Raw genomic sequence first — 161,993 nt, 5'->3', positions numbered from 1 at the left:
CCGCCGACCACACCCCGCCCCGCCCCACCACGAACCGATGGATCACCGGTGAGAACGTGTCGTTCAGCAACACCCCATCGATGTTCACCGCCACCAACCGCACACCACGTCCACCCACCATCACGAAGCACCCCCCACACTCCACCGCACGCGCCCACCGGCGCGTACAGCACCAGGCCAACAAGGACGGAAAGCGACTCACAGCCACCAGGACACCAGCCCCAGCCAGGCGACCCGCCCCCCAAGCGACGACTCCAATAATAAACCGGCCCCCCGGTTTCATCAACGCTTCGCCACACCCCAAACCCCACCACCCGGACGAGGCACCCGTTCCACACCCACGCCCACATCCTCGTCCACGCCATCATCCTCGCCTGCGTACGCACAGCCCCCGGCACCAGACACGCGAAACGGGTGGACGACGACCGTGAAGCGAGCGAATGCTCCCTTCACGGTCGTCGTCCACCCGCCTCGGGTGTGCCGCGCCGGAGGGGTCAGTCCACGACCCGGACCGGCAGTTCGGCCAGCCCTCGCATGATGATGTTGGGCACGCGCGCCGGCGACTCCGTCACCAGCTCCAGGTCGAGTGCCGACAGCGCCGACACCGCTGCCTGCGCCGTGAGGCGAGCCAAGGGCGCGCCGACGCAGAAGTGGGGGCCCAGGCCGAAGCCCAGATTGCGGGTGGTCCGGCGGTCCAGTTGGAGTCGTTCGGGGTCGTCATAGACCGCCGGGTCGTGGTTGGCCGCACCGATCATCAGCATGACCTGGTCGCCCGGCTGGACGAGCTGCCCGGCGATCTCCGCCTCCGCCAGGGCGGTCCGCGAGATCATCTGTACCGGTGCGTCGAACCGCAGCATCTCCTCCACCGCCGCGGACACCTGGTCGGGGTGGGCGCGCAGCCAGTCCCGCTGTTCGGGCGCGCGGAGCAGGGCGAGCATGCCGTTGCCGATCAGGTTGACGGTGGTGGCGTAGCCCGCGGACAGCAGGAGTGTGCACGTGACCTCCAGCTCGTCGGGGGTCAGCTGCTCTCCCCCTTCCTCCGCGGAGACCAGTTCGCTGATCAGGTCGGTGCCCGGGTCGGTGCGTCGCTGCTCGGCCAACTCACCTATGTAGCCGTACAGTTCCGCACGCGCCTGGTCCCGTCGGGCGACCTCCTCGGGAGTGAGCAGGAAGCTCGGGTCGAGGCCGCGAGCGATGTCCGCGGACAGCTCGTCGAAGCGGGCCGCGTAGCCCTCCGGGACGCCCAGGAGGGCGTTCTGCATGCGGCCGGGCAGCGGGTGCGCCACCGCGGCCATCAGGTCGATGGGGCCGTCCCCGGCCTCGGCACGGGCGGCTTCGATCAGCTCGCGCACGATGCGCTCGGCTGTGGCGCGCATCCGGTCGACCTGGCGCGCGGCGAAGGCCTTGCCGACCAGCGCGCGAATGCGGGTGTGTTCGGGCGGGTCGGCGAAGATGAACGGCCGTACGACGGAACCGTCGGCGGCGGTGCGGAAGTGGTCGGCGACCGTGGCGCCGTCGCCCCAGCCGAACCGCGGGTCGCGCAGCACGGCTGAGCTCACCTCGTGTCCGGTCACGGCCCACAGGCCGAGCGGGGTGCGGGTCACCGGGCCCTTCTCGCGGATGGCCGCGTAGACGGGGTAGGGGTCGGCCAGGAAGGCCGGGTCGAAGGGGTCGAAGGGCAGCAGCTGGGCGATGAACCCCGGGTCGAGCGCGGGCACTTCGGTCATGCTGGCAATCCTCACTCCGCGCGGATGTGGAGGGCCGCGCGGCCGGTCCGGTGGGAAGAAGGAGAGGGTGGGCGGGTGAGAAGGGCGGGGTAAGGGGGCGGTGGGCGCCGTGGCCGAGGGCTGCGGGTCAGGCGGTCGTGGCGGTGACCGTCACCGGGAGGTGGTCCAGGCTGTTCGCCACCAGGCTGGGGGTCCAGGTCAGTTGCTCGTCCGGGACCGCCAGGCGGAGGTCGTCGAACCGGTCGATCAGGGTGCGCAGCGCGATGCGGGCCTTGAGCCGGGCCAGGGGGGCGCCGATGCAGAAGTGGGTGCCGTGTCCGAGCGCCAGGTGCCGTGAGGCGTCCCGGTGGATGTCCAGGGTGTCGGGATCGGCGAACTGGGCGGGGTCGTGGTTGGCCGCGGCCAGCGAGATCATCACGTGTTCCCCCTTGGCGATCCGCGCGCCGCCCAGTTCCATGTCCTCCTTGGCGAAGCGGTACACCACCGTGAACACCGGGCTGGTCAGGCGCAGGAGTTCCTCGACCGCCGGGCCGAGCTTCTCGGGATCGCTTCTGAGTTCGGCCAGTTGGTGCGGGTCGCGCAGCAGGTGCAGGATGCCGTTGGACAGCAGGTTGATGGTGGTCTCGGCGCCGGCGAGCAGCAGCAGCATGACCGTGGAGCGGATTTCCAGGTCGGCGAGGGCGTCACCGTCCACGTTGGCCTGCACCAGGCCCGAGATCAGGTCGTTGCCGGGTTCGGCGCGGCGCTGTGCCGTGAGCCGGGTGAGGTAGTCCTCGAACCAGCCGACCGAGGCGATGACCTCCTCGGGACTCGAGGAGCTGCCCAGGCCCACGAATATGTAGGTGTTGCGTTCGAACTCGGCCCAGTCCGCCAGGGGGACGCCGAGCATCTCGTAGAGCACGGTGGACACCAGGGGGGCGATGAAGGCGTCCTTCAGGTCGGCGGTGCCAGCGGCGGCCACTCCGTCGAGCAACTCGTCGGTGATCTTCTGGATGCGCTCGCCGAGGTCGGCCACCCGGCGCGGGGTGAACGCCCGGGAGACGAGTGCGCGCAGCCGGGTGTGCTCGGGAGGGTCGGCCAGGTTCATGTGCTGGTTGAGGATCGACTTGCGGCCGTCGTAGCCGAGGGCGGGCCACAGGTCCTGGAGCGCACTGCCCAGGTCCTTGCTCAGCCGGCGGCTGTTCAGGGCGGTCAGGGCGTCCTCGTACCGGGTGACCATCCACACGGGGGTCTTGTCCGGCAGCAGCAGCTGCTCGACCGGTCTGGGCTCGGGCAGTCCTGGTGTCCAGGGCCGGGGGGCGGTCGTGGCGTCCGCGTGCACGGGGCAGCCCGTGGCCGTGTCACCGTCCGGGTTCGGCATGTCGTGTCCTTTCGTCATCGTGAACGGCCCTCGCCGGCCGGGGTCCCGGACGGCAGGGCGGGAACCAGGGAGGCGAGTCGCTCGGCCGCGCGGGACAGGTCGTCGGCACCGCCCGAAGCGGCCACGTAGCCGTCGGGGCGCAGGAGCACGAAGTGCTCCTGACCGCCGTAGGACGGGATGTGCGCGACCACGTCGGGCAGGTCGGCCGTAAGTTCGGCGGCCCGTGCGGCGAGCGGCCCGGCCGGGTCGCCGTGGGTGAACAGCTGGAAGCGGCCGGCCAGTTCGTCGGTGGCGCGCGGGGTCCAGCGCGGGTCCCGGGTCCCGGGTCGCGGCCGGGAGCGCTCGGTGCGCTGCTTGGTGCCGGGGGCACCGAACAGCACGTCCGGGTAGTGGCTGCGCCAGCCGGCCAGCATCGGCGCGTAGGCGCGGGTCAGTACTCCGGTGACCTGGAGCAGTTTCCAGGTGAGGTTGCGGACGTGGCCGGCCACCGGGCCGGCCACCGCCTGCCGGGCCATGCGTCCGGTGGCCTCGAGGGTCTGTGCGATGACGGCGCGCCGTTCGGGGTCGTAGCTGTCGAGGACCGAGGGGCGCAGTCGGCCGTGTACGACTCCGGCGAGCTTCCAGGCGAGGTTGCGGGTGTCCGGGATGCCCAGGTTGAGGCCCTGGCCCCCGATGGGGCTGTGCACGTGCGCGGCGTCGCCCACGAGGAAGCAGCGGCCGGAGCGCAGGGTGTGGGCCACCCTTTCCTCGCTGGAGAAGAGCGCCACCGAACGCACCTCGGTGAAGCGCAGGCCGCCCGGGCCGCGTTCGTCGAGGAGTGCCTGGGCGTGCTCGGCCGTGGCCCCGGTGCCCGTGGGCACGGCGCCCGAGAGGCGGAACTCGCCGCTGGGCAACGGAGCGAGGAGCGCGACACCGGTGCGGGCGAGGAAGTAGTGGATCTCCTTGGTGCTCAGGTCCCCGTTGTCGGCCGCGCCCGGTCCGCCGGGGGTCGCCGTCCTGGTGATCCGTCCTTCGGCGAGCAGGAAGGTGGCGGGGAACCGTGCTCCCGAGAACTCGATGCCCAGCGCCTCGCGGACGCTGCTGTGCAGGCCGTCGGCGCCGATCAGCCAGTCCGCCTCGATCTCCTCCGTGCCGCCGGCGTCCCGGGTCAGGGTGGCGCGCACGCTGTCCGCGGTGGGGGTGATCCGGGAGACCCGCGTGCCCCACTCCACGGTGGTGCCCCGGTCCGCCAGCGCCTTGGCCAGCAGCTGTCCGGTGCGTTCCTGGGGCAGGACCAGGGGGAGGTCGGACGCGCCCAGCGGGACGCGCGCGCTGCCGCCCGAGCCCAGGTGGTAGTGGAGGGCGGCGGGCCGGACGGCGGCTCGTGCGGCGTCCTCGGCCAGCCCGAGTTCGTCGAGCACCTCCCGTACCGGCGGCCACAGCAGGATGGCGCGGGAGCCGGTGTGCGGGCGGCTCTCCGCGTCGACGACGGTGACGTCCACGCCGAGCCGGCGCAGCTGGGCGGCCATGGCCAGGCCGCAGGGGCCCGCGCCGACGACCAGGACGGTGGTGTGCCGTGTCATTGCTTCTCCAACCACTCGTGCACCGCTTGGGCCGCGGCGTCGGCGTGTTCCTCGAGGACGGTGAAGTGGTCGCCGGTCACCTCCACCGTGTCGTGGGGGTGGTCCCAGGTCGCCGGCGGGCGGTCGTACCCGGTCAGGGGTCGGGTGGTGCGAGCGACCAGGACGGGTGTGGCCGCGTCGGCCGGTTCCCAGTCGGTGAGCAGCCGCAGGTACGCGCCCATGGCAGTCAGTCGTGCGTCGGTGGGGCCGCCGGCCTCGTCGAGGCGGGTGAACACCTGCTCGAAGAGGGGGGCGCCGTCGGTGATCAGCTCCGGGCCGAAGACGAAGGTGTCGAGGAGCACGAGGGCACGGGCCGGGCGGTCCTGGGCCGCGAGCCGGGCGGCGACGCCGTTCGCCAGCAGTCCGCCCGAGGAGTAGCCCACCAGCACCACCGGCCGGTCCCCCGCGGCCCGTCGTACCTGCTCGGTGACGGCGGCCACGGCGGCCGACCGGTCCGCGGGCAGGGGCGCGTCGTCGTAGCCGGGCAGCGCGAGGGCCGTCACGGCCCGTCTGCCGCGCAGGGCGGCGGCGAAGCGCGCGTACTGGTGCGGTCCCGAGGTGGCGAGCACGGTGGGCAGACAGACCAGTACGGGACCCTCGTCGTGCGCAGTGAGTTCCACGGCTTCGGGCAGGCGGCCCGCCTCGTCGGCGGACGCGAACGTGGGGCGCAGCGCGGCGGCGGCGCCGAGCAGGGTGACGAACTCGGCCACTTTCCCGGCCTGTTGTGCCTGCCGGTAGAGGCCCTCGAGGGAGCTGGCGCCGGTGGTGCGGGGGGTGTCGGTCACGGCTGTCGGTCCGCCGAGTTCGCCGTGGAGGTGGCGGGCCAGTGCCTCGGGGGTGTCGTGGGCGAAGAGGGTGGCCGCGGTCAGCCGTACCCCGGTGGCGGCGGTCAGCCGGTTGCGCAGTTCCAGCGTGGTCAGGGAGTCGAAGCCGTGCTCCAGGAAGCGGCGGGCCGGATCGATGGCGGCGGCGTCCGGGAAGCCGAGGACGGACGCGGCTTGCTCCTTGACCGCCGTCAGCAGGGCGGCGTGCCGCTCCTGCGGGGGGAGCCCCGTGAGGTCGCCGAGCGGGGAGGTGCCCGGGGCGGCCTCGGGGCGGCCTGCCGGGGCGAACTCGGCTATGAGGGGCCGCGGGCCGGTGACGGTGTACGCGGCGTGGAAGCGGGGCCAGTCCACGTCGGCCAGGAGGAGCCGGGTGTCCCCGGCGGTGAGGGCGTCACCGAGGGCGGTCAGCGCGCGTTCCTCGTCCAGGACGCCGATGCCCCGGCTGGCCAGCCGGTCCCGGCGGACGGCCGCCGTGCCCGTGGTGTCGGCGGGGTCGGCCCACGGTGCCCAGGCCACCGACAGGGCGGGCAGCTCGTGCGCGGCGCGGTGCTCGGCGAGCGCGTCCAAGGACGCGGTGGCCGCCGCGTGGACGGCCTGACCGACGCCGCCGAAGGTGCCGGACACGGAGGAGAAGAGGACGAACGCGGTGAGCGGGAGGTCGCGGGTGAGGTCGTGCAGGTGCCGTGCGGCGCCCACACCGGAGCGCAGCACGCGCTCGCCGGTCTCGTCGTGCAGGCTCGTCAGGGGCGTTTCGGTCAGGGGTACGGCGGTGTGCACCACGGCGGTCAGCGGCGGGCCCGCGGACTGCTGGGCCAGGAGGGCGGCGACCGCTTCCCGGTCGTCGAGGTCGCACGGACGGGTGGTCACCTGGGTGCCCGAGTCGCGCAGTGCGGTGAGGACGTCATCGGCGACCGTGCCGCCGGGGGCCACGGTCAGGAGCAGGGCGGGGGCACCGAGGGCGACGAGCCGGCGGGACACGGCCGCGCCCGCCGCGGTGTCGGCGCCGGTCACCAGCGTCGTGCCGGTGGGCCGCCATGCGGGGCCGGTCAGTGCGGCCCGGGGGCTGCGCACCAGACGGCGGGCGAACAGACCGGCCCGCCGGACGGCGAGTTGCTCCTCGCCGGTGGCGCCGGACAGTGCGGAGCACCAGGACGCGAGGACCCGTTCGTCGGCGTGTGCGGGGAGGTCGACCACTCCGCCCGCGAGGGAGGGGTGCTCCAGGGCCACGGTGGGGGCCAGGCCCCACAGCGCGGCCTGGTCCGGGTCGCCGTGGGGTGCGGCGTCCAGGGCGACGCTCTCCCTCGTGGTGAACCACAGCGGCGCCCGTACGTCCGCCTCGGTCAGGGCTCGTACCAGGGTGACGGCGGCGGGCCAGCCGAGCAGGGCCACCACCCCGCTGGGACGCGCCCCGGCGAGAGCGGTCCGTAACGCTTCTGCGTCCGGTGCACCGGAGGTGACCTCGACGCGGTGGACGGTGGCGCCGTGCGAGGCAAGCGCGTCCGTCTCCGGGCCCTGGTGGCCGGGTGGCACCGCGAGCAGCCAGTCGCCGGACAGCCGGGGTCGTGGCGGGGCGGGCACCGGGCGCCAGTCGAGCGCGTAGCGCCAGGAGTCGACGAGGGACCGTTCGCGGCGTTCGCGGTGCCAGGCGGCCAGCGCGGGGAGGACGGCGGCCAGTGGCTCGACACCCACCCCCAGGCTCTCGGTCAGGCCGGTCACGTCGTCGTTCTCCACGGCCTGCCAGAAGTCCGCCTCGGCCGGGTCCGTGGTGTCGGCCGCCGCTGCGGAGCCGGGCTCCGGCCAGTAACGCTGTCGCTGGAAGGGGTAGGTCGGCAGGTCGACCCAGGTGGTGGGCCGGCCGTCCAGCGTCCGGGCAAGGTCGACCGGTGCGCCGCGGGTGTGGGCGTCGGCGACGGAACGCAGGAAGCGGGTGAGGTCTCCCTGGCCGCGGCGCAGGGTGGCGACGACGGCGGCGTCGGTCCCGGCGTCCTCGGCGATGTCCTGCACGGCGTGGACCAGCACCGGGTGGGGGCTGATCTCGACGAAGAAGCGGTGTCCGGCGTCCAGCAGGGTGCGGACGGCCGGGTCGAACGCCACCGGTCGGCGGGCGTTGTCGAACCAGTACGCGGCGTCCAGGGCGGCGGTGTCGGTGAAGGACCCGGTGACGGTGGAGCAGAACGCCACGTCGGTGCGGGTGGGGGTCACGTCGGCGAACAGGTCGAGGATGCGGGAGCGCAGCGGGTCGACCTGGTCGCAGTGCGAGGCGACGCTGGAGGCGACCAGGCGGGCGCGCAGCCCGTCGCGGGTGGCGTCGGCGACGAAGCGCTCCAGTGCGGGCAGCGCGCCGACGACGGTGACGGCGTGGGGACCGTTGACGCCGCCGAGGTGCAGCGTGCCGTCCCCCTGGGCGGCCAGCCGGGCGCGCACCTCGGCCTCGGGGGCGGCGACCGACACCACCGCGCCGTTGCCGCGCAGTTCGTCGGCGAACAGTCGGCTGCGGAGCACCACGATCTTCACCGCGTCGTGCAGGGACAGCGCGCCGGCGGCGCAGGCGGCGGCGATCTCGCCCTGGCTGCTGCCGACGACGGCCGACGGTACGAGGCCGTGGGAACGCCACAGCCGGGCCAGGGACACCATCACCGCGAACAGCACCGGTTGCAGGACCTCGATGCGATCCAAGGGGGGTGCCCCGGGCGTCTCGCGCAGCACGTCGACGAGGGACCAGTCGACGAAGGCGCGGGCGGCCCGGTCGCACTCGGCCATGTGGGCGGCGAAGACGGGCGCGGAGTCGAGCAGCTCGGCGGCCATGCCCGCCCACTGCGAGCCCTGGCCGGGGAAGACGAACACCACGCGGTCGGCGGGTCCGGCGGTGCCGGTGACGAGGGCGTCGTGGGGTCGGCCCGCGGCCAGGGCGTCAAGCGCTTCGGTGGCGGTCGCCGGGTCATCGGTGACAACCACGGCGCGGTGCGCGAAGGCGGAGCGGGAGCGCAGGAGTGCCGCGGCGGTGTCGGGCAGGCCGCCGTCGCCCCCGCGGCTCTCCGTGGCGTCGGGGTCGAGGAGCGGCAGGAGCCGTTCGGCCTGGGCGCGCAGCGCCTCGTGGGTGCGGCCGGACAGGGCCACGGGCACGGGCCCGGTGCCGGGGGCCGCGGACGTCGTACCGGCAGGGTCGGGCGCCGTCTCGGCGGACGTCGCCGGCCGGTCGGGGGGCGCGGCGAACGCGTCGGCCTGTTCGAGCAGGACGTGCGCGTTGGTGCCGCTGATGCCGAACGCGGACACCCCGGCGCGCCGCGGGCGGCCGGTCTCGGGCCACGGCTGCGGTGCGGTGAGCAGGGCCACCGCACCGGAGGAGAAGTCGGCTTCGGGGGTGGGCGCGTCCACGTGCAGGGTGCGCGGCAGGTGGTCGCCGCGCAACGCCATCACCATCTTGATGACACCGCCGACCCCGGCGGCGGCCCCGGAGTGGCCCAGGTTGGACTTGAGCGAGCCCAGCCACAGCGGCCGGCCCGCGGGGCGGTTGCGGCCGTAGGTGGCCAGCAGGGCGTTGGCCTCGATGGGGTCGCCCAGGGCCGTGCCGGTGCCGTGGGCCTCCACGGCGTCGATGTCGGCGGCGGCCAGGCCCGCGTCGGCCAGGGCGGCGCGGATGACCCGTTCCTGCGCGGGCCCGTTGGGCGCGGTCAGGCCGTTGGAGGCGCCGTCCTGGTTGACCGCGGAGCCGCGTACCAGGGCGAGGACCCGGTGACCGTTGCGACGCGCGTCGGAGAGCCGTTCCAGTACGAGCACGCCGGCGCCCTCCGACCAGGCGGTGCCGTCGGCGGCCCGGGCGAACGCCTTGGCCCGTCCGTCGGGGGCCAGGCCGCGCTGCCGTGACAGTTCCACGAATCCGGCGGGGGTGGACAGCACCGAGGCTCCCCCGGCCAGGGCCAGCGAGCACTCACCGCGGGCCAGGGAACGGCAGGCCAGGTGCAGGGCGACGAGCGACGCCGAGCAGGCGGTGTCCACGGACAGCGCCGGACCCTCCAGGCCCAGCGTGTAGGAGATCCGGCCGGACAGGACGCTGACCGCGTTGCCGGTGAGCAGGTAGCCCTCCAGGTCCTCGGCGGACCGCGCCGCGACCATGCCGTAGTCCTGCGCGCCGCTGCCGACGAACACGCCGGTCCGGCTGCCGCGCAGGGACAGCGGGTCGATCCCGGCGCGCTCCACGGCCTCCCAGGACGTCTCCAGGAGCAGCCGCTGCTGGGGGTCCATGGCCAGCGCCTCCCGCGGGGAGATCCCGAAGAAGGGGGCGTCGAAGTCGGCGACGTCGTAGAGGAAGCCGCCCTCCTTGACGTAGGTGGTGCCGGGGCGGTCGGGGTCGGGGTCGTACAGCCGGTCCAGCGGCCAGCCGCGGTCGCGGGGGAAGGCGGCGATGACGTCGCGGCCGGTGGCCACGGCCTCCCACAGGTCTTCGGGGGAGGCGATGCCGCCGGGGAAGCGGCAGGCCATGCCCACGACGGCCATCGGCTCGGCGTCGCGCTGCTCGTGCTCGCGCAGCCGCTGTCGGGCTTCGTGCAGGTCGACGGTGACCTTGCGGAGGTAGTCGCGGAGACGGTCGACGTCACTCATGATCAGCTCAACTCCGAGTCGATGAACCGGAAGATCTCTTCGTCGCTGGCGGTGCCGAGTGCTTCGCTGACCGATGCGCGGTCGCCGTCGGCGGGCGTGGCCAGCCGTCCGACCAGGCCCTGGAGGCGGGCGAGCGCCCGTCGGCGTTCGTCCTCGTCCGAGACGTCGGAGAGGACGCCGGCCAGCCGGTCCAGTTCCTCGTCCAGGGAGCCGACGGCCGCCGCCGGGGGCGCGGCGAGGTGGCGCAGGAGGTGGTCGGCGAGTGCGGCGGGGCTGGGGTGGTCGAACACGGCGGTGGCCGACAGCCGTACGCCGGTGGCCGTGCCGAGGCGGTTGCGCAGGTTGACGGCGGCGAGCGAGTCGAAGCCGAGCTCGGTGAAGGGGCGGCCGGTGGGCATCGCGTCCGGGTCGTCGTGGCCGAGGACGACGGCCGCTTCGCGGCGCACGAGGTCGGTCAGCGCGCGGTGTTGCTCGGCTTCGGGCAGTGCGGTGAGCCGCGCTGCCAGGGAGGAGGTGTCGGCACCGGGTTCGGCGGCGGCGTCGGCGGTGACGCCGTCGCGTACGTCGGGCAGGTCGCTCAGCAGAGGGCTGGGCCGGGCGGCGGTGAACGCGGGCGCGAAGGCGGTCCAGTCCACGTCGGCCACGGTCACCACGGGTTCGCCGTGCCGTACGGCGTCGGCCATCGCGGTGAGCGCCCGTTCGGGCGACAGTGCCAGGATGCCGCGGCGGCGCAGCTGTTCGCGGCGGGCGGGCCCGCCGGCGGCGTCCGCCGCGCCGAGCCCGACGCCCTCCCAGGGGCCCCAGGCCAGCGCGGTGGCCGGCAGCCCGAGGGCGTGCCGGTGGTGGGCGAGGGCGTCGAGGTAGGCGTTGGCCGCGGCGAACGCGCCCTGTTCACCGCCGCCCCAGGTGGCCGCGACGGACGAGAACAGGACGAACGCCTCCAGCTCGCCGGTGAGGCGGTGCAGGGTGGCCGCGCCGCGCACCTTGGCGTCGAGGGCGGCGGCGGCCCCGGCGAGGTCGAGGTCGGCCACGGGACCGGAGCGCAGGGTGCCGGCGGCGTGCACCACCGCGGTCAGTGGCGCGTCGGCCGGGATCGCGGCGAGCAGGGCGGCGAGTTCCTTCTCGTCGGCCGGGTCGCAGGTGCTCACGGTCACCGGGACGCCGAGGTCGTCGGGTGCGGTGGCGGAGGGGTCGTCGGTGGTCAGCACAAGGGCCCGGGCGCCGTGGGCGGCGAGCCACCGGGCGGCCGGCAGGCCCATCGGGCCGAGCCCGTCGGTGACGAGCACGGTGCCGCTGGGACGCCACGGCCCGACCGGGGTGCGCCCGGCCAGGGGGGCGCGGGCCAGCCGGGGGACGAGCAGGCCCGTGGCGCGCAGCGCGGCCTGGTCCTCGGTGCCGGCGAGCACCGCGGGCAGCCGGTCCAGGGTCCCGGCGAGCACTGCGGGCAGCCGGTCCAGGGTGGCGTCGGGCTCCTCCGGGAGGTCCGGGAGGTCGAGGATGCCGCCGTACAGCTTCGGGTGTTCCAGGGCGAGGGTGCGGCCCAGGCCCCAGAGGGTGGCCTGTTCGGGCCGGGGCAGGCGGTCGGCGGGGGTGGCGGCGACGGCTCCGCTGGTGACCAGCCAGAGCGTGGTGTCCGCGCCGGTGCGGACCACCGTGCGGACGAGGTCGAGGGTGGCGGCCAGTCCGGCGGGCACGGCGGGTTCGTCCGCCGGGTCGGCCGGAGTCAGGGCGAGCAGGGACACGACGGCGTCGGCGGTGCCGATCCCGGCGGCCGCCTCGTCCGGGCCGACGACGCGCGCTTCGGCGCCGGCGCGGGCCAGCGCGGCCGCGCAGTCGGCGGCCAGGGGCAGTCCTTCGGGGGCGACCACCAGCCACGTCCCGGTGAGGGGGGCGTCGTCGAGCTGTGCGGTGCGCCATCGGACCGTGTAGCGCAGGGCGTCGGCGGCGGCCGCCGCGTCCTGGGCGGCGCGCCAGGCGGTCAGCCCCGGCAGCACTTCGGCCAGGGGTGCGGCCGGTACGCCGAGCAGTTCGGCGAGTGCTCCGGGGTCCGTGGGGTCGGCGTCGTCGACCGCCGTCCAGAAGGCGCTGTCCCGGCCGGTGTCGCCGGTGTGTTCGGGGGCGGTCAGCCAGTAGTGCTGCCGCTGGAAGGGGTAGGTGGGCAGGTCCACCGGGGCGGGGCGGTCGTCGTCGAAGGCGGCGGACAGCCGCACCGGCACCCCGGCGACCTGCGCCTCGGCGACGGACAGCAGGAACCGGTCCGGGCCGCCGTCGTCGCGGCGCAGTGAGCCGACGACGGTCGCCCCGTCGAGCGTCTGGTCGATGCCGGGGACGAGCACGGGGTGGGGGCTGACCTCGATGAACGCGAGGTGTCCCTGGTCGGCGAGGGCGCGGACGGCTTCCTCGAAGCGGACGGTGTGGCGCAGGTTGCGGTACCAGTAGCCGGCGTCGAGGTCGTCCGGGGCGACCCAGTCGGCGACGACGGTGGAGAACATGGGGACGTCGGCCGCCCGGGGCCGTACCTCCGCCAGTACCTCCCGCAGGCGCGTCTCGATGCGCTCGACCTGCGGGGAGTGGGAGGCGTAGTCGACGGCGACGTGCCGGGTGCGGGCCCCGCGTGCGGCACAGTCGGCCAACAGCCTTTCCAGAGCTCCTGGTTCACCGGCGACGACGGTGGAGCCGGGTCCGTTGACCGCGGCGACGGTGACGTCTCCCGCGGCGGGCAGCAGGGCGCTCACCTCGTCGGCGGGGAGGGACACGGAGGCCATGCCGCCGTGGCCGGCGAGTTCCTCGGCGATCAGACTGCTGCGCGCGCAGACGACCTTGGCGGCGTCGCGCAGGGACAGCGCGCCCGCCACGCACGCGGCCGCGATCTCCCCCTGCGAATGACCCACCACCGCGTCCGGCTCCACCCCGAACGACCGCCACAACGCCGCCAACGACACCATCACCGCGAACGACACCGGCTGCACCACATCCACCCGCTCCAACGACGCAGCACCACCCACCCCCCGCACCACATCCAGCAACGACCACTCCGTGAACTCCCCCAACGCCGCCGCACACTCCGCCATCCGCGCCGCGAACACCGGCGAAGCACCCAGCAACTCCACCGCCATCCCCGCCCACTGCGCCCCCTGACCCGGGAACACGAACACCGTGCGGCCGGTGGAGCCGGCGGCTCCGGTGACGACATGCGGTGCGCTCTCGTCGGCGGCCAGCGCGGACAGTCCGCCGAGCAGGTGCGCGCGGTCGGCGGCGACCACCACGGCCCGGTGGGGCAGTTCGGCGCGTCCGGTGGCGAGGGCGGCGGCGGTCTCGACCGGACCGGTGTCCGGCGAGGCGGTGAGCCAGCGGTGCAGTTGCCGGGCCTGGGCGCGCAGCGCGGCCTCGGTGTTGCCGGACAGCGGCACCGGGACGAGGCGTGCGGGAACGGGGTCCGCCGGCGGTGCGGCCGGGGCCTGTTCGATGACGACGTGGGCGTTGGTACCGCTGATGCCGAAGGAGGAGACGGCGGCTCGGCGCGGCCGGCCGGTGTCCGGCCAGGGCCGGTCCTCGGTGAGCAGCCGCACCGCGCCCGACTCCCAGTCCACGTGCGGGGTGGGCTCGTCCACGTGCAGGGTGCGGGGCAGCACCCCGTGCCGCATCGCCTGGACGGCCTTGATCACGCCGGCCACGCCGGCCGCCGCCTGGGTGTGCCCGAGGTGGGACTTGACCGAGCCGAGCCACAGGGGGTCGCCCGCCCGTTCCTGGCCGTAGGTGGCCAGCAGGGCCTGCGCCTCGATCGGGTCGCCGAGCGCGGTGCCGGTGCCGTGGGCCTCGACCAGGTCGACGTCCGCCGGGGACAGCCCGGCCGCACGCAGCGCCGAGCGGATGACCCGTTCCTGGGAGGGACCGTTGGGGGCGGTGAGGCCGTTGGACGCGCCGTCCTGGTTCACCGCGGTCCCCCGGACCACGCCGAGGATGCGGTGCCCCTCGCGCCGGGCGTCGGAGAGGCGCTCCAGCACCAGCAGGCCCACGCCTTCGGACCAGACGGTGCCGTCCGCGTCGGCCGAGAAGGCCTTCACGCGGCCGTCGGCGGCCAGGCCGCGCTGGCGGGAGAACTCGATGAAGGTGCCGGGGGTGGCCATCACGGTGGCGCCGCCGGCGAGCGCGAGGGAGCACTCCCCGGCGCGCAGGGCCTGCGCCGCCAGGTGCAGGGTGACCAGGGAGGAGGAGCAGGCGGTGTCCACGGTGACCGCCGGGCCCCGCAGGCCGAAGGTGTAGGAGAGGCGGCCGGAGGCCACGCTGCCGGCGGTGCCGGCGCCGAGGTAGCCCTCGACGTCGCTCGGCGTGCTGGGCAGGCGGGTGGCGTAGTCGTGGTACATGACGCCGACGAACACGCCGGTGTCCGAGTCCCGCAGGGACAGCGGGTCCATCCCGGCCCGTTCCAGGGCCTCCCAGGAGGTCTCCAGCAGCAGCCGCTGCTGTGGGTCCATCGCGAGCGCCTCGCGCGGGGAGATCCCGAACAGCCCCGCGTCGAAGCGCGCCGCGTCGTGCAGGAAGCCGCCCGAGGTGAGGTAGGTGTGGCCGGCGCGGTCGGGGTCGGGGTCGTAGAGGCGCTCGGTGTCCCAGCCGCGGTCGGTGGGGAACGGGGACATGGCGTCGTCGCCGGCGGTGACCAGCCGCCACAGGTCCTCGGGGGACCGCACGGAGCCCGGGTAGCGGCAGGCCATGCCGACGATGGCGATCGGCTCGTCGGCCCGGCCGGCGCGGCGGGCTCCGGCGGGTGCGGCCGGGGCGGTGTCCGCGGTGAGCCGGCCGAGGAGGTATTCGGTGACGGCGTCGATGCTCGGGTGGTCGAAGGCCAGCGTGGCGGGCAGGTGGGCTCCTGTCCGCGCCGCCAGCCGGTTGCGCAGTTCCACGGAGGTCAGCGAGTCGAAGCCGAGGTCGGTGAAGGCGCGCCGGTCCCCGAGGGAGGCGGGGCCGGTGTGGCCGAGGGTGGCGGCCACGGCGGTGCGCACGGTGTCGAGGACCAGGCGGCGTCGGGCGGCGTCGTCGAGGCCGGCGAGCGCGGTCTGGAGCGCGCCGGTGCCGGTGGGACGTGCCGGGACGCGGACCAGGCCCCGCAGCACCGGGGCCGGGGGCACGGTGCGGGCCTGGGCCCGCAGGGCGGCCAGGTCCAGGCGGACCGGCACGGCCAGGGGGGCCGCGCCGTGGACGGCGGCGTCGAACAGTCGCGTGCCCTCCTCGGGGGTGAGCGGCACCACGCCGAGCCGCTCGATGCGGCGCCGGGCGGTGTCGTCCGCGGCGTCGCCCATGCCGCCGGTGCCGGCCCACAGGCCCCAGGCCAGGGACACGGCGGGCAGGGCGGCCGCTCGGCGGCGGACGGCGAGTGCGTCGAGGACGGCGTTGGCGGCGGCGTAGTTGCTCTGGCCGGGGCTGCCGAGGATGCCGGCGGCCGAGGAGTACAGGACGAAGGCGGCGAGGTCGTGTTCTCGGGTGAGTTCGTCCAGGTGCAGGGCTGCTTCGGCCTTGGGTCGCAGGACGTGGTCGACGCGCTGGGGGGTCTGGGCGGTGAGCATGCCGTCGTCCAGGACACCGGCGGTGTGCACCACCGCGGTGAGCGGGTGCGCGTCCGGTACGGCGGCCAGCAGCGCGGCGAGCGCCTCACGGTCGGCGACGTCGCAGGCGGCGACCTCGGCGGTGGCGCCGAGCCGGGCGAGGTCGGCGACCAGGTCGGCGGCGCCCGGCGCGTCCGGGCCGCGGCGGGCGACGAGGAGCAGGTGCCGGACCCCGTGTTCGGCGACCAGGTGGCGGGCCAGCGTCGAGCCGAGCGCGCCCGTGCCGCCGGTGATCAGGACGGTGCCTTCGGGGTCCCAGGCCGCGGGCTCCGCGGCGTCGGTTCGCGTCAGCCGGGGGACGAGCACCTCGCCCCGGCGGACGGCCAGTTGGGGTTCGCCGGTGGCCAGGGCGACGGAGTCGGGCACGGTGCCGTCGCTGTCCAGCAGGACGACGCGGCCCGGGCTCTCCGACTGGGCCGACCGGGCCAGTCCCCAGACCGCGGCGGCACCGAGGTCGTCGCCGTCCACGGCGCCGTGGGTGCGCAGGACGAGCGTGCGGTCGGCGAGTCGTTCGTCGGCCAGGAAGGCGCGCAGGAGGGCCAGCGCCCGGTGGACGGCCGCGGAGATGCCGGCGGGGCCGTCGGGGCCGCCGGTGCCGTCCGGAGGGAACGCGGCCAGCAGGCGTTCCGCGGGTTCCGTGATCGCGTCGAGGTCGAGGTCGGGGCCGAGTTCCGTGGGGGGCGCCCCGTCGGTGTCGGCGGCGACCGGTGTCCAGTCAAGGGTGTACAGGGCGTCGGTGCCGGGCGTCGTGCCGCGCAGGTCCGCCGGGACGGGACGCATGACGAGGCGGTCCACGGTGAGGACCGGGGTGCCGTGCTCGTCGTGGGTGGTGACGGTGAGGCCGCCGTCGTGGGGAGTGAGGCGCGCCCGCAGGGTCCGTCCGGCGCTCTGGTGGACGGTGACGCCGGTGAAGGCGAAGGGGAGGCTGGCCGTGTCCCCCGCCGCGTCACCGGCGAGGGCGTGCAGGGTGGCGTCCAGGAGCGCCGGGTGGACGCCGAAGCCTCGTGGGTCGGCGGCGTCGGGGAGTTCCGCCTCGGCGAAGACTTCGGTGCCGGCCGGGGTGTCCCGCCGCCATGCGGCGCGCAGGCCGCGGAAGACCGGGCCGTAGTCGAGGCCGCGGTCGGCCAGCAGGTCGTACAGGTCGGCCGGTTGCGCCGGTTCGGCCCCGTCGGGGGGCCAGGCGGCCGGTGCCGGTGCGGGAGCCGTGCCGGTGTGCGGTTCGAGGACACCGGTGGCGTGCCGGACCCACGGCACGTCGTCGGCGCCCGTGTCGGTCCGGGAGTGCAGGGTCACTTCCCGGCGTCCGGTGTCGTCGGGCGTGGCGACGACGAGCTGCACCGCGGTGGCACCGCGTTCGGGCAGCGCGAGGGGGGTGTCCATGACGAGTTCGGCGATCCGGTCGCAGCCCAGCTCCGCCCCGGCGCGGGCGGCCAGTTCGACCAGCGCGGTGCTGGGGACGACGGTCCGGCCGGCGACGGTGTGATCGGCCAGCCAGGGGTGGGTGGAGGTGGACAGTCGGCCGGTGAACAGGACGCCGGTGCCGTCGGCGAGGGCGACGGCCGCGCCGAGCAGGGGGTGCCGCACGGGGTCGAGTCCGGCCGCGCCGGCCCCGGTGCCCGCCTCGCCGGTCATCCAGAACCGGCGTGCCTGGAAGGGGTAGACGGGCAGGGGGACCGGTCCGGGCGCACGTCCTTCGGTGACCTTCGCCCAGTCGGGGGACCTGCCGTGCACGTGGAGCCGGGCCACCGTGTCGAGGACGGCCGGCACCTCGTCCCGGCCGTCGCGGAGGGTCGGCAGCACGACGGGCTCCGGACCGGGCGCGTCCGGACCGGCACCGTCCGGACCGGCACCGTCCGGAACGGCGCCGTCCGGAACGGACGTCGGCTCCGGCAGGCAGTCGCGGACCATCGCGGTCAGCGCCGCGGACGGACCGGCCTCGACGAACGCGGTGACATCCGCAGCGGCCAGTGCGCGGACGGCGGGCAGGAACCGTACGGCGTCGCGGACGTTGGCGACCCAGTGCTCCGGATCGGTGATCTCCTCGTCCGTCAGCGGTGCGCCGGTCACCGTGGACACGACGGGCAGGTGCGGCGCGGTGAACGTGATGCCGGAGACGACCTCCCGGTACTCGTCGAGGATGCCGTCGACGTGCGGGGAGTGCGGCGCCATCGTCACCCGCAGCCGTCGGGTGCGGCGGCCCCGCTCGCGCCAATGCGCGGCGATCCCCTCGGCCGCGTCGGCGTCGCCGGAAACCACTACGGCGCGGGGGCCGTTGACCGCGGCCAGCCGTACCCGCCCGGTGTGCTCGGCGAGCTGGGGGGCGAGCTCCGCCTCGGTCGCCTCGACGGCCACCATCGCGCCCCCGGGCGTGGCACGTGCCATCAGCCGGCCCCGGGCGGTCACCAGGCGTGCGGCGTCCCCGAGGGTGAGCGCTCCGGCGACGTGGGCGGCGACGATCTCGCCGACCGAGTGACCGGCCACCAGGTCCGGCACCACGCCCCAGCTCTCGAGGAGCCGGGTCAGGGCGACCTCGACGGCGAACAGCGCGGCCTGGGTGAAGTCGGTGCGTTCCAGGAGGTCGGCCTCGGGGGTGCCCTCGGCCGCGAACAGGACCTCGCGCACCGGCCGGGGCAGGTGCGGGTCGAGGGCGGCGCACACCGTGTCGAACGCCGCGGCGTAGGCGGGGAACTCCGCGATGAGGGCGCGGCCCGCGCCGGGGCGCTGGGATCCCTGGCCGGGAAACAGGAAGGCGAGCTTGCCCGCGTCCGGGGCGAACCCGGTGATCGCGTCGGCGGCGCCCGGGTCGCCCCCGGCCAGGGCGGCCAGGCCGGCGGACGGCTCGCCCGGCACCAGGGCGCGGTACGGGTGTGCGGTGCGGGTGGTCAGCAGCGCGGTCGCGAGGGCGTCCGGCGGGAGGTCCGGGTGCTCGCGCAGGTGGGTCAGCAGCCGGGCCGCTTGGGCGCTCAGCGCCGGCCGGGTGCGGGCCGACACCACGACCGGCAGGGGCAGCGGCGGTCCCGCCTCGGTCTGCGTCACCGCTTCGTCGGGGGCCTGCTCGATGACGACGTGGGCGTTGGTGCCGCTGACACCGAAGGACGACACCGCCGCACGGCGCGGCCGACCGGTCTCCGGCCAGGGACGCGCCTCACCCAGCAGCGACACCGCACCCGAGGACCAATCCACATGCGGAGACGGCTCCTCCACGTGCAACGTCCGCGGCAACACCCCCTCCCCCAGCGCCAGCACCGTCTTGATGATCCCCGCCACACCCGAAGCCGCCTGCGTATGACCGATGTTCGACTTCACCGAACCCAGCCACAACGGCTCACCCTCCCGATCCCGCCCATACGTCGCCAGCAACGCCTGCGCCTCGATCGGATCACCCAGCGTCGTCCCCGTACCATGCGCCTCCACCACGTCCACGTCCCGCGCCGACACCCCCGCCGCCGCCAACGCGGCACGGATCACCCGCTGTTGGGAGGGACCGTTGGGCGCCGTGAGCCCGTTCGAGGCACCGTCGGAGTTGACGGCGGAGCCCCGCACGACGGCGAGGACGCGGTGACCGTTGCGGCGGGCGTCGGACAGCCGCTCCACCAGGAGCATGCCGACGCCTTCCGACCACGAGGTGCCGTCCGCGGCGGCGGAGAAGGACTTGCAGCGGCCGTCGGCCGCCAGTCCGCGCTGCCGGGAGAACTCGACGAACAGTCCCGGGGTCGCCATCACGGTCGCGCCGCCCGCCAGCGCCAGGTCGCACTCGCCGTTGCGCAGGGCCTGTGCGGCCAGGTGCAGGGCGACCAGGGAGGACGAGCAGGCCGTGTCCACGGTCAGGGCGGGCCCTTCGAGGCCGAAGGTGTAGGCGAGCCGTCCGGAGGCGACGCTGGCGGCGCTGCCGGTCAGCCGGTACCCCTCCACGCCCTCGGCCGCGTGGTGCAGCATCGGGCCGTAGTCCTGGCGCATGACGCCGACGAACACGCCGGTCCGGCTGCCGCGCACGGCCGTCGGGTCCAGGCCGGCCCGCTCGAAGGTCTCCCAGGTGGTCTCCAGCAGCAGCCGCTGCTGCGGGTCCGTGGCGAGGGCCTCGCGCGGGTTGATGCCGAAGAACTCGGCGTCGAAGTCGGCGGCGTCCTTCAGGAAACCGCCGTGCCGGGTGTACGAGGTGCCCGGCCGGTCGGGGTCGGGGTCGAAGAGGGTGTCCAGGTCCCAGCCCCGGTCGGTGGGGAACTCGCTGATGCCGTCCCCGCCGTCGAGCAGGAACCGCCACAGTTGTTCGGGCGAGCGGATGCCGGCCGGGAAGCGGCAGGCCATGCCGACGATCGCGACGGGTTCGTCGGTGCCGGCCGGAGCGTGCCCCGCCGCTGATACCTCGGCCGTCTCCGGCTCGTCGGGCTCCTCGGTCAGGTACGCGGCCAGCGCGGCCGGGGTCGGGTAGTCGAAGACCAGGGTGGCGGGCAGGCCCACGCCGGTGGCCGCGGCGAGCCGGTTGCGCAGCTCCACGGCGGACAGCGAGTCCACTCCGAGCGCACGGAACTCGGCATCGGGGTCGACGGCCGCGGCGCCGGTGTGTCCGAGCACGGCGGCGGCCTCGGTACGCACCAGGGACAGTGCCTGCTCGGACGTCAGCCGCGCCGGCGCGGAGGCGGGAGCACGCCCGGCCGCCGCCCTGCGCCGGGGTGCGGGTGCCAGGGTGCGCAGCAGCGGGGGGAGCAGTGCCGGGTCAGCGGTGCGCAGCCGCACCTTGGCGGGCAGGAGCACCGGTTCGTCGAGCGCCAGGGCGGCGTCGAACAGGGCCAGCGCCTCCTCGGCGGACAGGGCCTGTACGCCCGCGCGGGCCATCCTGGCCAGGTCCGACGGGGACAGGTCGCCGGTGATGCCGCTGGGCGGCGCCCACAGGCCCCACGCCAGGGACTGGGCCGGCAGTCCGGCGGCGCGGCGCCGGGCCGCCAGCGCGTCCAGGCAGGCGTTGGCGGCCGCGTACGGGGCCTGGCCGGGTCCGCCGAGGGTGCCGGTGGCGGAGGAGAAGAACACGAACGCGGCCAGGTCGTGCCCGCGGGTGAGCTCGTCCAGGTGGAGTGCGGCGTCCACCTTCGGCCGCAGCACCGCGGACAGCCGCTCGGGCGTCTGGGCCGTGAACAGTGCGTCGTCGGTGACGCCGGCCGCGTGGACCACGGCGGTGAGCGGGTGCGCGGCGGGGAGGCAGGCGAGGAGCGCGGCCAGCGCGTCGCGGTCGGACGCGTCGCAGGCGGCGATCGTGACGTCGGCGCCGAGACCGGCGAGGTCGGCTGCCAGGTCTGCCGCACCGGGGGCGTCGGACCCGCGCCGGCCGGTGAGGAGCAGGTGCCGTACGCCGTGCTCGCGCACCAGGTGCCGGGCGACGAGGGCGCCGAGCGTGCCGGTGCCACCGGTGATCAGGACGGTGCCCTCGGGGTCGGTCCTGCGGGGCAGGGCGAGCACGAGTTTCCCGGTGTGCCGTGCCTGGCTGAGGTGGCGGAACGCGTCGGCGGCGCGGGCGACGGGCCACACGGACGGCACGGGGACGGTCAGCGCCCCCGTGGCGAACAGCTCCAGCACCTCGGCGAGCAGCTCCCGCATCTCGGACGGCGGGACCTGCATCAGGTCGAACGGCTGGTAGCGGAGGCCGGGGAACCCGTCCGGGTCCCGCAGGTCGGTCTTGCCCATCTCCAGGAACCGGCCGCCCGGCCGCAGCAGTGCGGCGGAGGCGTCGACGAACTCCCCGGACAGCGAGTTGAGCACCACGTCGACCTGCCCGAACCGGGTCGCGAACGCGGTGTCCCGGGAGGAGGCGATGTGCGCGTCGTCGAGCCCGAGGTCGCGCAGGACCTGCCACTTGCCGGGGCTGGCGGTGCCGTAGACCTCGGCGCCGAGGTGCCGGGCCAGCTGGACGGCGGCCGTACCGACGCCGCCGGCCGCGGAGTGGACCAGTACCGCCTGGCCCTCCCGCAGTCCGGCGAGGCGGACCAGGCCGAGGTACGCGGTGAGGTGGGCGATCGGTACGGCGGCCGCCTGCTCGAAGCTCCAGCCGTCCGGTACCGGCGCGACGGCGGCGCGGTCGGCCACCGCGACGGGGGCGAAGGCGTCGGGGAACAGGCCCAGCACGGGGGTGCCCGGCGCCAGGTCGGTGACGTCGTCGGCCACTTCGGTCACGACGCCGGCCCCTTCCCCGCCGAGGGCCGCCTCGCCGGGATACATGCCGAGGGCGATCAGCACGTCGCGGAAGTTGAGGCCGGCCGCGCGCACCGCGATGCGCACCTGGCCCGCCGCCAGGGGTGCGTTCGCGGCCGGTGCGGGCACCGGGGCGAGGTGGTCGAGGGTCCCGGGGCGGGTGACGGCGAGCCGCCAGTTCCCGTCGGCGGGCGGAGCCGGCTCCGGTCGCACCAGACGCGGGACGAGGAGAACGCCTCGGCGCACCGCCGTCTGCGGGTGTCCCGCGTCCGCGACGGCGACGAGGGCGCGCCGGGACTCGCCGGTCCGGTCGGTGTCGGCCAGCAGGATGCGGTCGGGCTGTTCGGCCTGGGCGGCGCGCAGCAGCCCCCACACGGCCGCGCCGCCCGGATCGGCGGGCTGGTCGTCCGGGCCGGTGCTGACGGCGCCGCTGGTGACCACCAGCAGCCGGGCGGGCGCCGCGGTGGCGGCCAGCCAGTCCTGCACCTGGCGGAGCACGGCCGCGGTCACCTGGTGCACCGGTTCACCGGCCGGGACCGCCAGCACGGTGGTCGCCGCGGTGGCGGAGCCGTCGGCGGCCAGTCCGACACCGGCGGCGCGCAGGTCGGCCGTCAGGTCGGTGGGCAGTGTCCCGAGGACCGCCCACGTTCCGGCAACGGGGTCGGCGGCTGCGGGAGCGGCGCCCCAGTCGAGCCGGAACAGGGAGTCGTGCGGCACGCGGACGGCGGCCGAGCCCCCCGCCGGGCGCAACGCGAGGGACGCCACGGAGGCCACGGGGGCGCCGGTGGTGTCGAACAGGTCCAGCGCGACTGTGCCGTCGCCCGTGGGGACCAGACGCACCCGCGCGGCGGCCGGACCGGTGGCGTGCAGCCGAATTCCGGACCAGGAGAACGGGAGCCGGGCGCCCCCGGTGGTGCCGGTGAGCGACAGGGCGTGCAGGGCGGCGTCGAGCAGCGCGGGGTGAACGCCGAACTCATGTGCCTGAAGCGGCAGTTCCTTGGGGAGGGATATCTCGGCGAAGACCTCCTCGCCCCGCTGCCAGGCCGCGCGCAGGCCCTGGAACGCCGGGCCGTACTCCAGGCCGAGGGCGGCGAGGTCGCCGTACACGGTGTCCACGCTCAGTGGCGTGGCGTTCCGCGGGGGCCAGTCCTCCTCCGTCCCGACCGGCTCGGCCGGAGCGGTGGTGAGCACGCCGGTGGCGTGCAGGGTCCACGACTCGTCCGGGGACGCGTCGTCGGCCCGGGAGTGGATCTCCAGGGTGCGGCGCCCCGACCCGTCGGCTTCGTGGACGGCCAGTTGCAGGCGTACGGCGGTGGTGTCGGTGAGCGTCAACGGCGCCTGCAGGACGAGTTCCGCCACGTGGTCGCAGCCGACCCGGTCGGCGGCCTGGAGGGCCAGTTCCGCGAACGCGGCGCCCGGCAGCAGGACGTCGCCCGCGACACGGTGGTCGGCGAGCCAGGGCAGCGACGCGACCGCCAGCCGGCCGGTGAGCAGGTAGCCGTCGGAGCCGGCCAGCGGGGTGGCCGCGCCGAGCAGGGGGGTGCCGGCGGGCAGCAGGCCGAGGGCGCCGATGTCGCCGTTGGAGGCCGGTCGCAGCCAGTAGCGTTGGCGCCGGAAGGCGGTGGTGGGCAGGTCCACGTGCGCGGCCGACGGCAGATATGCCGCCCAGTCCACCGAACCGCCCGCCACGTGGAAACGGGCCAGCCCTTCCGCGAGTTCCCGCGCCTGGGGTCGCCCACGACGCTGCAACGCTACGAACGACACGGTCGCGTCGTCCGGGACGCACCCGGCGCCAGCGGCGGTCAGCGCGCTGTCGGGGCCCATCTCCACGAACCGGGTCACACCCTGACGCCAGGCATGTCCGACCGCGTCAGCGAAGCGCACCGTCTCACGCACGTTGCGCACCCAGTACTCCACCGAGTCCGCGCCCGCGCCCACCTCGACCGACGAGACGAATCTCAAATGCGGACGGCCGAACTCGATCCCCGTGATCGCCTGACGGAAACGCTCCAGCACCGGCTCCACCAAGGGCGAGTGAAAGGCGTGACTTACCCGCAACTGCTTGTGTCGCCAGCCCCGTTCGCCCGCCACGACCTCCACCGCACCCACCGCCTGGGCGTCCCCCGACACCACCACCGACGACGCACCATTGACCGCCGCCACCCCTGCAACGCCCTCCACACCCTGGAGTACCTCACCCACCTCACGCTCCGAGGCACCCACCGCCAGCATCGCCCCACCCGACGGCAACTCCCCCATCAACACCGCCCGCGCAGCCACCAACCGCACCGCATCCTCCAGCGACAACAACCCCGCCACATGAGCCGCCGCCACCTCCCCCACCGAATGACCCACCACGAACTCCGGCACCACACCGAACGACTCCACCAACCGGAACAACGCCACCTCGAACGCGAACAACCCACACTGGGCGACCACCGTCCCGTCGACAGCGTCGCCGCCGCTCAACACCACCTCACGCAGCCCGAAGCCCAGCCGCTCCTCCAAACGCCCGCACACCTCACCGAACACCTCACCGAACAGCGGGAACGCCTCCGCCAGCTCACCCCCCATCCCCGACCACTGCGACCCCTGACCCGAGAACAAGAACCCGGTCAGCCCCCCACGGCCGGCCACACCCCGGATCCCGCCCCCATCCGCCAACTCCTCCAGTCCAACGAGCAATTCAGCCCGGTCGTCGGCCACCACCGCACCCCGGCACTCCAACGCGGCCCGCCCCACCCCAGCAGCCCGCGCCACCCCCACCACCGACACATCCACATCACCCGCGACGAACTCACCCAACCGACCCGCAGCAACCCCCAACCCGGCCTCGTCCCGCCCCGACACCACCACCGGCACCGGTACCGCCGGGTCAACAACCGCCTCGGCAAGCGGCACCTCCTCCCCCACCGGCGCCTGCTCCAGCACCACGTGCGCGTTCGTGCCGCTCACACCGAACGCCGACACCCCCGCCCGCCGGACATCCGTGCCGGGCCACTCGACCGGTTCCGTGAGGAGGGCCAGGGCGCCGTCGGTCCAGTCGACGTGCGGGGTCGGTTCCTCCGCGTGCAGCGTGCGCGGCAGCACGCCGTGCCGCATGGCCTGCACCATCTTGATCACGCCGGCCACGCCCGCCGCGGCCTGGGTGTGCCCGAGGTTGGACTTGACCGACCCCAGCCACAGGGGCCGTTCGCGACCCGTGCCGTACGCCGCGAGCAGGGCCTGCGCCTCGACGGGGTCGCCCAGCGAGGTGCCGGTGCCGTGCGCCTCCACGGCGTCGACGTCGGACGGGGAGAGGGCGGCGTCGGTCAGGGCTTCGAGGATCACCTGGCGCTGGGCGCGGCCGTTGGGCGCGGTCAGGCCGTTGGAGGCGCCGTCCTGGTTCACCGCCGAACCCCGGATCACGGCGAGCACCCGGTGGCCGTTGCGCCGGGCGTCCGACAGCCGCTCCAGTGCGAGCATCCCGACGCCCTCGGACCACCCCGTGCCGTCGGCGGCGGCGGAGAACGCCTTGCACCGGCCGTCGGCGGCCAGGCCCCCGAGCCGGTCGAACTCGACGTACGTTCCGGGGGTGGACATGATGGTCACGCCGCCGGCCAGGGCGAGGGAGGTCTCCCCGTTGCGCAGCGACTGCACGGCGAGGTGCAGGGTGACCAGGGACGACGAGCAAGCCGTGTCCACGGTGACGGCGGGGCCCTCCAGGCCGAAGGTGTAGGCGACCCGGCCCGTGGCGATGCTGGCGGCGTTCCCGTTGCCGATGAAGCCGTGCAGTTCCTCGGGAACGGTGTCCATCAGCGTGGCGTAGTCGTGGTACATCACACCGGCGAACACACCGGTGCGGCTGCCGCGCACCGACAGCGGATCGATCCCGGCCCGCTCCAGCGCCTCCCACGACGTCTCCAACAGCAACCGCTGCTGCGGATCCATCGCCAACGCCTCACGCGGCGAGATCCCGAAGAACCCCGGATCGAAGTCAGCCGCACCCGAGACGAACCCGCCCAACCCCACCGGCAGCCCGGCCAGGTCCCAGCCCCGGTCCTGCGGGAACGCGGTGATCCCGTCCCGGCCCTCGGCCACCAGGGTCCACAGGTCCTCGGGCGAGCCCACTCCGCCCGGGAAACGGCACGCCATGCCCACGATCGCGATCGGCTCGCGCCGGGCCTGTTCCACTTCGGCGAGCCGGTGCCGGGCGCTCTGGGCCTCGGCCAGCGCACGCCGGAGGTATTCCCGGAGCTTGTCCTCGTCAGCCACGCGGATTCCTTTCCTGCTGCTGGTCGATGCCGAGGTCGTCCACGAGGGTGAACAGTTCGTCGTCGGAGGCCGACGACAGGTCCGTTTCCGGTGTCGCGCCGGTCGGTGCGTCGCCGCCGTACTTGGACAGCAGTGCGGTGAGCCGCATGCGCAGCTCGGTGCGGTCCACGGTGTCCGGGGCGGCATCGGTGAGGGCCACTTCCAGCTGGTCGAGCCCGGCGCTCACGGAGACACCGACGGTGCCGTCGGTGTCGGGCAGGCACGCGGACAGGTGTGCCGCGAGGGCCGCCGGGGTCGGGTGCTCGAACACGACGGCGGCGGGCAGCCGGACGCCGGTCCGTGCGGCAAGGCGGTTGCGCAGTTCCACCGCGGCCAGGGAATCGACGCCGAGTTCGGCGAAGGTGCGGTGGCCGAGGACGGCGTCCGGTGAGTCGTGGGCGAGTACGGCCGCCGCCTCGGCGCGCACCAGGGCCAGCAGGGCCTCCTCCCGTTCCGGTCCGGACACCGAGGTGAAGGAGGTGTCGACCGCCGGTGCGCCGGGGGCCGGGGCGGGGGCGCCCCGGACCAGGCCCCGGAGCACCGCCGGCACCGGGCCCGCCGCCCTGACGGCCGCCCGGTCGAGGCGCATCGGGGCGAGCACCGGCTCGTCGCTGGTCCGCGCCAGGTCGAACAGCTCCAGCGCCTCGGAGGTGGCCAGGGGCCGCAACCCGGTGCGGGCGATGCGCGCGCGGTCGGCGTCGGTGAGATGCGCGGTGATGCCGCTGGTCTCCTCCCACAGCCCCCAGGCGAGGGAGACGGCCGGGAGACCGGCGGCCCGGCGCCGGCGGGCCAGTGCGTCGAGGGCGGCATTGGCCGCCGCGTAGGCGCCCTGTCCGGGCGAGCCGAGGAGTCCGGCAGCGGAGGAGAACAGCACGAAGTCGGTCAGTTCCCTGTCCCGGGTCAGTTCGTCGAGCCAGCGGGCGCCGAGCACCTTCGGGGCCAGCACCGCGGTGAGTCGTTCCTGGCTCAGGGCGGTGACCACGCCGTCGTCCACGCCGCCCGCCGCGTGCACCACGGCGGTGACCGGGTGCTCCTCCAGCAGGGCGGCCACGGCGTCCCGGTCCGTCACATCGCAGGCGACGATCCGGGTGTCGGCGCCGAGCCGGGCGAGTTCGTCGGCCAGGGCGGCGGCGCCGGGGGTGTCCGGTCCCCGGCGCCCGGTGAGCACCAGTTCCCGCACGCCGCAGTCGGCCGCCAGGTGGCGGGCCAGGGCGGCGCCGAGCGTCCCGAGGCCGCCGGTGACCAGCACCGGGCCGGTGAACGGGCGAGCGGTGTCGCGGCGCTCGGGGAGGGCGGACAGGGCGAGGGGCGTCAGCCGCGGGACGAGCGGTACACCGTCGCGCACGACCACCTGCCCGCCTGGCACGTTCCAGACCGCGGCGGGGATCGCGGCGGGGATGCGGGTGTCCGGCTCAGCCGGCGCACGGTCGTGCGTGCCGTCCTCGTGCGTGTCGGTGGCGTCCTCGTGCGCGTGCGTGCCGGCCTCAACGTCGAGGTCCTCGACGTCCGGGTCCTCGACGTCGACGAGCAGGAAGCGGTCCGGGTGTTCCTGCTGCGCCGAGCGCACGAGGCCCCACACGGCGGACGCGGCCGGGTCGCGCCGCGCGTTCCGGGTGCGCAGCGCCAGCCGACTGCCGGCGAAGCGGTCCCCCGCCAGCCAGGCCTGCACCGCGTCCAGCGCCCGGCCGGCCGCGACGGCTGGATCGTCCTCGGGACGGTCCAGCAGCACCACCACCGCGGGCGGTTCCCGATCGGCCAGTTCGGCCACAGAGGCCAGTTCGGCCAGGTCCGCGCACGTCACCACGGCCGGTTCCGGGTCGGCCGAGGGGGTGGCGGGCACCAGTTCCTCGGCGAACAGCGTTTCTTGCTGACCCAGTTGGGCTGCCGTCACCGGTCGTACGACGAGGCCGTCCACGACACCGATCGGTGCCCCTTCCGGGTCGGTGAGGTCGAGGCGGGCCGACCCGGCGGCCAGGGGGGAAAGGCGCACCCTGAGCGCGGACACGCCGGTCCGGGACACCGCCAGCCCGTTCCACACGAAGGGGAGCAGGGCGCGGTCGTCCGGGGTCCCGTCCAGGTAGCGCAGGGCGTGCAACGCCGCGTCCAGCAGGGCCGGGTGCAAGTGGTACCGGCCGCCGCTGCCGATGAGGTCCGGCAGAGCGATCTCGGCGAAGACCTCCTCACCGCGCCGCCAGGCCGCGCGCAGGCCCCGGAACGCCGGGCCGTACTCCAGCCCGGCGGCGGCGAAGTCCGCGTACGCCGTACCGACGTCGATCGGGGTCGCGTCGAGTGGCGGCCAAGCGGCCGCTGCGCCCCGGGGGGTCGCCGTCACGGGGCCGAGCACGGCGCGGGCGCACGTGTTCCACGGGGCGGTCTCCCCCGTCGGCCGGGCGTGGACGGTCAGGGGCCTTTCTCCCGCCGCGCCGGGCGCGCCGACGCGCAGTTGTACCTCGACCGAGTTGTCCTCCGGCAGCAACAGAGGTGTCTGGAGGGTCAGTTCGACGACGCCGGCGAGTCCGGCCTCCGCCGCGGCGTGCAGGGCGAGTTCCGCGAACACGCTGCCGGGTACCAGGGTCGAACCGAGTACGGTGTGGTCCGCCAGCCAGGCCTGGGACCGGGTGTCCAGTCGCCCGGACAGCAGGAACCCGTCCTCCTCGGCCAACTCCACGGTGGCGTCCAGCAGCGGGTGCCCGCCGCGGTGCGTCGGCGCCGAGTCGGTGTGCAGCCAGTAGCGTTGGTGCCGGAAGGCGGTGGTGGGGAGGTCCACGTGCCCGGCCGGCGGCAGATACGCCGCCCAGTCCACCGACCCGCCCGCCACGTGGAAACGGGCCAGGCCCTCCGCCAGCGCCCGCACCTGCGGCCGCTCACGACGCTGCAACGCAACGAACGACACAGCCGCGTCCGCGTCCTGCGGGACACAATCCGCGCCCGCCGCCGTCAGCGCACCGTCCGGGCCCATCTCCACGAACCGGGTCACGCCCTGACGCCAGGCATGTCCGACCGCGTCAGCGAAGCGCACCGTCTCACGCACGTTGCGCACCCAGTACTCCACCGAGTCCGCACCCGCACCCACCTCGACCGACGACACGAACCCCAAACGCGGACGGCCGAACTCGATCCCCGTGATCGCCTCACGGAACCGCTCCAGCACCGGCTCCACCAAGGGCGAATGAAACGCGTGACTCACCCGCAACCGCCGATGCCGCCAGCCCCGCTCGGCCGCCACGACCTCCACCGCACCCACCGCTTGGGCGTCCCCCGACACCACCACCGACGACGCACCATTGACCGCCGCCACCCCCACCACGCCCGACACCGCTCGGAGCACCTCACCCACCTCGTCCTCCGAGGCACCCACCGCCAGCATCGCCCCACCCGACGGCAACTCCCCCATCAATACCGCCCGCGCAGCCACCAACCGCACCGCATCCTCCAGCGACAACAACCCCGCCACATGAGCCGCCGCCACCTCCCCCACCGAATGACCCACCACAAACTCCGGCACCACACCGAACGACTCCACCAACCGGAACAACGCCACCTCGAACGCGAACAACCCGCACTGCGCTATCACCGTCCCGTCCACGGCTTCGCCGCCGCTCAACACCACCTCACGCAGCCCGAAACCCAGCCGCTCCTCCAACCGCCCGCACACCTCACCGAACACCTCACCGAACAGCGGGAACGCCTCCGCCAGCTCACCCCCCATCCCCGACCACTGCGACCCCTGACCCGAGAACAAGAACCCCGTCAGCCCGCCACGGTCGGCAGTGCCGCGGATCCCGCCCCCACCAGCCAACTCCTTCAGTCCCGCCAGCAGTTCAGCTCGGTCTGTCGCCACTACCGCACCCCGGCACTCCAACGCAGCCCGCCCCACCCCAGCAGCCCGCGCCACCCCCACCACCGACACACCCACATCACCCGCAACGAACTCACCCAACCGACCCGCAGCAACCCCCAACCCGGCCTCGTCCCGCCCCGACACCACCACCGGCACCGGCACCGGCACCGGAGGACTCACCTCGGGCTGCGTCACCGCTTCGTCGGGGGCCTGCTCGATGACGACGTGGGCGTTGGTGCCGCTCACACCGAAGGACGACACCGCCGCACGCCGCGGCCGACCGGTCTCCGGCCAGGGACGCGCCTCACCCAGCAGCGACACCGCACCCGAGGACCAGTCCACATGCGCAGACGGCTCGTCCACGTGCAACGTCCGCGGCAACACCCCCTCCCCCAGCGCCAGCACCGTCTTGATGATCCCCGCCACACCCGAAGCCGCCTGCGTATGACCGATGTTCGACTTCACCGAACCCAGCCACAACGGCTCACCCTCCCGATCCCGCCCATACGTCGCCAGCAACGCCTGCGCCTCGATCGGATCACCCAGCGTCGTCCCCGTACCATGCGCCTCCACCACGTCCACGTCCCGCGCCGACACCCCCGCCGCCGCCAACGCAGCACGGATCACCCGCTCCTGCGCCGGTCCGTTCGGTGCGGTCAGGCCGTTGGAGGCGCCGTCCTGGTTCACCGCCGAACCCCGGACGACGGCCAGCACCCGGTGTCCGTTGCGCCGCGCGTCCGACAGCCGCTCCAGGACCAGCACGCCGACTCCCTCGGACCAGCCGGTACCGTCCGCGCCGGCGGAGAAGGACTTGCAGCGGCCGTCGGCCGCGAGACCGCCCTGCCGGTCGAACTCGCGGAACGGCGTGGGGCTGGACATGATCGTGACCCCGCCCGCCAGCGCCAGGGCGGACTCTCCCGAGCGCAGCGACTGTGCCGCCAGGTGCAGGGCCACGAGCGAGGACGAGCAGGCCGTGTCCACGGTCATCGCCGGCCCGGTGAGACCCAGGACGTAGGCGACCCGGCCCGTGGCGACACTGCCCAGGTTGCCGTTGCCGACGTACCCTTCCAGCTCCTGCGGGACGTGCGTGAGACGGGTCGCGTAGTCGTGGTACATCACTCCGGCGAACACACCGGTGCGGCTGCCGCGCACCGACAGCGGATCGATCCCGGCCCGCTCCAGCGCCTCCCACGACGTCTCCAACAGCAACCGCTGCTGCGGATCCATCGCCAACGCCTCACGCGGCGAGATCCCGAAGAACCCCGGATCGAAGTCAGCCGCACCCGAGACGAACCCGCCCAACCCCACCGGCAGCCCGGCCAGGTCCCAGCCCCGGTCCTGCGGGAACGCGGTGATCCCGTCCCGGCCCTCGGCCACCAGGGTCCACAGGTCCTCGGGCGAAGCCACCCCGCCCGGGAAACGGCACGCCATCCCCACGATCGCGACCGGCTCGTCGGGGGTGACGGCGACCACCGCAGTGCTCGCCGCGCGCTCGGGCTCCGCGCTCGGCTCGCCGGCCTGGGCGAGCACGAAGTCGGCGAGCGCGGCCGGGGTCGGGTGGTCGAAGACGAGGGTCGAGGGAAGGCGCAGCCCGGTGGCGGTGCCGAGCTGGTTGCGCAGTTCCAGCGCGGTCAGCGAGTCGAAGCCGAGGTCGGTGAAGGTCCGCTCGGCGTCGATCTGCGTGGCCGAGGCCAGGTCCAGCACGCCGGCCGCCCGGCCGCGGACCAGGTCGAGGGCGACGCGTCGACGGTCGGTGGCGGGCAGTGCGCGCAGCCGGTCGGCCCAGCCGGAGCGCCGCTGTGTACGGCGGCCTTGGCGGACCAGGCCGGCGAAGACGGGGGGCAGCGGGTCGAGGCGGTGCAGGGCGGCGGTGTCCAGCCGTACGGGCACCACGGCCGCCTCGTCCGACCCGACCGCCGTGTCGAGGAGGTCCAGGGCCTCCTCCGTGGGAAGGGCTGCGATGCCGCCGCGGGCGATGCGCGCGCGGTCGGCGTCGGTGAGGTGCGCGGTGATGCCGCTGGTCTCCTCCCACAGCCCCCAGGCCAGCGAGACGGCCGGGAGACCGGCGGCCCGGCGGTCGCGGGCCACCGATTCGAGGACGGCGTTGGCGGCGGAGTAGGCGGCCTGTCCGGCGTTCCCGAGGACGGCCGAGGCGGAGGAGAACAGCACGAAGCGGTTGAGTTCGCGGTCGCGGGTCAGTTCGTCCAGCCAGCGCGCGCCGAGCACCTTGGGTGCCATCACGGCGCGCAGCCGTTCCTCGTCCAGATCGGTGATCAGGGCGTCGTCGACGACCCCGGCGGCGTGCACGACCGCTGTCACCGGGTGGTCGGCCAGCAGCGCCGCCACCGCCTGCCGGTCCGCGACGTCGCAGGCCACCACCGTGACGTCGGTGCCCTGGGCGCGCAGTTCGGCGCTCAGGTCCGTCAGCGAGGGGGCTTCGGCACCGCGTCGGGACGCCAGTACGAGCCGCCGGACGTGGTGCCGGGCGACCAGGTGCCGGGCCACCAGCCGGCCCAGGGTGCCGGCGGCTCCGGTGATCAGGACGGTGTCCTCGGCGGACCAGGGCGCCTCGACGGCCGTACCGGTGGCACGAGCGAGCCGCGGCACGAGCACGCGTCCTTCGCGCAGGGCGAGTTGGGGTTCCCCGGTGCTCAGGGCCCGGGTCAGTTCCGCGTCCGTGGCGGCGGCACCGAGGGTGTCCAGCAGGACGAAGCGGTCGGGCCACTCGGCCTGCGCCGACCGCACCAGGCCCCACACGGCCGCGCCGGACGGATCGGGCGTCTCGTCGTCGGCGGCGGCCACCGCACCCTCGGTGACCACGACCAGCCGCGCGTCCATGGCGTCGTCCTCACCGAGCCGTTCGCGCAGCCGCTCCAGCACCGCGGCGGTGCACTCGGCGACGGGGAGGCAGGGAACGCGGAAGAACGTGCCGGTGCTCGGACCGCCCTCGTGGCGGGTGGGCACGGGCGTCCAGTCGAGCCGGTGGAGCGAGCTCCGTCGTACGGGGCGCAGCTCGCCCGTGAGGGCGCGCAGCACCAGTCGTTCGACGGTGGCCACCGGGGTGCCCAGGGAGTCCGCGAGGTCGACGCGGATCGCGTCCTCCCCGACCGGGGCGAGGCGGACCCGCAGCTCCGAGGTGCCCGGGGCGTACGTACGGACGCCGTGGAAGGCGAACGGCAGCCGCAGTCCGTGGTGGTCGTCCACGCCGAGGGCGTGCAGGGCGGCGTCCATCAGCGCCGGGTGCATCCCGAACTCCTGCGCCCGGCCGCGCTCGTGATCGGTCAGGGCGACCTCGGCGAAGATCTCCTCGCCGCGCCGCCAGGCCGCGCGCAGGCCCTGGAACGCCGGGCCGTACTCCAGCCCGGTCCCGGCCAGACGCGGGTAGAGGTCGTCCAGGTCGACGGCCTCGGCGGCGGCCGGGGGCCACTGCACGAGTTCCGCGACCGTGCCGCCCCCGGCGCCCGGCGTGTCGTCCGTGTCCTCGACCAGGACGCCCGTGGCGTGCCGGGTCCACGGTGACCCGGGCTCCTCCGGCCGGGTGTGCACCTCGACGCTACGGCGCCCCGCGGTGTCGGGTTCGCCGACGACGACGCGCAGGGCGGTGTCGCCCTCGGCGGGCAACGTCAGGGGCACTTCGAGGATCAGCTCCTCCACGCGCAGGTCGCCGATGAGTTCGCCGGCGCGCCGGGCGAGTTCGAGGAACGCGGTGCCGGGCAGTACGGCCGCGCCGGTGACCCGGTGGTCGGCGATCCAGGGCTGGCCCCGCAGCCCGATCCGCCCGGTGAGCACGGAATCGAGCTCGCCCGGCATCGGGACCAGCGCGCCGAGCAGGGGGTGCCTGACGGGTACGGCGCCCAGCACGGCGGGGTCGGTCGGTTCGGTGGAGTCCAGCCAGTAGCGTTGGTGCCGGAAGGCGGTGGTGGGCAGGTCCACGTGCCCGGCCGGCGGCAGACACGCCGCCCAGTCCACCGACCCGCCCGCCACGTGGAACCGCGCCAGGCCCTCTGCCAGTGCCCGTGCCTGCGGCCGCTCGCGACGCTGCAACGCCACGAACGACACCCCCGCGTCATCCGGGACACCATCCGCACCCGCAGCGGTCAGCGCACTGTCGGGGCCTATCTCCACGAAACGCGTCACGCCCTGCCGCCACGCATGCCCGACCGCATCGGCGAAGCGCACCGTCTGCCGCACATTGCGCACCCAGTACTCCACCGAGTCCGCAGCCGCACCCACCTCGACCGAGGAGACGAAACCCAACCGGGGGCGGCCGAACTCGATCTCCGTGATCGCCTCTCGGAAGCGGTCCAACACCGGCTCCATCAACGGCGAATGAAAGGCGTGACTCACCCGCAACCGCCTGTGCCGCCAGCCCCGCTCAGCCGCCGCCACCTGCACCTCACCGACCGCCTGGGCGTCCCCCGACACCACCACCGACGACGCACCATTGACCGCCGCCACCCCTATAACACCCTCCAGACCCTGGAGCACCTCGCCGATCTCTGCCTCCGGGGCACCCACCGCCAGCATCGCCCCACCCGACGGCAAGTCCCCCATCAACACCGCGCGCGCCGACACCAACCGCACCGCATCCTCCAGCGACAACAACCCCGCCACATGAGCCGCCGCCACCTCCCCCACCGAATGACCCACCACAAACTCCGGCACCACACCGAACGACTCCACCAACCGGAACAACGCCACCTCGAACGCGAACAACCCGCACTGCGCTATCACCGTCCCGTCCACGGCTTCGCCGCCGCTCAACACCACCTCACGCAGCCCGAAACCCAGCCGCTCCTCCAACCGCCCGCACACCTCACCGAACACCTCACCGAACAGCGGGAACGCCCGCGCCAGCTCACCCCCCATCCCCGACCACTGCGAGCCCTGACCCGAGAACAAGAACCCGGTCAGCCCGCCACGGCCGGCAGTGCCGCGGATCCCGTCCCCGGCTGCCAACTCCTCCAAGCCCGCCAGCAGTTCATCGCGGTCCGCGGCCACCACCGCGCCCCGGCACTCCAATGCGGCACGACCCACCCCCGCAGCACGCGCCACCCCCACCACCGACACACCCACATCAGCCGACACGAAGGCACCCAGCCGACCGGCCGCAACGCCCAACCCGGCCTCGTCCCGCCCCGACACCACCACCGGCACCGGTACCGGTACCGCCGGGTCAACGACCGCCTCGGCAACCGGCGCCTCCTCCCCCGCCGGCGCCTCCTCCAACACCACGTGCGCATTCGTGCCGCTGATGCCGAAGGAGGAGACCGCGGCGCGGCGCGGCCGTTCGCCGCTCGGCCAGGGGGTCGCCTCCGTCGAGAGCAGGAGGGCGCCGGAGGACCAGTCGATGTGCGGGGAAGGGGTCTCCGCGTGCAGCGTCTTGGGCACGGTCCCGTGGCGCAGGGCGAGCACGGACTTGATGACGCCGGCCACTCCGGCGGCCGCGAGGGTGTGGCCGATGTTGGACTTCACCGTGCCCAGGCGCAGCGGCCGTTCGCGGTGGACGCCGTAGGTGGCCAGCAGTGCCTGGGCCTCGATCGGATCGCCGAGCGAGGTGCCGGTGCCGTGCGCCTCGACGACGTCGATGTCGGCGGGGGTGAGGCCCGCGTTCGTCAGCGCCGCCCGGATGACCCGTTGCTGGGAGGGGCCGTTGGGCGCGGTCAGGCCGTTGGAGGCGCCGTCCTGGTTCACCGCCGAACCCCGGACGACGGCCAGCACACGGTGCCCGTTGCGCCGCGCGTCCGACAGCCGCTCCAGGACCAGCACGCCGACTCCCTCGGCCATGCCCATGCCGTCCGCGGCGGCGGAGAACGCCTTGCACCGGCCGTCCGCCGCCAGCACGCGCTGCCTGCTGAACTCCACCAGCGGGCCGGGGCCGGCCAGGACGGTGGCGCCGCCCGTCAGCGCGAGCGAGGACTCGCCGTTGCGCAGCGACTGCACGGCCAGGTGCAGGGTGACCAGGGAGGTGGAACACGCCGTGTCCACGGTGACGGCGGGGCCTTCGAGGCCGAGGGTGTAGGAGATGCGGCCCGACAGCACGCTGGGGACCACACCGGTGACGAGGTGGCCCTCGACGCTCGTCGGGGCGTGCGCGAGCCGGGTTCCGTACTCCTGGTGGTTCTGGCCGACGAACACGCCGGTGCGGCTGCCGCGCAGTGACAGCGGATCGATCCCGGCGCGTTCCAGCGCCTCCCACGACGTCTCCAGCAGCAGCCGCTGCTGCGGGTCCATCGCCAGCGCCTCACGCGGTGAGATGCCGAAGAAGGCGGGGTCGAAGGCGGCGGGGTCGTCGAGGAACCCGCCGCGCCGTACGTAGAGGTGGCCGGAGCGCTCGGGGTCGGGGTCGTAGAGGGCGTCGACGTCCCAGCCGCGGTCGGTGGGGAGGTCGCCCGTGACGTCGCGGCCCTCGGCGAGCACCTGCCACAGGTCCTCCGGTGAGCGCACCCCGCCGGGGAGGCGACAGGCCATGCCGACGATCGCGATGGGCTCGGTGCGGGCCCGTTCCGCCTTCTCCAGGCGGCGGTTGGCCTTGCGCAGGTCGTTCATGACCCGCTTGAGGTAACCCCTGAGCTTTTCTTCCTCGGACATCTCCAGCCCCCTGTTCAGCTCGCCCCGAGCTCTCGGTCGATGAGGTCGTACATCTCCTCGTTCGACACCGGGTCGAAGTCGTCGTCCTCGTCCAGGTCGCCGTCGACCAGCGACAACATGGCGCGCAACCGCTGCGCGACGGTGGTGCGTTCGTCCTCGGTGTCCGTGCGGGCCAGCCGCTCGGCGAGCCGGTCCAGCTCGGCGAGGAGCGGTGGTTCGGCGGGGGCCAGCGAGGTGTCGAGGTGGTCGGCCACGGCGGCCGGGGTGGGGTGGTCGAACACCAGGGTGGCGGGCAGGGTGAGTCCGGTGACGGTGCCGAGCCGGTTGCGCAGTTCGATGCCGGTCAGCGAGTCGTAGCCCAGGTCGCGGAAGGGCCGCTCGTCGCCGATCTCCGCGGGGTCGGACAGACCGAGGACGACGGCGGCCTGTTCCCGGACCAGTTTGAGCAGGGCGGCGCGGCGTTCGGTCTCCGGCAGGGCGGCCAGGCGTTGTGCCCAGGTGGCGTCGGAGGGCGGCGCCCCGGTCGGTTCGTCGCCCTCCAGTGCGCGTCGGGCCTCCGGGATCTCGGCGAACAGGGGCCGGCTGCGGGCCGAGGCGAACAGCGGCATGAACGCCGCCCAGTCGACGTCGGCCATGGACAGGCCGCTCTCGCCGCGTTCCAGGACGACGCGCAGTCCTTCCAGGGCGGGTTCCGGGGGGATCAACGGCAGTCCTTGGCGCCGTAGCTGTCCGGCGTCCACGCCGTCGGGGAAGCGGGCCCCGTCCCAGACGCCCCAGGCCACCGAGGTGACGGGCAGGCCGTCCGCACGGGCCTGTTCGGCCAGCGCGTCCAGGGTGGCGTTGGCCGCGGCGTAGGCGCCGTGGTCCCCGCTGCCCCAGACACCGGCGATCGAGGAGTAGAAGACGAGGGCGTCCAGTTCGTCCCGGTCGAGGAGGTCGATGAGGTGGCGGGCGCCCTGGACCTTCGCGTCGAGGACGGCGGCGTACTCGGCGAGGTCGGTGTCGGGCAGTGCGGCCAGCCGCATCAGGGCGGCGGCGTGCAGCACGGTGCGTACCCTCTCGCCCTGTGCGCGCAGTCCGGTCAGGAGGGCGGCCACGGCGGAGCGGTCGGCGACGTCACAGGCGTGCGCGGTCAGCCGTACGCCGAGGGCGTCGAGTTCGCTCGCCAGCTCGGCGACCCCCTCGGCGTGGGGGCCGCTGCGGCTGACCAGCACCACGTGCGCGGCGCCGAGTCCGGCCAGCCAGCGGGCGGCCTCCGGGCCGAGCGCGCCGGTGCCGCCGGTCACGACAGCGGTGTCGCGGGCCTGCCAGCCGACGGCGGGAGTGCCGTTCAAGGGGGCGCGCACCAGGCGTCGCAGGAGGGTGCCGGACGCCCGCACCGCGAGTTGGTCCTCCTCCCCGAAGCCGCCGGCCATGATCGTGCGCAGCTGCTCCAGCGCGTCCGCGTCGGGACGGGCGGGCAGGTCCACGAGGCCGCCCCAGAAGGCCGGGTACTCCAGCATGGCGACCCGGCCGAGGCCCCAGACCTGCGCGGCGTCCGGGTCGTGGGGCGGGTCGGTGTCGCCGGTGCCCACCGCGCCGGCGGTGACCAGCCACAGGGGCAGGGTCGCCGCCAGATCGCCGAGTGCCTGCACGGCGGCCAGGGTGGCGGCCACGCCCGCGGGCACGGCCGGGTGCCGGGGGTGGGGCCGGCGGTCGGCGCTCAGCAGGGACAGCACGCCCTGCGGGGTGTGCTCGGCCAGTGCGCGGCGCAGTTGCTCGCCGAGCGCGGCGCGGTCGGCACGGTCGGCGTCCACGGACAGGACACGGACCGGGAGGGCCTCGGTGAGCCGCTCCAGCCACTCCTCGTCACAGCCGGCGGGCACCAGGGCCAGCCATGCGGCGTCCGGCGCCGTGCGTGCGGCCGGGCGGGCGGGGCGCCATGCGACCCGGTAGCGCCAGCCGAGGGACCGGGACGCGACCTGGTCGGCGAGCCAGTACCACTGGTGCTGGAAGGCGTAGGTCGGCAGGTCGACCGTTCGCGCCCCGGTGCCGGCGAACACCTCGGACAGGCGTACGCCGACCCCGCGGACGTGGGCCTCGGCCAGCGACCGGGTGAACCGGGGCCGGCCGCCGTCGTCGCGGCGCAGGGTGGACAGGACGGCGGCGCGTGCTCCGGCGGCGTCCACCGTCTCCTGCACGCCCGGTGCCACCACGGGGTGCGGGCTCACTTCGAGGAAGGTGCCGATCCCGGCGTCGAGGGCGGCGCCCACGGCGTCGGCGAACCGGACGGTCTGCCGCAGGTTGGTGTACCAGTACGCGCCGGTGAGTTCGCGCGGGTCCAGGCGCTGTCCGGTGACGGTGGAGTACAGCTCGACGGGTACGGACCGCGGGGCGATGCCGGCGAGCAGGCCGTCGAGTTCGTCCTTGACGGTGGTGACGTGCGGTGAGTGGGAGGCGTAGTCGACGGCGACCAGCCGGGCGCGCACACCGCGCGCGTCGCACCGGGCCCGCAGGTCCTCCAGGGCGGACGGATCGCCGGACACCACGGTGGAGGCGGGGCCGTTGACCGCGGCCACGTGCAGCCGGTCATCGGTGAAGAGGTCCTGCACCTCGGGGGCGGGCAGCGCCACGGACATCATGCCGCCCTTGCCCGACAGCCGGGTCAGCGCGCGGCTGCGCAGGCACACCACCGTGGCGGCGTCGGCCAGGGACAGGGCGCCGGCCACGCAGGCGGCGGCGATCTCCCCCTGCGAGTGGCCGATCACCGCGTCGGGCCGCACACCGTGGGCCTGCCACAGTGCCGCCAGCGACACGGTGACGGCGAAGGTGACGGGCTGGACGACGTCCACCCGGTCCAGTCCCGGTGCGCCGGGAACCTGCCGCAGGACGTCCAGCACCGACCAGTCCACGTGTGCCTCGACGGCCGCGGCGCACTCGGCCAGCCGGGCGGCGAACGCCGGTGCCGTGTCGATCAGTTCCAGGGCCATCCCGGCCCACTGGGAGCCCTGGCCGGGGAAGACGAACGCGACCCGCCGGGCGTTCGGGGCCGCGGTGCCCCGCACGACGTCGGGCACGTCGCGGCCCTCGGCCAGCGCGGTCAGCCGTTCGCCGAGCTGCTCCGGGTCGTCGGCGAGCACGACCGCCCGGTGGTCGAGGGCGGCCCGGCCGGACGCGGCGGTGAAGGCGATGTCGCGCAGCGGGGTGCCGGGGTGTGCGGTCAGGTGCGCGGCGAGCCGTGCGGCCTGGGCGCGCAGGGCGTCCTCGGTGTGTCCGGACAGGGCCACCGGGACGGGCCGGAGCGGCTGGACGTGCTCCGGTTCCGGTTCGGCCGCTGCGCCGTCGCCGGGCTGCTCGACGACGATGTGGGCGTTGGTGCCGCTGATGCCGAAGGAGGACACGCCGGCCCGCCTGGGCCGGCCGGTGTCCGGCCAGGGCCGGTCCTCGGTGAGCAGCCGCACCGCGCCCGACTCCCAGTCCACGTGGGGGGACGGCTCGTCGACGTGCAGGGTGCGGGGCAGCACGCCGTGCCGCATGGCCTGGACCGTCTTGATCAGTCCGGCGACGCCCGCGGCGGCCTGCGCGTGCCCGATGTTGGACTTGACCGAGCCGAGCCACAGGGGGTCGCCCGCGCGGTCGGTGCCGTAGGTGGCCAGGAGTGCCTGGGCCTCGATGGGGTCGCCCAGGGGCGTGCCGGTGCCGTGGCCCTCGACCGCGTCGACCTCGTGCGGGGACAGTCCGGCGGCGGCGAGCGCGGCGCGGATCACCCGCTCCTGCGCGGGGCCGTTGGGTGCGGTGAGCCCGTGGGAGGCTCCGTCCTGGTTGACGGCGGAGCCGCGGACGACGGCGAGGACGCGGTGGCCGTTGCGGCGTGCGGCGGACAGCGGTTCGAGCAGGAGCAGGCCGACGCCCTCGGACCAGCCGGTGCCGTCGGCTGCCCCGGCGTACGACTTGCACCGTCCGTCCGGTGACAGTCCGCGCTGCCGGGAGAAGGCGGTGAAGGTGGTGGGCCGGGCCATGACCGTCACCCCGCCGGCCAGGGCCAGCGTGCACTCCCCCGCGCGCAGGGCCTGCGCCGCGAGGTGGACGGAGACCAGGGAGGAGGAGCAGGCGGTGTCCACGGTGACCGCCGGGCCCTCCAGCCCGAGGGCGTAGGCGACGCGGCCGGAGGCGACGCTGGCGGCGGTGCCGGTGAGCAGGTGCCCCTCGACCCCTTCGGGGACGTCCGCGAGCGCGGTGGCGTAGTCGTGGTACATCACGCCGGTGAACACGCCGGTCCGGCTGCCGCGCAGGGAGGCCGGGTCCAGGCCGGCCCGTTCCAGGGTCTCCCAGGCCGTCTCAAGGAGCAGCCTCTGCTGGGGGTCCATCGCCAGCGCCTCGCGCGGGGAGATGCCGAACAAGGACGCGTCGAACTGCCCGGCGTCGTACAGGAATCCGCCGTACCGCGTGGTCGAGTGGCCGGCCCGGTCCGGGTCGGGGTCGTAGAGGCCGGCGACGTCCCAGCCCCGGTCGGTGGGGAAGCCGCCGATGGCGTCGCCGCCCGAGGACACGAGGTGCCACAGGTCCTCCGGGGAGGCCACGCCGCCCGGGAAGCGGCACGCCATGCCGACGATCGCGACCGGTTCGTCCGTGGCGGCCGTGGCGGCCGGCACGACGGCGGCCGTGGGGGTGTCCCCGGCCAGTTCGCCGCGCAGGTGGGCGGCGAGCCCGGCCGGGGTCGGGTGGTCGAAGACGACGGTGGCGGGCAGCCGGGTGCCGGTGATGCGGCTCAGCCGGTTGCGCAGTTCCACGGAGGTCAGCGAGTCGAAGCCGATCTCCTTGAACGGCCGGTCCGGGCCGAGGGCGGCGGGGTCGGGGTGGCCGAGGACCACGGCCGCCTGGGTCAGGACGACGTCCTGCAGGACGCGGAGGGGGTCCTGCTCGGCGAGCCTGCGGCGCAGGGCGTCGGCGGCGTCCGCCGGGCCGTCCGCGGCGGCCGTACGGCGCACCACCGGCACCAGGGAGGACAGCACCGGGGGGAGGGTGCCCTCGGACGCGCGGGCCCGGAGCGCCTCCCGGTCGAGGGGGGCGGCCAGCACGGCCGGGACGTCGCGTGCGGTGGCCGCGTCGAAGGCGGTCAGCGCGGTGTCGGTGTCCAGGGGCAGTACGCCGGCCCGCGCGAGCCTGGCCCGGTCGGTGTCGTCCATGTGCCCGGTCATGCCGCTGCTCTCGGCCCACAGGCCCCAGGCGATGGAGGTGGCCGGCAGCCCGGCGGCCCGGCGGCGCTCGGCCAGCGCGTCCAGCGCGGCGTTGGCGGCGGCGTAGGCGGCCTGCCCGGCGTTGCCGAGCGTCCCGGCCACGGACGAGAACAGCACGAAGGCGGTCAGGCCGGGGCCGGTCAGTTCGTCCAGGTGGTGTGCGCCGTCGACCTTGGCGCGGAACACGTCGGTCACGCGTTCGGGGGTGAGGGCGGTCAGGACGGCGTCGTCGAGGACGCCCGCGGCATGGACGACGGCCGTCACGGGGTGGGCGGCCAGCAGCGCGGCCACCTCGTCGCGCTCGGCCACGTCACAGGCGACGACCGTCACCCGGGCGCCCAGCGCCCGCAGTTCGTCCGTGAAGTCGGCCATGCCGGGCGCGTCCTGGCCGCTGCGGGAGGCCAGGACCAGGTCCTGCACCCCGTGGCGGTCGACCAAGTGCCGTGCCACCAGGCGTCCCAGGGTGCCGGTGGCGCCGGTGATCAGCACGGTACCGGTGGCCGTCCAGGGGGTCTCTCCCGCGTCGGCGGTCACCCGGGTCAGCCGTGGCACCAGGACGCGGCCGTCGCGCAGGGCGAGTTGGGTCTCCCCGGTGCCGGCCAGGCGCGGCAACAGGGTGGTCGAGGCGGGGCGGGCGTCGGTGTCCACCAGCACGAACCGGTCCGGGTGCTCCGTCTGCGCGGTGCGGACGAGGCCCCAGACCGCCGCCGTGCCGGGGTCGGCCGGCGGGGCGTCCGCGGCCGTGCTGACGGCCCCGCGGGTGAGGAGGACGAGCCGGGACGCGGCGAACCGCTCCTCGGCCAGCCAGCGTTGGGCGACGGTCAGGGCCTCCGTCGCCGAGGTCACGGGAACGCCCACCGCGGCGGGCACGTGGTCGCCCAGCTCGTCCAGGTCGGCGTGCAGGGACCAGGCCGCTTCGGCCGCGGGCGTCTCGAGGGGTGTCCACGCGGTGCGGTACAGGTGGTCGGGGTGGTCCGCCGCGAGTTGTCCGGCCGGTACCGGGCGCAGGGTCAGCGCGTCGATGACCAGGACGGGCCGGTCGGCGGCGTCGGTGAGGGTCACCGACAGCGCGCCGCCAGCTGCGGGCCGCAGGCGGACCCGCACGGCGTCGGCGCCGGACCGGTACAGGCGGACCCCGCTGAACGAGAACGGCAGCAGGGTCGCCGCGTCCGCGCCGGCCGGTTCCCCGGACGGGAGGGCGGCGTGCAGCGCGGCGTCCAGCAGCGCCGGGTGCAGTCCAAACACCCCGGCGTCGGCGGCCGCCGGTTCCGGCAGCTCGGCCTCGGCCCACACCTCGTCACCGCTGCGCCACCACCGGCGCAGGCCCTGGAAGGCCGGTCCGTAGTCGTAGCCGAGCCGGGCCAGTTCCCGGTAGCGGGCGGCCGGTTCGGCCGACGTGGTGCCGGCCGGCGGCGCGTGACCGGTGGCCGGTGCGGGCGTCCGCGCCGTGCCCAGCCGGCCGGTGGCGTGGTGCGTCCAGTCCGGTCGGTCGGCCGTGCGCGCGTACACGTCCACGGTGCGGCCGCCGTCGTCGTCGGGGGCGCCCACCACGGTCTGCACCCGCACGCCGCCGTGTTCGGGCAGCCGCAGGGGCCGGTGGACGGTCAGCTCCTCAAGTTCCGTGCAGCCCGTCTCGTCCCCGGCGTGCACGGCGAGTTCGACGAACGCGGCGCCCGGCAGGACCACCGTGCCGTGCACGCCGTGGTCGGCCAGCCAGGGCTGGCGCTGCCGGGACAGCTCACCGGTCAGGAGCACCTCCCCGGTGGTGGCCACCGTGGCGGCGGCGCCCAGCAGCGGGTGCGCGGCGGGGTCCAGGCCGAGCACCGCCGGGTCCGCCGCGCCGACCGGGGCGGGCAGCCAGAAGTGCTGGCGCTGGAAGGCGTAGGCGGGCAGGTCGGGCCGTGGTCCGCCGGTGCCGGTCGCGGGGGTCCAGTCGACGGGTACGCCGCGTACGTACGCCTCGGCCAGGGACCGCAGGAAGCGGTCGGGGCCGCCCTGGTCGCGGCGCAGCGAGCCGACGACGACGGCGGTGCTGCCCGCCGACTCCACGGTGTCCTGCACCGCGGCGGTGAGGATGGGGTGCGGGCTGACCTCGACGTAGGCCCGGTGCCCGGCGCCGTCCAGTGCGCGGACGGCCTCCTCGAAGCGGACGGTGTGCCGCAGGTTGCGGTACCAGTACTCCGCGTCCAGGGCGGCCGTGTCGATCGGCTCGCCCGTCACCGTGGAGTAGAAGGGGATGTCGGCGGTGCGCGGCTCGAGACCCGCGAGACGGTCCAGGAGGGTGGCGCGGATCCGCTCCACCTGCGGAGAGTGCGAGGCGTAGTCGACCGCGACGAGGCGGGCCCACACGCCGTCGGCGGTCAGCTCGGCGGCCAGGTCCTCCAGGGCCGCGGGGTCGCCCGCCAGGACCACCGCGGCGGGCCCGTTGACGGCCGCCACGGACACCCGGCCGTCCCGGTCCGCGAGACGCTGCTCCAGCTCGGCGGCGGGCAGCGCCACGGACAGCATGCCGCCGGTGCCGGCCAGGTCGCGCAGGGCGGCGCTGCGCAGGGCGCTCACCTTGGCGGCGTCGCGCAGGGACAGCGCGCCCGCCACGCACGCGGCCGCGATCTCCCCCTGCGAATGACCCACCACCGCGTCCGGCTCCACGCCGAACGACCGCCACAACGCCGCCAACGACACCATCACCGCGAACGACACCGGCTGCACCACATCCACCCGCTCCAACGACGCAGCACCACCCACCCCCCGCACCACATCCAGCAACGACCACTCCGTGAACTCCCCCAACGCCGCCGCACACTCCGCCATCCGCGCCGCGAACACCGGCGAAGCACCCAACAACTCCACCGCCATCCCCGCCCACTGCGCCCCCTGACCCGGGAACACGAACACCGTGCGGGGGTCGACGTCGGCCTGTCCGCGCACGAGGCCGGGGTCGTCCTGGTCGGTCGCCAGGGCGCGCAGCCGGCGCGCCAGGTCGGCGTGGTCGCCGGCGGTGAGCACGGCCCGGTGGGTCAGGGCGGCGCGGCCGGCAGCCGCGCGCGCGACCTGCCGGACGGTGGTGCCGGGGTGGGCGTCCAGGTGGGCGGCGAGCCGTTCCGCCTGGGCCCGCAGGGCGCCTTCGGTGTGCCCGGACACCACCACGGGCACGGGGCCGGAGCGCAGCTCCGCCTCCCCTTCGGCCTGCTCGACCGGCTCGGGTGCCTGCTCCAGCACGACGTGGGCGTTGGTGCCGCTGATGCCGAAGGAGGACACGCCTGCCCGCCGGGGCCGGCCGGTGTCCGGCCAGGGCCGGTCCTCGGTGAGCAGCCGCACCGCGCCCGACTCCCAGTCCACGTGCGGGGACGGCTCGTCCACGTGCACCGTGCGCGGGAGCACCCCGTGCCGCATCGCCTGGACGGCCTTGATCACGCCGGCCACACCGGCCGCCGCCTGCGTGTGGCCGATGTTCGACTTCAGCGAGCCCAGCCACACGGGGGGCTCGGTGCGGCGGGAGCCGTAGGTGGCCAGCAGGGCCTGCGCCTCGATCGGGTCGCCGAGCGCCGTACCGGTGCCGTGGGCCTCGACCAGGTCGACGTCCGCCGGGGACAGCCCGGCCGCGCTGAGCGCCGAGCGGATCACCTGCTCCTGGGCGAGTCCGCTGGGCGCGGTCAGGCCGTTGGACGCCCCGTCCTGGTTCACCGCCGACCCCCGGACCACGCCGAGGATGCGGTGCCCCTCACGCCGGGCGTCGGAAAGGCGCTCCAGCACCAGCAGGCCCACGCCCTCCGCCCAGCCCGTGCCGTCGGCCGCCGCCGCGAACGACTTGCAGCGTCCGTCCGGCGACAGCCCGCGCTGCCGGGAGAACTCCACGAAGATGCCGGGGGTGGCCATCACCGTCGCGCCGCCCGCCAGGGCCAGGGAGCACTCCCCGGCGCGCAGGGCCTGCGCCGCCATGTGCACCGCCACCAGGGAGGACGAGCAGGCGGTGTCCACCGTGACCGCGGGACCCCGCAGGCCCAGGGTGTAGGCGATGCGGCCGGAGGCCACACTCGCCGTGGTGCCGGTGAGGACGTAGCCGTCGGCGCCCGCGGTGCCCTCGTGCATCCGGGGGCCGTAGTCCTGTGCCATGACCCCGGCGAACACGCCGGTGTCCGAGTCCCGCAGGGACAGCGGGTCCATCCCGGCCCGTTCCAGGGCCTCCCAGGAGGTCTCCAGCAGCAGCCGCTGCTGCGGGTCCATCGCGAGCGCCTCGCGCGGGGAGATCCCGAACAGCCCCGCGTCGAACCGCGCCGCGTCGTACAGGAAGCCACCGGAACGGGTGTAGGTGCGTCCGGGCCGGTCCGGGTCGGAGTCGAACAGGCGGTCCAGGTCCCAGCCCCGGTCGGTGGGGAACGCGCCGATGGCGTCACCGCCCGCGGCGACGAGGTCCCACAGGTCGTCCGGGGAGGCGATCCCGCCGGGGTAGCGGCAGGCCATCCCGACGATGGCGATCGGTTCGGCGGCGGGCGCCCCCGCTCCGGACCCCGGATCCGGGACGGACGCGGGGGTAGGCGTCTCCCCGTCCGGTTCGCGCGCCGGGTCCGGCGCGTCCGACGGCACGGCGGCGAGCTCGGCGTCGAGGTGTTCGATCATCCGCGCGGGAGTGGCGTGGGTCAGCACCGCGGTCGGGGGCACCCGCAGCCCGGTCGCCTCGGCGAGCCGGTGTCCCAGCTCCACGGTCATCAGCGAGCTGAACCCCAGGTCCTTGAACGGCCGGCGCAGGTCCAGCTGCTCGGCGGACTCCAGTTCCAGCGCCGCGGCCACCTCCGCGCGCACCAAGGTGCGCACCGCCTGGGCGCGTTGGGCCGCGGGCAGCGCAGCGAGGGGCGAGGCCGGCGCCTCGGCCTGCGGCGCGGCGTCCGTGACGGGGGTGGTTCCGCCGGAGATCCAGTGCCGGCGCCGTTGGAAGGGGTACGTCGGCAGGGGCACGCGGCGTGCGTCGGTCCCGGCGTAGAAGCGTGCCCAGTCGACCGGGACGCCTCGGGCGTGCACCCGGGCGACGGCGGTGAGCAGCGACCTCAGGTCGGGACGGTCACCGCCGGTCATCGCGGCGGCGAAGGCCACGTCGTCGGGCGCGTTGGCCGGTCCCATCGCGCACAGCGTGCCGTCGGGGCCGAGTTCGAGGAACGTCCGCGCACCGTCCGCGCAGGCCGTCCTGATGGCGTCGGTGAACCGCACGGTGTCACGGGTGTGCCGCGCCCAGAACTCCGGCCAGTCGAGCCCGGTCGGGTCGAACTCGGTGCCGGTGACCGGGGAGATGACCCGCAGCCGGGGCCGCTGCCAGCGGACCCGGGACGCGGCCTGCCGCATTCCGTCGAGGATGGGGTCCATGTGCGCCGAGTGGCTGGCGAACCGTATCCGGAGGCGGTGGGTGCGCCGTCCTGACCGCTCCCACCTCCGCGCGATCTCCAGGGTGGCTTCCTCGTCGCCCGACAGCACGGTGGCGGTGGGGCCGTTGAGCGCCGCGATCGACACCGCACCGCCGGACGCCCGGACGTCCTCGGTCAGTTCGGTCTCGGACGCCTCCACCAGGACCGAGGCACCGCCGGGCGGCACGTGCTGCATCAGCCGGCCGCGGGTGGCCACGAGGGCGCAGGCGTCGGGCAGGGACATCGCCCCGGCCACGTGCAGCGCGGCCAGTTCGCCGAAGGAGTGGCCGAGCACGGCGTCGGGTCGCACGCCCCAGCTGTGCACCAGGCGGAACAGCGCGACCTGGACGGCGAACAACGCGGGCTGGGTGTACTCCGGTTCGTCGAGCAGCGCCGCGTCCGGCGAGCCCTTCTGGGCGAACATCACCTCCAGCAGCGGCCGTTGCAGGTGGGCGCGCATCTCTTCGGCGATCTCGTCCATGGCCGCGGCGTACTCGGGGTGGCGTCGGTAGATCTCGCGGCCCATGCCCGGTCGCTGGTTGCCCTGTCCGGCGAAGAGGAACACCGTCCGTCCGGGCGCGGCCGTGCCGCGGACCACGCGGGCGTGGGGTTCTCCCGCGGCCAGGGCCCGCAGCAGGCCGGGAACGTCGCCGGGGGTGTCGGCGACGAGGACCGCGCGCCGGGGCAGCGGGCTGCGCGTGGTGGCCAGTGAGTACGCCAGGTCCAGCGGGGACGGTGCGTCGGCCCTGGTCAGGCGGTCGGCCAGCGCGGTGAGCGCGGCCGGCGTGCGCGCCGACACCGGGACGAGCACGGGTCCGTCGTACCGTCGCCCCTCCTGCCGGCCGGTGGGGTCGGCGGCGGGCGCCGCGGACAGCACGACGTGGCAGTTGGCCCCGCCCATGCCGAACGAGCTGACCCCGGCGAGCGGCGTTCCCCCGGTGTCCGGCCACGGCTCCGCCTCCGTGACCACGCGCAGCCCCAGGTCGTCGAGGGGGATGCGGGGGTTGGGGGTACGGAAGTTGAGGCTGGGCACCAGCTCGCGGTGGGACAGGCACAGGATCGTCTTGAGCAGGCCCGCGATCCCCGCCGCGCCCTCCAGGTGCCCGATGTTCGTCTTCACCGAGCCGACGGGCAGGGGCCGTTCCCCCCGGGCCACCGCGCCCAGCGCCGACGCCTCCACCGGATCGCCGAGGGGCGTGCCGGTGCCGTGCAGTTCGACGTAGTCCACGTCCTGGGGTGCCACCCCCGCCGAGGCGCAGGCGAGGCGCAGCACGTCCTGCTGGGCCTCCTGGCGGGGGGCGGTCAGCGAGTCGCCGCCGGCGTCGTTGTTGGCTGCGCTGCCGAGGATCACCGCGTGCACGGTGTCCCCGTCGGCCAGTGCCGCCGCCAGTGGCTTGAGCAGCAGCACCGCGCCGCCCTCCCCGCGCACGAACCCGTTGGCCCGTTCGTCGAAGGTGTGGCAGCGCCCGTCCGGGGAGAGGGCTCCCAGGGCACGGGTGACGTCGTACCCCGCCTGGACGATGTTCAGGTTGACGCCGCCGACGACGGCCACGGAGCACTCGCCCGCCGCCAGGGCCCGGCACGCCACGTGCACGGCCACCAGGGCGGAGGACTGGGCGCTGTCCACCACCATGCTCGGCCCGCCCAGGCGCAGCGCGTAGGACACCCGGTTGGCGATCATCGCCCGGTTGCGGCCCGTGGCCGAGTGCGGGCTGAGCCGGTCGCCGCGCAGGGTGGCGTAGTCGTCGTACGTGGCGCCGACGTACACGCCGGTGCCGCCGTCGGGGCCGCCCCCGTCACCGGGGACGATGCCGGCGTCCTCGAACGCCTCCCAGGCCAGCTCCAGCACCAGGCGCTGCTGGGGGTCCATGACGGCCGCTTCGCCCGGGGAGATGCCGAAGAACTGCGCGTCGAAGGAGTCGACCTGGTCGAGGAAGCCGGCGCGCACCGGCTCGCCGGACGGGAGCACGGGAGCGGCGGGCCCGTCGGGGTGGGTACGCCGGGGGCCGGGTTCACCCAGGGCGTCGCGCCCCTCGCGCAGCAGTGCCCAGAACGCGGCCGGGTCGGCCGCCCCCGGCAGCCGGCACGCCAGGCCGACGACTGCCACCGGCACCTGCGCGGGGGTGGTGTCCATGCGGTCACCCATCCGGGACTTCCCCTCCGCCCCGTCGGTCTGCGCGACGCGGGCATGTCGGACCCGCCCGGCGGACACACCGGGCGGACGGTACGGACGGTCACTGGCGGAAAGCGGCGCCCACGGGGCGCCGGTCACGTGTCACAGCGGAGTGCGTCGACGGGGTGGCGACGCGCTGATCGGAGTCGTGTTCGTGGGGGCGGCGCGGCCCGCCGTCGGTGGCGGGTGCGCCGCGCCGGCCGGAGTCCGTCACGGCGTGGAGACGTCGTCGGGGCCGGGAGGGGGGACGGGCGGCGGATCAGGCCCGGACGAACTCCACGGGGACCTCGAGCGCCACCGTGTGCTTGCTGTTGGCGGCCCAGGGCACCGGCCCGCTCAGCCGCACCTCGGCGACCCGGTCGAGGAGCGCGGTGAACAGGGTGCGCAGTTCGAGCCGGGCGAGGTCCACGGCGAGGCAGACGTGGGGTCCCCGGCCGAAGGCGAGGTGAGGGTTGGGGTTGCGGCGCACGTCGAAGGACATGGCGTCGGGGAAGACGCCCTCGTCCCGGTTGGCCGACGACCACCACAGGGTCACCTTGTCGCCGCGCCGGAACCGCACGTCCCGGAACGTGAAGTCCTCGGTGGCCGTGCGCCGGTTGTACGGCGTCGGCGTGGACCAGCGCATCATCTCCTCGACGGCGCCCTCCAGCAGGGAGCGGTCCGCGCGCAGGGCCTGCCACTGCTCGGGGTGCTCGGCGAGGGCGAGCAGGCCGACGGCGATGACGTTGCGGGTGGGCTCGCTCCCGGCCAGGGTCAACAGGTTGACGAACACCTCCCGCTCGTAGGGGCGCAACGGTGACTCGCCGTGGCCCTCGGGCAGTTCGCCCGCGGCGATCACGGACAGGAAGTCCTGCGCCGGCTCGGCCCTCTTCCGGGCGAGCAGCTGCACCCCGTACTGGTACATCGCGAGGAGGGCGGCCTGGCTGCGCGAGGACGACTCGCCGGAGGCACGGTCCTCGTACCCCATCACCACTTCGGTCCAGTCGACGAACTGCGGCCAGTCGGCGCGTGGTACGCCCATCAAGGCGGCCATGACCTCCACCGAGACACGGCCGGCGACGTCGTTCTGGAAGTCGCAGGAGCCGCGCTCGACGACCTCGGAGACGATCGCCTCGGCCCGCTCGGTGATGAGCGGGCCCAGCGCCTCGAGCACGGGACCGGTCACGGACGGACTGACCAGGTCGCGCAGCAGGCGGTGGCGCGGGTCGTCCATCATGTTGAGCATCGCGCCGGAGTAGGTGCCGGCGGGCAGGTCGTCGAGGTGGGTGCCGCCGCCCTCGCGGTCGCCGCCGCCCTGGGAGGACAGGAGGGGGTGTTCCGCCGCCTCGACGACGTCGTCGTAGCGGGAGAGGACCCAGAAGTCCTCGCCGTCACGGGTCCGGCCGGGCGGGTGGCGCAGGACGGGTGCCTCCTTGCGCAGCCGGGCGAACACCTCGTGCGGGAAGCCGTCGGTGAAACGGTCCTGGTCGCTGAGGTCGAAACCGCCGAGTACGGCGGGCAGTTGCTCCGCGCCCACCTCGGCGGCGCTGCGTAACGTCGGAACGGCGGGCTGCTCCAGCGACATGGACGCTCCTTAGGACGGTGACGCACCGAGGGCAGTCGAACGGCAGTTCACGCCATGTCCGCGCAGCGGGTCAAGCGATGTCGTCCAGGAGGCCGTGGCCGGGACCGCTTGCTAGCAATTCCCTTAGACATGTGCCCGGCTGGTGAGACGGACCGGTGCGTGCGGGACGTCCGCGACGCACCGGTCCGACGGTTCAGACCTGTTGCCGGGGCGCCGTCGTCACCGGTCGACGCCGCCCAGGACGGGGTCGATGGAGGCGATGACGACGATGACGTCGGCGACCTGGCCGCCCTCGGCCATCGCCGCCATGGCCTGCAGGTTGGTGAAGGACGGGTCGCGGAAGTGGACCCGGAAGGGGCGCGTGCCCCCGTCCGAGACGACGTGGGCGCCGAGTTCGCCCTTGGGCGACTCCACGGACACGTAGATCTGCCCCGGCGGGACGCGGAATCCCTCGGTGACCAGCTTGAAGTGGTGGATCAGGGCCTCCATGGAGGTGCCCATGATCTGCTTGATGTGGTCGGGCGAGTTGCCCAGGCCGTCCGGTCCGAGGGCCAGCTGCGCGGGCCAGGCGATCTTCTTGTCGGCGACCATCACCGGGCCGGGCTGGAGCCGGTCCAGGCACTGGTCGACGATCCGCAGTGACTGGCGCATCTCCTCGAGCCGGATGAGGAAACGGCCGTAGGCGTCGCACGTGTCGGTGGTCGGGACGTCGAAGTCGTACGTCTCGTAGCCGCAGTACGGCTGCGCCTTGCGCAGGTCGTGCGGCAGGCCGGTGGAGCGCAGGATCGGGCCGGTGACACCGAGGGCCATGCACCCGGTGAGGTCGAGGTGGGCGACGTCTTGCATGCGCGCCTTGAAGACCGGGTTGCCGGAGGCGAGCTTGTCGTACTCGGGCAGGTTCTTGCGCAGGGTCCCGACCAGGTCGCGGAGCTGGTCGACGGCCCCGGCCGGCAGGTCCTGGGCGAGCCCGCCGGGCCGGATGAACGCGTGGTTCATCCGCAGGCCGGTGATCAGCTCGTAGGCGTCCAGGATCAGTTCGCGGTCGCGGAAGCCGTAGATCATGACCGTGGAGGCACCGAGCTCCATGCCGCCCGTGGCGATGGCCACCAGGTGCGAGGAGATGCGGTTGAGCTCCATCAGCAGGACGCGCACGACGGTGGCCCGGTCGGGGACCTGGTCCTCGATGCCCAGCAGTTTCTCGACGGCCAGGCAGTACGCCGTCTCGTTGAAGAACGACGTGAGGTAATCCATGCGGGTGACCAGGGTGGTGCCCTGGGTCCACGTGCGGTACTCGATCTGCTTCTCGATGCCGGTGTGGAGGTAGCCGATGCCGCAGCGGGCCTCGGTGACCGTCTCGCCGTCGATCTCCAGGATGAGCCGGAGCACTCCGTGGGTGGAGGGGTGCTGGGGGCCCATGTTGACGACGATGCGTTCGTCGTTGGCGCGGGCCGCCGAGCTGACGATCTCGTCCCAGTCCCCGCCGGTGACCGTGTAGACGGTGCCTTCCGTCGTCTCCCGGCCGGCGCGGGGCGAGGTGGGCGTGGGTGACGTCGTCATGAACGGCCGCCCTTCGCCCGGGGACACACGGTCCGGAGCGTGCCGTACCCGCTCATCGCAGGAGCCCCTTCATCTCGATGGTCGGCAGCGCCGTGCGGGCCGCCTCCTCCGCCTCGCGGGCGGCCTCCTCCGCGTTCACGCCCAGCTTGGAGGTGCGGATCTTCTCGTGCAGCTTCAGGATCGCGTCCATCAGCATCTCGGGGCGGGGCGGGCAGCCGGGCAGGTAGATGTCGACCGGGACGATGTGGTCGACGCCCTGCACGATCGCGTAGTTGTTGAACATGCCGCCCGAGGAGGCGCAGACCCCCATGGAGATGACCCACTTGGGGTTGGGCATCTGGTCGTAGATCTGGCGCAGGACCGGGGCCATCTTCTGGCTGACCCGGCCGGCGACGATCATGAGGTCGGCCTGGCGGGGTGAGCCGCGGAAGACCTCCATGCCGAAGCGCGCCAGGTCGTAGCGCCCGGCGCCGGCCGCCATTAACTCGAATGCGCAGCAGGCCAGTCCGAAGGTCGCCGGGAACACCGACGCCTTGCGCACCCAGCCCGCGGCCTGCTCGACGGTACTCAGCAGGAAGCCGCTCGGCAGGCTCTCTTCCAGTCCCATGGACTTGTCCTCCAGCAGTTCTGGTCGTCCGGTCCCGGACCACCGCGCCTCCGGAGGCACGAGGGGGGCGTCGGCGCCCGCGGCCGTGGGGGTGAATCGTGAGCTTGTGAGGTGGTTCACAATCCAACGGGGGCCATCCTAATCCAGCGAATGTGATCTGCGACATACCGCCGAGGGCTGCCCGTGTGACCTTGGACACCTGACGGCCGGTCAACTGCCCATCTTTTGATAGGAGAAGAGCACATCCGTGACACCGGGACTCCGGTGGTCTCCTACGCAGCACCGAAGGACCGTGCGCCCGTACGTCCCTCAGGGAGCCATGTGCTCCAGCGCGGGGATGACCGCCCGCAGGTCCTCGTCGTCGACCGCCGTCGTCGACCGGCACCTCACCTCCGGCGGCGCGTTGAACGCGACACCGCACCCGACGGCGTCGAACAGCGGGGCGTCCGTGCCGTCGGCGCTCACCACCGCGCAGTCCTCGGGCCGTAGCCCCAGGTCGGCCGCCCGGCGCACCGCCATGGCGCAGCTGCCGGCGGCGCCCACCGGAGCGGTGCCGCGCCCGGTGAAGAGTCCCCCTCGTGCCTCCAGCGTCGTCCCCGTGTGGGAGTGGAAGCCCAGGAGCTCGGCCAAGTAGGCGCCGATGGGCGCCCATTCCGCCGTGGCGATCACCGGCAGCAGCCGGTGGTCCCAGCACCATGCCGCCGTCTCCCGCACGCCGGGCAGGGGGCGCAGGCTCCCCAACTCGGAGCACAGGAGGCGGGTCGGCACCCCGGCCCACCGCGAGGCGTCGAGGCGGGGCTCCTCGTCCCCCTCCGGGGCGGTGCGCAGTCCGAGGCGACGCTCCATGAGACGGGACGGGTTCGTCTCCTCGATGAGGACACCGGCCGAGAAGAACACAGCCCCGACGTGTGGCGAGATGGACACCGCACCACCATGCCAGCCGGTCGGTGCGGGCAGAAGGCGAACCGCGGCACTGGCCGTCGGCCGGGTGCCGGGGAACGCGCGGCGTTTCCCGGTCGTCCTGGTAAGGGGACCGGGGGATGCGCCGCAACCAGGTGATCTTCCCACCGGTACCCGGTCAAGACGGTCCATTCGACCGGCAGTTGTCGTGGCACGCGTGCCGACGACGACCGCGCGGGCATCATTCCACTGACCAACGGGGGTCGGGGAGGACGTCGGTCTCCCCGGAGAGAAGGATGCTCATGACCACTGCCGCAGAGGGCGGAGAATTAGACCGGGCTCACCACGGGGGGACGGCCGGTCCGCCGGTCGACCGTGACGGTGAACTCACCGTGTTGTCCGCAGCCGTCCGCGACGCCGTGGCCGGCCGGCCCGGACTGGTCGTCCTGGACGCACCGGACGGCAGGGGCAGGACGACGCTGATGAACAGCCTGCTGCTCGAAGCGCACGCAGCGGGTCTGCGCGTGCTCCGGGCCCACGGGACGGCGGCCGGCCACACGGCACCGCTGAGCACCGTACGGGCCCTGCTCGAACCGCTGTCGGGCGGCGCCACCCGCGGCCCGGCGGCCGGGCACCCCACCGCACGTCCCGGCGAGGACCTCCGGGGGCGTGACGCGCTCCCCCGGTCCGACGTCCGGGCCGGCGACGTCCCGCACAGCGTGCTGGCAGCCCTCCACGAGGTGGTGCGCCGGGCCGCCCGTGAACGCCCCCTGCTGATCGCGGTCGACGACGCGCACGCGGCGGAACCCGCCTCGCTGCGCTTCCTGGCCCATGTCGCGCGTCGGTTGGCGGGCCTGCCGGTCCTGCTCTGTGTGGCGCGCCGCAGCGGCGGCGGATCGCCCCTGCTGGACGAGATCGCGGCGCTCCCGATGTGCCGCGTCCTGCGCCCGCTCCCCCTCACTCAGGACGGCATCGGCACCCTGGCACGGCGTCTGACCGGCATGGACGTCGACGACGGATTCCGCGCGGCGTGCCGGGCCGCCACCCGGGGCAGTCCCGTGCTGGTGACGCACCTGCTGACCGCTCTGCGCGACGCGCGGCTCCCTCCGACGGAGAACGCCCTCGCCGCACTGGACACGCAGGCCCTGGCGGCGTTCCGTGCGGGCGTCGTCCGCCTGCTGGACGGGCAGCCGACGACGGTGAGGCGTGCGGCCCGGGCCCTGGCGGTACTGGGTGACGGGACGCCACCGGAGACCTGCGCACGGCTGGCCGCGCTGGATCCCGGCGCCTTCGCACGGTGCCTCACGGTCCTGGGCGCCCTGGGGCTTGTCGACGCGCGGACGGACGGCGGCACGTGGTCCTTCACCCATCCCCAGGTGCGTGCCGCCGCGGTCACGCGCACGTCCCCGGACGAAAGGTCCCTGCTGCACGGGCTGGCCGCGCGGCTGCTGCACGAGTCCGGTGCCGACGTCACGGAGGTCGCCGAGCAGCTGCGGCAGTCACCGGAGTCGGCGACCCGTCCATGGGCGCGGGCCGTGCTGCGGGAGGCCGCCCGGGACATGACGCTGCACGGCTCCCCCGAGCGCGCCGTCGAACTGCTGCGCCCGTGCGTGCCGCCCGGCCACGAGGGCACCTGCGAGCCCGAGCTGCTGCTGGACCTGGGGCTGGCCGAGGGCCGGGTGGATCCCTCGGCCGGCGCGGCCCGGCTGGCCCTGGCTCTGGACCGGCTCACCTGCCCGGAAGCGCGCCTGACGGCCCTGGGCGGCCTGGCCGGCGCGTTGATGCGGCTGGGGGAGGTGTCCCGCGCGACGGCCCTGATCGACCGCTGCCGCCAGTACGGCGCGGACTCCGCCGCCGCGGCGCGCAGCGCCCACCTGCTCGAGGCCCAGCTCCTGCTCGTCGCCACCGCCGATCGCGAGACCTACTCGCGACTGCTCGACAGCACCTCCCTCGACCTCGGTCTCCCCGGCGACACGACCGCCCGCCGGGCGCTCCTCGCCTCCCGCGCGGTCGTCTGCGCGGCTCGCGCCGACCGCGTCGCCGAGGCCCGCGACGCGGCACGCACGGTCCTCGCGCACGGCACACCGGTCACCGACGCGGTGTCCACCCTCGGCTCGGCCGCGTCGGTGCTCCTCTACACGGACCGGCCGCGTGAAGCGGTCGAGGCGTTCCGGCAGGTACTCGACACGCCGCACGTGAGGCGGGAAGAGGTCTACCCCACCCTGCTGGCGCTGACCGCGGAGGCCCACGCACGTCTCGGCGCGCTCACCGAAGCCCTGCGCGCCACCAACGTGGCCCTGGAGGGCGTCGCACCCGCCCGCGCCACTCGGCTCGCCGCACTGCCGCTGGCCGTCCGGCTGCACACCCTGCTGGACGAGGGCGACCTCGCGGCCGGCACCGCCCTCGTCCGGGGCCTTCCCGACCCCATGGACGACGAGGCGTGGCAGTGGAACGAGGTGCTGTGCGCACGGGGGCGGCTGCGTCTGGCCTCCGACGACGTCGAGGGCGCCCTGGACGACCTGACCGAGTGCGGTCGCCGTCAGAGGGCCTGGCACCGCACGAGCCCGGCGGTGTCGTCCTGGTGGTACTGGGCCGGGCGCTCCCATCTCGCCCGGGGCGACCGCGCGACGGCCCGGCAACTGGCCGACGACGCGATCGAGTCGGCGCGCGCGGCACACCTCCCGTGCGCCCTCGCCCAGGGTCTGGAACTGCGGGCGGCGACGGAGGCGGCGCAGCACCGGCCGCTGCTGTTGCAGGAGGCGGAGGCGGTCCTGGGGACGACCTCCGCGGCCTTGCTGCTGGCCCGGGTGCGCGTCGCCCGGGGCCGGGCGCTGCACCGGTGCGGCGACAAGCAGGCGGCACGCGCGGTGCTGCGCAAGGCCTGGGAGGAGACGTACGCCCTGGGCGCCCCGGCCCTGCACGCGGAGGCGCACACGGCCCTGCTCGCCACCGGTGCCCGGCCCCGCCGCCCGGTGCCACGCGGGGTGGACGCGCTGACGCGCAGCGAACGCCGGGTCGCGAAGCTGGCCGACAGCGGCCTCACCAACGCGGTCATCGCCCGGACCCTGTGCGTGACCCTGCGCACCGTGGAGGTCCACCTGACCTCCGTCTACCGCAAGTTGAACGTGGCCGGCAGGAGGGAGCTGCGGTTCGTGCTGCGGGCCGCCGACGAAGGAGCACTGCATGCTGTGGGAGCGTGAGACCGCGTCGGCCGCGGCCGACGCCGCCCTGCGGCGTGCCGCGCGGGGCCAGGGCACACTGCTCCTGGTCGAGGGCGCCCTCGGTGCCGGCAAGTCCGCCTTCCTGGACTCCCTGGCCCCCCTGTCCGACCGTCACGGGGCCTTGTTGCTGGCGGCGCACGCGTCGCAGACCGAGGAGGGCTTCGAGTGCGGCGTCGTGCGCCAGTTGGCCGACGCCTGCCCACCCGCCGGGCCTCGGTGGCCCAGCGACTCCTTCGGCGCACTCGTGGACTCCGCCGCGCCGGGCCGACCGCTCGTGATCACCGTGGACGACCTGCACTGGTGTGACGCGTCGTCAGTACGCGCACTGCTCAGGGTGCTTGCTCCCGGAGTACCGGGCGGGGTGGTCCTCGTCGTCTCGGTGCTCAGCGGACACGTGCGCGCAGGCCGCCCGCGACTTCGTGCCGTGCTCGCGAGGGCGACCTCGACCGTCCGTCTGTCCTCCCTCGGACCGCGGAGTGTGCGCGCGCTCACCGAGGCCGCCTACGGCACTCCCGTCGAGGAGTCGTTCGTCAGCGCCCTGCACACGGCGTCCGGCGGCAGTCCCCTGGTGGTGCACGGTCTCCTGGACGACGCCGTGCACCGCGGCCTGGAGCCGACCGGCGCGCACGCTCCCGCCGTCGCCGCCCTCCGGCCCGAACGCGTACGGCAGCGTCTCGACTCCTACCTCGGCGCCCAGCCGGCGGACGTGAGCCGCGCTGCCCACGCCCTGGCCGTGCTGGGCACCGCTGCGGATCCTCCCCTGCTCGACGCCCTGGCGAGCCTGACGGGCCCGGCACGCGCCCGGGCCGTCGCGTCCCTGCGCCGGTCGGGCCTCGTCGGCAGCGACGGGAGCGTGTTCGGCGCCGGCACCGTCCCGCGCGAGATGCTCGCGGAAGCCATACCGGCCGATCAGCGTCCCGAGCTGCACGGTGCGGCCGCCGACCTGTTGTACCGCGCGGGGTACCCCGCCGAGACGGCGGCCGAGCACCTGATGGCCGTACCCACGCTGCACGGCGGGCGGACCGTCGTCCTGCTCCGCGCCGCTGCGGACGGCGCCCTGCACCGCGGTTCGCCCCGGAGCGCGGCCCGCTACCTGCGCCGGGCCCTGCTGAACATCCCCTCCGCCGGCCCCGAGCGTGCGGGCCTGCTGGTCGACCTCGCCACCGCCGAGCGCAGCTTCGCCCCGGCGGCCTCGCTGCGTCACGTGGTCGAAGCCCTGCCGCTGTTGCGCGACGCACGCGAGCGCGCTGCCGCGCTGGCGCGGCTGGGCCCGCTCCACCTGGATCCGGCGGCCTTCCGCGTCCGCGCCACCTTCCGGCGGCTGATACACGACCTGCGGCTGTGCCCTCCGGCCGGGCGTGCCTCGCCGATCTCCGATGACGTCGATCGGGACCTGCTGCTCCGCCTGCGAGCCCGCGCGTACGTGCTCTCCACCGACGACCGGGACGCCTGCGGCATGCTGCCCGCCGTCCGGGGCCTGGGACCGGACCCGGCGACGCGGACACCCGGCGAGCGCGAGATGGCCGCGTCCCTCATCCACCACGCTCTGGTCACCAACTCCGCGCCGGCCCACCGGCTCGCCGCGCTCGCGGCCCGGTTGCTGCACCGGGAGCCCGCCGCGCCGGACCGCATCCACACGGTCCTGCCGCTCGCGCTGCACGTTCTGGCCGCCACGGGGCACCCCGGCGACGCGGCGGCCTGGCTGCGCGCCGCGGCACCGGCCGCCGCGCGGCAGGGCGCCGAAGCGGAGCTCGTCGTCATCCGGGCCACGCAGGCGCTGGTCACCCTCGCCGCGGGCCGCCCGGGCCGCGCCCGCCGCGAGGCCCACGAGATCCAGGCGGTGGCGGAGGCGGCGGAAGGGGACCTTCCCCCGGTCTGCCTGGCGGCCGTCGCCCTGATCGCCCTGGACACCGAGGAGCCGGAACGAGCGGAGCGCCTCCTGGCCCGGCACCCGCTGCACGCCGAGGACCCGCAGCTGACGGCGCTGCTGCACGCGGCGCGGGGCGCCCTGTCGGCGCGCGGTGGGGACCCGCGCACCGCGCTGCACCGGTTCCGGACGGCCGGGCGCGTGCTGGAGCACATCGGCTGGCGCAATCCGGTGACGCTGCCGTGGTCCGGTTGCGCAGCGCTCATGCACCACCGCCTCGGCGAGGACGAGGAGGCGGTGGCCGCCGCCCGCCAGGACGTGGAGCGGGCGCGGGCGTTCGGTGCCCCCCTGCCCCTCGGCCGGGCCCTCGGTGTCCTCGGCCGGGTCACGGCGGGCCGAGCGGGCGCCGAACGGCTCGAGGAGTCCGTGACGGTCCTGGAACGGGGCTCCAGTCCCTACGAGTTGAGCCGTGCCCTCTACGCGCTCGGCGGCCGGCCGGAGGCGGATCCGGCCCATCGCCTGGCCGTGTGCCGACGGGCCCTGGAGCTCGCCGTCGACTGCGGTGCGCCCTGGCTCGCCGACCGCGTCCGGCGCCGCCTGGACAGCACCCGGGCGACGACGACGGCCTCGTCCGCGGACAGCCTCACCCCGTCCGAGCGACGGGTCGCCCGGCTGGCCGCCTCGGGGCTGAGCAACTCCGCGATCTCACTCCGGCTGGGCATCTCCTCGCGCATGGTGGAGAGGCACCTGACGCAGTCGTACCGGAAGTTGGACATCCCCGGGAAGACACACCTGACGTACGCCTTGGAGGGCGTCCGCACCGAGCACACCGACTGATCGCCCAGCCTGCTGCTGCGGCCGGGCGGGGACGGGGCCGGGACGCGTGCACCGAAATGCGTTCCCGCACCACCGAACCAACGCACCACAGTCTTTCGCCGGCGAGCAAAGCTTTGCTTGACCCGCTCGGGAGGCGATTCCTAGGCTCCGAGTCAATTGATCGGAGTACGGTTCCGGGCCCACGCCACAGCGGGGGCACCCCTCTCCTCCCTCGCACGTCTTCGGCGCACATCCCCACATCTGAATCCAGAAAGTGGTACGTCGCAGTGACCAGGCGAACAGCAGGCAGTCCGCTCAACGCAGACCCGATGACGACGTCACCCTCCGGCCTCCTCCCCCGGTACCCCGGTGCGGGCCGGGCTCTCCCCCACCACGGCCACGGCGCCTACACGGCGCACGTCGACCCGGACATGTGCATCGTCGCGGCCGAACCGGACTTCGCGCGTCAATTCGACCGCACCTCGGCCGACACCTGCGGTCGCAGCCTCTTCGACTTGTTGCACCCGAGTTGCCCGCCCGCGCTCCACGGGCACTTCGCCCGGCTCTCGCGGGGCCGCTGCGAGCGCTTCGCCGAACGCATGGTCGGCGTGGGCAGGTCCGGCCGCGTCTTCTCGGGCGAGCTGACCGGCGTGGCGGTGCAGAACCTGGCCGGCCGGTTCGCCGGCATCGTCGTGCAGGTCCGCCCCGACGAGCAGCCCCCGCGCGCGAGCTGCGACCCGCTCCCGGCCACCTCGCGGATACTCCTGGACCCGCTCGACGCCCAGATCCTGGAGGGCATCGCCAGCGGTGCCTCGACGGTCCAGTTGGCAGCCAGGCTGTACCTGAGCCGACAGGGGGTCGAGTACCACATCCGGCTGATGCTCCGCCGGATGGAGGCGCCCAACCGGGCCGCGCTCGTCGCCCGCGCGCATTCCCTCGGCATGCTCGCCGTCGGGCAGTGGCCACCACGCGTCCTGCCCGAGTTCTTCGAGCGGGAGCGCTGAGCCGCGCCTCGTTCTCCCTCCCGCCCGGGACGCGGACGACGGCCCCGCGCCCGCCGCGGTGACCACGCCGACCACCACCACACCCCTTGGACACCTCCGCATGCGATCTGACAACCGCAAGGCCACGGCGACCGAAGCGGGTCCCACCAGCAGCTTCACCTTCACGCAGCGGGCGCGCAGGGCGCAGATAGTCCAAGCCGCCATCGAGACGCTGGCCGAAAGCGGATACACCCGGACGACGTTCAGCAGGATCTCGCGCCAAGCACGGCTGTGCAGCACCGGCATGATCTCCTACCACTTCTCCGGGAAGCCCGAGCTCATCACGGAGGTCGCCCACACCATCATGGGCAAGGCCGAGACGATGCTCGAGCCCCGGCTGCGGGAGGTGGACACCTACCGCGGGAAGCTGGGGGTGTTCATCGGATCGACCTTCGAGTTCGCGTCGACGTACCCCACCCACACCCTCGCCCTGGTCGAGATCGTCGCCATGGCCCGCGACCGCGGCAGTACGGGGCTGGAGCGGGTCGAGCAGGACATCCTCTGCGTGGAGCGACTGGCCGCGCTGCTGGAACACGGGGTGCGGGCGGGCGAGTTCGGGGCGTTCGACTGCCGCACCATGGCGTTCGCCCTACGGGGGGCCATCGACGGTGTCCTGTGCCAGTACCTGCGCCACGAGGCGGTGGACCTGGACCGTTGCGCCCAGGAGCTGACGCGGGCCTTCGGGCTGTGCGCCCAGGCGGCGTGACGCGGCAGCCGCCGGACGAACCGTGCCTGGTCCGCGAGGAAGCGGCCAGGTGCCGGCTGACCTTGCCCGTGCTCTCGCCGCCCCTCGCCGCCCCTCTGCTGCCCGGCCTCGCTGCCCGCACGAGGACGAGCAGCGAGGTGGGGGGAGCGTCCCGGCCTAGCCCGCGTAGGTCTCGAACTCGGCGATCCTCGGTGTGCCCGAGGCGGCGGTGATCTGGAAGGTGAGCTTCTTCAGCGAGGTGGTGGGGAAGCTGATCACCCCGGTGCCGCTCCCGGAGGCGAGCACCCCGCCCGTATCGGCGTCGACCAGCTTCCAGGCGGTGACGGCTCCGCCGGCGGCCTCCCGGACGACCGCCCTGGACACGGTGGTCGCGGAGCCCCACTTGACGGACACGGACCCGGTCGACCCGGCCGGCGACCAGTAGGTGCCCAGGTCGCCGTCGCGTACGTTGCCGTAGCTGGTGCCGCCGGCCTTGGACGAGCCGTCGGCGCCGGCGGACAGGCTGAGGTTGGTGCCGGTGGGGCCGGTCGGGGTCGGCGTGGGCTGCGTGGGCGTCGGATCGGTCGGGGTCGGCGTCGGGGTCGTGGGGTCGGGCGACTGGGCGGAGCAGCTGCCGTCCGACACCAGCAGGCCCTTGTCGGCGCCGGCGGTCCGGCTCACGATCCCCGGCACGCAGGACGCGTCGTCGAGGGCGTAGGAGTAGGGGATGCTCACAGTCGTGTTCGACTGCGGGTTCGGGCCCGCCGGGTTGTTGTCCGCGGCCCGCTCCGACCACGTCACGTTGTCGAAGATGTTGCCGTTGACCTGCCAGGAGCCGGCCTCGTCCGTGTAGAACGTGCCGAGGACGTCCTTGGAGTCCTCGAAATAGTTGTTGTCGACCCTCGCCTTCGCCCCGGCCCGGGAGTTGATGCCGGACTTGGTGAGGTTCACGTAGTGGTTGTCGTAGATGTGGGCGATGCCGCCGCGCAGCAGGGGCGCGCGGGAGTCGATGTTCTCGTACAGGTTGTGGTGGAAGGTGACGTAGCCGTTGGAGCGGTCGGTCTCGCTGGAGCCGATCAGGCCGCCGCGGCCGGAATTGCGCAGCACGCTGTAGGACAGCGTCACGTACTGGGTGTTGTCCTTCATGTCGAAGAGGCCGTCGAAGCCCTCCGCCTCGCCGCCGGACGCCTCCAGGGTGACGTGGTCGACCCAGACGTTGCGGACGTCGCTCTCCATGCCGATGGCGTCACCGCCGTTGGAGGTGGGCGAGCCGGACTTCTTGACGTTGCGGACGGTCACGTTCTGGATCACGATGTTGCTGGACTCTCTGATGTGGATGCCCAGTTGGTCGAAGACGGCACCGCTGCCGACGCCGACGATCGTGACGTTGCTGATCTGCTTCAGCTCGATCCTGTCGGCGGCCGTGGAGCAACTGCTGCCGGAGACCTTGCTGGTGTTGCCGTGGTTGATGGTGCCCTCGACCTGGATGACGATCGGGGTGGAGCTGCTGGCCCGGCTGCACAGGGCCTGGTGAATGGCGGTGCCGGTGGTGGCGCGGACCGTCTGTCCGCCCGCCCCGCCCGTGGTGCCGCCGTTCTGGGACGCGTATCCGGTGGCGCCGCTCGCCGCGGCCGATGCGGTCGTCGCCGATGCCGACAGCACCGCTCCGGTCGCCGCCGCCAGGGCCAGGGTGGCCGTGGCCGCCGAGAGCCGTATCGCGACTGGTCGTCTCATCCTCGCCTCGCTTGTCGTCGTCGCATGGCGGCGGGCGCCGCGCATGCCGGGGGTACGGGGTGCGGAGTGCGGGGTGCTTGCGAGGGGGCCGGTGCGAGCGTCAAGCGTTTTCTGCCAAACCCCTCAGTTCCCGGCTCCGCAGCGCGTCGTGGGCGCGGATGGTGCCGGGTCGCACATGAGTTGAGCTGCTGAGATGTGACGCCGTCACCGGTCCGGTGAAGCACCGACCATCCCGAAAGCGCTTTCTACAAGGGCGAGAATAGGGTGGCACCCGAAAGGAGACAAGGGTTCGCGCATGCACGGCCGGCGCGCCTGACGGCACCCTTAGGGTGCTGGCGCTGATGCGGGTGAGGATGCGGCTACGGCTCCGTGCGGAGTTGCGGGCTCATCGGGCGGGCGCGGGGCGGATCCGCGCCGTCGCGGGGGCTGGGCAGCACGGGGTGCCGCCCAGCCGGGAACAACGGTCAGCCGTGGTAGGTGATGTACCCGTTGCCGTCGCGGTCGTTGGCGGACTTGGTGTAGGAGTGCACGTCCGCGCGGGCACCGCCGGGCTTGAGCAGGTAGATGGTGTCCTTGTCGTTGTTCCAGATGAAGTTGCAGTTCTGGCGGTAGACGACGTTGCCGGCGTCGGAGTTGGTGCCGCGGCCGCCACGGAGCTTCACGTAGTCGCCGGGCTCCAGCCGGTGGGTGGTGGTGAAGGTGAACTTGTTGCCGGTGGCGTCCTTGACGACGTAGCCCTTGAGGTCGACGGTCGCCGTGCGCGAGTAGTTCTTGATCGTCAGGTACTCGTCCTTGGTGTTGCCGCCCGAGCAGCGGTTGGAGTCCGCGCCCGGCGCGTCGTACTGGACGCCCTTGATCTTCAGCGCGGACGAGTACTCGGCGGCCTGGGCCGGGGCCGCGGTGACGACGGCGAGCGCGCCGGCAGCGGCGGCGACCGTCAGGACGTGGCGTCGTATGTGCATGGGTGAAGTACCCCCCTCGTGCAGTGCGGTTGGTGCGGTGGGGAGCCTACCTAAGGGACCGCACTTCATGAGGGTCGGGTGTCCACATCGTGAAGGAGATGAAAAGGTGCAGCTCACGAACCGTTCTCGTCGCGCGGCTCCGTGCGGTGGTCGAAGTAGGCCAACCCGAAGATGCAGAGCAGCCCCACGACACCCATGGCCAAGAACTGCACGGCCGTGGGTGCGGTCCGGGTGAAGTACCCGGTGGCTCCGGTCAGGAGCGCGCCGCCCAGCATCAGCATGCGACTGGCGAATCGCTGCCCCGGATCGACGCCCTGGCGTTCGGAGAACAGCCCCTTGACAGCTGCTTTCGCCGGGCGCGCGACGCCCTTGCGCTTCTTCGACCGGTACTCCAGGCCGTACCCGAACACCAGGTAGAGCACGAGAATCGCGGCGACCGCCGCCCAGTCGGACGGGTCGTGCGTGCCGCCGTACGCCAGCGAGTTCCCCAGCCTCACGTCCATCATGACCCCCTGTCGCGTGAGAAGCCGGATGCCCTGGCTCGGGGATCGCATGTGGCCTCAACGGGTCGAAAATCAGGTTGGTTCGCGCCCGGCGAGGCTGCAACGATGCGTCCGAACTACCCGGAGGACGCTTGTTCGTGTTCGTGTGTGCGGGGTGCGGTACCGAGCTGACCGCCCCGCTGTCCCAGGTCGCGCTGCCGGTGCACGCCCGTCAGAAGTACGGCAACGGGGTCCAGCTCCCGGTGCTCATGGAGGCCGGGACCTTCGCCGTCGACCCGGACCCTTGGGGCGGCCCGTGGCGGACGTGGGAGGAACTCGAACCGGGTGAGGCGGAGGCGCGCGGCATCTACGCGCCGGTCCATGCCCTGTCCGACCGCGCGCCCGGGGCGGGTGTCATCGCGCCCGGTGATGTCCGTGGGACGCGGTTGATGCCCGAGAGGCTCGGCGGAGCCTGCTGCGGCCTCGACGGAGGCGACGGACCCAACATGGCTTGCGAGGGATGCGGCCTCTCCGTCGCTACGAGGATCGACGACTGCTCGCTCTGGCAGGCGGTACGGCTCGACGCGGAGGCCGTGCACCGCCTCCCCCTGGACGGTGGCCGCACCGCGTCCTTGTCCTGGGCGGAATTGGTGGCACAGGGGGAGAGGACGCCTCCGTTCGAGGCGATCGCCACGTGGGGCGGGCAGTTGGGGACGAGCCACTACTGGTCGTGGAGCCCCCGGTGGGAGGCGGCAGCCGGGCATGCGCTCGCTCACCTGCTGGTCGCCTCCGAAGGGCAGCCGGTGGAGGTCCCGGACGGCCTGACCGCGGACGTCTTCCGGCCCGCGCTCGACGCCCTCCTGCCGGCCGGCGCCCCGGAGCGGCGAGCCGTGCTCGCTGGACCGGGGCAACCTCCCCCGGATGCGGGCGTCGACATCCTTCTCGTGCCGGTCCACCCCCGGACGGGCCAGGCCTGGGCCCCGGCCCACCCGACGGGATCGGTCCACCTGGTGCCGCTGCCACTGGGGGTGTGGCTGTGGCTGGTCTCTCCCCGGCCGGATCCACCGGTTCCGGCCTCAGGCCACCTGCCCCTGTGGGTCCTCCGCGACGACCCTCTCCCTCCGCTCCCCCACGGCCCGTTGCGGGCGGACCGGGGAACGTTCCAGCACACCTTGGTCCGGCTGCCCGCCGTGCGCAGCCCGTGGCTGAGCAGGATCCTCGAAAAGCTGACCCACGGCGCCTGGTCCCGCCTGTTCTGATCGGCTGACGCCGACTGCCCACCGCAGCTGCGTCAGTCGCCGCCCCCGTGGGCTCGCCGCAGCGCCGGCTGCACGTCCGCACCCATCACCAGCGTGTGCGGGCTGCCCGGGAGCGTGGGCAGCGCCGCCCAATGGGTGACGACCTCGGCACTGCCTCCCCCGGGCGGGAACCGGACGACCCGGTCGGAGTCGACGAAGCAGTTCTCGTAGGTGCTGCCGTCCTCGGCGAAGTACCGGTCGGTGAAGTACAGGGAGAGGACCAGCCAGAACTCTTCGCCGACTCCTTCGCTGTCCGGGGCCTCAGGTGGATAGAAGCCGTGCGTCGCGGCCGCCACGGGGATGCCGGGACGAGGGAGCCTCTCACGGGCGTCCACCCACTCGACAACGGTCTGCAAGCTCAACTCCGCCTCTGTGACGGCGCTTCCGATCTGACGCCGCACACGAATGAAGTCGTCACGTACGTGCACAGACGCGCGGCGACTCCCCGGGGTTGCGCGGCGTCGGGCCGCGTGGCGAGGCGAACCCCCGGCGGCTTCCCCGGGTCAACGGCGGGCCCGCATCAGCAAGTACAGGAAGTACGGCGTGCCGATCACGGCTGTCATCAGTCCCGCTCCCAGCTGGGCCGGGGCGATCATCGTGCGGCCGAGGAGGTCGGCGGTGCCGACCAGGGCCGCGCCCAGCAGCAGGGTCACCGGGACCACCCGTACGTGACGGCGGCCCACGAGGGCGCGGGCCGCATGCGGAGCGACGAGGCCGACGAAGCCGATGGTGCCCGCCGCGGCGACCGCGGTGGCGCTCAGCAGGACGGCGGCGACCAGGAAGCCCAGCCGGGCCGGCGCCAGGCGGAGGCCGAGCAGCGCGGGCGTGTCGTCGTCGAGGGAGACCAGGTCCAGTTCGGTGCGCCGTACCAGCGCGAGCGCGATGCCCAGGACGAGCGCGGCCGCGACGGGCAGGGTGTCCGGCAGGGTGCGGCCGTAGGTCGAACCGGACAGCCAGGTGAGGGCCTTCGTCGCGTTGAAGGGGTCGGTCAGCACGATGAACAGGCCGATGAGGGCGCTCGTCGCGGCGGACACGCCGACGCCCACCAGGACGAGCCGGTTCTGACCGAAACCGCCGCGGGCGGCGAGGCCGAACACGACGAGCGCGGTGAGCGCGGCACCCGCGAAGGCGGCGCCGGCCACGCCCCAGGAACCGGCGGACGGGACCGTCGTGACGAGCAGGACCGCGCCCAGGGCCGCTCCGCCGGAGACGCCGAGGACACCCGGTTCGGCGAGCGGGTTGCGGGTGACGGCCTGGACGAGGGTGCCGGACAGGGCGAGCGCGGCTCCCGCGAGGAGCGCCGCGAGGACCCGGGGGACGCGGGTGTCGAGGACGTAGGAGACGGGCTGCACGGCGGTGCCGCGCGCCCAGTTCACGACGTCGCCCAGGAGCAGTGTCGTGTCACCGAGGAGGACTCCGGCGAGGAGCACCGTGACCAGGACGCCGACGAGCACGGCCACCGTCGCGAGGAACACCGCCCGGGTCGGGATGCGCAGGCGTTCCGGGGCGCTCGCCGCCGCCGAGTCGCGTACCCGCAGTGCCATCGCCACGAGGAAGACCGCGCCGACGATGCTGGTCACGACGCCGGTGGGCACGGCGACGGCCGACTCGGGCGGGACGGTCGCCCGCAGCAGGACGTCCGCGCCGAGCACCAGACCGGCGCCGGCCAGCGCGGTCACGGGCAGGCTCGCCCGCATCCGCACCAGGGGCCGGACCCGGCGGGCGAGCGGACGGACCAGCGCCGGGGCGCACAGCCCGACGAAGCCGACGGGGCCGGCGAGGGTGACCGCCGCGGCGGCGAGCAGGGACACCAGCACCACGACCGTGACGCGGGTGGCGCGGACCGGGACGCCGAGTCCGCGCGCGGCGTCGTCGCCGAGGGCGAGGGCGTCCACGCGGCGGGCCACCAGGAACAGCCCCAGGACGGCGACGGCGGCGACGGGCGCCATCTGTACGACGCCGTCGAAGCCGTTCTGGCTGATGCTGCCCTGGCTCCACTGGTAGAGCCCGTTCGTCCGTTGGGGGAAGAGCAGGAGCAGCCCCTGGGTGAGGGAGGTCAGTCCGAGTGTGAGGGCGCTGCCCGCGAGGACGAGGCGGACGGTGCCGGTGCCCAGGCCGGACAGGGACAGCACGACCGCCGCGGCGGTGAGCGCGCCGAGGAAGGCGACGCCGGAGGAGGCGAGCAGCGGCAGGGAGAGGCCCGTGACGCCGAGCACGCCCAGCGCCAGGTAGGAACCGGCGTTCACGGCGAGGGTGTCGGGGGCGGCGAGTGGGTTGCGGCTGACGGCCTGCAGGGCCGCGCCGGCCGTGCCGAGCGCGGCGCCGACCAGCAGGCCGGCCGTCATGCGGGGCAGGCGGGAGGCGATCACGACGGACGCGTCGCCGGGCCCGGCACGGCCGGTGAGGGCGTGCCAGACGTCGGTGGCGCCGACGGCCGCGGTGCCCTGGGTGATGTCGACGGCCGCGAGGACGGCGACCAGGAGCACGAGCACGGCCGTCACCGCCGCCACGCCCGAACGGGTGGGGACGGCCGGCGAGTCGGTGGCGGGAGCCGGTGCGGTGACGGCCATGGCGCTACTTCGTGAGGGCGTCGACGACGGCGTCGATGTACGCCTGCATCGACCGGTGGCCGCCGAACATCCAGATGCCGTCGGGCAGTCGGTGGACGTTGCCCTGCTTGACGAACGGCAGGCCCTTCCAGACGGCGTTCTTCGCGAGGCCCTCGGCGAAGGGGTCGGACTGGCTGTTGTTGTCGATGTAGGCGAACTGCACGTCGCCGAGGGCGGACAGGCCCTCGACGTCAGTGGTGGCGAGGCCGTAGCTCGCGTCGCCCTTGACCGTCCAGGCGTTCTCGAGCCCGATCGCCTCGTTGACGGCGCCGACCAGGGAGCCGCTGGTGTACGGGCGGACGGTGACCTGGTTCGAGGCGACGTAGCCGTCGGCGAAGGCGAGCTTCCGGCCGCCGAGCCCGGCGTCGGCGAGCGCCTTCCGGCCCTCGGCGACCTTGGCGTCAAAGGCCTTCTCCGCCTTCTGTGCCTCGGCTGTGGTGCCGGTGGCCCGGGCGATGAGGTCGAGGTTCTCGCGCATCTGGCCGATCTGGTCGCCGGCGTCGGCGGAGCGGACCTGGAGGACGGGGGCGATGCCCCGGAACTGCTTGACGGCGGCCGCCGGCAGGTCGGTGGTGGCGACGATGAGGTCCGGGGCGAGCGAGGCGACGGTGTCCGTGCTGGGCTCGCCGCGGGTGCCGATGTCCCTGGGTGAGCCGGTCAGCGGGGCGGCGGTGTCCCAGGTCCGGTACCCCTTGGCGTCGGCGACGCCGACCGGTTCGACGCCGAGGGTCAGGAGGCTCTCCACGACGTTCCATTCGGTGCCGACGACTTTTTCGGCGGGCCCGTCGAGCGTGACCTTCGCGCCGCTCGCGTCGGTGAGGGTGATGCGCTGCGCGCTCGACGCGGCGCTGTCGGCGGCGGGCTGGGTCGTACCGCAGCCGGCCAGGGCGAGGGCGGCGGACACGGTCGCGGTCAGGGAGATCAGAGAGATCGGGGAGCGTCTCATGAGGTGGTGCTGAGCCTTTCGGTACGTGCGTGGTGGCGGCCGATGGCGCGGGTGCGCAGGCGGCCGGTGAGGGGGTCGGTGTCGACGTCGATGCGGATGCCGTAGGCGGCGGTGAGGCGTTCGGCGGTCAGTACGTCCTCGGGGGGTCCGTCGGCGATGACGCGGCCCGCGTGCAGCAGGGCGATCCGGTCGGCGACGGCGGCGGCCTGGTCGAGGTCGTGCAGGACGACGCCGACGGCGATGCCGTGGTCGTCCGCCAAGTCCCGGATCAGGTCGAGCAGTTCGACCTGATAGCGGAGGTCGAGGTAGGTGGTGGGTTCGTCGAGCAGGAGCACTCCGGTGTCCTGGGCGAGGCAGCCGGCGAGCCACACGCGCTGGAGCTGGCCGCCCGAGAGGTGTTCCGCTCCGCGTTCGGCGAGGGCTTCCAGGTCGGTGAGCGCCAGGGCTCGTCGTACCGCCCCCGCGCCGTCGGGGTCCGTGCGACCCCAGCGCCCCCGGCGGGGGAAGCGGCCGAACTCGACGACGTCCCGTACGGTCAGGCCGCTCGGAGTGGGACGTCCCTGCGTCAGCAGCGCCACCCGGCGCGAGAACTCGCGGGCCGTCAGGGCGAGTCCGTCGGTGGCGGCGGCCGTCGAGTCGCCGAGGGTGAGGGTGGCGGTGCGGGCGCGCTGCAACCGGGCCAGGGTGCGCAGCAGCGAGGACTTGCCGCTGCCGTTCGGTCCGACGAGTGCGGTCACCTGCCCGGACCGCAGTTCGAGGGCCGCGTCGTGCACGACGTCGGTCCCGTCGTAGGACACGGTCACGCTCCGGGCGGTCAGCGCGTGACCACGGGAGCGGGAGGGCTCGGTCGTCTCTTCACCAGGACTCACACGCTTAGGTTAGCCTAACCTCACTAACTCGGTTTCCCGGGGTCGAACCACTGAGGGGAAGTGCCTGCATGGCGAGGGTCCATCGGCTGATGCCGCAGAATCCGCGGATGTTCCGCGCGGAGGTCGTACGCACCGAGCGGGTCTCCCCCTCCCTCCACCGCGTCACCGTCACGGGCGACGACCTGGGCGGGTTCCCGTGGCTGCGCTACGACCACTGGTTCCGGCTCTTCCTGCAACTCCCGCACCAGCAGGCCCTGCGGCTGCCCGAGGTGACCGGGACCCGGTGGTGGCAGCCCTACCTCGCCATCCCCGAGCGGGAACGCCCGCACTGCGCGAACTACACGGTGGCCGACTTCCGTCCCGAAGCGGCCGAGATGGACATCGACTTCGTCGTGCACCGCAGCCCGTCGGGCCAGTTGGAGGGCCGGGCCGCCATCTGGGCCTGCGCCGCCCGTCCCGGCGACGCGCTCGCCCTGCTGGACCAGGGCGTCCTCTTCGACTGCCCGGCGGACGCCGCCGAGGTGATCGTGGTCGCGGACGAGACCGGGCTGCCCGCCACCACGAACATCCTGCGCTCCCTGCCGCGGGACACCGTCGGGCGCCTCATCCAGGAGGTGCCCACGGCCGGCGACCGGCGCACGCTGGACGCCCCGCCCGGGATGTCCGTCACCTGGATCGTCCGCGAGGACAGCACCGCCGTGCCCGGCACCGGCGCACTCGGCGAACTGCTCCGCCACACCGCCGCGGCCGAGACCGGCTACGCCTTCGTCGTCGGCGAGTCGACGCTGGCCACGGGGGGCCGCCGGCACCTGCGCCGACTGGGCCTGTCGAAGGAGCGCATCGTCTTCTCGGGCTTCTGGCGGCACGAGGGGGCTGCGGCGGCCTGAGCGCCCTGATGCCGGGCACGCCTCCTGTCGCGGCGCGAGTCGCTGGACGGCATCCGCGACCGTGGCATAGGCGTCCAGGCGCAGGAGGAAGTGTCGTTGCGGCCGCGCAAGACGCTGCATCCGTCCGCCCGGGTGCGGGGGAAGGGTGAGGTAGGGCTCCCGTCCCGAGACCCCCCGAGCCGGGGCGGGAGCCCGCCCGTGCCGCTGTCTCCTGGCCCGGCGGACAGGCTCACAGACCGGGGATGTCCCCGGCCCTCTTGAACACCGAGTCGAGCGCTTCCGTCACGGCGTTGCGCTGCCTCGCGCGCGCCGCCCGGTCCGCCGGCACCAGCCGCTCCGCGGCCTGCACGGCGTAGGCGTCCGGGTCGCCGAAGGCGGTCCGCGGGTGCTCCCCCGTGTCCGCGCAGTGGGCCGTGACGTCCTTCACCGCCCGGAGCACCACTGCCCGGTCCACGCCCGGCTGCATGGCCAGCCGCACCTGGAAACGCGCCATCCACTTCTCGCGGTCCTTCTCGCCCGCCGCGTCCGCCCTCTGGTGCTTCTTCGTCACGCGCTCTCCCTGGTCATCGACAGCCGTACGGCATGGAGTTGGACGTCGGTGCCGCGAAAGGGGTTGCGGGAGCGAGGAGCTGGTGGGTCTCAAGTGACCACCGAGGACGGACACTTCCGCCGTGGTCATGAGTCCAGCCAACCTGGCGCCGGCCCAACTGGCTACGCGAGAGCACTCCTCCGACGACGAGCGGGCGTTCGCGCTGCGCGATGCGTTCCGGGACTCCGGCATGGTTGTCGCCTCAGAACGGATGTGGCTCATCGCGCCCCACGCCGTGGTCAAGGCCTCCGACAGCGTGTTCCACTGCCCGCGGCGCATCTGCGACGGCTTGCGTCGACGGCACCGTACGATACGTTCCGTGACCACCCGCAGCCGCAGCAACAGCCGCCCCCTCGGGCGGTTGTTCGTGCTGCTGGTGCTCGCGGTGCTGAGCGGGGTGCTGGGCATGCACGGCCTGGCGCCGGGTGCTGCCGTGACGGCGGTGCCTACGGGGGTCGGCCGCCCGATGGTCATGCCCGACGCTAACGGCGTCCCGCACGCGGACGGGGGATGTCGGCACACGGACGGCGGGTCCGGGCATCTCGATCATGCCGACGCCACCTGTGCGGCTGGCGGTATCAGCTCGTCGTACACACCGCCGGCGCCGGCCGCCGGTCCCGTGCTGCACGCACCTGCCGCCACTGACCCGGCCTCATCCCCCACCAGCTCGCCCCACGACGGACGCGCCCCGCCCGACCTGTCCGAACTGCAGCTCCTGCGGATGTAGAGCGGCCCGCCCGGTACCCCTCAGCGCCCCAGGGCGCGGGTGCCGTGCTCCCGCACGCCCTGATGCCATCCACCGCGCGCCCGTGACCGGCGCGCATCAAGGAGCTGCACCACCATGATCCGCACGCGTTCCCCGTTCCGCCGTACCACTGTCCTCGCCGCCGCAAGTGCGGCAGCACTCGTCCTGGCCGCCTGCGGTGGCAACGACGACAACCGCGACAACTCAGCCGGACCCGGCGGCCACCCCAGCGACACCGCTTCCCCCGCCGCCTCCGCGGCGGCATCCCCGGGACAGCACAACGCGGCCGACGTCGCCTTCGCCGAGGGGATGGTCCCGCACCACCGCCAGGCCGTGGAGATGGCCGACCTCGCGCCCGGGCGGGCTCGGTCGGCCGAGGTGAAGAAGCTCGCCGCCGACATCCAGAGGGCCCAGGATCCCGAGATCGAGAAGCTGTCGGGCTGGCTGACCTCCTGGGGCGAGGACGTACCCGCGGCGGGAGCCATGGACCACTCCCTGCACGGCGGTGCATCCGGCGGCATGATGACCATGGAGGAGATGGACCAGTTGGAGAAGGCCTCCGGCAAGGCGTTCGACACCGCCTTCCTGGAGATGATGATCAAGCACCACGACGGGGCGGTGGCGATGGCCAGGACGGAGAAGGCCGAGGGCGCCTCCCCCGACGCCAAGGCCATGGCCGACGCCATCGTCACCTCACAGTCCGCCGAGATCGCTCAGATGCACGAGCTGCTGCTCGGCACGCGCTGACCCGCGTGCCCGGGGGCGGGTGCCCGCGGGCGCCCGCCCCCGGGCCCACGGCGGACTCGGACTGCGGCCCAGCGTCCCGATCAGCCCATGCGCTCAAGGCCCTTTACTCATGCACGAGTTGAGTACGTGCGCCCATACCCGCGGCTTGGCGAGCGGCCAAGCTGGTCACACGGCGCCAACAGGGCGCCCGTGTGATCCAGTTGAGACTGTCAGGGGAACCTCCATGTCGCGTCGTATCGTCATCTCCACGGTTGCCGGTGCTGTGGTCCTCGCAGGCGCCGGCGCCTTCGCCCTCGCCTACGCCGGTGACCAGCCGCCGGTACTGACGCACAGCACGGCCCGTTACGCCGCTCCCGCGGCCGACCGTGCCGGCTCGCTGGGCTTCACCACCGAAGTCACCGCCTCCGCAGGCCTCAAGAGCGTGAAGGTACTGGCCTGGCCGGCCACCTCGTCGCTGACGAAGAAGGCCCCCACCGCCAGGGAAATGGCATACGTCGCATCGGCCCGCTGCACGCCCGCGGGCGGGCACACCGCGCGCTGCACCTACCGCGTCACCGTCTCGCGCGGCGATGCCGACACCTCCCCACGGGGACGGTGGCACGTGGCCGTCCTGGCCACCGACGAGGACGGCCACAGCACCTTCGACGCCAAGGCCGCCGACTTCTCCGTGTGAGCCAGGGACGCGGGCGAGTGGCGCGGCCAGGGGGTGACGGGCGGGAAGGGTCCCCGTCCGTCACCTCCCTTGCCCGGCACGGTGATCGTCAGTGCTTCGCCGCCAACGCCTTCAGCGCGATGTTCAGCTCCAGCACGTTCACCCGCGGCTCGCCCATGAAGCCGAGGGTGCGGCCCTCGGTGTGGTCCGCGACCAGCTTCGCCACCCGGGTGACCGGCAGGCCGTTCCGGGCGGCGACCCGGTGGACCTGGATCCTCGCGTACTGCGGGGAGATGTCGGGGTCCAGCCCGGAGCCGGAGGAGGTGACGGCGTCGGCGGGAACCTCGGACGCCCGGACCGGGTGGCCGGGCACCGAGTTGTCCTTGATGACGGCGGCCTTGGCGTCCTCCACCTGCCGCACGAGGACCTCGTTGTCGGCGGCGAGGTTGGTCGCGCCGGACAGCAGCAACGAGTACCGGGTGTTGATGGTGTTGACGCCGAGCCCGGCGGCAGGGCGGCCCTGGAACCACCTCAGGTCCGGGCCGGGGCTCTGCTGTCCCTTCTGCTGCGGCAGGTCGTACCGCTGACCGATCAGCGAGGAGCCGACGACCCTGCCGTCCGTCCTGAGCTCGGAGCCGTTCGCCCGCCCGGGGAACAGCGTGTGGGCCACGCCGGTGACGGCGAGCGGGTAGAGGACGCCGGTCACCAGGGTCAGCACGAGCAGGGCGCGCAGGCCCGCTCCGAGCAGCCGGGCGGCGTGGGTCACTGAGTTGTTCATGGCGTTCAGCCGATCCCGGGGACGAGGGAGAGGAGCAAATCGATGATTTTGATGCCGATGAAGGGGGCGAACAGCCCGCCGACGCCGTAGACGGTGAGGTTGCGCCGCAGCAGCCGGTCGGCGCTCAGGGGCTTGTAGCGCACGCCCTTCAGGGCGAGCGGGACCAGCGCGACGATGATCAGCGCGTTGAAGACCACCGCGGAGAGGATCGCGGAGTCCGGTGAGGACAGGCCCATGATGTTGAGCTTGTCCAGGCCCGGGTGGACGGCCGCGAACAGCGCCGGGATGATCGCGAAGTACTTCGCGACGTCGTTGGCGATGGAGAACGTCGTCAACGCACCGCGTGTGATGAGCAGTTGCTTGCCTATCTCGACGATCTCGATCAGCTTGGTCGGGTCGGAGTCGAGGTCGACCATGTTGCCGGCCTCCTTGGCGGCCGACGTGCCGGTGTTCATGGCGACGCCGACGTCCGCCTGGGCGAGGGCCGGGGCGTCGTTGGTGCCGTCTCCGGTCATCGCGACCAGCTTGCCGCCCGCCTGCTCCCGCTTGATCAGCGCCATCTTGTCCTCGGGGGTGGCCTCGGCGAGGAAGTCGTCGACGCCGGCCTCCTCGGCGATCGCCTTCGCCGTCAGCGGGTTGTCGCCCGTGATCATGACGGTCCTGATGCCCATGCGGCGCAGCTCCGCGAACCGCTCGCGCATGCCGTCCTTGACGACGTCCTTGAGGTGGATGACCCCCAGCACGCGGGCGCCCCGGTCGTCCTTGACGGCGATCAGCAGCGGGGTGCCGCCCGCCTGCGCGATGGCGTCGGAGAGCGTGTGCGCCTCGTCCGTGACGGTGCCGCCCTCCTGCTGGACCCAGGCGACGACCGAACCGGTCGCGCCCTTGCGGATGCTGCGCCCGTCGACGTCCACGCCCGACATGCGGCTCTGGGCGGTGAACGGGATCCACTCGGCGTGCGCCGGCTCGCCCTGGTGCCGCTCCCGCAGCCCGTGGCGCTGCTCGGCGAGGACGACCACGGAGCGGCCCTCGGGTGTCTCGTCGGCCAGCGACGACAGGTGCGCGGCGTCGGCCACCTCGGCCTCCGAGACGCCGTCGACCGGCAGGAACGCGGCCGCCCGGCGGTTGCCCAGGGTGATGGTGCCGGTCTTGTCGAGCAGCAGGGTGGAGACGTCACCGGCGGCCTCGACGGCACGGCCGGACAGGGCGAGGACGTTGCGCTGGACGAGCCGGTCCATGCCCGCGATGCCGATCGCGGAGAGCAGCGCGCCGATCGTCGTCGGGATGAGGCACACCAGCAGGGCCACCAGCACGACCATCGTCAGGTGGGTGCCCGCGTGGTCCGCGAACGGCGGGAGCGTGGCGCACGCCAGGAGGAAGGCGATCGTCAGCGAGGCCAGCAGGATGTTGAGCGCGATCTCGTTGGGCGTCTTCTGCCGGGCCGCGCCCTCGACCAGGCTGATCATCCGGTCGATGAAGGTCTCGCCCGGCTTCGTCGTGATCCTGATGACGATCCGGTCGGACAGCACCTTGGTGCCGCCCGTGACGGCGCTGCGGTCGCCTCCGGACTCGCGGATGACGGGGGCCGACTCGCCGGTGATGGCCGACTCGTCGACGGAGGCGACGCCCTCGACGACGTCGCCGTCCCCGGGGATGACGTCGCCGGCCTCGCAGACGACCAGGTCACCGATCGTCAGCTCGGTGCCGGGCACGTGTTCCTCGCGGGTGCCGTCCGCGCGCAGCCGGCGTGCCACGGTGTCGGTCCTGGCGCGGCGCAGGGTGTCCGCCTGGGCCTTGCCGCGGCCCTCGGCGACGGCTTCCGCCAGGTTGGCGAAGACGACGGTCAGCCACAGCCAGGCGCTGATCGCCCAGCCGAACCAGTCCCCCGGGTCCTTCATGGCGAAGGCGGTGGTCAGGACGGAGCCGATCCACACCACGAACATCACGGGTGACGTGACCATCACCCGCGGGTCGAGCTTGCGGCAGGCGTCCGGCAGCGACCGCACCAGCTGCCGGGGGTCGAACAGGCCCGCGCCGACCCGTCGTTCGGCGGGCTCGGCCGGGGCGGGTGCGTCGCCGTGCGGCGCCCGGGTGGGAGTGGCTGTGGACATGGAGTCCCCCGGCTTCTGTGTGCGGGTGGTCATCACGCCAGCCCCTCGGCCAGCGGGCCCAGTGCGAGGGCCGGGAAGTACGTCAGACCGGTGATGATGAGAACGGCGCCCACCAGCAGGCCGGTGAACAGCGGCTTGTCCGTGCGCAGGGTCCCCGCGGACACCGGGACCGGCCGCTGCCCGGCGAGCGAGCCGGCCAGGGCCAGCACGAACACCATCGGCAGGAAGCGGCCGAGCAGCATGGCGAGCCCGGTCGTGGTGTTGTACCAGTCGGTGTTCGCGTTCAGGCCGGCGAAGGCCGAGCCGTTGTTGTTGGCCGCCGAGGTGAAGGCGTACAGCACCTCGGAGAACCCGTGCGCGCCGGGGTTGAGCATCGAGTGCCCGGGCGTGGGCAGCGCCATCGAGGCCGCGGTGAACACCAGTACCAGCGCCGGGGTGACCAGGAGGTAGGCGGCGGCCAGCTTCATCTCCCGCGCGCCGATCTTCCTGCCCAGGTACTCGGGCGTACGGCCGACCATCAGGCCGGCGATGAACACGGCGATGACCGCCATGATGAGCATGCCGTACAGGCCGGAGCCGACGCCGCCGGGCGCGATCTCGCCCAGCATCATGCCGAGCAGGGTGAGGCCCCCGCCCAGGCCGGTGAAGGAGGAGTGGAAGGAGTCGACCGCGCCGGTCGACGTCAGGGTCGTGCTGACCGCGAAGATCGAGGAGCCCCCGACACCGAAGCGGACCTCCTTGCCCTCCATCGCGGCGCCGGCCGCCTGGAGCGCGGGGCCGTGGTGGGCGAACTCGGTCCACATCATCAGGGCCACGAAGCCGAGCCAGATGGTGGCCATGGTGGCGAGGACGGCGTAGCCCTGCCGGACCGAGCCGACCATGAGGCCGAAGGTGCGGGTCAGGGAGAACGGGATGACGAGGATCAGGAAGATCTCGAGGAGGTTGGTGAACGGGGTGGGGTTCTCGAAGGGGTGGGCGGAGTTGGCGTTGAAGTAGCCGCCGCCGTTCGTGCCCAGTTCCTTGATGGCCTCCTGCGAGGCGACCGCGCCGCCGTTGGACTGCTGGGAGCCGCCCGTGAACTGGCCGACCTCGTGGATGCCGGAGAAGTTCTGCAGGGCACCGCGGGCGACCAGGACCACCGCCGCGACGGCCGCGAGGGGCAGCAGGATCCGCACGGTGCCGCGCACCAGGTCGGACCAGAAGTTGCCGAGCTCACCGGTACGCGAGCCCCCGAAGCCCCGTACCAGGGCGACCGCGACGGCCATGCCGACCGCCGCGGAGACGAAGTTCTGCACGGCGAGCCCGGCGGTCTGCACGACGTGACCCATCGTCTGTTCGCCGTAGTACGACTGCCAGTTGGTGTTGGTCACGAAGGAGACGGCCGTGTTGAACGACTGCGCCGGGGCGACGGAGGCGAAGTGCAGCGAGCCGGGCAGGACGCCCTGCAGGCGCTGGAGCAGGTATAGGAAGAGGACGCCCACGGCCGAGAAGGCGAGGACCCCGCGCAGGTAGGCGGGCCAGGTCATCTCGGTGTCGGGGTCGGCGCCGATGCCCCGGTAGATCCACTTCTCCACGCGCAGGTGCCGCTGGGAGGAGTAGACCCGGGCCAGGTAGGAGCCGAGGGGGATGTGGGCGAGCGCCAGCGCGCCCACGAGGGCGAGCAACTGGAGCACGCCGGCCGTGACGGGACCCATGGCTGTTCTCAGAACCTCTCCGGGAAGAACAGGGCGAGGACGAGGTAACCCAGCAGGGCGACGGCCACGACCAGGCCCACGAGGTTTTCGGCGGTCACAGCTTCGTCACCCCCCGGGCGACGAGGGCCACCAGCGCGAACGCCGCGAGCACGGTGACGACGAAGGCCAGATCGGCCATCGCTACTCCAAGGATCGATTGCGGTGAAGCTCGGACGAGGGAAGCAAACCTCGTCCCGCACCCGGTCCTGCCGTCCGTTGACGGCTCCCTTACGGCGACGACCACGGCTTTGACGGGTCCCTTACGGCGCTGGATATTGGGCTGCGACCGCGGCCGGCCCGCCCCTAGGATCCCGTGCGCGGCGCCGGCCCGGCGCCCTGCCGACCGCGGGCACCCGACGGACCAGGATGCGTGACGCCATGAGCAGCCGACTCTTCGCCCTCTCCTTCGACGCGCGGGAGCCCGAGCGTCTGGCGCGGTTCTGGGCGGCCCTGCTGGACCTGGAGGCAGCCGACGAGCCGTACGACGGCGTCCTCCTGCGGTCCGGGAACGACGCCGGATACCGCCTCGGCTTCCGTCCCTCCCCGGCGCGGAAGACCGGCCAGAACCGGCTGCACTTCGACCTCACCAGCTCCTCCCCGGACGACCAGCGGGAGACGGTGGCCAGGGCGCTCGAGCTCGGCGGGCGGCACTGCGACGTCGGCCAGGGACCGGACGCGTCCCACGTGGTGCTCGCCGACCCCGAGGGCAACGAGTTCTGCGTCATCGAGCCGGGCAATGCGTTCCTCGCCGGTTGCGGCCGCATCGGGGCGCTCGCCTGCGACGGTTCGCAGGCCGTGGGGTACTTCTGGAGCGAGGCGCTGGGCTGGCCGCTGGTCTGGGACCAGGACGAGGAGACCGCCGTCCAGTCACCGGCCGGCGGCACGAAGATCACCTGGGGCGGTCCGCCGCTCATGCCCGACCCCGGCCGGGACCTGCACCTCGACCTCGCGCCGGACGGCGGCCGGGAGGCGGAGGTGGAGCGCCTGCTCGCCCTCGGGGCGAAGCGCCTGGACACCGCTCACGGCGGGGACGGCGCGGTGCTGCTGGCCGACCCCGACGGCAACGTGTTCCGGGTGCTCGCGGGGCCGCGCGACTGACGCGGTGACAGCGGCGGCGTGCGGGTCGGCCGGGCACACCTCGCTCGGAGTCCCGCTGCGGCGCGGGCTGCCGCCGCCCTTCAGGCTTCCGCCGCCGTGCCGGTGTCCGGCGCGTCCTCGGGGGACTCCTTCTCCCGTCCTCCCGGGTGGCGGTGGCGCCAGGTCCAGAACACCGTGCACGAGACCAGCGCCCAGCCGGCGAGCACGAGGAACGGGAAGGCGTGCTGGTGCCCGGTGAAGTACACGGCGGTGTGCTGGGCGTTGACGGAGGCGCCGGGCGGGAGCCAGCGTCCGATGATCCCGAGCGCGGACGGCAGCAGGGGCCACGAGACGGCGCCGCCGGAGGAGGGGTTGCCCAGCAGGACCATCACCCCCCAGGTCGGGAGCATGGCCCACCGCCCGACCAGGGTGTTGAACATGGTGAAGGTCATCCCGCTGGCGAACATGGTGAGCGCCAGGATGGACCAGGACTCCGCGAAGGGCAGGTCGAGCGCGCCCAGCAGCCAGTCCACGGTCGCGGCGATGGCGAAGCCGCCGAGCACGGCGTACGCGAGGGTGAAGGCGATCCTCTCCAGTGGCGTGAGGGACCGCGCGTGCACGCTGAGCTGGATGGCGCCGACGAAGCCGATGATGACGGCGGCGAGCGAGATGTAGAAGATGGCCAGGCCGCGGGGGTCGCCGGTCTGCAGCGGGTTGACGTCGCGGACCGTCACCCGCACGCCGACCTCGGCGCCCACCTGCGGTGCCGCCTGCTCCAGCAGCTCGGCGACGGACGCGCCGGAGGCGGAGGACACGTCGAGGACCACGTTCCGGCCCGCGTCACGGAGTTCGAAGACGGCGAAGACGGTCTGGTTCTCGACCGCGTTCAGGGCGGCGGCGCGGGAGGGGTAGGTGTGCGCCCGCACCGAGGAGCCGAGGCTCTTGCCCAGTTCGTCGAGGAACGCCCTGCCGCGGGCCTGGTCGTATCCCCCGACGACGGCCGTCGGGAGGTTCCGCGGAGTCGGGTCGGCCATCGCGTACGTGTAGGAGCCGGCGAAGAGTCCGGCCGCCGCGGCCAGGATCACCACCAGCACGCACGCGGGCCAGAAGGGTGAGTTCCGGAACCGCTCCCAGGCACCGTCCTCGCGTTGTCGCGGCCCCGGCGGGCTGCCGCCGCTGCCGGGTGGTGCCGCCGGGTCGGTGCTCACGTCTGGCTCCTTCGGACCTGGCCGGCACGGGACGCGATCTGCCACTCCCCTCCCCCGGACATTCGAGCAGTCACCCCGAGGGTCCGCAAACGGTGGCGGCGTGCGGTGGAGGAACCGCAGGCGGAGCCCGGCGGGCATCGCCAGGAGGCGCCCGTGCCGCGCGGACGGAGCGCCCGCTCCCTGACGGAGGACATCATTCCGCCATGGGAAAGTCATGGCCCTGCCAAGTTCAGGCCCCTCCGCGGTAGCCGCGGCCCGGTCAACTGCCCCTGCGTCCACCACGACAGGGGAGACCGGATGACACCCGCAGCACGCCCGTCCCAGCACGCTCCCGAACTGCGCGCCGCCGCCCGGCACTTCGGCCGTCGCCGCTTCCTCACGGCCACCGGCGCCGCTGCCGCGCTCGCGTTCGCGGTGAACCTGCCCGCCGCCGGCACGGCGGCCGCCGCGGAGTACGACGCCCGGAAGATCTCCGACGACCCCTTCACGCTGGGCGTGGCCTCCGGCGACCCGCTGCCCGGCTCCGTCCTGCTGTGGACGCGGCTGGCCCCCCAGCCGTACCAGCCCGACGGCGGGCTGCCCGCGCAGCGCGTCACCGTGCACTGGGAGCTGGCCCACGACGCGGCCTTCCGCCGGATCGTCAGGCGCGGGACCGCCCCCGCCCACCCCGAGTTCAGCCACACCGTCCACGTCGAGGTGTCCCACCTGCCGGCGGACCGGGTCTACTTCTACCGCTTCCGGGCCGGCGCCTGGCTGAGCCCCACCGGCCGCACCCGCACCGCACCCGCGCCCGGCGCCCGCCCCGCCTCCCTCACCCTGGGCGCCGTCTCCTGCCAGGCCTACACCGACGGCTACTACACGGCCTACCGCCACCTCGCCGAGGAGGACGTGGACGTCGTCTTCCACCTGGGCGACTACCTGTACGAGTACGCGGTCGACGCCACCGGCAACCACCGCGCGTACACCGACCGCACGCTCCCGGCGCACTTCAACCGCGAGACGGTGACGCTGGAGGACTACCGGCTGCGCTACGCCCTGTTCAAGTCCGACCCGGACCTGATGGCCGCGCACGCCGCGCACCCCTTCGTCGTCACCTGGGACGACCACGAGACGGAGAACAACTACGCCGACGACGTCCCGGAGGACGACGGCTCCTCCGAGGAGTTCCTGCTGCGCCGTGCCTCGGCCTACCGCGCCTACTGGGAGAACCAGCCGCTGCGCCAGCCCCAGCTGCCCACCGGCTCCGACATGCGGCTCTACCGCCGCCTGCACTGGGGCCGGCTCGCCCAGTTCGACGTCCTGGACACCCGCCAGTACCGCTCGGACCAGGCCTACGGCGACGGCTGGCAGTACCCCGGCCCCGAGTCCGAGGACCCGGCACGCACCCTCACCGGCGCCACGCAGGAGCGGTGGCTCATCGACGGCTGGCGCCGGTCGCGGGCGCTGTGGAACGTCGTACCGCAGCAGGTCACCTTCTCGCGGCGGTACAACACCACCGCGACGCCGTCCAAGGTCTCCATGGACTCCTGGGACGGCTACCCGGCCTCCCGGGAACGGATCCTGGCCGGGGCCGAGGCGGCCGGCGTGGAGAACCTGATGGTGCTCACCGGCGACGTGCACGTGCACTACGCGTTCGACATCAAGCGCGACTTCGCCGACCCCGGTTCCAGGACCGTGGGCACGGAGATCGTCACCACGTCGGTCACGAGCGGACGCGACGGCGCGGAGCGGCCCGCCAACTGGGCCACCTACCGCGCCGCCAACCCGCACCTGAAGTTCTACGACGGCCGCCGCGGCTACGTGAACGTCACGCTGGGACAGGACGAGGCCCGCGCCGACTTCAGAACCGTCCCGTACGTCACCCGGCCGGGGGCGCCCGTGACGACCGCGGCGTCCTTCGTCACGCGGGCCGGGTCCCCGGGACTGGAGCCCGTGGGCTGACGGTCACCCCGGGCGGCCCTGCGCGCGCCCACCCCGGCGCCGTCGACGGCGCGGTGGCGCCGGGCGCCGGGGTGTGGCCGTCGTTCACCGCCCCGCCACGGCCGCGCCGTTGACGCGCGTAGCGTTGGGGCTCAAGCTGGGGCCGATCGCCGCCATGGGAGCGGCATCACACCGACGAACCGGAGGTCTGGATGTTCAGACGGATCGCACGCCTCCTCGCCGCATTTGTCATGATCGCGTCAGGCGTGGTGGTCGGCGTGGGCGCCACGGCGGGCGCCGCGCACGCCGACGAGTGCTACAGCTGGAGCCGCACCCTGTCCCAGGGCGCCTCCGGCAACGACGTCACCCAGCTCCAGATCCGCGTCGCGGGCTGGGTCACGTCCGGCGAGCGCCTCTCCTACGACGGCCAGTACGGCGCCCGTACCACCGCCGCCGTGCGCAAGTTCCAGTCCGCGTACGGGCTCACCGCCGACGGCATCGCGGGGCCGGCGACCTTCAGCAAGCTCTACGCCCTCCAGGACGCGGACTGCACGCCCGTCCACTTCTCCTACGCCGAGCTCAACCGCTGCAACTCCGACTGGTCGGGCGGCGCCGTGTCGGCGGCCACCGCCAAGGCGAACGCGCTGAAGACCATGTGGAAGCTGGAGGCGATGCGCCACGCGCTCGGTGACGTCCCGCTCACCGTCTCCAGCGGCTTCCGCTCCTACGCCTGCAACAGCGCCGTGGGCGGCGCGGCCGGCAGCCGTCACCTGTACGGCGACGCGGCCGACCTGACCGGTTCACCGTCCTTGTGCCGCCTCGCCCAGGAGGCCCGCACGCACGGCTTCTCGGAGATCCTCGGCCCGGGCTACCCCGACCACAACGACCACGCCCACGTCGCCCTCGACCCCTCCCCCTACTGGTCCGCCCCGAACTGCGGCATCTGACGACGCGGTCGGAGCCGGCGGACGGCGAGTGCGGTCGCCCGCGTCTCCCGCCACGACGGCGCACTGCCGCCGCCGGCCCGACCGCCCGTCAGTCGTCGTCCGCGTTCCCGTCCTGCGCCTGCGCCTGCGCCTGGGGTGTCCGCCAGGACAGTTCGACCTCCAGGTCGATCTCGCCGTCCTCCAGCTCGACCTCGATCTCGGTGTGGAGCTCGTCCGGGATCCGCACGGTCAGCCGGCCGGGGCCGAGTTCCAGTTCGGCCTGGCCACCGCGCCTGACCGCGGCTGCCAGCGCCTCGAGCTGGTCAGCCGCTTCGGCGCGGGACAGGGTCCGCTTCTGTTCGAATTCGAGATCGCTCACGGCAGCCTCCCGGGACCGTCGGTCGGGAACAGCGGGCGTGTCCCATTGTGGCCCCGCACCCCCGCACCGGCTCGCCGAGAAGGCCCGGCCACCCGCCCCTCGCCCCCGACCGCTCGGAGTGGCGGCTCCGGCCAGGCGTGGGACGCTGGAGGCGACACTCGCGCACGGGCACGCGGCCGGCGACAGGCCCCTGGCCGCTGAGACCCGGCACGGGGACGAGCGTGTCGACCGCGGCACCGCGTCTGGCCCGAGGCCCACCCCCACAGGAGCCACCCGTGTCCACGACCTCCGCATCCCCCGGCGAGCCCCCCGCAGGATCCCCGGCGTCCGACGACTCCCCCGGCGCGGGACTCGCGGCACGCGAACGCCTCCCGCTGGCCCTCCACGGCGAGTGGGCCGCCTCCCCCGGGCGGCGGGACCTCGTGGAGATCCTCCTGGAGGAGGCCGAGCCGCGGATCCCCGAGCTGATGCCGATCCGCCACGGCCGGATGACCGGGTCCCTGTCCGCCTTCTACCGCGGCATGCCCGCCGTGATGGCCGCCGACCTGGCCGCTCTGCCGGACTCCGGCCTGACGGTGCAGCTGTCGGGGGACGCGCACCTGTCCAACTTCGGGCTGTTCGCCTCACCGGAGCGCCGGCTGGTCTTCGACCTGGACGACTTCGACGAGACCCTGCCGGGCCCCTTCGAGTGGGACGTCAAACGGCTCGCGTGCAGCATCGCGGTGGCCGCCGACGACAACGGCGCGTCCCCGCAGGCCGCCGCGGCCGCCGCGGCCGAGGCCGCCCGGGGCTACCGCACCCACCTGGCCGAACTCGCCGCCGCCACCGAACTCGCCGTCTGGTACGAGCACATCGCGGCCGACGACCTGCTCCAGGAGGTCGGCAACTCGCTGCAGCGGGCCCGGCTCCACCGCAGCTTGGACCGCGCGCGGGAGACGGACAGCAGCAAGGCCATCGCCAAGCTCACCGCCCCCGGTGCGGACGGCCGGCCCCGGTTCGTCCCCGACCCGCCCTTGGTGGAGCCGGTCGCGGAGCACGACCGTGCCACGGTGGAGCACGTCTTCGAGGACTACCGCGCCACCCTGCCCCCGGCGCAGGCCCGGCTGCTGGACCGCTTCCGGTTCGTGGACGCGGCGCGCAAGGTCGTCGGGATCGGCAGCGTCGGGACCCGCTGCTACCTCCTGCTGCTGGAGGGACGCGTGGCGGGTGACCTCTTGCTGTTGCAGGCCAAGGAGGCGGAACCCTCCGTCCTCGCCCCGTACGTGCGGGTGCCCGTGTCGCACGAGGGGCGGCGCGTGGTCGAAGGCCAGCGGCTGCTCCAGGCCTTCGGTGACATCTTCCTCGGCTGGTCGACCGGTCCCACCGGGCGTCAGTTCTACTGGCGCCAGCTGCTCGACATGAAGGGGTCCGCGTCCGTCCAGGACATGTCCGAGAGCCTCATGCGCCAGTACGCCGGGCTCTGCGGCCGTGCCCTGGCCCGCGGTCACGCCCGCTCGGGCCACCGCGCCGCGATCGCCGCGTACCTGGGCGACGACGACTCCTTCGACCGCGCCGTCGCCGCGTTCGCCCTCGCCTACGCCCGGCAGACCCGCGAGGACCACGCCGCCTTCACCCGGGCCCTCGCCGACGGCCGCCTGCCCTCCGCCCCGCCGGCGTAGCGCCGGGCATCCGGCCTGAAAGATTTTGCGTCATCTTGCGCAAGGCCGGGCCGCCGCCCACGACGGCCTGTTCACCGCCGTGAGGTGACCTGCGGGTGAAGCCCGCGGCGTCCGTGTCGTCGCCCGCTTCCTCGCCCACCAGCTTGATCAACTTCCCGCCGCGACTGCCGTTGGTTCGTTCACAACTTTAAGGAAGTCGCGAGACGAGCCGGACGAGACGGCCGGATCACATGCATGGATGAACGCTTCGAGCGCATGCCGTCACCATTCGACTTCAAGCTGTGTTGGGATGTGCGCGGTCGGCGGACGTGGATCCGCCGCCTCGTTCATGCGAAGGGATGTCATGTTCTCGATACGTCACCGGGTGCCCGCCGCCTTGCGGCCGGTGCTCATGCTCGCCGTGCTCCTCGCCGGACTGCTCGCCGGCACGGCCCCCCACGCCCGGGCGGCCACGGCGCAGGACACCTCGGTCACCTTCCGGGTGAAGGCCGCCACGGAGGGCGAGACCCTCCTGGTCACCGGCAGCGTCCCGCAGCTGGGCGGCTGGGACCCGGCCAAGGCCGTCCCGCTGGGCACCACCGCCAGCTCCTACCCGAACTGGTCGGCGGGCGTCCGGCTGCCCGTCGGGGCCACCGTGGAGTACAAGTACCTCAAGCGCTCCCCCGCCGGCACGATCACGTGGGAGAGCAGCGCCAACCGCACCCTGACCGTCTCCGCGGACGCCCCGGGCACCGACGACAGCTGGAACGTCGTCCCGGTCTCCGCGACCTTCCGCGCCACCGCCACCACCGGCTGGGGCCAGAACCTCTACGTCACCGGCGACCTGCCCGACCTCGGCAGCTGGGACCCGGCCCGGGCCGTGCCCCTGACCACCGGCTCAGGCACCTACCCGCTGTGGACCGGCGCCCACCAGCTGCCGCCGAACACCGCCGTGCAGTACAAGTACTTCAAGAAGAACCCCGACGGCTCCGTCACCTGGGAGAACGGTGACAACCGCACCGTCGTCACCCCGCCCACCGGCACCCTGACCGTCAACGACACCTGGCGCTGACGACCGGCACCGGGGCCGGGGGGTACGTGATGGATACCCCCCGGCCCCGGCGCCCGCCAGTATCCCCCGCCCATGAGGGTCCCGGCACCGTCGGGTTCACCGACCGGACACGGCCGGCGTCCGCTCCGGGTCGTCCGGAGCGGTCGCGGTCACGACCAGGGCGGCCTGGTCGTCGTCGATGCCCTTGCCGCCGGTGAAGGCGTGCACCGCCTCGATGAGCGTGTCGATGATCCGCTGGGGCCGTCCGTCGTGCCGCGCGGTCAGGGCCCGGGCGAGACGGTCTTCGCCGAACTGGTCGCCGTCCGGGTCGCGGACCTCGGTGAGGCCGTCGGTGTAGAGCACGAGGCTCTCGGACGGGCGGAGCCGGAGGCGGTGGGTGTCCAGGCGCGGGTCCGGCGTGATGCCGAGCAGCGAGCCCTCACAGTCGACGGTCCGTGCGGCGCGGCCGTCGGCGAGGTGCAGGGGGAAGGTGTGCCCCGCCCGGACGAGCGTGACGTCGAGGCCGCCGTCGTCGAGGGGGGTGAGGTGGCCGTAGACGAGGGTGACGAAGCCCGTTCCATGGCTGGGCGGACGGTTGAGGAGGGCCTGGTTGACGGCCTGGACGACCGCGTCGGGACCCGGCAGGAGGTGGGCCACCGCGCGGGCGGTGTGCCGGACCAGCGCGGTGGTGGTCGCCGCGGTCGCCCCGCGCCCGCACACGTCCCCCAGCATGAACGCCCAGGTGGTGTCGCTGAGCGGGAAGACGTCGTAGAAGTCGCCGCCGATGTCGAGGCCCTCGCCGGCGGGGTGGTAGTACGTGGCGACCCGGGCGCCGGGCACGGGAGGCACCTCCGGCAGGAGGAGGCCCGCCTGGAGGTCGCGGGCGAGGGCGACGCGCTCGGTGTACTGGCGGGCGTTGAGGGCCGCGGAGGCGGCGCGCCGCGCGAGTTCCTCCGCCAGGGCGACGGTGTGCCCGTCGAAGGCGTCCTCGTCGGTGGTGAGCAGGGTGAGCGCGCCGAAGGCCGTGCCGCGGTGCAGCAGGGGGACGCACAGGTAGCCGGTGACCTTCAGGTCGCGCCAGGGGCCCGGACCCTCGGGAGGCCGGCAGGCGACTTCCCTCCGCCCCGAGGCCAGCACCCGTGCCACCACGTCGTCGGCGGCGTCGTGGCCAGGCGTGTGCGACGCGAGGAGGCTCTCCTCGGCGGGCGTCGGGGCGGCGGTGGCGATGCGGCGGACGCGTCCGCCCGCCACGATGTCCACCGCGCACAGGGGCGCGAGTTTGGGGGCGCACAGCGCGGCCACGCGCTGGAGGGTCTGCGTGTGGTCGAGGTCCGTGCCCAGCCGGGTACTGGCCTCCAGGAGGAACGCCAGGTCGTCGCGGGCGGCCTGCTCCCTCGCCTCGGCGGCCCTGCGCGCCTCCTCGGCCTGGTGGCGTTCGATGGCGAGGGCGGCGGTGTCGGCGAACACCCGCGCCAGGGCGAGGTCGGCCTCGTGCGGAGCGCGCGGGGTGCGGTGGTACATCGCGAACGTGCCGAGCAGGGACCCGTCGCGGGCGAGGATCGGCGTGGACCAGCAGGCGGCCAGCCGGGCACGCCCGGCCAGGTCGCGGAAGTCGTCCCAGAACGGGTGGGTGGCGATGTCGGTGACGATGACGGGCGCGCGACGGTGGGCGGCCGTCCCGCAGGAGCCGACCCCTTCGCCGGTGGCTATGCCGTCGATGGCGGCGTTGTAGAAGCCGGGGAGGCTGGGCGCGGCGCCGTGGCGCAGGTGCCGGCCGTCGGCGTCGGCGAGCAGTACGGAGACGAGCACCTCCTTCGCGGCGAGGTCCTCGATGGCCCGGGCCATGCCCTCCAGCACCTGCTCCACCGGGGCCTGCCGGGCGATCTGCTCCAGCAGCACCCGGTGCTCGGCGGCCAGGCGCCGGGCGTGGACGAGCTGGGTCGTCTCCACGCCGATGACCCGCACACCGATGACCCGGCCGCCCTCGTCGAACCGGGGCTCGTAGGTGAAGTCGAAAAACGCCTCGCGCATGTCGCCGCCGGTGCCGAGGAGGACGCGCTCCTCCCGACCGACGTACCGCTCACCCGTGCCGTGGACCTGGTCCAGCAGGGTGAGGAACCCCTGGTCGGTCAGCTCCGGCATCAGCTGTGCCAGGGGCACTCCCGTGCGCGTGCGCGCGTCACCGCCGATCGCGGTGAAGAAGGCGGCGTTGGCCACCTCCACCACGTGCGCGGGTCCGGCCAGCGAGGCGAACACCGCCGTGGACTGCCCGAACAGCGCGTGGAGGTCGCGCTCGGCCGTGCCCGCGAGGAGCTCACCGACGTCCGGCGAACCACCGGGCCCGGGCTGCCCACCCGCCGCGTAGGTCATCACCCCGTCACCTCCCGCTCGCCCGGGGCAACGCGGACAGGCCGTCGTCGCTGCCGAACGTCGGCCGCGCACCACCGGCACGGAAGGCGTCGTGCAGGGTGGCGTGGACCGCGATCGCCTGGTCCAGACCCGTCAGGGACAGGACGCGCGCGACGGACGCGGGCACCGCGGCGAGCCGCAGCACACCGCCCCGCGCGGCGAGGTGCTGGTACATCCGCACCAGGCAGCCGATGCCGGAGGAGTCACAGAACTCCAGCTCCGTGCAGTCCACGACCAGCAGCCGATGACGGCCCTCGGCGAACACCTGGTCGGCGGCCTCGTCCATCTGCACGGCGCTGTCGTGGTCCAGCTCGCCGCGCAGCGTGAGCACGCACGCCCCCACCGTCGAACCCACCTGAACCGAGAACACCTCGCCCGCCTCCGCCTCGCCACCACCTGGACCACCTGGCTGCTGCCCCTGCGACCCTACGTCAATCGCCGTTCACCCTGCTTCGGGCAGCGCGAGCGCCGCCCCTCCGCACCGTCGGAGGCCCGCGTGACGGGAACGGGGCGGAGTGCGGGACAGTGGGAGGATGCGCACCCAACCAGTACTGGTCTTCGACGGCGACTGCGGCTTCTGCACCACGTCGGTGGGCCTCGTCCGGCGACTGCTCCGGCCGCGCTGCGAGGTCGTGGCCTGGCAGCACGCGGACCTGGCGTCGCTCGGCGTGACGGCCGGGCGGGCCCGGTACGAGGCCCTGTGGGTGACGCCCACCGGGCGGGTGTACGGCGGTGCGCAGGCCGTCGCGAAGATCCTGCTCAGCGCGCGCGGCGCGTGGCCCGTCCTGGGCGCGCTGCTGACGCTGCCGCCGGTGCGCTGGGCCGCCCACGGCGTGTACCGGCTGGTGGCCGAGAACCGTGGGCGGCTGCCCGGGGGGACACCCGCGTGCGCGGTGCCCGCGGCGCCGTCGGAGCCCCGCGCGGCCGGGGTCGGGTGGACCGGATGACCTGGCCGTTGTGGATCAGGTGGACCAGATGACCTGGCCGTTGTGGATGATGACGACCTTGCCGTCCGCGCGCAGCACCAGTTGTGCGCCCTCGTGACCGTGGGTCTTCGACGCCCAGATGGGACGGTCGTCGCCGTTGTGGATGACGAGGTTGCCGTCGCCCTGGAAGATCGCGCGGTGGTTCTGCCCGAAGGTCATGGACGCCCAGATGGGCTTGTCCAGCTCGTTGTAGACGACGAGGTTGCCGTCGGTCTGCATGACCATGCGGATGCGGTTGGTGGTCCAGGCCTGGTTGACCTCCAGGACACTGACCGCCGAGACGGTCTCTGTGCTCCAGTTCGGCTTGGGGGCCGGCTTGGGTTTGGGCTTCGGCTTCGGCTTGGCGGACTTGGACGGCGAGCTGCTGGGCTTGGGCGCGGGAGGCACGGCCTGGGGTGCTGCGGCCACCGGCGCCGCGCTCTTCGACGGCTTCTTCGCCCTCGGGGACACGGTGGGCTTCTCGGCCACGTAGTCGTCGAGGGCGGCGGGGGCCGACTCGGGCTGGAGGACGGTGTCCGCACCCTGAGCGGCCACCGTCGTGGAGGGCTTACCGCCGTCCTTGTCGTGCGCGCCGCCGGCCAGGGCCAGCGGGACGGCGATCAGTACGGCCCCCACGACCGCGGCTCCCGCCAGGACCGGCTTGCGGGGGCGCCCCGCGTCGACGCCGGTGCCGGCCTTCGGGCTCGGCGGAACCGTGGCGACAGCCGCGGCCACGCCGATGCGGGTGACGGGTTCCTCGGGCGCGGCGGACGTCGTGGCCGCGGTCGCGGTGGCCGTTTCCGGCCCGGCGGGTGTCTCCGGTGCCTGCGTGGTCGCGGCGGGGGCCGCTACGGCGGGCGCGCCGGCGGCGGAGCCGGTTGAGGCCGGGTCGGAAGGCGTTTCGGGGTCGGCATCGGGCTGTGCGGTGGAGTCGGATGCCGGGGCGGGGGCGGCCTCCGGGGCGGAGGCAGTTTCCGGGGTCGGGGCGGCCTTCGGGGTGGGGGTAACGGGGTCCCCTGTTAGCGCGGCACCCGCCTGCGCGGCGGGCGCGGGAGCCGGGCTCGGCCCCTCCTCGGCAGATGCGGAAGGGCTCGGAGGGGTGCCGGCCTCCTCCTCGCCGGAGTTGCCGGCCCTCTCCGCTCGCGCGCCGGGCGTGTGCTGCTGGGGAGACATGGGGGTTGCTCCTCCTCGGTGGCGGAGTGCTCGGTGGTGGTCGGGGGCCCGCACAGCGGCGCCGAGCCGGACGAACTCCGTTGCTCCCGGCGGTCGTCGGGCAACTCCGGCCGCCTCGGTGAGACGTGACTCACCCCGGCCGTCGCGTTCCGCTTGAGCCACGGCCGCGCCGCGGGGGCCGGTCCGTCGCCGCTTCCGGTCGCCCGGTCCGCCGTACGACACCGTTGTGGCCGTCGGGCCGGCCGGCACTGCACGTCGCCGCGTTCGGCGACAGGCCCAACTTAGCTTCTTTCGCGGCCGATCACCTCGCACCCGTCCCGCCGGCCCCGGCGCTTTGTCCCCCGACGCCACGCTGCTCCCGGATAGTTCTCCACCCGGGCAGCAAACGGGCACGCCAGGGGCCCTTTCGGACGCAACCCGGGCGCCCGCGGGCCGCGTTGGTGTGGCATGCTGAGGGCTCCGGCTGATCGATGTCGGCATGCAGACGTGCCGTTCGGCACCCACGAAGGCGTACGGCTCAAGAGTTCAGGTGGAGATGTGGCCCCGAGAACGACAAGAGGCCAGAAGAGGCGCCCTGCCCGTGTCACCTGATACCTCCGCCCCGGTCGCCGCTTCCGTTTCCGGTCCGGCCGTCCCTCGTACCGGCACGGCTGCCGACGCCTCAGGGACCGCCGACGTACCCGGGATACCCGACGCCGTGCGCGCGGCGGCCCGCCAGGCGCCGGGCCACTGGATCGGCGTGGTGGACCCGGAGTGGACCGGGCGAGGGACCGTGCCCGAGTGGGCGGTGCTGGGCGAATGGCAGTCCGACGAGCGCGGCGAGACAACGGAGTTCCGGGCCAACCCCGCCTACCGCCCCTCCGCGCGGATGCTCGGCTGGCCCGAACCCACCGATCCCGTCGACGCCGCGGCGCAACGCGCCGCCACCGGTTACGGCTCGACGGACGAGGCTCTCGGTGCACTCGCCGACGCCGAGGTCACCGTGGTGCGCGGGCCGGACGGCGCACCGCTGACCGCCGTGGGACGGGACGGCGACCCCGTGGTCCTGTTGTTCACCTCGCCGGCACACGAGTTCATGTCCCCGGCACTTCGGCACGACACCCTTGCCACGCGGGAGTTGGTCCGCTCGCTGAGCGCGCCCGGCACCTGGTTGCTCGTCAACGCGGGCGCCGCCGCTCCCCTGCTCGTCCCGGCGGACAGTGTCCCCGGCTCCCAGGGGGAGGAGCGGACCGTCCTCACGGCCGACTCCCCCGCCACGCCTCGGCCCGACGGCCCACCCGACCCCGTGTCCCCCACCACCGGGAGAACCTCGTGACGCGATCCGCCCAGCAGCCGCCCGCTTCCTCCGGGGGGCGCCCCGAACACCGTACGGAGGCCGAGGGCGAGACGGAGGCGGGTTCGGGGACCCTGGCCGGGGCCGGTCCGCAGACGGGTACGACGGCCGGAGATGATCCGAAGGCCGCAAACGGCCCGAAAACCGGAACCCGTGCGAAGACCGGGACTGCGGCGGCCGCCGAAACCGAGGGCGCGGCAGGGTCCGAGCCCGCCACCGAACCGGAACCCGAAGCCGAGCCCGGGTCCGCCACCCGGACCACCGCGGAGGCCGGCGAAGCCGAGCCCGCCGCACAGCGCACGGCCACCCCGCAGGGCAGCTCCTCCGAGCCCGCCGACGCCGACGCCCCGGGCACCGCCACGCCCCCCGACGCAGAGGCCGGGACGGTGACGGGTTCCGACGGTCGTACGCAGGCGGCCGACGGTGAGGCCGAGCCCGGCGCCGCCGCGGCGGCCAAGAGCAGGCTGCCCGCCCTCGTACGGACCATGACCCAGACCGCGATCGACCGGCCCCGGGAACAGGCCGCGCCGGTCGGGCGGCCGGGCAAGGCCGTGCTGGCCGGAGCTGCCGTCGCGGGCGCGCTGCTGGTCTCCGTCCCCTTCCTGGTGCTCGGCGGGAACCACGACGACGGCGACGACCGCACAAAGGTCGCGGGCGCCGGGACCGTACTCGGTGACGACGGCCAGGAGGCGCCGGGCGACTTCGTGGTCGCCTCGCCCGACAACAGCCCCTCCGGCACGGCCGGGAAGACCATCACCAAGCCGGCACCGCACACCCCGGCCGGGCACCCCGCCACGGGCGGCGGTGAGTCGCACCCGGCCACCGCTGCCCAGGACCGCCCGAAGGCACCCGCGAAGGGCACCGGCGGCGCGAAGACCGGCGGCAGCAAGAGCACGAGCAAGAGCGGTGGCGGCAGCAGTGGCGGCGGCAGCAGCACCAAGCGGGACGCCAAGGCCGGTTCGGGCGTGACGTTCAGCGCGCCCGTGTCCTTCCGCAGCCACCTGTCCGGCCGTTGCATCGACGTGCCGGACGGTGACTTCAGCGACGGCAAGCAGCTGTGGGTGTGGGACTGCAACAACACCGCCGCGCAGAAGTGGCAGTTCGCCTCGGACGGCACGATTCGCATCGGCGGCAAGTGCCTGGACGTGGCCGGCGCGAACTACAACGACGGCACGCCGATCCAGATCGCCTGGTGCAACGGCAACGCCGCCCAGCAGTTCACGCTGAACGGCAGCCACGACCTGGTGAACACCGTGGTGGGCAAGTGCGTCGACATCAAGGACGTGAACCCCGGCAACGCCGCGCCCCTGCACCTGTGGACCTGCATCGGCGCCGACAACCAGAAGTGGAGCGTCTGACCGTGTCGCGCCAGGTACTCACGGTCGGTCCGGACGACCGGGACCGCTACCGGACCATCGGTGAGGCGCTCTCGGCCGCCCGCACCGGCGCCCTCATCAGCATCCGGCCCGGGAGCTACGCGGAGAACCTGGTGATCCACACCCGGGTCACCCTCGCCGCCGCGGAGGGACGGGGCACCGTGGAGATCAGGCCGCGCACGGGCAGTGTGCTCGCACTGCGCGCCGACGCCGTGATGCTCTCGGAGCTGACCCTGCGCGGCGCTGACGCCGAGGAGCCGACGGTGGACGTCCGCCGCGGGCAGGCCGCGCTGGACGGCTGCGAGGTCGTCGGGGCGGCGTGGACCGCGCTGCTGGCGTCGGGCACCGGTTCGCTGGCGCTGCGGGACTGCCGGGTGAGCAACCCGCAGGGGGCGGGCGTCGTGGTCACCTCGACCACGCCCACCACGATGGAGTCCTGCACCTTCGAGCACCTGGGGACCAGCGGTGTGGTCCTCGCCGAGCAGGGCGAGGCACGCATCCGGGGCTGCACGGTGCGCGACGCCCGCGGCAACGGGCTGCTCGCCAACGGCGATTCCCGCGGCACGGTGGAGGACTGCGACGTCTCCTCCACCGACAAGCCCTCCCTGGCCCTGGAGCAGAACTGCTCCCTGTCGGTGGTGCGCACCGTCGTGCACGACACCAGCACCGGCGTGCACCTGAGCACCTCCGGCCGCACGACGCTGGAGGACGTCCGGGTCACCGGGGCGTCCGGCAACGGCATCACGCTGGCGGCGGGCACCGACCCGGTGCTGCGCCGCTGCCGCGTCTCGCGGACCCGCGGCCACGGCGTACTGGTCACCGACCGGGCCCGCGGCACCTTCGAGGACTGCTGGGTCGACGGCGCGCGGGAGGCGGCGCTGCGGGTCGCCGGGGCCGCCTCGCCCGCGCTCACCGGCTTCACCGCCCGCGACTGCGAGGGCACCGGACTGCTCCTCGAGGAGGACTCCGCGCCCGAGCTGGACCGCCTCGAAGTGATCGGCGGCGCACCGGCGGTCCTGGTGCGCGGCGGCGCGAACCCGCTGCTGCGCCGGGCCCGGCTGGTGGAGCCCGAGGGCGACGGCATCGCGGCCCTGAAGGACGCCCGTGGGCGCGTCGAGGACTGCGACGTGCTGCGGCCCAAGGGCGTGGGCGTGCGGGCCGCCTCCGGCAGCACCCTGTACCTGGCCGGCGGCGGCGTGTCCGACGCGGTCACCAGCGGACTGGCCGTCGAGGACGGCGGCAACGTCACCGTGCGCGACTTCCGCGTCGAGGTGTCCGGCGAGGACGGCGTGGTGGTCGCCGCGGGCGGCGAGCTGACCGCCAACCGTACGGCGGTGCACGCCCCCCAGGGCCACGGCTTCCTGCTGCGCGAGGGCGCGCTCGCCTCCCTCAGCGGCTGCGAGGTCACCGGCGGCGCCCAGGACGGTTTCCGGGTGGAGTCCACCGCGCCGGTGTCCCTCGTCAACTGCCTGGCCCGGGAGAACGGCGGCGGCGGCCTGGTGCAGACGGCCCCCGGCACCCGGCTGGCCGTGGAGGGCCTGAACAGCACCGGCAACGGCAAGCGGGACGCCTGGGGCACCGGCGCCGCCGAGAACACCGACCCGGCGGGCTCCGGCGCGGCCGACGCGCCCCCGCCGGACCGGGCCGACGGCCCGCTCGGCGCCCTCAACGCGCTGATCGGCCTGGAGAACGTCAAGCAGCAGGTGGGCACCCTGGTCAACCTGACCCAGCTCGCCCAGCGCCGGGAGAAGCTCGGCATGCCCGCCCCGCCGATGAGCCGCCACCTGGTCTTCGCCGGCCCGCCCGGTACCGGCAAGACCACGGTGGCCCGGCTGTACGGTTCGATCCTGGCGGAGCTGGGGTCGTTGCGCAGCGGGCACCTGGTGGAGGTGTCCCGGGCGGACCTGGTCGCGCAGGTCGTCGGCGGCACGGCGATCAAGACCACAGAGACGTTCCAACGGGCGCTCGGCGGCGTGCTGTTCATCGACGAGGCGTACACGCTCACCTCCGACAGCAACAACGGCGGCGCCGACTTCGGCCGCGAGGCGGTCGACACCCTGCTCAAGCTCATGGAGGACCACCGGGACGACGTCGTCGTGGTGGCGGCCGGCTACTCGCGCGAGATGGAGTCCTTCCTCGGCTCCAACCCCGGCCTCGCCTCCCGGTTCTCCCGGACGGTGCAGTTCGAGAACTACTCGGTGCCCGAACTGGTCGCGATCATGGAGAACATGTGCGCCCAGCACCAGTACGAGCTCGGCGAGGGCACCGCGCAGGCGCTGGCCGCGCACTTCGAGGCGATGCCACGGGACGCCGGCTTCGGCAACGGCCGTGCGGCGCGCGGGGTGTTCGAGGAGATGGTGGACCGCCAGGCGGTCCGGCTCGCCTCCCAGGCCCAGGTCAGTGAGCACGACCTGCGGCTGCTGCTGCCGGAGGACGTCTCCGCCACCGCCGCCGCGCAGGTCACCGGTGGCGCGGTGGCGCAGGACGACCCGCTGACCCGCCTCGGCGACATGATCGGCCTGGCGGAGGTCAAGCGGGACGTCGCCGACCTGGTCAACCTCATCACCACGGCACGTCACCGTGCGGCCGCCGGGCTGCCCGTGCCGTCGCTCAGTCACCATCTGGTCTTCACCGGGCCGCCCGGCACCGGCAAGACCACCGTGGCCCGTCTCTACGGCGAGATCCTCTCCCAGCTCGGCATCCTCGCGCGGGGCCAGCTCGTCGAGGCGGCCCGCGCCGACCTGGTCGGCCGCTACATCGGCCACACCGCGCAACTCACCCGCGAGGTGTTCGAACGCGCCCGTGGCGGTGTGCTGTTCATCGACGAGGCCTACACCCTCACCCCGCGCGGCGGCGGCGCCGACTTCGGCCAGGAGGCGGTGGACACGCTGCTGAAGCTGATGGAGGACCACCGCGACGAGGTGGTGGTCATCGTCGCCGGCTACACCGACGAGATGGAACGCTTCCTGGCCTCCAACCCGGGCCTGTCCTCGCGCTTCCCGCGCCGGGTCGCCTTCGCCGACTACTCCTCCGAGGAGCTGGTCACCATCGTGCGCACCCAGGCCACCGCCATGGGCTACGAGTGCGGTCCGGGTACCGGCCCGCTGCTCAAGGAGTACTTCGACGCGCTCCCCCGCGACCGCTCGTTCGGCAACGCCCGCCTGGCCCGCCAGGTCGTCGAGTCGATGGTGACCCGCCAGGCGGGACGGCTCAGCACGCTGGCCGCGCCCACCCTGGACGACTTGCGCATCCTGCTGCCCGAGGACGTCTCCACGCCGGCCACGAAGGCGGCGCCCCGGTGAAGCCGTCCCTGCGCGCCACGGCCCGCGCCCTGCCCGCCACCGCCCTGGGCGCCGCCCTGCTGCTGTCCGCGGCCGGCCCCGCGCCGGCCGCGCCGGCGTCGCTGCCCTCGGCGGACGGCAAGGGCCAGCAACTGCCCGGCATGCCCTCCGCGCTCGGTACGGACGCCGGGGACGACGCCTGCACGCCCGCCTCCACGTCCAAGGCGAAGAAGCAGGACTGGTCGCGCCAGCGCCTCGACCTGGACCGGCTGCACCGGCACAGCACGGGGGCGGGCGTGACCGTCGCCCTGGTCGACACCGGGGTCGTCGCCGACGCGACCGGGCTCGGCGACCGGGTCACCGCTCAGGGCGCGGCCGCGGTGGACTGCGTCGGGCACGGCACCTTCCTGGCGGGGCTGATCGCCGGGAGCGGCGGCGCCACCCCGGGTCTGGCCGGTGTCGCCCCCTCGGCGAAGGTCCTCGCCCTGCGGGGCACCGACGAACGCGGACAGGCGGACGCCGACCTGGTCGCCGAGGCGGTGCGCGCCGCGACCGAGGCCGGCGCCGACGTGATCGTGGTCGGGGTGGCCCTGCCCCGCCGTGACGCCGAGCTGACCCGTGCCGTCGCCGACGCGCTGGGCGAGGGCGCGGTCGTGGTCGCCGCCGCCACGCCCGACCCGCCGACCCGGGGCGCCACCGACGACGTACCCGCACGCATCTACTGGCCGGCCGGTGAGCCCGGGGTGCTGTCGGTCGCCGACATGCTCCCCGACGGGTCCCGCCCCGACAACGCCCTGCCCACCAGCGGTGTCGACCTGGCCGCGCCCGGAGCCGGGGTCGTGTCCGGCGGTCCCCGCGGTGCCGGGCACTACCTCGGCGGCGGCGCCTCGGTGGCCGCCGCCTATGCCGCCGGGGCGGCCGCGGTCGTCCGCGCGACCCACCCCGACGACTCTCCCGCGGCCGTCGTCCGGCGCCTGACCGCCACCGCCTACCCCGCCGACATCCCCCAGCTTGACCCGTACGCCGCCGTCACCACCGTCCTCGGCGACGCCCGCGCCGTCCTGCCGGCCGGTGACGGGTCCCGCCAGGTGACGCTGCGCGACACGGCCGCGGCCGACCGCGCGACCGGCCGCGCCGCCCTCTTCGTCCTGCTCGGGGGCGCCGGAGTCCTGTCGGTGCTGTGGGCGGTCTTCGCCCTGCCACGAGCCCGCGCACGCGGGTGGCGCCCGGCGGGACCGAAGGAGACGGGCACGCCCGACGGGGCGTGAGCCGACCGCGCGCGTACGCCCTGCCCGTCCTCTGCCCGCTGTTCGCTTCGCACGAGTCCGCGTAAGCGGGTGGCCCACCGCCAGGCCAGCCGCGACGGCGCCACTGGGCTGGCCGTGAGGCAGCCACACTGGCTCGTCCCTGCTCGCTGTTCGCCCGCTGGGAGACGCGCGGCCAGTGCGCGCCGGGGGCAGACAGGACGGGCGCGCGGCCGTGCGCCGATCGTGCGAGCCTGCCCCGTTCACCCCGCCCACTGCTCGCCGTAGCCCCAGCCCGCGCCCGCGCGTGGCACCCGGCGGCCGGATCGAACGGGCGCGCCGCGGCGGGGCGTGCTTCGGCCGCGCGGGCACGCCCTTCCCGTTCCCCGACCGCTGTTCGCCTCGCCGCGAGCCCGCGTACGCGGGCGACGCCCCGCGATGCCGGACGCGAGGGGCCCGCCCGCTCAGCCCTGAGTCGGCCGCGCGGGCGCGCCCCCCCGCCCGGTCGGTCAGGCCTGCGGGTCCTGGCCCGTTTCCACGAGCGCGGTCTGCACCAGCCGTTCGCGGCGGCGGGCGATGTGCAGGGCCCGGCCCGGGGGGAGGTTGCGCGGCTTGGCGTTGCCGAAGAGCCGGCCCTCGGTGGGCGGGCAGGACAGCAGGAGCGCGGGGTTGTTGGCCTCGTCGAGGCGGCGCAGCAGGCCGTCGCCGAGTCCGCGCCCGGCGCCCATGGCGCTGCGGGCGACGACCAGGTGCAGGCCCATCTCGAAGCCGAGCGTGAGGTGCTCGAAGAGCGGCTCGAACGGGCTCTGGAAGGAGTTGCCGGAGACCATGTCGTAGTCGTCTACCAGGATGAACAGGCGCGGGCCGGTCCACCAGTCGCACTGGCGCATCCGGGCGGGGGCGATGTCGGCGCCGGGGATGCGGGTCTTCATGGCGCGGGCGGCGCCCTCCACGGTCTCCTTGAGGTTGTCCAGGGAGATCACGTGGCCGATGCGGTACTCCTCAGGGACGGTGTCCACGAGGGTGCGCCGGTAGTCCACCACGATGATCTTCGCCTCGTGGGGGGCGTAGCGGGTGGTGATGCCCTCGCTGACGCGGCGCAGCAGGTTGGTCTTGCCGCTCTCGGTGTCGCCGACCACGATCAGGTGCGGGGTGCGGCTGAAGTCGTGCCAGACCGGCTCCAGGGCGTCCTGGTCGATGCCGAGCGGCAGGCGCATGCCGCCGCCCTCGGTGGCCTCGGGGGCGGGCAGTTCGGCGAGCGGCAGCCGGTGCGGGAGCATCCGGATCTGCGGGGCGGGTGCGCCGCTCCAGTGCCGGGAGACCTCGGCGACGAGGTGGGCGACGCCGTCGCCGAGGTCGTCCAGGGAGCCGCTGCCGTCGAGACGGGGCAGGCCGGCCAGGAAGTGCATCTTGGTGTCGGCGGTGATGCCGCGGCCGCCGCTGCGCGGCACGGAGCGGGCCTTGCGGGTGTCGATCTCGGAGTCCATGGGGTCACCCATCCGCAGTTCCAGGCGGGTGGCGGCCTGGTCGCGGACCTGGGCGGACAGCTCGACCCACCGTGTGGTGGTGATGAGCAGGTGGATGCCGTAGTTCAGGCCGCGGGCGGCGAGTTCGTTGAACTTCGGGATGAGGTCGTCGTAGTCCTGGCGGACGGTGGACCAGCCGTCGATCACCATGAAGACGTCACCGAAGGGCTCGTCGGGGAACTCCCCGGCGGCGCGGCGGCGGCGGTAGGACTGCATGGAGTCCAGGGTGTGGTCGACGAAGAACTGCTCGCGGCGGGCCAGCAGGGTCATCACCTCGGCGACGGCGCGGTGCACGCGTTCGGGGTTCAGGCGTGCCGCGACGCCGCCGACGTGCGGCAGCCCGGCGAGCTGGGAGAGGCCGCCGCCGCCGAAGTCGAGGCAGAAGAACTGGATCTCGGCGGGGGTGTGGGTGAGGGCGAGGGCGCTGATGAGGGTGCGGGCGAGGGTGGACTTGCCGCTCTGCGAGCCGCCCGCGATGGCGACGTGGCCGCCGGCTCCGGACAGGTCCACGACCAGCGGGTCACGGCGCTGCTCGAACGGCTTGTCCACCAGGCCGACGGGGACGCGGAGCTTCCCCGTGCCGGGCCAGCCGGTTGCGGTGAGGCCGCGTTCGGCGTCGGGGGCGAGGCCGGGCAGCAGGGCGTCGAGCGGGGAGGGTTCGTCCAGCGGGGGCAGCCACACCTGGTGGGCCGCCGGGCCGGAGTCGCGCAGCCGGTCGAGGGCCACCGCGAGGAGGGTCTCCTCGTCGCCGTCGTCCTTGGTGTCGGGCTCCGGTGCGGGCACCGGCTCCAGGGTCCGCGGCACGACCCAGCTGCTGGTCCAGGGCACGACCTGGTTGGCGACCCGGGCCTGGGCCACCGCGCCGGTGCGGCGGCGGTAGGTGCCGGAGGAGTAGGCGGCGCGGAAGCGCGTCAGGGCTTCCACGCCGGACTTGAGGTAGCCGCTGCCCGGCTGGGCGGGCAGCTGGTAGGCGTCGGGGACGCCGAGCACGCCGCGGCTCTCCATGGCGGAGAAGGTGCGCAGGCCGATGCGGTACGACAGGTGGCTCTCCAGCTGGTGCATGCGGCCCTCGTCCAGGCGCTGCGAGGCGAGCAGCAGGTGCACCCCGAGGGAGCGGCCGAGGCGGCCGATCATGACGAACAGGTCCATGAACTCGCGGTGCGCGGAGAGCAGTTCGCTGAACTCGTCGACCACGACGAACAGGCTGGGCAGCGGCGTGAGGTCGGCGCCGGTGGCGCGGGCGCGCTCGTACTCCAGGGCGGAGGTGTAGTTGCCGGCGGCGCGCAGCAGCTCCTGGCGGCGCATGAGTTCGCCGTGCAGGGCGTCCTGCATGCGTTCCACGAGGGCGACTTCGTCGGCGAGGTTGGTGATGACGGCGGAGGTGTGCGGGAGTTCCTCCAGGCCGAGGAAGGTGGCGCCGCCCTTGAAGTCGACGAGGACGAAGTTGAGCGTCTCCGAGGAGTTGGTGAGGGCGAGGCCGAGGACGAGGGTGCGCAGGAGTTCGCTCTTGCCGGAGCCGGTGGCGCCGATGAGCATGCCGTGCGGGCCCATGCCGCCCTGCGCGGACTCCTTGATGTCGAGTTCGACGGGGCGGCCGTCGACGCCGACCGCGACGGGCACCCTGAGCCGGGCGGCGCCGGTGTGCCGGGCGAAGTGGGCCCGGGGGTCGTGCCGGTAGAGGTCGGGGATGCCGAGCAGGGTGGTCAGTTCGACGTCGGTGTCCAGCGGCTGGGCGATGTCGGTGGCGAGGCTGATGCGGCGCGCGGTGAGCAGCCGGGCCAGCGACTCGGCGCCGAGGACGCCGAGCCGGTCGGGGCGGCCGAGCGGTACGGAGCGCTCCTTGCGGCTGCGGTCGGTGCGCACCAGGCTCACCTGCCGGGCCCCGACGGTCAGGCGCAGCGTGTTGCGGCCGGGCCGCCAGCGCAGCGCGCCGGAGACGTCGAGGACCACCGCGTTGCGGTAGCCGTGCCCCTCCCAGCGGTGTCCCTCGGGGACGGTGACGCCGTCCAGGACGATGACGGTGTACGGCTCGTCGCGGCCGGGACGGGCGTCCGGGTCGAAGCCGGGGCGTTCGGCGAACTCGGCGCCGAGCAGGTCGTCCAGTTCGGTGAGGTCGGCGGTGATGCGGCGGACCTGGCCCGCGCCGTCCTCCTCGTGCGGGTGCAGGGCGTGCGGCAGCCACTTGACCCACTCCCAGTCCGCCCGTCGCTCGTCGCTCGCGCAGACCGCCAGCCACAGCTCCTCGGGGGCGTGGAACACGGCGAGCTGACCGAGCGCGGCCCGCACGAGGGCCCGTACGGCGTCGTCGCCGGTGCCGGCGGCCGGGGCACGGCCGCCGGCACTCGCGGGCTCGGCCGGACCGGCCGCGGCCGTCTCCTCGGGGCGCAGCAGGATCCGGGCGGAGGAGCGCAGGTACAGGCCGAGGGGCTGGTCGGGGATGGTGGAGTAGGCGCGGATGAAGCGGCGCAGGGCGTGGGCGCAGAGCGGTTCGAGGTCCTCCACGGGGCGGGTGGAGACGGGCTGCAGGGTGAGGGCGAGCTGCTGTTCCCCGACCGCGAGCCGGACCTCGCCGAAGTCCTCGTCGGCGGGGCGGCGTTCCCACAGCCGGGAGGTGCGGGCCAGGGAGCGCAGCGAGGCGGGGTCGGGGTGGCGCCAGGCGAGGGCGCGCTGCTGCTCGACGATGGTGGCCCGGACCCGCTTGCGGATCTGGGCCAGGTAGCGGAGGTAGTCGCGGCGTTCGCCCCGCAGGCGTTGCTTGCGCTCGCTGGAGCGGCGCATCAGCTGGCCCAGCAGCATGGCGCCGGCGGAGAGCGCCATGACGCCCATGGCGAGGTAGATGAAGACGCCGTTGCTGCCGCCGGGGCGCAGGAACATCAGCATCATCGACACCGACATGAGCGCCATCGGCAGGTACGTCCACACGGCCGAGGTGTCCGGGACCGTCTCGGACAGGACCGGTGGTTCCTGGAGCGTCAGTTGGCCTTCGGGCATCTCCGGACCGCGCCTGCGGGCCGGCCGGCGAAACAGCACCACGCTCAAGGGACAGAACCTCCGGGTTCACTGGGCTTTCCGGCCCGCACCGAAATGCCGCTCCCTTCCGGGAGCGGGAAAGCGCCGCACCGCAACGACTCTGGGGTTACCGGGGGACGGTGCAATCCGGTGCGCGTTCGGGGGCGGAAGCAGACGGGCGACTCCCCTGCCGCTCGGCTCCGCACCGGACGCGGGTCCGGTCCGCAGCACAATCCGGCGGGCGTCGGCAGTAGTCTGCATTCCTCCGGTACCACCTGTCCACGCGGGAGGGGCAGTTACCGGGCACGCGGGTGCAATTCCCCTGCGGACGGCCCGCTGTTCTCGTCCGCATATACCTTACGTAGTCTTCAGCCGTCCCCCCCTTTCCGCGGGGGACGATTGCCTGCCAAGCCCCCCACGGAAGACGAGAGTTCAGCTGATGACCGACAGTGCGGTGGCCGATCTGTGCCGCCTGACCGTACGCGCGCCGAGCGTCTCCGTCGATCTGGCCGTGCCCGCCGACGTGCCGGTCGCCGATCTGTTGCCCACGCTGCTGCGCTACGTCGGCGAGGAGGCCGAGGAGTCCGGTCTCGACCACGCCGGCTGGGTGCTCCAGCGCCTCGGCGACGTGCCGCTGGACGAGGAGACCACCCTCGCCCACTGCGGTCTCGTCGACGGGGACGTGTTGTACCTGCGCCCGCACACCGAGGCGCTGCCCGAGGCGCGGCTCGACGACCTGGTGGACGGGATGGCCGACACCGCCGCCCGGCGGCTGCACACCTGGCACCCCGGCGCGGCCCGCTCCCTGCTGGTGGGGACCGCCGTGGCCACCGTGCTGACCTCGCTGCTGCTGGTGTTCTGGCCCGGGGTGACCTCGTCGGTGCGGCCTGCCTACGCGGGTGTGACCGGGCTGCTGCTGCTCGCCGGCGCGGCCACCGCCAGCCGTGCGGTCGGTGAGCGGCTCTCGGCCGGTGCGCTCGGCCTGCTGGTCGCGCCGTGTCTGGGGGTGGCCGGCTGGGTGCTGCCCGGCGGCGACGTGACCGGTCCGGACGCCGCCCGGGTCGTGGGCGCGCGGCTGCTCGCGGCGGGCGCGGCGAGCGCGGGCGGCGCCGTCCTCGCACTGGCCGCGACCGCGGTCGGCGCCCCGGCCCTCACGGCAACCGCCGTGGTCTCGGTGGCCACGGCGCTCGCGGGTGTCCTGATCGGCTACAGCGGCCTGGACGTACCGGGCACGGTGGCGCTGGTGGCGACGGTGGTCGCGCTCGGCGCGGGCGCGGTGGCGCCCTTCGCCTTCAAGCTGGCCGGGATGCGCATGCCCGCCCTGCCCTCCTCGGCGAGCCAGCTGCAGGAGGGCATCGAGCCGTACGCGGGCAGCGAGGTCGCCGAGCGGACGGTGCTGGCGGGGCGCTGGGTCACCGCGCTGTTCGCCGCCACGGGCGTCGTCGCCGCGGCGGCCTTGGCCGTCCTCGCCCACCACCCGGACCTGCCCGAGGTGCTCGTGTCCGTGGCGCTGAGCCTGCTGCTGCTCCTGCACGGCCGCGGTCTGGTGCACATCGGCCAGCGGCTGACCCTCGCGGTGCCCGGTGTGTGGGGTCTGCTGCTGCTGGCACGTGCCTGGGCCGTCGACAGCGGCGGTGACGCCCGCACGGTGGTCCCGGCCGTCCTGCTCGCCGCCGCGGCCGCCCTGGTGGTGGCCGCGTGGGTGGTGCCCGGCCGCCGGGTGCTGCCGTACTGGGGCCGGGCGGCGGAGGTGGCGCACACCGGCCTGGCGGTGGCCCTGCTGCCGCTCAGCCTGTGGGTGGCGGGCCTGTTCGGCTGGCTGCGCGGACTGTTCGGCTGACGGCGCCGGTCGCCGGTTCACACGTACGAGTTGAGGAGAGGCTGTGCAGTCCAAGCGCGACCAGGTGCAGGCCCACACGTTCATGATGGGCAGGCTCAGTTCGGGCCTGCTGACGGCCGACCCGGACGCCCCGGAGAGCCCCTTGGGACGCACCACCCGCGGGGTGGTGTTCGGCGTGCTGGTCACCGTCCTGATCGGCGCGGGCGCCACCGTCTACGGGCTGCTGCGACCCGGCGGCAACGACGGCTGGCGCGACGGCCCGCACCTGGTCGTCAACCGCGACACCGGTGCCCGCTACCTGTGGACGGGCACCGACGGCGTCCTGCACCCGGTGCGCAACTACGCCTCGGCGCGGCTGATCGGCGGCCCGGACCTGGAGACGAGCGACGTGGGCAGCGCGTCGCTCCGGGGCACTCCGACGGGCGCAGCGGTCGGAATTCCCGGCGCCCCGGACACCGTGCCGGACCCGGCGCAACTCGACTCCGGTGCCTGGCACATGTGCGTCACCGGACCGGGAGGGGCGCTGCCCAGCACCGCGGCCGGCGCGTCGGACTCCGGTGTCGGGAAGCCGGGTGCCACCACGGTGGTCGCCGGGGCACCCGTGGACTCCCGTGCCGTGGACGGCGACCGGGCGGCCCTGGTGCGCGGCCCGGACGGCACCGAGTACCTGGTGTGGCGGGGCAGCCGGCTGCCGCTCGACCGCACCTCCGACGCCCGGACCGCCCTCGGCTACGGCTCCGAGCAGCCGATGCCGGTCTCCGCGGCCTTCCTCGACGCGCTGGCCCCCGGTCCCGCCCTGAGCCCGCCCGAGGTGCCCGGGCGCGGCGAGGACGGCCCCTCGCTCGGCGGCCGGGCGAGCCGGGTCGGGCAGTTGTTCACGGTGAGCGTGCCGGGCGGTGACAGCACGTACCACCTGCTGCGCAAGGACGGTCTGGTGCCGCTGACCCGGCTGGGCGCCGCCCTGGTGCTGGGTGACCCGGCCACCCAGAAGGAGGCCTACGCGGGGCAGTCGCCCGAGGTGCGCACGGTCGGCGCGGACGTCCTGCGCGAGCACCGGGCGCAGGACGCGCCCCCGGCGGGCTCCGCCGCGCTGCCGGACGCGCCGCCCGCCGCGCTGTCCGTACCGCGGGGCAGCGCGCTGTGCGCGCAGGTGGACGGCGCCGACGGCGGGGTCCGGATCAGTTCGGTGCTGGTCCCGCTGACCCAGCTCGCCCCGGTGGCGGTCCCCGAGGGCACCGACCGGCTGCGCGCGGCCTGCGCGCCGCCGGACGCGGCCGTCGTACGTCCCGGGCACGGTGTGCTGGTCCGGGCGCTGCACGCCAGCGGCGCCGCCCACGCGGGCACCACCTACCTGGTGGCGGACAACGGGGTGAAGTACCGGATCTCCTCCCGGACCGCGCTGTCGGCCCTCGGTTTCGGGGCCGGGGACGTCGCCTCCGTGCCGGCGCCGCTGCTGGCGGCCTTCCCCACCGGGGCGGACCTGGACGCGGCGGCCGCTTCGGGCGCCGCGAAGCCCAAGGTCACGGCCCCGGCGTGTGCCTCCTCCGAGGCGAAGGGCGACGACACGGCGGACGGCGCGGACGAGGCAGGCACGACCGGCGCCGCACGGTGAGCCGCACGTGCCCCGCGTCCAGCCGGACGCGGGGCACGTCCGCACCGCACGGAAAGGAACAGGTCGGGAGCAGAGGCGAAATCCAGCCGATCTGAGGGCCGCCGCCGCGTGGCCGGTGCCGCCGGGCGCGGGGCGGACGACGGGAATTGACCGGCGATCAGCTCCCGCGTCCGCCTCGAACCGGCGCGGGGAAAGCCCGGCGCGGACGAGAAAGCTCAAATCAACCTCAGAATATGCGGCCCGGGAGCCGACGCTTTTCTGCGGGCGACGCGGACATTTCGGAAACGGGCCGTCGCGGTGACCGTTTCCCGGCTTCGCGTGCCCGCTTCGAGCCCGTATCACGGGGAGCGGTGGAAATCAGGGCGGGCGAGCCCGTCGACGGAACACACGATTGTCTTCATCTCCAGGAAACCTTCCCGCAACTCCCCCGGTTCGCCCGGTCCTTGGCAGGCGCACCGAAGCTCAAAATCGACCCCGGAGCGCGTTGCGCGGAACGCCGGGTTCTCTTTAGCCTCAGCGGGCAACGTGGCGATCAGCAGTTGCCCGAACGAAGGGAGCGCGACATGGCGGACAGTGCCGCGAGGAAAGCGGATTATGCCAAGGGCTTGGGGGGCGTCTCGTCCCTGGAGTCCGCCCGGAGCCAGGTCGAGAAGATCCAGAACAACGTGGCCGAGCTGGCCGCGCGTTCGGGTGTCGGCGGTGACGAGGGCCAGGCCCTCCTGAAGCTCTTCCGCAGCTGGAACGCCGAGGCGCAGAAGGTCGTCGTCCAGATCAGCAAGATGATCGACGCGCTCCAGGAGAACGTGACCTCCGCCGACCGGCTGGCGAAGGAGAACCAGGACCTCACCGAGGTGCTCAACAGCAAGACCACCCAGGGCGTCTTCGAAGCACTGCTCTGATCCCCCCCACCGGTGTCGGCCCCTCGGACGACTCCGGATCCCGCTCGCTTCCCGGGCCCAGCGCCCGGCCACCCCTGAGGAGACGTCATGGCCGACGGCATCATCGACGTGCGCTACCCCGTGGTTCAGCGGACCATCGAGGACCTGAAGGACCAGACCCAGCAGATCATCAACGCCCTCAACACCCTGGAGGACGAGCTCAAGCCGCTCGTCAGCTCCTGGGAGGGCTCGGACCAGCAGATGTACCTCCAGGTCCAGGCGGAGTGGGACCAGGCCACCAAGAACATGGCCACGCTGCTCGGTGACAGCGGCGAGCTGGTGCAGAGCATCCACGACAACCACTCCCGTGACGAGCGCAGGAGCGCCGACAACTGGGGCAACGTCCGCGCCCGGTAGCACCGGACGGGCCCCTCGCCGGCACGGCGGCCCGCACACCGGGCGCCGGCCGGCCCCACCGGGTTCCCGAGCACCCGTCGACCACTTGTCCCGTACCAAGCAGCAGGAGGACGTCCCATGGCCGGTGAGAAGGCCGACGTCAAGCACTTCGACCTCAAGCAGATGGAGAACTTCCGGGACAACGAGGTCCAGCCGGTGTACACCGCCGCGAAGAAGCACCGTGAGGTCGGCGACGGTGCCCACATCCGGCCGCTCGGCCAGCTCATCGACGGGCACACCACCCCGGGCAACCTCGACCAGAACCAACAGCTGCTGCGCATCGGCAAGATGGCCACCGAGCCCCTGGTGTCGGGCCCGAAGCTGATCGAGGACATACGGGCGGCGGCGGAGGCGATCGACAAGCTGCTCGGTGACCAGATGGACCTCTTCAAGGAGCTGAAGGAAGCCCTCAGCGACACCATCGAAGAGGCCAACAAGACCAAGGACAAGAACCTCAGCGCCATCGACGCACAGACGCTGCTCATGACCTTCGAAGAGGTCGACACCCTCACCGCCGGCGGCTCCGGCGGCGGCAAGAAAGACACCTGACAGCGCGGCGCGCGCCGGCCCGGTCCGAGGACCGCCGGCCGGGCCGCACAGGACTCCCGGCAGCACACCCGGCACGACGGCGGCGGGCTCCGGGGCGCACGTCACGCACCGACCAGAAAGGGCGCCCGGTGGCCGACCGTTACGATCCCAACTCCGTTGCGAACCTCGACAAGTTCGACAATGCCGGGGATCCGTCCTCCGACACCTGGGCCACCCTGGTCAAGCACATCACCGGCTACCCGGTACCGGACCGCGCCACGGTCTTCGACAACCTGCGCTCCGACCACGGGGGCAAGCTCTTCCGGATGGACATCAAGGACCGGAGCCTCAGCCTGCTGGTGCAAGACTCCGGGTTCCTGCGGAACAACGGCGAGGACTACGACATCTGGTTCTTCGACCGCGGCAAGAAGACCCTGATCAAGCAGGCCCGGATCGTCTTCGAGGGCCGGGTGAAGGCCGGTGAGGAGATCATCTTCGCGGCCCCCGGCTCCGACGACGTGCACAACGCCCAGGTCCGTGAGGGCAACGAGTTCACGGACTACAACAAGGACAAGATGAGCACGATCCCGCTCGCCCGGTACATGAACGGGCCGCGGGCGGCGCTCCTCGCCCTCCTCGGCGGCAGCACCCAGGACGCCCGGTTCAGCGCCCTGAGCGTGGGCGGCGGCGACGTGGTCGACCTGAACTCCTTCAACGCCACCGGTGACTCCTTCGACTACGCCGCCAAGTTCTTCAAGGACCAGGCGGTGGTCCTCAAGGACTGGGAGGACCGCTTCGGCCGGGACGACGCCGGCTGGAAGGGCGAGGCCGCGGAGGTCTTCCGCAGCCTGCTGAAGAAGATCCGCGAGAACTACGACAACTACGTCGAGACGTTCAACTCCAGCCCGGGTTCGGGCAGCGAGACGGGCACCGGCAACACCGTCTACTCCCGCGCGCTGTCGCTGGGCCGCAAGTACCTGACGGACGCGGCCGACACCCTGCTCAAGGCGTGGCTGGACTGGGCCAAGTCCCCCTACTACGACCCGCACCAGGTGCTGCGCTACGTCCTGGACGACCTGGCCCAGTGGGTGGACGCCAACAACGTCGCCAAGACCGACATCAAGGTCTCGTCCTCGCGCTACGGCAGCTCCACGTACCACGTGCCGCAGGCCGGCTTCCTCCAGGAGCACCCCGAGTACGGCGACCTCAACGACATCGCCAACTGGGCGAAGGTCGGCGACAAGGCGGTGAAGATCTGGAGCCAGGGCGTCGACGAGTACCTGGGCAAGCCCGCCGCCCAGGTGCAGTCCGCCCTCAACAACCACTTCCTCGACCTGGGCGGGGACTTCAAGAACAACCTGCCCGAACCGAAGTCCACCAGCACGGCCGCCGACGACTACGAGAAGAAGAAGCTGAAGGAGGAGAAGGACGAGGTCAACCGGCAGAACGAGGAGAACCGCAAGTACCAGGACGAGTTGCGGAAGGAGCAGGAGAAGCAGCGCGAGGAGGACCGCAAGTACCAGGAGGACCTGCGCAAGGAGCAGAACAAGCAGCGGGAGGAGGACAAGAAGTACCAGGACGACCTGCGCAAGGAACAGAACCAGCAGCGCGACGAGGACAAGAAGTACCAGGACGACCTGCGCGCCCAGCAGCAGCGCGAGCAGGACGAGGCCAAGAAGTACCAGGACGACCTCCGCAAGGAACAGAACCAGCAGCGCGACGAGGACAAGAAGTACGCGGACGAGCTGCGCGAGGAGCAGCGCCGCGAGCAGGAGGAAGCCAAACGCGAGGCCGAGGAGCAGCGCAAGGCCGCGCAGGAGAGCCTGGACGGCCTCAACGACCCCAATGCGGTCAAGGAGCAGAACCTCGGCGGCCTCGACGGCCTGCTGAACGGCAACCTCCCGGTCACCGAGAGCGCCGGCGACCTGAACGGCGACGGCGGCCCCACGACCACCGGCAACATCCCCCCGGTCACCAGCCTGGCCAACCTCGGCCCGCTCAACACCGGCGCCGGCAACGACGCGGTCACCCAGAGCCTGGGCAACCTCGGCGGCCTCAACAACGGTGGCGGAACGTCCCTGCGCACCCCGACAAGCGGCAGCACCCAGGTCCAGGACGGCAAGCTCACCACCGGTTTCCCGGACGGCAGCAGCACCTCCTTCGACCCGGACACCGGGGTGCTCACCACCACCCACCCCGACGGCTCCGTCACCACGACCGACCTCGGCGACGGCGCCAAGGTGACCAACCCCGACGGCTCGGTCACGTCCCTGGGCGACGACGGCAAGCTGACGACCACCTTCCCCGACGGCACCACCCAGACCGTCGACCCCACCAGCGGGCAGGCGACGACGACCGGCCCGGACGGCCACACCACGACGACGGACCTGGGCAGCCTCACCGGCCTCAACGGCAGTGACGGGGTGCTGGACACCCCGACCGGGGGCAGTACGCAGCTCACCAGCGGGGGCGACCTGACCACCGACTTCCCCCAGGGCGGCCACAGTTCGTTCGACCCGGACACCGGAGTGCTCACCACCACCCACCCCGACGGCTCCGTCACCACCACCGACCTCGGCAACGGCGCCGGCGTCACCAACCCGGACGGCTCGACGACCAGCCTGGGCGACGACGGCAAGCTGACGACCACCTTCCCCGACGGCACCACCCAGACCGTCGACCCCACCACCGGGCAGACCACCACGACCCACCCGGACGGCACCACCAGCACGGAGAACCTGGGCAGCCTGGGGAACCTCAACGGGCAGCACCAGTCCGGCGGTCTCCCCTCCGACGTGACGACCGAGTCCATCGGCGACCTCGGCGGGCTGAACGCCGACCACTCCGGCCTGGACACCCCGACCGGAGGGTTCACCGCCCTGGACGCCGACGGCGACTTCACCACCCAGTTCGGCGACGGCAGCCACAGCGTCTTCGACCCCGACAACGGGATGCTCACCAGCACGCACGCGGACGGCTCCACCACGACCACCGACCTCACCCACGGCGCGCGGGTCACCAACCCGGACGGCTCGATCACCACCCTGGACAACGGGCAGTTGACGACGACCTTCCCGGACGGCAGCAAGCAGGTCATCGACCCGGACACCGGCATCGCCACGGTCACCGACCCCCGGGGTCACACCGAGACCGTGAACCTGCACGACCTCAACACCTCGAACGGCCATGGCCCTTCGAGTTCCCTCGCGGGTCTGGACGACCTGGACCGCATCGGCGGGAGCCCCACCACCTCACGCGACGTACCGCTGTCCGAGCTGGGGCTCGGCAGCGGCGGCCTCCCCGGCGGCGGCACGGCGGCCGCCACGGCCGGCGGCTACTCCGCGGGCTCCTTCACCACGGACGGCAACGGGGTCGCCCCGCTCTCGGAGAGCGGCGCCGCACCCCTCGCCGCGGCCGCCCAGGCCGGCACCCCGGGCACCCCCGGGACACCCGGCAGCCCCGGCATGCCCATGGGCGGCGGCATGGGCGGCATGGGCGCGGGCGGCGAGAAGGGCAACGGCGAACGGGTCCGAGCCGTCCTCGTCGACGCGGCCGAGGAGAGCGAGCGGCGCAACCGCCGCCGGCGCAGCCCCTGGAACCGGCAGGAGGACGACGACACGTTCCTCGCCCCGGCCTCCCGCGTGGCGACCACCGGCGGCGACTCCCCCGAGGAGGAGCCGGAACCCGGCCGCAGGGCCACCACCTCCGCCGACTACCTGGAGGAGGACACGGACGTGTGGGGCACCGAGGAGGGCGGCACACCGGCCGTCATCGGCCGGTGACCGGCGGCCGCGCACCGCACGCCGTGCGACCCCGCCCATCACGCCCCGGCCGCCACCAGGCAAGATCAACGGGTGAGTTGGTGCACCGCCCGGCCGGACCGACGCCGGACACGGACACCGGGCCGCACCCACGGAGCCACGGAAGCAAGGAGGCGCGAGCGTGACGGAACCGCTGGAGAGGCGCCTGGAGAAGGCGATGGCCGAGCTCCAGGCCGCTCAGGAGGCGATGGCGCGCACCGAACGCGAGCTGCGCCAGGCGTCGTTCGCGGTGCTGTCCTCCGACCGCGCCGTCCGCGCGACCGTGGGGCCGCAGGGCGAGCTGACCGGGATCGAGTTCCTGGAGAACAAGTACCGCGACATGTCGCCGCAGGAGCTGGCCGCCAGCGTCCTGGAGGCGGCCGGCGCGGCGCGGGTCAAGATGAACCGCCACGTGATGAAGGCGATGTCGCCCTTCACCGAGCCCAGCAGCAACGTGCCCGAGTTGAAGGGCTTCGAGGTCGACTGGGAGCGGATCTTCGGGCCCGAGGTGCTGCACGACGACGACGAGGACACCGCCCGCGGCGCGGACCACGGCCCGGGCTGGCGGGACGCGCTCGACGAGGACGGGGAGGACTGACCGGTGGGACAGCGCTACTACGTGGACCCGCACCGCATCGAGGCCCTCGCCGGGCAGCTCGAGGAGATCGGCTCGCTGGCCCGGAGCATGACCGAGGAGTTCCTCGACGAGCTGGCCCCCACGGTCAGCTGGCCCGGCACCGACGGGGAGTTCGCCGAGAAGGCGAAGCCGCAGGAACAGAAGGAGCGGCAGACCACCAAGGACACGATGATGTCCATCCGCGACGCCCTGGTCGGCATCACCGACGCGACCCTGAGCCAGGTCCGGATGATGAAGGACACCCGGGACCGCAACATCGACGACATCGAGCAGCGCACCAGCCGGATCGACACCCACGGGCTGAACGGCGACGGGGGCCCGAGCGGGCATGGTCGCCGCTGACCCCAGCGCCCCGGGCCGCTCCCCCGCCACACCGGGAGCGGCCGCTCCGCGCTGCCCGCACGCCCGTCGAGGGGACCACCGATGAGCCTGAAGGCATCGCCCGAGGTCAACGCGATGATCTTCATCCTCACCGGGGAGAAGCTCATCGACGCCGACGAGGACCTGGCGTACGAGAGCCGCAAGCCCTACTCCGGCCTGGGCCGCAAGCTCGACCGCATGTCCTCGCTGATCGAGAAGTCGGTCCACGACATCGCCGAGTCCATGCCGGACGACCTGGCCAAGTCGTACGCCAAGGCGATGGGCGTGCTCATCGACGACGGCGGCAAGAACTACCTGCGCGAGTTCGCCGAACAGCTCGACAAGATCGCCGAGGGCCGCCGCAAGACCTCCATGGACATCATGGAGTCCAAGTGGCAGGTCATCGCCGAGGTCATCCGGCTGCTGATCGAGATCGCCCTCTACCTGGCGATGTCCTTCTTCACCGGAGGCGCCTCGGCGAGCCAGATCATGATGGCCAAGCTGCGCAGCCGGTTCGCGATCCTCACCACGCTCAGCCACCTGCTGCACCGCCTGCACCTCGCCCCCTCCCTGACGGAGGCGTTCGCCGAGGCGTTCACGACCTTCGCGGTGCGGCTGGCGATGATGAACTTCGCCCCCGAGGGCCGCCGCCCGGACCGGTTCGACTGGAACGACATCCTCAAGTCGGCCGCGTTCGGCGCCGCCGCGGGCCTCTTCACCAGCATCTTCGACGACATCGCGAAGCGCATCGTCAGGAGCTACGACCACAACTTCCTGAAGAACGGGTCCGACCTGGACTTCAAGAAGCCGCCCAACCTGCGCGACACCCCGGACATCGACCTCAAGCCCACCCCCGCCCCGCACCGCGACACCCCCCACGACCGGCCCGGCCCGGACCCGGCCACGAACCGCCCCACGCCCCCCGCCCACACCCCCACCACCTTCCGCGACGGCCCCCTGTCCTTCCGGAACAACCCCACGCTGTGGCGCAACAGCCAGCTGCTGCGGAACAACGCCGACCGGCCGGGTGCCCTGGCCGGCCACTACGGCCTGAAGGGCGTCGCCGACTTCCTCGCCGCGGGCTCCGGCGAGGGGCTCGGGGAGATCGTGATCAAGGGCGCCTTCGACGGTGACTGGTCCACCAGTTGGTCGACCTTCCTGGGCGCGGGCATCAGCAGCCAGGTCGAGGCGAGCCTCATGAGCACCGCCATCAACAGCAGCGCCGAACTGCGCCACGCCATCGACAAGTTGCGCTTCCAGCCGCCCACCGTCTCCGGCGGCGACCACGGCTCCGCCGATGCCCCGCGCTCGCGTGACGGCGGTGGCACCAGGGACAGGGGCAGCGACAGCGATCGGGCCGGTGGCCCCAGCCGGGGCGCCACGGGCGACGGCACCGTCCCCGCGCCGGTCGGCGGGCAGGCGAGCAACTCCGCGGGTCTCGACGGCAGTTCCACGCCGTCCACGGACATCACGCAGGGCACGCCGCCGCCTCCTTACACGGCTGTAAACCCACCGGCGTACTCCCCCGGTCCGCTGCCGATGACCGCCGCCGAGAACGCGCTGTGGCAGCAGGTCCACACCGGCACACCCGACCTGCGCGAGCAGGCGCTGCGTGACATCACCGCCCTGCGCGGCTCACAGCCGCCCACCGGCGCCGAGATCGGGGTCCGCGACGCGCTGCACAGCAACCTGTCGCAGCTCCCCGAGGTCCGTGTGGTGCCCGCCGGGAGCGGCCCGGCAGCCCAGGTCGACGCCGACGGGGTCCGCCGCGCACTCGACTCGCTCGGCGTGCCGGTCACGGTGGACACGCCGCACTCCGTCGATGTTCCGATCCGCTCGGACGCCCCCGCCGTCGACAGCCGGACACAGGCACCTCAGCCGCAGCCCCAGCCCCAGCCCCAGCCCCAGCCCCAGGACACCCGTACCCCGGACGCCACCCAGCTCACGGCGGACGGTCGGCGGTCCACCCCGCACCCGGAGCAGACCACCGCGCCCACCGCCGACGACCTCCCCGGCACCGCCGGTACACCGCACGGCGACACCGCCACGGAACCCGTGGACAGCGGCAGCACCACCGAGTCGTCGCAGCCCCTCCCCGACACGGCCCCGGCATCCGACAGCACCACCTCCGCACCGCCGAAGGTGCCCACGACCAGCTCCGCCGACGGCCGCTCCGACGCTTCCACGCTCGGTGATCCCGATGTGAAGGCCGGTCCCGCCCTCGCCGGCACCACCGATCCCGCTCGGGCACCCCTCACCGTCGTGGTCTCCGAGCTGCCGCCCCCGGCGCCCGGGTCGCCGGAGGCCGCCGCGCTGCTCGACACCGCCGGGGCCGACCGGGCCGTGGTCCTCGGCCCGCCCGCCTCGGCGGACGGGGCAGGGCGACCGGTGCGCCCGGCCGTCGAGCTCACCCGCGAGGGTCCGGGCCGACCCGTCCAGGTGCGCCCGCTCTCCGGCCCGCCGCCCGCCGCAGCACAGGACACGGCCGTACCGGGCACGGACGTCCGCACCGACTTCCCCGGCGCCGACGTGCTGTTGCCGCTCGCTGACGCCGTCGGCGCCCCCGTCACGACCGATCCCGCGCCCCGGCCCGTCACCGAGAGCGGTCCCGCCGTCGGCAGCGGCCCGGTCGCCGACACGACCTCGAACACCGTCCCCGACGCGACCTCGGACACCGCGCCCGGCACGCCCCCGCCGAGCGAGAAGCCGATCCGCACCGACTCGGCGGCTCCCCACGCGAACCCGCTGTCCGACAAGCTGCTGTCGGACGCACCGCCTCCCGCACGCGACGACCGGACGACGATCGACCCCGCCCCCGACACTTCCGCTCCGGCCAAGCTCGCCACCCTCTCGCGCCCGTGGGCGGAACCCGCCACCGACCTGCACCTGGAATCCGGCGACAGTCCCTCCGGGCGCGACGGAGCCTTGGGCAGCCACACCGGACCCGGCAACGGCAGCACCCCGCCCCCACCGCCGCCGACCTCACCGCGGAACGAGCCCTCGCAGCCCCCTGCCCCCGCCGTCCCGGCGCCGACGCCTGCGTCCGCGCCTGCGTCCGCGCCTGCGCCTGCGCCTGCGCCTGCGCCTGCGCCTGCGCCTGCGCGGATCGTCGTACGGCCGTCAGACGGTACGGCCGACACCGGCGCCGGAACGGTCCGCCCCAAGGGTCAGCCGACCGTCACCACCCTCACCGGTCACACCGTGCCCGTGGCGCAGCTGCGGCGTTGGATGCCGGACACGCCGACGCAGCCACAACCGGGCCGAGCAGTAAGGACGTTGACCATCTCGCAGAGCCCGGCCGAGGACGGCACGGCACACAGTGAGGCCCGCCGCGCGCTGCTCGGACAGGACACGTACCGCAGCGTGCGCACCACCTCCGCTGCCCCCGCCACGGAGCCGGGCGCCACACCCGCCCCGCCCCGCACCGTCTTCACCGGCCCGCTGACCCCCCTGCCCGGCTCCGGCACCAGCGCCGGCTCCGAGCCGTCCGGCATCGCCCGGGGCGCCGACTACTTCGGCTCGCACGGCACCCCGCGCACCGTCACGCTCGGTACCGACGACGCCGTACACCCCACCGTGAAGGTGAGCGGGGTGCAGCTCGGCGAGGTGCTCAAGTCCTGGTACCAGGACGGCGATGCGGACCGTCCGATCGTGCTGTACTCCTGCGAGACGGGCCGGCAGCCGGAGGTGGCGGGCCTGCCGGTGGCCCAACACGTGGCGAACCGGACCGGCCGGCCGGTGTACGCGCCGACCACCGAGGTGGGCACGGCCCGTGACCGTGACGGCGCCGTCCGCGCCGTCCTCACCGAGGGCGCGGACGGGCCGGGCCGCTGGCGGCTCTTCACCCCCGAGCCCACCGGCGCCCGCCTGGACGAGCTGGCCCGGGACGCAGGGCTGCACGCCGGTCCGGACCCGGCCGACGCCTTCACCCGTGCCCGTACCCTCCAGCAGATCCGCACCCTGCGCGACGCGCTGGGGCCCGACGCCGAACAGCGCCCGGAGAACCGCGAGTTGCTCGCCGGTCTCGCCCTGGTCGACGGGTTGCGCTGGCTCAGCCGGGACGGCGCGGACCGCTACGGCGACGGCCGCATGACCCCCGACCTGCTGCGACGGATGGTCACCGACTGGACAGGCGCCACGCAGGGCACGACCGGTCCCGCGGCCGGTCCCACTCCCGAGCAGTACACCGGGTTCCTGCGCGCGGCCGCCGGACTGCGCGCCACCGCGGGCCCCGACGCCACGCTCGACACCCTGCTCCCCCCGCCTCCGCCCGCGCTCCCGCCCACCACCCTGGTGTCACCGCAGGACGTGCGCGGACTGGCCTACGCGCCCTCCGCGCAGATCACCTGGTCGTTGTCGGACACCCCGCTGCCGCTCGGCGAGCTGGGCCTCAGTACCGAGGACACCGCCGAACTCGCCCGCCGCAGACCCGACCTCGTGCCCACGCCGAGCCGGCCGGAGAGCCTCGCCGAGGACCTGGCCCTCAACGCGGCCGGCACCGCACTCGCTTCCGCCCCCACCGTGCGCGCCGACGGCGTGACCTTTGCGCGACTGGACACTCCCGGTGGCGGCAACTGCCTGTTCAGGGCGCTGCTGGACAGTGCCCGCAGCCGTCCGGTGCCGCCCGCCTGGGCCGCGCGGAACGTCGCCGGCCTGCGTGCCCTGCTGCGTGACCGGATCGCGGGCACCGAGCTCGGTACCGCCGCCGCCACGGCGTTCCCCGACCCGGTGTACTCCGTGGTCGACGACCTGCGGGTCCGCGCCCTGGCGGGCGTGCGCGACGCCGACGAGCGCGACCGCCTCACCCGCGAGTGGAACCGCGTCGCGCAAGCCGTCGTGACCCATGGCGATCCCGAAGAGTGGCGGCGGTTGCTGCGCGCGGGTGACTACCCCCAGCTCGCCGACATCGCCCCCACACCCGCCGACGCCCGCCGGCTGGGCCCGGGTGCCCTGGTGGCCGCGGCCGCGGAGCACCCCGGGCTGTGGGCGTCGCCCTTCGCCGACCTCCTCCCGGAGGCCCTGGCCCACACCCTGGACCTGGACCTGCGCCTGGTGCAGCCCGACCCGCGGGCGCCGGGCCGGACCACCGTCACCTCCCTGCACCCCGGGGCCAACGGCGGCGCCCTGCACCTGGCGTACAACGGCACCGACCACTTCGACGCCCTGGTCCCGGCGCCGACCCCGCCCGTCCCGGACCCGGCCGCCCCTCTCCACCAGGACCCCGCCACGCCGCCCCCCGTCGGCACCACAGCCGACGCACCGACGACGGACGACAGCCCGGAGAAGGCCGAGCAGTCCGGGGAGACAAGGAAAACCGGGGAGACCGCGGAGACCGGGACCCCCGACCGCGGCGATCCCGTCCCGCTGGAGACGCAGCTCGAACGACACCGCCCCGCGCGCCTGTTGACCGGCCCCGACGCCCCGCCCCCGGGCCCGCCGCCAGGCACGGTCACCTTCGCCGACGGCAGCCGTCTGCCCACGGTCCTGCTCGACCCGGGGGCCGACCCCGACGGGGGCGCCCGGGGCGAGGGCGCGCGGAGGTCCGACGAACCGTCACGTGGCGACCGTACGGGCCTGTTCACCGGCGTGGGCGTCACCACGCTGCGCTCGCCCGAGCAGGTGGCCCGGCAGATCGTCGAGGGCCTGCCCAGGCACCTGCGCGCCCGGTTCGACGAGGCGGAGCTGCTGCGCCTGCTCACCGACCAGCCCAGTGCCTTCACCGCCCCGCGCGGTGCCCGTCTCGTGGGCCGCGAGAAGTCGGGCGTCGGCCTGGAGTTGACCGTCGAGGCCGTCCCGTACCACCGCTGGGAGCGTTTCTCCGACGTCGACGGAGGCACCGTACGCCTGGACACCATGCGGCGCGGTCAGGCCGGTACCGGAGGTGGGCGCAGCGTCGGCTTCGGGCGCCGCATCGCCGGTGCGCTCAGCATGGGACCGCCGCTCAACTGGCTGCTGAAGATCGGCGTTTCCCTGGGCTGGACCCGCAGGACCGACTACGTGCAGGGCACCCAGGCCTACAACCAGTCCGAGTGGCGCGCCCACGAGGGTTCCCACCTGCACCTCGACGACGTGTACTACCGGGTGCGGGTGGACCGCGTCACCGAGGCGCCCGGGACCACAGGCTCCGCCGACGGAACAGCCCGGACCACGGGCCCGCTCGACGGACCGGTCCGCACCACCGGCACCACTACATCCGCTACATCCGCCGACTCGCCCCCGCCGCGGCCGGCTTGGCACCGCACCCAGGTGCACACGGCCGGCTTCGGCATGCGGGACGGGCTCAGCTGGCGGCTGCCGGACGACCTCACCGTGCCCTTCAAGGGCCCCCGCCGCGCGCCCCGCACGCTCACCTTCCCCGACGGGGCCGGGCCGCGGGTGACGGACACCGGTGGGCTGCACCTGGTCGACCCGCCGGAGGACGTCGCGCTGGCCATCTCCGGTGCCCGGCCCGGCAGTTCGGCGCACCGCACGGTGGTGTCCTACGTGCGGCCGACCCGGCTGCTCGCCCTGTTCGGGCGGATGACGGGCCCGGTGACCGGCCCCGAGCTGACCCGGGGCAGCGCCCAGCACCCGCTGGGCCACCTGATCGTGGAACGCTCCGTGCCGCACCGGGCCACCCTGGTCGCCGAGTCGGTCAAGATGGAGCTGCGCGACCTCACCCAGACCACGTACCAGAACCAGCGCGGGCACGTCCGCGACACCCGCTTCGGCATCCAGGTCACCGCCGGGCCCAACTACACCCTCGTCGGCCCCGAGACGGACGTACGCCTCCAGGGCGGCCCGCTCGTCCGTGCCGACCTCACCAGCGGACGCGGCCACTACCTCGGCGCGGACGCGGCCCGCAAGACCACCGGCCGGGTGCGCAACCACCCGATGGCGCTGTACCGGGTCGAGCGCACGCTGATGGTGCGCATGCCCGGTGAGCCCGCGTCCGCGGCTCGTCCGGTGCGGGTGGTCAGCCTGGACTGGATGTCCACCCAGGACGCGCGGCGCCTGGCCGGCTGGGACAGCCGTACGCCGGGCCGGACCGGTCCCCACCCGGACGCCGAGCCGCCCGTGCCGTGGTACCTGACGCGGGAGGACCCGGTGCACCTCAGTGGCCAGGTCCGGGCCGAGGGCTTCCGCCCCGACCGGCCGCTGGAGCCCGCGCAGACGCCACCGTCGGCACGGAACCAGCAGCCCGGAACGGGCCGGACGCAACCGACCCAGCAGCCCCCGACCCAAGCAGTCCAGCAGCCGCAGCAGTCCTCACAGCCGACGCAGCCGCAGCCGCAGCCGCAGCAGCCGCCGGTCACGGCTCCGCAGCCCGCCCCGCCGGACCCCCTGGAGGCCTTCACGGACTCCGTCCTGGACACGCTGCACCGCTCCTACCCGTCCCTGTTCGTGCCGCCGCTGGTGCTGCGCCACCCCCGGCTGGCCAGGTTCTGGTACGGCGACGGCCGGATGCGTACCGCGCTGCACAACGACCGTCAGGTACGCGAGGCCCTCAACCGGCCCAGCCTGGCGCAGAGTCTGGACGACCTCACCACCACCGGCGTCCCGGTCACCCTCACCGAGGACGGCAAGGTACGCCGCGGGCACCACACCCTCATCCTGCGGGCACGGCTGAGCGACCGGCGGTTCGAGACCACCCTGACCGAGCGCTCCCTGCGCAACGCGGTCGTCGGCACCGAGGTCTCCGGTCAGGGACAGCAGGCGTCCATCACCCTCTCGGGCGGTGTCGAGCTCGGCGTCTCACCGCGCGACCACGACAAGGTGCGCGAGGCGGGAGTGCCCCGCCAGACGGGCAACGTCACCGTCGGGGCCCGCTACGCCAGGACCGAGCAGAGAGCCACCAGGAACACCGTCGCGGTCACCCACGACCAGCTCGCCTTCGAGAACGGCACCGACCTCTACAGCTACCGGGTGGAGCTGGGCGCCACGTTCGAGGGGCACCGCCGCCCGCGGGGCTGGGCCCGCCTGGCCACCGTCGGCCTGCTCGGCGCGGGGGTGTTCGTCGACAAGGTCGAGGACCGGCCGCTGTTCACCCGCGGCACCGAGACCGTGGGCCGCGTGGAGCTGGCCGTGCCCGCCGCGCACGGCTCCGAACGCCACGCCCCCGCGGACCCGCGCCCCGGCCGGCCCGCGCCGGCTCCCATGACCGCGCCGCGGCGGCTGTCCGCCACCGAGGCGGACCAGCTCCTCGACGGCACCCGTCCGCCGCAGCGGGTCGACTCCGCCGACCTGCGCCTCACCCTGCGCCTGCTCAGCGCGCCGCACGTGGTGCTCGGCGCCGAGGGCGGCCGACAGCGCCAGCAGCTCGCACAGGACACCGCCGACCGGGCCACCGGCTCGTCCTGGCACGTGGGCGCGCCGGGTGCCCCGGCCCGCACCGCGCTGCGCCGTGCCATGGCGAACCTCAGCGTGGCCGGTCAACTCGGCCAGTACCTCGGCCCGTTCGGCTCGCGCATCGCCGGGCTGTCCGGCGCGGGACCGCTCCAGACGCACTACTTGAAGGCCGCGGTCCGCGGCGAGCTGCACAACCTGCGGGTCAAGAGCGACCCGAAGCCCTCGACGCTGGAAACCACCATCGGCAACGAGCACCGTGTCGTCGGCAGCGCGAGCACCGTCGCGCACGCCACCCTCGGCCTCCAGGGCTCCGACATGCCGCTCCAGCAGGCGCCCGGCCAACAGCCCGTGGTCGGGACCTACTCGACCGCCCTGCAGTACGCCTGGGGCCGCGGCCACAGCGTCTCGCAGACCCTCACCCGCGGACGCAACACCACCCTCGCCTTCGCCGGGCGCATGTACCTGGTGGTCGCCGACGCCGTCGAGACCGTCGCGGTGCGCGACCGCTGGACGGCCGCGATGGGTCTGGCCGGCACCCGCGCCGGGACCCGGATCAGCTCCGCCGCAGGGCGCCTCTCGGAGCACCTCGGCCGCCGCCTGGTGCCCCGCCGCGCCGCCGCCGCGCTCCACCGCGTCCGTGACGCGGTGATGTTCCACCTGCCGATGCAGGACGCCATCGAGGCCGGCCTCGCCCCGGACGGCCTGGCCACCACCACCCCGCGCAACCTCGGCGGCGGTTACCGGGTGCCCGGCTTCCTGCGGGGCCGGCGCTTCCCCACCCACCCCAGCGGCAGCCTCGACGCGAGCCGCGCCGCCCGGCACCTGCTGCCCCAGCTCGAGAAGGTCGGCGTACCCTCGCACGACCGCGAGCAGGTCCTGCAGCGGCTCTCACCCGACTTCCTCCGCGCCCACCTGCACGAGCTGACCACCGACGGGATGACCCTGCCCGTCCGCCACCGCACCTGGCGCAGCCCGCACCACCTGCCGGTGGGCGGCAGCCCGGCGCAACTGCACTTCAAGCTGACGCCCGTCACCACCACCGTGCAGCGGCTGCGCACCGGCTTCGAGCTGGAGGACTACCGCACCATCGCCCGCGACGACGCCACCGCCGTCTCCCAGGACCGCGGCGCCGACGTGACGCTCAGCGCCGCCCAGCGCGCGGCGGCCGACAGCGGCGGCGTCCTCACCGCCAGTCCGTCGGCGCAGGGCACGGCCGCGAAGCAGCGCTCCGGCGCCCGGAGCGAGACCCACGGCAGCACCGCGATGCCGAACATCGCCACCACCCAGGCGCACGCCGAGGTCGTCACCAGTTACGTGCTCACCGTCTCCATGACCGACGCGACCGGCACGCCGCTCGCCCCCCGCACCGGCGCCTCGGTCGGCACCCTGAACGAGATGCTCCCGGCCGGCCTGCTCACCCCGGACGGCGACGGCTCGGACAGTGCGCTCACCGAGCAGGACGTGCCGGAGCCCGAGCGCGCGGTGCGGCTGCTGACCGCCGAACAGAGCCGTCCGGAGGGCATCGCTGCCTGGCGCGGCACCAGCGGACCGGGGCCCACGGGTTCGGGCACCTCGGACACAGCCGGCGCGGACGCGGGCACCGATTCCGACGTCCTGCCCTTCGACGACCGCATCGGCTCCGGCATCCTCGCCGTCGACATCCGCGGCGCGGCCAACGTCCGGGACGGCCTCACCCTCGCCACCGCCCGCGCGGACGGTTTCGGCGACAGCGACCTCGGACGCCGCCACACCGGCGACCTCCTCGCCGCCCGCGTCCGCATGGCCCACCTCACCCCGCTCACCGGCCTGGGCACCGCCCCCGCCCAGGCCCAGCAGGAAGCCACCTCGCAGGGCGGCCTGACCGCCGGCTTCCGCGAGGCCCTCGGCCCGGACGGCTCGCCGCTGCCCACCCAGTCCTCCGCCCGCCTCCTCGGCCAGTCCCACACCGCGAACTCCCGCCTCTACGCCAAGATGCACCGCACCGGCGCCCAGCTGCTCGCCGTGGAGAACAAGCCGCGGATGGAGGCCATGCAGCGCCGCAAGACCTCCGACGCGCTGGAGGCCGGCATCACCGACAACGTCGAGGGCGCGGTGGGCACGTCGCCCCTGGCGGGCAACAGCAACGCGGGCATGACCAACCCCGGCGCCACGGTCCCGGTCGGCGGCGCGAACGACACGACCGCCCTCAAGGGCTCCGCGGACACCACACTCGGCACCCACCTCAAGGTCGTCACCGAACGCAGCATGCTCTTCGCCGTACCCGTGAGCTGGCTGGCGGTCTCCGAGGTGCACCACCAGATGACCGACAGCCGCCCGCTGCACGCCCTCGGCAAGGCCCGGCGCGGCCCGCGTGCCGCGGAGGCCCGCACGACCGCGCTGGTCTGGCTGCGCGAGGACATCGCCCGTGACTACGGCCTCCTCGACGACACCACCTACCCCGACGAGGTGAGCGCCGCCTGGGACGCCCAGGCGAAGGCGGCGGCCGACCTCGCGACGGCCGAACAGCGCTACTACGACGCCCGCGCACGGGCCCGCGACACCTGGCTCGACCTCACCCCGCAAGAGCAGGCATCGCAGGACGATTCCGCCGCCGGGCCCCGGCCCGCGCCCGCTTCCGCCGCCGTCGCCGCCTGGCAGGCGGCCCGTGCCGAGGTCCGCCTCTGGGAGCAGCGCACCGACGCCGCCGCCCTCGAGCACCACCGCCTGCACCTCGCCGCGAGCCGCCTCACGGCCCACCACCGGGGCCAGTCCCCCGCGCCGGCGCCCGAGCAGGCCTCCTACACCCAGCCGGCCTGGCGCTCCGAGGCACCCGCGCCGTACACCGTCAGCGACGCCACCGGCTCCGCCCCGCGCACCCTCACCTCCCCGGACGGCGCCACCGTGCGCGAGGTGCACGACGTGCCGCACGACGGCGCCTCGTTCTTCCACGCGCTGCTCGCCGTCGCCCAGGACCGGGGCAGGCTGCCCCACCTGCTCGGGACCGACCTCGCCGACCGGTTCGCCGCCGCCCCCGGCGACCCCGCGGTCACGGCCGAGGCCGTCAGCGCCGCCCGCGACCGCCTCGCCTGGGAACTGGGCGAGGACAGCAGCCAGGACCTGCTCGACTCCCTCGCCCTGGACGCCGCCGACACCTTCACCCAGGACGAGGTGGACGCCGCCGGGCTGCGGTTCACCCCTGCTCAGCAGGCCGAGTTCGACGCCTTCGGCCGCCTCCCGCAGACCTACTGGCCGACGCCCGGCCAGCGGGTGGCACTGTCCGTCCTGGCCCTGTCCCGCCCGTTCGCCGGCGAGCCGCGCCAGGACAGCGGCGGACCTGCGGACGGCGAGCCGGCCACGCCCGGCCGCCGGGCCGGCGACCACGGCGGCGCCGACCTGCTGCCCGCCCTGGCCGCCCGCGTCCTGGGCACGCCGCTCACCGTGGTGACCGGCGAGGGCCGCAGCCAGCTCTTCCTCCCGCGCGGCGCCGACCCCGCCACCGTACGGCCGGCCACCGACCCGGTGCTGTTCGCCGCCGGGGACTTCTTCCACGCCGCGCTGCCCCCTGGCACCCCCGCACCGGTCGCCACCCCGCTGCCGACTCCCGCCGTCCCGGCCGAGGCTACGGACGGGTCCGGAACGACCGCGGCCACGGCCGACCCCACCCAGGCCACGCCCCGGCAGCCCTCCCCGCACCGCAGCCACACCACGCCCCCCTGGATGCCGCCCGCCCAGGGACCGGGCCCGCGCTTCCGCCTGGCCCGCGACGGCGTCCTCACCGCGCCCGACGGGGCCACCTACACCCAGGGCACGCCGACGGGCCGCGGCAACGGCTTCTTCGGCGCGCTCTCCACCGCCCTGCGCCAGGCCGCCGAACAGCCCGGGCTCCACCACCGCGAGGCGGCGCGCCTGCGCACCCGCGCGGGCGCGACACCCTCACAGCTGATGCGGCTCAACGGCCTGCCCGGCGAGGCCGCCGAGCGCGACGCGCTGTTCACGCCCCCGCCCCTGCGGGTCAGGCCGAGCGCCCCGACGCCCAGCCCCCAGGCCCTCGAAGGACACCTGCGCCGCCACCTGTCCGAGGCCCCGTGGGGTCCCGAGGCCGACCGCGCGGTGGCACGGTGGGCCGCCGCCGCGACCGGCACCACCGTCACCCTGATCGAGGAGAACGGCACCGCCCACACCTACGCCGGCCCCTCCACCGACAGCCCCCACCTGCGCCTACGACGCCGCGGCGGCGACTTCGTCCCCCTCGTGCCCCGCACTCCGGCACCAGTACGGACCCAGCAACCCGCACAACTCCAGGTGCAGGGCGAAGAAGAGGCACGCGACCTCAGCACGCTGTCCGGCAACACCGGCAACACCAGCACGGACGCCCCGGCCCCGGCCCCCGAGCCGGCTCTCCGCCCGTTCAAGCTGGGTAGCTTCGAGTTCACCAACCTGAACCAGACCGAGCGTTACCTGGACAAGGCCGTCCGCATCGCCGAACTCCTCGACGAGCACGCCACGATCAAGAACTACATCGGCAACCGCACGGTCCGCATCACCCTCCACCTGCGCACCACCGAAACCCCCGCCGACGTCATCGACCGCGGCGACGACGGCGTCGACATCAACCTCGCCAGCTACTACTTCGAGAAGTACGACACCGGCTACATCATGGGCATGCTCGCCCACGAGATGGGCCTGCACCCCCTCGCCAGCCGCAACAGCGACATCGCCGAGCAGGAAGAGGCCTACCAGGGCATGCCCCTGACCGTCCCCGGACTGACCGACCTCAACCCGCCGCGCACCATGAACAGCGACAACGCCGGCCAACGCGACCACATCATGGCCGCCTACCCACCGGCCATCCGCCACCGCCTCTACCGCGACATCGTCATCGAGATGGCCCACGTCCTCGCCCAGCACGCCCGCGTCGGCGTCCCCGGAGCCAAGAACCAGGACGTCACCGACCTCTTCGACACCTACCTCATGGACCTCGCCTCCATCGCGGTCACCAGCGACTACCGCATCAACGCAGTCAAGGAACCCAACTACACCGCACGCGTCTACAACGCCTACAAAGACCAACTGCGCACCGCACTCGGCGACAACACGACACTCCAGAACCTCCTGCCGTCCAACAAAACCCTCTTCGGCGTCGCACGCAACTTCACCCAACTCGCCACCAGCATCGCCACCAACAACCGCGGCGACAGCATCCAACAACCCACCCCACCCACGCAGACCACCACCAACACCACCGGCGAAGCACACCCCCGGCTGCCCGGAAGCGACAGCGGCACGGCTCCTCCCGCCACGACGGCCTCACCCTCGCGGGGCTCCCGCGACCCCCGTCCTCGGTTCGTCGTCCGTTCGGGCTTCGACGCCCGCCGGTTCACCCACGACGGCGAGCCCGTCACCGACCTCACCGTCCGCGTCGCCCTGCGCGGCACCGACGAGCAGGCCACCCACGCCTTCGACCAACTCCAGCAGGGCGTCGAGGAGTTCCTCAACGACCCCGCCTACCGGCTCCCCAACGGTGACCGCCTGCACGTCACCGTCGAACGCGTCGACCCGGACGACACGCAGGCCGAGGCCCCGCACCTGACCGTGGACCTAGTCGGCCGAGACCGGGCCATGGACCAGATGACCTGGTGGACGGACGCCGCACCCGTCCAACTCGTCCACGAACTCACCCACCAGCTCGGCCTGCGCGACGAGTACCGCGACACCGACACCCCGCACCGCCCCCACGTCCTGGGCAGCCTCCTCGGCGACCTCAACGAAGCCCCCGAAGACCCGTCCCTCACCCCCGCAGGCCTGCGCGACCGCCACCTAGCCCTGCTGGGAGCCCTCATCGGCGACGTGACCCGCGCCCCGCATCCCGAGGGCGGCCCGGCCGCCCGGAGCTGGGCCTCCGCACGCGACGCCGCCGTCCGCGAGCCCCGCGCGGCCGTGTGGGTCGACCCGGTCTCCCTGCCCCGGCCCGCCGACGACACGGCGGGTCCCGAGGTCCCGGCCCACATGCCGCAGGACACGGACACCCCGCCCGAGACCCCGGCGCAGGCCCCCCTCCCGTTCAGACTGGGCCGGTTCGAGTTCACGAACCTCAAGCAGACCGACCGCTACCTGGACAAGGCCGTCCGCATCGCCGAACTCCTCGACGAGCACGCCACGATCAGGAACTACGTGGGTGACCGCGCCGTCCGCATCACCCTGCACCTGCGCACCACCGAAACCCCCGCCGACGTCATCGACCGCGGTGACGACGGCGTCGACATCAACCTCGCCAGCTACTACTTCGAGAAGTACGACACCGGCTACATCATGGGCATGCTCGCCCACGAAATCGGCCTGCACCCCCTCGCCAGCCGCAACACCCGCATCCCCGAAGAAGAAGACCTCTACCGGGGCATGCCCCTCATGGTCCCCGGCCTCGAAACCCTCAAGACCCCGCGCTTCATGAACACCGAAGGCGCCGGCCAGGAAGACCACATCATGGCCGCCTTCCCCCACACCATCCGCCACGGCATCTACCGCGACATCGTCATGGAGATGGCTCACGTCCTGGAACACCGCGCACGGGTCGGCGTGCCCGGAGCCAAGACGCAGGACGTGACCGACCTGATCGACACCTACCTGATGGACCTCGCCTCCATCGCGGTGACGAACGACCACCGGGCCAAGGCAATTCTCGACCCCAGCTACACGGCGAGGGTCTATAACGCCTACAAGGAACAGTTCGCGGCGCAGCTGCCGGCCAATAGCCCCGTACGCGGGCTGCTCCCTGGCGACAAGGGACGGTTCGGCGTCCTCGGCGACTTCGCCCAGCTCGCCACCAGCGTCGGCACCAACAACCGCGGCGACAGCATCCAGCAGCCCAGTCTGCCGCCGGCCACCCCCGGTTCGGCGCAACCCCGGCTGCCCGGGAGCGACAGCGGCTCCACGGTGTCCGAGTCGGCACCGGACGGTCCACGCGGTCCGCGGGACCCCCGTCCTCGGTTCGTCGTCCGTTCGGGCTTCGACGCCCGCCGGTTCACCCACGACGGCGAGCCCGTCACCGACCTCACCGTCCGCGTCGCCCTGCGCGGCACCGACGAGCAGGCCACCCACGCCTTCGACCAACTCCAGCAGGGCGTCGAGGAGTTCCTCAACGACCCCGCCTACCGGCTCCCCAACGGCGACCGCCTCCACATCACCGTCGAACGCGTCGACCCGGACGACACCCGGTCCGAGGCCCCGCACCTGACCGTGGACCTCGTCGGCCGAGACCGGGCCATGGACCAGATGACCTGGTGGACGGACGCCGCACCCGTCCAACTCGTGCACGAACTCACCCACCAGCTCGGCCTGCGCGACGAGTACCGCGACACCGACACCCCGCACCGCCCCCACGTCCTGGGCAGCCTCCTCGGCGACCTCAACGAAGCCCCCGAAGACCCGTCCCTCGCACCCGCAGGCCTGCGCGACCGCCACCTGGCTCTCCTCGGAGCCCTCATCGGCGACGTGACCCAGGCCCCCCGTCCCGACAGCGACCCCACGCCACGGAGTTGGGCCTCGGCGCGCGATACCGCCGTCCCCGAACCTCGCACGTCCATCTGGGTCGATCCGATCTCCCTGCCCCGCCCCGCCGACGATGCTGCCGGTCCCGACATCCCGGCCCACATGCCACAGGACACGGACACCGCGCCCGAAGCCCCGGCGCAGACCCCGCCCCCCTTCAAGCTGGGTAGCTTCGAGTTCACCAACCTGAATCAGACCGAGCGTTACCTGGACAAGGCCGTCCGGATCGCCGAACTCCTCGACGAGCACGCCACGATCAAGAACTACATCGGCGACCGCACGGTCCGCATCACCCTCCACCTGCGCACCACCGAAACCCCCGCCGACGTCATCGACCGCGGTGACGACGGCGTCGACATCAACCTCGCCAGCTACTACTTCGAGAAGTACGACACCGGCTACATCATGGGCATGCTCGCCCACGAGATCGGCCTGCACCCCCTCGCCAGCCGCAACAGCGACATCGCCGAGCAGGAAGAGGCCTACCAGGGCATGCCCCTGACCGTCCCCGGACTGACCGACCTCAACCCGCCGCGCACCATGAACAGCGACAACGCCGGCCAACGCGACCACATCATGGCCGCCTACCCACCGGCCATCCGCCACCGCCTCTACCGCGACATCGTCATCGAGATGGCCCACGTCCTCGCCCAGCACGCCCGCGTCGGCGTCCCCGGAGCCAAGAACCAGGACGTCACCGACCTCTTCGACACCTACCTCATGGACCTCGCCTCCATCGCGGTCACCAGCGACTACCGCATCAACGCAGTCAAGGAACCCAACTACACCGCACGCGTCTACAACGCCTACAAAGACCAACTGCGCACCGCACTCGGCGACAACACGACACTCCAGAACCTCCTGCCGTCCAACAAAACCCTCTTCGGCGTCGCACGCAACTTCACCCAACTCGCCACCAGCATCGCCACCAACAACCGCGGCGACAGCATCCAACAACCCACCCCACCCACGCAGACCACCACCAACACCACCGGCGAAGCACACCCCCGGCTGCCCGGAAGCGACAGCGGCACGGCTCCTCCCGCCACGACGGCCTCACCCTCGCGGGGCTCCCGCGACCCCCGTCCTCGGTTCGTCGTCCGTTCGGGCTTCGACGCCCGCCGGTTCACCCACGACGGCGAGCCCGTCACCGACCTCACCGTCCGCGTCGCCCTGCGCGGCACCGACGAGCAGGCCACCCACGCCTTCGACCAACTCCAGCAGGGCGTCGAGGAGTTCCTCAACGACCCCGCCTACCGGCTCCCCAACGGTGACCGCCTGCACGTCACCGTCGAACGCGTCGACCCGGACGACACGCAGGCCGAGGCCCCGCACCTGACCGTGGACCTAGTCGGCCGAGACCGGGCCATGGACCAGATGACCTGGTGGACGGACGCCGCACCCGTCCAACTCGTCCACGAACTCACCCACCAGCTCGGCCTGCGCGACGAGTACCGCGACACCGACACCCCGCACCGCCCCCACGTCCTGGGCAGCCTCCTCGGCGACCTCAACGAAGCCCCCGAAGACCCGTCCCTCACCCCCGCAGGCCTGCGCGACCGCCACCTAGCCCTGCTGGGAGCCCTCATCGGCGACGTGACCCGCGCCCCGCATCCCGAGGGCGGCCCGGCCGCCCGGAGCTGGGCCTCCGCACGCGACGCCGCCGTCCGCGAGCCCCGCGCGGCCGTGTGGGTCGACCCGGTCTCCCTGCCCCGGCCCGCCGACGACACGGCGGGTCCCGAGGTCCCGGCCCACATGCCGCAGGACACGGACACCCCGCCCGAGACCCCGGCGCAGGCCCCCCTCCCGTTCAGACTGGGCCGGTTCGAGTTCACGAACCTCAAGCAGACCGACCGCTACCTGGACAAGGCCGTCCGCATCGCCGAACTCCTCGACGAGCACGCCACGATCAGGAACTACGTGGGTGACCGCGCCGTCCGCATCACCCTGCACCTGCGCACCACCGAAACCCCCGCCGACGTCATCGACCGCGGTGACGACGGCGTCGACATCAACCTCGCCAGCTACTACTTCGAGAAGTACGACACCGGCTACATCATGGGCATGCTCGCCCACGAAATCGGCCTGCACCCCCTCGCCAGCCGCAACACCCGCATCCCCGAAGAAGAAGACCTCTACCGGGGCATGCCCCTCATGGTCCCCGGCCTCGAAACCCTCAAGAACCCCCGCTTCATGAACACCGAAGGCGCCGGCCAGGAAGACCACATCATGGCCGCCTTCCCCCACACCATCCGCCACGGCATCTACCGCGACATCGTCATGGAGATGGCTCACGTCCTGGAACACCGCGCACGGGTCGGCGTGCCCGGAGCCAAGACGCAGGACGTGACCGACCTGATCGACACCTACCTGATGGACCTCGCCTCCATCGCGGTGACGAACGACCACCGGGCCAAGGCAATTCTCGACCCCAGCTACACGGCGAGGGTCTATAACGCCTACAAGGAACAGTTCGCGGCGCAGCTGCCGGCCAATAGCCCCGTACGCGGGCTGCTCCCTGGCGACAAGGGACGGTTCGGCGTCCTCGGGGACTTCGCCCAGCTCGCCACCAGCGTCGGCACCAACAACCGCGGCGACAGCATCCAGCAGCCCACGCCCCCGGCACCCCCCGCCACCGGCCCGGCCGCCGACGAGGCGCACCCCCGGTTGCCGCAGTCCGGCAGCGGCGTACCGCCCCGCATGCCGCAGGCCGCCGACGCCCCGTCCGGGGAGGCGGACGCGGGCCTCGCCCCCCTCAAGTCGGGGAACTTCGAGTTCACCAACCTCAAGCACACGAACGAGGCGTACCGCGACAAGGCGATCCGGATCATCGAACTGCTCCGCAAGCACGACACGATCCGCGACTACGTCGGCGACCGCACGGTCCGCATCACCCTGCACCTGCGCACCACCGAAACCCCCGCCGACGTCATCGACCGCGGCGACGACGGCGTCGACATCAACCTCGCCAGCTACTACTTCGAGAAGTACGACACCGGCTACATCATGGGCATGCTCGCCCACGAAATCGGCCTGCACCCCCTCGCCAGCCGCAACACCCGCATCCCCGAAGAGGAAGACCTCTACCGGGGCATGCCCCTCATGGTCCCCGGCCTCGAAACCCTCAAGACCCCGCGCTTCATGAACACCGAAGGCGCCGGCCAGGAAGACCACATCATGGCCGCCTTCCCCCACACCATCCGCCACGGCATCTACCGCGACATCGTCAGGGAGATGGCCCACGTCCTCGCCGAGGACGCACGCACCGGCGAGGAAGGCGCCAAGACCAAGGACGTCACCGACCTCATCGACACCTACCTGATGGACCTCGCCACCATCGCGGTGACGAACGACCACCGGGCCAAGGCAATTCTCGACCCCAGCTACACGGCGAGGGTCTACAACGCCTACAAGGAACAGTTCGCCGCCCAGTTGCCGGCCAACAGCCCCGTACGCGGGCTGCTCCCGGCCGACAAGGGACGGTTCGGCGTCCTCGGCGACTTCGCCCAGCTCGCCACCAGCGTCGGCACCAACAACCGCGGCGACAGCATCCAGCAGCCCAGTCTGCCGCCGGCCACCCCCGGTTCGGCGCAACCCCGGCTGCCCGGGAGCGACAGCGGCTCCACGGTGTCCGAGTCGGCACCGGACGGTCCACGCGGTCCGCGGGACCCCCGTCCTCGGTTCGTCGTCCGTTCGGGCTTCGACGCCCGCCGGTTCACCCACGACGGCGAGCCCGTCACCGACCTCACCGTCCGCGTCGCCCTGCGCGGCACCGACGAGCAGGCCACCCACGCCTTCGACCAACTCCAGCAGGGCGTCGAGGAGTTCCTCAACGACCCCGCCTACCGGCTCCCCAACGGTGACCGCCTGCACGTCACCGTCGAACGCGTCGACCCGGACGACACGCAGGCCGAGGCCCCGCACCTGACCGTGGACCTAGTCGGCCGAGACCGGGCCATGGACCAGATGACCTGGTGGACGGACGCCGCACCCGTCCAACTCGTCCACGAACTCACCCACCAGCTCGGCCTGCGCGACGAGTACCGCGACACCGACACCCCGCACCGCCCCCACGTCCTGGGCAGCCTCCTCGGCGACCTCAACGAAGCCCCCGAAGACCCGTCCCTCACCCCCGCAGGCCTGCGCGACCGCCACCTAGCCCTGCTGGGAGCCCTCATCGGCGACGTGACCCGCGCCCCGCATCCCGAGGGCGGCCCGGCCGCCCGGAGCTGGGCCTCCGCACGCGACGCCGCCGTCCGCGAGCCCCGCGCGGCCGTGTGGGTCGACCCGGTCTCCCTGCCCCGGCCCGCCGACGACACGGCGGGTCCCGAGGTCCCGGCCCACATGCCGCAGGACACGGACACCCCGCCCGAGACCCCGGCGCAGGCCCCCCTCCCGTTCAGACTGGGCCGGTTCGAGTTCACGAACCTCAAGCAGACCGACCGCTACCTGGACAAGGCCGTCCGCATCGCCGAACTCCTCGACGAGCACGCCACGATCAGGAACTACGTGGGTGACCGCGCCGTCCGCATCACCCTGCACCTGCGCACCACCGAAACCCCCGCCGACGTCATCGACCGCGGTGACGACGGCGTCGACATCAACCTCGCCAGCTACTACTTCGAGAAGTACGACACCGGCTACATCATGGGCATGCTCGCCCACGAAATCGGCCTGCACCCCCTCGCCAGCCGCAACACCCGCATCCCCGAAGAAGAAGACCTCTACCGGGGCATGCCCCTCATGGTCCCCGGCCTCGAAACCCTCAAGAACCCCCGCTTCATGAACACCGAAGGCGCCGGCCAGGAAGACCACATCATGGCCGCCTTCCCCCACACCATCCGCCACGGCATCTACCGCGACATCGTCATGGAGATGGCTCACGTCCTGGAACACCGCGCACGGGTCGGCGTGCCCGGAGCCAAGACGCAGGACGTGACCGACCTGATCGACACCTACCTGATGGACCTCGCCTCCATCGCGGTGACGAACGACCACCGGGCCAAGGCAATTCTCGACCCCAGCTACACGGCGAGGGTCTATAACGCCTACAAGGAACAGTTCGCGGCGCAGCTGCCGGCCAATAGCCCCGTACGCGGGCTGCTCCCTGGCGACAAGGGACGGTTCGGCGTCCTCGGGGACTTCGCCCAGCTCGCCACCAGCGTCGGCACCAACAACCGCGGCGACAGCATCCAGCAGCCCACGCCCCCGGCACCCCCCGCCACCGGCCCGGCCGCCGACGAGGCGCACCCCCGGTTGCCGCAGTCCGGCAGCGGCGTACCGCCCCGCATGCCGCAGGCCGCCGACGCCCCGTCCGGGGAGGCGGACGCGGGCCTCGCCCCCCTCAAGTCGGGGAACTTCGAGTTCACCAACCTCAAGCACACGAACGAGGCGTACCGCGACAAGGCGATCCGGATCATCGAACTGCTCCGCAAGCACGACACGATCCGCGACTACGTCGGCGACCGCACGGTCCGCATCACCCTGCACCTGCGCACCACCGAAACCCCCGCCGACGTCATCGACCGCGGCGACGACGGCGTCGACATCAACCTCGCCAGCTACTACTTCGAGAAGTACGACACCGGCTACATCATGGGCATGCTCGCCCACGAAATCGGCCTGCACCCCCTCGCCAGCCGCAACACCCGCATCCCCGAAGAGGAAGACCTCTACCGGGGCATGCCCCTCATGGTCCCCGGCCTCGAAACCCTCAAGACCCCGCGCTTCATGAACACCGAAGGCGCCGGCCAGGAAGACCACATCATGGCCGCCTTCCCCCACACCATCCGCCACGGCATCTACCGCGACATCGTCAGGGAGATGGCCCACGTCCTCGCCGAGGACGCACGCACCGGCGAGGAAGGCGCCAAGACCAAGGACGTCACCGACCTCATCGACACCTACCTGATGGACCTCGCCACCATCGCGGTGACGAACGACCACCGGGCCAAGGCAATTCTCGACCCCAGCTACACGGCGAGGGTCTACAACGCCTACAAGGAACAGTTCGCCGCCCAGTTGCCGGCCAACAGCCCCGTACGCGGGCTGCTCCCGGCCGACAAGGGACGGTTCGGCGTCCTCGGCGACTTCGCCCAGCTCGCCACCAGCGTCGGCACCAACAACCGCGGCGACAGCATCCAGCAGCCCAGTCTGCCGCCGGCCACCCCCGGTTCGGCGCAACCCCGGCTGCCCGGGAGCGACAGCGGCTCCACGGTGTCCGAGTCGGCACCGGACGGTCCACGCGGTCCGCGGGACCCCCGTCCTCGGTTCGTCGTCCGTTCGGGCTTCGACGCCCGCCGGTTCACCCACGACGGCGAGCCCGTCACCGACCTCACCGTCCGCGTCGCCCTGCGCGGCACCGACGAGCAGGCCACCCACGCCTTCGACCAACTCCAGCAGGGCGTCGAGGAGTTCCTCAACGACCCCGCCTACCGGCTCCCCAACGGCGACCGCCTCCACATCACCGTCGAACGCGTCGACCCGGACGACACCCGGTCCGAGGCCCCGCACCTGACCGTGGACCTCGTCGGCCGAGACCGGGCCATGGACCAGATGACCTGGTGGACGGACGCCGCACCCGTCCAACTCGTGCACGAACTCACCCACCAGCTCGGCCTGCGCGACGAGTACCGCGACACCGACACCCCGCACCGCCCCCACGTCCTGGGCAGCCTCCTCGGCGACCTCAACGAAGCCCCCGAAGACCCGTCCCTCGCACCCGCAGGCCTGCGCGACCGCCACCTGGCTCTCCTCGGAGCCCTCATCGGCGACGTGACCCAGGCCCCCCGTCCCGACAGCGACCCCACGCCACGGAGTTGGGCCTCGGCGCGCGATACCGCCGTCCCCGAACCTCGCACGTCCATCTGGGTCGATCCGATCTCCCTGCCCCGCCCCGCCGACGATGCTGCCGGTCCCGACATCCCGGCCCACATGCCACAGGACACGGACACCGCGCCCGAAGCCCCGGCGCAGACCCCGCCCCCCTTCAAGCTGGGTAGCTTCGAGTTCACCAACCTGAATCAGACCGAGCGTTACCTGGACAAGGCCGTCCGGATCGCCGAACTCCTCGACGAGCACGCCACGATCAAGAACTACATCGGCGACCGCACGGTCCGCATCACCCTCCACCTGCGCACCACCGAAACCCCCGCCGACGTCATCGACCGCGGTGACGACGGCGTCGACATCAACCTCGCCAGCTACTACTTCGAGAAGTACGACACCGGCTACATCATGGGCATGCTCGCCCACGAGATCGGCCTGCACCCCCTCGCCAGCCGCAACAGCGACATCGCCGAGCAGGAAGAGGCCTACCAGGGCATGCCCCTGACCGTCCCCGGACTGACCGACCTCAACCCGCCGCGCACCATGAACAGCGACAACGCCGGCCAACGCGACCACATCATGGCCGCCTACCCACCGGCCATCCGCCACCGCCTCTACCGCGACATCGTCATCGAGATGGCCCACGTCCTCGCCCAGCACGCCCGCGTCGGCGTCCCCGGAGCCAAGAACCAGGACGTCACCGACCTCTTCGACACCTACCTCATGGACCTCGCCTCCATCGCGGTCACCAGCGACTACCGCATCAACGCAGTCAAGGAACCCAACTACACCGCACGCGTCTACAACGCCTACAAAGACCAACTGCGCACCGCACTCGGCGACAACACGACACTCCAGAACCTCCTGCCGTCCAACAAAACCCTCTTCGGCGTCGCACGCAACTTCACCCAACTCGCCACCAGCATCGCCACCAACAACCGCGGCGACAGCATCCAACAACCCACCCCACCCACGCAGACCACCACCAACACCACCGGCGAAGCACGCCCCCGGCTGCCACAGAGCGGTGCCGACAGTACGACCGAGCCCACTGCCACATCGGGTACGACGCAGTCCACCGGTGCCGCGGAGCCCACCCTCGTTCCGTTCTCTTCAGGGAACTTCGAGTTCACCAACCTCAAGCACACGAACGAGGCGTACCGCGACAAGGCGATCCGGATCATCGAACTGCTCCGCAAGCACGACACGATCCGCGACTACGTCGGCGACCGCACGGTCCGCATCACCCTGCACCTGCGCACCACCGAGACCCCCGCCGACGTCATCGACCGCGGCGACGACGGCGTCGACATCAACCTCGCCAGCTACTACTTCGAGAAGTACGACACCGGCTACATCATGGGCATGCTCGCCCACGAAATCGGCCTGCACCCCCTCGCCAGCCGCAACACCCGCATCCCCGAAGAGGAAGACCTCTACCGGGGCATGCCCCTCATGGTCCCCGGCCTCGAAACCCTCAAGACCCCGCGCTTCATGAACACCGAAGGCGCCGGCCAGGAAGACCACATCATGGCCGCCTTCCCCCACACCATCCGCCACGGCATCTACCGCGACATCGTCAGGGAGATGGCCCACGTCCTCGCCAAGGACGCACGCACCGGCGAGGAAGGCGCCAAGACCAAGGACGTCACCGACCTCATCGACACCTACCTGATGGACCTCGCCACCATCGCCGTCACCAACGACCGCCGCAAGGACGCCGCGTGGGAACCCCGTTACACGGCGAGGGTCTACAACGCGTACAAGGAGCAGTTCGCCGCGCAGTTGCCGGCCGACAGCCAGGTCCGCGCCCTGCTGCCGCCGGACAAGAGCTGGTACAACGTCACCAACAACTTCCTCGGTCTCGGAGCCAGCTTCGCCTTCAACAACCAGGGCGACAGCATCCAGACCGTCGCACCGCGGCCGAGCGGCGGCACCGGGGGGACCCCTCCCCGCCTCGCGCCGCCCACGGACTACGCCCCGACGCCGTCGGCGCCCGCACCGGACGTCCCGCGGCCCCGGAGGCCACGCGACCGGCGCCCCCGGTTCGTCGTCCGCTCGGGCTTCGACGCCCGTCGGTTCACCTACGACGGCGAGCCCGTCACCGACCTCACCGTCCGCGTCGCCCTGCGCGGCACGGACGAGGACACGGCGCGCGTCTTCGGCCAACTCCAGCGAGGCGTGCACGAGTTCCTCAACGACCCCGGCCACCTGCTCCCCGGTGGCGACCGTCTCCACGTCACGGTCGAGCGCGTCGACCCGGCCGCCACCGACGCCACGGGCGGGGCCCCGCACCTGACCGTGGACCTGGCCGGCCGCGACCGGACCATGGACCAGACCACCTGGTGGACCGACGCCGAGCCCGTCCAGCTGGTGCACGAGCTCACCCACCAGCTCGGCCTGCGCGACGAGTACCGCGACGCAGACGCCCCGCACCGCCCCCACGTCCCCGGCAGCCTCCTCGGCGCCCTGGACGAGGCTCCCGAGGACCCCTCCCTCGCCCGGGGCGGTCTGCGGGGCCGCCACCTGGCCCTGCTGCAGGCGCACATCGGCGAGGTGCGGCCCCGGCCCCACCACGGTGGGACGGAACCGGACCGGACCTGGGAGGAGACCCGCCGGGACACCACGCCGACGCCGCGCGCCTCCGTGTGGGTCGACCCCGTTTCCCTCCCCACGACGGGCGACACGACGCACGGCCCCGGGGGCGCGGAAGTACCGGCCCAGATGCCACAGGGCCCCGCCCCGGAACCGGTCCTCACCCCCTTCAGGTCGGGGAACTACGAGTTCACCAACCTCAAGCACACCGAGGACAGGTACCGCGACAAGGCCGTCCGGATCATCGAGCTGCTCCGGGAGCACCCGACGATCCAGGCCTACGTCGGCGCCCGCCCCGTCCGCATCACGCTCCACGTGCGTACGACGGAGACGCCGGCCGACGTGCGCGACCTCGGCGACGAGGGCGTGCTGATCAACCTGGCCAGCTACTACTTCGAGAAGTACGACACCGGCTACATCATGGGCATGCTCGCCCACGAGATCGGCCTGCACCCCCTGGCCTCCCGCAACGGGAACATCCCCGACGAGGAGGCGATGTTCCAGGACATCCCCCTGCCCGTCCCGGGCCTCGCCGACCTGGCCACCCCCCGGACCATGAGCACCCAGGGCGCCGGACAGGCCGACCACATCATGGCGGCCTTCCCCAGCAGCACGCGGCACGGCATCTACCGGGACATCGTCGTGGAGATGGCCGAGACCCTCGCCCGGCAGGCGCAGTCGGGGGAAGAGGGCGCGAAGGCCGGCGACGTCACCGACCTCTTCGACTGCTACCTCATGGACCTCGCCTCCATCGCGATCACCAACGACTACCGGATGAACGCGGCGAAGGAACCCAACTACACCGCGCGCGTCTACAACGCCTACAAGGACCTGCTCCACGCCCGCCTGGCGGACAGGCCCGCCCTGCGCGCCCTGCTGCCGTCGAACAAGAGCCTGTTCGGCGTGATCAACGACTTCCGCCGCATCGGCACCCACATCGCCCTCAACAACCGCGGCGACAGCATCCAGCAGCCCGCCACCTCCTGAGCCGGCCGGTGGCTGCATCCGGTCGGCCGCCGACCGGCGAACCAGTCGCGTAGGACCATCACGGCGTCGGCGGAACCGGGAGGCGGGACATGGACCGAGCAGGGACACGGACGCCGGTGGCGCTCGGCGCGCTGCGGTAGGCCGGACATGCCGAGGAGACGTCCGGCGTACGGGCCCCCGCCCCACCGCGCACGCCCCGTACAGGCCCTGACCCCGGTGGCTCCGCACGCGGTGCGGCACGTGCTGTTCCGGCAGCGCTGGCGGGACCTGGTGTTCCTCCACTGGCTCGCCGACCCGTTCGAGGTCGCCCGGCTGCTGCCGGCCGGCACCGTGCCCGACCTGTACCGGGGACGGGCGTACGTCGGCCTGGTCTTCTTCCGGATGGACGACCTCGCCTTCGGCCCGACCCCGCCCCTGCCCTACCTGGGCAGCTTCGGCGAGGTCAACGTCCGGCTGTACAGCCGCGACGCCGCCGGCCGGCGCGGGGTGGTGTTCCGGTCCCTGGACTGCGACCGGCTGCTGCCCGTGCTGGCGGCGCGCGGCGCCTTCGGGCTGCCCTACCGGTGGTCCCGGATCGGGAGCGCGTGGTTCGACGGCCGGCTGGTGTACCGCACGAGCCGACGCCGGGGCGGCCGCGCGGGTGCGCGCGTCTGGCTGGACGTGCAGGACGAGCCGGTGACGGCCGGGCCGCTGGAGGAGTTCCTCACCCAGCGGTGGGGGCTGCACGAGCGGTTCCTCGGACGCACCTACTACCTGCCCACCACGCACCCCGCCTGGTCGTTCCGCTCGTGCAGCCTGCTGGGCTGGGAGGACGACCTGGTCGCGGCGGCGGGCCTGTCCGCGCCCCGGAGCGAGCCCGTGAGCGTCCTCTACGCTCCCGGGCTCCCGGTGCGGTTCGGCCCGCCGGTCGCCCTGCCCCGACCCGGCAGGCGGCTCGGCTGACCGGCCGCTGACCGGCCGACCGGTGCGCGGCGCCGCCGCCCGGCGGCACGTCACGGTGACGGCCCGTTCCGTCCGCGCCTCACCAGAGCCGGGTGCCCGGCGCCCCCTTGAACGGCCCCCGCACCTCCGGGGTGATCCAGCCGCCGTAGAAGTCTCCCTCCTGCGCCGTGACCACGTCCCCGGCGACCGTGCAGCGGTCCACGCGGCTCGGGTAGAAGGCGAAGAAGGCGGTGAGGGCCGCGTAGGCGGGCTCGGGACGGGGGTACGTCCAGGCGGCACGGGCGCGTACGTCGTCGCCCACGACGACGTCCCAGTACCGGGCGGCCCCCTTCCACTCGCACCAGGTCCGCCCGGCGGCGGGGAACAGGAGGTCCGTGCGGACGTCCTGCGGGGGGACGTAGAACACGGGGGGATGGCTGGTCTCCAGCACCCGGATCGTCCTGCGGCTCTCGGCCACGACCCGGCCGGCGCACTCGACGACCACGACGCGGTCGTCCGGGCTCAGGGCGGGCGGCCGGGGGTAGTCCCAGACGGACTCGGGTCCGCGCGGAGCGGATCGCGGCGCGGGCTCGTCCAGCGGATCGAGGTACACCTCGTCCTCGTAGCACCAGGCCCAGCCGCCGTCGCGGGCCAGGCTGCGGACCACCGGGTGCCCGTCCGCCTCGAAGTGGGCCGTGGCGTGCGCTCCGGGAGAGCTGTCGCTGCAGCCCACGTGGCCGCAGGTCAGGCAGAGCAGCAGGTCGCCCGGTGCACGTCCGCGCGCCGCGCAGGCCGGGCACGTCGCGCGCAGCGGCGCCGGGTCGGCCGTCCAGGTGTGGGTACAGGGTTTCCCGGACGGCCGTCCGCCGTCGGGTCGGGGCGTCCATCTCGTCATACCCCTGCTTCGCCCCGACACCGGGCCGAGGATGCAGGGAGCTGATCCCGGGTGCGCCAGGCGTTCGGACGGCCGGGCGGGGCATGCGGCAGGGATGGCGGGCGAGAAGCAGGTGGAGACGGGCGGGGCCACGGCCAGGGACAGGGCGGGGCTGGATGGCTGGTGGCCGGCGCTGCGCCGCACGCCGGTGTCGCTGTGGAACGACGACATCTCGGACTACGCGGCCGCGCTGACGTACTACGCCATCCTGGCCGTGCTGCCCGCCCTGCTGGTGACGGTGCTGTCCTTCGGGCTGATCAGCCCGGGGACCGCGCAGAAGCTGGTCGCGCAAGTCACCGCCTACGCGCCCGGCGGATCGGGCGCCGACCTGCACCGGGTGCTGGTGCGCGCGCTGCGCGCCGACGGGGCGGCCTGGCCGCTCCTCGCGGGTGGCACGGTCAGCGCGCTGTGGTCCGCGTCCAGCTACCTGGCGGTCTTCCGGCGCGCCCTGCACCGCATGCACCGGGTCGAGGACCCGCGCTCGTCCTGGCACCGGGCCCACCGCATCCTGCTGACCGCGCTGGCCCTGCTGGTGCTGCTCGCTGTCAGCGCGCTGGTGCTGCTGCTGACCGGGCCGGTCGCCGAGAGCGTCGGCCGGCTGTTCGGGCTGGGCGCGAAGGTGGCCTGGGCCTGGAGCCTGCTGCGCTGGCCGCTGCTGCTGTGCCTGGTGGCGGGCCTGGTGATCATCGTGTTCCGGCACGGCCCGCCGCCGTCCCGCCGCCGACGGCACAGCGTCCCCGGTGGCGTACTGGCGGCGGGTCTGTGGCTGGCCGCCTCGGCCGGGTTCGCCGTCTACGTCTCCGGGTTCGGCACCTACAGCCGCCTCTACGGCTCCCTCGCGGGGGTCGTGGTGTTCCTGGTGTGGCTGTGGCTGACCAACCTGGCCCTGCTGGCCGGTGCCCAGTTCACGGCGGAACTCGTGCGGGCCGAGGCGGACTGAGGCCGCGCCCGGCCCGTGTCGCGCCGACGCTCGACGAGGTCGAGGCGGCCCGCCTACGACATCCGCAGGCGTTCGGCGATGTCGGCGAGGTGGCGGCCCTGGTAGCGGGCGGCCTCCAGGGTGGCCTCGTCCGGGGTTTCGCCGCCGCCGCTGGCCCAGCTGGTGCCGTAGGGGTTGCCGCCGGCGGCGAACAGCAGCGGGTCGGTGTAGCCGGGCGGCACGATGACGCAGCCCCAGTGGTAGAGGACGTTGTTCATCGAGAGGATGGTGGACTCCTGGCCGCCGTGGCGGTTCATGGCCGAGGTGAAGCTGGTGGCGGGCTTGTTGTGGAAGACGCCGGCCTGCCAGAGGCCACCGGTGAGGTCGATGAACTGCTTGAGCTGGGAGGTGACGTTGCCGAACCTGGTCGGGGTGCCGAAGGCGTAGGCGGTCGCCCACTCCAGGTCCTCCAGCGTCGCCTCCTCCACCTCGTTCTTCGTGGAGTCGACGTGCGCGCGCCAGGCTGGGTTGGCGTCGACGGCGGTGTCGGGCGCGAGTTCATGGACGCGCCGCAGACGGACCTCGGCGTTGCGTGACGCCGCGCCTTCCGCCACCGCCTTGGCGAGTTGGTGGACGTTCCCGGTGGCGCTGTAGTAGATCACGGCGACACGCACACTCATGGGGCACTCCTGAACAAAGGGGGGCGAGGAACGGAATTCCCACTGTCGCGCCGACGGTCCCGATCCACGGACAACACGCCGCCGTCGGGGCCCCAGTCCGCCGAACGCACGAGTCGACCGGGCCCGGATCCGGGCACCCGGCCGAGGACGGCCGGCGCACCGTTCGAAGGCCCCGGCCGGTGCCCCTGCCGGTGATCCGGGAGGCGGTCTCGCTCCGTTCCGGCCCATGCGGTTGACTCGTGCCACTGGTCCGGACCTCGACAGGAGCTGAGAAGTTGCCGTACGACATCGCCTCCCTGCGCTCGCTCTTCCCCGCACTCCAGGCCGGGACCGTCCACTTCGACGGGCCCGGGGGCACGCAGACGCCGCGGCCCGTCATCGACGCGATCGGCGACGCGCTGGCGCAGCCCCTGTCCAACCGGGGGCAGTACTCGCTGGGGGAACGCCACGCCGAGGGCATCGTCTCCGGGGCGCGCCGGGCCATGGCCGACCTGCTGGGCGCCGACCCGGCGGGCATCGTCTTCGGGCGCAGCGCCACCCAGCTCACCTACGACCTGGCCCGCACCCTCGCCGCCTCCTGGGGGCCCGGCGACGAGGTGGTCGTCACCCGCCTCGACCACGACGCCAACATCCGCCCCTGGGTGCAGGCCGCGGAGCGGGTCGGCGCCACCGTGCGCTGGGCCGATTTCGACCCGGACACCGGCGAGTTGACGGCCGACGACATCCGCGCCGTCCTGTCGGACCGCACCCGCCTGGTCGCCGTGACCGCCGCGTCCAACCTGATCGGCACCCGCCCGCCGGTCGCCGAGATCTGCCGCGTGGCCCACGAGGCGGGAGCGCTCGCGCACGTCGACGGCGTCCACTACGCCGCACACACCCTGGTCGACCTGCCGGCGCTCGGCGCGGACTTCGTCGTCTGCTCGCCGTACAAGTTCCTCGGCCCGCACCTCGGCGTCCTGGCCGCCCGGCCCGCGCTGCTGGAGACGTTGCACCCCGACAAGCTGCTGCCCTCCAGCGACGCGGTCCCGGAGCGCTTCGAACTGGGCACCCTGCCGTACGAGTTGCTGGCCGGCACCCGTGCCGCCGTGGACGTCCTGGCCGGGCTCGACACGAGCGCCACGGGCACCCGGCGTGAACGCCTGGCCGCCTCGTTCACCGCGCTCGAAGGGCACGAGGCCACCCTGCGCACCCAGCTGGAGAAGGGGCTGGCCGCGCTCCCGGGGGTCACCGTCCACTCCCGGGCCGCCGACCGCACCCCCACCCTCCTGCTGACCTTCGCGCAGCACGACACCGCCGACGCCTACCGCTTCCTCGCCGCCCGCGACATCCACGCGCCCGCCAGCCACTTCTACGCCCTGGAGGCCTCCCGCCACCTCGGCCTGGGCGACGCCGGCGGTCTGCGCATCGGTCTCGCCCCCTACAACGACGCGGAGGACGTCGACCGGCTGCTGGCCGGGCTGGCGGAGTTCCTGGAGGCGTGAGCGTGAGCGGACGCCCCAACGGCGCCTGACGCACGGGGACTTGCTTCCCCTGCGTCCATGCGGAGCGAGGAACCCGGGCCGCGCCGCCAACAGATCGAGAACAACGGGCGCACACCTGCGCGAAATCCTCCCCCGCGCCGCCGGGACCGGTTACCTTGCCGCACGACCGCCCCCACCGGGAGGCGGCCCGGCAAGCAGCAGGGGGGACCACCATGCAGCGCTACGACGACAGGACCGCGCCCTCACCGAGACCGGACGCGGCGCAGGCCGACCCGGCGCGGCCGTCGCGGCCGTTGGAGGGGAGGACCGCGCTGGTCACCGGCGCGAGCCGCGGGATAGGCCGGGCCATCGCCCAGCGCCTCGCGACCGACGGCGCGCTGGTCGCCGTCCACTACAACACCAACGAATCGGCCGCCCAGGAAACCGCCGACCTCATCACCAAGAACGGCGGCCAGGCCTTCACCCTCCACGCGCCCCTGGGCGTCCCGGACGACGCCGAGACCCTCTTCCGCCGCTACGACCAGGCCCTCACCCAGCTGGGCCGGCCGGCCGTCCTCGACATCCTCGTCAACAACGCCGGCCTCAACATCCGCGGCACCATCACCGACACCACGCCCCAGGACTTCGACCACCTGATCGCCGTCCTCGCCAAGGCGCCGCTGTTCCTCGTGCAGCAGGCGCTCCCCCGGCTCCGGCCCCACGGGCGGATCATCAACATCAGTTCCGCCGCCACCCGGGTCGCCCTGCCCACGGCCCTCGCCTACACGATGGCCAAGGCGGCCCTCGAAGGCCTCACCCACACCCTGGCGCCCACGCTCGCGCCCCGGAACATCACGGTCAACGCCATCACTCCCGGGTACACCAGGACCGACCTCAACCACCACCGCTGGGACACCCCGGAGAAGGAAGCCGTGCACGCCGCGCAGTCCCCCTTCAACCGCATCGGCGACCCGGGCGACATCGCCGACATCGCGGCCTTCCTCGCCTCCGACGCCTCCCGCTGGATCACCGGCCAGACCATCGACGCCAGCGGCGGCGTCGGCCTCTGACCGGCTCCGGTCACGGCCGGGCGGTGACGGCCGGGCGGCGGCACGGGGGTCATGCCGTCGCCCGGACCTCCCTGATCCATGCACCCGATCCGCACGGACGGGATGGAGATGCGGGCGGCACGACCCGGCGGGATGGTGGACTGACCGATGCCCTTCGCCTGCCCACCGGGAAGTGACCATGGACAAGACGCACCTCATCGACATCACGGCGCGCCGCGCCAGCGAGAGCGCCGGGGGCAGGGAGCTCACCCCGGGGGACGTCGGCCGGGTCCTGGAGACCCTCTTCGGGACGGTGGAGCACCCCGGGACGGTCGCGGAGGCCCTCAAGAGCGACGAGACGGTCGCCCTGGGGAGTTTCGGCAGCTTCCACAGCGACGGCGGCACGGCCGCGTTCCGACCGGGCAAGGCGCTCTCGGAGTACCTGCACGACGAGGTGGGATGAGCCCCGCTCACACGGCGCGGCGGCTCACGGACCGTTCATGGGCCGCCTGAGGCTGCGCGCCACGGGCCCGGCGCGGCCGACGACGGTGTGGCGGCGCTACGCGGACCTCGACCGGTGGGCGTCGTGGTCCCCGCAGATCCGTGCGGTTCACGCGGACGGCCGCACCCTCGTCCCCGGGCTGACCGGCACGGTCGAGTCGGTCGCGGGCCTGCGCGCCGCGTTCACCGTGGAGGCCGTCGACCACCTGCGGCACCGCTGGACGTGGCGCGTCCGGCTGGGCCCCGTCCGGCTCCGGCTGCACCACGAGGTCCACGCACACGCCCGGGGCAGCCGGACGACCCTCCTCGTGGACGGTCCGGCCCTGGCGGCGGCCCTCTACGCCCCGCTCGCGCACGTCGCCCTCCGCCGCCTCGTACGACCCTGACCCGCACGGCCCGTCAGGGCAGCAGCCGCCTGGTCCCGGCCCAGGTGACCAGTGCCTCGCGCACGGGTCCGGGTGCCAGGTGGCCGACCAGCCACTCCAGGTGCGCGGTGAGGTTCTTCTGCCACCGCAGCACAAGGATGTCCCCGACGGGAAGGTCGCGCCAGCCGTCGGCGAGAGCGGCCGCACTTGCGGGCGTCAAGGTCAGCGCAGCGAGGGTGTCCACGGCCAGCGCCTCAGGGTTCCAGTCGGGGTCCGTGTCGTCCGGGCCAAGCTGCTCGATCACCCACATGCGCAGCATGAACTCCTGCTGGGCGACTCGGACCCGGCTCGTCTCGGTGCCGTCGAGCAGGCCCCGGTTCGCGAGCAGGGACAGCTTGGCCCACCTGCGACGGTCCTCGCCAGGACGGTCGCGGGCATAGGCGTGCCCCTGCGCCAGTACACGCGCCGTCTCGAGCAGCTTGCCGGACGTCGAAGCGATGAAGCTCTGCATCTGCTCGAGCGTCCAGGTGCTCGGATCGGGGAGCGGCTGCTCCTTGCCCATCCCCCTCCCCCGTCCCCCAGGTGAACGCACCATAATGGCAGCGATGCGTGACCCAGGCCACAGGAACTCCCCGGGTGTCGCGGAGAGAAGTGGTCGTGAGGGACTCAGAGAACGATGTGCGCCGCCGTGTGCGCGAGGGGGACCGCGAGGCGTTCGCCCAGCTGTACGAGGAGTACGCCCGTGCCGTGTACAACCACGCGTTGCGGCTGACCGGCGACTGGTCGACAGCCGAAGAGATCATGTCCGACACCTTCCTGGCCGCATGGCGCACCCGTACCCGGGTGCACGAGGACGGCGGCACCCTGCTGCCCTGGCTGCTGGGCATCGCCACCCACAAGGCGGACAACGCCCGCCGGGCCCAGCGCAGACGCCGGCTGTTCCTGGCGCGCCAGCCGCAGCCACCGGCCCAGGAGGACTTCGCGCCCCGGACCATCGGGCGGATCGACGACGCACGACGCCTGCTGGCCGTGCACGCCGCGCTCGGCCGGCTGCGACGCCAGGAACAGGAGGTGCTGGCCCTGTGCGTGTGGTCGGGCCTGGACTACCGGCAGACGGCGGAAGCGCTGGGCATCGCCGTCGGCACCGTACGGTCCCGCCTGTCGCGGGCCCGCAAGAAGCTCGCCCGACTCGCGGAAGAGGACCGGGAACCACCCACCGCCCGCGGAGAGATGACCAGTGCGGCCGCGATCGCGGCCCTGCCCGTACGGGAGGAGCTCACATGAACGACGAGACCACCGGCGCTTCCCCGCAGCCGAACGGCGACCGCGAAGAGATCGCCCGCCTGCTGCCGGCCCCGGCCGACTGGGACCTCCCGCGCGAGCAGCACCTCCATTACAAGGACCTGCTGATGCACCACATCGACCGAGAGCAGTCGACGCGTTCGCGCCCGGCCCGCCGACTGCTGCGGCCCGCGCTCCTGGCGCCGGCGACCGCGCTGACCCTGGCTGGCGTGCTGGCCGCGGGCATCGCCCTGCACGACGGCGCCCGCGAGCCCGCCGGCACCAGCCTGCACGACGGCGGCCGGCAGCCCGCCGGCACCGCCTCGCACCGCGCGGCCCCGGACATGCGACCCGCAGCGGCCCTGCTGGGCCGCATCTCCGACGCCGCCGAGGACCGCGCCACTCCCCCGGTGCGCGACGACCAGTTCGTCTACACCCGGGAGAAGACCCGCGGGGCCGACCTGACCAGCGGGAAGGCCGTCCTCGGCCCCCTGACGGACCGGGAGACGTGGCTCGCCCAGGAACCGGGCCCCCTGCGCAAGCTCGGCCTGATCAAGGAGAACGGCCGGACCTCGCCGATCAACGCCGAGTTCGGCGACACCGACGGCACCCCGGCGGGCCTGAGCAGGCCGACCTACCGCTGGCTCAGCTCGCTGCCCACCGACCCCGACGAGCTGCTGGCGCACCTGTACGCCGAGACCCCGCAGGCCGAGGCCCGCGAACGGGACCAGGCGGTGTTCGAGGAGATCGGGTCCCTGCTCGGCCGGATGATGCCCGCCCGCACGGCCGCCGCCCTCTACCGGGCCGCCGCGAAGATCCCCGGCGTCGTCCCGGACCCGCGGGCCCAGGACGCGATCGGCCGCCGCGGCCTCGGCATCGCCCGTGACGACGTGCGCCACGGCGTGCGCACGGAATGGGTCTTCGACACCGAGGACTACTCCTTCCTCGGCTCCCGCAGTTACCTGACCGAGGACACCTCGTACGGGAAGGCCGGGACCCTCCTGTCCAGCGAGGCCGAACTGGAACTCGCCGTCGTCGACGAGGCCGGCCGGCTGCCCGCCGACCGGGGGTGAGTTCCGGGCCCGTCAGGGCGTGACGTCCACCAGGACCTAGGGCCTGTCGTTTGGATCATTCCGGCGTCGCGGGGTCTGGCACGCGCATCTGCGGCGTTGTCGTCGGTTGGCGACGCTCCGCGTCGCCGCCCTCCTCCGCCTTGCAGCTGCACGCACCAGACCCCGCTCGGGTCGGCGACAAGGCGCCGTGGGCCGGGCCGGACTGATCCAAACGACAGGCCCTAGCCGACCGTGCCGGTCTCCACGGCCCGGTGCGCGTCGGCGGTGCGGGCGCTGCTCCACCACGCCCCGCCCCTGCCGAGCGGGAACCCATCGGCGTGTTCGCCGCCGCGATCATGGACGGCGCCCCCAGGAGCGGACCGACCGCCTGCTCGGCCTCCTCGTCGACGCGCTGCGCCCCAGGGCCTGGGCGCGGACGGGCACGGACGGCCCGATGACCGGAAGCGGCCCCCGGGGGCCGCGGTGCGGGGCCGACCGGCCCCCGGAACGCCGACGGCCCCTTCGGCAGTTCGCCGAAGGGGCCGCTGGGAAAGTGTCGGGACGTCAGCCGCGGACGATGTTCTCCGCCTGGGGGCCCTTCTGCCCCTGGGTGACGTCGAACGTGACCGCCTCACCCTCGACCAGCTCGCGGTACCCGGTGCCGGAGATGTTCGAGTAGTGGGCGAAGACGTCCGGTCCACCGCCGTCCTGGGCGATGAAGCCGAAGCCCTTTTCGGAGTTGAACCACTTCACGGTGCCGCTGGCCATACTGCGTCCTTCGATCTTGCCGGGGGTGCCGGCAGGGGTGAGTAACCGGGGATCCTCCCCTTGCGGGAAGGGTCCCGGCGTCCGTTCTACCCCGACCGGGCCCCCGTCATACGATCATTCGGCCAAGAGTCTGAGCAGTTCTGGTCCGACAGGGTGTCGCCCCCCGCACGGGACGCCGGTCGGCCCGTCGCGCCGGCGTGCGCGCGGCGGTCAGGCGTCGCCCATGACCAGGCCCTCGATGGTGTGCTTCTGCGTGACGGGGACCAGTTGGTCCACGACCGGGCAGTCGAGGTGGCGGCGGACCCGCTCGGGCAGTCGCTCCCAGAAACCGTGGGTGACGGCGAGGTCGTGCCGCTCCCCGTTGTCCGCCTCGGGGCCGTCGACACCGAGGACGAGGACGGGGCGGGACAGCCGGGAGCGGTTGGTGGTGCCGCGGTGGATGGTCAGGGCGGTCCGGGCGGAGATGTCACCGCGCTGCGGGTACTTGCGCACGGCACGCTCCTCGTAGCGGCCGTAGTGCGTCTTCGGCGGGAACATGCCGTGGCCGAACTCGGGACTGTCGTCCCACTGCGTGCCCGGTGCGATCTCGAACGGGCCCATGTCCTCGGTGGTGTCCACGGTCGTGACGTTGAACGCGAGCGAGGTCAGGCGCCGTTCCCCGCGGGTCTCCTCCGGCATCGGGAAGTCCCGGTGCCAGGGCTGGTTCACGGCTCCCTCCAGCGGCACGTCGAAGCCGATCTCCACGATGCGGTAGTCGGGGCCGAGCACGGCGGCGCACACGGAGCGCACCCACGGGTGGTCCACCAGCTCCACGAAACCCCTGATCTGCTCGGGGTGGATCTCGACGTAGTAGCGGTTCGGGCCGCGGCCCACCGCCCCGCCCGGCCGGGACAGCGCCTCCTCGAACGCGACGCCCACGTCCTCGCGCAGCGTGTCGGCCCAGTCCACGCCGAAGGCGCCCTTGCGGGCGGTGATGCCGTCCGAGTAGAGGGCCTCCACGTCGGCCGTGACGTCGATGTCGAGGGCGGAGGGCGTGATGGCGGGATGCAGGTGTGCAGCACTCACAGGGCGGCTCCTCGGGTGGGCTCCCTGCCATGATGCAACGTTGCATTCCACGTCGCAAGGGTGGCAGCGGGGTCGGGCCGCGCGCCGCCTCGTCAGCCCTGGGCGTCGTGCGAAGATGTCCGGCGTGACCAGCCGCCTCAAGGACGTCGCCGCCCTCGCCGGGGTGTCGATCAGAACCGTCTCGAACGTCGTCAGCGGCTCCGGTGCCGTCGCCGAGCAGACCCGACTCAAGGTGCAGGCCGCGCTGGACGAGCTCGGGTACCGCCCCAATGTCGCCGCCCGCAACCTGCGCGCCGGCCGGACGGGCCTGATCGGCCTGGTCATCCCCGAGCTCCACTCGCCCTACTTCGGCGAGCTCGCCGGACTCATCGTGCAGGCGGCCCAGCAGCGCTCCTGGACGGTCGTGATCGACCAGACGTTCGGTGACGCCAACGCCGAGCGGCGCCTGCTGGAGGGCACCGGCGGACGGGTGGTCGACGGGCTGGTCATCAGCCCCTGGGTCCTCAGCCCCGAGGAACTCGCGGCGCACGCCCAGCGGGTTCCGCTGGTCTTCCTGGGCGAGCGCAGTCCCGGTGGCCTCGCCGACCGGGTGGCCGTGGACAACGTGCTCGCGGCCGACGAGGCGACCACGCACCTGCTCGACCTGGGGCGCCGGCGGATCGCCGCCGTCGGGCTCCAGCCGCACTTGCACAACGGCACCGCCCGCCAGCGCCACGAGGGCTACACCGCGGCGCTCCGCCGGGCCGGCGTCGCCCCTGATCCCGCGCTGGAACGGACCGTCGGGACCCTGCACCGTGCGGACGGGTACGCGGCGATGTCGGCCCTGCTCGACGAGGGCGTCGAGGTCGACGCCGTGTTCGCCTTCAGCGACGAACTCGCCCTGGGCGCGCTGCACTGCGCCCACCAGCGGGGGCTGCGTGTGCCCGGGGACCTGGCGGTCATGGGCTTCGACGGCATCGAGGACGCCCGCTGGGCCAATCCGGCCCTGACGACGGTCGTCCCGGACAAGCGGCAGATCACGGAACGCGCCCTCCAGTGCCTGGCCGACCGCATCTACAGCCCCGCCTCGGCGGTACCGCCGCAGGACGTGGTCGTCCCGCATCACCTGGAGATCCGCGCGAGCACCGTGGGTCGAGCGCCGTCGGCGTCGGCCTCACCGGCCTCAGCGACCTCACCGGCCTGATCGGAAGCGCGGCCGCCCTGCCGTCGGCCGGACGCGCCGTCAGCCGTCCTCCATGCGGCGACGGTCCTCTTCGTCCCACTTCCGGGTGTCGCGCGGCTGGGTGTACGGCTCGACCTCCGGCGGGTGGCCCCCGGCTATCGCCCGTTGCCGGGTGGCCTCCGCGTCGAACTCCAGGCCCAGCAGGATGGCTAGGTTGCTGATCCAGAGCCACACCAGGAAGACGATGACGCCGGCCATCGTGCCGTAGGTCTTGTTGTACGAGGCGAAGTTGGCGACGTAGAACGCGAACCCCGCGGAGGCGATCAGCCAGATCACCAGAGCCAGGAAGCTGCCCGGGGTGATCCACTTGAAGCCCTTGACCTTGGCGTTCGGGCTCGCCCAGTACAGGATCGCGATCATGGCGGTGACCAGGACGATCAGCACCGGCCACTTGGCGATGGACCACACGGTCAGGGCCGTGTCCCCCAGTCCGAGCGCGTCGCCCGCCCGGCGGGCCAGGCCGCCGGTGAAGACCACGATCACCGCGCTGACCACGGCCAGGATCAGCAGGGTGATGGTCACGCCGAGCCGGACGGGGAGGATCTTCCACACGGGGCGGCCCTCGGGCATGTCGTAGACCGCGTTCGCCGCGCGCATGAACGCCGCCACGTAGCCGGACGCCGACCAGATCGCGAGGACGAGGCCGACCACCGCCATGAGCGAGCCGACACCGGCGCTGCCCTGGAGCTGCTGCACGGCGTTGGTGAGGATGTCGCGGGCGGAGCCGGGCGCGAGGTCCTTGATGTTGTCGAGCAGCTTGTCCGTGGTCGATCTGCCGGTCAGGCCCAGCAGCGACACCAGGGCGAGCAGCGCCGGGAACAGGGCCAGGATGCCGTAGTACGTCAGGGCCGCCGCGCGGTCCGTCAGCTCGTCGTCCTTGAACTCCCGCAGGCTGCCCTTGAGCACCCCGCGCCACGCGCCCTTCGGCAGCTTCGTGGGGGCGTCCGGGGCGCGCCGCTCCACCTCGGGGCCCGGTCCCACGTCGTCCGGCCGGGGCCCGTCGTCCGCCGCGTGGTCTTTGCGTCCGCCTATGTGCAGCTTTGCCATGGTTTCCGAGTGCCCCGCCGTCCACTCCTCTCACCCCACAGCTTGCGGCGCGACGGCGCGCCGGGGCCGTCCGGTCCACCCCGCTCCCCCGCTCGAAACTTTCGATGTGAACGACGCATCATGCGCGGGTGGTTGACGGGCCCCGTGGTTCGCCTACGATCCGAGATGCTCGACTCATCGATCGTCGTTCGGTATATCGAACTCGCTCGCCCTCCCCGCGACCGGGTCGGCCTTCCAAGGAGACGACACCCATGGGCATGTCATGGCCTCATCATCAGCCGAGCCGCCGTCAGGCGCTGGCCGCCGCATCGGGCCTGGTCACCGGCGCCCTGCTCCCGCTCGGCGAAGCCGGCCGCGCCGCCGCCTCGCCGGCCGCCGCCACCGACGGGGTGGAGCTCGCCGCGCAGTACACCAACCCCGTGATCTGGCAGGACTTCGCGGACATCGACGTGATCCGCGTCGGCGCCACCTACTACGCCTCGGCCTCGACGATGCACTACTCGCCGGGCGCCCCCGTCCTGCGCTCGTACGACCTGGTGAACTGGGAGATCGCAGGTCACTCGGTGCCCGTCCTGGACTTCGGGGCCAAGTACGACCTGAACGGTGCCCGGGGGTACGTCCGGGGCGTGTGGGCGTCGTCGCTGGCGTACCGCCCCAGCAACAGGACCTTCTACTGGCTCGGGCAGATCGACTTCGCCAGGACGTACGTCTACACCGCCACCGCGGCCGAGGGGCCGTGGAGCAGGCTCACGACGATCGGCACCCCCTACTACGACGCCGGGCTGCTCGTCGACACCGACGACACCCTGTACGTGGCGTACGGCAACACCACCATCAGCGTGGCCCAGCTCTCGCCCGACGGACGCACCCAGGTCCGTACGCAGCAGGTGTTCACCACGCCGTCGAGCGTCGGCACCCTGGAGGGCTCGCGCTTCTACCGGATCAACGGGCAGTACTACATCTTCCTCACCCGCCCCGCGAACGGGCAGTACGTCCTGAAGTCGTCCGGCGGCCCTTTCGGCCCCTACACCCTGCGCCAGGTCCTCCTCGACCTGCGCGGACCGGTCCCCGGCGGCGGCGTCCCGCACCAGGGAGGGATGGTGCAGACCCAGGGCGGCGCCTGGTACTACCTCGCGTTCGTGGACGCGTACCCCGGTGGCCGGGTGCCCGTCCTGGCACCGATCACCTGGACCGCGGACGGCTGGCCCGTGGTGCAGCTCGTGAACGGCGCCTGGGGGACGTCCTACCCGAGCCCGGCCGTGCCCGCTCCGCCCCGCCAGGTCACCCCCATGGTCGGGACCGACACCTTCGACGGCACGGCCCTGAAACCCCGGTGGGAGTGGAACCACAACCCGGACAACACCAAGTGGTCGGTCGGCAACGGCCTGACCCTGCGGACCGCGACCGTCACCAACGACCTGTACTGGGCCCGCAACACGCTCACCCACCGCATCCAGGGCCCCACCTCCACCGCCACCGCACAGCTCGACCACTCCGGGATGCGCAATGGGGACCGGGCCGGGCTGGCGCTGCTGCGCGATGCCTCCGCGTGGATCGGTGTCCGGCGCGATGGCGACGCCACCCGCGTGGTGATGGTCAACGGGCTGACGATGGACAGCAGTTGGAACACGACCGGGACCGGTACCGAGGTCGCCAGCGCGAGCGTGGCGGGCAGCAGCGTCTGGCTGCGGGCGACCGCCGACATCCGGCCCGGTGCGGTACGGTCCGCGACCTTCTCCTACAGCGTCGACGGCACCACGTTCACCCGCCTGGGACCGGCGTTCCCGCTGGGCAACGACTGGCGGTTCTTCATGGGCTACCGCTTCGCCCTGTTCAGTTACGCCACCCAGGCACTCGGCGGCGCGGCCCGCTTCACGCGGTTCGACCTGTCGACGCCCTGACCAGGGCCTCCGGTCCCACCGGCAGGGGCCCCGCCGCGGAGCGGATCGGACGGCCGGGATATCGTCCGGCTGCTCGTTCCGTTCCCTCACAGGAGCCTCATGCGTCTCAAGCAGGTCTCCCTGGTCACGGCCCTCTCGGTCGTGGCCGGCCTGACCACCGCCACCGTCGGCACCGTCGCGTACGCCGACGACGTGGCCGCGCTGCCGCTGTCCGGGTACGCGCACCTGGTGGTCGACCGCGCCCACCGGCACGTCTTCATCAGCCAGGGCACCGGCTCGAGCGGCATCCTCGTGACGGACCTGTCCGGCACCCCGGTCACCACCCTCACAGGTGAGCAGGGCGCCAACGGCCTGGCGCTGTCGCCCGACGGCGGCACGCTGTACGCGGCGCTCCCCGACGGCGGCGCGATCGTCGCGATCGACACCGCGACCCTGCTGGAGACCGCCCGCTGGTCCACCGGCGCGGGCACCTCCCCGGTCTCCGTCGCGGTGGCCGGCGGCCGCGTCTGGTTCGGCTACGCGGCCGCCGGCAAGGGCGGCATCGGCTCGATCGACCCGTCCGCGCCCGCCCCGGTGACGACCCCGCAGCCGGCCCTGTCGCAGTGGACGACCGCACCGCTGCTCGCCACGGGCGGCGACGTGCTCGCGGCCGAGGAACCGCAGGGCAGCCTCAGTCACGTCGCGACCTTCGGCGTCGCCCCGGGCACCGCGTCCCCCATGGCGGACACCCTGGTCTACGGCGGCACGGCGACCGGCCCCGCCGTCACCGGCGACGGGAAGCGGCTGCTGCTGGCCGCCCCGCAGCAGCTCGCCCTGCGCGCCTACCGCAGTACCGACCTCGCGGCCGCGGACCCCGCCGCCTACTTCACCGGCGGATCCGGTTCCGCGCCCGGCTCCGTGGCCGTGGACACCGACGGCACGGTCGCCGTGGCCGGCGCCTCCGGCGTCCACCTGTACGCCGGCACGAACAACCTCGCCGAGAACCACCTGACCCTGCCGTCGGGCGACGTCGCCCCGGACGGCCTGGAGTGGGGCGCCGACGGCACGACCCTCTACGCCGTCACCGAGGACCCCTCGGGTGCCTACCGGCTGAACGTGCTCGACGCCCCCAAGCTGACGGACACCGAACTGGCCCTCAGGCCGCCGCAGTTCGCCGTGCCGACCGAGCGCTACACGGTCGGTGGCTCATTCAGCACCCGCGGCCTCCTGCCGGCGGGCGCCGCGCTGGAGGTCACCCGCGACGGCACCGCCCTGCCGGGCGTCACGCTCGGCGGCGACGGCACGTTCACCTTCACCGACGTCCAGCAGGACGAAGGTGCGTACACCTACCAGGTGGCGTACCCCGGTGACGCCACCCACCGCCCCGCCACGGCCTCCTTGACCGTGCACGTGGCGAAGCTCCCGACCGGTGTCGTGGGCACCGACATCGCGTCGGTGAATCCCGGATCGGTCGTGTTCACCGGCCGCCTCTCGTCCCAGCTGGGCCTCGGCACCTTCCCGCAGGGCACCACCGTGCAGGTGGCCCGGCGCGACGAGGCCACCCAGCGGACCGTGCCGCTCGGGTCCGTCCCCGTGGACCCGGCCACCCTCCGCTTCACCGTCACCGACGCCCCGGGCGCCGCCGGCACCTTCACGTACGTCCTCACCTACGCCGGCGACACCACCCACCAGCCGTCCGAGAGCGGCACGGGCCTGGTGGTCGCCCCGTACGCCCCGGCGCTGACGCTGAACGCCCCGACGAGCGCCACCCGCGGCACCGCCCTGTCCTTCGGCGGCAAGCTCGGTGACGGCCCGTACGCCGCCGGGCGGACGGTCACCGTCTCCCGCAAGGACGCCGCCCACACCACCCCGGTGACCTGGACGGCGCCGGTGGCCGCCGACGGCACGATCACGGTGAAGGACACCCCGGACACCGGCGGCGCCACCACCTACACGGTGACCTTCCCCGGCGACGCCACCCACAAGCCGGCCACCGCGGTCGCCACCGTCCAGGTGTCCCGCGCGGCGACCGCGCTGACCGTCACCAGCAGCGCCCCCTCCTACGCCTACGGCGCGACGGCCACCGTCACCGCGCACCTCGGCACGACGTACAACGGCCGCACGGTGTCGCTGTACGCCACGCCGTACGGCGGCACGAAGACCCTCGTCACGACGGGCACCGTGGACGCGAACGGCAACCTGAGGGCGACGTACAAGGTCACCCGCAACACCACCTTCACCGCGTCCTTCGCGGGCGACCACCGCTATGCGCCCGCGACGGCCACCCGCACCGTCAACGGCTACGTGAAGATCGCGACGGCGCTCAGCGGCTCCTACACGAGCGCCACGTACAGCGGCATCAGCTACCGCGTCTTCCACAAGACGGTGAAGCCCACGGTGACCGCGACCGTCACCCCGAACAAGGCCGGCCAGTGCGAGCGCTTCCAGGTCCAGCAGTACTACAGCGGCGCCTGGCACACGCTCACCACATCGGGCTGCTACGGCCTGTCGTCCACGAGCAGCGCGAAGGCCCAGCTCAGCCTCACCAACGCGCTCAACCAGAAGTTCCGTGTCCGCTCCGAGTACGAGCGCTCCACGAAGGACCTGGCCAACGTGAGCACGTGGGGCGGCTGGCTGTACCTCGTGGTCCGCACCTGAGGCCCGCGCCGCCGGGGCGCTACCTGCTCAGTCTGTCCTCGATCCAGCCGGTGGCGAACTCGACGACGTCCGGGGCCTCGAACAGGTGGCTCTCGGCAGCGCCGACGCTGCCCCGGCGACCGATGCCCGCCGCGAGCATGTCCCGGGCGATGACGTCGAACGGCTCCACGCCCTCAGGCACCACGGCCGAGTAGTCGAAGGCGCCGTCTTCGGAGTCGATGTCGTGGAAGCGGCGCCACTCCCGTCGGCCCTGCACTAGGAGGGGTTGTTCGTACTCTACGAACCGCTTGCCGGGGGCCTCGGCGAGCGCCTCGGCGTGGTGCAACAGCGTCATGGTGTCCAGCGGAGCGCCGAGCAACAGGACCCGGCCCCTGTGGGCGGTCAGCCGTGCGAGGGGACTGCCGGGGCCGTGGGGATCGTCCCAGGGATGGTCGGCCATCAACTCGGCCGCCGCTGCTCCCAGGGCCGCGAAGCTCGCGTCCGGGTGCCGGCTCCGGACGGCTCCGGGCCGGCGGCGCAGTGCTTCCGGGAGACGGCCGTTGTTGTGGTCGGCCTCGCTGAGGGCCGGGTCGTAGGCGGGATGTTCCGCGCGCAGGGCGTCCTGCCAGTCCTGTGGCCAGGTGACGAAGTCGTAGGGGGGCGCGTCGTTCCAGCCGCAGGTCACCATGAGGGTGCCCCGCGTTCCCACGACGTCCTGGAGGGCGCCGATGACGGTCTGCGGTCCGCCCGCCACGTAGCCGATGGCGGACATGCGGGTGTGGAACATGACGACGTCACCGTCTCCGAGACCGAGAGCAGCCAGGTCACGGCTGATGCGGCTCCGGGTCACGGGACCGCCGGAGCGCTTGAGCAAGTCCATCTCGTCCATGGTCACGAACCTATCCCCGAGCCACGGACCGTGAGCAACTGCATTGACGCGCAGGGAGCTTCATCGGCGGCGACGGGTTGGTGTCGATGGCCCGTACGCATCCTTGACGTGAACCTGCAAACCGCTCTACCGTCCCGGGAAGCACGCGCCCTGCCCCGGCATCTCCGACCGCCCCGCCGCGCGCCGCACACACCACGATCCCCCGTCCCGGCATCCGGTTCACGCGGTCGGTAGACAACGTTGTCAGAGCCTGCCGCACAGTCCTGTCCCACACGCTGCCCGCCGGTCCCGGACCAGCCGGACACGAGCACAAGGAGCACGACGGACATGAGACCCACCCCCCGTCCACCCGCGGCCCTGGGCATCGGGCTGCTGGCGGCGACCGCCCTCGCCGCGACCTTCCTCGTCGCGCCCGCCGCGGCGGCGGCACCCGCCTCCGCGTCCCTGGTGACCGCCCCCGCCACGCTCGTCGACCCGTTCATCGGGACGTCGAACGAGGCCAACGACTTCCCCGGCGCCGACGTGCCGTTCGGCATGGTGCAGTGGAGCCCCGACACCCCCTCGCGGCCCCCGGGCGGCGGGTACGAGTACAACGACAAGTCCATCACCGGCTTCAGCCTGACCCACATCGCAGGACCGGGCTGCGGCGCCGCCGCGGACGTCCCGGTGCTCCCGACCGTCGGCGCCGTCAGCACCTCGGCGACCGACAGCTTCTCGCACGCCAACGAGACCGCCTCCGCCGGTACGTACAAGGTGGCGCTGGACAACAAGGTCACCACCGAGCTGACCGCCACGAAGCGCAGCGGCATGGCGCGCTTCACGTTCCCCTCGACCACCCAGGCCAACCTGGTCTTCAAGCTGACGGGCAGCCAGAACGGGGCCACCAACACCCAGTTCACCGTGGTCTCGCCCACCGAGGTGAGCGGGCAGGTCACCAGCGGGCACTTCTGCGGCGCGGGCAACACCTACAACGTCTACTTCGACATGGTCTTCGACCAGCCGTTCAAGAGCAGCGGCACCCCCGCGGCCACGTCCACCCTGCACCGGCCGACCGTCCACGGCGCCGACCGGACCGCCGTGGAGAAGCCCAACAGCCCGGTGCTGCACGGCGATCCGGCCCCCGCTCCCGGCAGCAGGGCCCGCTCCTCCGCCGCAGTGGCGGAGGCGCCCCAGGCGGCCGCTCAGAACGGGTACGTGACGTTCGACGCGACCGCCCACCCCACCGTGCAGGCGAAGGTCGGCATCAGCTACGTCTCCGTCGCCAACGCCACCGCCAACCGGGCCGCGGAGAACCCGGGCTGGGACTTCGACGCCACCCGTGGTGCCGCCCAGAACGCGTGGAACGCGGAACTGGGCAGGATCCAGATCGGCGGCGGCACGGCGGCCCACCAGCGGATGTTCTACACGGCGCTCTACCACTCGTTGCTGCACCCGAACATCGTCAGCGACACCAACGGGCAGTACGCGGGGTTCGACGGCCGCACGCACATCGTCGACCCCGGTCACCAGGCCGTCTACGGCAACTACTCCGGGTGGGACATCTACCGCTCCCAGGCGCAGCTGGAGGCACTGGTCGACCCACAGGTGGCCTCCGACACGGCGCAGTCGATGCTCGACGACTACCGCCAGACCGGCCTCTTCCCCAAGTGGTCGGAGTACAACGGCGAGTCGTACGTCATGGTCGGTGACCCCGCCGCCGCCATCGTCGCCGACTACTACGCCTTCGGCGCCCGCCGGTTCGACACCGCCGAGACGCTCCAGGCCCTGGTCGCCCAGGCCTCGAAGACCAACAACGACCGGCCGGGCCTGAACTACCTGAACTCCCCCGGCTGGATGCCGCACGACGGCAGCTACGGCTGCTGCAACTTCTACGGCCCGGTCGCCACCACGCTGGAGTACGACACCGCCGACTTCGCCCTGTCCGCGCTGGCCGGCGCCCTCGGTGACGGCGCCGACCAGAAGACGTACGCCGCCCGGGCGCAGGACTGGCGCAACGTGCTCAACCCCGCCTCCGGGTTCGTGGAGCCCCGCAACGCCAACGGGTCGTGGACCGGCGGTTTCGACCCCACCAGCGGCACGGACATGGTCGAGGGCGACTCGTGGATCTACACGGGCATGATCCCGTTCAACATCGCCGGACTCGCCCGGGCCAAGGGCGGCAACACCGCGATGAACCACTACCTCGACACCGTGCTGCGCAGCTTCACCGGTGACAAGGGCTACGCGTGGGTGGGCAACGAGCCCAGCATCGAGCTGCCGTGGGAGTACGACTACACCGGGGCGCCGTACAAGACGCAGGGCACGGTCCGGGCCATCCAGAACCAGATCTGGTCCGACACCCCGAGCGGGCTCGCCGACGGCAACGACGACCTCGGCGCGATGAGCGCCTGGTACGTGTGGTCCGCGCTCGGCATGTTCCCGCAGACCCCCGGCACGGCCGACCTCGCCCTCGGGTCGCCGGTCTTCCCGCAGGCGGTCATCACCCTGCCCTCGGGCGGGACGCTGACCGTCAACGGCACAGGGGCCGCCGACGACGCGCCCTACGTCCAGTCGGCGACCTGGAACGCGGCCCCCTGGAACAACGCCTACGCGCCGGCCACGGCCCTCACCTCCGGCGGCACCCTCACCTACACGCTGGGCACCGCGCCCAACACCGGGTGGGCCTCCGCCGCCTCCGCCGCCCCGCCCTCCTACTCCGGTGGTGTCCCGGCCCCGGCGACACCGCGTGTCGGACCGGTCACGTCCGGTGTGACGGGCGGTAGCGGAAAGCTCTGTGTCGACGTCGCCGACTCGGGCACCGGGGACGGCACGCACATCCAGACCTGGGGCTGCAACCAGACCTACGCCCAGGACGTGACGATGGCCTCCGACGGCACACTCCGCGTGCTCGGCAAGTGTGTGGACGTCAGCAACAGCGGTACCGCCAACGGCACGCTAGTCCAGCTCTACCGCTGCAACGGCACCGGCGCACAGCAGTGGAAGCCGGGGACGGCCGGCTCCCTGGTGAACCCGGCGTCCGGGAAGTGCCTGGACGTTCCGAACTCCGCCACGTCCGAGGGCACCCAGTTGCAGATCTACACCTGCAACGGCACGGGTGCGCAGAACTGGACGCTCCCGGCCGCCCCGACCGCGACCGGCAGCAGGGCCGCACCGGCCACCCCCGCGGTGCGCCGCTGACCACCCGCGTGTCCGCCCGGTGCGCCCACCGGGCGGACACGCCCACGCGCGCGGCCACCTCCGGCGGGCGAGGAACGCAGGTGTGGGCGAAGTGAGCGCCGGTGGTATTGAATGAGATGTGCGGTCAGGGATCTCGGGGCCCCGTCGCACGGGACCGAGTACGGCCCCGGCGCTGGGCCGGGGACTGCCGAGAGAGCCGTATGGACTCCACACCCTCCCCTTCGTCGTCTTCCGCGTTCGGCCTGGTCAGCAGCGCCCTGGGCCGCTACCTCCCGCGCGGCGGGACGGCCGCGGCCGCCGGCGGCGGTGCCTCCGGTGGTGCCGGCGGCAGTGGTGACGTGCGGGGGGAGCGCGGCACGCACCGACCCGTCCCGGACGACCTGGCGGCCGGCCACCAGGAGCAGATCCTCGGCGCGCTCAACCTGGACCGGGACCTGGTCATCACCCGCTGCAACCTGG

The 161,993-nt window shown here is 73.5% G+C and carries 76 protein-coding genes and 2 pseudogenes (1 of these 78 only partly in view); 41 read left to right on the top strand and 37 right to left on the bottom strand.

The annotated features are described in order from the left end of the window. The 12 genes and pseudogenes from E4U91_RS39340 to E4U91_RS35320 form a co-directional block, all read right to left on the bottom strand. Nucleotides 1–121, bottom strand: a pseudogene (locus E4U91_RS39340) (HAD family phosphatase); the annotation flags it as partial. 373 nt (nucleotides 122–494) lie between these two features. Beyond that, nucleotides 495–1,727 carry a cytochrome P450 gene (locus tag E4U91_RS35370; protein ID WP_137310575.1) on the bottom strand — a complete coding sequence of 411 codons (1,233 nt, stop codon included), beginning with the start codon at nucleotides 1,725–1,727 and terminating at the stop codon, nucleotides 495–497. Nucleotides 1,728–1,854: 127 nt separating this feature from the next. Continuing rightward, nucleotides 1,855–3,087 (bottom strand): cytochrome P450 family protein, encoded by a 1,233-nt coding sequence (locus E4U91_RS35365; RefSeq protein WP_168218232.1) that lies wholly within the window; start codon nucleotides 3,085–3,087, stop codon nucleotides 1,855–1,857. Nucleotides 3,088–3,101: 14 nt separating this feature from the next. Further along, nucleotides 3,102–4,649, bottom strand: coding sequence for an FAD-dependent oxidoreductase (locus E4U91_RS35360; protein ID WP_137310573.1), 1,548 nt, complete (start codon nucleotides 4,647–4,649; stop codon nucleotides 3,102–3,104). A gap of 23 nt (nucleotides 4,650–4,672) precedes the next feature. Then, a pseudogene (locus tag E4U91_RS35355) lies at nucleotides 4,673–10,111 on the bottom strand (type I polyketide synthase); the annotation flags it as partial. Between the two features lie 2 nt (nucleotides 10,112–10,113). After that, complete coding sequence (locus E4U91_RS35350; RefSeq protein WP_137310571.1) at nucleotides 10,114–26,145, bottom strand: type I polyketide synthase; 16,032 nt, start codon at nucleotides 26,143–26,145, stop codon at nucleotides 10,114–10,116. Then, a complete protein-coding gene (locus E4U91_RS35345; RefSeq protein ID WP_422070946.1) occupies nucleotides 26,138–36,622 on the bottom strand; it encodes an SDR family NAD(P)-dependent oxidoreductase in 10,485 nt (3,494 codons plus the stop codon). The genes E4U91_RS35350 and E4U91_RS35345 overlap by 8 nt, the downstream gene beginning before the upstream one ends. Before the next feature lie 8 nt (nucleotides 36,623–36,630). Further along, nucleotides 36,631–49,359 (bottom strand): type I polyketide synthase, encoded by a 12,729-nt coding sequence (locus E4U91_RS35340; RefSeq protein WP_206666922.1) that lies wholly within the window; start codon nucleotides 49,357–49,359, stop codon nucleotides 36,631–36,633. A 298-nt stretch (nucleotides 49,360–49,657) separates the two neighbouring features. Further along, complete coding sequence (locus E4U91_RS35335) at nucleotides 49,658–50,962, bottom strand: cytochrome P450 (protein ID WP_137310568.1); 1,305 nt, start codon at nucleotides 50,960–50,962, stop codon at nucleotides 49,658–49,660. 219 nt (nucleotides 50,963–51,181) lie between these two features. Then, complete coding sequence (locus tag E4U91_RS35330; protein ID WP_137310567.1) at nucleotides 51,182–52,519, bottom strand: NADH-quinone oxidoreductase subunit D; 1,338 nt, start codon at nucleotides 52,517–52,519, stop codon at nucleotides 51,182–51,184. A 52-nt stretch (nucleotides 52,520–52,571) separates the two neighbouring features. Next, the gene (locus E4U91_RS35325) at nucleotides 52,572–53,126 is read right to left on the bottom strand and encodes a NuoB/complex I 20 kDa subunit family protein (protein ID WP_067241373.1); all 555 of its coding nucleotides are present in this window, start codon (nucleotides 53,124–53,126) and stop codon (nucleotides 52,572–52,574) included. A gap of 309 nt (nucleotides 53,127–53,435) precedes the next feature. Then, nucleotides 53,436–54,050: an HAD family hydrolase gene (locus E4U91_RS35320; protein WP_137310566.1), complete on the bottom strand. Its 615-nt coding sequence runs from the start codon at nucleotides 54,048–54,050 to the stop codon at nucleotides 53,436–53,438. A 278-nt stretch (nucleotides 54,051–54,328) separates the two neighbouring features. Here E4U91_RS35320 and E4U91_RS35315 point away from each other — a divergent pair, with 278 nt between their 5' ends. From E4U91_RS35315 to E4U91_RS35300, 4 genes are all read left to right on the top strand, one after another. After that, nucleotides 54,329–57,226 carry an ATP-binding protein gene (locus E4U91_RS35315; protein WP_168218231.1) on the top strand — a complete coding sequence of 966 codons (2,898 nt, stop codon included), beginning with the start codon at nucleotides 54,329–54,331 and terminating at the stop codon, nucleotides 57,224–57,226. Beyond that, on the top strand, nucleotides 57,210–59,951 hold the full coding sequence (locus tag E4U91_RS35310) for an AAA family ATPase (RefSeq protein WP_137310564.1): 2,742 nt from the start codon (nucleotides 57,210–57,212) through the stop codon (nucleotides 59,949–59,951). Before E4U91_RS35315 ends, E4U91_RS35310 begins: the two co-directional genes overlap by 17 nt. 308 nt (nucleotides 59,952–60,259) lie before the next feature. Beyond that, a complete protein-coding gene (locus E4U91_RS35305) occupies nucleotides 60,260–60,934 on the top strand; it encodes a helix-turn-helix transcriptional regulator (RefSeq protein WP_241678802.1) in 675 nt (224 codons plus the stop codon). Between the two features lie 100 nt (nucleotides 60,935–61,034). Beyond that, complete coding sequence (locus E4U91_RS35300; RefSeq protein ID WP_137310563.1) at nucleotides 61,035–61,679, top strand: TetR/AcrR family transcriptional regulator; 645 nt, start codon at nucleotides 61,035–61,037, stop codon at nucleotides 61,677–61,679. Between the two features lie 156 nt (nucleotides 61,680–61,835). On the opposite strand, the gene E4U91_RS35295 is transcribed toward E4U91_RS35300, so the two are convergent. The 3 genes from E4U91_RS35295 to E4U91_RS35285 form a co-directional block, all read right to left on the bottom strand. After that, entirely contained in the window at nucleotides 61,836–63,392 is a 1,557-nt protein-coding gene (locus E4U91_RS35295; RefSeq protein WP_137310562.1) for a pectate lyase family protein, read from the bottom strand. Nucleotides 63,393–63,856: 464 nt separating this feature from the next. Then, on the bottom strand, nucleotides 63,857–64,354 hold the full coding sequence (locus E4U91_RS35290; RefSeq protein ID WP_137310561.1) for a lamin tail domain-containing protein: 498 nt from the start codon (nucleotides 64,352–64,354) through the stop codon (nucleotides 63,857–63,859). Between the two features lie 113 nt (nucleotides 64,355–64,467). Beyond that, the gene (locus E4U91_RS35285; RefSeq protein WP_137310560.1) at nucleotides 64,468–64,860 is read right to left on the bottom strand and encodes a hypothetical protein; all 393 of its coding nucleotides are present in this window, start codon (nucleotides 64,858–64,860) and stop codon (nucleotides 64,468–64,470) included. A gap of 128 nt (nucleotides 64,861–64,988) precedes the next feature. Here E4U91_RS35285 and E4U91_RS35280 point away from each other — a divergent pair, with 128 nt between their 5' ends. Then, a complete protein-coding gene (locus E4U91_RS35280) occupies nucleotides 64,989–66,095 on the top strand; it encodes a hypothetical protein (RefSeq protein WP_137310559.1) in 1,107 nt (368 codons plus the stop codon). A gap of 32 nt (nucleotides 66,096–66,127) precedes the next feature. On the opposite strand, the gene E4U91_RS35275 is transcribed toward E4U91_RS35280, so the two are convergent. The 4 genes from E4U91_RS35275 to E4U91_RS35260 form a co-directional block, all read right to left on the bottom strand. Further along, a complete protein-coding gene (locus E4U91_RS35275) occupies nucleotides 66,128–66,490 on the bottom strand; it encodes an AQJ64_40280 family protein (RefSeq protein ID WP_323179266.1) in 363 nt (120 codons plus the stop codon). Between the two features lie 147 nt (nucleotides 66,491–66,637). After that, on the bottom strand, nucleotides 66,638–68,704 hold the full coding sequence (locus tag E4U91_RS35270; protein ID WP_137310558.1) for an iron ABC transporter permease: 2,067 nt from the start codon (nucleotides 68,702–68,704) through the stop codon (nucleotides 66,638–66,640). A 4-nt stretch (nucleotides 68,705–68,708) separates the two neighbouring features. After that, nucleotides 68,709–69,689, bottom strand: coding sequence for an ABC transporter substrate-binding protein (locus tag E4U91_RS35265; protein WP_137310557.1), 981 nt, complete (start codon nucleotides 69,687–69,689; stop codon nucleotides 68,709–68,711). After that, the gene (locus E4U91_RS35260) at nucleotides 69,686–70,558 is read right to left on the bottom strand and encodes an ABC transporter ATP-binding protein (RefSeq protein ID WP_137310556.1); all 873 of its coding nucleotides are present in this window, start codon (nucleotides 70,556–70,558) and stop codon (nucleotides 69,686–69,688) included. The genes E4U91_RS35265 and E4U91_RS35260 overlap by 4 nt, the downstream gene beginning before the upstream one ends. A gap of 68 nt (nucleotides 70,559–70,626) precedes the next feature. Here E4U91_RS35260 and E4U91_RS35255 point away from each other — a divergent pair, with 68 nt between their 5' ends. Beyond that, nucleotides 70,627–71,445 carry a siderophore-interacting protein gene (locus E4U91_RS35255; protein WP_168218230.1) on the top strand — a complete coding sequence of 273 codons (819 nt, stop codon included), beginning with the start codon at nucleotides 70,627–70,629 and terminating at the stop codon, nucleotides 71,443–71,445. A 229-nt stretch (nucleotides 71,446–71,674) separates the two neighbouring features. On the opposite strand, the gene E4U91_RS35250 is transcribed toward E4U91_RS35255, so the two are convergent. Continuing rightward, on the bottom strand, nucleotides 71,675–71,995 hold the full coding sequence (locus E4U91_RS35250) for a hypothetical protein (protein ID WP_241678800.1): 321 nt from the start codon (nucleotides 71,993–71,995) through the stop codon (nucleotides 71,675–71,677). 358 nt (nucleotides 71,996–72,353) lie between these two features. Here E4U91_RS35250 and E4U91_RS35245 point away from each other — a divergent pair, with 358 nt between their 5' ends. The 3 genes from E4U91_RS35245 to E4U91_RS35235 all read left to right on the top strand — a co-directional run bounded on the left by E4U91_RS35245 (nucleotide 72,354) and on the right by E4U91_RS35235 (nucleotide 74,199). After that, nucleotides 72,354–72,761: a DUF6153 family protein gene (locus E4U91_RS35245; RefSeq protein ID WP_137311179.1), complete on the top strand. Its 408-nt coding sequence runs from the start codon at nucleotides 72,354–72,356 to the stop codon at nucleotides 72,759–72,761. Nucleotides 72,762–72,875: 114 nt separating this feature from the next. After that, on the top strand, nucleotides 72,876–73,526 hold the full coding sequence (locus tag E4U91_RS35240) for a DUF305 domain-containing protein (protein WP_137310555.1): 651 nt from the start codon (nucleotides 72,876–72,878) through the stop codon (nucleotides 73,524–73,526). Nucleotides 73,527–73,749: 223 nt separating this feature from the next. Then, nucleotides 73,750–74,199, top strand: coding sequence for a DUF5707 domain-containing protein (locus E4U91_RS35235; RefSeq protein ID WP_137310554.1), 450 nt, complete (start codon nucleotides 73,750–73,752; stop codon nucleotides 74,197–74,199). Nucleotides 74,200–74,287: 88 nt separating this feature from the next. On the opposite strand, the gene E4U91_RS35230 is transcribed toward E4U91_RS35235, so the two are convergent. The 4 genes from E4U91_RS35230 to kdpF are packed head-to-tail and all read right to left on the bottom strand — an operon-like array spanning nucleotide 74,288 to nucleotide 78,859. Further along, the gene (locus tag E4U91_RS35230) at nucleotides 74,288–74,956 is read right to left on the bottom strand and encodes a potassium-transporting ATPase subunit C (protein WP_137310553.1); all 669 of its coding nucleotides are present in this window, start codon (nucleotides 74,954–74,956) and stop codon (nucleotides 74,288–74,290) included. A gap of 5 nt (nucleotides 74,957–74,961) precedes the next feature. Beyond that, nucleotides 74,962–77,100: a potassium-transporting ATPase subunit KdpB gene (gene kdpB / locus E4U91_RS35225; RefSeq protein ID WP_137310552.1), complete on the bottom strand. Its 2,139-nt coding sequence runs from the start codon at nucleotides 77,098–77,100 to the stop codon at nucleotides 74,962–74,964. Continuing rightward, the gene (kdpA, locus tag E4U91_RS35220; protein WP_137310551.1) at nucleotides 77,100–78,761 is read right to left on the bottom strand and encodes a potassium-transporting ATPase subunit KdpA; all 1,662 of its coding nucleotides are present in this window, start codon (nucleotides 78,759–78,761) and stop codon (nucleotides 77,100–77,102) included. Before kdpA ends, kdpB begins: the two co-directional genes overlap by 1 nt. An 8-nt stretch (nucleotides 78,762–78,769) precedes the next feature. Then, nucleotides 78,770–78,859 (bottom strand): K(+)-transporting ATPase subunit F, encoded by a 90-nt coding sequence (gene kdpF, locus E4U91_RS35215; protein ID WP_067241407.1) that lies wholly within the window; start codon nucleotides 78,857–78,859, stop codon nucleotides 78,770–78,772. 319 nt (nucleotides 78,860–79,178) lie between these two features. Between kdpF and E4U91_RS35205 the strand changes: the two genes are divergently transcribed. Beyond that, complete coding sequence (locus E4U91_RS35205; RefSeq protein WP_137310549.1) at nucleotides 79,179–79,898, top strand: VOC family protein; 720 nt, start codon at nucleotides 79,179–79,181, stop codon at nucleotides 79,896–79,898. Between the two features lie 80 nt (nucleotides 79,899–79,978). Here the strand turns inward: E4U91_RS35205 and E4U91_RS35200 are convergent, their stop codons facing one another. Then, nucleotides 79,979–81,085 (bottom strand): ABC transporter permease, encoded by a 1,107-nt coding sequence (locus E4U91_RS35200; protein ID WP_241678799.1) that lies wholly within the window; start codon nucleotides 81,083–81,085, stop codon nucleotides 79,979–79,981. A 297-nt stretch (nucleotides 81,086–81,382) separates the two neighbouring features. Here E4U91_RS35200 and E4U91_RS35195 point away from each other — a divergent pair, with 297 nt between their 5' ends. After that, the gene (locus E4U91_RS35195; protein ID WP_137310548.1) at nucleotides 81,383–83,026 is read left to right on the top strand and encodes an alkaline phosphatase D family protein; all 1,644 of its coding nucleotides are present in this window, start codon (nucleotides 81,383–81,385) and stop codon (nucleotides 83,024–83,026) included. Between the two features lie 191 nt (nucleotides 83,027–83,217). After that, on the top strand, nucleotides 83,218–83,952 hold the full coding sequence (locus E4U91_RS35190) for a D-Ala-D-Ala carboxypeptidase family metallohydrolase (RefSeq protein ID WP_137310547.1): 735 nt from the start codon (nucleotides 83,218–83,220) through the stop codon (nucleotides 83,950–83,952). A gap of 88 nt (nucleotides 83,953–84,040) precedes the next feature. Here E4U91_RS35190 and E4U91_RS35185 read toward each other — a convergent pair whose 3' ends face one another. After that, nucleotides 84,041–84,310, bottom strand: a complete 270-nt coding sequence (locus tag E4U91_RS35185; RefSeq protein WP_137310546.1) for an amphi-Trp domain-containing protein — start codon at nucleotides 84,308–84,310, stop codon at nucleotides 84,041–84,043. Nucleotides 84,311–84,585: 275 nt separating this feature from the next. Here E4U91_RS35185 and E4U91_RS35180 point away from each other — a divergent pair, with 275 nt between their 5' ends. Both E4U91_RS35180 and E4U91_RS35175 read left to right on the top strand, forming a co-directional pair. Continuing rightward, nucleotides 84,586–85,968 (top strand): DUF2252 domain-containing protein, encoded by a 1,383-nt coding sequence (locus E4U91_RS35180; RefSeq protein ID WP_174867908.1) that lies wholly within the window; start codon nucleotides 84,586–84,588, stop codon nucleotides 85,966–85,968. A 343-nt stretch (nucleotides 85,969–86,311) separates the two neighbouring features. Next, nucleotides 86,312–87,019 carry a CBM20 domain-containing protein gene (locus tag E4U91_RS35175; RefSeq protein ID WP_168218229.1) on the top strand — a complete coding sequence of 236 codons (708 nt, stop codon included), beginning with the start codon at nucleotides 86,312–86,314 and terminating at the stop codon, nucleotides 87,017–87,019. Nucleotides 87,020–87,115: 96 nt separating this feature from the next. Here the strand turns inward: E4U91_RS35175 and E4U91_RS35170 are convergent, their stop codons facing one another. Both E4U91_RS35170 and E4U91_RS35165 read right to left on the bottom strand, forming a co-directional pair. After that, nucleotides 87,116–89,368: a SpoIIE family protein phosphatase gene (locus E4U91_RS35170; RefSeq protein ID WP_137310544.1), complete on the bottom strand. Its 2,253-nt coding sequence runs from the start codon at nucleotides 89,366–89,368 to the stop codon at nucleotides 87,116–87,118. 7 nt (nucleotides 89,369–89,375) lie between these two features. Further along, nucleotides 89,376–89,777 carry an STAS domain-containing protein gene (locus tag E4U91_RS35165; RefSeq protein WP_168218228.1) on the bottom strand — a complete coding sequence of 134 codons (402 nt, stop codon included), beginning with the start codon at nucleotides 89,775–89,777 and terminating at the stop codon, nucleotides 89,376–89,378. Between the two features lie 163 nt (nucleotides 89,778–89,940). Here E4U91_RS35165 and E4U91_RS35160 point away from each other — a divergent pair, with 163 nt between their 5' ends. Next, a complete protein-coding gene (locus E4U91_RS35160; RefSeq protein WP_137310542.1) occupies nucleotides 89,941–90,354 on the top strand; it encodes a thiol-disulfide oxidoreductase DCC family protein in 414 nt (137 codons plus the stop codon). 15 nt (nucleotides 90,355–90,369) lie between these two features. On the opposite strand, the gene E4U91_RS39840 is transcribed toward E4U91_RS35160, so the two are convergent. Next, complete coding sequence (locus E4U91_RS39840; RefSeq protein WP_338326704.1) at nucleotides 90,370–91,107, bottom strand: mannose-binding protein; 738 nt, start codon at nucleotides 91,105–91,107, stop codon at nucleotides 90,370–90,372. Between the two features lie 973 nt (nucleotides 91,108–92,080). On the opposite strand from E4U91_RS39840, the gene E4U91_RS35150 reads away from it, so the two are divergent. The 4 genes from E4U91_RS35150 to E4U91_RS35135 are packed head-to-tail and all read left to right on the top strand — an operon-like array spanning nucleotide 92,081 to nucleotide 98,803. Continuing rightward, nucleotides 92,081–92,860, top strand: a complete 780-nt coding sequence (locus E4U91_RS35150) for a type VII secretion system-associated protein (protein ID WP_137311176.1) — start codon at nucleotides 92,081–92,083, stop codon at nucleotides 92,858–92,860. Next, complete coding sequence (locus E4U91_RS39335; protein WP_241678798.1) at nucleotides 92,857–94,236, top strand: RICIN domain-containing protein; 1,380 nt, start codon at nucleotides 92,857–92,859, stop codon at nucleotides 94,234–94,236. The genes E4U91_RS35150 and E4U91_RS39335 overlap by 4 nt, the downstream gene beginning before the upstream one ends. A 2-nt stretch (nucleotides 94,237–94,238) precedes the next feature. Next, a complete protein-coding gene (locus E4U91_RS35140) occupies nucleotides 94,239–97,556 on the top strand; it encodes a right-handed parallel beta-helix repeat-containing protein (RefSeq protein WP_137310540.1) in 3,318 nt (1,105 codons plus the stop codon). Then, nucleotides 97,553–98,803 (top strand): S8 family serine peptidase, encoded by a 1,251-nt coding sequence (locus E4U91_RS35135; protein ID WP_174867907.1) that lies wholly within the window; start codon nucleotides 97,553–97,555, stop codon nucleotides 98,801–98,803. The genes E4U91_RS35140 and E4U91_RS35135 overlap by 4 nt, the downstream gene beginning before the upstream one ends. Nucleotides 98,804–99,288: 485 nt before the next feature. Here the strand turns inward: E4U91_RS35135 and eccCa are convergent, their stop codons facing one another. Further along, nucleotides 99,289–103,296: a type VII secretion protein EccCa gene (eccCa, locus tag E4U91_RS35130; RefSeq protein WP_137310539.1), complete on the bottom strand. Its 4,008-nt coding sequence runs from the start codon at nucleotides 103,294–103,296 to the stop codon at nucleotides 99,289–99,291. Between the two features lie 457 nt (nucleotides 103,297–103,753). Here eccCa and eccD point away from each other — a divergent pair, with 457 nt between their 5' ends. The 10 genes from eccD (at nucleotide 103,754) to E4U91_RS35080 (ending at nucleotide 140,629) form a co-directional block, all read left to right on the top strand. Then, nucleotides 103,754–105,154: a type VII secretion integral membrane protein EccD gene (eccD, locus tag E4U91_RS35125; protein ID WP_137310538.1), complete on the top strand. Its 1,401-nt coding sequence runs from the start codon at nucleotides 103,754–103,756 to the stop codon at nucleotides 105,152–105,154. 43 nt (nucleotides 105,155–105,197) lie between these two features. Next, nucleotides 105,198–106,766 (top strand): type VII secretion protein EccB, encoded by a 1,569-nt coding sequence (eccB, locus tag E4U91_RS35120; protein WP_137310537.1) that lies wholly within the window; start codon nucleotides 105,198–105,200, stop codon nucleotides 106,764–106,766. A 563-nt stretch (nucleotides 106,767–107,329) separates the two neighbouring features. Further along, nucleotides 107,330–107,665: a hypothetical protein gene (locus E4U91_RS35115; RefSeq protein ID WP_137304565.1), complete on the top strand. Its 336-nt coding sequence runs from the start codon at nucleotides 107,330–107,332 to the stop codon at nucleotides 107,663–107,665. Nucleotides 107,666–107,752: 87 nt separating this feature from the next. After that, a complete protein-coding gene (locus E4U91_RS35110; RefSeq protein WP_137310536.1) occupies nucleotides 107,753–108,061 on the top strand; it encodes a WXG100 family type VII secretion target in 309 nt (102 codons plus the stop codon). Between the two features lie 117 nt (nucleotides 108,062–108,178). Continuing rightward, a complete protein-coding gene (locus tag E4U91_RS35105) occupies nucleotides 108,179–108,649 on the top strand; it encodes a type VII secretion system-associated protein (RefSeq protein WP_137310535.1) in 471 nt (156 codons plus the stop codon). A gap of 128 nt (nucleotides 108,650–108,777) precedes the next feature. After that, nucleotides 108,778–112,410 (top strand): AAWKG family protein, encoded by a 3,633-nt coding sequence (locus tag E4U91_RS35100; protein WP_137310534.1) that lies wholly within the window; start codon nucleotides 108,778–108,780, stop codon nucleotides 112,408–112,410. Between the two features lie 160 nt (nucleotides 112,411–112,570). After that, entirely contained in the window at nucleotides 112,571–113,026 is a 456-nt protein-coding gene (locus E4U91_RS35095; protein ID WP_137310533.1) for a YbaB/EbfC family nucleoid-associated protein, read from the top strand. Between the two features lie 3 nt (nucleotides 113,027–113,029). Next, nucleotides 113,030–113,407 carry a hypothetical protein gene (locus E4U91_RS35090; protein WP_137310532.1) on the top strand — a complete coding sequence of 126 codons (378 nt, stop codon included), beginning with the start codon at nucleotides 113,030–113,032 and terminating at the stop codon, nucleotides 113,405–113,407. 81 nt (nucleotides 113,408–113,488) lie between these two features. Further along, nucleotides 113,489–139,687, top strand: a complete 26,199-nt coding sequence (locus E4U91_RS35085; RefSeq protein ID WP_137310531.1) for a WXG100-like domain-containing protein — start codon at nucleotides 113,489–113,491, stop codon at nucleotides 139,685–139,687. 147 nt (nucleotides 139,688–139,834) lie between these two features. Continuing rightward, nucleotides 139,835–140,629 carry a YqjF family protein gene (locus E4U91_RS35080; RefSeq protein ID WP_137310530.1) on the top strand — a complete coding sequence of 265 codons (795 nt, stop codon included), beginning with the start codon at nucleotides 139,835–139,837 and terminating at the stop codon, nucleotides 140,627–140,629. A gap of 79 nt (nucleotides 140,630–140,708) precedes the next feature. Here the strand turns inward: E4U91_RS35080 and E4U91_RS39970 are convergent, their stop codons facing one another. Next, a complete protein-coding gene (locus tag E4U91_RS39970; RefSeq protein ID WP_179959691.1) occupies nucleotides 140,709–141,503 on the bottom strand; it encodes a DUF427 domain-containing protein in 795 nt (264 codons plus the stop codon). Nucleotides 141,504–141,597: 94 nt separating this feature from the next. Here E4U91_RS39970 and E4U91_RS35070 point away from each other — a divergent pair, with 94 nt between their 5' ends. Continuing rightward, nucleotides 141,598–142,482, top strand: coding sequence for a YihY/virulence factor BrkB family protein (locus E4U91_RS35070; RefSeq protein WP_137310528.1), 885 nt, complete (start codon nucleotides 141,598–141,600; stop codon nucleotides 142,480–142,482). A gap of 53 nt (nucleotides 142,483–142,535) precedes the next feature. Here the strand turns inward: E4U91_RS35070 and wrbA are convergent, their stop codons facing one another. Next, the gene (gene wrbA / locus E4U91_RS35065) at nucleotides 142,536–143,141 is read right to left on the bottom strand and encodes an NAD(P)H:quinone oxidoreductase (protein WP_137310527.1); all 606 of its coding nucleotides are present in this window, start codon (nucleotides 143,139–143,141) and stop codon (nucleotides 142,536–142,538) included. 275 nt (nucleotides 143,142–143,416) lie between these two features. On the opposite strand from wrbA, the gene E4U91_RS35060 reads away from it, so the two are divergent. From E4U91_RS35060 to E4U91_RS35045, 4 genes are all read left to right on the top strand, one after another. Then, nucleotides 143,417–144,622: a cysteine desulfurase-like protein gene (locus E4U91_RS35060; RefSeq protein WP_137310526.1), complete on the top strand. Its 1,206-nt coding sequence runs from the start codon at nucleotides 143,417–143,419 to the stop codon at nucleotides 144,620–144,622. Nucleotides 144,623–144,834: 212 nt separating this feature from the next. Next, complete coding sequence (locus E4U91_RS35055; RefSeq protein WP_137310525.1) at nucleotides 144,835–145,671, top strand: SDR family oxidoreductase; 837 nt, start codon at nucleotides 144,835–144,837, stop codon at nucleotides 145,669–145,671. 178 nt (nucleotides 145,672–145,849) lie between these two features. Continuing rightward, nucleotides 145,850–146,113, top strand: a complete 264-nt coding sequence (locus E4U91_RS35050) for an HU family DNA-binding protein (RefSeq protein WP_137310524.1) — start codon at nucleotides 145,850–145,852, stop codon at nucleotides 146,111–146,113. 37 nt (nucleotides 146,114–146,150) lie between these two features. Continuing rightward, entirely contained in the window at nucleotides 146,151–146,537 is a 387-nt protein-coding gene (locus tag E4U91_RS35045; protein ID WP_168218226.1) for an SRPBCC family protein, read from the top strand. A gap of 13 nt (nucleotides 146,538–146,550) precedes the next feature. On the opposite strand, the gene E4U91_RS35040 is transcribed toward E4U91_RS35045, so the two are convergent. Then, the gene (locus tag E4U91_RS35040) at nucleotides 146,551–147,078 is read right to left on the bottom strand and encodes a hypothetical protein (RefSeq protein ID WP_137310523.1); all 528 of its coding nucleotides are present in this window, start codon (nucleotides 147,076–147,078) and stop codon (nucleotides 146,551–146,553) included. Nucleotides 147,079–147,194: 116 nt separating this feature from the next. Here E4U91_RS35040 and E4U91_RS35035 point away from each other — a divergent pair, with 116 nt between their 5' ends. Then, nucleotides 147,195–147,800: an RNA polymerase sigma factor gene (locus E4U91_RS35035; RefSeq protein WP_137311172.1), complete on the top strand. Its 606-nt coding sequence runs from the start codon at nucleotides 147,195–147,197 to the stop codon at nucleotides 147,798–147,800. Then, nucleotides 147,797–148,870: a CU044_5270 family protein gene (locus tag E4U91_RS35030; RefSeq protein WP_137310522.1), complete on the top strand. Its 1,074-nt coding sequence runs from the start codon at nucleotides 147,797–147,799 to the stop codon at nucleotides 148,868–148,870. The genes E4U91_RS35035 and E4U91_RS35030 overlap by 4 nt, the downstream gene beginning before the upstream one ends. Before the next feature lie 543 nt (nucleotides 148,871–149,413). Here E4U91_RS35030 and E4U91_RS35020 read toward each other — a convergent pair. Both E4U91_RS35020 and E4U91_RS35015 read right to left on the bottom strand, forming a co-directional pair. Then, a complete protein-coding gene (locus tag E4U91_RS35020) occupies nucleotides 149,414–149,617 on the bottom strand; it encodes a cold-shock protein (RefSeq protein ID WP_067241459.1) in 204 nt (67 codons plus the stop codon). A 210-nt stretch (nucleotides 149,618–149,827) separates the two neighbouring features. After that, on the bottom strand, nucleotides 149,828–150,655 hold the full coding sequence (locus E4U91_RS35015) for a phytanoyl-CoA dioxygenase family protein (protein ID WP_422070945.1): 828 nt from the start codon (nucleotides 150,653–150,655) through the stop codon (nucleotides 149,828–149,830). Between the two features lie 151 nt (nucleotides 150,656–150,806). Here E4U91_RS35015 and E4U91_RS35010 point away from each other — a divergent pair, with 151 nt between their 5' ends. Then, a complete protein-coding gene (locus tag E4U91_RS35010; RefSeq protein WP_137310520.1) occupies nucleotides 150,807–151,865 on the top strand; it encodes a LacI family DNA-binding transcriptional regulator in 1,059 nt (352 codons plus the stop codon). A gap of 39 nt (nucleotides 151,866–151,904) precedes the next feature. Here the strand turns inward: E4U91_RS35010 and E4U91_RS35005 are convergent, their stop codons facing one another. Continuing rightward, complete coding sequence (locus E4U91_RS35005) at nucleotides 151,905–152,951, bottom strand: YihY/virulence factor BrkB family protein (RefSeq protein ID WP_137310519.1); 1,047 nt, start codon at nucleotides 152,949–152,951, stop codon at nucleotides 151,905–151,907. A 251-nt stretch (nucleotides 152,952–153,202) separates the two neighbouring features. Between E4U91_RS35005 and E4U91_RS35000 the strand changes: the two genes are divergently transcribed. Both E4U91_RS35000 and E4U91_RS34995 read left to right on the top strand, forming a co-directional pair. Continuing rightward, the gene (locus E4U91_RS35000) at nucleotides 153,203–154,852 is read left to right on the top strand and encodes a glycoside hydrolase family 43 protein (protein WP_137310518.1); all 1,650 of its coding nucleotides are present in this window, start codon (nucleotides 153,203–153,205) and stop codon (nucleotides 154,850–154,852) included. Between the two features lie 99 nt (nucleotides 154,853–154,951). Continuing rightward, nucleotides 154,952–157,489, top strand: a complete 2,538-nt coding sequence (locus E4U91_RS34995) for a hypothetical protein (RefSeq protein WP_137310517.1) — start codon at nucleotides 154,952–154,954, stop codon at nucleotides 157,487–157,489. Between the two features lie 19 nt (nucleotides 157,490–157,508). Here E4U91_RS34995 and aac(3) read toward each other — a convergent pair whose 3' ends face one another. After that, a complete protein-coding gene (gene aac(3), locus E4U91_RS34990) occupies nucleotides 157,509–158,357 on the bottom strand; it encodes an aminoglycoside 3-N-acetyltransferase (protein WP_174867906.1) in 849 nt (282 codons plus the stop codon). 327 nt (nucleotides 158,358–158,684) lie between these two features. Here aac(3) and E4U91_RS34985 point away from each other — a divergent pair, with 327 nt between their 5' ends. Together E4U91_RS34985 and E4U91_RS34980 are read left to right on the top strand one after the other, a co-directional pair. Continuing rightward, nucleotides 158,685–161,534 carry a lectin gene (locus E4U91_RS34985; protein WP_137310516.1) on the top strand — a complete coding sequence of 950 codons (2,850 nt, stop codon included), beginning with the start codon at nucleotides 158,685–158,687 and terminating at the stop codon, nucleotides 161,532–161,534. 200 nt (nucleotides 161,535–161,734) lie between these two features. Next, nucleotides 161,735–161,993 carry the 5' end (the start) of an ATP-binding SpoIIE family protein phosphatase gene (locus E4U91_RS34980; RefSeq protein ID WP_137310515.1) on the top strand. It continues 1,931 nt past the right edge of the window, so only the first 259 of its 2,190 coding nucleotides appear in the window; the start codon lies at nucleotides 161,735–161,737; its stop codon lies off the right edge, out of view.

It is taken from the genome of Streptomyces lasalocidi (assembly GCF_005280215.1).
Lineage (GTDB): Bacteria > Actinomycetota > Actinomycetes > Streptomycetales > Streptomycetaceae > Streptomyces > Streptomyces longwoodensis.
The sequence above is the reverse complement of the archived record's forward strand: the minus strand, read 5'-3'. Positions and strand labels throughout refer to the sequence as shown.

What these genes read in the sequence shown, in the direction of transcription:
- E4U91_RS35370 (WP_137310575.1), bottom strand. Translation starts at nt 1,727, where the DNA reads ATGACCGAAGTGCCCGCGCTCGACCCGGGGTTCATCGCCCAGCTGCTG.
- E4U91_RS35365 (WP_168218232.1), bottom strand. Translation starts at nt 3,087, where the DNA reads ATGCCGAACCCGGACGGTGACACGGCCACGGGCTGCCCCGTGCACGCG.
- E4U91_RS35360 (WP_137310573.1), bottom strand. Translation starts at nt 4,649, where the DNA reads ATGACACGGCACACCACCGTCCTGGTCGTCGGCGCGGGCCCCTGCGGC.
- E4U91_RS35340 (WP_206666922.1), bottom strand. Translation starts at nt 49,359, where the DNA reads ATGGACACCACCCCCGCGCAGGTGCCGGTGGCAGTCGTCGGCCTGGCG.
- E4U91_RS35335 (WP_137310568.1), bottom strand. Translation starts at nt 50,962, where the DNA reads ATGTCGCTGGAGCAGCCCGCCGTTCCGACGTTACGCAGCGCCGCCGAG.
- E4U91_RS35330 (WP_137310567.1), bottom strand. Translation starts at nt 52,519, where the DNA reads ATGACGACGTCACCCACGCCCACCTCGCCCCGCGCCGGCCGGGAGACG.
- E4U91_RS35325 (WP_067241373.1), bottom strand. Translation starts at nt 53,126, where the DNA reads ATGGGACTGGAAGAGAGCCTGCCGAGCGGCTTCCTGCTGAGTACCGTC.
- E4U91_RS35315 (WP_168218231.1), top strand. Translation starts at nt 54,329, where the DNA reads ATGACCACTGCCGCAGAGGGCGGAGAATTAGACCGGGCTCACCACGGG.
- E4U91_RS35310 (WP_137310564.1), top strand. Translation starts at nt 57,210, where the DNA reads ATGCTGTGGGAGCGTGAGACCGCGTCGGCCGCGGCCGACGCCGCCCTG.
- E4U91_RS35305 (WP_241678802.1), top strand. Translation starts at nt 60,260, where the DNA reads ATGACGACGTCACCCTCCGGCCTCCTCCCCCGGTACCCCGGTGCGGGC.
- E4U91_RS35300 (WP_137310563.1), top strand. Translation starts at nt 61,035, where the DNA reads ATGCGATCTGACAACCGCAAGGCCACGGCGACCGAAGCGGGTCCCACC.
- E4U91_RS35295 (WP_137310562.1), bottom strand. Translation starts at nt 63,392, where the DNA reads ATGAGACGACCAGTCGCGATACGGCTCTCGGCGGCCACGGCCACCCTG.
- E4U91_RS35290 (WP_137310561.1), bottom strand. Translation starts at nt 64,354, where the DNA reads ATGCACATACGACGCCACGTCCTGACGGTCGCCGCCGCTGCCGGCGCG.
- E4U91_RS35285 (WP_137310560.1), bottom strand. Translation starts at nt 64,860, where the DNA reads ATGATGGACGTGAGGCTGGGGAACTCGCTGGCGTACGGCGGCACGCAC.
- E4U91_RS35270 (WP_137310558.1), bottom strand. Translation starts at nt 68,704, where the DNA reads ATGGCCGTCACCGCACCGGCTCCCGCCACCGACTCGCCGGCCGTCCCC.
- E4U91_RS35265 (WP_137310557.1), bottom strand. Translation starts at nt 69,689, where the DNA reads ATGAGACGCTCCCCGATCTCTCTGATCTCCCTGACCGCGACCGTGTCC.
- E4U91_RS35255 (WP_168218230.1), top strand. Translation starts at nt 70,627, where the DNA reads ATGGCGAGGGTCCATCGGCTGATGCCGCAGAATCCGCGGATGTTCCGC.
- E4U91_RS35240 (WP_137310555.1), top strand. Translation starts at nt 72,876, where the DNA reads ATGATCCGCACGCGTTCCCCGTTCCGCCGTACCACTGTCCTCGCCGCC.
- E4U91_RS35235 (WP_137310554.1), top strand. Translation starts at nt 73,750, where the DNA reads ATGTCGCGTCGTATCGTCATCTCCACGGTTGCCGGTGCTGTGGTCCTC.
- E4U91_RS35230 (WP_137310553.1), bottom strand. Translation starts at nt 74,956, where the DNA reads ATGAACAACTCAGTGACCCACGCCGCCCGGCTGCTCGGAGCGGGCCTG.
- kdpB (WP_137310552.1), bottom strand. Translation starts at nt 77,100, where the DNA reads ATGACCACCCGCACACAGAAGCCGGGGGACTCCATGTCCACAGCCACT.
- kdpA (WP_137310551.1), bottom strand. Translation starts at nt 78,761, where the DNA reads ATGGGTCCCGTCACGGCCGGCGTGCTCCAGTTGCTCGCCCTCGTGGGC.
- E4U91_RS35205 (WP_137310549.1), top strand. Translation starts at nt 79,179, where the DNA reads ATGAGCAGCCGACTCTTCGCCCTCTCCTTCGACGCGCGGGAGCCCGAG.
- E4U91_RS35195 (WP_137310548.1), top strand. Translation starts at nt 81,383, where the DNA reads ATGACACCCGCAGCACGCCCGTCCCAGCACGCTCCCGAACTGCGCGCC.
- E4U91_RS35190 (WP_137310547.1), top strand. Translation starts at nt 83,218, where the DNA reads ATGTTCAGACGGATCGCACGCCTCCTCGCCGCATTTGTCATGATCGCG.
- E4U91_RS35175 (WP_168218229.1), top strand. Translation starts at nt 86,312, where the DNA reads ATGTTCTCGATACGTCACCGGGTGCCCGCCGCCTTGCGGCCGGTGCTC.
- E4U91_RS35170 (WP_137310544.1), bottom strand. Translation starts at nt 89,368, where the DNA reads ATGACCTACGCGGCGGGTGGGCAGCCCGGGCCCGGTGGTTCGCCGGAC.
- E4U91_RS35160 (WP_137310542.1), top strand. Translation starts at nt 89,941, where the DNA reads ATGCGCACCCAACCAGTACTGGTCTTCGACGGCGACTGCGGCTTCTGC.
- E4U91_RS35150 (WP_137311176.1), top strand. Translation starts at nt 92,081, where the DNA reads ATGTGGCCCCGAGAACGACAAGAGGCCAGAAGAGGCGCCCTGCCCGTG.
- eccCa (WP_137310539.1), bottom strand. Translation starts at nt 103,296, where the DNA reads ATGCCCGAAGGCCAACTGACGCTCCAGGAACCACCGGTCCTGTCCGAG.
- eccD (WP_137310538.1), top strand. Translation starts at nt 103,754, where the DNA reads ATGACCGACAGTGCGGTGGCCGATCTGTGCCGCCTGACCGTACGCGCG.
- E4U91_RS35115 (WP_137304565.1), top strand. Translation starts at nt 107,330, where the DNA reads ATGGCGGACAGTGCCGCGAGGAAAGCGGATTATGCCAAGGGCTTGGGG.
- E4U91_RS35110 (WP_137310536.1), top strand. Translation starts at nt 107,753, where the DNA reads ATGGCCGACGGCATCATCGACGTGCGCTACCCCGTGGTTCAGCGGACC.
- E4U91_RS35105 (WP_137310535.1), top strand. Translation starts at nt 108,179, where the DNA reads ATGGCCGGTGAGAAGGCCGACGTCAAGCACTTCGACCTCAAGCAGATG.
- E4U91_RS35085 (WP_137310531.1), top strand. Translation starts at nt 113,489, where the DNA reads ATGAGCCTGAAGGCATCGCCCGAGGTCAACGCGATGATCTTCATCCTC.
- E4U91_RS35080 (WP_137310530.1), top strand. Translation starts at nt 139,835, where the DNA reads ATGCCGAGGAGACGTCCGGCGTACGGGCCCCCGCCCCACCGCGCACGC.
- E4U91_RS39970 (WP_179959691.1), bottom strand. Translation starts at nt 141,503, where the DNA reads ATGACGAGATGGACGCCCCGACCCGACGGCGGACGGCCGTCCGGGAAA.
- E4U91_RS35070 (WP_137310528.1), top strand. Translation starts at nt 141,598, where the DNA reads ATGGCGGGCGAGAAGCAGGTGGAGACGGGCGGGGCCACGGCCAGGGAC.
- wrbA (WP_137310527.1), bottom strand. Translation starts at nt 143,141, where the DNA reads ATGAGTGTGCGTGTCGCCGTGATCTACTACAGCGCCACCGGGAACGTC.
- E4U91_RS35055 (WP_137310525.1), top strand. Translation starts at nt 144,835, where the DNA reads ATGCAGCGCTACGACGACAGGACCGCGCCCTCACCGAGACCGGACGCG.
- E4U91_RS35050 (WP_137310524.1), top strand. Translation starts at nt 145,850, where the DNA reads ATGGACAAGACGCACCTCATCGACATCACGGCGCGCCGCGCCAGCGAG.
- E4U91_RS35045 (WP_168218226.1), top strand. Translation starts at nt 146,151, where the DNA reads ATGGGCCGCCTGAGGCTGCGCGCCACGGGCCCGGCGCGGCCGACGACG.
- E4U91_RS35040 (WP_137310523.1), bottom strand. Translation starts at nt 147,078, where the DNA reads ATGGGCAAGGAGCAGCCGCTCCCCGATCCGAGCACCTGGACGCTCGAG.
- E4U91_RS35030 (WP_137310522.1), top strand. Translation starts at nt 147,797, where the DNA reads ATGAACGACGAGACCACCGGCGCTTCCCCGCAGCCGAACGGCGACCGC.
- E4U91_RS35020 (WP_067241459.1), bottom strand. Translation starts at nt 149,617, where the DNA reads ATGGCCAGCGGCACCGTGAAGTGGTTCAACTCCGAAAAGGGCTTCGGC.
- E4U91_RS35005 (WP_137310519.1), bottom strand. Translation starts at nt 152,951, where the DNA reads ATGGCAAAGCTGCACATAGGCGGACGCAAAGACCACGCGGCGGACGAC.
- E4U91_RS35000 (WP_137310518.1), top strand. Translation starts at nt 153,203, where the DNA reads ATGGGCATGTCATGGCCTCATCATCAGCCGAGCCGCCGTCAGGCGCTG.
- E4U91_RS34995 (WP_137310517.1), top strand. Translation starts at nt 154,952, where the DNA reads ATGCGTCTCAAGCAGGTCTCCCTGGTCACGGCCCTCTCGGTCGTGGCC.
- E4U91_RS34985 (WP_137310516.1), top strand. Translation starts at nt 158,685, where the DNA reads ATGAGACCCACCCCCCGTCCACCCGCGGCCCTGGGCATCGGGCTGCTG.